The organism is Campylobacter sp. DY7, from assembly GCF_057802535.1.
Map to the genome: position 1 here is coordinate 57,672 of NZ_JBYJAU010000002.1, position 169,420 is coordinate 227,091.

Consider the following 169,420-nt stretch of genomic DNA (forward strand, 5'->3'; position numbering starts at 1 on the left):
CTGCAACAATGGTTACTGCTGGGGTTTATTTAATAATTCGCTCTCATGATTTATTTTCTTTAGTTCCAAGCGTTAGTTATTTTATAGCTTGTTTGGGTGCTTTTGTAGCGCTTTTTGCTGCTTCAATGGCAATTGCTGCAAAAGATTTAAAAAGAATTGTAGCATTCTCTACTCTTTCGCAATTAGGTTATATGTTCGTTGCTTGTGGTCTAGGTGCTTATAAAGTAGCTTTATTTCACTTAGTAACTCACGCATTCTTTAAGGCTTTATTATTCTTAGGTGCAGGAAATATAATGCATGCAATGCACGATGAATTAAACATTTATAAAATGGGAAAACTATATAAGCCTATGAAAATTACTGCGGTTTTAATGATACTTGCAAGCTTAGCTTTAAGTGGGATTTATCCATTTGCAGGATTTTTCTCAAAAGATAAAATCTTAGACTTTGCATTTATAAGTGATAATTATGGCATTTATGCTGTTTTATTATTTACTGCATTTTTAACTGCGTTTTATAGCTTTAGACTAATTATGATGGTATTTTTTGCTCCGCAAAATCATAATATTCATCCACATGAAGCAAAACCTATTGCATTGTTTGCAATGTTGCCACTTGCAGTTTTAGCTATTATTTCAGGTTTTTGGGATAGTTCATTTTTTGATTTTATAAGAATACCTATGCAAAAATTACACCATAATTATTTATTAATAGCTGTATCTTTAGTAGTTGCTATTGCTGGTATTGTTTTGGCAATTTTTGTGTATAAAAACGGCTCTAAAGAAACTTGTAATTGCAAATATAAAAAGCTTTTAGAAAATGAATACTATATACCAAAACTTTATGAGATTATTTTTATAAATCCTTATAAGTGTTTATCAAAAGTTTTAACAGGTTTTGAAGAAGGATTGTATGCTTTAATTTTTGAATGTCCAAAGAAGATTATTAATCTTATTTGTTGCGAACACAAAAACAATAGCCTAACTCTTCATATAGTGTTTATAGGTGCTTTTTGTGTGTTTTTACTTTTAACAATGGTGGTGATATATGCTTAGTTTATTGATATTTTTACCTTTGATTTTCGGTGCAAGTGCTTATTTTATAAATGATAAGGCTGTTAAAGTTAGTGGAATTTTATTTTCTTTCATAATTTTATGCCTTAATTATTATGTTATTGTTGAAGATTTGCATATTTTTAATTATACGCTTATTAAAGCTTTTAATTTCGGAATTAATTTAAAAGCAGATGAGATAGCATTTACTTTAGCATTTGTAGCTAATTTAATGTTATTTTTATCTATGTGTTTTTTCTCAAATCAAAAAAGAGATTTTTTAATAAGTGCTATGATTTTAAGCGCTTGTATGAATGGATTGTTTTTAGCAAATGATGCTTTATTATTTTATGTATTTTGGGAAGCATCATTATTACCACTTTTATATTTAATGGTTAAAAATAATGAAGCAAAACTAGCAAGATCGTTTTTTGTATTTGCGTTTTTAGGTTCTATTTTTATGCTTGTAGCTATGATTTATTTAGCTTATAATGCAAGAGTGAATAATGCTATTTTAAACTTTGATATGAGTTATTTTTCTACAAGTAATTTAAGTGCTAAAGAAAACACTTTATTATTCTTAAGCTTTTTCTTAGCTTTTGCTATAAAAGCTCCTATTTTTCCTTTCCATAGTTGGGCGATTAAGACTTATTCAAAAGCTCCTAATTTTGTTTCAGTAATGCTTGCAAGTTTTAAAATGGCTCCGTTTGGAATGATTAAATTTTGTGTTCCTTTATTTGCTGCTAGTATTAGTGAGCTTAGTGGAATAATTTATTCTTTATGTATAATTTCAGCAATTTATGCAGCTATTTTAGCAAGCAATGCAAAAAACTTTAAAGAATTAAGTGCAATGAGTTCAATCTCACACTTAGGAATAATTTGTTTAGGTATTTTTGTAATGCATCCTATTGCCTTAGCAGGTTCTGTTTTATATATGGTAGCTCATGCTATTGTAAGTGGGGCAATGTTTTTCTATGCTGAGATTATAAAAGATAATTATAGAACTTATAATTTAGATGAATTAAAAGGTCTTGCTAAAGCTATGCCTTATATGACTTTTATATTTGGAGTATTGTTATTTTCTTCAATATCACTACCTTTAACTATTAGTTTTGCGGGTGAGTTTTTAGTTCTTTATGGTGTTTTTGCAGCAAGCAAGATTGCTGGTGTATTTGCTACTTTAGTAGTTATTTTAGGTGCTATTTATATGTTAAATATGTTTAGAAAAAGCTTTTTAAGCACAAGTAATTCTAATGTTAGTATAAACACTTGCGTTTTTCAAGTATTGATTTTAACATTTATAGCAATAATAATAATTGTATTTGGAGTAAATCCTAATATGATTTTAGATTATGTTAAATTTGCTATATAAGGAGTTTGTATGCAACTAGATTTAAATGTATCACTGATTTTATCAGAGCTTATATTAATAGTTATTGCGTGTTTTATACTAGTAGCTAGTTTATTTTATAAATTTGATTTAAAAGCTTTAAAAGGACTTAGCATTTTAGCTCTTATCTTAGCTCTTGTTTGTAAAATAAGCACTGATTCTTATATGCAAAGTTTTTTTGGCTTGTTTATATATGATGATTTAGCAAAATATTCAAGTATTTTGATTTATTTATCGGCTATTTATTTCTTACTTGCAAACAAAAGAGCAGATGAAGGCGAGTTTTTTGCATTATTTTTAATGATGATTTCATGCCTTAGTTTTATGGTTAGCACAAATAATTTAATCGTAGCGTTTATAACTCTTGAAGGTTCATCTTTAGCTCTTTATAGCTTAATAGCATTTAAGAAAAAAGCAATAGATGGAGCTTTAAAATATTTTAATTACGGAATGCTAGGCTCAGCATTTTTTGCTATGGGTTCTGCTATGTATTACTTTGATAGTGCAAGTTTAGAATTAAGAACATTACAAGTTGTTAGCACAGCAGGTGTTTTATCATTCGTAATGGTAGGTCTTACAATTTTATTTAAATTATCAATCGCTCCACTTCATATGTGGCTTAAAGATGTTTATGTAAAGGCTGATTCAAGTTTAGCTGGTTTTATTTCAATTGTTCCAAAAATTGCAATGATGGTATTTGCATTTAGATTTATTAGTTCTTTTGATAATTTCTTTAATGTAAGTGAAATTGTTTTAATCATTGCTTGTATTTCTATGCTATTTGCTAGTGTTATGTCGCTAAAGCAAGATAATGCTAAATTAATGCTTGTATATAGTTCTGTTTCGCATTCATCTTTTGCTTATTCAACTTTAGCTTTTGTTGATTTATCAGCTAGTATGTTTTTATATTATTTCTTAACTTTTGCTTTTGTAAATATTGCTTTATTTATGTTTTTAGGAGCATTTAAAGATAGTTCTTATGATAATTTACAAGGCGTATTTAAAAAATATCCATTACTTGGAATTTGTATTGTGATTTTACTGCTTAACTTAGCAGCGCTTCCACCATTTGGAGTATTCTTTGCTAAAGTAGGAGTTATTAATATTGCACTTCATGTAAATATTTATGCAGCTATTTGTATGGCTGTTAGTTCAATTATTATGCTATTTGCTTATTTAAGATTTATAAAAGCTATTTTTGCTGATAAAGAAATAGGATTTTTATATTTTAATAACGCACAAAAAATAGCGTTTGTTTTAGCAGTTATTGCTTCATTTGTAGCAAGCTTAGGTTTAGATTATATTAGCTGATGAAAAAATTATTACTTCTTTGCTCTTTTGTTTATTTGTATTCTTTTGAATTATTTATAAACACAGGCAAAGAAGCTAATAAAGATATTTCAGTTCTACATATTAAAAATAATACCGATATAACATGCGATGATTTGCATGATGAGAATTTAAAACAATATATTAAGTGTAGCGTTAAGGGTAAATCAAGATTATTAGCTAATCAAGATTTATCATTATTTAAATTAGAATTTCAAAATAGAAAAGATAAATTAGACATATATATTTATCCAAAAACTAATGTATCTATAATAAATAGCGAGCAAAAGCTTTATGAGAATAATATAGTTTTTTCAAGCAATAAAAATAAATCAAAAAATTATACCTTTGTGTTTTATCAATATCCGCAAGGTCATTTAAGTCCTAATGGTTTAGATTTTGATGTAATTTTTCCTGATTTAAAAACTCCTTTTATAGAAGGTTTAGATTTAGACCAAAATCCAGTAAATATCAGTGATAATAGCGACATAAATGCGTATTTAAGTATTAAAAAATATTATGATAATAAACAATATAAAGAATTGCTTGATTTATGTAATACAGCCTTAGAAAAATATAAAAATAGTGTTTTTATAAGTGAGTTTTATTTGTATAGAATTAGGGCTATGTTTAATTTGTTAAATGTGAATACAAGCCTTAGTGAAGAAATAATTACAAGTGCTAAAAACTATATAAGAATATTTCCTAGCGATGAAAATTACGCAGAAATTTTACAAATGATGATAAAAACTTATTTAAAACTTGAGCAAAGAAGTGATGCAGAATATTTCATTGATATATTAAATAACGAACATCCTAACTCTTATTATACAAAATTAGCAAGTTTAAATTACGCAGACTTTTTACTATCTCACGGCAAAAGAGATGCTGCTACTATAATTTATAATAATATATTATTTAGCTCAGATGATGCAGTTCTTGCAAGTAAGGCAGCTATTTCATTAGCAAAAATTAATATAAATCACAATAAAGCAAAAGAAGCAAAAGAATTTGTATTAAAGGTATTTAATGCAAATGAGCAGTTTTTATTAGAAGATAAGGAAAAAACCTTAGCATTAGCTGATGATTTTTATAAAGAAAAAATGTATGACATAAGTGCTCCGATATATGAATTTTTATTTAAAAACTCAAGCAAATTAGATAATTATTATGAAAGAATTTTAAAAAATCTTGCAGTATCTTTAGCAAAAAATAATGATTACAAAAAAGCTGATGAGTATTTAAATGAATATAAAAAATTATTCCCTAATGGCGAATATATGAATGTAATTGATGAAACTATTGATAGTTTATATTTTGAAAAAGAAGAAAAAGACAGCTTTAAATTACACGAATATTATAATTTTTTAATGGCTAAATATGATAATAATATTTCAAAAAGAGCTTTATATGAAGAAGTAAAATTATTATTTAAAGAGCAAGATTATGAAAAAATACTTAAATTAGAAGATAAAATTAAAGATAGTGAGAATGAAGAGCTAATAAATCTATATAAAGAAAGTTTAATAAAACTTTTAAATATTGCTCTAAATAACGATGATTGCGATGATGTTTTAAATTATATTAAAAATTATCATTTTGTAAGTGATGAGTTTATTATAAACAAGAAAAAATATTTAGAATGTTTAGATCGCAAGAAAGAAAAAGATTTAGCATTAGATTTTGCATTAAAATTTGAAAATGAAGATTTAGTATTTTATAGAATACAACAAGCTAAGATTTTATATATTAAGCAAAATTACAAAGAAGTAGAAAAAACAATTCATTCTATTTTAAATAAAAGATTTAAAATCAAAAATCATGAGTATTTTGATGCTTATTATTATTTATCTTTAGCACTTTTAAAACAAAATAAATACAACGATGCTATTTTTGCCCTAAAGCAATTAGAAAAGTATGGCAAAGGCTTAAGATTAGTTGAGGTGTATGATGAGTTTTTAGAATACTTTAAGCATCATAATTTGGATATTTCAACTATTAATTATGGAATGAAAGCTATTGATATACAAAATTATTTAGGAGTTAATTTATATAGTCCTAAGATTGAGTTTATTACTATTGATGCTTTAATTAATAAAAATCGCTTAAAAGAAGCAAAAGAAATCTTAGTTGATTTATACAAATTAAAGCTTAGTGATGATGAATTTAGCTATGCAAAATATCAAGAAGCAAGAATTTTAATAGAACAAAAAGAATTTATGAAAGCAAAAGAAGCTTTAAAAGAATGTAGAAGCGGTGAATGGAAAAATTTATGTGATGAAAAATTACAAGTTTTGGAATAATTTAAGCTAAAACTAATTTTTAAAATATATAATATGCGTTTTACTTATCAAGGACAGATGGGTGAGTGGCTGAAACCACACCCCTGCTAAGGGTGCAGCTCTTAATCGGGGCTCGAGGGTTCAAATCCCTCTCTGTCCGCCACTTTTTCAAACAACTTATTTTATGCGCTCGTAGCTCAGCTGGATAGAGCATTTGATTGCGGTTCAAAAGGTCAGGGATTCGAATTCCTTCGGGCGCACCACTTTTAATCTTTGTTTATTTTACAATTTTATAATATTCATTTAATTTTTGTTTAAAAAGGAGATAAAATGAAGAAACTTTTAGGTTCTTTATTTGTTGTTGGTGCTATTAGCACTTCTTTATTTGCTGGTGCAAATACTCAAACAGGATGTGGTTTAGGAACATTAATCATTAAAAATCCTGATTCAGCTATTTTATATGCATTACAAGCTACTACAAATAGTACTTTTGGTAATCAAACTTTCGGTATTACAACAGGAACTTTAAATTGCCAAGAAGCAAGATTAGTTCATAATGAAAAAGCTATTAATTTTGTAAATGCTAATCTTGATGCTTTATCAAATGAAGCTGCATTGGGAACAGGCGAGCATTTAGATACTTTAGCGGAATTATTAGAAGTAAGCGATGTAGAAAGCTTTAAAGCTAATTTAAGAGCTAATTATCTTGCAGTTTATAATTCAAGTAATGTTGTAGGCTCTGAAGTTTTAGACAAAGCTTCAGCTCTATAATTGAAAAAGCTATTAGTTTTTTTGTGCTTTTGTATTTATATAAAAGCACAAGATTTTAATCTATCTTATGATTTTTCGAAGTTAAATATTTCTCAAGAATATTTTTTAAAACTTTTAAATACAATAGATACAAACAAATTATATTTACATAAAGAATGGAAAAATCTTTTACATTATTCAAACAATCAAAGTGAGATTACTAATGAAGATTTTTTTTATTCAAATAAAGATTTAAAAAATGAGCTTTACGAGAGTTTGTTTCATTATTTTATTGATAAAAAATATTATTTAAATAAGAAAATAAAATTAAATCAAGAAAACTCAGCTATTTTATTTAGCAATGACAATGATAATTTGCATTTTATATGTAAATATCCTTTAAGGGCTTTATTTTTAGAAAAATACTTAGATATTAAGAGAGCGCAAGAATTAAATTGTTCTGATTTAAATAATTTTTTTGAATACATAAATCCAAAATCAGTAAGTATTGTTTATCCAGCAGCTTATTTAAATTCTCCTGCATCTATGTTTGGACATACATTTTTACTTATTAATTCTAACTATAACTCAAGGCTTATTTCTTATGCTATCAATTGGGCTGCTGATGTTGATGAAAAAAGTGAGAATGCTATCGCTTTTGCATACAAAGGCTTATTTGGTGGATATGTTGGTAAGTATTCTTTAAAACCATATTATGATATGTTAAAAACTTACAAAGATAGTGAAAATAGGGATCTTTATGAGTATGATTTAGCTTTAAATGAAGATGAAATTCGTAGATTAATTTTGCATTTATGGGAGATAAAAGATACAACTTCAACTTATTTATTTTTGAATAAAAATTGTTCATATAATATTTTATGGCTTTTAGAAAATGCAAAGCCTAATTTAAATTTAAGAGATAGCTTTTTTTATACCATAATTCCTAGCAATACTATTCAAAAAATGAATGAAAAAGAACTAATAACAAATTATCATTACAGAGCTTCTAAATTAAATACTATATTAACTCAAGCAAATAATCTTTCGTATAAGCAAATTAAACAAGCAAAAGAAATAGCCTTAAACAAACAAGAGCCAAATAATGATTATTTAACCCTAGCTTTAGCAAATGAATTAAGCAGTTATTATGCAAGTAAAAGTGAAATACCATTAGAAGAATATAAAAACACAACCCACAAAATATCAAGTTTTTTATCAAAAGCAAATATTGATAAATTACCAAAAATACCTGAAAAAACAAGCATAATTTATTCAAATTATCCAAGCAAAATTGCAATTTCTTATGATAAAAATAATAATATTTTTTTAAATCTAAGAGCAGCTATTCATGATATTTATGAAGATGATTTTGGTTTTGACAAAGGAATTGCAGTTGAGTTTTTTAATACTAAAGTTAAATTAAATAAGAGATTAAAACTTGATAATTTTACTTTATTAAATTTAGCAAGTTTATCTGATTTTAACTACATAAATCACAAACCAAGCTTTACGATAAAACTAGCGTATGATGAAGTTTTGGATAAAAATTATTTTAATTTAGAAACTTTAGGCGGGCTTACTTTTTCTAATAATTTTTATTTATTATCAATTTTAAGTGGTTTTGATTTTTATAAAAAGGGCATTAATTTTAATAATAAAATTATTTTTCAGTTATCTTACAAAACAAATAAATTAAGCTTTATATATCAAAAAAATTTTTATAAAAATAATAATTTAGATATTTTTAATATCAAAACTCATTCAAAAATATTTAAAAATTTTGCGATTTTTACTGATTATAAAAAAATTAAACATAGCAATGAAAGCTATGAATTAGGACTTGCTTATTATTTTTAATATTTTAAATTCCTATTTCAAATTCCAAAGATTTCTTAAAGAATTTGAAATAGGAATTAGGATTTTTATTATTCGCTTTATTTTTTTAATTTTTTAATTAAGAATTTTTATTAATAGAAACTTTTATTAATTTTTTTTAATTAGTATGAAAAATATCCTTTTTGTGTTTTAAATCAAGCATTTTATGAATGTTTTATTTAATTTATTAAAAGGAGAATGATGAAAATACAAGCTATAAACAAAGAACTTTTACCGGCTTTTTTATTATTATTTATGACTTTTTTGGCAATTGTTTTAAAAAACTCATCTTTTAGCGAGTTTTATGATGCAAGTTTAAATGCTAGAGCGTCTGTTAGTTTTCTTGATTATTCGCTAAGCAAACCTTTGTTTTTATGGGTTAATGATGGTTTGATTGCTATTTTTTTCTTTTGGATTGGTTTAGAAGTTAAAAAAGAGATTTTATGTGGAGAATTAGATACTAATAAAAAAAGAATTTTACCAGTTGCAGGTGCAATAGGCGGTATTTTAGTTCCTGCTATTATTTATATGCTTTTTAATTTTTATGATTCTTATAAATTAAGTGGCTTTGCAATTCCAACAGGAACCGATACTGCTTTTGCTGTTGCTATACTGCTAATTTTAAGAAAATATGTTCCAAATAGCGTTAGAGTGTTTTTATTAAGCCTTGCAATTTTTGATGATATTGCAGCAATTATTATAATTGCTATATTTTATACAAATGAGCTTTTATATATATCATTGGTTTTAGCGTCTATTGGAGTTTTTGTTTTATTATTACTCAATTTTTTTCATTGCACTTATAAGATGTTTTATTTAATTACAGGTGCTTTTATTTGGGTGTGCGTTTTAGAAAGCGGAGTTCATACAACTTTAGCAGGAATGTTATGTGCTTTTTTTATCCCACTCAAAACTAAAGATAATAAAGAGTTTTTAGAAAAAATAATGCATGATTTAACACCTTATGTAAATTACGCAATACTTCCTATTTTTGCATTATTTAATGCAGGAGTTTTGCTTGATTTTAGTTTAGGCAATTTAAATAGTGTATTTTTTGGAATATTTTTTGGCTTATTTTTAGGTAAGCAATTAGGTGTTTTTGGATTTTGCTTGCTTGCAAATAAATTTGGAGCTACCTTGCCATCTAGCAAAAAGATTTTATATGGAGCAAGTATCTTAACAGGAATAGGTTTTACAATGAGTTTTTTTATAAATACTTTGGTATTTGAAGGAAATGCAGATATTTTTAATAGTGCTAAATTAGCAGTGCTAAGTGCAAGTTGTTGCTCGGCTATTTTTGGCTTTTTATATCTTAGATTTAAGGCGGCATAATTTGTTTTATTTATGGATTACTACATTTATATGGGCTTTTTCTTTTCCTATTATAGGATATTTTGTAAGTGGCAAAATGGATAGCTATTTTGCCATTTTTATTAGAGTTTTTATAGCGTTTTTGGTATTTTTACCACTTTTAAATAGAAATATTTTTAACAAATTAAAACTGCTTTTAATATTAATAGGTAGCTTAGAAATAGGCTTAATGTATTTGTTTTATTACAATTCTTTTAGGTTTTTAAGTGTTAGTGAAGTTGCACTTTTTACTATTTTTACGCCTTTTTATGTGAGTTTGTTTTATGATTTGTTTTCTAAAAAACTAAGAGCTTTTTATCTAATTAGTATTAGCATAAGTGTTTTAGGAGCTTTTATAATCAAACAAGGCGAAATAAGTAGCGATTTTTTAAAAGGATTTTTGTTAATTCAAGCTGCAAATATTGTTTTTGGGGCTGCTCAAAGTCTTTATAAAATAGTATGCGAAAAATACGAAATCAAATCTCATAAAGAAATCTTCGGATATTTTTTCTTAGGTGCTTGTATTGTTAGCTTAATTGCCTTTTTGATTTTAGGAGATTTTAGCAAAATTCCAAGTGATTTGAATTCATATTTAGCTTTGATTTATTTAGGATTAATAGCTTCAAGTATAGGTTATTTTTGCTGGAATAAAGGAGCAACCTTAGTAAATAGTGGCACGCTAGCACTTATGAATAATGCGATTATTCCTGTTGCAATACTTGTTAATTTGATATTTTTTAAGGTTGATATTGATTTTTATAATTTTGCTTTAGGAAGTTTATTAATGATAATTGCAGCAATTTTTCATAAATTTTATGCGAAATAAAAAAGAAAATTCTTATTTCTTAATTCTTAAAGAATTTAGATTAGGAATTAGAAAAACTTTTATAATTAAAGTAAAATTTTTTATCTTAAAATTAAAATTATCAAAATAAGCAAAAGTTCGGTGAAATAAATCGTTACAAAAATTAAACTTTTGCTTTTCTTACTTTAATGTTTCACTTTGATTTTTGCTTAACTTAGTAGCAACTTTTCTTTAACTTTAAAGCCTAAAATGAAAATATTCATTACAAAAAGGACAATCAAAATGATACTAAAAAGAAATGGTTTAAAGGAAGTTTTTAAAGCATATAAAATAGAGCAAGCTATAAATAAAGCTTACGCAAGTTGTAACAAAGAAGCTTCAAAAGATTTAATTTTAGCACTTATTAAAGATTGTGAAAAAGATGAACTTTTAAGCGTAGAAAACATTCAAGATAAAATTGAAAAAGCCTTATTTGAAGCTAGAGAATTTGAAGTTTTAAAAAGCTTTATGTTATATAGACACACAAGAAAATTACGCCGTGAAAAAAGTCTTGATTACGGCACTTACATAAACTGCTCGGCTACTATTAGCGAATATATTGATAGAAGCGATTGGAGAATACAAGCAAACTCAAACACAGGCTATTCTCACGCAGGTCTTATAAATAATTCAGCAGGAAAAGTTATTGCAAATTACTGGCTTGATAATGTTTATAATGATGAAATAGGTTTAGCACATAGGAATGCTGATTTTCATATTCATGATTTAGATTGCCTTAGTGGATATTGTGCTGGTTGGAGCTTAAGGGTATTGCTTAATGAAGGCTTTAATGGAGTAAGAAGTAGGGTAGAAAGCAAGCCGCCTAGACATTTTAAAGAAGCTTTAGGGCAAATGGCGAATTTCTTAGGAATATTACAAAGCGAATGGGCAGGGGCTCAAGCGTTTTCTAGTTTTGATACCTATCTTGCGCCTTATGTTTTTAAAGATAAATTAAATGATGCAGAGATTAAAAGAGATTTAGTAAGTTTTGTTTATAACTTAAATGTTCCTGCTCGTTGGGGACAAAGTCCATTTACAAATATTACGCTTGATATTGTTTGCCCTGATGATTTAAAAAATCAATTTCCAACTTCAAATGATATCCATTTTTTTAAAGGTGTAAATGATGAAGAATTGCTTAAATTAGCAAAAGAGCGTGGCAAAAACTCACTTCTTGAGCTTACTTACGGCGATTTTGAAGAAGAAATGCAAAGAATTGTCAAGATTTTTTATGAAGTTTTAAGCGAAGGAGATAGAACACATCAGCCTTTTACCTTTCCTATCCCAACTATTAATTTAACTGAAAATTTTGACTTTGATAGCGATGTTGCTGATGCGATTTTTGAAAATACTGCGAAAATGGGTTCATCGTATTTTCAAAATTTCATAGGTTCTCAATATAAATTAGACGAATTTGGCAATAAAATAGAAGATGAAAACGCTTATAAACCAAATGCAGTTCGTTCAATGTGTTGTAGATTGCAACTTGATTTAAGAGAATTGCTTAAGCGTGGTGGCGGACTTTTTGGAAGTGCAGAAATGACAGGAAGTATAGGTGTGGTTACTATAAATCTTGCTAGACTAGGGTATTTGTATAAAGGCGATGAAATAGGGCTTTATAAACGCTTAGATGAGTTATTAGAACTAGCACGTGATAGCCTTGAGTTAAAAAGAGCTTTCATTAAAAAAATGTATGATAGGGGGCTTTATCCTTATACTAAGAGATATTTACCAAGCTTTAATAATCATTTTTCTACCATAGGAATAAATGGTGCTAATGAAATGCTAAGAAATTACACAAATGATACTTATGATATAAGTTCAGATTTTGGCAAAAGCTTTTGCTTAAAATTAGTAAATTATATAAGAGAAAAAATCAAGCATTTTCAAGCTCAAACAGGTAATTTATACAATATTGAAGCAACCCCAGCAGAAGGAACTACATATCGTTTTGCTAAAGAAGATAAAAAAAGATTTAATGACATTATTCAAGCAGGAAATGGTGAAGAGATTTATTATACAAACAGCACGCAATTGCCTGTAAATTATACAGATGATCCATTTTTTGCTTTAAATATGCAAGATGAATTACAATGTGCTTATACAGGTGGAACGGTGTTTCATCTTTATATGAAAGAAAAATTAGAAAACAAAAATGTATGCAAAAATTTAGTGAAAAAAATCGCAAGTAATTATCGCTTGCCGTATTTTACAATTACGCCTGTTTTTAGCGTTTGTCCTATTCATGGATATATTGCAGGTGAGCATGAGTATTGTCCTAAGTGCGATGAAGAAATTATAGAAAAGGAGTTAAGATGAAGACAATAGATAATGAAAAAAGAACAAAATGTATGGTTTATACAAGAGTGATGGGCTATCACAGACCCGTAGAAAGCTTTAATCTAGGAAAAAAAGGCGAACATAAAGAAAGAAAAATGTTTGAGATAAAATGATTTATGATATAACCCCATTTAGCATAATTGATTATCCGGATTATTTATCTTGCATAGTTTGGCTATCAGGTTGTAATTTAAGGTGTAAATATTGCTATAACGAAGAAATTATAAAAAGCACTAAAGCAAATATTAGCTTTAGCGAATATAAAAACTTTTTAAAAAGTCGGATTTCTTTGCTTGATGGGGTTGTTTTTAGCGGTGGAGAATGCACGAAATCACCTAATTTATTAAAATATTTAAGCCTTGCAAAAGAGCTTAATTTTAAGTGCAAAATTGATAGTAATGGCTCAAATCCTAAGGTAATAAAGAGCATTTTAGATAATAATTTGGCTGATTATTTTGCTATTGATTTTAAAGCACCTAAAGAAAAATTATATGAATTAACAGGGCTTGATTATTTTGATGAGTTTAAGCAAACTTTAGATTTACTTAATAATAGTGGTGTGGAATTTGAAATAAGAACTACTTGGCATTATGACTTGCTAAGTGTTAGCGATATTTTAAATATGCATGAGTTTTTAAGAAAATCAGGCTATAAAAACAAATATTATTTACAAAAATTTCAAGATTATAAAAATCTTGCAAACTTAAAACAAAGTTTGCAATTAATAGATTTAAGCATATTTAATGATGAATTCGTTTTAAGAAATTTTTAAAGAATTTGAATTAGGAATTTCAATTTTTCTTTATTTTCTTTACTTATCCTAAAGCTATCACGACATTTTTGCAAGGTCATTTTAAGAGTTGTTGCATCTAGTTTATTAGCGCTTAAAAAGTTATATGTAAGATTAAAATCCTTTACCATCATCACTTGAAAATACCAAGCCCTAGCCATATTTATATAATATTCATCGCTTTTTATATCAAAAACTATTTTTAGCCCTTCATTTGGGGTAATAAATTTCATAAAGCATAAAATTCCAAAACGGATTTTATAAATATGATTTGAGCTAATTAACTCATTTGCTAAAGGTTTTAGGTCTTTATTTTTAAAGCTTTTAGGAACTAAAGTATCGCAATTCGCCCAATTATCTACGAAATTAAGATATTTTTTCGTATAATCTAAGGCTTTTTGGTAATCTTTTTCATAGTTTATCCCATAGGCTATGATTTGCAAGTATTCATAAAATTTTTCATCTTTTAAAAAGTTTTGAAAAAACTCATCAAATTTATTTTCTTTTTGAAGATTTTTCGCATAATCTTTAAGAATATTAGAACGAATTCCTAAAATCTCGTATTTTGTAAAAACCAGCCTTTCATGAAATGCTTTATAATCTTTATCTATATAAGTCTTTAAAATCTCTTTCATCAAAACTCCTTTTTGCTGATTATAATGAAAAAAAGAATTTGAAATAGGAATTTGACTTTTAAAAAGCTAAATCAAAATCACAAAGTATAATAAATCTATTTAGTGTATTTGAGGCTAGATTTTAAATTTTTATATAAGATAATGAATGAAAAATACTGAAGAAATAGAAAGATTTTATAAGCTTGTATCAAGTAATGTTAAAAGAATTAGAACCGACTAGAATTGGCCTTAAATATAGGAATAAAATCAATTGCCTTTTATTCAAATTGCGAAAACAACAAAAACGGCAAGCATTTTAACCTAGAGCATGTGTATAATATAAGCAAGGTTTTAGGTGTAGATATTTACGAATTATTAAAGAAGTAAGCGAAGATGAATTTTATAAAAGAAGCCTTGATTAATGTAGCTAATTTTGATTTAAGAGCTACTATGAGTAGGTGTTCTTTTATTTTTATGATTTTTGTTTTTCCGATTTTAGCTTTTAGCTTGTTTTATTTTTTGATAGAGTTTTCAAGATTTGTGCGTTTAGTATTAGCAAATTTTACAATTTTTAGTGTGGATTTTCGTGATGTCGCACTTGCTTATAATCAAATAATATTTAATAGTTTAAATCAAAACTTTACAATCGCTATGTTTATAGTGTTTTTAACTTGTGTAATACAAAGGCTTAATTCAATTACAAAAAATAAGACTTTAAAATTATTAATTACAATTTTGCTTGTTTTCTTATCTTTTTGTGCAATTAATTCATTTTATGCTTTAGTTTTACTTAGTATTTTGATTGTTTTAATAGCTTTTATAAAAGAAAGGCATTTGAATGAAGCTAATCCTAAATATTCTTTAGTGTATTTTTTAACATTTGATTTTAAAATAAGCACTAGCAAGCCTAATTTAATAATTCTTTTTAGCTTGTGTTTATTAATACTTATGCTTATTCCATTCTGTTTAGAGCTATTTTATCAAGACTTTAAGGATTATACATTTATTGTTAGAACGCTATTTTATTACATTGCTATTTTAATAATGCCTATTATTTATATTGATATATTTTATTTATTAAATCGTTATAAATTAGGCTTTAGAACAATTGCAAAAACAATTACTCTAATATCTTTTATAGCTTTTTATATTCATATAATTTGTTTTGATAGGAGTGGTATTTTTTATGAATTTGTATATATGCTTTTTTTATGCTCATTTGCCTTAGTCTATGTTATAGCCATGCTAAAAATCAAGAATTTGAAATAGGAATTTCAAATTCTTAAAGCTCTACGCCGATTGCTTGGTTTATCGAGCTTAAGCCGTCGTTTTGTAGTAATTTTGTAAGTTCATCATTGATATTTCTAGCAACTCTTGGACCATTAAAAATCATAGCTGTATAAACTTGAACTAAACTCGCACCCCATTTTATACGCTCATACGCATCATTTCCATCAAATATCCCACCACTACTAATTATCACGCCTTTTTTATGAATGCTTGGAGCGATTGCTTTTAGCATACTTAAAGATTTTTCGGCTAGCACCTTACCACTTAAGCCCCCAACCTTAGTTAAATCACTCTTTTTGCTTAGTGAATAATCTTGCGTTGTATTGCTTAAAATCACTCCTGTGGCATTATTTTGCAAGGCTGTTAAGGCTAGTTCAGTTGCTAAGCCAAAGTCCATATCAGGAGCAAATTTTATAAATTTTGGCACATCATTAATAGCATTAAGCCTTTTAAAAATATTTTCAATAAACTCAGCATTTTGTAAATCTCTTAGATTTGGAGTATTAGGTGAGCTTATATTAATTACAAAAGCATCAGCATAAGGCTTTAGCTCACGCACTAAAATCTCATAATCATTTATCGCTTCTTCATTAGGCGTAACTTTGTTTTTACCTATGTTTATAAAAATCGGAGGCAGTTTTGAAAAGTTCTCGCGCATTAGATTTGCCTTTGCAATTTCTACTCCGTCATTATTAAATCCCATTGCATTGCGAATGCTTTGCTCATCTACCAAACGCTCAATTCTAGGACGTGGATTTCCAGCTTGAGCCTTAGGAGTAATCGCTCCAACTTCAATGAAGCCAAAGCCAAGATTTGCTAAAGGCGACACTACTTCAGCGTTTTTATCAAATCCTGCTGCAAGCCCAATAGGATTGCTAAATTTCATTCCAAACAATTCATTTTCAAGGTTTTTATAAGTTTTTTTATAATCAATTACCTTTAAAAATCTCTGAGTTTTAAGTGCTTTAATCGTTAGATTATGCATATCTTCAGGATCGAACTTAAATATAACTTTTTTTGCTAATTCATACATTTACTTACCTTTATAAAGTTTTTGAAAAGGTCTTATCGCCTTTATTTTTCATATAAGCATCAAATCCCATGCAAATATTACGGATTAATAATGTGCCTGTTTCATTCACTTTTATTTCATCATCGCTAATTTGTAAAAACTCGTCATAGGTTTTTAAATGTTCTTTTGCATCTTTAAAATAATCCCAAAATCCGATTTTAAATTCCTTTTCAATCGCCTTAATATCTAGGCTAAAATTAGCCATTAGGCTCATTATTACAGCTTTTCTAATTAAATCATCATTATTTAGCTTAATTCCTCTATGAAATGGTAGTTTGCCATTATCAATAGCTGCTTCATAATCATTTAAATCTTTATAATTTTGTGCGTAATAGTTAGTCCCTTCTCCAATACTTGTAAGCCCAACGCCAACTAAAATAGCTCCACCTTTTGTAGTATATCCTTGAAAATTCCTATGAAGTGTGCCGTTTTCTAAAGCCTTAAATAATTCATCATCAGGCTTTGCGAAATGATCCATTCCTATCATTTTATAACCATTTTCACCTAAAAATTTTGCTGTATGTTTTAGGATTTCTAGCTTTGTTTTAGCCTCTGGGATAGTGCTTTCATCAAATTTTCTCATATTCTTTTTTATCCAAGGCACATGAGCGTAATTAAACACAGCTAATCTATCAGGATTTATTTTAAGAATTGTCTCAAGTGTCTTGCTAAATGAGTTTAAATCTTGATAAGGTAAGCCATAAATTAAATCAGTATTTATGCTCTTTACTCCATTTGCTCTTGCAAGTTTTACAGCATTTTCTGTAATTTCGTAAGGCTGAATTCTATGGATTTCTTTTTGCACTTTTGCATCAAAATCTTGCACCCCAAAGCTAATTCTATTTATGCCGTATTTTGCAAATACACTCATTTGCTCAACATTTAAAAATCTAGGGTCAATCTCGCACGAAAGCTCACTATCAGGTAAAAACTCAAATATTTCATTAATTTTTTTAAGCAATATTTCAAGCTGACTTGCGCTAAAAAATGTAGGCGTTCCACCGCCAAAGTGCATTTGAATAGCTTTTTTGGTTTTAAGATGAGTTTTTAAAATATCAAGTTCTCTTAAAATATAATCTAAATATCTTTCTTTTTTATCTTCATTTGCTGTATAAATCACATTACAGCCACAAAAATAACAAGCCGAACGACAAAACGGCAAGTGAAAATAAAGCGATAAAGGTTTATCGGTATTACTTTCTAAATCTTTTATATACTCATCGTATTTATAATTTTCGCCAAACTCAATAGCCGTTGGATATGAAGTATATCTTGGGCCACTTGTTTGATATTTTGCTAATACACTAAAATCCATTTTTAACCCCTTAACATTTCGGCTAATTCTTTAGCATGATATGTAATTATTAGTTTTGCTCCAGCTCTTTTAAAGCTAATCATAGTTTCCATTAAGATTTTTGGATAATCTACAAGCCCTTGCATTCCAGCATTTTTAAGCATTGAATACTCTCCGCTTACATTATAAACGCATAGTGGAAGAAGTGAGTTTTGGCTAATCTCTTTAACCACATCTAAATAAGCTAAAGCAGGTTTTACCATTAATATATCAGCACCTTGTTTTTCATCTTCTAAGCTTTCATGTAAAGCTTCTTTGCCGTTTGCACTATCCATTTGATACGCTTTTCTATCGCCTTTTTTAGGAGCTGAGTTAGCTACATCACGGAATGGTCCATAGTATGCACTTGCAAATTTCGTTGAATATGCCATTATCGGTAAAGTATCAAAGCCATTTTCATCTAAAGCAGTTCTTAAAGTTTTTATTATGCCATCCATCATTCCACTAGGTGCAATCATATCAACTCCAGCTCTTGCCATTACTAGAGCTTGTTTTGCTGAGTTTTTAAGTGTGATTTCGTTGTTTAAATATCCATCTTCATCTAATACACCGCAATGTCCGTGGTCTGTATATTCACAAAAGCATAAATCTGCTATTAAATAAAGCTCATTACCAAAACGCTCTTTAATAGCTCTAATAGCTCTTGCAATTAGCCCATTATCACTCATCGCATCGCTTCCACAGCTATCTTTTGCACTTTCATCTAATACGCCAAATAATAAAATGCTCTTAATTCCAAGCTTTAAACACTCATTACATTCTGCTAATAATTCATCAAAACCTAGTTGATAAACTCCTGGCATTGATTTAATCTCAATTTTTGCATTTTTTTTATCTACTACAAATAAAGGGTAAATCAAATCGTTTAAGCTAAGTTGGTTTTCCTTTACTAAATCCCTAATTATAGGGCTTTTTCTAAGTCTTCTAAATTTACGCACACTAAACTCCTTTTTTTGTATAATTAGAGCTAATTAAATCAAAAAAGAGTTATTAGATGAAAGTTGAAGTTTCAAAACAAGCAAATTTACCTACAAGATTTGGAAATTTTATTATCCAGTCTTTTAAAGAAAATGATAAAGAGCATTTAGTGATTATGAAAGGTGAAATTAATGATGAGGTTAATGTTCGCATACATTCTGAATGCCTTACAGGTGATGCTTTAGGCTCGCTTAAATGTGATTGCAGAGACCAGTTAAAAGCATCTTTAAGATATATTGAAGAAAATGGCGGAATGGTTATTTATCTTCGCCAAGAAGGTCGTGGGATAGGGCTATTTAATAAAGTAAATGCTTATAATCTTCAAGATAGTGGGCTAGATACTTTAGAAGCAAATTTACAATTAGGCTTTAAAGATGATGAAAGAGATTATAAAATAGTTGATTTTATACTTGAGTATTACAAGATTAAAAGCGTAAAATTACTTACAAACAATCCTTTAAAACTAAAAGCGATTAGTAAAGATGTAAAACGCATACCTTTAATAATGAAAAGCAATGATTACAATAAGCAGTATTTAAAAGTTAAATCATGCAAAATGGGACATATGTTAAATGAATAATGAGTTTTTAGAATTCGTAAAAGAATTTGAAATAGGAATTAAGACTTTTAATAAAACCCATAATATTACAAGGTTAAAAGATATTAAAGCAGCAGCATTTGATAGTATAGAGATATTAAATTTCGTGGAATTTAAATCAGGAATTAGAGTTGCTGATATTGGCTCGGGTGCTGGATTTCCTGCTTTATTTTTAGCTTTTTTAAAGCGTGATTGTGAGTTTTATTTGTATGAGCCAAATTACAAAAAAGCTGCTTTTTTGTCTTTAATGAAAGCTAAGTTTAATTTAGAAAATGTTTTTGTTAAGCCGATTAAGGTTGAATGTGAAAATGAGTTAAAATGTGATTTAATTACATCAAGGGCTTTTGCAAAAACTGAGATGATTGTTACATTATGTAATAATATTTCAAACTCTAATACAAAATTCATTTTATATAAAGGCTCTTTCGTAAAAGATGAGCTAGATTGTTTGAATGATTTTAGATTGCACGAGAGAAATAATAGAATTTTTTTAGAATTTCATAAAAAAGATTTCAAAATTATTACAAATTAAGCTTAAATTATTTTTTTTAAGACTATAATTAGAAGATTATTTTAATTTTTATTTAAGGAGAAGTTATGGCAAATCCATCGCAAAATCTTGGCTATGATTATACCGTAGCTAAGTGGTTTATGTTCGCATGTATTTTGTTTGGCATAATCGGTATGGGAATTGGAACTTTAATAGCGTTTCAATTAGCATTTCCTGAGCTAAATAATATAGCAGGTGAATATTCTACATTTGGACGCCTAAGACCACTTCATACTAATGGTGTGATTTATGGTTTTATGCTTAGTGGAATTTGGGCTACTTGGTATTATGTAGGTCAAAGAGTTTTAAAGGTATCTATGAGAGAATCAAAGTTTTTGATGTTCGTAGGTAAAGCTCATTTTATTATATTTATGATTACTATTTTATTAGCTGTTGTTAGCCTTTTTGCTGGTATTACGACATCTAAAGAATATTCAGAACTTGAATGGCCATTTGATATTGCAGTGGTTGTGATTTGGGTTTTATGGGGAATGAGTATTTTTGGACTTATTGGAATTCGCCGTGAGAAAAGCCTATATATTTCTGTTTGGTATTACATTGCAGCGTTTTTAGGTGTAGCAATGCTATATTTATTTAACAATATGGAAGTTCCAACTAGACTTGTTACAGGAATGGGAAGTTGGATTCACTCAGTATCAATGTATGCAGGAAGTAACGATGCTTTAGTTCAATGGTGGTTTGGACACAATGCGGTTGCATTTGTTTTCACTGTTGCTATTATTGCTGAGATATATTATTTCTTACCAAAAGAAAGCGGTCAGCCGATATTTTCTTATAAATTATCATTATTTTCATTCTGGTCATTAATGTTTATATATTTATGGGCAGGCGGACACCACCTAATTTATTCAACTGTTCCTGATTGGATGCAAACAATGGGTTCAATTTTCTCTGTTGTATTGATACTTCCTAGCTGGGGTAGTGCTATAAATATTCTTCTTACAATGAAAGGTGAGTGGCACCAAGTAAAAGAAAGCCCATTAATTAAGTTTATGATTTTTGCTTCAACATTCTATATGTTTAGCACACTTGAAGGTTCAATTCAATCAGTTAAATCAATCAACGCTTTAGCACACTTTACAGACTGGATTCCAGGACACGTGCATGATGGAACGCTAGGTTGGGTAGGATTTATGACTATGGCTGCAATTTATCATATGACTCCAAGAGTATTCAAAAAAGAGATTTATTCAAAGAAAATTATGGAATTACAATTTACTATTCAAACTTTAGGAATTGTTTTATTCTTTAGTTCAATGTGGATAGCTGGTATTACTCAAGGTATGATGTGGAGAGCTTATGATGATGGTGGTGCTTTACTTTACTCATTTATTGATACTGTTGTTGCATTACACCCTTACTTTATTATAAGAGCTATCGGTGGATTATTATACTTAATAGGATTTTTCATGTTTGCTTATAATATTTATAAGTCAGTTACTTCAAGCAGAAGCATTGAAGTTGAACCAAAATCAGCAAGTCCTATGCAAGCGTAAGGAGGTAAGATATGTTTAGTTGGTTAGAAAAAAATCCTTTCTTTTTTGCGGTATTTGTATTTGTTGTAATCGCTTATGCTGGTATAGTTGAGATTTTACCTGCATTTAGTCCAAACGCTAGACCTATTGAAAATAGAAAGCCATATACAGCATTAGAGCTTGCAGGTCGTCATGTATATATTAAAGAAAGCTGTAACGCTTGTCACTCACAATTAATTCGCCCATTTAAAGCAGAAACTGATAGATATGGTGCGTATTCAAAATCAGGTGAGTATGCTTACGATAGACCATTTTTATGGGGTTCAAAAAGAACAGGTCCTGATTTAATGAGAGTTGGTAATTATAGAACTACTGATTGGCATGAAAATCACATGAAAGAACCTGTTTCAGTTGTTCCAAACTCAATTATGCCTGAGTATCCGCATTTATTTAACAAAAATGCAGATTTAGAAACTGCTTATGCAGAAGCTTTAACTGTTAAAAAAGTTTTCAATGTTCCTTATGATGAAGCTGGTTATCCAAAATTAGGCAGCTATGAAGAATCACGCAAAATGATGGTAGAGCAAGCTACTCCTATTGTTGATGCGATGAGTGATGAGAATGTTAAAAAGGCGTTTGAACCTTGCCGTGCAAATGCACTTGATAGTAAATGTGAGATTAAAGAAATAGTTGCATTAATTGCTTATTTAAATAGCTTAAAGTAAGGAAAAAATATGAGTTTAGTTGAAATTGCGCAATATCAAGGACACGCTTATTTTTTCTTAGTAGCATTTTTAACAATAGTTTTATATGCCTACATAGCGCATTTATATAAAGCTCAAAGAAGCGGCGAAAGAGATTATGAAAAGTATGCAAAACTTGCATTAGATGATGATATAGATTCATCTTTATTAGAAAATAGGAGAAAGTAATGAAGTGGTTTAACCTTTCTGATAATGTAAACTTGCTTTCTATTGTCGGTGCAACAATTATTGTTTTGGCTGTATTAATAGTAAGCTTAAATGCATTTAAGCAAATGAAAAACAAAAGAGAAGAAAGTGAATTAAGTGAGCATAGTTGGGATGGAATAGGAGAGTATAAAAACCCTGTTCCTACCGGTTGGGCTGTTATGTTTGTTGTTTTATTAGTATTTGCAGTATGGTATATGCTAGCAGGATATCCGCTAAATAAATATTCATCAATAGGCGAATACAATGAAGAAGTTACAGCTCATAATGCAAAATATAAAGAAAAATATCAAACTTTAGATGATGAATCAAAGCTAAATGTTGGTAAAAACTTATTCTTCTTACACTGCGCACCTTGTCATGGGGTTCAAGCAACAGGAATTAATGGCAAAGCTCAAGATTTAACAAAATGGAGCAGTGTTGCAGGTATATTAGATGTATTAGCTAATGGTTCAACAGGACTAGGCTTTGGTGAAATGCCAGCTGGTTTAGTTGAGGGTGATGATGCAACAGCTGTTGCAACTTATGTAGCAAATGGTATGCAAGGTGAAGTTGGAAAAGATATTTTTGCAGACAATTGTGCAAGTTGCCATGGAGATAACGGCGAAGGAATGGAAGGTGTAGCACCTGCATTAAATATTTACACAAAACCTGATTTTATTAAGATGGTTTTAGCTAGTGGAAAAATTGCAGATAGTGATGCTAGTGTAAAAGTTATAGGTGCAATGCCTAGCTTTAAAGCTATGCTAAGTGAAGAGCAAATCGATGCACTTTCACGCTATGTAAGCACATTATCAAAGGAGTAAAATATGGATAATCATAATAGAAATGTATTTGGTTTGCATGGAATTACAGGGATGTTAATAGCAACCGTTTTATTATTATCAATCCTTGTTGGGCTTACTATTTGGGGAATTAATGTTCAACAAAAAGAAATGAGAAATCCATACAAACTAGAAAAAATTGAAGATGCTAAAATGCGTGAAAGTAGAAGTTTAGAAGATTTTAGAAAGGACGCAAAATGAGCAAGTTATTAGAAACAATTATAGTTTTAGGTATGGTTGCGTTAGCTATTATCACTGCTTGGTCAGTTTTAACTCCTAATCACTTAGGTATAGGATGAAAAAATTAGCAATTATAATGCTTTTAGTTCTTGTGAATTTATTTTCACAAGAGCCATTAAGCGTAAATGTATTAAATGAAATTAATATTTTAAGTAATGAATTAGAACAAAAAACAGGCGTTAAAGCAAGTGTTTTAATATCTAATGATTTGTCTTTTAAAGAGCTTAAAGAAAGCGTAAAAAATGAAAAAAATTATGCTTGTTTAGTAATGAGTTTAAAAGATAAAAAGCTTGATGTTATTAGTGATTTGGGCTTAGACTTTAGAAGTGTGACTGAATATTATTATTTAAAATATGGATTTTTTCCTACACAAGGTGCGATTTTACCGATACTTACTCAGCCTAAAGGAAATGATTTAGTAAATACTTCAGTATTAAATGGCTTTGCAGAACTTTGCAATGTAATTGCAGATAGTAAAAATGTTAAATTAGAAAATGGTTTTAGCAATCTAAATAGCAATATTATTAACACTTTAAGAATGCTATTTTATATATTTGTGATTATTTTTATATTTGTTTTAATAAAAAGAAAGGTTAAGAAAAAATGATAAAAGAAGGAAGATATTGGCCGTATTTAATCGTAGGTTCAATTATTTTTATGATGATTGCTTGTATTTACACGGTTTATTTATCATTTGATTATCCTGTTGATGAAGATGAGAGCTATTTTTTAAAATATCAAGAAGTAGAGAAAAATTTCGCAGAAATTAAAGAAAGAGAGCAAGAGTTTTTAAACAATTTTGCTTTAAGAGTAATTGGCGATAAGACAAGACTAGATATTACTAAACGCCCTGCGGTTTTTGTAGATAATGTAGTGGAGATAGAAATTAAAGAAAAATCAAAACTAAAAGCAAAAGATATAAGCACTAAAGCAAAGCTTACAAGACCACATACTAAGAATGAAGATAGGGTTTTAAGTGTTGATTTTGATGACAATACAAAGAAATTTAAAGTTAATTTGGGTGAATTATCAGATGGTCGTTATACTTTATTAATTCATTTTAAGATTAATGAACTTTCTAAGTTTTATAAATTAGAATTATGCAAAAACCTTTGTAAATTACAAAAATAAACATACTAATTTCTTACTTCAAATTCCTATTTCAAATTCCAAGTAAAAATTTCTAATTTAAACAAAAGAATTTGAATTCGGAATTAGCATTTAAAAAATATAAAATAATAAATAATTTAACAATATAAATTTATTTAATTAAATAAATATTTTTATAATTTTTAATAATATCTAATAAAGTATAAAATCTTTATAAATTATTTAATACTAAAAATAATAATTGTTATAAATTTCTTGCTAATATCTCAAAACTTATGAATATTATTTAAGGAGAAAAATTGAAAAAGTTAGCTTTAACAATATTAGCAAGTAGCGTGCTTTTAGCACAAGGTGTAGTAAATGTTTATACTTCAAGACATTATGATTCAGATAAAATCGTATTTGACGCATTTACAGCAAAAACAGGCATTAAGGTAAATTTGGTTCAAGATAAAATTGACCCACTAATTGCAAAACTAGAACAAGAAGGTAAAGACACAAGTGCAGACCTTTTTATGACAGTTGGAGCTGGAGATTTATATAAAGCTAAATCAAAAGGTTTATTACAACCTTATTCATCAAAGCTAGTTGATGAAAAAGTTCCTGCAAAATTTAGCGATAAGGATAAAACTTGGGCAGGTGTAACTTATAGAGCTAGAGTATTTGTGTATGACCCAAAACAAATTGATGCAAAAGAGCTTAGCACTTATGAAGCATTAGCTGATGCTAAGTTTAAAGGCAAGGTTTTAACTCGCTCATCAACATCATCATACAATCGCCATTTAATCGCATTTATGATTGCAAAAGATGGAATCGATAAAACTCAAGATTGGGCTAATAAATTAGTAGCAAACTTCGCAAGAGATCCAAAAGGTAACGATAGAGATCAAGCAAAAGCAATAGTAAGTGGCACAGGTGCAGTTGCTATTATGAATAGCTATTATTTAGGTAGAATGTCAGTTTCAAAAGACCCAATTGAGCAGGAAGTATTTAAAAATCTTAAAATATTCTTCCCAAATCAAAATGATGGCGGAACACATATTAATATAAGTGGTGCAGGAATTACAAAATACGCTAAGAATGTAAAAGAAGCAACAGCTTTAATGGAGTTTTTAGTAAGCAAAGAAGCTCAAGAGATTTTAGCTCAAACAAACTTTGAATTCCCAGTAAATAGTGAAGCAAGTCCAGCTGATGTTGTAAAATCATGGGGCGAGTTTAAAGCAAGTGAAATTGATTTTAACGAAATAGCAAAAAATCTTGAAGAAGCACAAGTAATAGCAGATAAGGCAATGTGGAAGTGAGAAAGTTAAGCGATTTTTTTGCTTATTTTTTACTTTTTATAATACTTATTCCTATTTTTTATGTAATGTTTTTTATAACACAGCCGATAAAGCCAAATACGGCTGTGTTGTTTGAGAGTTACTTAGGAGAGTATCTTAAAAATACAGCGATTATTTTATTTTTTACACTTTTATTTTCAACTATAATCGGTGTATTTTTAGCATATTTTGAAAGTTTTTATGAGTATAAATTTAGGAAGTTTTTTCGTTTTGTGCTAGTATTACCATTCGCAATTCCTAGCTATTTGTTTGCTTATGTTTATGCTGATTTTTTCTCGTATTTTTCGTGGTTTAATATATTTTTAAGAAATACTTTTGATATTAAAATCCACTTTGATATTATGAATATTTATGGGTGTATTTTTATATTTACAATATCGTTTTTTCCTTATGTTTATATATTAGCTAGAGGTTTTCTTGCAAGATTTTCAGCAAGTATTATAAATAGTGCAAAAAGTCTTGGTAAAAGTGATACGGAAATATTTTTTAAAATTATTTTGCCACTAAGCCGCCCTGTAATTGTAGCAGGTGCAAGTCTTTGTGCTATGGAAAGCCTTAATGCTTATGGAGCGCCTAATTATTACGGACTTCATGTGTTTAGCACTGGCATTTATAAAGCTTGGATTGGGTATAGTGATTTAAATGCTGCTATTAAATTAGCTGTGATTTTATTATTAATTGTATTTTTTATTCTTTTTGTTGAAAAGATTTTTAGAAAGCCTTATGAAATAAGCTCTAAAGAATATCCTATCACAAGGGCAAAACTTAGTAAAAAAGCTAGTTTTATTATCATAAGTTTATTTTCATTAGTGTTTTTTATTTGTTTTTTACTTCCTATTATTCATATTTTGATTTGGTTTAAGAGAAGTTATTTTGATGTTGATTACTCAGCTTTATTTACGCTTAGCAAAAATAGCTTTTTCTTAAGCACGATTTCTAGCTTAATTATATTATTTGTAGCTATGTTTTTAGCATATAATCAACGCTTTAAAAGTGGCGTTAATAAACTTGCAATAAGTTCTTTAGCAAATATGGGTTATAGCATTCCTGGTTCGGTTATTGCTATTTGTATGCTTACTTTATTTATATCTTTTGATAGGTTAAATGCACCTATTTACGAGTTTTTTGGAATTAATAAGACTTTATTTTTAACACTTAGCCCTGTGGTTTTAATCTTTGCTTATGTGGTAAGATTTCTTTCACTTGGGTTTAATGGACTTGATGCAGGATTTAATAAACTATCAAGCTCAATTATTTATGCAAGGCAAAGCCTTAGTAAAAATCAATTAATAGGCTTTTTTAAAATTGAGTTTATGCTAATAATTCCAAGTTTTCTTAGCTCATTTATATTAATTTTTATAGAAGTTATAAAAGAATTACCACTTGCTAGCTTGCTTGCTACGAGTGATTTTAAAACCCTTTCGTTTGAAATGGATAGATACGCAAGTGATGAGCAGCTTGCTATGGTTAGTGCTCCTGCACTTGTTGTAATTATTACTTGCTTTATATTATTAGTTATTTTTAATTTTATTAAGGAAAGAAAATGAGTTATTTAGAATTTAAAAATGTTACATTTGGATATAAAGAGCCTTTATTTTCTAATCTTAGCTTTAGTTTAGAACAATCAGAAAGGCTAAGTATTTTAGGTCAAAGTGGAAGTGGAAAAAGCACTATTTTAAAATTAATTGCAGGTTTTATAGAATTAAAACAAGGCGAAATTATTTTAGATGGTGTAAATATTTCTAAACTTCCTGCATATAAAAGAAATATAGGTTTTTTATTTCAAGATTACGCACTCTTTCCACATTTAAAAGTAATAGAAAATGTAACATTTGGTATAAAAGATGGCGATAAAAAAGAAATCGCTATGGATATTTTAAACTCACTTGAAATTAGCAACCTAGCAAATGCTTATCCAAAAACTTTAAGTGGTGGTCAGCAACAACGCGTTGCTCTTGCAAGATGTATAGCTCAAAAGCCAAAATTATTGCTTTTAGATGAGCCTTTTTGCGCATTAGATGCTAATCTTCGCTCTTCAATTAGAAGCTTTGTGCTTGATTATATAAGTAAATTAAATATCGCTTGTATTATGGTAACTCATGATTTAGCCGATGTAAATGCTTTTAAGTCAAAAATTTTAAAGCTTACTTGTGGATAAATCAAAGGTCTTTTTTAAACAATAAATAAATAAAATTAAAATTATTAATTCTTTTTAAGTAGTATCTTGAAAAATATTATTAAACTAAAAGGATAGATATGAAAAAATTTTATTTTTCACTTGCTTGTTTGGCTTTAATTGGTTGTGGCGATAGCAATACAGATATTGTAAAAAACGCTACTTTAAATTTTAATAAAACTATGACAATAGGAACTGCAATTGATAATTTTAATGATTGTAAGAGCGTAAAATGGAAAGATACTAGTAAAGGCGGTCAAAATATAGTAACTGCAACTTGCGAAATTAAAAAAGAGATTTTAAAGAATGAATTTAAAGAAAAGCAAGAAGCTTTTGAGAGTAAAAAAGCATCTAATCAATCTGCAATTGCTAAAGAATATGAAACTATCAAAAAGAATTTACAAAATAAATGTAAGAGTGATTTAGAACTTCCAGATCTTCAAGGGATTTTAGAACTTACGAAAAAACATTGCGAATTAACCAAAAGAACTAAAGGTGTTGCATTTTCTTACTTAAAATGTGAAAAAACAATAAGTGATGAAATCAATAATTTTAATTGTGCTCCTAAATATACTGCTTATAATTTAGAAAATCTTTTAAAAGCATTTGCGTATTATAATGCAGAAGGAGAAGAAATTGTTTTATTTGAAACTCCTGTGGAAGTAAAATCAAGAACTTATAAAATTAGTTTTTATGTAAATACTGATAAAACTATTGATTTAAAAGATTCTTTTGTAATTGATGATGATAAAGAATTAGAAGTAAGCGCTGATAGAATGCTTCGTGAATTCTATAAAAGATAAGAACTTATAAATACCTTTAAGACTAATGTTTTTTAATCAGAATTTGAAATAGGAATTTCCTATTTCAAATTCTTTAGTTTTTATTTTGTCTAAATTTTGACATTAGATTTTTTGCTAATTTTTTCGCATCAAAATCATTATAAGCTTTTTTCACATCTTTTTCTAAAGTATTTAGCTCTTTTTTGATTTTTTCATTTAGTTCTGAGTTTTGGAATTTGATTAGTTTTATATTTAGTAATTGCTTATTTTCTCTTACTAATCTTGCAAATTTTGCGAAGTTATTATCTAGCTTATTGTTTAAAATATTTTCTAATGCCTTGCCTGAAGCATCATTATTAAGATTTTGCTTAATCATTGCAATAAAATCACGCTCAAGGCTAAGTAATGATAATTTCATATTATCAAGCTCATTATCGCTTAGGCTTACTTCTAAGTCTTTTTTAAGTCTTTCAAGTATCGCAAAAATTCCTTCTAAAAGCCCGTTTAAAACTCCAGTTAAAAGCTCTTCAGCATAGCTTTGCCATTCATTTGCAAGTTCAATTGCGGCTTTTAAAATAAGTTCAGCAGCATTTATAATCTTATCTTTATTAAATTTAGCATACTCAAGAACATTAATTAACATAAAATTACTTATTAAAAAGCATCTTTCTTCTATCATAACGCTATTTTCAAGCACATTAATGAAAGCATTTTGAGCTGTTTCATAAAGTATTTGCAATGAATTTGCTTCATTTAGCATTAATTCTTCAAGGTATTCTTTTTGAATATCGTTTAAATCTAATTTGCTAAGCTCGTTAAAACTTGATTTTGCTATATCATAAAGCTCGTTTTCTTTTTGCTTTATAGCTTTTCTAATGTTTTCTAATTCATTTGTAAGATTATAGATTTCTTGCTCTTTTATAGACATTTTTGCTCTTAAAAGTGCTTTTAAAACTATGTTTTTATTTTCATTACTGAGTGCTTGTAATTGCTCTAATTCATTGCAGTATTGCTTATATAATTTAGAGATTAGCTCTTCATCATTTGATTTTAAAAACTCTGATTTTGCCTTTTCTTTAATTTCATTAAATAGTATGTTTTTCATAATTATCCTTATAAAACAAATTTAGAATGTTTTTTTAGCATAGAAAATAACTCAAGCCTATAAGCTTCATTAGGCACTTCTAAGCTTATGTTATAGCTTTTATAATTATCGGTTGATTTTGAATTCTCTATTTTTGCATTTTCTATTTTTAATTCTTTAACTAATTCGTTTATATCCTTATCTTTATCTAAGATTACTTTATAACTCCAATTGCAAGGATATTCAATCTTTAAATCAGCTTTAATTTCTTCTAAATTGACCACTTTTGCCTCCGTCTTTTTCAAGTAATTTTATATCATCAATAACCATTGTTTTATCAATAGCCTTAACCATATCATAAATAGTTAATAAGCCAACGCTAACAGCATTTAGAGCTTCCATTTCAACACCAGTTTTTCCTTCAGTAACAACCACAACGCTTACTTTAAAAGCAAATTCGTTATCAACGGGAGTTATATCAACATCAACCTTGCTAATAGGCAGTGGATGACACATAGGGATTAAATTTGATGTTTGTTTTGCTGCTAGAACCGCTGCTACAATTGCAGTATTTATCACAGCACCTTTTTTAGCATTTCCGTTTAAAACGGCATTAAATGCTTCTTCGTTCATTGTGATTTTACCACTTGCTAAAGCTCTTCTTTTTGTGATATTTTTATCACTTACATCTACCATTGTTGGATTATTTTGTTCGTTTATGTGAGTAAGTTGCATTTTTTTCCTTTATTTTTCTATGGATTTTAACAAATAATATAAATAAAATGGTATATTAGCAGTTTTTGAACTTATTTAAGGATATCCAAATGGCTTATGATGATGAAGAATTTTTTGACGAAGACGAATTAGACGGCTTTAGTGAATATGATGATTTTGATGAAGAATTCTTAGATGATGAAGACGAGTTTAGCGACTTTGATGATGAATTTGATGAAGATGAATTAAGCAGTCTTGATGAATACAATATCTATGATGAAGATATGTATGATGATGACGATTATAGTTTTGATGAGGAATGATGCAAAACGACAATCAAAAAGTAGAATTTATACAAGAACTTTACGAAACTTATGAAGATATAAAAAATAGAAATATTACTCTAAAAAGAATATATGTTATTTTGATATTAACTATTATCATAGTTTTTGGCTTTTTAGGTGTTGCTATGCTATTTGCTAAGGAGTTTTTTATATCTTCGCTTTATATAATATGCACGCTATTATTTTATTTATTGCTACTAAATAGGAAGAAAAAATCAATAGCAAGGTATCTTGATTGGTATAGTTTTTTAGGTGGAAGCCTAACTATTCTTATTGCTATTATTTGTAATATTTATTTATATTCTTTAGCTGGTGGTTCGCAATTGTATTTATTGCTATTAGCCACTTTAATTTACATAATTTTTATTGATGATAGTAAAAAAAGAATTATAGTTGCAAATATAATTTATGTTATTTTATTAGCTGCTTTTATAACGCTTGTTTTACTTGATAGCTTAGTATGGCATAACGAAGTTAAAGAAAACCTTTTTAATAATATGCTTTTTGGTATGTCAGTTGTTGTTGTGTTTTTTGGCATTGTTTTTGCAGCAAATGTTGTTGGATTAAAATCAATTGAAGATATAGAAAAATTATCAAATAATCAAAATAAAATAAAAGCAAAAACACAAGAAGACAATAAGTATAATGTAATAGAAAAAAAAGATTTCACTCAAGAAATTTTACAAAGACAATTAGCACAATATGATAATATCAATGTTTGCATATTTGAAATGTCTTTTACACAAAAAGATAAAAGTGCATATTTTAAAATGGACTACTATTATCAAAACAAACTAATGAATGAATTACTTAGTTTATTAAGGGTGTATTACCCAGAGTTTGATAAAAACAAAAAGCCTAGCACAACAATGCTAATTAAATGGGATTTAAACTCTATTATTTTAATTGGCGAAGAAGAAAGCAATAGTTTTTATTTTACACTTGAATCAATTAGCAAAGATTTTGATAATATGGTAAGAAGAAAAAAAGATAGCTTTGATGTATATTTAAAAATAGTTGCGAAATACTATAAGCATTTAAATACAAATAAACGCCCTAAAATATTATTAGAAAAAATCAATGAAGTAATTAAATTAAAATACGAAACTAGAACAATGGGTAAAGAATATATCTTATATAAAAGCGGCATAGGCGAGCAAAATCAAAAGGCGTTATAGTGGTAAAATACGAGATTTTAATTGTAGTAAATAGTGTTTTTATATTTTTAGCTAGATTTGTAAGCGGAGTTGTATTTTCTTATTATGATTATTTAGATTGTTTTTATTGGTGTTTTGCTGCTTCTATATTTTATTTAGGCTTTATAATTTCTGTTTTTATAGGAAGAGGTTTTCAAAAAAGCTTTAATCAAAAAAATTATTTTTTTAATAATTATAAAAAACTATTAAACAAAAAGCGTTCTTTTAGGGCGTATTTGTTTAAAAAAATAACAAGAGTTGATTTTATAAAAATTAGGCATTTTGCTTGGTATTTATTTCAAATAGAAATTATTGCAACTACTGCTTATATATCTTATAAAGTAGGTTGGGGTTGGGGATTTGATTTATATATACTTTTGGTTGCATCGTTTTTTTATCTAAATCTTAGAAAATATAGTCCTGCAATATATTTATTTCCTTTAGCTTATTTTATAATTTATTTAACTATTTATTTTTTAAGCACTAAGAGTAATTATCAAGATGGACAAGTTATTATTTATATAATTAATGTTATTTTTACTATTAGTTCTATTTTTTACTCTCAAGTTATTATGGAACTTGGAAGGGTTATTAGATATGTAAATGATGAAAATAGAAAATCACATTTAAAAAGACTAACAAGCTTTGATACTTTAACAGATACATATCATAAATATTCTTTCTTAGAAATAATGAACGCAAAATTAGATCATAATTCTAATGAAGATGTTATAACTCAAGCAAGCACTATAATTATAGAAATTAGCAACCTAAGAAAAATAAATGAAGAATTTACAACAGAGCTTGGAAACGAAGTTTTGAAAGAATTTGCATATATTCTTAGAAAACATAGTGAAAACTATGAAAAATATATCGCTAGATGGAGCGGTAATGAGTTTTTAGTATTTATTGCAAATGAAGATGAGGTTGTTGTAAGAAACTATATTGAAGAAATCAAGCAAGATGCTATGAGAAATCGTTTTGGTGTAAAAGGAGCTAAAGTTCAAGTTGTTTTTGGCTTATCTCATACGGTTTCTTTTGATTATCAAATCAATAAATTTATAAATGAAGCTTATGAAGAATTAGCAAATAATAGAGAAAAATTAAATTATGAAAAAGGAGAATTATGAACAAGCGTTTAAGTAAAGAACAAGTAAAAACTCTAGCCCTAAGCTCACTTGGTGGGACTTTAGAGTTTTATGACTTTATTATTTTTGTATTTTTTGCGAGTTATTTTTCGCATCATTTCTTTCCATCTACACTTAGCCCTTTTTGGCAAGAGCTAAACACTTATGGAGCATTTGCAGCTGCATATTTAGCAAGACCTTTAGGCGGGGTTGTAATGGCTCACTTTGGAGATAAGTTCGGTAGAAAAAATATGTTTATGCTAAGTATTTTACTAATGGTAATTCCTACTTTTGCACTTGCAGTTATTCCTACTTATGAGACGATAGGATATGGTGCGCCAATAGCGTTATTATTAGTAAGAATATTTCAAGGAATGGCAATAGGTGGAGAATTACCAGGTGCTTGGGTATTCGTAAGAGAGCATAGCGAAGATAACAAAAAGGGCTTATTTATAGGCTTACTAACTTCAAGCGTTGTTGGTGGAATCTTACTTGGTTGTTTGGTTGCACTTATTATGCAACTTAATTTTACTACTGAAGAGCTAAAAGACTGGGGATGGAGAGTTCCATTTGCTTTAGGTGGTATTTTTGGAATAATTTCACTATATCTTAGACGCTATTTAAATGAAACTCCTGTGTTTAAAGAAATGCAAAAAAGTGATTCTTTAGTAAAACTTCCTATTAAAGATGTTATAGAAAATCATAGATTTGGAATATTTATTTCTATTTTAGTTACTTGGGTTTTAACTGCTTGTGTTGTTGTGTTTTTATTAATTGCTCCAAATTTCGTAAAAGCTATTATGAATGTAGAGCCTGTTGATAATACTCGTATTCAAATGGCAGGTATATTTGCTATGATGATTGGTTGTGTTCTTACTGGATATCTAAGCGATAAATTTGGCATTAGTAGAATATGTAAGATATTTGCAATACTTTGGGGAGTGTTTGGAGCATTGTATTTTTATGAGCTTTACATTGCAAAGGATTTAACACTTTTAATATTATTTTATTTATTAGCAACTCTTAGTGCTGGTATTATGAACTTTACACCTTTAATTATGGTTGAGATTTTCCCTGCAAAAATTCGTTATAGTGGAATTAGCTTTAGCTATAACTTAGCTTATGCTATTGCAGGTTTTATTACGCCTATTTTATTGCCATTTTTAAACAAGGTTGCAATTAGTGAAAACCCACCATTTTTATATCAAATAGGTGGCGGAGTTTATATAATTCTTGTTGCTTTTGTTGCATTTATTACGGCTTGTTTAGTATCAAAAAGAATGTAGAATTTGAATTAGGAATTTAAAATGAGATTTTTGTTTTTAATATTGTTTTCAGTGTTTTTAAATGCTGCTGATACAAGTGTTAGCAATATGCACTTGTATGGCGTTTTGACACTTTTACCGCCTTTAATGGCAATTATTTTAGCCTTTATTACTCGTGAAGTAATTTTGTCTTTATTCATAGGTGTTTTTACAGGAACTTTTCTTCTAGCTTTTGCTAATTTTTACACAGCAAATGTTGTAAATGATACTTATACATTTACTTATAATAATCCATCTTTTATGGATTGGGTAAATCTATTTTTAGCATCGTTTTCAAACATAGTAAAGCATTTGCTTGATGCTATGATAGATAGCGATGATGCAGGAGTAATCTTACAAGTATTTTGTATAGGTGGTGTGGTTGCATTAATTACTAAAATGGGTGGAATTAATGCAGTAGCACTTGCACTTACTCGCTTTGTAAAAGGTCCTGTTTCAGCTCAAGTTAGCACTTGGTTAATAGGCTTATGTATATTCTTTGATGATTATGCAAATAGTTTAACCGTTGGTCCTATTATGAGACCAATTGCTGATAAGTTTAAAATCTCTCGTGAAAAGCTAAGCTTCATACTAGATAGCACAGCTGCACCTGTTGCAGGAATTGCTATAATTTCTACTTGGATAGGTATTGAAGTAGGGCTTATTAAGACTGCTTATACTTTAGTTGGAATTAATGATGTAAATGCTTTTGGCGTATTTATGCAGACAATTCCTTATAGATTTTATAATATTTTCATGCTAATTTTCGTGGTTTTAACTGCTGTTCAGCAAAGAGAATTTGGTTCAATGTATATTGCTGAAAAGAATGCTCGTGCAGGAATAGTAAGCGAAGCTGCACTTGATGTTGGAGCTGAGTTAGAGCGTGAGCTTAAACCTCGTGAAGGAATAGAGCACAAAATTAGCGATGCTTTAATTCCTATTCTAACTCTTATTATTACAGCTTTAACAAGTTTTTATTTTAGTGGTTTAAATGCTATTATTGATGATCCTGATAAAGCTGATATTTTAAGTAAGATTGAAGAAAATTATTTAAGCTTTTATGCGATAAGAACAACCTTAGGCGAAGCAAATTCAAGCCTTGCATTATTTCAAGCTGCATTATTTGCTAGTGTTGTAGCAGTTATTTTAGGTCTAGTTCGCAAAAAGATAAATCATAAAGAAGCAGTTGAGACATGGCTACATGGTTGGAAGAGTATGATATTTACAATCGCGATGCTACTTTTTGCATGGAGCTTAGCTGCTATTGTAAAAGAATTAGGAACTCATAAATACATAGTGCAATTATTATCAGGCTCAACTCCGCATGTTTTACTTCCTAGTATGATTTTCTTAATCGGCTCAGCAATGAGTTTTGCAATAGGCACAAGCTATGGAACAATGGGTATTTTAATGCCTTTAGCAATCCCACTAGCACACGCAGTAGGACTTGAATCAGGTATGAGTGGCAACGAACTTCATGAATATATGGTAATAAATATTTCTTGTGTTCTAACAGGTGCTATTTTTGGAAATCATTGCTCACCTATTGCTGATACCGTAATTTTAAGCGCAATGAGTGCAAAGTGTGAATTAAGTGCGCATGTTAAAACTCAAATGCCTTATGCACTTTTAGTGTGTGCAATTAGCGTTATTTTTGGCTATATTCCTGTAAGTTTTGGTCTAAATGTATATTTAACAATTATTTTAGGTGTAGTTATGATGAGCTTAGCACTTCGCTTAATAGGAAAAAAAGTTGAATAAATTTGAATTAGTTTGCAAGGAATTTAATATTCCTTGCGAAAAAATTTATGAAAATGGTTTAAGAACTAGAGTTAATTTTGCTTTATATAAAGATAATGGCAAAATCTCTTATGCTATGTTTAAAGATAAGTGTAAAATTACTGATTTTGATACTTCTTTTATATGCGATGAGATAAGAGATTTTATGCCTAAATTACTTGAGAATTTAGATGAAGTTTTAAAGGATAAATTATTTGAAATTAGATTTTTTAAAAGTTTTTATACTCTAAATGTTTTGCTTTTATATCATAAAGATATTAAAGAATTCAAAATCGGAAATTACTACGAAAAACTTAGCAAATTAACTAAATTAAAGCTAAATATCATAATGCAATCAAGAAAGCAAAGAATTGCCTATCCAAACGATATTTTAGAGCATATTAGTAATGGTATTAAATATGAATTTAATGATGAGTGTTTTATACAGCCAAGTCTTTTAATGAATGAAAAAATGCTTGAGTTTGCAATCTCTTGCGCAAAAGTTAAGCCTAATGCTGATTTATTAGAACTTTATTGTGGTTATGGTAATTTTACTTTAGCACTTGCTCCTTATTTTAAAAAAGTTTTCGCAACCGAACTTAGCAAAAAAAATGTAGAATTTTTAAATACAAATTGCAAAATAAATAATACTAATAATATTTACACAGCAAGGCTAAAAGATAGCGAAGTAAAAGATGCTTTTAATAAAGTAAGGGCCTTTAATAGATTAAAACATATTAATTTAGATGATTTTTGCTTTTCGCATATTTTAATAGACCCTCCTAGATGTGGTTTAGGCGAGTGTGTAGAATTAGTAAAAAACTATGATAATATAATTTATATTTCATGTAATCCATTAACAGCTAAAATTGATTTAGAAAAATTATATAAAACTCATGAATTAAAAAGGTTTGTATTGTTTGACCAATTCATTAATTCAGAGCATTTAGAGTGTGGATTTTACCTAGAAAGGATAAAAGATGATAGAGCTTAGCAAAATATATGCTGCTAAAGAAAAAGTTTATGATGTAGCGATAAAAACGCCTTTTAATTATTCAAGATTTTTATCAAATGATAAATATAGCATTTACTTAAAATGTGAAAATCTTCAAACAATAGGAGCTTATAAAATAAGGGGCGCTTATAATAAACTTGCAAACTTAAGTGATGAGCAAAAAAAATTAGGAGTAGTTGCAGCAAGTGCAGGAAACCACGCTCAAGGAGTAGCGTTTTCTGCTTCAAAGTTTGGGATAAAAGCCTATATCGTAATGCCTGAATCAACACCAGTTAATAAAGTAAGTAGCACAGCAAACTTAGGTGCTGAAGTTATTTTAAAGGGCGATAATTTTGATGAAGCATACGCTTATGCAAAAGAGTTAGAAAAGACTAAAAATCTAACCTTTATTCATCCATTTGCAGACCCATTCGTAATGGCAGGACAAGGAACTATATTTTTAGAACTAATAGAAGAATTAAATAATATTTCTTATATCATCGTGCCTATTGGTGGAGGTGGCTTAATTAGTGGAATTGTAAGTGCAGCAAAACAAATAAATCCAAACATTAAAGTAATAGGCGTTCAAAGTAAGGGCGCAAGCGCTATGCTAAATAGCTTTAATGAAGGTAAAATCATAAACTCAAGCAAGGTAAAAACAATAGCTGATGGTATTGCTGTAAGAGATGTTAATGAAGATTGCTTTAATATAATTAAGCAAAATGTAGATGATATAGTAATGGTTAGCGATGAAGAAATTGCTAATGCGGTTTTATTTTTATTAGAACAGCATAAACAAGTTGTAGAAGGTGCAGGAGCTGCTAGCGTAGCTGCTATAATGCACGGCAAAATCCCTAATCTAAGTGGCAATGTAGTATGTATTTTAAGTGGTGGAAATATAGATGTAACAATGCTAAATAATATCATTGAAAAAGGTCTAGTAAAAAGCTATAGAAAAATGCAAATATGCGTAACTTTAATTGATAAAGCAGGTGCATTGCTTGATTTAACTAAGGCTTTAAAAGATGCAGAAGCTAATATTATTAAGGTTGATTATGATAGATTTGGGGCTGATTTTGGTGATGCAAATATTACAATTACGCTAGAGACTAAAGGTAAGGCTCATCAAGAACAAGTTTGTAAAGTTTTAAGCGAACAAGGATTTATTTATAAGGAGATAAGATGAAAAAGTTTTTAATAGAAATAACTTGCGAAGAATTACCGGCTATTCCTTTTTTAAAAGAAGAGCCAAATATTAAAAATAAATTAGAAACTATTTTAAATGCGAATAATATTATTTTTAGCGATTTAGAGTTTTTATATACTCCAAGACGCTTTTTATTCACTTTTAAAGCCAAAGAATTTTCAAAAGATAGCCAAACAGAGCTAATTGGTGCTCCTAAAGAAGTTGCTTTTAAAGATGGAAAATTAAGCAAAGCTGGTGAGAGCTTTTTAGCTAAAGCAAATATTAGCGAAAGCGAATTAGAGTTTAAAGAAATCAAAGGAAAACTTTGTTTATATGCTCTAAAAACCGAAGCAGGAAAGCATATAAAAGAATTAATAAACGATATTTTAGAAAGCTTTATAACAAGCCTTAATTTTGGTAAAAGTATGCGTTGGGGAGCAAATACTTTTAGCTTTATTCGTCCTATTACTGGGCTATGTGTTATGATGGATGATGAATTAATTAATGCGAAGTTATTTAATCAAGAATCTTGCAAGAGTACTTTCGTTCATAGAAATGTGAGTATGCAAAAAGTTGCTTTTAATACTCAAGAAGAGTATTTTAAAACCTTAAAAGAAGGCAGAGTTATTTTAAATCCTAAAGATAGATTAGAAATAATTCTAAGCGAGATAAGAAACATTGAAAAATTATGGAATTTAAAAGCGGAAATTGATGAAGAATTATTAGCAGAAGTTGTAGCAATTACTGAATATCCATCAGCGCTTTTAGGTAGTTTTGATAAAGAATTTTTACAAGTTGCACCTGAAGTAATCATTACTTCAATGAAAGAAAATCAACGCTATTTTGCAGTATATAAAGATAATTCTTTAAGCAATAATTTTATAACAATTACAAACTCATTCAATCCTGACCTTGAAACTATTAAAAAAGGTAATGAAAAGGTTCTAAGAGCAAGACTTAGTGATGCATTATTCTTTTGGGAAAATGATTTAAAAGTTGGTTTAGAGCCTGAGAGTTTAGCAAATACAATTTATATGCAAGAATTAGGAACGCTAAAAGATAAGCAAGCAAGAGAGCTAAGCATTGCTTTAAGACTTGCAAAGATATTTGGATATGAAAACGAAAAAAATGTAAAAGATGCAATCAATCTTAGCAAGGCTGATTTAAGAACTCAAATGGTAGGAGAATTCCCAGAGCTTCAAGGAATTGTAGGCTCATACTATGCTGCTAATATGGGATATTCTAGTGAAGTTTGCACAGCTATTAAAGAGCAATATTTATATGATGAATTGCCAAGCACAAAGCTTAGCAAAATTATCATCCTTGCAACAAGACTTGATACCTTAATGGGGCTTTTTAGTATCAATAAACTTCCAAGTGGTAATAAAGACCCTTACGCATTAAGAAGAGCGGCTTTAAGCATTATTAAAATTTTAATTGATTTAGGCGTTAAATTTAATCTTTTAGATTTATTAGGCGAGTTTAAAGGACTTTATAAAGCTTATGATATTTCAAAATTAATTAGCTTTATTAATGATAGATTTTCGGCTTTATATCCTGTGAATTCATCTTATATTAAAGCAGTTTTAAACGCTAATAATACTGATATAGTAACGATTGATGAAAATATTAATGCTTTAATTACTTTATCAAAAGATAAAGATTATGAGAGCAAAATCTCAACATTTAAAAGACTTGCAAACATTATTAAAGATAGCAAAGACTTATATTGTGATGAAAGCAAGTTAAGTAATGAATATGAAAGAAAATTACATAAAGCCTATAAAGATATTAGCTTTAGCGAAAATGTTAGCGATAATTTAGCTGCGATTTTTGCACTTAAGCCTATTATTGATGAGTTTTTTGATAATGTTATGATTAATGTTGATGATTTAGAGATTAAAAACAATCGTTTAGCTTTAGTTTATAGCATTTATAAGCATATTGCAAGTATTGCTGATTTAAAAGAAGTAAGTTTTGAAAACAATATTTAAAAACTACAAAGCTGCAAGTTTTAGAGCAAAAACTAGCAGCTTTAAACCTATTAAAAACATTGATTATGTAGATATTAAAGAGCTTTTATTTTTAGATAAAGAATTTAATATCTTAAAAGATAATATGAATAATTTTTTAAATGAATCATTATATCAGCATTGTTTATTAGCAGGGGCTAAAGGCTGTGGAAAATCAAGCTTAATAAAGGCTATTTTTAATGAATTTAGCAATAGTGATTTAAGAATAGTTGAGGTTTTTAAAGAAGACTTGAATGATTTAAGATATATTATTGATGATTTAAGCGAGCTTGAGTATAAATTTGTAATATTTTTAGATGATATAAGTTTTGAGATAAACGATGATAGTTTTAAGGCTTTAAAACCTATTTTAGATGGCGGATTAGAAAGACTTAGTAATAATATTATGTTTATTCTAAGTTCAAATTATAAAAATCTTTTAAAATCAAATAATTTAAATTATCAAGATGCAGATTTTAACGATGAAAGCGATGATAGGTTTGCATTAAAAGAACGCTTTGGAATATGGCTAAATTTTTATTCAATTTCTCAAGAGCAGTATTTAAGTATAGTAAAATCATTTTTTAAAGATGAATATAACGATGAGATAAGAGCAAAGGCTTTAGAATTTGCAAATCTTAAAGCTGCTAGAAATGGTCGTATTGCTAAGCAATTTTATGAAATTTATAGGAAGTAAAATGATAAATGGAGCTAGTATTTTTAAAGCATTATTAAAAAATAATTTAGTAAAACCAATAGAACTACAAAATTATGATGATTTTCATAAATTTTTAGCAATAATTCTAAGCACAAATAAGATAGAAAAAGTTTTTGCAAATCTTGAAATTCCTATTTCAAATTCCATTGAAAAATTAGCAGAAATTGATGTAAAAGAATTAGCAATACTAATTAAACCAAGCGGCTTTTATAATACAAAGGCAAAAAAGCTAAATGATTTAGCAAAAGCTATTATAAAAGACTTTTCAAGCTTTGATGAATTTATGCAAAATGCAAATTTTGAATGGTTTTTAAAAATTAAAGGTGTAGGTTTTGATACTGCTTTAATGCTTAATAATTTTCTTTTAAAAAAGCCTAGTTTAGTAATAAATGCAAACGCAAAAAAGCTTTTAAATATTTTGGATTTTACATTTGAAAGCTATGAAGAAGCAAGTGAGATTTTAAGCGAAGGCTTAGATGATGAGTATTTTTATAAAGCCTTAAATACTGATAATTTAGCTGATATTTATATGAGTTTTTCAGCTAGTATTGATAATCTTATGCAAGAACATTATAAAAATAAAGATTTTGATGAATTAGGCAAAAAAGTTTTAAAGGAGCTAAGATGAATATAAGCGATTTTAAAATAGTTGATTTTAAAGAATCTAATTTCATAAAGCCACTTCGTGCAAGTTATGAGATAAATACTCATAAGGTTGATTGGGATTTTATAAAATCTTTTAACTCTGTTAGCATAATGCTTTATCATAAAGCTAAAGATAGCTTTATATTTGTAAAACAATTTAGAGCACCGCTTTATTATCACGAAAATTGTGCTAATTTAGAAAATGGCTTTTCAATTGAGCTTTGCAGCGGAATAATTGATAAAGACAAAAGCTTGGAAGAAATTGCTTTAGATGAATGTATTGAAGAGCTAGGATTTAAGCCAAAAAAATTAATTTATATTGATAAATTTTATACAGGATTTGGCAGTGGAGTGAGTGCTCAGCATTTGTTTTTTGCAGAAGTTAGCGATGATGATATAGTAGGAGTTGGCGGTGGCGTTGATAATGGCGAGTTTATAGAAAGCGTTTGGGTTAGACTAAGTGATTATGATAGCTTTTTTGCTAACAATAAAAGAAGTGCTTTGATTGATTTTGCTAATTTATGGTTTAGACATATTTATAAAAATAATTTTTAAAAGGTGAAATGAAGATGAAACAATATATTTTAGCTTGCATAGATACTAAAGAAAACGCAAAAGGCGTTTGTGATGCTGCGATTTATTTTGCGAATTTATTAGGAGCTGGTGTTACGCTTTTACACGCATTAGAGCAAAGTGATGATTTAGAGATAAATATCACTATAAATCCTAATTTTGAGCCAAAGGTTTTTGAAGAATTTGCAAAACATAAAGAAAAAGATGAACAAGCTAAAGATAAAGATGGGAAAGAATTATTAAACTATTATCAAAAATATTGCGAAAACGCAGGAGTTATTGCAAATACTCTTCATCTTCATGGAGATTTAGCTAATTTAATCACTATTATTGAAAAAGATTATAAATTATTAGTGGTAGGAAAATTGCTTGATAACGAACAAGATTTGCAGATAAAAGAAATTATAAAAAGCGTTAATCTTCCTATTTTATTAGCAAATAAAGATTTTCATTCTATTGATAAAGCATTATATGCTTATGATGGAAGCGATAATTTAGACAAAGCTTTAAACAAAGTTTTAGTAAATCCAATAATCAAAAATGCTTCAAGAGTTTTAATTCATCTAAGTAAAGATGAGAAAAAAGCTAAAGAGATTTTAGAAAAAGGAAAAAAAGTTTTTGATAAATACAATAAAGCAATAAGCCTTGAGATATTAGATAGAACTAGTCCTAGTGATTTGGTAGATTACGCACATAATAATAATTTTGATATTATCGTAATGGGAGCTTATAAAAATATGGCTATAAAACATATAATTTTTGGCTCTTTTACAAACGAAGTTTTAAAAAAATCAAAGCTACCTTTACTAATCTTAAAAAATTACAAAGAATTTGAAATAGGAATTTAAATTTTAAGTTTATTTTAAGAACGGGGGGGGGTATTATTCTTCTTTTAAGTTTTTTAAAAGGAGAAAATATGAAAAAATTGTTATTTTCAACAATTTGTTTAGGTGCATTATGCGTTGGTGCTAATGCTGATTATTACTCAGGTATTGAGTTTGGCTCAATAGCAAATAAAGCAAACGAAGGCGAGAGCATAGGAAATATGTTTAGCATCGGTGCTTATATTCGTGATTACAAAGAAAGCGATGAAAACTCAAGCTTCGTAAAATCATTTAGAGTAGGCTACGATACGAAGAGTAAAGATGATTATGGCTATACAAATGTAAATGCAGAGCTTTTACTTGGATATGGTATGTATTTTTCATCTGATTTTAGTCTAAACTTATTAGCAGGTGCTGGAATTAATCTTGCAGAAAATAAGTATAAACCACTTAATGATTCAATTAGCGTTCATACACCATACGCAAAAGTAGGATTTAGCACACTTGCTAAGTTTGGCGAGAGCAAACAATTTGGCGTTACTTTAGATGCTTATTTTAATCGCTATTTAGATTATGACATAATTGAAGATAGAAAAGAAAACTTCTTTAGTGCAGAGCTAGGTGCTTTATATAAATTTAATTCAAGCAAAGAAGGTTTATATACTAAAATTAATGTAGGAACAAAGGATTCATTATTTTCAGACAAACTAAACAATACTTATTTTAATATCGGCTTAGGCTATAAATTCTAATTTAACTAATTTTATCCGTGCTTTTTGGCACGGACTTCTTTTGATTTTCATTTATTTTTTTAAGCTTATTTTAAGAATGGGGGGGGGGTATTATTCTCTTTTTGACTTTAAAAGGAGAATGAATGAAAAAATTGTTATTTTCAACAATTTGTTTAAGTGCATTAAGCATTGGTGCAAATGCTGGAACTTACTCTGGCATTAGTTTAGGATTTTTATCTACTTCTAAAACAATTTTTGTAATCAATGGCAAAGAATATTTGGATAAGAACAATTGGGATGTAAATGGCTATATTAAAACCTATAAAGAGCATGAAGTTGATTCTGAGTTTGTTTGGAATTTTGAGGCGAATTATTTTTGGAATAATTACAAATATAAATTTGATGATATAGTTCCGGTTGTTAGGAATGCTCAGTTTGACTTTAGCGCTTTGATTGGATACGGAATGTTTTTTAACGAAGATTATGAAGATGAATTAAGCCTTAACTTAATGGGTGGTCTTGCTTATCATCATATGGGCATTAGAGGCGGTGCTAATTATGGTATTAAGGGCTTAAAATTTGGTTTTAGTGCATTATCAAAGCCATTTGATACAAAAAAATATATGGTAACTCTTGATGCTTATTATAATTTTTATTTAAGCAATGATTATTTTGATGACGTTAAAAAAGATTTTGATGTTAAAAAGAGTAGAAATGCTTACGATATATCAGTAGGTATGCTGTTTAATACTACCGAGTCTCGCTTTAGCCCTTATGTAAGCTCAAAATTAGGTGTAAAAGATAATTTATTTTCACAAAAAAACAATAATATTTATATAAATCTTGGCTTAGGTTTTCACTTCTAATTTAACTAATTTTTATCCGTGCTTTTTAGCACGGAACTAAAATCCTATTTCAAATTCCTTAGAATTTCAAGCAAAAAAATCAAGGAATTTGAAATAGGAATTTAAATATCTAAATCCTAAGATTTAGATATTAAAAATTATGCTAGAGCTTTTTCTAAAGCGTCAAAGTCTGGTAATTCAGTGATTTCAGCGCATACTTCGCTATAAACTATTTTGCCAGCTTTTTGAACAAAAATTGCTCTTGTAGTAAGTCCTTCTAAAGCGCCTTCTAAAACTCTACAGCCATAGTTTTTAACGAATTCGCCGTATCTAAAATCGCTTACAGGAATTATGTTTTCTAATCCTTCAGCTGAACAAAATCTACCCATAGCAAAAGGTAAATCCATACTTACAACATAAACTTTCATTCCAAGTTTATTAGCTTTTACGTTAAACTCACGAGCTTCTTTTGCACATACAGGTGTATCAATACTAGGAACGCAAATTACGATTGCATCTTCATTTAGATTAACAACATTTAAATCTTTTCCTACTACTTTAGTATCTTTTATACTATCTCCAACTTTAATTGCTTCGCTGATTGCAACTGGGTTACCTTTAAAATTAACTTTCATAAAATTCTCCTTTTTTAAAATAAGACAAAATTATTCCTATTTTTGGTTACAAAACGATTATTAAAATTGAAAGTTTTTGAAAATAATTAAATTTATTTATCTTGCATAAAGTTTTCTTTTAAGCTATTATTCGGTTTTTAACTTTATTTAAAAGGAGAAATTATATGAGGAGTTTACTTTGGCTCAGCTAGGAGCACGTTTTCTAAAATAGGTTTTGTCTTAGCCCTTGCAGGTGGTGCTGTTGGACTTGGCAATGCTTGGAAATTCCCTACGATGGTAGGACTTAATGGTGGTTCGGCTTTCGTATTACTTTATTTATTCTTATGTTTAAGCTTAGGTTTATCGTTGTTTTTAGCAGAAATTGCACTAGGAAAAATCACAAAGAGTGATTTAGCGACAAGTTATTTTACACTTGCTAGATTCAAGCCTAATTTGTGTAAGCTTGGTGGTGTTTTTATGCTTACAGGAATATTTGTTTTAAGCTTTTATTTGGTTATTTTATCTTTAGTTTTTCATTATATATTTTTAAGTTTTTCTTTGCCTAATGATATTAAAGAAGCGGGGGCATTGTTTCAAAACACCATTTCAAATGATATTTTTAAAAGTATTTTATGCTTTAGCTTTTGCTTTTTTTTAACGATTTATGTAGTAAGTCGTGGGATAATTAATGGTATAGAAAAATTAAATGTAGTGCTTATGCCTGCACTTTTTGTGATACTTTTATTAATGCTTGGTTTTAGCCTTACTCAAGATGGTTTTTTAAAGGCTTGCGAGTTTTTGTTTAAACCTGATTTTTCTAAATTAGGGCTTAATTCTTTGCTAGATGCTTTAGGTCTTAGTTTATTTACACTATGCCTTGGGATTGGTTGTATTAGCACTTATGCAGCAAGCCTAAATAATGAAACAAATATTTTAAGCTCAAGTCTTTTTGTAGTATTTATAAATCTAATTATAGGTCTTATAATGGGGCTTATTGTATTTACTTTCATCTTTACATTTGGTGCAAATCCTAATGAAAGCGGAGCAGGGTTAGTGTTCGTTAGTCTTACAACACTTTTTGCAAAATTAGGGCTTGTAGGAGAGATTTTAGCTTTAAGCTTTTTTGTGGCTTTATTTTTTGCAGGAATTACAAGTGCTGTTTCAATGATAGAGCCATTTACTTTCTATCTTGAAAGAAAAATGAGTAGAGCAAAAGCTTTAGTTTTAATAGGAGCTTTTGTTTATATAATAGGTATTTTAGCACTTTTAGGAATGGCAGGAAAGCTTAGCTTTGATGCTTTTGGTATGCTTGATTTTTTAACAAGCAATATAATGCTACCTTTAGGAGTATTGTTTTCTAGCATTTATGCTGGGTTTTTGATGAAAAGATATTCGTTTTTTAAAATCTTTTTACCTATGTTTGGCAAAAAACTAACTAAGTTTTATTTTGTTTTTTTAAAATTCGTAACACCTATTGCAATAATTTTGATATTAATTAATAATTTTTACCCCTTAGGAAGTTTTTTGAAGTAAAATGATGCAATTTTTAAGAAAAAAGAGGAGTTAAAGATGTTACAAGATTTAGGCATAGAGCCTAGCAAGATTTTTTATAACTTAAGTTATGATGAGTTAAGAGCTCATGAGTTAGAGTGCCGTGAGGGTGAAGTTTGTCAAAATGACACTTTTGCAGTAGATACTGGGATTTTTACAGGAAGAAGCCCTAAAGATAAGTATTTTGTAAATGCAAATCCATCAAGCGAAAATATAGCGTGGGGAAGCGTTAATAGAGCTTGCACCAAAGATACTTTTAATGATAATTTAAGAAGAGCAAAAGAGTATTTAAACGGCAAAAAACTTTATGTTATGGATGTATTTTGCGGAGCTAGCCTAGATAGTAGAAAAAAAATCAGATTTATAACCGAAATCGCTTGGCAAGCACACTTTGTAAAAAATATGTTTATTCGCCCAAGCGATGAAGAATTAAAAGACTTTAAACCTGATTTTACAATAATAAATGCTTGTAAATTAAAAAACGAAATGTATAAACATCAAGATTTAAATAGTGATGTTTTTGTAGGTTTTGATATAGAAAATAACATAGGTTTAATTCTTGGCACTTGGTATGGTGGCGAGATGAAAAAAGGTGTATTTTCTATGATGAATTACTGGCTACCATTACAAGGAAAAATGAGTATGCATTGTAGTGCAAACGTTGGTAAAGATGGCGATGTTTGTTTATTCTTTGGGCTTAGTGGCACGGGTAAAACAACTCTTAGCACAGACGCAAATCGTGCTTTAATAGGTGATGATGAGCATGGTTGGGATGATAATGGAGTGTTTAATTTTGAGGGAGGTTGCTATGCAAAATGTATTAATCTTGACCCAGCTAGTGAGCCTGAAATTTATGCAGCGATTAAGCGTAATGCTTTACTTGAAAATGTTGTTATCACTTGCACTAAAGAAGTAGATTTTTGCGATGCTAGTAAGACAGAAAATACTCGTGTAAGTTATCCAATAGAGCATATCACAAATCACGAACCAAGCCTAAAAGCAGGACATCCAAGCAATATAATCTTCTTATGTGCTGATGCGTTCGGTGTTTTACCTCCTGTTAGTAAGCTTAATATCACTCAAGCAATGTATTATTTTTTAAGCGGTTATACTGCAAAAGTTGCAGGAACTGAGCGTGGTATAAAAGAGCCTGTTGCTACATTTAGCGCTTGCTTTGGAGAGCCATTTATGCCGCTTGCTCCTAGTGTATATGCGAAATTATTAGGCGAAAAGATTAAAAAGCATAATGTTGATGTGTATTTAGTAAATACTGGCTGGAGCGGTGGAAGCTATGGCGTTGGTAAGAGAATGAGCATAAAGGCTACTAGAGCTTGCATTAATGCTATTTTAGATGGTTCTATTAAAAATAGTGAATTTTATAATTATGATGTATTTAATTTAGCAGTTCCAAAAAGCTTAGCAGGTGTTGATGAGAAATTATTATATCCTATTAAGACTTGGGAAAATGAAGCGGATTTCATAGCTACTAGAGATAAATTAGCTAAGATGTTTGTTGAAAATTTCAAAAGATACGGCGATAAGGCAAATGAGTTCTTAGACGCTAGTCCAATAATATGAGTTTAGAGAGTTTTTTACAATTTAAAATAAGTAAAGACGGCTTAAAGCCAAGAAAACTAGATTCGCTACCTAGATTTGCCCTAATTTGTGGGGCAATCTCTAGTGGCAAAAAATCTTTAGCATTTTATAATTTAGATGATTTTGCTTATATTGATATGAGCGATTTAAGATTTATAAATGCAGATTTTAAAAGCTTTATAGAAAAAAACAATATAAAAAACCTTATTATAAACGAACCTTGCACGGAATTTGAATTAGGAAATTTAGAGCGTTGTTATATTTTAAGCTCTAATAAAAATTATTCATACAAAGACTTTATTAAAATAAAGCTTGATTTTTTAGATTATGAAGAATTTATTTCATTTTCAAAGAAAAATTACAGCCCAAGCGAACATTTATCAAATTATTTATTATTAGGGCAAAATCCCGCAAATGTTGAACTAAGCGCATTAAATGCAGCCTTAAATACTCAAAAAATATTAAAGCAAAGCTTAAGCGAAAACGAAATAATAGCTTTAAAAGAACTTGCATTAAAAATAGGCACTCAAACAAGCATTTTAAATCTTTTTAAAGAGTTTTTAAAGCATAAAAAAATCTCAAAAAATGATTTTTTTAAATGTATATATTCACTTGAAGATAAGTTTTTATTACATTGGGTAAAACATATTGATAAAAATCTCAAAAAGCCTTATTTTTGTGATTTTTCAATGAAAAACTCGCTTAGTTTTAAAAAGGATTTTTCTAAAACTTATGAGAATTTAATAGCTAATGAGCTTTTAATGGTTTATGATGAGATTTTTTATGATTATGATATAAGCTTTATAATAAAATCAGCAAATTTAGGAATATTATGTGAAGCATTTACAAATAAAGATTTTATAAAATTAAAGAGCAAAAAACTAAGCAAAAGAGCTAAAGATTTAGGTATTAATCAGATTTTAGTGCTTTCATTAAACGAGCAGTTTAAAGATAGTTTTGATGGTGTGAAATTTATAGGGCAAACATTAAATACTTGGCTAATTTCAAAGGAATTAAATGATTGGGATTGATGAAGCAGGGCGTGGAGCATTTGCGGGTCCATTGGTGCTTGCAGCTTGTAAGCTAAAAATAAATATAAATGAGCTAAACGATAGCAAAAAACTAAGTGCAAAAAAGCGTGAGAATTTATATGAAATAATCAAAGAAAACTCAGAGCATTTAATAGTATTTGTTGATAATGAATATATAGATAATTTTGGCATTAGAGCAGCTTATCAAAAGGCTTTAGGCGAGATTACTCTTAAGTTTAATAAAGATGAATTATTATTTGATGGAAATACTGATTATGGAATGGGTATAAAAACTCTAATAAATGCTGATGAGACCAAGCCTTGCGTAATGGCTGCAAGCATTTTAGCTAAGGTTAGCAGAGATTTTTATATGACTAATTTAGATGATGATTTATATAATTACAAATCTCATAAAGGCTACGGAACAAAGCTTCATATAGAAGCTATTAAAAAACACGGCTTAAGTGCTATTCATAGGAGAAGTTTTTGTGCTAAATATAGTAAATGAATATTTAAATACACAAAAAGGACAAGAGCTATTAAATACTTTAAATAGCGAATATGAGAGCAAAATCATTTATCCAAAAAGGCAAGATTTGTTTAAAGCCTTTAGCTTATGTGAAGTGCCAAAAGTAGTGATTATAGGACAAGACCCTTATCATGATGGAAGTGCTGATGGCTTAGCGTTTTCATCAAGCATTAAAACTCCGCCTAGTTTAAAGAATATTTTTAAAGAAATCTTAAATGATTATCCAAATGAAGCTGTGATTTTGCAAAGTGATTTGAGCTATTTAGCAAGACAAGGCGTAGCGTTATTAAATGCAAGCCTTAGCGTGCAAAAGGGCAAAGCTAATTCACATAAGCATTTGTGGGAAGATTTTTTTACTTATGTTATTAGAAGAATTAATGATGATTATAATGATTTAGTCTTTATGCTATGGGGAAAATTTGCAAATGATTTTGCAGGATTTATTGATACTAACAAGCATTTAATCCTAAGCTCAGCACACCCAAGCCCACTTGCAAGGGGAAAATTTTTTAATAATCAACATTTTTTAAAATGCAATGAATTTTTAAAATCAAAAAATATTAAAGAAATTTCTTGGCTAATTCCTATTTCAAATTCTTAAAATCGGAATTATACTTTTATATCAAGCAATTTTGTGTCGCTTAGTTCATTTATAAAATCTTTTGTATAAGATATAAAATCTCCTAGCTTATCGCTACTTATTAAATCTTTTAATTTATCTTCGCTTATGTTAAGATTAATAGCAAAATCTTTTAATAGTTTCTTTTCATCATCATTAAGCGCATCTTGACCTTGAGTGTTTAATTTCTCTAAGGTTGTTATTTTTTTTATTTCTTTTAATTCTTTTTCTTTTAATTTTTCTATACTTGCTAAGATATTAACTCTAGGAATACTCATAAAAGGTTGATTATCAAAAAACACTCCGTATTCATAAGCAGTATTAGAATTGTTATATTCTTCGGCAGTTGTTATATAACCATCAAGATTTTTATCCATACTAATAGTTCCATCAAGTGCTTTGCTAATACTACTTGCATTATCTTTATTGATAGCAAAAATACTTGGAATATAGCTTGCAACTTTAGTGGCTTGCCCTGAATCATCTTTGGTTGGTTCCACATATAAAGAAAATGCTTCTATAGTATAATTAATTTCTTGTTTATCTACTTCTCCATCGTTATTTCTATCAGCTGCAAGATAATTTCTTTTATATGCTATATCGCTAAACCAACCAGCTACAAAACTTGCTGCATCTTTATCTAAGATAATGCCTTTGCTAGTATCAATGAAATTATCTTCATTAAAAAAGTCTTTTAATCTATTTACATTGCTTTCGCTAAGTTTTACTCCAATATTGCTCTCATCAAATTTAAAAAATACATTGTAATTTTGCTCTTTATTTGTCTTAATCTCAAAATTATTTTTATTTATATTATCTTTTAAATTGCTAATATCTTTAGTATTTAATTCTTTAGCTTTAACATTATCAGCCCAAAGTATAGCTATATCTTTTACTTGCGATATGTCTATTTTCATAAATTTTCCTTAATACTTTTACTAAAGTAATTTAGTAAAAGTATATATTAATTGATGTTTTAATATCTTGGTAATCTAGGCGGTTTCCAGCCTTCTTTTTGCGGCATTACACTATCTCTTGCTGAAGAATTGAAAGCCCAGCCAAAAGGACCACTGCCTGTGAAATAATCACTCCAAGAATACGCACTTGCGCTCGTAATAAAACCTAAAGCTAAAATAGCTAAAACTGCTTTTTTCATAAAATACCCTACAAAATTGATTTGAATTATTATAATCTAATTTAAATAAATAGTATTATGATTTTATTTAAAAAAAATAATTAGTTTGTAACTATAAGTAACAATTAGCTAATTCCTATTTCAAATTCTTTTAAAATTTGCAAGGAATTTAAAATCGGAATTAGGCTTTTATATCAAGCAATTTTGTTTCGCTAAGTTCATTTATAAAATCTTTTGTATAAGATATAAAATCTTTTAATTTATCGCTACTAATTAAATCTTTTAATTTATCTTCGCTTATATTAAGATTTATAGCAAAATCTTTTAATAGTTTCTTTTCATCATTTGTAAGACTTTCTAAGCCTTGATTTTTTAGCTTTGCTAAGGCTGTTAATTTTTTTAATTCTTCTAATTCTTTTTCTTTTAATTTATCTGTATTTGTAAGCTTATATGTATTAATCAAATCGTCATTGTTTTTATTATTAGTTGCTTCTAAATTATCTTCAAAATATCCATTTTCACCTACATCTAAAAATTCGCTAAATATTATCACTCCATCAAGGTTTTTATCATATTTTAAAGTAAGATTTAAAGAATTACTAATGTCAGTATAATACTCATTATTATCTGCTAAAAATTTACTCTCTTCATAGCCTTTTACATAACTAGTAATTATATATGCACCTTTAATATCTTCTCTAATCTCAGTTCTTTCATACACATAGCTTAATGTCTTTTTTCCTTCCTTATTGCTTAGCTCTCCGTTATTATTACTATCAGCTTCAAGGAATTTTTGTTTATAAGCAATATCACTAAACCAGCCAGCCACATAACTTGCTGCGTCTTTATCTAAGATAATGCCTTTGCTAGTTTCAATGAAATTATCACTATCAAAAAATTCTTTTAATTTTTCAATATTATTTTCATTTAGCTTTACGCCGATATTGTTCTCATTGAATCTAAAAAATACATTATAATCTTGCGCTTTGTTTGTTTTAATATTAAAAAAATTGTTTTTTATACTAGCATTTATACTTGTTATATCGTGTGTGCTTAAATCTTTTTTAGCTACAAAGTCTTGCCAAACTACTGGTGTATTTAAAGAGTTTCCTAGATAATGTCTCATAAAAAATCCTTTAAAATTATTAGCAAATTAAATTCTAGGATAACTAGCATTTAATTAATCGTTAAAACATACTCTTCTGTGTTGATTAAAATCGTAATAACAATTTATTGGCTGTCTTTTTAAGCTATCCCTTTCAGCACTTATAAAAGGCCATCTCCAAGCACCACTGCCTGTATAGTAGTAATTCCAAGAATACGCACTTGCGCTCGTAATAAAACCTAAAGCTAAAATAGCTAAAACTGCTTTTTTCATAAAATACCTTGCGAAATTGATTTGAATTATTATAATCTAATTTAAATAAATACTATTATGATTTTATTTAAAAAATAATTAGTTTGTAACAATAAGTAACAATTAGCTAATTCCTATTTTAAATTCTTTTAAAATTGTAAGGAATTTAAAATCGGAATTAGGCTTTTATATTAAGTAGCTTTGTTACGCTAAGTTCATTTATAAAATCTTGACTAAATTTTACAAACTCATCTAATTTATTTTCACTTGCTAGATTTTCAACCTTGCTAGGGCTTATCTTTAGCTTATCGCTTATACTTTGTTTTAGTCTAAACTCATTCTCATAAGGTGCAGGGTCAATTCCTAGATGAATTAATACATCTTTATCGCTTTGATCAAGCTTACTAACTCCAAGTTTTTTAATCTTTGCAATTACTTCGGCAAGTTTTTCTTCAGCTTTTTCGGCAAGCTGCTTAGAGTGCTTAGTAAGTCCATTTATCAAATCATCAAGGCTAATTGCAGGAGCATTAGAGCTACTATCATTCATAAAATCTTCAAAATATCCCTTCTCGCCAACATCCATAAACTCAGCAAATGTAATAATACCATCAAGGTTTTTATCATCTTTTATAGCATCATTTATAGAACTTGAAATATCTGAATAATAAGCATCATTTTTTGGTAAAAAACTACTTTCTTCATAAGTTTTAGTAATAGCATTTGAGATTATATATTTTTCTTTGGTTTTTTCATCGGTTATAAGAACTGCATCTTCACGAAATCCACCTAATGTAATTCTTGCTTCTTTATGAGTTAATTCTCCATTATTATTACTATCGGCTTCTAAGAATTTTTGTTTATACGCAATATCACTAAACCAACCAGCGACATAGCTAGCTGCATCTTTATCTAAGATAATGCCTTTGCTAGTTTCAATGAAATTATCGCTATCAAAAAATTCTTTTAATTTTTCAATGCTAGCTTCATTTAATTTCACTCCTATGTTTTCATTATTAAATTTAAAATAAGTGTTGTAATCTTGCGCTCTGTTTGTTTTAATACTAAAAGAATTGTTTTCTATACTAGCATTTATACTTGCTAGCTCTTGTGTGCTTAATTCTTTTTTAGCAACTTGACTTTGCCACATAACAGCAGTGTTAGCAGTATTGTTGATATAGTGTTTCATGAATAATCCTTAATGTTTATTTCTTTAAATCGGCTAGATTGCAAAAATCTTAATTCCTATTTCAAATTCCTTTAAAATTTGTAAAGAATTTGAAATAGGAATTAAGCTTTAATATCAAGCAATTTTGTTTCGCTAAGTTCATTTATAAAGTCTTTTGTATAAGATATAAAATCTTTTAATTTATCGCTACTAATTAAATCTTTTAATTTATCTTCGCTTATTTTTAAAGTTTTTGCAATATTTTCTTTAATTTCAATTTGCAATGATTTTAAAAGTTCTTTTTCATCATCACTTAATTTGTCATAATCATTATTATTTATTTTATTGAAAGCATTTGACAAATCACTTTGTCTTTTGATATCTTCTTCAGCAGCTTTTTTAATGCTTTGCTCTAATTTACTCTTATCAATATTATTCATAGTAATTTCTACTGCATAATTAATTCCAGCTACTCCATTTTTTTCTAAACCTGTAATTTTTAAATCATAATTTTTATCATTTTGAATATAATAATTCATCAAATTGCTAATACTTGTATAATTATCAATATCCCCTAAAAGTTCTAGGCAATCTATATCTACTTTACCAATATTAGTAAAAACATCACTATTTGGCAATTGTATTTTTATGTCAAGCATTTCGTTTTTACTCAAAATTCCATTTTTATTAATATCTGCATTTATATAATTTTGTTTAAAAGCTACATGATTAAACCAAGAACCAACATACGAAGCAACATCTTTTTCTAAAATCAATTTATCATCTATACATTTAAAATTGTCTTCATTAAAAAATTCGTGCAATTTTTCATAATTTTTATTACTCAATTTAATGCCAATTGTTTTGTTTTCAATAGAAAAATAAGTATTATAATCTTCATTTTTATTAGTTTTATATTCTAAATTATTTATATTTTTAATATCACTTGAGTTAATTTGCTCAGCTTTATGAAATACTATATTATTAAAAGCTTTAGTATTTATAGGAATAACATTTAAAATTGGCTTAGTTATATTTGTGCTTGACAATCTCATATTTATCCTTTTAGGTAAGCTTTTTGCTTACCTAAATATTTATATTCCATTCCAATTATCTCTAGGACTCATACCTTGCAAAATTGATTTGAATTATTATAATCTAATTTATATAAAACATATTGTAATTACATTTAAAAAAATAGTTAGTTCGTAACGATAAGTAACAATTAGCTAATTCCGATTTTAAATTCTTAAAGAATTTGAAATAGGAATTAAGATTTTTGTAATCTAACCGATTTAAAGCAATAAAGGAGTTTTATGAAAATAGACATATCGCAAGTAAAAAATATAGCAATTTCTTGGGCTGATAATGTTAAAACTAAAGAATTAAATACTAAAGATATTAGCAATTTAAAAGATAATATAAATAAAAATAATTTTGAGATTAAGACAAATAAAGAGCAAAATTACAATGTATTTTTTAAATTTGATGAGAGCAATATCGGAGTAAAACTTAGCGAAAGCAATATAAATAGATTAAAAGACTTTTTTAATGAAGATAATTTTATTAATACTAATAAAGGCATTATCTTAGATAAAGATGCAGCAAGTTTTGTAGCTGGGTGGTTTAGTGATGTGGCATATAAAAGTAATTTTTTAGCAGCTGATAGAAATAACGATGGAGAAGTAGATAAAAAAGAAATTAATTATACTATAGGAGCATTTTCTTTATATATAGAGCCAACTAAAGATGGTTCAGGACAAGTTACTAAAGTTGCAAGTTATGTTCCAAGTCTTTTTGCTATCAATAAAGATAATGCAGGCAGTATTAGCAAAGCACTTGATAAAACTATTAGTATGGATAAAAATCTTGATGGTTATATAACAATTGCTGAAAAATATGATTTTAAAGATATTGTTTATGAATACGGAGTATTTTTTGATGATCAGCCTTTTATGAGCATTCCACTTCACAAACAAGCTAATGTTGATATAGCAGAAGAAGAAATTAAAAGAGTAAAAGAACAAATCAAACTAAACAATATAATTGAAAAACTTAAAAAATCACAATCTTTAGATAATAACGAAAAAGAAATATTACAAAAATTTAATATCCAAAATATAAGCAATGAATTAAAAATAAGTGAAGAGAAATTAAACGATTTGATTAATAACGATAAGCTAGGAGATTTTATATCTTATACAAAAGACTTCATAAATGAACTTAGCGAAACAAAATTGCTTGATATAAAAGTCTAATTCAAATTCTTAAAAAATTTAAAAGAATTTGAATTAGGAATTAAGATTATTTTTGAGCTTCACGCCACTCGTTTAGCACTTTTACTTCTTCATCACTTAAAAATCCGCTAAATGCAGAGAATCCACTAAGTGAGTATGCAGGACAATTTATGCTTTCATAATTTTGCTTAGCTTGATTTAGTTCATAGCTAAATATTGAAAATACTCCTTTTACATCTAGTCCGTGCGATCTTGCTGCGCTTACTGCTGCTATACTAGAACCACCACTTGAGATTAAATCTTCTAATACTACGCAAGTGCTTCCGTGCTTAAAGCTTCCTTCAATCATTTTTGCTCTTCCGTGGGTTTTGTTCTTTGATAAGATATAAATTAAAGGCTTATCTAAAATATCAGCAACCCAAGCTCCGTGAGCAATAGCTCCTGTAGCTGTCGCTGCTATGTAATCAACATCTCCAGCCTTTTCTTTAATTAGATTTGCTAAATGATTTGCTATTATTTTTCTTTCTTTTGGATAGCTAATTAATACACGATTATCACAATATATAGGGCTTTTAATACCACTTGAATATGTGAAAAACTCTTTTGTATTAATAAAAATCGCTTCACAATCTTTTAAAATCTTTACAACTTCGCTAGCTACTTCTTTATTCATTTTCTTCTCCTTTTAAACATTGAAAATAAGCTCTAATAGGATTAGTGCTTTTTGTAATCATTCTACCAGCTACTATATAATCAATATTATTTTCTAGTGCAAATTTTGGCGTTGCAACTCTTGCTTGATCGTTTGCATCAGTGCCTTTAAATCTAATGCCAGGTGTAAGGCTTTTAAGTCCTTGAGATTTTACAAACTCTGCTTCATAAGCACTACTTACTATGCCATCAAGACCTGCAATTTTACAAATATTTGCGCGTTGCTTTACGCATTCGCTAATTGAACCATTAAATCCTAAATCACTCTTAAACTCAGCTTCGCTAAAAGATGTAAGAACGCTTATTCCAAATAATTCACATTTGCTATTCAGTTCATTTTTAGCATTGACAGCTGCTTTTAAGGCTTTTTCGCCTGCAAAAGAATGAAGACTTAAAATATCTATATCGTTTTTTAAAAGCGTTTTAGTAGCGTTATAAATTGTATTTGGAATATCAATTAATTTTAAATCCAAAAATATTTTAAAACCTAAATCTTTAAGCTCTTTTAAAAAAACATTTCCTGCAGTGTAGTATTGCCACATACCAACTTTAAGATAAGGCATAACGCATTCATAATTATGCTCTTTTGCGTAATTTTGTAAATTATCAAATGAGATTTGTTTTACAAAATTTCTGCTCTCTTCTAAACTATCAAAATCTAAGGCAATTATTGTTTTCAATTTTTCTCCTTTAGTTGTAAAAACTTATCATATTTTAATTCTTTTAAGCTTAGCATAATACAAAAACTTATAAGGTATAAAGCACTTAAAAATCCCATAACCACTACAACACTTCCGTATAAATCAAGTAATATTCCAATAATTACTGAGCTAAAGCCCCCAACAGCACGACCTGTGTTTATTATTAGATTATTTGCACTTGAACTTACATTTGCAGGATATAAAATATTTACTAATGCACCATATCCAGCAAACATTCCATTGCTAAAAAATCCTATGATAAAACCTATTATTAAAAGCTCTGTGTAATTGCTAACTAAGCCAAATGAAAACACTAAAGCAGCTGAGCCTAATAAAAACACTGCATAACTAAGTCTTGGTCCAAATCTATCAAAAAACTTACCAAATACCCACATTCCAACGCTCATTCCAAAAATAGTGCTAACCATCCAATAACTTGCACTTGAACTTGTTAGATTTAGGCTAGTTTGAGCCATTTTAGGAAGCCAGTTCATCATACCAAAATACCCTGCGATTTGAATACTTGCCATAATGCTTAGTGCAATGCTTAAATAAATATTGCTTTTAAATGCTTTAAGAAATTCTTGTTTGCTTGATTTTTGAATTGGCGCTTCATCAAGTTTTAAGCGAATTACAACTGCTAAAATAACAGGCACAAGACCGATTAAGAATAAATATCTCCAACCGAAAGTTAGCAGCATTCCTGCTAAGATTGCAGCCATTGCAGCACCGATTTGACCAAAAATAGCAATAATGCTTGAGTATTTCCCCATATTTTTATTGCCAAATTCATCTTTAATAAGGCTCATTCCAATGCCGTATTCTCCACCAGCACCAAGTCCTGCTAAAACTCTAAATAAAATTAACCAATAATAAGTATTTGCGAAGAATATTAGCCCCGTTCCAACAGCAAAGAAAATAATTGAATAAGAAAATACTTTAATCTTACCATATCTATCAGCTAAAAAACCAAATATAAGCCCACCTGCTAACATTGCTAAATTCGTTGCAGTTGAGATAAATCCAGCTTCTTTACCGCTAAGATTAAACTCATTCATAATAGAGCTAAGTGCATAAGCAATAAACATAATATCCATCATCTCAAGACACATTCCAAGAGCTGACGAAGTTATTATTGCAACTTGTCTTTTTGTATAATTTTTAAACATTTTTTACCTTTCTTGTCGTGAGTTTTAGAAAAGTAAAAGGCCTTTGTTTTTCTAAGTTTCGCTTAAGCTTATTTTTAAGCACAAACTTTTTATTTTATCTTTTTTAAAATTAATTTTAGCTTAAAATTTATATTTTTTATAAAAAATCTCAAATTGTGTTTAATTTTTCTACATTTTTAAAAAAATCAACAAGAATTTGAATTCGGAATTAGGCTTTAAATTAAAACATTTATATTCTTAAGAATATTAATTAAATATATATTTTTAAGAAAATTGCTAATTTATTTAATTTATAGGTATTTTATCAATATTTAAATAAAATAATAAAGTAATTATTCGTAAAAATATTCAGTTTATTTTAAAATTAAATAATTAAAATAAAAATATAATTTTAATTTAAGGAGAGTAAGATGAAAATCTTAAAAAAAGTTTCAAGTTCGCTTGTATTAGCTAGTATGTTAATGGGGGGGGGGGGGAATTTATTCGCTCTAACTGAAGGTAATGAATATATAAAATTATCTACACCTATTCCTAACGCTTCAAATTCTGTTTATGAAATTTGGTCTTATAGATGCACTCACTGCTACTCACATCATAAAGCAAAAACTATGGAAAAAATCCAAGCAACATTTCCTGATGTAAAAGTAGGATATTTGTTAGTAAAAACTATGGGTGATTATGGCAAACAAGCTGCTGAGGTTTTAGCTTATGCACAAAATGAAGATGAAAAAGCAGGAAGAAAACTTGCAAATGCAAATAGCTTACATCATAAAGTAAGTGAAGCATATTTTACTGCTTACTTTAAGAAAAATCAAAGATGGGATAACGGGGCAAGTCCTGATAAATTTTACGATGTTGGCTTAAAAGCCTTAGGTATTAGCAAAGCTGATCTTGATAATTTCGTAAATACAGCAAAAGGAAAAGAAATAATTGCTTCTTATGATGTAGCTGATCCTATTTCAAAAAATTTTGGAACCCCAGGTTTTGTAGTTAATGGAAAATATGAAGTAAATATTTCTAAAATTAGCTCACCTGAGGCTTTAATTGAGGTAATAAAAGAATTACTTAGCATGTAAGGAGTTTTGTTATGAAGCTTCTTAATAAATTAACAAGCCTACAAGAAGGTAGGCTTTTATGGATATTAATGGCAGTAGTTACATTAGGTCTTACTTGTGTAGCTCATTATTTCTTTCAAGATTATTTATATATGCAGCCTTGCGAACAATGTGTGTATATTAGATATGCAATGATAGTAATGGCAATAGGTGGAATTCTTGCAGCAGCTTATCCACATCAAATAACTAGAATTATCGGATATATTTTAGGTTTTTATGGGTGCTTAATAGGTTTTAATTTTTGTATTACATTAAATGAAATTCACGAAGCAGTTCATAGTGCGAATGCTTTTGGTGGAGTTGAGGGTTGTAGAGAAATTCCAGTTTATCCTTTTGCTTTACCACTGCATGAAATCGCTCCTAATTGGTTTTTACCTACTGGTGAGTGTGGGCTTGATAATCCTATTGTGCCAGAAGACGCATATGGTAGTTTAAGTGCGATTCAGCAATTTTTTGTAGGAACTGAGGTGGGTGATTTTGAAGATGGTTTTTATTCAAATGGTTGGTATTTAATACCTAGCCTTAAGTTTATGAATATGGCAATTGCTTGTTTATTATGTTTTGTTTGTTGTTTTGCAGCACTTTTAGCTATGTTTGTTGGATTTATAACAAAACCTTGCAAATGTGCAAAAATTGGCGGAATTATAGTGGTTGTTGTTACATTGATTTTAGTATTTAGCGGTAATGCTATTAAAGCAGCAAAAATTGCTTCTATGGCAGCTGGAATGTAAAAAGGATTTGGTATGAAAAATAAAATTTTAAGAAGTATGGTTTTGGGTGCTATTTTGTTCTCTGCACCTTTGTTTGCAATAGGTGGTGCAAGCGGTCCAGCTAGTTATAAATCAGTTGGGCAAATTGGAACTGTTATGATGAATCCATATAAAGTAGCTCCTCTTACAGCTATTATTAAAAATGGTGGCTACGATATAAAAGATGTTAGCGTTAGTGTTGTTGGAAAAGAAGGTAACGGAGTTACAATAAGCTATCAGCCAAGTAATAGTGATGTTTTAACTCATGGTGGAATTCCTGTTTTTGGTCTTTATCCTGATTGTATAAATACCGTTAAAGTAAGCTATACAAGAAGTATAGGCAAGGATAAAGGTGAAAAAATTAGCGAAGAGTATAAAATATACGCTCCACCAATTTATACAAAAGGAACAGGAACAGACCAATATAGTCCAGTTCCTAAAGCTGAAGTAATCAAAAAAGCTGATAAAAAACTAGCAAATAACTTATATTTAGTAAATCATCTAATCCGCTCACCTTTAGCAGATAGTGGAGAAGCTGTGTGGAATCACCCAGTAGGTGGTGCTATGGAATGGGATTTGGAGCCTTATGTTTGGATGGTTGATACAAACGGAGATGTAAGGTGGTATCTAAAAGCTGATGAAATAAGAGATTCAAATAATATCTACAAAAAAGGTAATATGATGGGCTTCATGCAAACAAAGGATGGAAATCTTCTTTGGGGTATGGGTCAAAGATATATGAAATATGACCTAATGGGTAGAGAAATCTTTAACAAAAGACTGCCTTTAGGATATATAGATTTTTCACATCATATTGAAGAAACAGAAAAAGGAACTTATATTTTAAGAGTTGCAAGTGCTGATCAAAAAAGAAAAGATGGTAAGAATGTAAGAACAGTTCGTGATGTTATCATAGAAGTTGATGCAAATGGTAATGTGCTTGATGAGTGGAAAACATACGACATTCTTGATCCTTACAGAGATACAAATTTACTTGTGCTTGATCAAGGTGCAGTATGTCTTAATGTGGATTTGGATAAAGCTGGACAAGTAGCTTCTAAAGAAGATTTAGAAGATAAAAACGCTCCTTGGGGTGATGTAACAGGAGTTGGAGCGGGTAGAAACTGGGCTCACATAAATAGTGCAAATTATGATAAAAGAGATGATAGTATCATAATTTCTGTTCGCCATCAAAGTGCTGTTATAAAACTAGGTCGTGATAAAAAAGTAAAATGGATATTAGGTGCTCACAAAGGCTGGAGTGATGAGTATAAAAAATATCTACTTCAACCAGTTGATAATAAGGGTAAAAAAATTGAATGTGATGATATGTATAGTAAATGCCCAGGATATGAAAATGCTGAAGGTGGATTTGACTGGACTTGGACACAACACACAGCTTATGTAATCCCTAGTATGTCAAATAAAGATGAAGTTTATGTAAGCGTATTTGATAATGGTGATACAAGAGGTATGGAGCAACCTGCATTTGCAACTGATAAGTATTCTCGCGGTGTAATTTATAAAATTAATGAGAAAAAAATGACAGTAGAGCAAGTTTGGGAATATGGCAAACAAAGAGGATTTGATTGGTATAGTCCAGTTACTTCAATTACTGAGTATTTTCCGAAAACAAATTCTGTATTTATGTATTCAGCTACTGCAGGTCTTGGTAAGCTTATGACAAAAACAGGCGTAACAGAGCCTATTTTAGATGAAGTTGATTATAATACCAAAGAGGTTTTATTTGAATTAAGATTTAAAGGCATGGGTGGAACGATAGGATACCGTGCATATCCAATTGATGTAGAAAAATCTTTTAAAAAATAGGAGTTTAAGATGAAAAAATTTTTAAGTTTATTTGCAGCTGCTGCAATTCTTTCAACAAGTGCTTATGCAATAGGTGGTGCTAGTGGAGCAAAAACTGATTATACAAAACAAGGCAAAATAGGTGAGGTTGTAATGAACCCTTATAAAATCGCACCTCTTACTGCAGTAATTAAAAATGGCGGATATAAATTAAGCGATGTTAGTGTTGAAATTGTTCCTAAGAAAAACGGAGTGCCTTTAAAATATAAAGTGGCTAATAAGTTTTTATTAACTCATGGTGGTATTCCTGTATTTGGACTTTATCCTGATTATTACAATACTGTAAAAGTTAGCTATACAAAAGAAGCAAACGGCAAAAGCGAAAGAGTAGAAAATGAAGTATATGAAATGTATGCTAGTGCTGTTTATGTAGAGCCTAATGGGCTAAAGTTTCAAAAATCAGCTTTATTTAGTGAAGCAAAGATTACTAAGGTAGATTCTGAGTTTAAAGATAGGCTTTATTTTGTAAATAATATTACAGAAAAAAGTGGAGCAGGCTCAAATGTAGTTTGGAATAATCCTACCGGTGGTGCTTTAGAATGGAATTATTATCCACAAAATTTCATAATAGATACAGCAGGCGATGTTCGCTGGTATATGTTCGCAAATCCTATTTATGATTTTGAACAACAATATAAAGCCGGTGTTATGATGGGCTTTAAGCAAGATACTGATGGTGCTTTAGTTTGGGGTTATGGTCAAAGATATGCAAAATATGACATTATGGGAAGAGAGATTTTCAATCGTCGTTTGCCTGCTAATTATGTTGATTACTCACATCAATTAGATGTAGCTGCTAATGGTAATTATTTTTTAAGGGTTGCTAGTGCAAATACCCTTCGCCCTGATGGTAAAAATGTTAGAACTGTAAGAGATGTTATTGTAGAAATTGATAGAGATGGCAATGTGGTTGATGATTTTAGACTTTACGAAATACTTGATCCATATAGAGATATAGCTTTAAAAGTGCTTGATCAAGGTGCAGTTTGTTTAAATATTGATGCAAATAAAGCAGGTCAAACTTTAAGTGCTGAAGAATTAGCTAAGCTTGATAGTAGCGATAAATTTGGAGATATTGTAGGAACTGGAGCAGGTAGAAACTGGGCTCATGTAAATAGTGTTAGCTATGATAAATTTGATGATAGCATTATAATTTCATCACGCCATCAAAATGCTATTGTAAAAATTGGTCGTGATAAAAAAATCAAATGGATTTTAGGCGCTCATAAAGGCTGGAAAGATGAGTTTAGAAAGTATTTATTACAACCTGTTGATAATAAAGGTAAAAAAATAGTTTGTGAAGATGATTATAGCAAATGCCCAGGATATGAAAATGATGAAGGCGGATTTGACTTTACATGGACACAGCATACAGCTTATATAATCAATGAAATGAGTAAAAAAGGCATTACTTATATTACGGTATTTGATAATGGAGATAGCCGTGGTATGGAACAACCTGCATTTGCTACGCTAAAGTATTCTCGTGCTGTTGTATATAAAATAGATGAGAAAAAAATGAGTGTAGAGCAAGTTTGGGAATATGGTAAGCAAAGAGGGCATGAGTGGTATAGTCCTGTAACATCTTTAACAAAATACAATGCTGATAAAAACTCAATTTTTACTTATTCGGCTACTGCAGGAGCTAATTTTGATTTAGCAAATGGTGCATTTACTTCTGCTCCAAGTCCTTATTTAATGGAGTTTAAGTATGGTTCAACAACTCCAAGTGTTGAAATTCAGTTAAAAGATACTACCGGTTATCAAGCTTGGCCTTTTGATTTAAACGAGGCTTTGAGTAAGTAATCATAATTTGATTTCGTATAATTACGAAATCAAATTCCTAATTCAAATTCTTAAGAAAAATTGTGGAATTTGAATTAGGAAATTAGAATTTATTTTGAATATCTTTGATTAAAATATTTAAGCGTTTTTCGTAATTTTTATAATCTTTTACCAAGTCTTTGTATAAATCTAATTTATCATAATACTTTCTTCTTGATAAAAATAATGCTTGATTTGTTTTTTCTAACTCTTTTAAAACATCTTTTTCTTCTATTTTTTTAACCCAGTTAAATGCTTGAGTGATTTTCATCGGCATTAAAAACTCATCTTTTTTAACATATTTTCTAAAAGCATTTAAATCGTATAAAAATAAAGCTACTTCATCTTTATTGTTTTTATCAAGGACATAATTTACAAATTCTTTTGTTTTTTTAAGATAAGAATTAAGGAATTTTCTCTCATCTTCTTTTAGATTTCCTGCTAGTGTTTGTGCATATTTTTCACTTCTACTTGCGATTAGTAATAACATCATATGTTTTTTATCAATTAGGCTAAATTGTGATATTTGTATTCTATCTATGAATAAATCTAAATCAGAAAAAACTACGCCTTTATATAAATTATAAAATGTTGAAGAGATAATATTCTTTACTATATTTTCTAAGTTTAATACATTTTTTGATGCAGCTATGAAATTTGCTTGTTCTAATTCAACAAGTGCTAAGGAATTCTCCTTAGCAAACTTATTAAATTCATTTGAAAAATCTATAATTTCTTGCATTATTTATTCATTGAAATATAGCTATTTAAAGCACCTAAATATGCTTTAGCACTAGCTTTCATAGTGTCTAAATCAAGTCCGTGTCCAATAATAGCACGCTGACCTTCAAAACTAACCTTAACACTTACTTGAGCTAAGGCATCTTTACCTTTACTAACTGCATCAACCTTGTAATCAAGCAAGCTACCATTAACCTTACTTGCTCTATCAATTACTTTAAATACTGCATCAATTACACCATCTCCAATAGCAGCTTCACGGATAGTTTCGCCTTCACATTCCATAGTTACAGCAGCAGTTGCAAGTGCTGATGAGCAATCGCTTACTTGAAGATTGATAAGTTTAAATTTCTCTTCGATCTTAATTTTATCAGCAGCTACAATAGCTATTAAATCATCATCAAACACTTCTTTTTTCTTATCGCAAAGGTCTTTAAACTCAGCAAATGCACGATTTAATTCTTCAGTTTCTAAACTAAAGCCTAGAGCTTTTAATTTATCGTTAAATGCTGCTCTTCCGCTATGTTTTCCTAAAACTAAATTATCTTGAATTAAGCCAATATCACTAGCTTTCATAATTTCATAAGTTTCAGGGTGTTTTAATACTCCGTCTTGATGAATACCACTTTCGTGAGAAAATGCGTTTTTACCTACGATTGCTTTATTTGGTTGTGGATTTACACCGATTATGTTTGACAATAATCTACTTGATGGATAGATTTCTTTATGATTTATAGTAGTGTAAAATTCTCCTAACTCATCAGCTCTAACTTTTAAAGCCATCACAACTTCTTCTAAAGCTGCATTTCCTGCACGCTCTCCTAAACCATTTAGCGTAACTTCAATTTGTCTAGCGCCACCTTTAATAGCAGCAAGTGTGTTTGCAGTAGCTAAGCCTAAGTCATTGTGATTGTGTGCTGATACTATAAGCCTTCCTTTTGTATAATCGCTTATTTCTTTAAATACCTTATATATTTCATCAGGTAATCTATATCCAACCGTATCAGGGATATTAAATGTTCTTGCGCCTGCTTCATAGACTGCATCTGCCATTTCTTTTAAGAAATTTATATCACTTCTTAAAGCATCTTCACAAGAAAACTCAACATCTTCGCATAAGCTTTTAGCTAATTTAACATTTTTAACTGCAGTTGCTAAAACTTCTGCTGGAGTTTTTTTAAGCTTATATTCCATATGAATTGGGCTTGTTGCAATAAATGTATGAATGCGTTTTTTAGTTGCTGGCTCAAGTGCTTTACCTGCTTGAATAATATCATTCTCAACGCAGCGTGCAAGCGAACAAACGCTTGAGTTTTTAATAATTTGTGCGATTTTATTAATTGCTTCAAAATCACCTGGGCTAGATGCTGCAAAGCCAACTTCCATAACATCAACGCCTAAACGCTCAAGTGCTAAGGCTATTTGGATTTTTTCTTCTGTATTCATTGAAGCACCTGGGCTTTGTTCACCATCTCTTAAAGTTGTATCAAATATTATAATTCTTTCGCTCATTTTCTTTCCTTTAGTTTAATTTTAGTTATGTTTTAATGTGTGTATATTTTAATTTATTCTAAATCGCCCTTGCTTGGGCGAAGGAGTTCAAGGTAATATGTGCATCTATCATCAGATACTTTTTCTTGATATTTTTTATGTTGTTTTAAAAATTCTTGCATTAATTGTTTAAAATTACTAAAGCCATAGTTTTTAGCTTGAAAATCAGAGTATTTCTTTTGCATTAAAGAATTAATTACTGCATACTCAGCTCTATTTCTTTCATCTATTAGATTTTCAATTATTTGTTCTAATTCGTGCTTTTGTTCTTGTGGGATAGATTTTAATTTATCTTTGTCATTTATTTTTGCTTTTTCATTATCTAAATAAAAAAACTCATTAAATGAATTAACATAAGATTTAATAGATTTACTTGTTCCTATTCCTATTGCTAATTTATTATTTTCTCTTAATTTTTGAACTAAACTTGTATAATCACTATCTCCCGAAACTATTACAAAAACATCAATTTGCTTTTCATAAAATATACTTAAAGCTTCGGTTGTAAGATACATATCAGATGAGTTTTTGCCTGATGAGGTTGAGAATTGTTGCATTGCAATAATGCCATAATCAAATATTTTTTCACGCCAATTTTGGATATTTTCTTTACTCCAATCAGCATAAATTCTTTTAATAATAACATTGCCATAATTTGAAGCATAGTCAAAAATGTCTTTAGCATATTTTGCAGGAACATTTTCAGCATCAATAAAAACTGCAACGCTATTATTTTCTAACATCTCATTCCTTTTTTATCTTTTTCGTGTAAAGATTATAAATTGCTCTTGATAAACCATAGATAACATAAGCACTCATAATTAATGTAAATATTTCTAAAGGAAACAAAAATATTAACGAGCATGCAAAAATTAAAACAATTAATGCTTTTAATATATTTGCTTTTTTAAATTCAATCTTTTTAAAACTAGGATATCTAACATTGCTTACCATTAAAAATGATAATAAAAATGTAAGAAAAATTATGAAAATCCCCATAAAATGAGAACCATCACAATGATGTTTATAAAACACTACCCAAACTCCTAAAACAACAGCTGCGGTTGGTATAGGAAGTCCTATAAATACTCTAGGATCATAAGTGCCTGTGGTTACATTAAATCTTGCTAAGCGAATTGCTCCAAATATAATAAAAAGAGCCATAGCAAGTGAGCCAAGTCTTCCGTATTCTTGACCTAAATTAAAATAAAATAATATTGCAGGTGCTACACCAAAAGCTATAATATCAGCCAAGCTATCAAACTCAACACCAAATTTTGAAGCCGTATTTGTAAGTCTTGCAACTCTACCATCCATTCCATCACATATCAAACTTACAATAATTAAAATCATAGCTTTATCATAATCACCTTTAATTGATGCAAGCATACTTAAAACTCCTAAAAAAATAGAAGCCGCTGTAAATAGATTAGGTAAAATATATGCTAGTTTATGAGAATTTTTTTCCATTTTTTATTCTCCAATTCTTGCTATATTAGAATTAGCCAAAATTTTATCTCCAACACCCACTAAAAGTGTGCTATTGTATGGCAAAACAATATCTATTAAGCCTACTGAGAAAAATCCTATCCTTTGACCTTTTAGAGCTTTATTTGTATTATATATTGATTTTACGCAGTATTTAGCAGGTTTAAAAATACAAGATATTTCTTTGTTAAAAGTAATTTTAGTAGCATTTGAATAAAAATTATCATTATATTTTAATCCATTAATTGCTTGCGTTTGAATATTATCTGATTTTATAACACTTCTTATTTCTGATGAATTAAGAAATAAACCGCAGTAAGTTTTATCTAAAGTTAATATTATTTTTTGATTTTCTTCATCTATATTAATTTCTATTACTTTTGCATCAATAGGACTTACTATATTATTAATATCATCGTCTGTAATTTCTCTTTCTACTCTTTTATAAAATAAATGTAAAAAAACTAAAATTACAAAAAGCAAACAAGAAAAAGAAAAAATCCAAGTAAAAAGTATAAAAATTATCCAGGCTACTAAAATTATTCTTTTTCCACAATCTGCTATTAAATTCATTTTTCAATCTCACTTAATCTTGTTTCTAAGTTATTTTCTACTTCGTAGTTTTTAATAATATCCCTTACTTCACTACCTTCAATAACTTCTTTTTCATAAAGTCTTTCTACCATAGTTTCAATGGCACCACTATATTGTTCTAATGTAGTAACTACGGCATTAAATCTTTCGTTTAGTAAATTTTTAACATATTCATCTAGTTTTTGAGCCATATCATCTGAATAGTCTTTTATGGTTTGACCACCACCTAAGAATTGATTTCTTTGCTTTTCAAGAACCATAAGACCTGCAATATCACTCATTCCATACATTGAAACCATAGCTTTAATAATATCAGTTGCACGCTCTAAGTCATTGCTTGCACCAGTTGATATTTCTTTTATAAATACATGCTCAGCTGCACGACCACCTAAAAGAACATCAACTTCAGCTATTAATTCATGCTTTTGCATTAAGAATTTGTTTTCTTCAGGAGTATTTAAAGTATATCCAAGTGCAGCTAAACCTCTAGGAATAACTGATACTTTTGTAACTTTTTTAGCACCTTTTGTAGTTTCTGCAATTAATGCGTGTCCGCATTCATGATAGGTTACTATTTTTTTCTCTTTATCGCTAATTCTTCTTGATTTTTTCTCAAGTCCAGCGATTGCACGCTCAACTGCTTCGGTCAAATCGCTTTGTTCTACTTCTTTTTTATTATTTCTACCTGCTAAAAGTGCTGCTTCATTGATTATGTTTGCTAAATCAGCTCCTGCAAGTCCAGCTGTAAGTCTTGCAATATCTTCAACTTTTACTTCTTTAGCAATTTTAACATCTTTCATATGAACGCTTAAAATATCGCATCTTCCTTTGAAATCAGGCTTATCAACTAATACTTGTCTATCAAAACGACCAGGTCTAAGTAATGCAGCATCTAATACTTCAGGTCTATTTGTAGCTGCTAAAACAATAACAGGACTTTCAGAACCAAAGCCGTCCATTTCTGCTAAAAGTTGGTTTAAAGTTTGTTCTCTTTCATCGTGTCCTCCCATGTGAGAGCCTGCAGCACGAGATTTACCAATAGCATCAATTTCATCTATAAATATAATTGCAGGAGCTTCTTTTTTTGCATTTTCAAACAAATCCCTTACACGACTAGCACCAACACCAACAAACATTTCAATAAAACTTGAACCTGAAACACTAAAAAATGGAACTTCAGCTTCACCAGCTACTGCTTTTGCTAAAAGTGTCTTACCTGTTCCTGGAGGTCCTACTAATAATAAGCCTTTTGGTATTTTTGCACCTAATTTAATGTATCTTTCTGGATATTTTAGAAAATCTACTATTTCTTTTACTTCTTCTTTTGCCTCTTCAACTCCAGCTACATCATCAAATTTAACTTTTGGCTTTTCTGAATTAACTAATTTTTTAGAATTGCCAATCCCTAGTATTCCACCACCCATTTTTTTTTGCATTCTGCTTGTAATAAAGCCCCATATTGCAAAAAATATAAAGATAGGAATAATCCAAGTAAATAATAAATTTGATAAAAAGTTATTTTCTGAATAAGAAGTATAATTTACATTTTTTTCATCTAGTAATGTAGTTAGATTTGAATCTCTTACTAGATTTGCTGTATAGTTTGTATTAAAATTACCACTACCCTTTATTTGAGTTTGTCCTATTTGAACTTTTGTAATTTCACCTGACTCTATTTTTTTCTTAAAGTCTGAATAGCTTATTTTATTATTGTTATCAGCTAATCCGCCTTCTTCAAAAAATAAAGAAAACGCACCGAATACCAATAGTGAAAAAATCAAAAATATTACTATTGGATTTTTGTTAGAATTCTTATTTTCATTATTATTCATTTTTCACCTTATACACTAAAGTTAGCCAATCTCCTTTTAATTTCTCATCTACTAAACACAATGAAGAAAATTGACTTTTAATTCTTTCTGAATAAGTATTTAAAATACCAGAAAGAATTAAAACTCCGTTCTCATTTAGTCTTTTTATTAAATCATTTTTTATTATAAGTATTACATCAGCAATTATGTTAGCCACTACTAAATCATATTTTTTATTAGTTTTATCACAAGAGCCTTGCCATATATCGTTTAAGCTAAGATTGTTTAGTTTAAAATTATTATTTGTGCTAATTACTGCAAGCTCATCAGTATCACACGCATCAACGCTTAAACCATATTGAGCCATAACAAGAGATAAAATCCCACTACCACAGCCAACATCAAGCCCTGTTTTACAATCTTTAGTGTATTTTTGCAAGAACTCAACACATGAATTTGTGCTTTCGTGATGACCTGAACCAAAAGCTAAAGCTGGATCTATTTTTAGATTAATACAACCAACTTTAGGCTCTTGCCAAGTAGTATGAATATATATATTATCTATTAGTATTGGTTTTATGTTCTTTTTATATTCGTCTATCCAATCTTTATTTTCTTTTTCGCTAAGAGAATAAGAAAGGTTTATATTTAAATTACAATCATTAAGTCTTTGTTGTAATTCATCTAAAGCAAAAATTAAATCATCAAGACTTTTATTACTTCTTATTATTAATTCATTGTTTTTTTCTTCAACTGCATCAATATCAAATGCAAATACAAAATCACTAATAAACTCTAAATTATTTGTCTTAATAACTAATTCTTGATAAGTTTTTTGCATAATTATCCTAAAACATCTTCTAGTTTTTCTTTTAAAACTTGTGGAGTAAATGGTTTAACTATGTAGTTATTAACCCCAGCTTTTAATGCTGTAATAACTTCTGCTTTACCACCTTCGGTTGTTACCATGATAATAGGCATATCAGCATATTTTGCTTCTGCTCTTACTTTTTTAACAAGCTCAAGACCATTCATTTCAGGCATATTCCAGTCGGTTATTAAAACATCAATATCACTATTTGCACATAATAACCCCCAAGCTTCTACACCATGTTCTGCTTCTAAAACATCTTCATGACCTAATCTTTGTAAAGTATTTTTAATAATTCTTCTCATTGTAGAGCTATCATCTACCACTAATAATTTCACTTTAAAATCCTTTTAATATTATTTGATGGTGCGTTTAGCGAGACTTGAACTCGCACACCTGCTGGCACTACCCCCTCAAGATAGCGTGTCTACCAATTCCACCATAAACGCAAAAAGGCTACCTTTAAGTAGCCTAACTATTATAAAAATGGATTACCGTATAGTAATAATAATCCTATAACTAATACATAGATAACTTGTGCTTCAATTAATGCGATTGCAACGAACATTGTTGAAGTTAATTTACCACCTAGGCTTGGGTTTCTTGCGATTCCTGCAATTGTTGATGCAGCAACATTTCCCATACCAATAGCACCACCGAATGCTGCTATACCAAGTCCTATACCAGCAACTAGAACAGAATAAGCTTTAATAAGCCCTTCAGCACCTACTTCACTAGCATAAGTAAAGCCAGTTAAAGCAAATAATAAAAATAAAAACTTTTTCATAAAAGTCCCCTAAAATATATTTAATTTTCCTTTCGGATTGCGTATCCCCTACTAGAAAAATTATGGCTTATATTCTATTAAGCTAAAGTAAATAAATTAAGACCTAGCAAAAAAACTAAGTGTAGTGTTGCCGAATTTTTTACTTTTAAATAAAGTGTAATTTCCTGATTTAAATTCTACTTTGCTAGAATGCTCAATTATTACTATATCACACCCTGAGTTTTCAAAAAGTTCTTGGATTTTAAGATAAACATCGCTAAAACCATCTCTTATATCAAATGGCGGGTCAAGATAAAGAATAGTTTTTTCATTTTTTAAGTTTTTAATGATTGTTGGTAAAAGCTTAAAAGTATCATCGTTAAATACTTCTATATTTAAATCTTTTGTATTTTTTAATGCACTTTTAAAAGCAGCTTTATCAATTTCTACTGCATAGGCTTTTTTAGCATAATTGCTAATCGCTTCTATTGCCATACTAGCACTTCCACCAAAGGCTTCTATAAAAATATATTCTCTTAATTCATCTCTTAAAACATTAAAAACACAAGATTTTACAATACTTTTTGTAGCTCTTGTTGTTTCTTTTGATGGATTTTCTAAGGCTTTTCCTTTTAAAAAGCCGCTTTGAACTCTTAAAACATTATTTTTCATACATTAATTGGATTAAATCGTATTTGAATTTATTAAGTAAATTATCAAGTTTTTCTTCAAAACTTAAAACCTTATTATCATCTTGATTAATTGTGCTTGAAAACTCATATAAAGCTTCAATTAATTGCTCTTTACTAAAAGGAAGCTTTAAATGAGCATTTTTAAAACCTATTATAAATTGAGGTTTTTTTGCGTGCATAAGTTTTTCGTCAGTTATTAAAAAATCGCAATCTTTTTTATTTACTAAATGTTCTTTTAAAAATAAAATCAAAGTTCGCTCTAACAAAACATCTTTACACGCAATAGATATTTTCATACTAAGCTAACCTTTAATTTATGATTTTTTAAACTTGCTGGAATAATCCCATGTGCTAATGAAATAAACTCAGCAGCGTGCAAAATATAAAAATCACTAAAATCTCTATTTGAAACTCTTTGTAATTCATTGCTTAAAGTATCAAACATTTTAAAGCTTGAACCATCAGCTACAACTAAAAAATCAGCCCCACTATCATAAGCATCTAAAACAATTTTTGCTGCTTTTTTATATGCTAATTCTTCGTCTAATTCTAAGTATCTAATTCCGTTTTCAAATTCTTGAGTTTCAAAATTAACTAATTTTGCCTTAGTTTTTGATAGAAAATGTAAAAACAAATCAATAGTAAAACCACGATAAACAGCAACATTAAAACCATTAAAATCGTTTTTGATTTCTATATTCTGTAAATCTTGAATTACACAAGCTGTGTTTTTATAATTTTTCTTAGCATAATCAAGTAAGCTAACATCACAAATTAAGTTTGTTTCGCCCATACAAGCATCAAATTCTTTTTTATATTCGCTTGGTTTGTATTCTTGTTTTGTATATAAAGATTTCATATAAGTTTTTCTAAAATCACCTTGAAGTAGATTTGAAAAATTAAAATCATCATTAATTAAAGTTATCATCTAATCTCCTTTTGATGCTTTAAGCTATTTTTAATTTCTTCGTAAATTTCGTAGTCTTTGTATAAAAACGGCTTTAAATTTACAGCATAATCAATTCCGCCTTCTTCATCAAAAACAATATCTAAAATTTCTTTTCTTTTATTAGGATATTTTTCAAGAAGTTTTGCTGCAAAAACAAAAGCACTATCTCCTAAATAATTTTCATTATATTCACGAACATCACTTGCGTAATATAAAAATTTATAAGATTTATAAAGCTCAAAATCACTCTCATTACAAATATTTTTGAATTTTTCAAATACTTTTAAAAAGTCGTTATTATCGCACATTAAATCAAGCTTAGCTCTTTTTAAATCAATTGCACTTAGGCAAAAATCATTTCCAAAAACTTTTAATAATTCAAAAATCTTTGTATCTAACGATAAAACCTTATTATCAATTCTTACAAACTCACTAGCACAAGGCATATTAAAATATCTATCTTGCTCTTTTACTAATTCTAATACATTGTAAAGCGTAAAATCTTCATTACAATTTCTTAAATCAATTTCGTAAGGTTTGTAATAAAACTCATAATCTCTTGTTGCGTCAAATCTAAATACTCTTAAAATAAAACTTTTCATAACACTTCCTTTTTTACTAATTTATATCAAAAAAATGTTATAAATTATTAAAAGGATTTAATATGTATTTAAGAGCAAACACTCATTCAAAAATTGATGTTTATTTTTCTAAAAATTCAAATGATTTCGTAGTTCGTGAAATACCATTATATGAATTTAGTGGTTCTGGAGAACATTTGATTTTGCATATACAAAAAAAAGATTTAAGCACAAATGAACTACTAAAAGATTTAAGTGCAGCAACTGGCGTAAAAGCAAGAGATTTTGGTTATGCAGGGCTTAAAGATAAGCAAGGATTAACTTTTCAATATATTTCAATGCCAAAAAAATATGAAAAAGAATTAGCAAATTTTTCTCATGAAAAATGCAAAATTATTGATACGTTTTTACACAATAATAAGCTAAAAATAGGGCATTTAAAAGGCAATTCATTTTTTATAAGATTAAAAAAAGTTAATAAAATTGATGCTTTAAAAATAGAGCAAGTTTTTAATAATATTAAAGAAAATGGCTTTCCAAATTATTTTGGCTATCAAAGATTTGGCAAAAATAATGATAATGCAAAAACAGGTTTAGAAATCTTAAAAAACGAATTAAGTTTTAAAAATAATAAGCTAAATAATTTTTTAATTTCTGCATTTCAAAGCGAATTATTTAATACATATTTATCAAAAAGAATTGAGATTTCAAGATTTAGCAATGATTTTTCAAAACAAGAATTATTAGCACTTTATAAAGATAAAACCTTAGTAGATAATCTAAAAAAACAAAAACAATTTTTTAAATTATTTGATAATGAAATATACGAGCATTATCCTTATGGTAAGGTATTTAATGAGAATTTGGAAGAAGGTTTAAAAAGATTTTTGGCAAGGGATATTAGCCCTTCAGGAATAATCTTGGGTGCTAAACCTAAATTAAATGAAGGATTTTTGGGAGAAATTGAAAATAATATTTATAAAGATTATTTTGATTTATTAAAAACTCAAAATGGCTCTAGAAGATATTTATGGACTTACACAAGTAATGAAAAGCTAAATTATAACGAAGAATTAGCACAACTTAGCCTTGAGTTTAGCCTTCAAAAAGGCTCATACGCAACAGTAGTGCTAGATGAAATAATACACTTAGAAAGGAATGAAGAATGATTTTAATTACAGGTGCAGCTGGTTATATTGGTTCAATTACTAGCTATCATTTTTTAAAAAATAATTACAAAGTTATAGGTCTTGATGATATAAGCACAGGAAATTCAAGGGCTTTAGAGGTATTAAATGAGTTTAGTGATTTTAAATTCTATGAAGGAAATTTCGGAGATACAAAATTGCTTGAAGAGATTTTTAAAACTCATGATATTAAATGCGTAGTGCATTTTGCAGCCAATACAAGCGTATTTGAGAGCACTCAAAATCCATTAAAATACCATGAAAATAATGTCGCTAATATGATTAATTTATTAAAAATTTGTGAAAAATACAATATGAATAATTTCATATTTTCAAGTTCTGCAGCAACTTATGGAGAGCCAAAGACAAGTGATTTAATCAAAGAAGACTATGAAAAATCTCCTATAAATCCTTATGGGCTTACGAAATTAATGGGTGAATATATTTTAAATGATTTAGCTAATGGTAAAAAAGATTTTAATTATATAGCACTTAGATATTTTAATGTTGCAGGTGCAAGTTTAATTGCTCCTTTAGGACAATTTAGCAAATCAACTTTGCTTATAAAAATCGCAGCTGAATGCGCTGCAAATAAGCGTGAGAAAATGTATTTATATGGAGATGATTACAATACTCTTGATGGAACTTGCGTAAGAGATTATATACATGTAGATGATTTAGCACTAGCTCATATTGAAGCTTTAAAATTTTTAGAAGATAAAAAGCAAAGCGAGGCTTTTAATGTAGGATATTCAAAAGGAACAAGTGTTAAAGAAGTAATTGATATTATGAAGCGTGTTAGTGGTAATGATTTTGTAGTTGAGATGGCTAGTAGGCGCACAGGAGATCCAAGTTCGTTAGTTGCATCAAATGAAAAAATAAAAAGCCTTACAAATTGGCAATATCACAACGATGATTTAGAATTAATCTGCAAAAGTGCTTACGAATGGGAGCTTAAAATCTAAACCAAATTCCTATTTCAAATTCCTTGCAAAATCTTTGGAATTTGAATTAGGATTTTAAATATAAAACAAACTAAATTTTAGTGATATTCTAGACTTTAAAAACCAAATTTCTATTTAAAAAAAATAAAATAAGAATAAAAATCTTTATTTACTACCAATTTAAGCCTTATTTAAGAATGGGGGGGGGTATTATATCGCCTTAATTTTATTTAAGGAGTTTCAATGAAAATTTTACCTAACGAAAACATCATCTATAAAAAGCGTGGAAGTTTTAAAGCTTTTTTTGATTGTTATGTTTATTCTAGAAAATATAAAGAGGTCAGTAGTGCTTGGTTGTCTTGGTTTATACGCTTATGTTTATTATTTTTGGTTTTTGCAATGTGGATAGTTTATGGTTTTTATGGTATTAAAACAGATATAGGCTTAGAATTAATAAAACTTTTATTATGTATTGAATTAAATATTTTCTTAATTCCTTTATGGATACAAGCATTTAAATATATAAGCCGTTGCAATCGTCAATTTGACATAATAACTAGAGTATTGGGAAGCAGTATGCTTACGGGTTTTGCTATAACCTTAACATTTATTGCATTTAAAAACATAACTTTATCTCAAACTCACTTATTATTAGGTATGTTTTGTGCAACATTAATTGTTATTTTATCTATGTTGTATTGGTTATGCAAAGCAAAATCATCTTTAATAATAATAACAAACAAAAGAATGCTAATAAAAACTGGTATTATTTTTCAAGATTCAACCATTGCAGATCTTAAAAGAATTGCAACTATTGATGTAAAACAAAGTGTTACCGGAAGTATTTTTGGATGTGGTGCTTTAGCCTTTCATGGTTATGGAATAGGTGGTTTTTGCTTGCCGTTTATGTCAAATCCTACTGCATTGCGTGATGAAATCCTAAAAGCTCAAAGTGGTATAACTGATGATGAGCAAAAAATATACGATGATGCGTTAGATGAATATTAAAAATAATTATATGTAAATTGATTTAGAAGGATATTGAATGAAAAAAATAATTGTTTGTTTTATACTATGGCACTATTTATTAGTGCTTGCTCTAATGATAAAGCAAAAGAAAATAATGCTAATAATGAAATAAATAATAAGACTATTGAAGTGAATAAAATTAATCAAGATATATTTAAGGTTAGCATTCAAGATAAGACTGAAGAAAATTTTTTGACTAAACAATACGAAACAACAAGATATTTAATTCTAACAGCTAAAGATGATATAGAAATTACAAAAATTACAGCAAATCGTGGTGCATGTGAGGTTCAAGATAGGAATTATGGCTCATATATTGGTAATAATGTTATATCAGGAAATATTCCGGCTAAAATATGTTATAAAAATGTATTAGATGTTTACCCTGATTTTGTGTTTGGTTCTTATCCGGGTGATTGTAAGGCATTAATAAAATGGCTGGAGTTAAGTGGGGATTGTAAATATTTTTATAATACTTGGTTTGATGTATTAGAAAAAGGAAATCAAAATTATATTAAATCTTGTAAAAAAGCTAAGGAACAAGCTCAAGGAAACTACTATTATGATTATAAGTTACCTATGAAATTTGGTAAAACTGCAAAATTTTCTATAAGCAAATGTTCTGAAGTTTTAGAAATTACAATATTTACAAATAAAGGTGATTTTACATATACATTTTAATTTATTTAATCCTATTTCGTAGTTCTTAGATAAAGGAATTTGAAATAGGAATTATTATTTGCAATTTAGATTGTATCTTAGTTTATAATCTGTAAAATGCTTTGGATAAGGGACATTTACTCTAAATGTTTTTGCAGTATTTTCACTAATTATTCCATCTATTTCAAAATCATAAGAATAAGAATTTTGTAATTTTTTAAGTTTAAAAATACTTGTATGTTTGCTTGTATCAAATATGCTTCCATCAACTTTTTTAACATTAAGATTCATGATTCTAACATTTAAATTACAAGTTTTTAAAGGCACTTTGCCGTTATTATAAATTTGACCTTGAATTATTACATTATTTTGCGATTTATAATCATCAACATTTCTTAACTCACTTTTTTTAAGTACACCATCAAGAGTAAGTAAAACAGAATAGGTTAAAATCATCATAAACACAAAAAGCGTGAATGAAAATGTATATAATTTTATTTTTTCTTTAAAAAAATAATATAGCAAATATTGAGCGAAAATATATATCACAAATCCCGCAAAAATTGTAAAAATATGAAAGCTTGATAAATACATATTACTCCTTTAAAAGCAAGTTATAAATGTGCTTATTGTATATTTTTTCACATTACTTGGTATTATTAAAAATGATTTTTCATAAGAATTAGCTGGTATATCTTTAAGAACGATTTCTATTGTTTTAATAGGCTTAAGAGTGTTTTTAATTAAGACAAAATTATTTTTGCTAGGCTTTTTTATGCTAAATTTGATTTTGCATATTTTAAAATCTTTTTGAGATTTATTGTGTAGTTTAAAATCAAGAAAAATATTATCGCTAAATAATAATTTTTCGTTTTTAATAAACTCAAGTTCAGCAGGGCGATAGGTCATATTTATATAATTTTCACCCATAAAAAACAAAACAAATTCACCTATAATTCCAAAAATTATTAAAAATAATGAAAAAACCGGAAATCTTCTTAAAAATATAGCAAGTATTAAAATAATTATAAAAAACAAAAAGCAAAGCCCAAGAAGTATTAAATCTTGGGCGTAAAAATTAGCTAAATAAAAGCTTATCGAATCTAATATTTTTTGCATTAATTATTATAGCTTGTAGTTCTTTTGGTGCTTGCATTATCAAGCCAAATATTAGGAACTGCACCGCCAGGTGTTAAGAAAATCTTAGCATCATTATTAACCTTTAAAGCTTCGTTAAATTGTCTTTGAGTTTCAATCTGCTTTAATTCTAATAATTCTTTGCTTATACTTTTTGCTATTTCTCTGTTTGCATAAGCTTGAGCGTCTGCTTCTATTTTTTGAGCGTCTGCTTTACCTTGTGCTTCAATGATTGCTGCTTTTGCTATACCTTCTGCTAAAGCTGCTTTTTTAAGCGCTTCTTGATTTGCACGCTCAACTTCGTATTTTGTTCTTTCTGCTTCTTGTTTTGCGATTTGAACTTTTTCAATTTGCTCTTTTACATTAGTTGGCAAAATAATCCCACGAAGCTTAACGCTTTCAAGTAATACAGGTTTATTTGCTTGTGCGTCTACACTTTTTCTTGATTCAAGTTCAATTGCAGTTGCTATTTCATTACGCTTAACTGCTAGTTCTTCAGCTGTATATTTACCTACAACACTTCTTACAACTTCTAAAATAACAGGGTCAATTATTTTATTTTCCCAATCAAGTCCCCATTGAGCAATGGTTTGTGGTGCATTACTTGCATCAAGGCGATATTGAACGGTAATATCAACTGATACAGGCAAGTTTCTTGCATCGGTTACTTTTATTGATTCTTTATTAATAATACTTTCTTTACCATAAGTTCTTTCGTTTGCACCTTCATAGCTTGCATAATTTATTTGTCTTACTTTAGTATCAATTATTAATACTTTTTGAAAATATGGAATTATGAAGTGAAAACCTGGTTGTAGTGCGATAGGATCATACTTACCAGTAGTTGATCTAATACCTACTTGACCTGAGTTAATTACAACGAATGGTTTTGAAATAGCGACAATTAAAAATATTACAATAGCAGCAATAATTACGCCATTAAATTTACCAAAGCCTTTAAAATTAAAATCAATATTAAAATCTGATTTTTTATTTTCATTTTTTTTATTTTTATTGAAATAATCATTCAAATCTGCTGGCATTTATACTCCTTATTTTTGATTAAAAAGGCATTTTACATTGTATAAGTTTATAATTAGAAAAGACTTTATAAAAGCATAGATTTGTTGATAATTTGCTAAAGATTATGTAGTTTAAATTCCTATTTCAAATTCTTATAATTTTAGAGCGATTTAACGCTCTAAAAATTAAATATAAGTTAGCCAAGAAGCGTATTTTTCATTTCTTCCATATACTATATCAAAGAACGCATCTTGGATTTTTTTAGTCATTGCACCACGAGAGCCATTTCCTATGATTCTGTGATCAAGCGAATTAATAGGTGTGATTTCTGCTGCAGTTCCTGTAAAGAATGCTTCATCGCAAACATAAATTTCATCTCTACTAATTCTTCTTCTTTCAACGCTAATTCCTAAATCTTTAGCGATTTTTAATACTGAATCTTGAGTGATTGATTTTAGAGCATAATCATTTGGAGGTGTAATTAATACGCCATTTTTAACCATGAAAAAGCACTCGCCTGTACCTTCTGCAATAAATCCTTCTTCATCACACATTAAAGCTTCTTCAAAACCTGAATTAATAGCTTCATATTTAGCCATCATTGAGTTTAGATAGTTTGCACTTGCTTTTGCTTTATTAAAGTTTGCTTTTGTGCTATTTCTCATTAAAGATGAGCAACATACTTTAATTCCTTTTTCTAATCCTTCTTCACCTAAATAAGCACCCCATTCCCAAGCAGCAATTCCAACTCTAACAGGAGCTTTTGCATGATAAATTCCCATAATTCCATCACCTAAGAAGATTAAAGGGCGAATATAAGTATTTGAATTAAATTTATTTCTTCTTAATAATTCAATTTGAGCGTCTTCTAATTCTTTTTGAGAAAACGGAGGTGTAATAGCTGTTATTTTTGCACTTTCTAATAATCTTTTTGTGTGATCTTGTAATCTAAAAATAGCCATACCATTTTCAGTCTTATAAGCTCTAGTTCCTTCAAAAACAGCATTTGCATAGTGTAAAGAATGAGTTAAAAAGTGAACTTTTGCATCAGCAAAATCAATAATTTGTCCATCCATCCAAATGTAATCAGCTTTAATTGCCATGACATATCCTTTAAATTAATATTTTTTGGGAAGTTTAACAGAATTTTCATAATAAGTATTTATTTTTTTCACATAGAATAAAAATTAATAAGGAGAAAAAATGGTAACTAATAAAAATTTTTATTTAAATAGAAGAAATTTCTTAAAATTAGGTGCAGGAACTTTAGTTTCAAGTAGTGCAATAGCTGAAGAATTAAGTAAAACAAATCTTGATTTAGTTCCTAGTGATAGTGAATATGCTTATAATTATGTTAATTTTTATGAATTTAGCACTAATAAAAGCGAATGCGTAAAACTAGCAAATAAGTCTAAATTAAATGAAAAAGCAATTTCAATAGAGATTAGTGGTTTATGTGAAAATCCAATGACCTTAACTGATTTATCAGCTTTTAAAATTATTGAAAGGGTTTATAAATTACGCTGCGTAGAAGCTTGGAGTATGAATTTACCTTGGCAAGGCTTTGAATTAAGAGAATTAATTAATCTTGCAAAACCTACAAAAGAAGCAAAATATGTAAAATTTACAAGCTTGTATGATCCTGATATATTTCCTGATCAAAGATTTAATGGAGTGCTAGATTATCCTTATGTAGAAGGCCTAAGGCTTGATGAAGCAATGCATCCATTAACCTTGCTTGCAACTGGTCTTTATAAAGAAAAATTAAAAGCTCAAAATGGTGCTCCTATTCGTTTAGTTATTCCTTGGAAATATGGATTTAAATATATTAAATCAATAGCAAAAATTGAATTTACAAAAGAACAGCCTATTAGCTCATGGGAGAAATACAATCCTAAAGAATACGGATTTTATGCAAATGTAAATCCAAATGTTGCACATCCAAGATGGTCTCAAGCATCACATAGAGTTTTAGGTAGCTTTTTTAAAGAAGATACGCAAATGTTTAATGGTTATGAAGAAGAAGTTGGGTATTTATATAAAGATTTAGATTTAAGAAAGAATTTTTAATGATATTTGCAATTAAAGTTCTTTTAGTTTTATTATCTTTTGGATATTTTGCAGCATCTATTTTATTAGGTTATGATTTTGTAAAAGATATATATAAAGCAAGCGGACAACTTGCTTTAATATTTTTATTTTTAAGTATTATTTTGCCAAATAGATTTATCATTTTTGTTAAATTTTTTGGCAAATTATCTGGCTTTTATGCAATTTTGCATTTTTTAAATTTCATTATTTTAGATAATCAATTTGTATTAAAAGATTTGCTATACAACATATTAGCAATAAGAAATCTTTTAGGTTTTATAGCATTTGTTTTTATGGTTTTAATGTTTTTTAAAAAATATTTAAATTATTCTAATTTTGTGTTTTTATTACTTGCGTTTCACTATTCTTTGAGTGTCAAAATTCCTGAAACTTTGCATTATTTGGTTATATTTATTGCATTTTTATTGTTATTTAGGAGTAAAAGTGATATTCGGAAAAATTGATTATATTAATTTATTGCCTTTACATTTTTATTTAAAAAGCTCTAAATTGCCAAGTTATGTTAAAAAAAGCATTGAGTATAAAAAAAATGTTCCTGCTAAACTTAACAAGGCTTTAAATGAAAAAAGAATAGATTGTGCAATAATTTCAAGCATTGAAAGTAAAAAAAGTAAATATAAGAATTTAAATGTTGGTATTTGTGCTAATAAAAAAGTTTTAAGTGTCTTAGTAGAAAAAAACTCAACTCAAGAAAATGATAAAGAATCAGCAACTTCGAATGCTTTAGCAAAGGTGCTTGATTTAAAGGGTAGGGTGATTATCGGAGATAAAGCATTAAAAGAATATGTAAAAACGCCTGAAAACTATATTGATATGTGTGAAAAATGGTATGACTTAACCAAACTACCATTTATGTTTGCAAGATTTTCAAGTGTTAAAAATCATAATCAAGCAAAAAAAATATTTAATGATTTCATAAAGCATAATTTAACTCCTAATCAAAGAATTAAAATACCTAATTACATTTTAGAGCATTTTTCTAACACTAGACAAATAAGTAAAGAAGATATAAAAAACTATTTAAATTACATATATTATAAAATAGGTAAAAAAGAATTAAAAGCTTTAAGAATTTATATTAGAAAGACAAAATATAGTGGCTAATTAAAGCCACTAATAATTATTTCTTTTTCTTTCCGCACTTACTTGTTTTGCAAGCTGTTGCAGCAACTTTGTCTTTTAACACGCTGCTAACTTTAAATTTAACAACTTTAGTTGCAGGAACTTTAATTTCTTTACCTGTGCTTGGAACTCTTGCAGTTCTTTCTGCTCTGTCAGCTGTTGAGAATGTTCCAAATCCGTTGAATGGAACTGATTCACCTTTTTCTAATGACTCTGTTAATGCTTCAATGAAAGCATTTACAGCTGTTGTAGCATCTTTTTTAGAAAAACCTGCTTTACCAGCAACAATTGAAATAAAATCCGCTTTAGTCATCTAAAACTCCTTAATATTGAATAAAAGCCCTATTCTACAATAAAAAATCAATAATTAGCTAAAAAATGGCAAAAAATTGTATGAAAAAGTAGTTTTTTGGATAATTTATAAAAAAATATTTTTCTTTATATTCTTTTAAGCTAAGAAATATATAATTTGCGTTTTACTTTTAAAAGTGCTTAGGTAGCTCAGCTGGCTAGAGCGCTGGTCTCATAAGCCGGAGGTCGGGAGTTCGAGTCTCCCCCTAAGCACCATTTTAAAATCCTATTTCAAATTCTTTCAATCTTTTTTAGCTTTTTTACTAGGTTCATCGTTTAAAATAGAGCTTATTCTAATTCCATTTAGATAAATTATCCAAGAAAAATAAACCCATATAAAAAAGAATAAAACAGCAGAAAAACTACCATAAATACTTGTATAAACTTGATTAAGAGATATATAAAATACAAATAATGACTTAAAAATACTCCAAATTAATGCAACCAAAAAGCTTACAAGTGCTATTTTTTTAGGGTTTAAGGTTTTGTTTATTGATATGTGAAAGCATATAAAAAATAAAGCCCAAATTATTAAAAATGGCAAAATACCTAAAAAGTTAAATTTAATTCCTATTGCATCTATGTATTTTTGTATTTTATAGCTTAAATAAAAGCTAGTAAGTAAGCCTAATGGTGCTAAGGTAATTAAAGACCAATATATGCTAAGTGATGAAAAAAAGCCTCTTTTTGCAGTATTGCTAATATGAGAAATCGTGTTTTCATAAGAATTAAAAAACATAAATAAAGCAAATACCATAGCAATAATTCCAGCAGCATCAAGCTTGGTGCTATTTTGTAAAAATTGTTCTATGTAGTTTATTGAATTTGCTTCTTGATTAGGCAAAATTATTCCTAAAATAAAATTATTAATTTGAGCGCTTTGCTCTTTAAAGCTTGGCATATGTGCAAAGACAAAAAAACTAAGTGATAATATTGGAATAATGTTTAAAACACTATAAAAACTAAGAGAGCTTGCGTGCTGTAAAATGCCTTTATCGCTTACATTTACAATTGTTCTTAAGATATGTAAAATCTTTTTCATGTTAGTCCTAAATAAATAAAAAATATTAAGTTCAAACTTATAACAAAAATTGCTAAATACCTATGTAAAATAGCTAAAAAACTAAGAATTATATAAGTAATAAAATAAGCAAAATCAAGCTTAAAATTAATCGCATTCATTTTAAAATCTAAAAATATTAATAAGTATTTATCTAAAAAATCTCCGCAATTAATTATATGTAAAAACAAAACCAAAGGATAAAAAATCACAAAAATTGGCGTTAAAATTATTCCAAATAATTGCTGAAAACTTAAAAGTGGGAAAAAGTATAAAACAGGTGCAACCATAGCAAAAAATGTGCTAAGCTCAAGACAAATTAATTTAAATAAATTATCAACTTTAAAATGATAAATAAACAAAAATATATAAAAAACCCCAAGACAAGAGAAGAAAAACCCAACATTAAACAAAAAACTAGGATTAATAGCAATGCAAACAAAAAAAGCTAAAAATAAATGAGCAAAACTAATAATTTTAATCGCTCTAATAATGAAATAAAATCCCAAAATAGCCATAACAAATGAGCGAAAATAGCTAGCAACTAGACCGATTTCATAAAAATATAAAGCAAGTATTATAAAAATGATTATTCCTAAATCAAAATGTATACTTCTATAAGGGAAAAATCGTTTTTGAAAATATTTATAAACAATAGAAAATATAAAGAAAAATATAGAATAAATAAGCCCTAAATGATAGCCTGATATAGCTAGTAAATGTGCAATTCCATAATAATTTACGCTATCTCGCAAATCCTTGCTAATACTTTTTGCAAAAAATAAAGCTCCAAAAAATTGCTTCATAGTTTCGTTTTCATGCTGATTTATAAAATATTTTACAAATGCGTTTTCGCTAATTTCATCTAATTCTTCTAAGGCATAGCTAGGTAAATAAAATCTAGCTTGTAAATATTCATAGAAGTTTAGCTTATTTTTGGCTGCAAATTTTAAGCTTATATGATTTGAGTTTATTTTTGAATTTGTAGTTGTATAAATTAACACATCTTTATAAGCAAGTGCTAAGACATAATAACTTTTATTATTTTTTGTCTTTAAATAATTATTAGTGATTTTTAACTCATAACTATCTTGCTCTAAAAATTCGCAAAAATCTAAGAATTTTAAATGAACTTGCAAACAAAACAAAGCAATCAAACTTATAAAAATTACAAAATATAATTTTTTGCTAATTTTTAGAGTTCTTCTGCTTTTTATATTCATCACATAAATCAGTTAAAAAACAATTATTACATTCTGGCTTTCTAGCTTTGCAAATATATCTTCCAAACAAAACCATTCCTTTATGTAATTTATCAAGGTCAGTTTTAAATAGTTTTGTAAGCTCTTTTGCGCAATCATTTGGAGTATTTGCGTTTGAGATTTTTAATCTTTTGCTAACTCTAAAAATATGCGTATCAACAGCCATAACATTTGCACCTAAACTCTCGCATAAAACCACATTAGCTGTCTTTTCTCCAACCCCTGCAAGCTTTATAAGCTCTTCAAATTTCATAGGTATAATTCCTGAATGAAATTCCATAACGCTTTTTGCCATTTTTATTAGATTTTCTGCTTTATTTTGATAAAAATTGCAACTTTTAATAAGCTCTTTTAAGCTCATTAATTTTGCATTAGATAAGCTCTTTATATCAGGGTAATTGCTAAATAGACTAGGGGTGATTAGATTAACCCTACTATCAAGGCATTGAGCTGACAACATAACACAAACTAATAATTCATAATCATTATGAAAAATCAATTCACTTTTTGCATTCTTATAATTTTCTAAAAATCTTTTTTTAATTTCTTTTGCATCTTTTTTCATTTTCTTATCTTACTATTTTTTTACACAACATTTGTAAAATGATATATCAAATCAATTGAAAAAGGATGATATTATGAAAAAATTTTCATTAGTTCTAGCAGGACTTTTATGTGGTATGAGTTTAAATGCAGCAGTAGTTGCAACTTATAAAGGTGGAGAAATTACAAGCGATGATTTAGCTCCATATTTAGCACAATTTCAAATAAGTGATATTAATGCACTTCCAAAAGAAGCTAAAGAAGGTTTAATAAAAGATGTATTATCAAAAAGATTATTTGCTAAAGAAGCGCAAAATTTAAAATTAGATAAAGACGCAAAATATCAAGCAGCTTTAAATAGTGCAAAGGAATTATTATTAGCTCAACAATATTTATTAAACAAATTTGAGAGCATTAAAGTAAGCGAAGCAGAAATTAAAAAATACTACAACGAACACTTAAATGATTTTAAAGTTCCAGAAGCAGTAAAAACTAAGCATATTTTAGTAAAAACTGAAGCAGAAGCAAAAGATATTATTAAGCAATTAAAAGGCTTAAAAGGTGATAAATTAGTTGCTAAATTTAGCGAATTAGCAAAAACTAAATCACTTGATAAAGGTTCAGGAGCAATGGGCGGAGATTTACCATATATGGGTGCAAATGAATTAGTTCCTGAGTATTTTAATGCAGCTAAAAAACTAAAAAAAGATGAGATTTCAGATGCTGTAAAATCTCAATTTGGTTTCCATGTAATTTTAGGTGAAGATTATAAAGCAAGCAGACAAGGAAGCTTACAAGAAGCAACACCATATATTGAAAATGGTTTAAAAAACGAAAAACATAAAGAATTAATCAAAAAAGAAGCTGAAAAATTAATTAATAATTCAGGCTTACAAGTTAAATAAGGAATAAAAATGGGTGTTTTAGATTTAGTAAAACCTGGCGTAATTTATGGTAAAGACTTAGAGCGTGTGTATGCGTATGCAAAAGAAAATAATTTTGCAATTCCTGCGGTAAATGTGGTAGGGACTAATTCTATAAACGCCGCGTTAAAGGCAGCTAAGGCTGCTAATTCTCCTATTATTATTCAATTTAGTAATGGAGGAGCTAGTTTTTTTGCAGGTAAAGATTGTCCTAATTCAGCAACGCTTGGTGCAATTGCAGGTGCTAAATATGTTCATGAAGTTGCAGCTGCTTATGGCGTTGTTGCAATTTTACATACTGATCATGCTGCTAAAAAGCTTTTACCTTGGATAGATGATTTAATTAAGGCTAATGAAGAATTTTATGCAATTCATAAAAAACCTTTATTTAGCTCTCATATGCTTGATTTAAGCGAAGAAAGTTTAGAAGAAAATATTGAAATATCATGTGAATATTTCAAGAAATTTAACGCTTTAGAAATTGGTATAGAAATTGAATTAGGTTGCACTGGTGGAGAAGAAGATGGCGTTGATAATACAAATATTGACAACGCTAGACTCTATACTCAACCAAGCGATGTTGCAAAAGCACATAATGAGCTTAGCAAAATCGGAACAAATTATACAATAGCAGCAAGTTTTGGTAATGTTCATGGTGTTTATAAACCAGGTAATGTAAGACTTGAGCCAGTGATTTTGCATAATTGTCAAGAATATTTAGCAAAAGGACAAAAGCCACTTAATTTTGTATTTCACGGAGGAAGTGGTAGTGAAGCAGAAAAAATCACAGAAGCTATTAGCTATGGTGTAATTAAAATGAATATAGATACCGATACTCAGTGGGCGTTTTGGGATGGTGTTCGTGAATACGAAGCTAAAAATCATGGATATTTACAAGGACAAATCGGAAACCCTGAAGGTGAAGATAAGCCAAATAAAAAATATTATGATCCAAGAATGTGGCTACTTGCAGGTGAAAAATCTATGCAAGAACGCTTAATGCAAGCATTTAGCGAGTTAAATTGTATTAATAGGAATTAATTTGCGTAATTTTACAAATAAAAAGAAGAAAAGTGTATTTTCTTCTTTTTTGATTTTAATTTTTTTACCATCTTTAGTTTTTTTGTTAGCTGTTTTGGCTTATTTAAATATTTTACAACTTACTATGCCACTTCATACTATTATAATGTGTGGGGTATTGCTTTTATTTGCCATGTTTTTTGCACCGCAAAACGAGTATTGTGTGCATGCAAAAATCAAAAAAAATTCAGATATTTTTGAAAGCGATTTAAAAGATTTTATAAAAGAAAATTCTTTAAAAATTGATGAAGTAAGCAAGGCAAATGCTAGTTTTGATGAGTTTTTTGATATTTATTTACATAAGCTAAAACCACTTTCATTTGGATATATTGCAAGTGCAGTTTTTCCTATGTTAGGGATTTTAGGAACTTTTATTAGTATTGCTATATCAATGCCAAATTTTAAGGTTGAAAACTCTTTTGCTTTAGAAGGAGAAATTACCTTATTATTAGGTGGAATTGCTACTGCTTTTTATGTTTCAATTTATGGGATTTTTCTTACTATTTGGTGGATGTTTTATTCAAGATTAGGCTTAGCAAAAATTAATGATTTTAAAGAAAATTATAAGTTTAACTCTAAAAAATATTTTTGGAGCAAAGAAGAATTACAAAGGCTAACTATTAAGAAAAATACTGACTTGTTTATAAGTAATAATGCTTTATTAAATAAGCTTTATGATAATGAATTTTTCAAGGAATTAAGTAAGCTTCATCAAGAAAAATTATTAACATTTTCAGAATTATTTAAATCTTATGAAAAAATTGCTCTAGTTCATACAAGTTTAGCTCAAAAATCGCTTGATTTAAGCAATAAAAACAATGAAGAATTACAAAAAAAATTAGATGAGTTTAAGAATAGAATAGAAAAAAGTGTAAATGATTTTTCAAAAATAAAAGATGAATTAGAAAATAAATTGCTAGATTTTAAAGACGCATATTTAGAAGAAAAGCACGAGTTTAAAATAGTTGATGAACTAAAGGCTGATATTGAAAATCTTAGCAAAGAGGCTAATCAAGTATTAGATAAATTGCATAATGCGTAATAAAGATAATAATAATTTTTGGATAGTTTATGCTGATTTAATGGCTGGGCTTTTATTTGTCTTTATTTTGCTATTAAGTGCTATTGTTTTAAAGTATATTTTTACTCAAAATGAGCTTAAAAACGAGCAAAAACATTTAGATGAATCAAAAGCTTTAATTATTAGCAAAGATGAATTATTAAGCAGTTTAAATCAAGAATTATCAAGGCTAAATATTGTTTTAAACGACGAATTAAACAAAAATAAAGAAGCAGATGAATATATAAAAGAGCTTTTATTTACTCTTGATGAAAACACAAAAAATAAAGATGAATTATTAAAAAATATTGATGAAAAAGATGCAAAGATTTTAATACTTTTAAAAAGCCTAGAAGATAATGAGCTTAAGATTAAAGATAAAGATAATAAATTAAATGAATTAGCAAATGAACTTAGTAATTTTAAGCTTGAATATAATAAATTAAAAAACAATAAAACAAGGCTAATTCAAGCCTTGCAAAATAAATTATCTAATGATATTTTAATCAATCTTAATTCAGGAAGCATAAGTTTAAATGCTAATATTTTATTTGATAGTGCAGAGTTTAATATAAAAGATGATGCTAAAGCTGAACTTAAAAAGACTTTGAGTAATTATTTTGATGCGATTTTAAGCTCACCTGAAATCTTAGCTAATATTGATAGCATTATTATTGAAGGGCATACTGATAGCGTAGGTGGATTTACTTATAATCTTGAACTATCTCAAAAAAGAGCCTTGGAGATTATGAAGTTTATTAATTCATTTTATAAAGATAAAAGGCTAGAAAAATTACTAACTGCAGTTGGCAAAAGCTATAATGAATTAAAGTATAAAGATGGCGTAGAAGATAAACAAGCAAGCCGTAGAATTGAAATAAAATTACAATTTTCAAATGAAGCAGCGATTAAGGAATTTGAAAGCGTAATTACAAAGGATTTAGGTGAAAATAGCAATAATTAGACTAAGTGCAATGGGCGATATTTTTCATATGTTATGGCATATAAATTATATTAGACAAGCTTATCCTGATGCTAGAATTGATTTTTTTGTTGATTCAAGATTTTATTTTTTATTAGAAGGCTTGGTTTGGTTTGATAATGTTTATTCTTTGCCTTTAAAAAAATCTCCATTAAAAGCATTAAAACAAATTAAAAATCTTAAAAAAACTTATGATATTAGCATTGATTATCAAGGAAGAATTAAATCAGCTTTTATTGCAAATTATTTAAGCTCTAATTCTTATGGCTATGCTAAAAACGGCTTAAGAGAAAAATTGGCTTTTTATTTTTATAAAAATCATTGCGATTGCGAGTATTTAGAAAATGTATATAAAAGAAGTCTTGAGCTTAGTAAATTTGCTTTAAAAGATTTAAAAATAAAAGAGATTAAATCAAGCGATGTTTTAATTTATAATGAAGAAAAAACGAATGCTTTATTAGAAAAAATAAAGCCTTTTATAAAAGATGATTTCATACTTTTACACAATGGCTCAAGTAAGATTAATAAAATGCTTCCTTTAGAAAAATTAATTAGTATTTGTTCAAATTCCGATTTTAAATTCTTGCTTGCTTGGGGCAATGAATATGAGCTAAATAGAGCTAAAGAAATTGCTTTAAAATGCTCTAACGCTATTGTTTTGCCTAAAATATCTTTAAGTGAATTAGTATTTTTAAGTAAATACGCAAAGCTAATAATAGGAAATGATAGTGGGACAACCCATATTGCAGTGGTTTTAAATCGTCCTAATATTACCTTTTTAAACGAAAGTGATAAAAAACCAGCGAGTAGATTAATAAGCCCATTTGATATTCAGCATTATTTTTATAAATTTAGTGATGTTGATACAAAAGAAGTTATAAAAATCATAGAAAAGGTGGTAAATAATTGAAAGAGTATTTATATATTTTCACATTTTATTTTTTTAATTTTTTATTAAAATTAATACCAAATAAATTATTAAAAATATTTGCAAATTTTATAGGTTTTATAGCTTTTAAATTAAACAAAAAACATAGAGCAATAATCTTAAAAAACTTAGAATATTTTTGCAAATTAGCAAAGCACCCACAAAGTTTAGAACTTACAAAAAGAGTTTATAAAAAGTTTGCTTACTATATTTTATCAATGGTAAAAAACCAAAACATAAGCAAAGAAAATTTATTAAAACAAATAAAATTATTTAAAAACGATGAATATTTAAAAGAGCTTTTAGATAGGGGCGAAAAGATAGTATTTACTACAGCTCATTATGGTTATTGGGAGATTCTTCCTGCTGCAGTTGCGATTAAATATAATTGTAAAATTAATATTATAGGTCGTGCTTTAGCAAGTCCTAAAATCAATGCAATTCTTACAAAATATAGAGAAAAATTTGGAATAAAATTAATAGAAAAAACAAATGCTTTAAGACCTATGATAAAAGCTTTAAATAATCATGAATTAGTTGGAATTGTAAGCGATCAAGATGCACATATTAAAGAAAGTAGCGAGTTTTTACTGTATGGCAAAAAGGTAACTCAAAGCAATGCTGCAAGTATAGTTGCTAAAAGATGCGAAGCGTATTTGTTACCTGTTTATATTTATGAGATTAATGATGGATTTTGCATAGAGTTTTTTAAGCCATTAAATGCAAAAGAATTAAGCATAGAAGAGCTTAGTTTTTATCAACTTGAATGCACTAAAAAAATGTGGGAGAAAAATCCTAGCGAGTATTTTTGGTTTCACAAAAGATTTAAAACATTTTATGAGGATGAGTATTGAAAATATTTATATATTTACCAAATTGGCTTGGTGATGCAATAATGGCAGCAGGTGCAATCAATGCACTTATAAAAAAATTTCCTAATGCAAAGATTACTTTTTATGGAAGTTTTATTGCCTGTGAGATTTATAAAAACTTAGGCGAAATAATAGTAGAAAAAAAAGGCGAAAGACTAAAACAAATAAAGAATTTAAAACAGGAATTTGAATTAGGAATTAGCTTTAAAGCAAGCATTTCATCTAAGGTGCTTTTATTTATGTTAAAGGCTAAAAAAAAGTTTTATTTTAATGCTAATAAAAGCGATAATACTCATCAAGTTTTAAAATATTTTAATTTATTAAAAGAGCTTAATTTAGACGATAATCTAAATACTCAAATCCCTTATAAAAAATTAAAAACTAGAAAATTATTAGGCATAGCCGCAGGTGCAAAATATGGAGCTGCTAAGTGCTATGAGCCTAGTTATTTCGCACAAATTGCAAGCACTTTTAAATACCATAAAATAATTCTTTTTGGCACAAAAAACGAAAGTGATATTTGTAATATTATTGAAGAAGAGCTTAAAAAATATAATATAAAAGCAATTAATTTATGCGGAAAAACAGATATTAAAAAATTATGTCTTGCTGTATCTAGCCTTGATTATTTATTAGCAAATGATAGTGGGATTATGCATTTAGGGGCAAGTTATAATGTAAATGTATTAGCGTTTTTTGGACCTACTAATATTTATCAAACTTACCCATATTGTAAAAACGGAAAATTATTTTCATTAAAACTACCTTGCTCTCCTTGTGCAAAAAGAGTTTGTCCGCTTAAGCATCATAAATGTATGAAAGATTTAACCCCAGAAATAGTCTTAAAAGAATTAAGATAAATCAAGTCCTAATTATAAAAAAAGTAGTAATATCTTCTTAAAGGAGATATTATGAAATTTAATACAATTTATGAGATTAAAGACTGGCAAGGCAATGCAAATGAGCTAAAAATCACACCTATTTATGATGATGAAACAAACAAAGAAATACAAATAATTTTGCCAAAAGATAAGATTATGAAAGAACATAGTGCAAATGGCGTTATCGTTGTTCAAGTTTTAAAAGGCGAGATTGATTTTAGCGTAGAATCTAAGATAATAAATCTAAAAGAATTAATGAGTATAAAACTAGCAAGTGGCATAAAACATAGCTTATTAGCTAAGCAAGATAGTATAATTAGACTAAGTCTTGCAAAAAATGATAGTTTTGCAAGAGTTAAAAATGTAGAGATTATTTAAGTATTGAGTTTAATTTCTAAACTCAATACTAAAACTTGAATTTGAACTAATCACATTAGTTGAATAAGTTCTAATTAAATCTTTTACATATTCATTATTTTGCTTGTTTTTATCAAGTTCAATTAATACTTCTCCGTTTGGTAATTTATCTATTCTAGAATTATAATCGCTTTTAAATGTAATTGCATTTATGATATTTACTAGGCTTTCTAAATAATAATGCCCTAAAGAGCTTTTTGTATTATATAATTCTTTTAATTTGCCCGTTTTATCAACATAATGCATATTTAAATCCTTTGCTTGTAGTTTGATATATTTAGCATTTTTTGGTGCTTTTAAATCTTTATAACTAGCGTTTGCAAATATGAAAAAATAGTCTTGATTTAGCAAATTGCTAACTCCATCTATTTTAATTTCGCTTGTTTTATCTATACTAAATTCATTTGCCATAGGATTTGATACGGCCTTGTTCGTTGGAGAATAGTTGTTTGTTTCATAAAATTTTGTATAGCCGATTTTTGTTATAAATTCTAAATCTTTTTCTTTAGCTAAATAATTTTTAGCAATATTGCTTAATTTATTATGAGTAATATTTACACTTTTATTTAATTCATCTAATTTGCTATCATAGGCTCTATTTAAAACACTTTTTGTAGCAACAAAATTCATTTTTATATTTTGATTATTTATATTTATTGATTTTTCTTTTAATTTATTAGAATAAATTCTATATCTTTTAGCAGCATTTATGTCGTTATTATCTAAAAATCCTAAATCAAATTCTATATTAATATCATTAGGAAAATACTTATAAACTAATTTAGAACTATCGTTTATTCCGTGATTTTTAATAACAATAGGAAGCTCAAGAGAATGAGTAAAATCACAATTTAATCCAACGCATTTGCCTAAATCCGCTTCGCTTTGTCCTATAACTTCATCACTAAACAAAACTGCATCTGAAAGATTATTTGAAGTTTTAATATCTTCTAATGCTTTTGTTGTATTGCTTTTAAAATCTATGTTAATTTCGTTTATTCTAATATTGCAAGAGATTTTGCCATGAGAATTAACCACATCAGAATAACCATTTAAATGGCATTTTCCATTAGCTATATCATCTCCTACGAAATCATTTTCTTTAAATGTTATTTTGCCCTGATTTGAGAATGGATATGCGATTTTAAGCTCTAATTCCCCTAAAGAATTAATCATAGCAGGGTTAATTTTGCTAACTTTATTAAAGTTTATATTTTCTAAATCAAACTCATATTCAGTGCCAAAAGAGTTTAAAACTTTTAATTTAGCAAGTTTTACGCCTAAATTATTAACTTTTAAGATTCTATTTTGAGTATCATAAATTGTTGCTTTTATCTTGTTTGTAGGAATATTTGTTTGAAAACTATCATCAACATTTACTTCAATATCTTCTAATTTAATTGCCGAAGGCCTTATCATAAAGGCTCTACATACAGGCATAGACCTAGCTCTTCCTTGTGCATTTATTTCTTGATAGCAAATATCGTGCTTTCCTACGGTTGTATTTATAAACTCAATTACATAATCTCCAGTAGGAAGTCCATTACCATCTCCATCAGGATTTACAACATAATCTTTCAAACAGCCTGAAAAATCACATTTTTTATAAATAATTATTTTATTACTTTGCCCTGAACTATGATTTACGCTATCAGTATTTGAGAAAAACTTAATTTTATTTTTTGTTGCAGTTTGAATTAAACCTATATAAACATCATCACCAACTACTCTTGTATATGCCTCATTAGCAATTGCAGCCTTGCCACTATCAAGTTCGCTTAGCATTGGTCTTAGCTCTTCACCAGGTTTTGGCTCAGTATTTTTAATCTTCCATATACTTCCAAAAACTAATTTTTTACTCTCTCCTATTTCATCATAAATAAAAGCGATTTTTGGTTTATTTATAGTGTTAAAAAACATTGCTAGATTATTGTTATCATAGATATTTTCTATTTCAATTTCTACAAGCATTATATCGCTAGTATTTAGCTTAAAATCTCTTATAAAAAATTCCATTTTGCTCATATTCATGTAGTCTAATAGGTTCTTTTTGCTTTCTAAATCTATTTCATTTGTTTTTTCATAAGTATTGTTGTTTCTTGTAAGATTTGTAAGTTTTACTTTGTAAGATATTTGATATTGTCTTATTTTAGACATATCAAAGGTTTTGCTATCTTTATAAATTGATTCTATTATTAATTCAGGATTTTTTGTATAAATTGGATATTTTGTATTATTTATAACACTTTCACCTTTTTTAAAAAAATCATATTTGCTATTAAAAGTTATTTTAACCGCATTAAAATCAGGATAAAAATTTTTAAAATTATCATTAGCTAAAAGTGTAAAAAAAGTAATAAATAATAATATTATTTTTCTCATATCATTCCTTGTTTTTAATTTTAAAATCTAAGATTATATTAAGTTAAATTTAATTTCTAAATTCCTATTTCAAATTCTTTTATTTTTAAAGAAAATTTAAATAGACTAAAAGCTCTTTATTATCGTGGTTTTCTATACTAAAAGTATTTTCTAAAGCTTCGTTTAATGTGCCTATATTTAGGTATTTAAAAGAAAAATTATTTAGTTCATATTTTAAATTCTTTGAGCTAAATTTAGCTTTTTTATCAAGGCAAAATAATGATATTTGCTGACCTTTATAAGTATTGCAAGTAAAACTTGAGTTTTTTATAAAGAACTCTCCATAATTTGTAATCATTTTTAAATTAACCTTGTTTTTAGAGCGATTTTTTAATTTAAAATATTGAAATAAAAGAGCAATATTTGCAATAAAATGATCATCTCTTTTGCCGCCAGCTCCAAGTATATAAATATTATTAAAATCCATTGTTAGAGCGTATTTATAGGCTTTTGTTAAATCGTTTGTGTTTTGGTTTTTTACCTTAATTATTTTTGCTTTTGTATTTGTGTTTTTAAAGCTATCTAAATCTCCTATTATTACATTAGGCTCAATTTTTAATTTTAAAAGCTCATTTGCAGCTCCATCACAAGCTATTAAAAAATCAGTATTTTTAAGATAATTTAGCGGTATTTTGTGAGTACAAAACTCACCATTAGCAAGGATTACGCAATTCATTTTATATCCTTTTTCCAAGAAAATAAATAATAAACTCCTAATACAAAAAACAAAATCATAAGCACAAGCATTGCTAAATTGCTAGAATTTTCAATATAGAGCTTTGTCCAAATATAAATTGAAACAATATTTGAAATGCTTATATAAATATAATGATTTATTATTTTTTTTAAGCTTAAAATAGTTGCAATTAGCCCGCTTGCAAATATAAAGCTTTCAAGATAAACAAACCTTGAGCCTAAATCTTTTAAATGAAAAGAATAAATATAAGAAATAAAAATAATTAATATAAATATTAAGATTGATTTAAAAGGGCTTAATTTACTTATACACACATTTTTTTTCCAAGAAAAAAACCCATAAATCATCATAGGAAAATAGCAAAATAAATAAAGATAAACTTCTCCAAAAAGTTTATTCAAATATGCAATATAAGCGTAAATTAAGGCATTAAATACACCTATAATAAAACAAAATTTATTCTTTACTCCCATAAACAAAACATAAGCAATTCCACTAAATAAAGCAAAGAAATTTAAAATATCACTATTTGTAAAATAAGAAAAAATTAAACTAAAAATAAGTGAAGATAAAAGTAAAATCATAAATACTCCTTAATCAGCATTACCTGTCCAAGTTCAACGGGTCTAATCTCAGCTAAACGCACCCCATAAAATAAAAACTTAATTATATTATTAAAAATTAATAAACTTATTAATCAATTTATTTTATAATCACGCCTTTTAATTTACACCAATTTGGAGGTCAAAATGGCTTTGGATTCGGCAAGAAAAGCTGAAATTATCAGCAAATATGCAAGATTTGGTGGCGACACAGGTTCGTCTGAAGTTCAAATTGCTTTACTTACAGAAAGAATTGCAGTTTTAACAGAACACTTAAAAGTATTTAAGAAAGACTTTTCATCAAGACTAGGACTATTAAAATTAGTTGGTCAAAGAAAAAGACTTTTAAAATATTTAAAAGCTACAAAATACGATGTTTATGTTAAATTAATTAACGAGTTAAACATTAGAGATAAATAATTCTAAGCCCCTTTTTGGGGCAAAATATCATGATTTTATACGACAACTTAGAAGAAATTACCTACCTTGAAAAACTAGCAAATCGTTTAAGTTCTAAAGACATTGAACTAGTCTTAACAAATAACGATGAAATGCAAGAAATTAATAAAAATACAAGAAATATTGATAAAACTACTGATGTTTTAAGCTTTCCGCATGATAACACTTTTTTAGATACTAATTTCTTAGGCTCTTTGGTTATAAATATGCAATTAGCACAAGAAAAAGCAAATGAATTAGGTCATAGTTTAGAAGATGAGGTTTCGTTGCTGTTTATTCACGGAATGCTTCATTTATTAGGTTATGATCACGAAGTTGATAATGGAGAAATGAGAGAGCTTGAAATTAAATTAATTAATGAATTTAATTTACCTACTAGCCTTATTGTAAGAACTTTAGATTAAATCTTTTTTTGTAGAATGTCCGTTATTTCAATTTTTAAAGGATATTTTATGGAACAAAATGCGTTAATTCAATTCTTACCTTTAATCGTATTATTTGCGATTTTTTATTTTTTGATTATTCGCCCACAACAAAAACAAGCAAAAGCACATAAAGAAATGTTAAATGCGCTTACAAAAGGCGATAAAATAGTTACAAATGGCGGTTTAATCGTAGAAGTTGTAAAGGCTGAAGAAGATTATTTAAAAATCAGAATTAATGATGATGTTGTTGCGAAATTAGACAAAAATTTCGTAGCTAGAAAGTATGAAGATAAAATAGAGAAAGCTTCAAATAATGCGTAATCAAAAAACAAAAAGCATTACATATCGCTTTTATGTTTTAATATTTGTTACACTTTTTGGCGTATTACTAAGTATGCCAAGCTTTTTTGCAACGAAAGGACCTAAGATTAATTTAGGTCTTGACTTGCAAGGTGGTCTTCATATGCTTTTAGGCGTAGAGACAAATGAAGCTATCAAATCAAAAGTAAAATCAATCGCTTCAAGTATTAATTATTCTTTTAATAAAGAAAATATTTTAACTGATGGATTTAAAAGTGGTGATGGTGTAATACATTTTGAAATATTAGATAAAGATGATGCTATTAAGGTAGATAAAATTTTAAAAGAATTAAAAGGCTTAAAAGTAGAAATTAATAATGCTTTTTATGAGATTAAATTAACTCCTGAAGAAGAGATACAAACTGCAAAATTTGCAATAGATCAAGCAGTAGAAACTATTAGAAATAGACTTGATTTATTTGGTCTTTCAGAGCCAACTGTTGCAAAACAAGGAGAAGATAAAATCCTAGTTGAAATTCCAGGCGTAAAAACTGCAGAAGATGAACAAAGAGCAAAAGATTTAATCGCAAAAGCAGCGCATTTACAATTAATGGAAGTAGATAAGGCTAAAAGAGATCAAGGAAATATCTTAACAGCAGAAGAAGCTGCTAGTTATGGCGATATAATATTATCTGATGTAAAAGACAAAACTATTAAGTATGTTTTAAAAGAACTGCCTATTTTAGATGGCTCAATGCTAATTGATGCTAGAGTTGGCTTTTCGGATAAGACTGCTCAACCTGTGATTAATTTTACGCTTAATTCAGAAGGTGCAAAAATATTTGGAGATTTTACTGGCAAAAAAGTAGGCCATCAATTAGCTATTGTTTTAGATGGCAAAGTTTATTCAGCACCTAGAATTAATGAAAGAATAGGTGGTGGAAGTGGTCAAATTAGTGGAAACTTCAGCGTTGAAGAAGCGCACGATTTAGCAATTGCTTTAAGAAGTGGAGCTTTACTTGCACCTGTAAAATTATTAGAAAAAAGAAGTGTAGGACCTAGCTTGGGTGCTGATAGTATAGAGCAAAGTTTAGTGGCTTTATTAGGCGTATTTTTAATGATAGTTGTATTCATGGGAGTTTATTACGGAATTAGCGGTTTATTTGCTAATATTGCCTTAATTTCAAATATATTCTTATTAGTAGCTGTTATGGCACTTTTTGGAGCTACACTAACACTTCCTGGAATGGCAGGTATTGTTTTAACCGTTGGTATGGCTGTTGATGCGAACGTTATTATTAATGAGCGTATTAGAGAATTAATTAGAGATGGAGCTAATTTAAAAGATGCTATAAATAATGGCTATCATAATGCTATGAGTGCTATTTTAGACTCTAACTTAACTACTTTAATTACAAGTGCTGCTTTATATGCTTATGGAACTGGAGCTATAAAAGGCTTTGCAGTAACTATGAGTATAGGAATAATTGCATCAATGATTACAGCAATTATTGGAACTCATGCTTTATTTGATTTGTTTGCAAATCGTATTGAAAAAAGTGGCAATACAAGACTTTGGTTTGGTTATAGGAGAGTGTGATGCAAGTATTTACAAGTAGAAAAATTTATGATTTTATGAAGCTTAGATTTGCATCTATTGGCTTATCTTTAGTTTTAGTTTTTGGTTCAATCATTTTATTATTTACACAAGGTTTAAATTATGGAATTGACTTTAGCGGTGGAACTTTAGTTCAAATTAAATATAATGACAAAAACGCTCCTTTAGATGAAATTCGCAATATTTTAAATCAAAATGAAGCTTTAAAAGGTGCTAGCGTTACTGAGTTTGGAAGTGCTAGTGAGATAGTTATTAGATTTTCAGCTTCAAGTGATAGCTTAGGAAAAGATATAGGTGATAGCATTGTAAAAATGCTTGAAAAAACTGGTGATATAGAATTAAGGCGTGTTGATATTGTTGGACCAAAAGTAGGTGGGGAATTAAGACAAAAGGGCTTAATGGCAATTTTGGTTTCATTTGCACTTATTTTAGTTTATATTGCAGTAAGATTTGAATGGCGTTTTGCTATGGCTGCAATTATTAGTGAAATTCACGATATTGTTATTGTTATGGGTGCAATTTCATTGTTTCAAATAGATGTAAATCTTGATACTTTAGCGGCAATTTTGACCGTTTTAGGATATTCGCTAAATGATACAATTATTATTTTTGATAGAATTCGTGAAAATATAAAAGAAAGCAAAAGCACAGATATTGGTAGCATAATAAACGAAAGTGTATCAGCAACCTTATCAAGAACTACTCTTACATCAGGAACTACTCTTTTTACGGTTTTAATTTTATTCTTTTATGGTGGAGATATGATTCATGGGTTTTCACTTGCTTTAATAGTTGGTGTAATTGCAGGAACTCTAAGCTCAATTTTCGTTGCTAGCCCACTTTTAATGTGGTTTAATTTTAGCGTTAGTAATTATAGAGAAAAAGAGCTTGATAAAATTAGAAAAAAAGAAGAAAAAGAGCGCCTTCGTGCAATGTATGAAAAAGGACAATTATAATGGATTTTGGAAGAGTAATTCATATATTTTTTACATTAATGAGTTTAACTACTACTGCTGGATTTTTATACTATCAAAGTCCAGTGGCTTTATTTATAGCTGCAAGTATTAACCTAATATCTACTTTTTTAAAAATTGGAGTTAGAAATATTTTAAGCACAGAAATTTTTGCAAGTTCGCTTGTAACTGATGTGCATTTGATTATTGCTTTTGTTTTAACTCAAGTTTATGGAATGAGTATGAGTAGTTTAGTTTATAGCATGACAATAGGTGCTGTAATATCTAATGTATTTACATTAATTTTAGTATTAATTGAAGCTATAAAAAATAAAGATGAATTCTAAGGATTGAATATGTATAACGCAAAAGAAATAGAAAAAAAATGGCAAGATATTTGGGATAAAGAAAATTATTACGAGCCAAGTACAGATTTTAGTAAAGAAAAAAAATATATCCTATCAATGTTTCCATATCCAAGTGGTAAAATTCACATGGGGCATGTAAGAAACTATGCAATAGGCGATGCTTTAGCAAGACATTATAGAATTGCAGGTTATAATGTTTTACATCCGCTAGGTTTTGATAGCTTTGGAATGCCTGCTGAAAATGCAGCTATAAAATACGGACTTCATCCAAAAAAATGGACTTATGAAAATATTGATTATATGAAAAAAGAACTTTACTCTTTAGGCTTTTCGTTTTCTAAGACTAGATTACTTGCTACAAGTGATGAGATTTATACTAAATTTGAGCAAGAAATATTTTCTAAAATGTATGAAGCAGGTCTTATTTATACTAAAAAAGCTAATGTGAATTGGTGTGATCATGACAAAACCGTTTTAGCAAATGAACAAGTTGAAGATGGTAAATGCTGGAGATGTGGTCATGAAGTTATTCAAAAATCTATGAATGGCTATTATGTAAAAATTACTGAGTATGCAGAAGAATTATTAAAAGATTTAAAATATTTAGAAGATAAATGGCCAAATCAAGTTTTAACCATGCAAGAAAACTGGATAGGTAAAAGTGATGGCTTGGAATTTGAATTAGGAATTAGCGCCGATATTAAAGAACTAGATGGTTTAAAATTTAGCGTATTTACTACCCGTGCTGATACGATTTATGGACTTTCTTATTTTGCTTTAGCACCTGAGCATGAAATAACTAAAAAAGTTTTAGATAGTGATTTAATTAGTGATGAAGATAAAGCAAAAATCAAATCAATGCAAAATATGAGTGCAAAAGCAAGAGCGCAAAGCGAAAAAGAAGGTGTATTTTTAGGAATTTATGCAATTCATCCACTAACAAAAGAAAAATTACCTGTATGGGTTGCTAATTTTGTATTAGCTGATTATGGTAGTGGTGCTGTTATGGCAGTTCCCGCTCATGATGAAAGAGATTATGAGTTTGCTAAAAAATATAATTTAAATATTAAATATGTAATTAATAAAGATAGTATTTCACACAATGAGCCTTTTACTGAATATGGAGTTTTATTTGATTCAGGTAAATACACAGGGCTTGATAGTGCAAGTGCAAGAGAACAAATTGCAAAAGATTTTGAAAGCCTAAAAATAGGTAAAAAAATTATTAATTACAAGTTAAGAGATTGGGGAATTTCTCGCCAACGCTATTGGGGTGCTCCAATTCCTATTGTAAAATGTAAAGATTGTGGTAATGTTTTAGAGCGCAATTTACCTGTTGCATTGCCTGAAGATGTAGTTATAGATGGCGAAGGAAATCCATTAGAAAAACACCCTACATTTAAACAATGTAAATGCCCTAAATGTGGCAAAGACGCTATTAGGGAAACCGATACCATGGATACTTTCTTTCAAAGCTCTTGGTATTTTGCAAGATTTGCTAGCAATCCTGCTAATTGGAATACAAAGGCAATTGATGAAGAAGCAAAATATTGGATGAATGTAGATCAATATATCGGTGGAATTGAGCATGCGATTTTACATTTACTTTATGCTAGATTTTTCCAAAAAGCTTTAAGAGATTTAGGATATTTAAATGTAAATGAGCCATTTGAGCGCTTACTTACTCAAGGAATGGTATTAAAAGATGGTGCTAAGATGAGTAAAAGTAAAGGCAATACCGTTGATCCTGATTTGATAGTAGAAAAATACGGAGCTGATACTGCAAGGTTATTTATTTTATTTGCTGCACCACCACAAAAAGAACTTGAGTGGAATGATAGTGCGGTTGAGGGCGCTTATAGATTCTTAAATAGACTTTATGATAAAGCAAGTGGTATTAATGTGGTTGATTTTTCAAATATTAATCATGCAAATCTTAGCAAAGAGAATAAATTTGCAAGACTTAAAGTGTATGAAGCTTTAAAAAAGGCTGATGATGTATTTAATAAAACTTATGCGTTCAATACTTTAATAGCTGCTTGTATGGAAAGCTTAAATGCTTTAAATAACGCAGATGATGATATGGTATTAAGTGAAGGTTTTGCTATAATTTTAAGCATTCTTGAGCCTATTATTCCACATATTGCAAGTGAGTTAAGCGAAAAATTATTTAATAGAAAAAACATTAAAAACTATGAAATAAAAGAAGAAGTTTTCGTAAGCGATATAATTAAACTTGGAATTAGTGTAAATGGTAAAAATAGAGCTGAAATTGAAGTAAGTGCTAGTGCAAGTAATGATGAAATTTTAGCTTTAGCTAAAGAAAAAGTAAGCAAGTGGCTAGAAGAAAAAACAATAGTAAAAGAAATTTATATTCCTAATAAATTAATTAATATTGTAATTAAATGAAAAATATATTTTTAATTTTTGTTTTATTTTTTTGTGCTTGTGGCTATGCTCCGTTAAACAAAGCCACAAGCTCTTCTTTAGGTGAAAGCGTTAATGTAGTTACTATAATTAATAAAGCTGAGCCTAAAGATAGTATTACGCTTAGCGATAATTTTACAAATTATTTAGAACATTATATGCATAAAAGCATTAGTAAATATGCTGATAGCAAAATTGTTTTAAGGATTTTGAGTAGTGATTTTATCGCTTTATATTACGATGAGTTTGGATATGCTAAGAGTTATAAGGCTATTATTAGATTAGAATTTAATGTAACTTATAAAGATGGAAAAAATAAAAAAATCATAACTTCAGGCGAGCATATTTTTAACACAAATCAAATTAGTGTTTTAAGTGATGAGCAAAAAAGTAGAGCGATTAATCAAGCTAGCCAAAAGGCATTTAACGAATTTGCTTTAAAGGTTATTATGTAGTTAATAATTAATTTTGTTTTGTTAGTATTGAGAAAAAATTTATAAAGAGTAAACATGTCTATTAATATTAATGTAATTGCTAAAGAAACTATCGTAGAGCTTACTAAAAGAAATCTTTTATTAACTCCTGAAAATTATTCAGAAGTATTTGATGAAGTAGCAAGAAAATACGGAAGAATTTCTCAAAATAGTGATAAAATCCAAAGCTATATTGCTAAATTAAATCCTATGTTAGCTCAAGATGTAAAAGGTAGAAATGTTAAAAGCTTAGAAGAATTAGTAGTATTTTTAATATCAAAAGCAAATGGTATTAAAGAAGATAATACAGATAAAAAAATCATTACAAATTATAGTATTTTATGCAGAAAACTATTTTCAATATTATCAAAAATACCAAATAAAGCTACAAAGTATTTAAGCGAAGAATCTTTAAATAAATTAAATAACATTAATATAAGGACTTTAGAAGATTTAAAAAACGATTGGATTAATGTAGAAGATGATCAGTTTGAATTAAATAATAAAATTCAGCATTTAGGCTTAAATGCAAGAGATGATTTTAAAGAGATTTTAGATGAATTAGCATCAAAATTAGAAAAGAGTAATGCTGATTCAATTTGCGAAAATTTAGCTCCATCAGTGGCTTATTCACTTACTCCGTCTATTGCAAATTATGTAAATGAAGAAATTAATCAATTTTGTGAGAGTATAAGTGCAGAGCCACAAATCTTAGGGGCAAAGCAAATTGCTGAACAATTTAAAGATTTGATTAAAAAAAGAATTGATATAGATAGAGCAGAGATTTCAAGTTCTAATAAAGTATTAAATGATGTTTTAGAGCAAATCAGCGATAAAATAGTTAATATTTTAAATATGGCAACTAATTCTCAAGTAAAAGTTCAAGAGATTAAAAAAGAAATAGAAAGTATTAAAGCAGAAGATAGAGCAATGCAAGTAATTAAAGAAAAATTAATCGCTATCGTTGCTACTTTTGAAAAAGAAATTATAGACTTAAAAGAAAAAACAAAACAAGATGCAGATACTTTAGGTGAATTAAAAATTAAAGTTCAAGGATTAGAGCAAGAAATTAATAAATTAAGAGAAGAAACCCAAGTAGACTTTTTAACTCAACTTGCAAACAAAAGACAATTAGAAGAGCAATTAAAATTAGCAGAAGAGTCTTATGGTAGATATAATATTAATTACTCAATAGCTTTTTTTGATATAGACCACTTTAAAGTTATTAATGATACTTATGGACACGCAGCAGGCGATACAATACTTGCTAATTTGGGAAATATTATTTTAAATAATATAAGAAAACTAGATTGTGCGGGAAGATACGGCGGAGAAGAATTTATGGTAATTTTACCTCATGCTTCTATTGATGATGCTGTGAAATTTGCAGAAAAAATTAGAGTTTTAGTATCAGAGCAAAAGTTCTTATGTAAAGGTAAAACAATTAGCATAAGAGTAAGTGGCGGTGTAAGTGATAGAAAGAGTTATGATACTCAAGAGCAGTTTATTGAAGCAGTTGATAAGCTTTTATATGCTGCAAAAGATGCAGGTAGAAATAATATAAAAAGTGCAAGCAGAAAATAATCTTACAAGCTATTTAGATAATTTAGCTGAATTTTACGAGAAATTTGACCTTTTTAAGGCTCATAGATTTAAACATTTATTAGGATTTGATTACACTCAAAAAGTAGTTCAAATCCTAGGCACTAACGGCAAGGGAAGCACTGGAAGATACCTTGCTTTAATGCTTAGTAATAGTGGCTATAAAGTAGGGCATTTTATAAGCCCACATATATTTTCTTATAAAGAGCGTTTTAATATATACGAAAACTCAAATCCATTAGAAATTAATCTTGATATTGCTCATCAAATATTACAAAGCAAATTAAAAGAGCTTAACACAAAAGAAAGCCTTAGTTATTTTGAATATTTATGCTTTTTAGCACCTATTGTTTTTGCTGAGTGCGATTTCATAGTGCTTGAAGCTGGACTTGGCGGTGAATACGATGCTACAAGTATTTTTAAAAGAGATTTATGTGTATTTACTCCTATTAGCATAGATCACGCTGATATTTTAGGCTCTAGTTTAGATGATATTTATAGAACAAAAATCAAAGCAATGCAAAATGTAAATGTATTTGCAAATGATAATGAAATGATAAGAAAGGCAGTCATTCAAAAAGGCGTAAAAGCAAGTTTTTTAAAATACGATTATTCTAAATTATGCCTTGATGAAAGCGAGTTTTTAAAGTATAATTTTAGCTTAGCTCAACTTGCTTATTTTGAACTACTTAATCATTTTTATATAGGAAAAGCTATTAAATTAGATTTAAGAGCTAGATGTGAAAAACTAGCAAAAAATATAATCATTGATGTAGGGCATAACGGCGCAGCTGCAAAGAATTTGAAATCGGAATTACAAAAGTATTTTAATGGTAAAGTTAGTTTAATAGCTAATTTTTTTGCTAATAAAGATGTAAAAGATATATTACAAATTCTAAAGCCTTGCATTGATGAAGTTTTGATTTTTAATTACGAAAGCTCACATAGAGCATTAGCTGATGTAAAAGGCATTTGCAAAGAGCTAGATATAAAATGTAATGATTTTTATAAGTTAGATGATAATAAATTTTATGCTGTATTTGGCTCTTTTGTTTTAGTAGAAAGGTTTTTAAAAGCTTATGCAAGCAAAATTATATGAATATTTATTAAAAAATAGCCCAAAAATAGTAGTTTGTGAAGACTTAAATGAGGCAAAAAGTCTTGCAAGTGTAGCCGAGTTTTTAAACAAAAAAAGCTTTATTATGCCTGATTTTAGAGCTGATGTAGGCGATGATTTACGCTCATTTACAATGGAGCTTTTTGATATCTCAAAGGTTTTGAGTGATTATTATGATTATCAAGATGAAAAGATTTTAATAATTCCTATTAATACTATTAAAAAGCCTTTACCTACAAAAGAAAATTTAAGATGTCTAGAAATTGAATTTGCAAGTAGAATTAATTTAAAAAATTTAGCAAAAGAGCTTTTAAGATTAAATTATACTTTAGTAGATATTGTGCAAAGCCCAGGGGAGTTTTGTATAGGGCATGAAAAAATAGATATTTTTTCTTTAAAATATGAAAATCCTATTAGGATTGTTTTATTTGATGATGAGGTTGAAAGCATTAAGCTTTTTGATGCAGCCACAGGACTTAGCTTTAAAGAAGAATTAGAAAAATGCTTAATTTTACCGATAATTTCAAGAGTTAGCGAAGATGAATTTGAAAAAATTAATGATGATATAAAAAACTCTGATGATAGTTTTAAAGACTATGAGAGCGTATTTTATTGGTATTTAAAATTGCATAATTATTTGGATTTTTCTTATGTTTGCATTAAAGAATTTGAAATAGGAAATGTAATTAGCAAAGCATTAAAATATCAAGATATGGTATTTATTCCTAGCAATGATTTTTTTAAATTAAACGAAAATAAAAAAATAAAACTTCTAGCAAGTAATGAAAATAAATTTTTAGAATTTAAGCTTGGGTCTAATGTAGAAAAAATTATTTCAAACGAAATTGTAAATATTAAAAGCGATGATGAATTAATAATAAGCCTTAATAAATACTATAAAAAAGAGAAAAAATATAAATCTAGCATAATCTTAGATGAATTAATTAAAAATGATTATGTAGTTCATGAGCGTTATGGAGTAGGTAGATTTTTAGGGCTTGAGCTAATAGAAAATGAAGGTAAAAAGCAAGAATTTATTGTGATTGAATATCAAAATGAAAATAAATTATTGCTACCTACTAGCTCACTTTATTTGCTTGATAAATATATTTCAAGTTCTATTCCTGAGCTTGATAAGTTAGGTAAAAATACCTTTGTAAAATTAAAAGAAAAGTTAAAAACAAAACTTCTAGCAATAGCAGGTGCGATAACTGAACTTGCAGCAAAAAGACAATTAATCGTAACAAAAGCTATTAAAAAGCCTTTAGAATATGAGCTTTTTAAGGCTAGTGCAGGGTTTAATTTAACAAGCGATCAAGAAAAAGCATTAGATGAAATTTTTGCTGAATTAGCAAAAACAACTCCTATGGATAGATTACTTAGTGCTGATGTGGGGTTTGGTAAAACTGAAGTTGCTATGCATGCAATATTTGCTTGTGTTAAAAGTGGTTTGAATGCTTTATTTTTCGTTCCAACTACGCTTTTATGCTCTCAGCATTATAAGACCTTAAAAAATCGCTTAGAGCCTTTTGGGATAAATGTATTTAGGCTTGATAGATTTTCAAATACTAAAAAAGCCATTATGAATACAAAAGAGCCTAAGGTTATAATAGGCACTCACTCGCTTTTATCTTTAGCGATTGATGATGTAGGATTAATAGTAATTGATGAAGAACATAAATTTGGCGTAAAACAAAAAGAAAAATTAAAAGATATAAGCATAAAAGCTCATCAATTAAGCATGAGCGCAACTCCAATTCCAAGAACTCTAAATCAAGCTTTAAGCACGCTTAAGACATATTCGCAAATCCTAACTCCGCCAAATGATAGGCTAGATGTTAGAACCTTTGTAAAACCTTATGATGATGCTTTGATTAAAGAGGTTATTGCTAGAGAACTAAGGCGTGGAGGGCAGATTTTTTATATTCACAATCATATTGCTTCAATTGAGCATAAAAAGCGTTATTTAGAGAATTTATATCCTAATCTTAGGATTTTAGTATTGCATTCAAAAATTCCTGCAAATGAAGCAGAAGAAAAGCTTTTTGCTTATGAAGATAAAAAATATGATTTATTATTATGCACGAGCATTGTAGAAAGCGGAATTGATTTAGCCAATGCAAATACCATAATAGTAGAAAAATCAAATCATTTTGGAATAGCAGATTTACACCAACTTCGTGGCAGAGTAGGGCGTAGTAAGATTCAAGGATTTTGCTATTTTCTAGTAGATAATGAAGAAAATCTTAGCGAAGATTCAAAAAAACGGCTTTTAAGTTTAGCAAGTAATTCATATCTTGGAAGTGGTAGCACGCTAGCGCAAATGGATTTAGAAATAAGAGGCGGTGGAAATTTATTAGGAGCTGAGCAAAGCGGACATATAGAACAACTCGGCTATGCTTTATATATAAAAATGCTTGAAGCTGAAATTAATCGCTTAAGCAAAGGTAATGTTACAAAAGAGATAAAATACGAGCAAAAACTATTAGTAAATGCTTATATAAGTGATTATTTGGTGCCAAATGATAAGTTAAGATTATCGCTATATAGAAAGGTAAATGAGTGCGAAAATTTAGCTGAACTTAGTGCTTTAGAAGATAGTTTTAATGATAGATTTGGTAAGTTTGATAGCTATACTAAGAATTATTTTTCACTTATGGCGATTAAGATTTTATGTATTAAAAATAATTTTATTGAAGTTAGTAACTACGAGCAAAATATAAAATTATTAAAAGAAAACGATGAAAGAATTATTCTAAAAGCACCTAGTAAAAGCGATGAAGATATAATTGTAACGATTTTAAAATATCTTAATTCTTTAAGCTAAATTCCTAATTCAAATTCTTGTTAATTTTCGTGGAATTTTAAATAGGAATTTGGATTAATTATCGTAAGCTTTTAAGATTAAAAGCTAAATTCCTAATTCAAATTCTTTCAACTAAAATAGTGTTAAATTTCTTCATCATTTATATAAATATTAAAGCTTTTTGGTTTGCTTATTTTTTTAATTGCTTCTTGAATGATGAAATTGTTTGTTTTCTTTTCTATATATAAAGTTTTGTTTTTGTAAGTAAAGTTGCAAAGTTCGTTTTCTTTGCCTTTGTTTAAAGTATTGCAAAATGCTAATATAAAATTAAGCCAGCTTATTGTATTTTCGTCTGGTAAGAGCTTGTTTAATTTGAGATTTTCATAGTTTATTTTTTTGCCGTGTTGTTCAATAATCGTTGCTATTAATGCCTTATCTTCGTGCTTTATGCAAAAATTTAATCCACTCAATATGCAATAGGCACTATGCTTGTGGTTTGAATAAAAGCTTAGCAATAAGCCACTTTCAATGAGTCTTGCAGCATAATTTAGGTGTTTTTGATATTTTTTATCTACATAATGAATATCTTCTAAAACATTAAAAAGTTTATTTACATTACTAACTAAAGAGCTTGATTTAAACTTAACTAATCTATCTTCTAAACTCTTTAAACTAGGGTTAAAATTAACAGGAAAGCCTTTGTGATGCTTGAATAAATCCTTTAAAAATACGCCTTCTCTTACTCCTGCACCACTTGTTATTATGTTTTTTATTTGAAGTTTTTTAATGATTTTATAAAAGACTAATGCACCCATTTTTATGGTATCGTGGCGTTCTTTTTTAATACCTAGCGAGCTTAGTTCTTGATTTTTACAATTTATAATTTTGTCTATAAAATCAATCTCATCATTAGCTTGATATGAAAAAGCATGAACTTGATTTAATGGATAGTCGTTTTTTTCCATAATTGCATTGCTAATTGCTCTTAAAGAGCCACCTATTGTAATTAGGGTTGAAGCTTTAAAATCTTGCGGGATTTTATCTAAATACGCATCTATGTGTTTTTCTAGTTTATTAAACTTATCTTTAAACAAATCTTTTAGCCTAACTGTTCCTAAATCAAGCGAGAATGTTTTTATTATTTTTTGATTTTCACAAAGACAAAGCTCAGCACTTCCTCCGCCTATATCAAGGCAGATTGCTCTTTCTTCAAGTTTTGGAAGTAGATTAATTGCACCAAAACCACTTAAGTATGCTTCTTCTTCGCCACTTATTGTTTTTATATTTAACTTTAAATCTTTTTTTAGTAGATTTACTAATTCATCTTTATTTACTGCATCTCTTAGGGCTGATGTGCCTATGCAATAAATTTTATTACATTTAAAATTAAGGGCTTGATTTTTAAAATATTTTATTATTTCATAAGCTTTTTTGATTTGTTTTTCTAAAAGTATATTATCTTGTTCGTAAGCACCTTGAGCTAGGCGAAATTTTACTTTTTGCTCGTTTAATATATAAAATCCATATCTTGAAGTTTTTTCATAAATCGCCATTCTAATGCCATTTGAACCTAAGTCAATAATTGCTGTTTTTTTTGCCATATTTCTCTCTTAATTTTTTTTGATTTTCATTGAAAAAATAGCTCTTGTTCCTTGCATATCTTTTCTGTTTTCAAGTTTTATTTCAGCTTTTAGAGCTGTTGCTGCTGATTTTGACAAATAAAGCCCTAATCCTACACCTTCTTTATTCCCAAATCGTTTAAAAGGTGCGAAATAATCTTTATCTTCGCTAATTCCACAACCCATATCATCTACATATAAATAAAATGTAGAATCTTTAATAAAAGTCGTAATTGTTATTATTGTATCTTCTCTTGAAAATTTAAAAGCATTTTGTATAAAATTTTGTAAAATTTGTGAAAATAGTGTTTTTTGTATTTTAATGCGAAGCTCATTTGGGCTTAGATTTAATTCTATGCGTTGGCTTGTTTTTGCACCTAAAAGACTAAAATTTTTGCTTTCATTTTTTATATACTCAATTAAGTCTATTTCATCAGGTTCTTCAAATTGAGCACCTTCTAATCGTCCTATTTTTAGAATTTCATTTATGATTTTGTTTATATTATCTATGCTTTCATTTGAATTTTTTATTGTATTAATGTAATACTCACTATCTCTTGGCTTTATTAGTGTTACATCGTTTTTTGCTTTTATTACTGCTAGCGGTGTTTTTAATTCGTGTGCAATTCCTATAAAAAGCTCTTTTTGTGAAGTGTTATAATTTTGTATTCTAGTAATTAAGTGATTTATGCTATTAATAATGTCTTTAAATTCTAACGGATAGTTTTTAGTATCAAGTCTATTAGTAAAATTATCATCAAATCTACTTATTTTCATACTTAATTCTTTTAAGTGCATTGAAAGTATTCTTGATAAAAATAAAGAATAAAAAATAATCAAACTAATAGCAATAATAATTATTAAAAATAAGCTTATAAATATAGTATCAAGTATTTTTATTGATTGAGTTATATCTTTTTTTAAGATTATATAATCTCCTAATTCATTATATGGATGAGTAAGAATTAGGATTTTTTTATCATTTTCATTGACTATTTTAAAGTTAGGTTTTGCATTTTTTTTATCTAAATGAATGATTTTATAATCTTTAAATATTATAAAATCAGAATTATTATTTACTTCTATTATACTTATTGCGTTTTTTATGAGATTATCAAATTCATTTTGCATAATATTAATCTTTAGAATCTGATAAGACAAAATTGAAAAAATAACAACTAGCACCGTAATAGTTGATGCTAGTTGTAAGAAAAACTTATTTCTTATGCTTTTTTGGGAAAGCAAAATCTATAGCCTCTTCTTCTAATTGTTTCAATAGTTGAAATCCCTAAAGGCTTATCCATTTTTTGTCTAATTTGATTGATTGCAACTTCAATTACATTAGGGGTTACTAATTCAGGTTCTTCCCAAATAGCGTCTAATAATTGCTCTTTTGAAACTATTTGATCTGAATGTCTTGCAAGGTGAGTTAATACTTCAAAAGGTTTTCCTTTTAGTTCTATTTCTTTACCTTTATATGTGATTTTTTCTTCATCTGGATCAATTTCAAGATTGTCAATTTTAATTGTATTTGAGCCACCAAATCTAAGTCTAGCTTCAATTCTAGCTAATAAAACATCAAAATCAAATGGCTTTTTAATATAATCATCAGCACCTGCTTTCAATGCTGTTATTTCACTTTCTTTATCATCTTTTGCTGATAGAATTATAACTGAAGTTCTTGAAGATTTTTGTTTTACAATATGAATTAAATCAGTTCCATCTCCATCAGGCAACATCCAATCAGTTAAAACCAAATCATAATTTCTAATTCCTACATAATAAGCAGCATCATTGCAATTCTCACAAGAATCTATTTGATAGCCGTATTCAGTTAAGCCTTCGGCTAAAGTCTTGTTTAAAGATATTTCATCTTCTACAACTAAAATACGCATTTTTTTTCCTTAAAGTAAAATTAAGGGAATGCTAACACAATTTAAGCAAACATTCAAGTTTTTTTAAACTTATTTTAATATTTTTTTTTGTATTTAGCACCCAAAGTTGCATTTTTCATAATTTCTAGTTTTTTAATTTTTATTTTAATCTTTTTTAATTGTGGAAATTTATTTTTAATTTTTTTAGCAAGTTTTTTATTTGCCTTTTCTAATGTGTAGAATTTCTTTTCTTTTAGATACTTTTTTGATAATTTTGCCACTTTTGCATAGTCCAAAAAGCTACTAGCCTTAGCATCTATTTCTAGGCTTATTTTTTGTTTTTCTAATCTTTCAAACTCTAATAAGCCTATTATACATTTAAAATCAATTTTAATTATTATATGACTTTGCATTCGTCTTTTAAAATCAATCTTTTAATATTAGGTATGTGTTTATAAAAAATAAAAAATAATATCAAATAAAGCGGAGCATGAGAATTAATACTAAGATCAGCATATAAAAACTCAGCACTTATTACACCTATACTAAATCCTATTAATGAAGCTAAGCTTGATATTTTAAATACTTTACCTATGATAAGCCAGCAAATTAGTCCTATTATTACAGAATAAGGAACAAGTAATATCAATGCACCTGCTCCACTAGCTACTCCTTTACCGCCATCAAAACCTAGATAAATACTATAACAATGCCCTATAACACTAAGAACTGCCATAGCCCAAATTGTAGAAATATTAACATCATTTATTAGTGCAAAAGCAATAGGTAACATTGCTTTTAAAAAATCGCTTAGCATTGTTGCTATTGCTAATTTTTTAGCTAGTTTTGGATTTACTTGCTTTACTACTCTTAATACATTAGTTGCACCTATACTTTTTGAGCCTGATTCTTTTATATTTACTTTTGCAAATTGCTTTGCGTATATTAATCCAAAAGGAATAGAGCCTATTAAATAGGCGATTAACATATAAATTAAGTTATGGTTAGTAAATAAATCTATTATAAATACATCAAGACCCATTATTAATCTCTTTTATAAAGGCTTAATTGGTTTTTTAGCTCTACTAATGTTTCATCTACTCTTCTACTTGCAAATTCTTGAATTTTTTTAGCATCTTCTTGATTTGGTAGAATTTCTAAACAATATCTATAAGCATTTTGATATACGATTAAAACAACTAGTTTAAATTTTAAATTAAATTCAACTGCTTCATTTGAATATGGCATATGTAAGTGTATATAAGATGATAAGATATCTCCACTCTTAAATCCTACATCTTCATTAGATACAACACCAATTCCACCTTCTGAAATATCAAATAGTTTTCCATTTGCCACTCTTCCATCTTCGTGAGTTAGAGCAATTTTTGTAAATTCATTAGGATGAACCCTAGGATATGCTCTTTTTAAAGCATGCATATATGGTTGGCTTTCAAAATTGTTTAGAGTTACTGTGCAATTTACTATATTTACTGATAGTATGTTTGCTTTTATATTTTTTTGTAAATATTGATTTTGAATAATATAAGCACAATCTTCTTCTTTCATTGCTAGTATTTGCATTAAATCAACTTTTACTACTATACTAGCATCTTCAACTTGTAGTATTTCTCCATAAGTTCTTACAGGAACACCATTATAAAGATTTAAAAACTCTAGTTTTTCGCCTACCGAAATCATCTTTTTAAATGTGTCTATAAAGTTTTCATGTATAAAAAATCCACCTGAGCTACTAGCTGAAAATACATTAATAGAGCTTTGTGTAGTTGATGAATCATGGCAAATTGTGCAAAAAATAGAACCATATCTTTCTAATGCAAAAGCTAAATTTGTAACTAGTTTATGATTTAAATTATTGCTTAATACATGTTTTGAGTAATCAATATAAGTTTTTAGTAAGAATTCAAAAAAACAAGCCTTGTTAAAATCTTTAGTTTTAGCAATTTCTTTACCTCTTTCAGTATCAAAATCTTTTGTTAAAAGCATTGAGAAAAGCTCTTCATAGGCTTCTTCACATTCTTTTGATAAAAATTTGCCTTCGCTTCTATAATGCGTCTGAATATTATTTATAAATTTATGTGTATATTTTTCAAAATAACTAATACTAGAATTAACTAGTTCATTTCTACCTTCAAAACCCATAACTAATTTCCTTTTTAATTAAAAATTCCTATAAGTGTAGCAAAAAAAATAAAATTTTAAATAAAAATTAATGATTTTTTGATAGTATTCGCTTTTTACAACTCATTTAAGCTTATAAATCTTTAAAATTTTAAAGTGCTTAATGGGACTTACTAAATCAAAAAGGATGAAATATGTATGCTATTTTTAAACATAGCGGTAAGCAGTATAAAGTAAGTGTTGGCGATGAGTTAAAGTTAGATCGCTTTGAAGCAGAAAAAAAGTCTATCGTAGAAGTTACAGAAGTTTTAGCTATTAACGATAAAGAATTAAAAATAGGCACACCTTTTGTTAGTGGAGCTAAAGTTGTTCTTGAAGTTATTAACGAAGGTAAAGATAAAAAAGTTGTAATTTTTAAGAAAAGAAGAAGAAAAGATTCTAAACTAAAAAGAGGTTTTAGAAGACAATTTACTCGTGTAGTAGTAAAAGAAATTAAAGCGTAAGGAGAAATACAATGGCACACAAGAAAGGTCAAGGTTCAACTCAAAATAATAGAGACTCGATAGGTAGACGTCTAGGTGTTAAGAAATTTGGTGGCGAGTTCGTAAGAGCTGGTAATATTATTATTCGCCAAAGAGGAACTGCAACACACGCAGGAGCAAATGTTGGAATGGGAAGAGACCATACAATTTTTGCTTTAGTTGATGGTTTTGTTAAATTTGAAAGAAAAGACAAAAACCGCAAAAAAGTATCTGTATATCCTGCAGTTTAATTAATATAAAAGGAGCTTGGAATAATGTTTGTTGATAGTATAAAAATTAGGCTAAGCTCTGGAAACGGCGGAGCGGGTGCTAGCTCATTTCGCCGTGAAAAACATGTCCCGCTAGGTGGTCCTGATGGTGGAGATGGTGGCCGTGGTGGTGATGTTGTAATAATATGCGATAACAATCTTCATACTTTAGCTCATTTTAAAGGTAAAACCCACTTAAAAGCTGATAATGGCGATGGTGGTTTGCCAAGAAATAAAAATGGTAAAAAAGGTGCTAATTTAGAAATTAAGGTTCCTATTGGAACTCAAATTATTAATTTAGAAAATAATGAAATATTGCATGATTTTACTACTTTAGGAGAGCAAATTGTTTTACTAAAAGGTGGTCTTGGTGGTCTTGGAAATAGACATTTTAAAAGTGCAGTAAATCAAAGACCAACTTATGCACAACCTGGTAAAAAAGGTGAAAGTATAGAAGTAAGACTTGAATTAAAATTAATCGCTGATGTTGGCTTGGTAGGTTATCCAAATGTTGGTAAATCTACTTTAATTAGCATTGTAAGCAATGCAAAGCCTGAGATAGCTGATTATGAATTTACTACTTTAACTCCAAAATTAGGAGTTGTTGATATTAATGACTACTCATTCGTAATGGCTGATATTCCTGGAATAATAGAAGGTGCTAGCGAAGGTAAAGGGCTTGGTTTTGAGTTTTTAAAACATATTTCAAGATCTAAGTGCTTGTTGTTTATGCTAGATAGTTTTAAGCAAATGAGTATTAAAGAACAATTTATTAACTTATATAAAGAATTAGAAACTTACGGATTAAATGATTTTAAATTTGCAGTTGCAATTACTAGATGTGATGTTGCAAAAGAGAATTTAGATCAGGAAATTGAACTTTTAAATGAATATTTAAAAAGATATGATAATTTAGTTTTTGTTACAAAAATATCTTCAGTTACAAATGATGGTATAAAAGAATTAAAATTATCTTTATCAAAAATGTTATTTGAATAACAAATCTTAACTTTTAGGTATATCATGAAAAAAAATATTGTATTTATGGGAACGCCCGAATTTTCGGCATTTATTTTAGAAGAATTAGCAAAAATTCATAATATAAGTTTAGTTTTAACGCAAACAGATAAAGAAGTTGGAAGAAAAAAAATATTAACCCCTAGTCCTGTAAAAGAAGTTGCTTTAAAACTAGGCTTAGAATTAATCCAACCTAAAACTTTAAAAAACAATATAGAAGTTTTTGAACTAATTAAAAGCAAAAAACCTGATTTTATAATAGTTGCAGCTTATGGTAAGATACTACCTAAAGATATTTTAGATATAGTACCTTGTATTAATACGCATGCAAGTTTATTACCTTATTATAGGGGAGCTTCTCCTATTCAGAGTGCGATTTTAAATGCAGATGAAATAAGCGGAGTAACTCTTATGAATATGGATGTAGGGCTTGATACAGGTGATATTTTGTATCAGCAAGAATTAAATATCAAAGATTTAACTTCACCTATTGTATTTGATAAAATGTCTAAGTTATCAGCAAAAATGTTGCTTGAACTACTTGAAAATCCAAGTAGTTTCAAAGCTATTAAACAAGATGATAGTCTAGCAACTCATACAAAAATTATCAAAAAACAAGATGGGCTTATTGAATTAAACGATGCAAAAGAAATTTATCAAAAATTTTTAGCATTCTATGATTGGCCTAATGTGTTTTTAGAAAATGGTTTAAAATTTAATGAGTTGATTTTAAATGAATACGAAAGCTTTAATGATGAAGGTATTATTAAAAAAATAGGTAAAAATTATTTTATTTTAACTTGCAAAAAAGGTTCATTAAAAATATTAAAGCTTCAAGAAGCTGGCAAAAAATCCCTAGATGCAAATGTATATTTAAATGGTAAAAGATTAAAAGAAGGGGATAAACTTGTTTAAGTTTGCCCTAGCTAAGACAATAAGCTCAACTCAAACTGAGCTTATTGCGGCAATTAAAAAAGGTTTTAATGAAAAATCTTTTGCTATTGCAGCTCTTATGCAAACAAATGGAATTGGCTCTTGTAATAGGGTTTGGAATAGTGAAGGTAGTTTTGTAATTCCGAATTCAAATTCTAGTGTAAAAAATGATGATTTTTCTAACATAGATTTTGTTTTTTATGATGATTATTCTAAATTTAATTTAGATATTAAAAATAATTTATATATTTCTTTTTATTCTGATAATATTCCTAGTGATTTACCTATTCAATCTGCTAGCATATATTATTCAATGATTATGAAATTAGTTTTACAAGAAAATAATTCCAAAGTTTTTATTAAATGGCCTAATGATTTTTATATAGCTAATAAAAAAATAGGTGGTTTAATAACTTCAAAAGTAAAAGATAAATTAGTATGTGGCTTAGGTTTAAACATTACTAATGCACCAAATGAAGCAATGGTTTTGGATATAAACATAAGTTATTCAAACTTGCTTAAAGCTTTTTTTGATAAAATTAGTTATGGTTATTCTTGGAAAGAAATTTTTGAGTATTATAAAAGAGATTTTGAGTTAAGTAGAGCTTTTTATTTTAAAAGTGATGAAAGTGTTCATTCTTTAGAAGATGCGAAATTATATGAAGATGGCTCAATTTTAGTAGATAATAAAAGGATATATAGTTTAAGATGAGTGAGATTATAACGATTGCTAACCAAAAGGGTGGCGTAGGAAAAACAACAACAGCAGTAAATCTAGCAGCATCTTTAGCAGTTGCGGAAAAAAGTGTATTACTTATAGATATGGATCCGCAAGGAAATGCTACAACAGGATGTGGATGTAAAAAGAGCGATTTTAATATTTATCATGTTTTAAGTGGTAAAAAAACTCTTGATGAAATTATTTTAAAAACTAGTTTGCCAAAACTTGATTTAGCTCCATCAAATATTGTTTTAACAAGTTTTGAACAAGAACTTGGCTCTAATCAAAGCAAACAGATTTTATCAAAAGCTTTAGCTAGTGTTGTGGATAAATATGATTATGTTATTATTGATTCTCCACCATCATTGGGAAATATTACTATTAATGCACTTGTAGCAAGCACTGATGTTATAATTCCTATTCAATGTGAATATTTAGCTTTAGAAGGTTTGGTATTGATTTTAAGAACTATACAAACAATCAAAAAAACATTTAATTCAAAGCTAAAAATTAGAGGAATTTTACCTACTATGTATAGTCCGCAAAACAATTTATCTAAAGAAATTGTAACGGAATTAAAAAAGCATTTTAGTGAGAAATTGTTTAAAAAAGATGGTGAAATTGTAATTATTCCTAGGAATGTAAAATTAGCAGAAAGTCCTAGTTTTGGAAAGCCTATAATTTTATATGATATAAAATCACCAGGCTGTGTGGCTTATCAAAGCTTAGCAACTTCTTTAATAGGATAAAAAAATGGCAAAAAAATCTTTAGGTGCAGATTTTAGTAGTATTTTAGATGATATTTCACTTGCTTATGATGATGAGATGAGTGGAGTATTTCATAATGAGTTAGATTCAATAAAAGAAATTGATATAGACGAAATTACTCCAAATCCATATCAACCAAGAAAAAATTTTAACGAAGATAGTATAAATGAGCTTGCAATTTCTATTAAAAATCATGGTTTATTGCAGCCTATTGTTGTAATTGATGCAGATGAGTTGTGTGAAAAAGCAAAAGAAAATGGAGAAGTTTTAGAAAAAACTACCAAATATTTTTTAATTGCAGGAGAAAGAAGATTAAGAGCTTTTAAAACTCTTAAAGAAACAAAGATAAGAGCTATTATTGCAAATATTGATTCAGGTAAAACAAGAGAATTGGCTTTACTTGAAAACATACAAAGAGAAGATTTAAATCCTATTGAATTAGCTTTGGCTTATAAAGAATTAATGAGAGTAAGAAATATAACTCAAGAAGAACTAGCTCAAAGTATACAAAAAAGTAGAGCAAATATTGCAAACACTTTAAGGCTTTTAACCCTTAGTGAAGATACACAAAAATTAATTATTGAAGGTAAATTAAGTGCAGGCCATGCAAAAGTTATTGCAGGACAAAAAGAAGATGAAAAAATTTTAGTAAATACTATAATAGGTCAAAAGCTTAATGTAAGAGATTGTGAAAAATTAGCAAATAAATTAAAAGGCAAAAGTTTAAATCATTTATTAGATGAGCAATTATTAAATAAGTTAAAAGAATTTGAAATAGATTTCAAGCTACAAAATGGCAAGCTTATATTAAATTTAAGTCAAGAAAAGACCAAAAATTTTATTGAAAAAGCTATAAAAAACTTATAATTTAATATTGTTTCATTTTTTTATGTTAATATAAAATTTTATCAAAATAAGGAGAATGTATGTTTGATGACTTAGATCTTAAAATGATGTTATTAACAGCTACTTTGTTTATAATATTGTTTTGGATTTTAGATTCAATCTTATATAAACCATTACTTTCTTTTATGAAAAATAGAGATGATGGAATAAGAGAAGATGAAGCAAAAATCCAGCAAAACAACACAGATGCTAGTAATAATGAAACATTAATTGCTAAGATTTATGCTGATGCAAGAGCTAAAGCTCAAGCCATCAAAAGCGAGCAGGTTGCTATGGCTAAAGAAAAAGCCTCTAAAGCTATAGAAGAAAAAAAGGTTAGTTTTGATTTAGAATATCAAAAATTTTTAAGCGAACTAGAAGTTAAAAAAACTCAATTTAAAAATGAATTAAGAGCTGATTTAACTCAATATGAAAATGCTTTAAAAACTAGCATTGAGAAAATTTAAGGTTGTTTTATGAATAGATTGATTTTTATTTTATTACCAACTTTTTTATTAGCTAGTGAGAGCGATATTTTTCCTAGAACAATAAACTTTATAATATTCGTAGTTATTATATATTTTTTACTTGCAAAACATGTAAAAAAAATATATAACGATAGAATTGACAATATTAAAAATAGACTAGTTAGTATAGAAAAAAGTTTAGATGAAGCTAAGAAAAATAAAGAAGATGCTATTAAAAGAATTGAAATAGCAAATAATGAAGCAGATAAATTAATAGTATTAGCTAAAGAACAAGCTGCTAAATTAAGTGAAAATATTTTAAAAGATGCAGAAAATGAGATCGAAAATATGAAAAAATCTTATGAAGAGCAAAAAATATTTGAAGAGAAAAAAGCTAAAGCTGAAGTTGTAAATGAGCTTTTAGATGAGCTTTTAAACTCTAATATTAATTTAAAACAAAATGATTTATTAGATATTGTTTCAAGGAAAGTTAGCTAATGGAAAAGTATGTAGATATTATAATGCAAAGAAATGATAGAGAAGATTTCGTAAAAGCACTTGAGATTTTATCTAAAGCTTTTGAAGACAAAAACACATTAGTAATTATTAATGCGGTAGGTATTAGCTTGGATAAAAAAGTTGAATTTTTAGCTAGTATTTGCAATACTAATAAAAAAGAAATAATTAATTTGTTAAAAGTACTAGGTATCAATTCAAAATTAGATAAAATTCCTAGTTTTTATAGTAGATTAGTTAAAAAAATAGCTTTAGAAAACAATATTTATTATGCTGATATATATTCTAAAGATAAAATGAGTGATAGTGATATTTCAAAACATGAAAAGGAATTATCAAACTATTTCAAAAAAGATATTAAATTAAGAAATATTATTCATGATAAAAATGAAATCAAGATTTATATTGAAGATTTAGGTTATGAAATAATAGTTTCTGAATTGTCTTTAAAAGAAAAAATCAAACAACATATAATGAAAGCAATTTAAGAGGAGTAACAGTGAGTTTTAACGCAAATGAAATTAGCTCAATTATTAAAGAAAGAATTGAGAATTTTAATTTAAATTTAGAAATTGAAGAAACTGGTAAAGTTATTTCAATAGCTGATGGTGTTGCTAATGTTTTTGGATTAAAAAATGTTATGGCAGGAGAAATGGTAGAATTTGAAAACGGCGAAAAAGGTATGGCATTAAACCTTGAAGAAAGTAGTGTTGGTGTCGTTGTTTTAGGAAGTTTTTCAAATATTAAAGAAGGAAGCTCTGTTAAGAGATTAAAACAATTATTAAAAGTTCCTGTTGGAGAAGAATTAATAGGTCGTGTTGTTAATGCTTTAGGTGAGCCAATTGATGCAAAAGGTCCTATTAATACTACTAAATCAGCTTTTGTTGAAGAAAAAGCTAAAGGTATTATGGCAAGAAAAAGCGTTCACGAGCCATTACAAACAGGTATTAAAGCAATCGATGCTCTTGTTCCAATTGGTCGTGGTCAAAGAGAATTAATCATCGGAGATAGACAAACAGGAAAAACAACAGTAGCAGTAGATACAATAATCAATCAAAAAGGTCAAAATGTTGTATGTATTTATGTTGCAATCGGACAAAAACAAAGCACAGTTGCTCAAGTTGTTAAAAAATTAGAAGAGCACGGAGCAATGGAATATACTATAGTAGTAAGTGCAACAGCGAGCGATTCAGCTGCACTTCAATATCTTGCACCATATACCGGTGTTACTATGGGTGAATATTTTAGAGATAATAGTAAGCATGCTTTAATTGTATATGATGATTTAAGTAAGCACGCAGTAGCTTATCGTGAAATGAGCTTGATTTTACGCAGACCTCCAGGACGCGAAGCATATCCGGGCGATGTATTCTACCTACATTCAAGATTACTAGAAAGAGCTTCAAAATTAAGTGATGCTTTAGGTGCAGGTTCTCTAACAGCTTTACCTATCATTGAAACTCAAGCAGGCGACGTTTCAGCTTATATTCCAACAAACGTTATTTCAATTACAGATGGACAAATCTTCTTAGAAACAGACTTGTTTAACTCAGGTATTCGTCCAGCTATTAACGTAGGTTTATCAGTATCAAGGGTAGGTGGTTCAGCTCAAATTAAAGCTACTAAGCAAGTTTCAGGAACATTAAGACTAGACCTTGCACAATATCGTGAATTACAAGCGTTCGCACAATTTGCAAGTGATTTAGATGAGAGTTCAAGAAAACAATTAGAGCGTGGTCAAAGAATGGTTGAAGTATTAAAACAACCTCCATATAGCCCATTAGCTATTGAAAAACAAATTGTTTTAATTTATGCAGGAACAAGAGGTTTCTTAGATGATGTTTCAGTAGATAAGATTAATAAATTTGAAAATGATTTATATGCTTATATCGAAACAAAATCTCCAGAAATTTTTGAACAAATTAGAACTAAAAAAGCTTTAGATAGTGATTTGGAAGATAAGATTAAAAATTTATTAAATGAGTTTAAAGCAGCACAAGCGTAGGTTTTAATAATGGCAAATTTAAAAGAGATAAAAAGAAAAATAAAAAGCGTTCATAATACACAAAAGACTACAAATGCTATGAAGCTTGTTTCAACTGCTAAATTAAAAAAAGCAGAAGAATTAGCAAAAAAGTCTAAAGTGTATGCTAATAAATTACAAGAAGTTATGCATGAGATTTCATACAAGCTTAATCAGTTTGATATGGCAAGGGATAGCAGATTTTTTGGTAAGCATGAAATAAAAGTTGTGGATGTTATTTTTGTTACTTCGGATAAAGGTTTATGTGGTGGTTTTAATATAAAAACTTTAAAAGAAGTTAGTAAAATTATTAAAGAAAATAAAGAAAAAGGTATTAAAACTAGATTAAGAGCAATAGGAAAAGTAGGTATTGAGTTTTTTAATTTCCAAAAAATTGAAATTCTTGATAAACACACAGGCGTAAGCTCATCACCTGATTACGAAAAGGCAAGAGAAATTATAAACCTAGCAATAAATGATTTTGTTGCTTGCGAAACTGATAAGATAGTTTTAGTTCATAATGGTTATAAAAATATGATTTCTCAAGAATTATCAGTATGTAATTTATTGCCAGTAGAATCAGACAATTTTGAAATTCCGAATTCAAATTCTTTATTAGAAATTGAGCCGGAAGAAAAGGAAGTTTTAGAAGAATTACTAAAACGCTATATTGAATATAGTATGTTTTATTCATTAATTGATAGTCTAGCTGCAGAACATAGTGCTAGAATGCAAGCAATGGATAATGCAACTAATAATGCTAAAGCAAGAGTAAAAGAACTTAATTTAGCATACAATAAAGCAAGACAAGAAAGCATAACCACTGAATTAATTGAGATTATTAGTGGTGTTGAATCAATGAAAGAATAGGAGAATAGATGCAAGGATTTATATCTCAGGTATTAGGACCTGTTGTAGATGTTGAATTTAGCGACTACTTACCGCAAATTAACGAAGCAATTGAAGTAAATTATGAGGTAGAAGGTAAGCAAATTCGTTTAATATTAGAAGTTGCTGCTCATTTAGGCGATGGTCGTGTAAGAACTATTGCTATGGATATGACAGATGGTTTAGTAAGAGGAACAAAAGCTACTAGTTTAGGTGCTCCTATTAGTGTTCCTGTTGGCGAAAAAGTATTAGGTAGAATTTTCAATGTTGTTGGAGATTTAATTGACGAAGGTGCTCCTGAAAATTATGAAACAAAATGGGCAATTCATAGAGAACCACCTAAATTTGAAGAACAAAGCACAAAAAGTGAAATTTTTGAAACAGGTATTAAAGTAGTTGATTTACTTGCTCCTTATGCAAAAGGTGGTAAAGTAGGATTATTCGGTGGTGCTGGTGTTGGTAAAACCGTTATTATTATGGAATTAATTCACAATGTTGCATTTAAACATAGTGGTTATTCAGTATTTGCAGGTGTTGGTGAGAGAACTCGTGAAGGTAATGACCTTTATAACGAAATGAAAGAAAGTAATGTTTTAGACAAAGTTGCCTTATGCTATGGTCAAATGAATGAACCACCAGGGGCAAGAAACCGTATTGCTTTAACTGGTCTTACAATGGCTGAATACTTTAGAGATGAAATGGGACTTGATGTTTTAATGTTTATTGATAATATCTTTAGATTTTCTCAATCAGGTTCAGAAATGTCAGCTCTACTTGGTCGTATTCCATCAGCTGTTGGTTATCAACCGACTTTAGCAAGTGAAATGGGTAAATTCCAAGAAAGAATTACATCAACTAAAAAAGGTTCAATTACTTCAGTTCAAGCAGTTTATGTTCCAGCAGACGACTTAACAGACCCTGCACCTGCGACTGTTTTTGCTCACTTAGATGCAACAACGGTTTTAAATAGAAGTATTGCAGAAAAAGGAATTTATCCTGCGGTTGACCCACTTGATTCAACTTCTAGAATGCTTGACCCACAAATCATCGGTGAAGAGCATTATAAGGTAGCTCGTGGAGTTCAAAGTGTATTGCAAAAGTATAAAGACCTACAAGATATTATTGCTATTTTGGGTATGGATGAGCTTAGTGAAGAAGATAAATTAATTGTTGAAAGAGCAAGAAAAATTGAAAAATTCCTATCTCAACCATTCTTCGTTGCAGAAGTTTTCACAGGAAGCCCTGGAAAATATATAAGCCTTGAAGAAACAATAGCAGGATTTAAAGGTATATTAGAAGGTAAATACGATGATTTACCAGAAAATGCGTTCTATATGGTAGGAAATATTGAAGAGGCTATACAGAAAGCAGAAAAATTAAAGGCTTAATATGGATAAATTAACTTTAGAAATAGTTACTCCGCACGGAGAAATTTTTAATTCAGAAGTTAAGTCGGTTTTAGTTCCAGGAAGCGAAGGCGAGTTTGGTGTATTACCAAACCACGCTTCTATTATTTCTTTATTACAAGCTGGAGTAATTAGTGTTGAAAATTGTGATGGTTCAAAAGAATTAATTGCTATTGATTCAGGCCATGTAAAAGTTGATGAAAATGGGGTTGTTATTTTAGCTCAAGGTGCTGTATATCTAGGCGGAAAAGAAAACTCTATTAGTAAGAAAAAACTAGAAGAAGCACAAGAATTATTAAAATCAGCTGGTGCTAATTCAGCTACTTTAGCAGCTACTTTAGGGAGATTGGATTCTAAATGAATTTGATTTTAGATTTTGACTTAGCTACTTTATTAGCGGTTGGGATTTTAGCTTTTTATTCTATTATTGCTTTAGCGATTTTTATTTATCGCTTAAGCAATATTTCAAAGTTTTATCAAGAAGAATTAAAATCATTAGATAGGTTATTAAAAAACCAAGATTTATCTTTTGAATCTTATTTTAAACCTTGTGAAGGCTCAAAAACAAAGCTAGAAATATACTATAACGAAGCAGGGAAAAACCTTAGTGAAGGTCTTACTTGGCTTAGCATTATAGCTACCACTTCGCCTTTCATAGGATTATTTGGAACTGTTGTTTCAATATACTTTACTTTAATTTCTTTAAATGGTAATGCAGATATAAATCAAATTGCATCTCCAATAGGTCATGCTTTAATAGCAACTGCAAGTGGTATTGTATCGGCGATTTTAGCTTATACTTTTCACTTAATTGTTAAAAGAAAAGTATTTGAATGTTTAAATATTTTAGAGAGCGAAATAAAGATTTTAAACAATGAAAAATAATTTTTTAAACGAAGAGCCAGAATTAAACATAACGCCTTTAGTTGATGTTATGCTTGTTTTGATTGTAATTTTAATGTTAGTAATACCTAATTTAAAATATGATGAAAGCATAAATCTTCCAAATGGCTCTAAAACAAATGTAAGCAAAGCAAAAAAAGAAGATATATTTGTAAGTATCACAAATAATGAAATTGTATTAAATAAAAAGAAATATTCATATATTAGCTTTTTTGATAATTTTGCTTTAATTAAAAATCAATTAGATAAAGAAAAAATAGTTTATATAGCAGGCGATAAAGACATTAGTTATGATAAGCTAATGCAAGTTTTAACTACTTTTAGCAAAGCAGGTTTTGTAAAAATTTCTCTACAAACAAAATGAGTAAAACAAAAGCATTTTTATTATCTTGTTTGATTTATATATTAAGCATATTAATTGTAATTTTATTACTTAAATTATTTGCTTCAAATAATGAAATTGTAAAATATGGAAATAGCGATATAAATATTTTATTCGTTCAAGAAGATACTAATATAAACGAAGAAATCAAACAAGATTACACAAAAGAAGTTTCAAACAAAATAAATGAAAATATTGTAAATAATAGCAATGAAAATTCGGCAAAAGAAACACAAAAAGAAGAAGAAAAAAAAGAGAATTTGAATTCGGATTTTAGCGATTTGTTTAGTGATTTAAATGTAGCTAAAACAGAAAAGAAAAAAGAAGTAAAAAAACAAGAAAATACTTTTAATGATGAACAACTAGCTGCCTTAAAAAAATTACAAAATCAATTATCAAATACAACAATTAAATCAAATAATAATTCAAAAAATACAACAACTTCAGCAAAAGTTGCAGGGATTTATGATGAATATTTTGGCAAAGTGAATGCTTATTTAAAAAATGTGTGGAGTTTAGTTACTGCAAATAGTAGTGGTATAAATGATAAAGAATTTTTTGAAGTAGCATTTACAATATCAAAAAATGGTATAATCAAACTTCATGATAATGGTTTTAATGAAAGTTCGGTATTAAGACAATACGCAAGAGTTTTTATAAAAACAATTAATCAACAAAATAAAAATTTAGGTATCCCACCAAATCAGCAAGATTATAGTGGCAATTTAAGACTTTCAGTCGTATTAAGTATCAAGGAGATAAAATGAAAAAGATAGTTTTATTATTTTTTAGTTTAGTTTGCTTAAGCGCCGATATTATTATGGATGTAGTAAGCGAACAACAAGTTTTACCTAAGATTAGAATTACAACTAGTAGTTTAGTTAATTTTGATTTTGATAAGGTGATTAAAAATGATGTTTTAGTAAGTTCAAAATTTGAAGTTACAGATAGCGCAGATGCTAATTATGAGTTAAATTATACTTTAGTTCCTAGTGGAAATAATTATGATTTAACCATTGTTTTAAAAGGTGAAAATAATGTAAGTAAATATGAAAATAAATTTTCTTATCCAAAAAATGCTTATGTGTTTTTATCTCATAAAGCAATATCAACTATGCTAAAAGATTTAAAAATAGCAGATATAGATTGGATGAATAGAAAGATTTTAATAACAAGAAAAATAGCTGCAAAGCAAAGCCAAATTTTAATCGCTGATTATACTCTTAATTATCAAAAGATAATTATGCAAGGCGGACTTAATTTATTTGCAAAATGGGCTAATGAAGAGCAAAATGCTTTTTATTACACAGACTATAATAAAGATACTTTAAGTATTTATAAATACAACTTATTAAACAATCAAAAAACATTAATTACTCAAGGTGTTGGAATGCTTGCTTTAAGTGATATTAGTAAAGATGGAAGTAAGGCATTAATTACTAAAACCATAGAAGATCAGCCAGAAGTATTTTTATTTGATTTAAATACAAAAGCTAGTAAAAGACTAACAAGTTATAAAGGAATTGATGTTAGTGCTAAGTTTTTAGGAGATAATTCATTTGCTTTTGTTAGTGATAGAAGTTCATATCCTAATTTATATATGCAAGGACTTGATAAAAATAATGCTACTCAATTAGTTTATCATGGTAAAAACAATTCAGCATTTAGTGTATTTAATAATTATATAGTTTATTCAAGTCGTGAAAAATCAGGGGATTTTAATCTATATGTAATGGCAACTGATTCTCAATATGTAAGACAACTTACATTAAACGGAAGAAATATATTCCCTAATTTTAGCAATGATGGAAAGACAATTATGTTTATAAAATTACTAGGAATGCAAAGTTCTTTAGGGATATTAAGACTTGATGAGAATAAAGTGTATCATTTCCCTTTAAAAGTTGGCAAAATTTCAACTTTAGACTGGTAATTAAATAAATTTAAAGTTTTTAGAACTATAATTTACTTTACTTTTAATTGAAAGGAATAATAATGAAAAAATTAGCTTATGCGGTTGCTTTAGCAGCTTTAGTTGTTGGTTGTAGTCAAAAGGCTACAGTTGAGGCTCCAAAAAAAGTTGAGCCAGCTCCAGAAATCAATGTAGATGTAAAAGAAGATATTAATACTAAGATAGATAGAATTAATAATTCTTTAGGTAAAGTTTATTTTGATTTTGATAAATACGACATTCGTTCAGATATGTATGGCGTAGTATCAAACAATGCTGGTTTATTAAATGGCGATGGTAAAGATTTAAATATCGTTGTTGAAGGTAACTGCGATGAGTGGGGTAGTGAAGAATATAACCAAGCTCTAGGTTTAAAAAGAGCAAAAGCTGTTAAAGATGGCTTAGAAGCTCAAGGCGTAAATAGCTCAAGAATTACAATTAAGAGCTATGGCGAAAACAACCCAGTTTGCAATGATAAAACTAAAGAATGCGATGCTCAAAATCGTAGAGCTGAAACAAAAGTTCAGTTTTAATAAATGATAAAAAAAATAATATTTTTAGGGGCTTTAGCCCCTATTATTTATGCGGAAACTTCAGCCTTTAATGCAGGCAATATAAATCTTAAAGAACCTTATGGACTTACAGAAAACGAAAAAGTATTGTTAGAAAATAAAAAAAAGGTTGAAACTCTTAGTAAAGATTACACTGGCGTTGATTTTAAAACAAACAAAGCTTTAGAGAGAATTGAAGGAATTCAAAGCGTAATAGATGATTTAAACAATAAAACTTACAATTTTGAAGGTAAGTTATTAGAAGTTGAGAAATTTTCAAAAGAAAAATCAGAAAGTTATGATAAAGAACTTGCAGATATAAAACAAGAATTAAAAAATCAAAGATATGCGATTAATCAATTAAAAAAGGCTTTAAGTGAACTAACTAATTTAGTGGGTAGTTTAGGAGAGAGTAAAGCTGCAAAAATCTCAAATATAGAGCTTAATACAAATAATGTAACAGCTCAAACTCCAGCACAAAAAATGGATAATGCTATAAGTTTATTTAATAGTAAAAACTATGATGCTGCTGCTAAAATATTTGAAGAATTAGCAAACTCAAGACATAAACCTGCTCAATGTAATTTTTATTTAGGTCAAATAGCTTATGCAAAAAAAGATTATAATAACGCAATTTATTATTATAAAACAAGTTCGGATTTATATAACGCACAAGGGGTAAAAGCTCCTAATATGCCTTTAATTTTATTAAACACAGCTAATTCATTAAAAGCAATTAATGAGCTAGATAAGGCAAATAATTTTTATGCAGCACTTAAAAAACAATTTCCAAATTCAAGTGAAGCAAAAAGTATAAATTAATAGAAAGGATAAAGTATGGCTATACAAAAAGATAGTGTTGTATCACTTAATTTTATATTGCGTGATGCTAAAACTAACGAAGTGTTAGAAAACAATACTGATTTTCATCCTATTTCATTTTTATTAGGAAGAAATCAAGTATTAGAAGCTTTAGAAGAAGAAATCGCTAAATTAAATGAAGGCGATGAAAGTGATATCTTAATTACAAAAGATAAAGCATGGCAAGAATACGATGAGAATTTGATTCAGGAATTACCAAAAGAACAATTTGCTGGAATCGAGCTTAAAGTTGGATTAGAATTATTTGGCGAGAATGAAGATGGTTCAACCGTAAGAGTTGTTGTAAAAGAAATTAAAAATGATACAGTAGTAATTGATTATAATCATCCTTATGCAGGAAAAGATTTATTATTTACAGTAAGCATTAAAGAAGTAAGAGAGGCAACAGAAGATGAACTAGCAAGTGGAGTAGTAGCACAAGCTGGTGGTTGTGGTTGTGGAAATCACGGACACGGCGGATGCAAAGGTGATGGAAGTTGCGGACATCATGATCATGATGAAGAAGAACACCATCATCACCACGGCGGCGGTTGCTGAAGAAGTTAATTAGGGCTAAGGTTTAGCTAAACTATAACTTTTTAAGGCGACCAAGTCGCCTTAGCTTAATAAGACAAGGATTATTATAAATCTTCATTATTAGTTTTGATTATTGTTTGTAATAATCGTTTTCTTGTTAAATCAGATTTTAGTATTGTTATTAATATTTATAAGATTTTTAATTAGAAAATTTTAGTCATTTAGCTTAGAATAAATTAAAAGGAAAAAAATATGAATTACGCTTTTATTTACCCAGGACAAGGCTCACAAAGTGCTTTTATGGGGAAGGATTTGTATGATAATTTTGAGTTTGTAAGAAAAACTTATGATGAAGTTAGCGAATTTTGTGATATTGATTTTAAAGAATTAATTTTTTCTGAAAATGAAAGATTAAATATAAGTGAATTTACTCAACCTGCAATATTGCTAAATAGCATGATGTATTATAAGGTTTTTGAAAAACTATTAGATGAAAATAAAATTTCTTTAAGAGAGAGTAATCACACAGCATTTTTAAGTAAGAAAAATACCCCTTCACTAGGTCATTCTTTAGGAGAGTTTTCGGCTCTTTGTGCAAATAAAGCAATTGATTTAAAAAATGCTTTAAAATTAGTTAATATGCGTGGTAAATTTATGCAAGAGTGTGCAAGTAGTGAAAATCCAGCTTCAATGATGGTAATACTTGGCTTAAATGATAGTGATGTTGAGATGATTTGTAATAAAGCAAATGCAGAAAACAAACAAATCTATGCGGCAAATTATAATTGTGACGGACAAATTGTAGTTGCAGGGATTAAAAAAGACTTAGAAGAGAGTGCCGAGCTTTTTAAAAGTGCAGGTGCAAAAAGAGCAATGATGCTTAATATGAGTGTTGCAAGTCATTGTCCTTTAATGCAAAGTGCAGCTAATAAACTTGAAGAATTTTTAGTATTTAATGATAATTTTACTCCTGTTATTTCAAATGCTACAAAACTTGCTTATAGCACACAAAATGAAGCAAAACAAGCAATCAAAGAGCAATTAATTAAGCCTGTTTTATATAAGCAAAGTATTTTAGAGCTTGAAAGTAGTGTTGATGGCTTTATAGAATTTGGTAGCAATGTATTATGCGGTTTAAACAAAAAAATCACACAAAAAGAAAGTGTAAGCATAAAAAGCTTAGATGATATAAATAATTTTATAAAAGCAATTAAGGAAAAATTATGAAAATAGCAATTCTAGGTGCTATGCGTGAAGAAATTGAACCGATTTTAAAAGAGTATTCATATAAAGAAAGCAAATACGCAAATAATAATTATTATTTTATTGACTATGCAGGGCATGAGCTAATTGTTGCAAACTCAAAAATAGGTAAAGTAAATGCAGCTATTAGTGCAAGTGTTATGATAGAAAAATATAAGGCTGATTGTTTATTATTTACAGGCGTTGCTGGTTCGCTAAATCCTGAGCTAAAAATCGGAGATTTATTAATAGCTAATGAATTAGTTCAGCACGATGTTGATATTACTGCATTTGGCCATAAGCCTGGCTTTGTGCCTGATACAAGCGTTTATATTAAAACAAACGAAAAGCTAAATAATATCGCTAAAAAAGTTGCAAAAGAATTAAATCTTAATGTAAAAGAAGGAATCATAGCTACAGCTGATCAATTTATTTGCGATGAAAATAAAAAAACTTGGATAAGAGATACGTTTAACGCAGATGCTGTGGAGATGGAAGGAGCTAGTGTTGCTTTAGTTTGTGAAAGCCTTAATGTGCCTTGTATGATTTTAAGAGCGATTAGTGATGACGCTAGTGGAAATGCTGATGTGAGTTTTGATGAGTTTTTAGAACTAGCTGCAAAAAATAGTGCTAATTTTGTTTTAAAAATGTGCGAACATTTGTTTAAAAACGAACTTAGCAAAAGACTTATAAAAGAAGTTGCAAGAGCTTGTGATAAGTTTGATTTAATAGAAGAAGGCGATAAGGTTTTAGTAGGTCTTAGTGGTGGAAAAGATAGTTTAAGCTTATTAATGCTACTAAAACATATGCAAAGAGCTGTTCCTTTTAAATTTGATTTTGAAGCTGTAACGCTTAGTTATGGAATGGGCGAAGATTATAAATATTTAAGTAATTATTGCAAGATTTTAGGCATTAAACACACTATAATTGATAGTAATATTTACGAGATTTCAAGTGAGAAAATCCGTAAAAATTCAAGCTTTTGTTCGTTCTTTTCTCGTATGAGAAGAGGGTATTTATATACTTACGCAAAAGAAAATGGCTTTAATAAATTAGCTCTAGGTCATCATTTAGATGATGCTATTGAGAGCTTTTTTATGAACTTTACTTATAACGGCGCTTTAAGAACACTTGCAGCGAAATTTACTTCAGCTCAAGGGGTTACCGTAATTCGTCCTTTAATTTTCGTTCGTGAAAGAATGCTAAGAGAAAATGCTATAAAAAATGGGCTTAAAACAATAGGTGATGAAGCGTGTCCTGCTATGAGATTTGATGTGAAAATGCCACACGCAAGAGCAGAAACAAAAGAGCTTTTAGCAAGTCTTGAAGCACAAAATCCAAAATTATTCAAAAGCCTTGAAAACGCATTTTTTAATATTCATTATGATACATTCTTTGCAAACGAAGGTGCTAATTATTGCAAGGAATAATCTTAAATACAATAAGTGTAAGGGATAAGGATTTAATAGTCTTTATCCTTGATAATAATGAGCTTATTAAATGTTATAGATTTTATGGAGTTAGACATTCTCATTTAATAATCGGAAATATGATTGATTATGAGCTTGATATTAGACCTTTGTTTTTACCTAAACTTCATTCTACAATGCAACTTGCTTTGCCTTTAAAATCTGTTGAAATCATTAAAGCTTGGCAGGACTTTTGCTTTCTTTTATACGAGCATTTAAAGGATAATCAAGAGTGCGGAGAGTTTTATTATAATTTATGCCTTAGAATACTCAAAAGACTTGAAATTCAAGATTATAAAAGGGTTTTTCTTGACGCTTATTCGCTTATGATTGAGCATGAAGGAAGGCTTAATTTTAGTCAAAATTGCGTTGAATGTGGCAAGGAGCTGAGTGATTATTTTTTACTTGGAGAAGGCTTTTTGATGTATTGCAATGGCTGTAAAAATAGTGTAAAAATCAATAAATTTAAAATGAAAGATTATTTACAGCATAAAACCTCATCTATTTTTGAAGACGATGAGATTGATTTGCTTTATAAGGTATTTTCTAAAAAACTTTAATTTATATTTTTTAAGAAGTTTCCAAGAATTTGAAATAGGAATTTGATAAAAATAATTTTTAAATTCCTAATTCAAATTCCTTGATTTAAAAGCTTAAAATGTTTAAGAATTTGATTTAGGAATTAGACCTAAATCAAATCTCTTTTATAAATGCTTTTTAGTTTTCTATCTAGTTTATAGCAAACTTCATAAATTGCTGGAATTGCAAATAAAGTAAGTATTGTAGAGCTTATTAGACCACTAATTACTGCTACTGCCATAGGAGAGTTACTCTCATATCCTGCTCCATGAGAGATAGCTAGTGGAAGCATTGCAAAAATCATTGCTATTGTTGTCATTAAAATAGCTCTTATTCTGCTTTTGCCCGCTATTTTTAGAGCATGTTTAACTTCCATTCCACTATCGCATAGTTTGTTAGCAACATCAATTAATAAAATAGCGTTTTTACCAACCATTCCAAACAATAATATTAATGCAACTAATACAAATAATGAGAATGTATTTCCTGTAATAAATAATCCCACGCAAGCTCCAGCAAAAGCAAGTGGCATAGTAATCATAATAACAAGTGGAACGATAAGGCTTTCATAAAGTGCAGCAAGAACTAAATAAATCAAAGTAAATGCCAAAATCATAACAATAGCAAAGCCTATTATTGTTTCTTTTAATAAATCAATAAAGCCTGTAAAGGTATAATTTACATTTGAATTACCCAAAATCTTATCCATATTACTCTCAAGTTTAGCTTTAACTTCGCCTAAAGAGATTTTATCAGCACCTGCTGTAATTCTTACAGAACGAGTTTTATTAAGTCTATTTATGCTGCTACTATCTTTTATAAGCTTAACATTTGCTATGCTTAATAGACTTATTATCCTACCATCCATTGTTTTAATTTGTATTTTTTCTAAGCTTTTTAAATCTTCTTTTTGCGGTTTGCTAAGTTGTAAATAAATATCTTTACTTCCCTTAACATCATCTAAAACTCCAGCATTTACATTCGCAAAAGAAGTTTGAATTACTTGGGCAAGTTCTTGGGTATTTACATTTAGTTTTCTTGCCTTTTCTTTATCTACAAAAACAGCTAAAACATCAGCATAAGCATCAATATCATCAGTAATATCAACAACGCCTTGCAATTCACTTAAAACATTTTTTGCTCTTCTACTAGCACTAATTAATGAAGCAAAATCATCGCCTAATAATACAAATTGTATAGGCTCATCAACTCCTGCTCCTTCAAATTTAGGTATTTCTAAAACTTTTATTTTTAAATCATCAAATACTAAATCTTTTCTTAGATTTGCTACAACTTCTTTTTGTCTTATATCTCTTTGATTAAGTGGTTTTAGTTTTACATAAATTTTTGCTTTTTTTCTATCTTTTGCATCATCATATCCTATTAAAACATAAGCAAATTCTACATTTTTGTTTTCTTTAATTTTTTTAAGGATATTTAATGATGATTCTTCCATAGCTTCTATTGATAGGTCTTTTTTTGATTCAATTTGCACTTGCAATTCGCTATCATCTTCCATAGGTAAAAAATCAAGTCCTATTTTTGGTGCTAAAGAAAACGACACAGCACATAAAACAAGGATTATTCCTATAAAAATCTTTTTATAATCTAAAATAGTATCAAGAGTATTTTCATACCAAAGTTCAAGTTTTTGAAAATATATTTCTGTTTTATCGTGGAATTTGCTTTCGTTTGTATTTAAAAATCTAGCACTTATAGTAGGGACTAAAAACACACAAACTAAAAACGAAATAATTACACCAAAAGCAACGCTCATTCCCAAAGCATTAAAAAATAAGCCCGAAATACTATTCATAAATGAAATCGGAATAAATACGCAAAGTAAAACAACACTAATGCTAAATACCGAAAAGGCAATTTCTTTAATACCAACATAACTTGCCATTAAAGCGTTTTTTTCTGTTTTGATTTTTTTGCTTATGTTTTCTATAACAACGATAGCATCATCTACGAAAATACCTATTGATAGGGTTAAAGCGATTAAAGTTAAACGATTTAAATCATATCCAAATAAATATATTAAGAAAAAGCTTGATATGATTGAAGTAGGTATTGCAATACTTGCAATGATAGTTGCACTAATATTTCTTAAAAACAAAAATACAATTAAAATTGTTAAAATTACACCCAAACACATATCAAAAACAACTTGCTTTATGTGTTTTAAGATATTTTCTGATTTATCATATACGATTTCAAATTCTATATCTTTATGAAATTCTTTTATACCAACCAAAGCTTTTTTGATATTTTTTACTGCTTCTAAGCTGTTTTGACCTGCTATTTTTTTAAGCTCAAACAATACCCCATTATTGTCTTTAAAATAAGCAAAGCTTTCTTTTGTATTGTAGTCTGTATTAATCTTAGCAACATCTTTTAAAAATACACCTGGACTAACCCTTAATTCTTCTAATTCTTTTATGTTATTTGAATCAAAATATCCTTTTAGAGTTATATTTCTTGATTTATTTTCAATATTGCCTAAATAGCTTTTAAAATTTTGCATTTTGATAAGTTTTAAAATATCTAAAGAATTCAAATGATATTTATTTAACTCATCTAAGTCTAAATCTATTTTTATATTATTTTTTAAAAAACCTACCATTTTAACTTCACCAACGCCTTTTATGCGTTGAAAGTCGTTTTCTAAATCATCTTCAATTATTTGCATTAAAGCATTATCATCTAGCTCTTTTGAAGATACGAAAATACTCATAACAGCACCAGCATCACTTGATACTTTTTCTACGCTAGGAGTAAATTCTAATTTCATTTTTGATATTTTTTCACGAATATCATTTACTGCTATTTCAAGGTCTTTTCCTAATTCAAATTCCACAGCAATAACGCTTAAATTATTAAAGCTTTTTGAAGTAATTCTTTTTATTTGACTAACGCCTGAGATTTGATTTTCTATCTTTTTTGTAACTTGAGATTCTACATAGCTTAAATCAGCATTTGCAAATGTAGTGATTTTTACTAAAGGAATATCTACACTAGGATATAAGTTAATTGGCATTGTAAAAATTGAAATAACTCCAAATATTAACAAGCCTAAAAACGCCATTAATATCGTAATCGGTCTATTTATCGCTAACTTTAACATTTATTTACCTGTAATTATATAGCCTTCACCAAATGAGCCTATTTTTAAATCTTTTGCTAAAACCTCAGCATAAACCTTTCTAGTTTTTACATCTATGCTAGGATAAACTTTACTTATTTTTCCACTTGTTTTTAATCCATCAATTATATACTCGTAAGTATCTCCTACTTTTACTTCATTTATATATTTTTCATCAAAACTCAAAAGCAATTTAACATCAGGATAAGAATCAAGTATAAAAAGTGCTTGAACAGGACTTGCTACGCCTTCGCCTAATTCTATTAGTTTTGCAGTTATTAAGCCATTAAATGGAGCTTTAAGCTTTTTTTGAGAGATTATAGTTTCATATTTTTTACTAGCCATATTAGCTGATTTTAATCTTTGTTCTGCTTCGTTTTGTTTAAAGTTAATTTCATCTAAGGTTTGTTCGTTTAGAACTGATTTTACTTGTTGATATCTTTGCTGTGTGCTTGTAGCTAGTTTTAATGCTTTGCTTGCTAGGGTTTGTTGCACTCTTGCTTCTTCTAAACCAACTAATTCTAAGTTATGATCTAGCTCTAATAAAACATCTCCTTTTTTTACATATTGTCCAATTTCTACATTTATTTTATTTACAATACCAAGTGCTTGCATTGATAATTTTGCACTTTTTTGAGCCACTACATCAAAACTTGCATAAATTGGTTCAGCATACAAATTAAAAGCTATACATAAAAATAATAATCTTTTCAAACTAACTCCTATAAATCAATAACAAAATCGCTAATTTTTAAACCTTTATTATACAAAAGTTCTGCTTTTGTTATTTCTAATTTTGCCTTAACAAAGCTAAGTTTTGCTAAAGCACCTTGAGAACTCTCTAAAGCGTTTAAATATTCTACATAGCCAACAAGTCCAGCTTCATATTTTTTAGCAATACTGCTAAAAGCAAGTTCGCTAGCTTGTAATACTTTTTCGTTTGCAATTATTTCTTCTTTTAAATTATCAATCTTTAAATTTAATAATTTTTCTTTTTCACTAGCATTTTTTTTACTAAACATATAAAGCTCTTTAGCAGAAAGCGAAGTGAGTTTTGCGCTCTCATAAGCTTTTTTATCAGCTCCAAAAGCAAAAATATTCCAAGAAAATCCTATAAACAATACATTTGAAAACATTTTATCTTTTAATCTTCCAGTAAGTTTGCTATTAAAAGGAGTATAGATTGCATAGCCTATATTGTTTTTACCAAGTCCTGTGATATTTTTAGCAAAAATTATAGGTTTAAAACCTGCTAAAGATAATTCTTTATTTAACTCCCCCATTTCATCTTTTAAGGCACTAATTCTTACATCATAAGAATTGTTTTCTTTATCGTTTAAAAGAACTGCACTACCTTTTAAAGGTTTATAATGCTCGTTTGTAATTAGATAAATATTACTTAAGATTTCATCTTTTTGATAATTTAAATTTTGTAATTCGTTTTTTACTAATTCAAGTTTTGCTCTAAAAATTTCTAGTTCATCATCAGGTCTTAAACCTACTTGATTTAATTTTTCTAATCTATTTAAACTAGCTTTTAAATATTCAATATGCTTATTTTTATATTCAATATTTTGAGCTAGTGCTAAGTAAGAATAATATAAGCTTACTAATTTTAATTCTAGTTCATTTTTTATTTTTTCTTCTTCTAATTTGTTTAGCTCATAATCTTTTTTGCTTAATTTTATATTTTGCTCTCTTTTGCCATCATATATTAAAGCATCAACCGAAATACTAGAGCTTAATATATTGTTTGGATTTACTAAGTATTTATCCAAATCAAAAGAAACAAAGCCACCTTGCAAGCTAACGCTTGGGTAATATTTGTATTTTATGCTCTCAAAGGTTTTTTCTTTGCTTTGTGTTTCGTAATTTTTAGCTTTTAGTTGCTCGTTGTTTTCTATACTTTTTAGCATAAGTTGTAAATTACCAGCACAAAGTGCGCAAGACATTAGTAAAGATAAAGATAATTTTTTCATATTTTTTCCTAAGTAAAACTTTTAACCAAATTGCCTATTAATAGATTCCAACCATCAACTAATACAAATATTAGTATTTTAAATGGTAAGGATATCATTACAGGTGGCAACATCATCATACCCATAGCCATAAGAACTGATGATACAACCATATCAATCACTAAAAACGGCAAGTATAATAAAAACCCTATCTCAAATGCAGTTTTTAACTCGCTTATCATAAAAGCAGGAACTAAAGTAACCAAGCTTACATCATCTATGCTTTTAGGATTTTCTAGATTTCTTAAGCGATAAAATAGTGCTAAATCTTTTTCCCTTGTATTTTTTAGCATAAATTCTTTAAATGGTTTAGTGCTTAGCTCGAATGCTTCTTCATATCCGATTTGCTCTTCTAAATAAGGCTTTATTCCTATTTCATAAGACTTACTTGCTGCTGGTTGCATTATAAAAAATGTAATAACAAGTGCAAGCGAGATTAAAATCGTATTTGGTGGCATAGCTTGAGTTCCCATTGCCTGTCTCATAAATGAAAACACGATAATAAGCCTTAAAAACGAAGTACAAACAAATATTATGCTAGGTGCAAGTGCTAGTATCGTTAGAACTATTACTACATTTAGCGTTGTTACTAGTTGGCTTGGGCTTTCGGGTGCGCTTAGATTTAGATTTAGCGTTGGCACACTAAGTGGTGCTTCAGCATAAATTAACACTGAAAATAAGCATAATAGCAGTAATTTTTTCACCGATTTCCTTAAAGAGTTTTTAAAAATATTATCCAAAACTTGCTAACATTTTCTTAAAATCAAAAGGAAAAATATGAAAAAAAGTGTTGTTATTTTAGCAGCTGGGTTTGGAACTAGAATGAATTCAAATCTTGCAAAGCCTTTGCATACAATTTGTGGAAAATCTTTAATAAAAATCATCGTTGAAAATGCTTTAAAATTAGCAGATGATATAACGCTAATACTTCATCATCAAGCTGAAAACATAAAAGAGCATTTAAAAGACTTTAACAATCTAAATTACATCTATCAAGATATGACAAATCATAAAGGAACAGGTGGAGCTTTAATTTCTTATGAGCCAAAAAATGATGAGGTTTTAATCTTAAATGCTGATATGCCATTAATTACACTAAAAAGCTTAGAAATAATAGCTAATACAAAAGCAGATATTGTTCTTAGCACTTTTAATAAATTTGAAAAAAATGCTTACGGAAGAGTAATTAAAGAAAATAACAAAATCATAAAAATAGTAGAGACAAAAGATGCAAATGATGAAGAGCTAAAATGCACATTATGTAATGCAGGAATATATAAAATGAGTAAAAATGTATTAAAAACATATATTCCAAAGCTAAATAATAACAACGCTCAAAAAGAATACTACATAACAGATGTTATAAAAATGGCAATTGATGATGGCTTAATGCTTTGCGAATGTGTATTTGATGAGCTTGAGTTTTTAGGAATTAATAATAAGCTAGATTTAGAACTAGCTGAGAATATTATGCAAGATAGAATTAAAAATGAGCTTTTAATAAATGGTGTTATTATGCATAATAAATCAAGTATTTTTATTGAACTTGATTGTGAGATTAGTAATGATTGTGAGATTGAAAGCGGTGTTGTTATTAAAGCTAATTCTAAGATTAAAAACTCAAAAATATTGACAAATTGTGTTATAGAAAATAGCATAATAGAAAACTCAAGCATAGGACCAATGGCAAGAATTCGTCCAAAATGCGTTATAAAAGAAAGTAAAATCGGTAATTTCGTAGAATGTAAAAATGCAAAACTTGAAGAAGTAAAAGCAGGGCATTTAGCGTATTTAGGTGATTGTGAGATTAGTAGTGGGGTAAATATTGGCTGCGGTGTAATTATTTGTAATTACGATGGAAAGGCTAAACATATAAGCAAAATCGGTAAAAATGTTTTCGTAGGCTCAAATGCAAATCTAATAGCGCCTATTAGTATTCCTGATGATACTTTAATTGCAGCAGGTAGCACGATAAGTAATAAAGATGCTAAGAAATTAGTGGCAAAAGATTTATTTTTAGAGCGTAGCAAGGGCGTGATTTTTAATAATTTTAAGGATTTTTAATGAGAGTATTATTATGCGTTAGTGGTAGCATTAGCTTTTATAAAAGCTTTGAGCTTATTTCAATGTTTAAAGAAGCCGATATTAAAGTAAAAGTTTTATTAAGCGATGGGGCTTTAAAATTTGTAAATCCTATATCTTATGAAGCCTTGTGCGAAAGCGTTTTAACAAGTGATAATGAAAGCTGGGAAAATGATAAAAATCACATAGCTTTTTCTAAAGATTGTGATGTTGTGGTTTTTGCACCTGCTAGCGTAAATAGTATAAATAAACTTGCAAATGGTATTTGTGATAATGTATTTTTAAGCACATTGATTGCATCAAATAAACCTTTAATAATAGCACCAGCAGCAAATACTAATATGTATTTATCAAGCCAAACTCAAAAAAGCTTAGAATATCTTAAAAGTTGCGGAGCTAAGATAATTAAGCCTATTTCTAAGACTTTAGCGTGTGGGGAATTTGGAATAGGAGCTTTAGCTAATACAAAAGATATTTTCTTAGCTACTTTAAAAGAGATTTATAAAGATAAATTCTATATAGGAAAAAATATATTAATCACAGGTGGTGGCACTAGAGAGAGTATAGATTTAGTTAGAAATGTAGGAAATTATTCAAGTGGAACTATGTCTGATGCGCTTGCTAAACAAGCTTATTTAAGGGGTGCTAATGTTGTTTATTTAAAAGCTAGATGTGAAGCTATTAATAAAGAAAACTTCACACAATTAAGCTATGATACTAGTGCTGAGCTTTGGGAATTAATGCAAGAATATAAAGAATTTGATTATTTATTTATGTGTGCTGCTGTTAGTGATTTTATTCCGATTAAGCAAGAAACAAAACTAAAAAGAGATGAGTTTAGCGATGAGCTTTGCATTAAAATTAAGCCTAATATAGATTTAGTCGCTAATTATAATTTCGCAGGTAAAAAAATAGGCTTTAAACTTGAATGCGATGAAAAAATAGCTTATGAGAATGCAAAAAAAGCTCTTGTAAATAAGGGTTTAAGTTTGCTATGTCTTAATATTTTAGGAGAACATACTCAATTTGGCTCAAGTAAAAATGAAATATTTTTCTGTGATTATTCAGGCATTAGCGAAGGATTTTACGATACTAAAGAAAACTTAGCAAAAATTATTTTTGATAGAGTAAAAGCTGATGTTTAATGATGTTTTGCCGATTAAATTTAAAGTCTTAGACAAGATGATGTTTAATCGCTATAAATTATTAATCGGTAAAAAAGAATTAACAACAAAATCAAGCATAGAGCTTGAGCCAAATACTTATTATTTAGCTGAAATTTATGATAAATTAGTTTTTAAAAATCTTCAAGCTGATAAGGTTTTTGCTTATATTGATTATGATTGTTTTGAGTTGTTAAAAATCGCTTTTAGAGATGATTTTAAATATACTCTTATTAATTCTTTACTTCAAACTAACAAAAAAGCTGATTATGACTGCTATAAAACTATGCTTTTTGCATTAAATGAAGATATTTTGTATCTTCCATGCTTACTTGAAAACAAGCCTATTTTAATTGAGTATAGGAAGAAAAAGAATGAATTAGTGATTTATTATGATGTTTTTGCTAAATTAAGTTTAAATTTAAATACCAATAAAATAATAACTAGTTTTTCTAAAGTTAAAGAAATCTGCTTAAATTATTCAAACAATGTGGAAATTTCACCTTATAAAGACGATTTTTTTAGCCTTAGTTTTAAAGGAAAATTATGAATAATTTAAATCATTTAGCCATTATCATGGATGGTAATGGAAGATGGGCTAAAAATCAAGGATTATTAAGAAGTTTCGGTCATAAAGCAGGTGCTAAAACAATAGAAAAATTAGCAAAAGTTTGTATAGAAGAAAATATCAAATCACTTAGTTTGTTTGCATTTTCTACTGAAAATTGGAAAAGACCTAAAGAAGAAGTTGATTTTATTTTTAAACTTTTAAAAGAATACTTAAGTAGTGAATTAAATAATTTTATAGAAAATCAAATTAAATTCGTAAGCTTTGGAGATATTAGCGTTTTAGATGAAGTTACTAAGGAATTGATTTTAGAATTTGAAGAAAAAACTAAAAATAATTCAAGACTAGTTTTTAATCTAGGTATTAATTATGGTGGAAAAGATGAATTAATAAGAGCTTTTAAAAAGCTTAACAATTCTAATGAAGAAATTAATGAAGAAAATCTAACTAAGCATTTAGATATTAAAGAAGATGTTGATTTACTCATTAGAACAGGTGGGCATTTTAGGATTTCAAATTTCTTGCTTTGGCAATGTGCTTATGCTGAGTTTGTTTTTACACCTACGCTTTTTCCTGATTTTAGTGATACAGAATTAAGAAAAATAATAAATGATTTTAGAATTTGTAAAAGGAATTTCGGTGGAGTTTGATATATTAATATTTGTTTTTGGGCTTGTTTTTGGCTCGTTTTTAAATGTGCTTATTTTAAGATTACCAGAAAATAAAAGCTTATTTTATCCGCCAAGCTCTTGTAGCACTTGCAATAATAAACTTAAGTTTTATCATAATATTCCTGTTATTTCTTGGCTTGTGCTTGGTGGCAAATGTGGATTTTGCAAAAGTAAAATCAGCTGTCAATATCCATTAATTGAGCTTATTGTTGGCTTTATTTTTTTATATACTATTGATGTTTATTCGCTTGAAGCTTTTATTTATTCAATATTTTTAGCACTTAGCTTTTCTTTACTTTTTGCACTTTGTATTATTGATGTTCGTTATTTAGCAGTTCCTAGCTTTACGCTTATGCTTACGCTTATTTTTGCATTAATTTATACTCATTCACTAGATAGTTTTAAAAATGCTTTGCTGTTTGCAGGTGGGGCGTATTTGTTAAAAGCTTTAATTGAAAGTATTATGAATATAAAGGCAAAAAGCGAAGAAGAATGCGTTCAAGTAATGGGAGAAGCTGATATTGAGATAATGGCTTTAATAGGTGCTTTATTAGGCGTTTTAGAAGGCTTTGTTGCGATATTTTTAGGAGCTTTAGTATCTTTACCTGTGTTTATGTATTTAAGACTTAAAGGCAAAGAAAACATTCAAGTTCCATTTATTCCGTTTTTAAGCATAGGACTTGCTATTGCTTGGTTTTTCCCAACTATAAGTGAATTTTGCTTAGATTATGTAAGATGATTAAGAAGTATTTATTTAGACAATTTATAGGTTCGTTTTTATCAATATTTTTAACTTTATTTTTAGTAAGCTCAATTATTGTTCTTTTTCAAATAGCAAAAATTACTTCATATATTGAATTAAGCCTTTATGAATTGTTTAAATTATATTCTTTAATGAGTGTAAAACTTATTCTTTTTACAATACCTATAAGCTTTTTTATAACCTGCTTTATGTGTGTTTTAAGACTATCTAAAGAAAATGAAATAATTATGCTTTTTTCTTTAGGATATTCGCCTAGAAAAATCTCTAATTTTTTTAGTATTTTAGCTCTTTTTGTAAGCTCTATTTTATTAGTAATTAGTATTGTTTTTATGCCACTTAGCTTTTCATTGTATGATAATTTTATTGATTATAAAAGAGCTTTTTCTAAGATAAATCTTAAAAATAATAATTTCGGACAAAAGATAGGAAATTATATTTATTTTGCTAATGAGTCTAAAGATGGCGGTTATGAAGATATTATTTTGTATTCTTATAAGGGTGCTAACGAGCAAATCCTAATCGCAAAAAATGGCAAAATCACAAACGAAGATAATAAAATATCGTTTTTATTAGAAAATGTAACTTTATATAATTTTAAGCAAAATTTAGAAATTGCAAAGATAAAAAACCTTAATTTTAGCACCTTAATTAATTCAACTATTACTGATATAAAATCTTTTAAAGAATACTGGAAAGATTACAAAAGCCCTTCAAAATCAAAAGAATTAGTAATTTATGTAATGCTTAGCTTACTACCAATTGCAAGCGTTCATTTTGCCTTAGCATTTAGCATAATTAGCTCAAGATATGAAAAAAGCCATGAATATTTAGCTATGCTTGTGTTTTTGATAATTTATCTTGTTCCTATGATGCTGTTTTTAAATTATCATTTTTATACGATTGTTATTACATTTAGCATAGCGTTTTTTATCTCAAAGCTTTGTTTTAGAAAGAAAATCCTTAGTAGGTATTAATGTATTCAAGCTTAAAATTATTTAATAAAAATTTCATAGTTTTAAGAGATGATTTATTAGGCGAAATTAATGGGAATAAAGCTAGAAAATTAGATTTTTTAAAAGATGTTCGCTTACCATATAAGCATTTAATCTCTTATGGTTCAAGTCAATCAAACGCAATGCAAGCAATAGCCCTTTTTGCTAATAAAAACAATTATAAATTTTCTTTTGTGGTTGCTAGAAAATGTGAAATTACTGGTAATTTAAAAGATGCCATAGATAATAATGCAATAATTTATTATGCTAATAATCCTTTAGAATTCGCAAGAGCTTTACATAAAAATGATAATGAAAGCTTTTTAATTAGTGAAGGTGTTTGTGAAGATTATGCAAGATTTGGTTTTCATAAAATGGCAAAAGAAATAAATGCCTTAGCAAAAGATATTGATTTTGATGTATTTTTGCCTAGCGGAACATATACAAGTGCAATTTATCTTGAAAAATATCTAAATGAGTTTAATCCTAATATTAGAGTTTTTACTACAAGTTGTGTTAGTGCAGATGAATATTTTATAAAACAAATCAATAAATTAAATCCTAATTCAAATCTAAAATTATTAAAAACTGCTAAGAAATATCATTTTGCGCATTTATATGAAGAGCTTTTTGTTATGCTTATGAATATTGATGAGCTTAAGTTTGATTTGCTTTATGATGGGGTTGGGCTTAAGGCTATTTATGAAAATCTTGATGATTTTAAAGAAAATATTTTATATATTCATCAAGGCGGTTTAATAGGTTCAAATACTCTAAAAGAACGCTATTTAAGAAAATATAAATTAACATAATTCCTATTTCAAATTCTCATAATTTTTCAAAGAATTTGAAATAGGAATTTCAAAAATGAAATTCCTAAAAATTATTATAAAAACTTCACAAAGCCGTTAATTATAATAGCATTTACAATATCTACTAAAAATCCACCCATAATAGGCACTACAATGAATGCGATTTTGCAAGGTCCGAAGTGATTAGTTACAGCTTGTAAGTTTGCAATCGCTGTTGGAGTTGCTCCCATACCAAAGCCACAATGCCCTGCAACAAGACAAGCAGCTGCGTAGTTTTTGCCACATATTACAAAGGTTACATATCTTACATAAATAATAATTGCTATTGTTTGAATTATTAATAACACGCTAATTGGAACAGCTAGTTTTATAAGCTCAACGATATTTAAAGTCATAATTGACATTGCTAAGAATAATGATAAAGCAACGTTTCCGATAACGCCTACTTCTCTATCAAAAACTTTATGAATATTAAGCGAGCTAAAGCCGTTTCTAATAATAATTCCAGCAAATAAGCACCAAACGAAAGTTGGCATACTATCTAAGAAGCTTAATACACTATTAGACTCCATAGTTACTGCACCAGTTACTTTATCAACTACTTCATGTATAGTGATTTTATTTAAAAAATTACATAAATAATCAATAGTATTTCCTATTACTAAAGCAAGTGCGATTAAGCTTAAGCTTGTAATAAAACTATCACTTGTTATTAATCTTACTTTTTGTGGGCTTGTAAATGCTTCATCGCTTGAGGTTTCACTGCTTTCTATTTCATCGCTTTTTAGATTAAATTTCTTTACTAAATAGTTTGCCATAGGACCACCTATAAGACCACCAGCAATAAGTCCATATGTTGCACATGCCATTGCTATATCGGTTGCTTGAGAGAAATTATAAGGACTTGCTTGAAATGTAGCGCCCCATGCTGCACCTGTTCCATGACCACCACTTAGAGTAATTGAGCCACCTAGTAAGCCTATTAAAGGATTTTCACCCATAGCTTTCATTACAGCTACTCCGATACCATTTTGAACTATTAGTAAAACAAAAACAGCAATAGCAAAAGTGATTAATAAACTACCACCTTTTTTAATGCTATTAAAATCAGCACTAAGCCCAACCGTAGCATAAAACGCTAGTAAAAGCGGAGTTTTGATATCTTCTGCAAACTTAATAGTAAAATTAGCATAATAGCTAGACAAGAATAAGATAAATGCAACGATAATACCGCCAGTTACAGGCTCAGGAATATCGTAGTTTTTTAAGAATTTTGAGTATTTAGTAATCACTCTTCCTAAAATTAAAACTAGCATAATACAAATAAATGTGCTATAAAAATTAAGCTCAAGTATGCTAGAACCATTATCATTGCTAATAAGTTTAGCAATGCCATAATTTATTGTGTTCATAAGCTCTCCTTTTTATTAAGTTTTTTATTTTGTCTTAAAAGATTAAATTTGTTACAAATATAAGCAAAGTAATTTATTAAAATGTGTAAATTTGTAATCAAAACTATTTTAATCTTAAGGATATTACAAATTTCAAAGAATTTGAAATAGGAATTACAAATTTTGATTTAGTTTAAAAACACTATAAATCTTTATAATAACAAAAACTAAAAAGGATTAAAAATGAATATTGTTTTTAGTATTTTGTATTTTTTGGCTATATTTTTTACTAATGCAAACATTCTTTTAAGAGTAATAAAATTAAATACTTTTAATAAAATTAGAAAATTAATTGTAGCTTTGTTTTCTTTGATATTTGCACTTGAGATAAATATTTTAAGTGATATAAATTTAGTAAAAGAGCTTTTGTTTTATACTTTGATTTTGCTTATTTTTAGCACTTTGGTTTTTTTAATTTTAATGAGTTTTCAATATCTTAAAAGTAAGCAGATTTATTCAATAGATTTTGCTAAAAATATTGATATTTGGGAGATTGTAATATTTATTCCGTTATTTTGCATATTTTTAAGCAAGATTAGTTTTGAGCTTTCTATCGTTTATACTTTTTTAGCCTTTTTCTTCTTTTATAAAGTATGCAAAAATGCTATCAAAACTCCTAAAATTAAGAATATTACACTAAGCAATAACAAGCTTAAAAATAATCTTAAAATAGCCCTAATAGCAGATATTCATCTAAAAAGAAATCTAAATGATGATTTTTTTAAAAAAATCGTAGATAGAATAAACGAGCAAAAGCCTGATTTAGTAGCAATTTCGGGGGATTTAATTGATGGCTCTATTAAAGATATTAAATGCCTTCATTATTTAAATGATTTAAGCTCAACTTATGGCACTTTTTATGTCTTAGGCAATCACGAATATTATCACGGAGTTGCAAGCATAGTAGAAGAATTAAAAAAATATAATATAAATATTTTAGATAATAAAAGCATAGAATTTAATGATTTTGTAATCTCAGGTGTAAATGATTTGATGGGAAATAAGCTAAATACCTTTAAGCCTGATATAAACGCTTTAAAGCCAAACTCTTTAAAGGCAAATATTTTGCTAACTCATCAGCCAAAATTCGCAAAATTGCACGATGTAAGCTCGTATGATTTAATTCTAGCAGGTCATACTCATGCAGGGCAGATTTTCCCATTTAGCTTAGCTGTAAAGCTTGAGCAAGGATTTTTATATGGATATTATGAAAAATACAAAATGTATGTAACAAGTGGAGCAGGATTTTGGGGAGTTGTTGCAAGATTAATTGCAAAAAGCGAGATAGTGATGATTAATTTAAAGAGCAAAGAGTAATCATTATTACACTTTAGGTAATATTAGCTAAATTAAGGGGGTTTTAATGGACTTTTTTAAAATTAAAGGCATAATTGCCTTTTTAACAATAGGGTTTTTAAATGCCTTTGTAGATTTAGGGCATAAAATTATAATTCAAAATACGATTTATAAGGTTTATGAAGGAAGCACGCAATTATTACTTACAGCTATCATAAATGCTTTGATATTATTACCTTATATTTTCGCATTTTCACTCTCAGGCTTTTTAGCAGATAGATTTTCAAAAAATAAAGTTATGAAAATCTCAGCTTTAATTAATGTATTTTTACTCTTAATAATTTGCTTTTCGTATTATTTAGGTAATTTTTATTTAGCATTTATAATGACTTTAATTCTAGGCATACAATCAGCCTTTTATTCTCCTGCAAAATACGGCTATATTAAAGAATTGGTTGGTGTTAAAAAACTTGCTATCGGTAATGCTAGTATTAATGCTGTTAGTATAATAGCTATTTTACTTGGAATGCTAGTGTTTTCGCTTGGTTTTGAAATGCTTTTGGATATTTTTATTAGTAAAGAAGATATTTTAATACAGGTTGCTCCTTTAGGAATTATCTTAGTTCTTTTTGCATTTTGTGAATATTTATTAGCAAGAACTTTGCCAGAAACTAGAGCAGATAATAAAGATTTAGCCTTTAATAAAGCAGATTATTTAAGAGCAAAATTGCTTAAAAACAACCTTAGCCTAATCTTTAAAAACAATACAATTTGGCTTAGCATAATAGGTATTTCATTATTTTGGGCAATTTCACAGCTTTATTTAGTATCTTTTCCTGTATTTGCTAAAAATCATCTAAACGAAAACAATACATTTTATGTGCAATTAGTATTAGCAGCAAGTGCAATAGGTGTAATCGTTGGCTCAATAATAGCAGGAAGATTTTCTAAAAACTACATTGAATTAGGGCTTATTCCACTCGGTGCATTAGGTATATTAATATGCTCAATTTTAATTAGTTTTATAAATAGCTTAAGTTTATTTGCCTTAGTATTTTTTATATTTGGAGTTAGTGGAAGTTGCTTTGTGGTTGCGCTTAGCTCTTTAGTGCAATTTAATGCTAAAGAAAATGAATTAGGCGTAGTTTTAGCAGGAAATAACTTTATTCAAAATATTTTTATGCTAAGTTTTGTAATTATTGCAACCTTGTTTGCGTATTTACAAATTGATGTTTTATATTTGTTTTATTTCATTGTTTTGGTTGCTCTTTGTGGCTCTTTATATGTTGTTTTAAAACTACCTTTTTCTTTGGTAAGAATATTAGTAAGTTTAGCGTTTTTGCAAAAATATAGATTATTTGTAAATGGCTTTGAAAATATCCCACAAAATGGCGGAGTGTTGTTGTTAGGAAATCATATTTCTTTTATTGATTGGGCTATTATACAAATGGCTATTCCTAAAAAAGTTCATTTTGTAATGGAGAGAAAATACTATCAAAAATGGTATATTAGAATGTTTGTAAAGCATTTTGGAGTAATTCCTGTAAATCAAGCTGCAAGTAAAGAAGCCTTAGAATTAATAGCTAGTTTTATTAAAAAAGGCGAAATCGTATGTTTGTTTCCTGAAGGCACACTCTCAAGACACGGACATTTGAATGAATTTAAAAGTGGATATGAATTAGCTTGCAAAAATCTTAGTGAAAATGATGGAGTTATCGTTGCTTTTTATATTTATGGGCTTTGGGGAAGTTCGTTTTCAAGAAGTAAAGAAGAATATAATTTAAGTAATAAAAAAATATCAAAAAGAGAAATTTCTCTAGCATTTAGCAAGCCTTTAAGTATTCATACAAGTAAAGAAAAATTAAAGCAAAAGGTATTTGAATTATCTTTTATTGCAACAAAACTTCAATGCGATAATCTTGCTAGCATAGAAAAATCATTCATTGATACAGCTAAAAAGTATTCATCAAATATAGCTATAAGCGATCCTTTAGCAGGAGAAATAAGTTATAAAAAACTTTTAGCTCTAAGCCTAATGCTTAGCAAAAAAATCCCTAATAATGATAATATCGGAATAATTTTACCAGCTTCTTTTGCTTCAAGTCTAATAAATCTAGCAAGTTTAATCGCTGGAAAGTGCGTTGTAAATCTAAACTATACAGCAGGAATTACTGCTATTAAAAAAGCTATTTTAAATGCAAATATAAAGCATATTTATACATCTAAAAAATTCTTAGAAAAGCTTGAAAGCAAAGGCTTTAAACTTGAGTTAGATAATGTTAAATTAATTTATTTAGAAGATATAGTTAGTCACTTTAAAAAAGAAAAATTAAAAGTATTAAGCTATATATTTATAAGCACAATTTTGCCAAGTTTTATGCTAAAGGCAATATTTACAAAAAATTATAGCAATGAAAAAACAGCAGCAATATTATTTAGCAGTGGAAGTGAAGGCACGCCAAAAGGTGTAATGCTAAGTCATAAAAATATTTTAAGCAATATTAGTTCAATCTCAAATGTAATTTGTGCTAGAAATAATGATGTAATTCTTGCATCTTTACCACCATTTCACGCATTTGGCCTAACGGTTACAACTTTTATGCCATTAATTGAAGGAATTAAGAGTGCAACCTATGCTGATCCAACCGATGCTTTAGGCATTGCAAAAGTTATTGTAAAAAATGAAGTTAGTATTATGTGTGCAACTTCAACATTTTTAGGGATATATGCAAGAAATAAAAAGCTTGATGAAATTATGTTTGAAAGTCTTAGAATTGTTGTTGCAGGGGCTGAGAAATTAAAGCCTGAGATTAAAACAGCATTTGAGTTAAAGTTTAAAAAGAATATTTATGAAGGTTACGGAGCTACTGAGACAACGCCAGTTGCAAGTGTGAATTTACCAAATCAATTTGACAGCACTTATTGGACTTTACATAGAGCAAATAAGGTTGGAAGTGTTGGAATGCCACTAATTGGCACAGCTATTAGAATAGTTGATCCAAATAGCTTTAAAGAGCTTGGAGTAAATGAAGACGGGCTTATTTTAATAGGCGGACATCAAGTAATGCAAGGATATTTAAACGATACCAATAAAACTAATGAAGTAATAGTAGAAATTGATGGCATTAGATGGTATAAAACAGGCGATAAAGGACATTTAGATGAAGATGGATTTTTATATATCGTAGATAGATATTCAAGGTTTGCAAAAATCGGCGGAGAGATGATTTCGCTTGGATTAGTTGAAGAAATGGTAGCAAAAATTACAGGAGATTTAAAAGTATGTGCAACTTCACTTGAAGATAGCAAAAAAGGAGAATTAATAGCACTTGTAATTGAATGTGATGAGAGCGAGTTTAATAATCTTGTAGATTTAATAAAGCAAAGCGAAATGCTTGCAATTTATAAGCCAAGTTTATATATTCATACAAATGCTATGCCTATTTTAGGAAGTGGCAAGGTAGATTATTCTAAAGTAAAGGCTTTGGCAAAAGAATTTGAATTAGGAATTTAAAATGAGAAATATTGATATAGCAGGAATAGGAGTAGCTTTACCTAGAGAAGTTAGCAATAATGAGCTTGAAAAGAAGTTTAATCTATCAAGTATAGAGAAGGTTACAAAGCTAAAATCAAGACATTTTTTTGATGATGTAAAGGATATTGATGAATATATTTTAAAAGCCGTTGATGAAGCTTTAAAAAATGCAAATATTACTAAAGATAAAATCGCTTGTATTATAAGTTCTGGTGCAGTAAATAAAATGGCGATTCCATACAATGCTTCAAATATTCATAGATTATTAAAGCTTTCAAGTAATGTTGGAAGTTTTGATGTGAATATGACTTGTTTATCATTTTTAAGAGCATTTGATATTGCTAGTAGAATGATTGAAGAATTCGAATATATTTTATTTGTTAGCGTTGATGTAGCAAGCGTTGGGCTTGATTGGGAAAATCTTGGCACAGCAGGATTATTTGGAGATGGCGTTAGTGCAGTTATTTTTAAAAAATCATCAAGTGGGGGATTAATTAAAAGTAATTTTTATACTTGTTCAAGTGGTTATGAGATTTGCACTTTAAAATCAGGTGGGTATTTATATAATCCAAGAGATTATAAAGACCAAAGCAAATTAGGGCAATTTTGTATGAATGGCAAGGAATTATTTAGGCTTGTAATGAATGAAATGCCTGCGTTTTTAGCAGATTGTAATATAAATTATGATGAAATTTCTTATATTATTCCACATCAAGCAAGTTTTAGCTCTTTAAAAAACGCTATAAAATATTTAAAATTGCCTAGCGAAAAAATTATAAATATTTTTGAAAACCACGGAAATCAAATAGCATCATCACTTCCAATTGCACTTAATTTCGTAATTAAAACCAAAGACTTAAAAAGTGGCGAAAAATTATTATTTTTAGGCACTGGTGCAGGAGTTTCGCTAGGATGTGTGTTATGGCAAAAACCTTAGATTATATTTTAACAGGTGCAACTGGTGGCTTAGGAAGGGCTTTTGTTGATTATATTAATGATAAAGATAGTATTTTAGCTCTTGGTAGAAATGAAGTAATCGGAACTAGCCTAAATGCTAATTTTAAAAAATGCGATTTAAGTAATTTAGATGAGGTTTTAAATGTATTTTCAAAGGCAAATTGTCTTATACATTCAGCTGCTTTAAGCTCTGCTTGGGGTAGTTTAGATGAGTTTTATAAACATAATGTCTTAGCAACTTCAAATATTATAAAAGCAGCAAAAGAACATTGTATAGAAAAAATAATTTTTATTTCAAGTCCTAGCATTTATTTTGATTATACAAATCGCTTTAATATTAAAGAAGATTTAGTGATTAAAAAATTTGCAAGTTTATATACATATACAAAGTTTTTAGCGGAGCATTTAGTTTTAACTTCAGGTTTAAAATATGTGATTTTAAGACCAAGGGGGATATTTGGAGAATATGATAATGTATTGCTTCCAAGACTTAAAAAGCTTAATTTTATGCCTTTAGTAAATGATGAGGTAATTTGCGATATAACATATTCAGCAAATGTAGCTCATGCTATTTATTTAGCTAGTAAATGTGATGAAAATTTAGTTTTTAATATAACAAATGATGAGAGCTTAAAATTAAAAGATATTTATACTTTAATACAAGATATTTTAGAGCCAAATTTAAAGATAAAAAAAGTCAATCAAAAAGCTTTAAAAATATTTGCAAATACTAGCGAACTTTTAGCTAAAGCAAAGCTTATAAAAGAGCCTTTGATTACGAATTACACCTTAGGCTTAATATCTTATTCTCAAACGCTAGATATTAGCAAGGCAAAAGAGATTTTAGGATATGAGCCAATTTATTCTATCAAAGATGGGCTTTTAAAATGCAAAGCAAAATAATAAAAGCAAAGGTTTATATAACAGGCTCTTGTAAAAGTTATAAAAATATAGCCTTAAGTAGTGAGAAATTGCAAAAGACTAATTTTTTAGCCTTGAGTGTTTATTTTGAAGTACTTTTTCGGGGTAAGATTTTAAATGTTTTATTTGATAGTGGATATTCTAAGCATTTTTTTAATGCAACTGCAAAATTTCCAAATAAATTATATGCACTAATAACTCCTGTAAGGCTTAAAAAAAGCCTAAAAGAATTGCTTGAAATTGATGGAATAAACAAGATTGATTATATTTTTATATCTCATTTTCATGCCGATCATATAGGTGGTTTGCTTGATTTTAAGGATAGTTTTTTTGTAAGTTCTAGGAGTGAATTTGAAAAATTATTTAATAAAAATAATTTATTAGCACTAAAAAACGGCTTTTTAAAAGAGCTAATTCCAGATGATTTTTTAGAAAAGTTAGTTGATATTGAAAGTTTAACAAAGATAAAAAATGAATTATTTGATGAGTTTTTATGGCTTGATGTTTTTAGGATTTTTAGATTAGATGGACATGCAAAGGCTCAATTTGGTTTAGCTTTCAAGTGTGATGATTTAGAAGTATTGTTAGTTTCTGATGCTGTGTGGGATATAAAAAGTATTGAAGAAAATATAAAGCCTTCTAAGATAGCTAATTTACTTTTTGATGATAGTAAAAAATTTTATGAAACTTTAGAAAAATTACAGATTTTTTCTAAGCAAAATCCTAATGTTTTAATAGTTCCAAGTCATTGCGAAAGCAGTATAAATAAACTTATAAAAGGGTTAAAAAATGCTTAAAAAACTTTATTTATTTTTAAAGACTTTTATACTTACAAAAGACTATAAATCAAGGCAAAAACTAAATAAACATCAAGCAAATTCCTTATTCAAATTCTTAAAAAATTTAAATAGTGATTTTTATCCAAAATCATTAGATTTAAAGGATTTTAATATTATTGATAAAAAGATTTTTATGGATAATTTTTCTAAAATAAATACCTTAAATATTGATGAAAAAACAGCGTTTAATATAGCTATAAAAGCAGAAGATAGTAGGGATTTTTCTTCTAAATTAAAGATAAAAAACAAAAACATTACAATAGGACTTAGCTCAGGAACTTCGCAAAATCGTGGAGTGTTTTTATTAAGTGATGAAGAAATAGCTATTTGGAGTGGCTATATGCTTAAAAAAATGCTACCAAAACCATATTTTAAAAAAAGAAAAATAGCCTTTTTTTTAAGAGCAAATAGTAATTTATACGAAAGCACTAATAAAAGCTTTTTAGAATTTAGATTTTTTGACCTTTATAAAAACATAAAAGAGCATATAACTAGCTTAAATGCTTATAAGCCTGATATTTTAATAGCACCTGCAAGTGTTTTAAGCTATTTTGCAAATGCTACTAATTTAGATATTAAACCTTGCAAAATTATTTCAGTTGCTGAAACACTTGAGCCACATATAAAAGATAAATTAAAAGCTAGATTTAATCAAACAATACACGAGATTTATCAATGCACTGAAGGCTTTTTAGCTCATACTTGTAGTTTTGGGCACTTGCATTTAAATGAAGATATTGTGTATTTTGAAAAAGAATGGCTTGATGAAACTAGATTTGTTCCGATTATTACGGATTTTAAAAGGCAAACCCAACCTATTATAAGATATAGATTAAATGATATTTTGCATATTGATAATAGCCCTTGTGAATGTGGCTCAGCTAGAATTAAAATTAGTAGAATTGAAGGAAGATGTGATGAGATAATTTATCTTAAAGATAAATTTAATAAGGATTTTTTGCTTTTTCCTGATTTTTTAAGAAGAGCTGTTTTAAGAACAAAAGAAATTAGTGAATATTGCTTTGTTTTTAATAAGCAAAATTATGAATTATTTGCTTATATAGACAATTTAGAATACGAACTTGAACTTAAGAATAATTTAGAATTTTTATTTAAAGACTTAGATATTATTAGTCCAAAAATTATGATTAAGCAATATGAAAGATTTGAATTTATGAATAAAAGAATTAGAATAAAGGTCATTTAATGCGTGTATTAATCACTGGTGCAAGGGCTCCTGTTAGCTTTGAATGGTTAAAGATTTTAAAAAATGATGAATTAATTTTCGCTGATTCAATTGATTTTATTTTGCTAAATAAAAATATAAATTATATAAAAATGCCTAGCCCTAGATTTGATTTTTATAATTTTTGTAATGAGTATTTTAAGCTTTTTAAACAAGTTGATAAGATTATTTGTAATTGCGAAGAGATTTTTTACATAGCACAGGCAAGGGATTTGTATTTAAAGGCAAATCCTAATGAAGAATATAAATTCTTTATACCTAAAACTTCTTTTTTGCTTACTTTTCATAATAAATTTAGTATTTTTTCAGCCTTAAAAGATATGAGTAATTTAAGTTATAAAAATGTAAGCATTAAATATCCAAAAAGTTATTATGTAAATAATGTTAGCTTACTTAAAAAGTATGATTTAAGTAAGTTTATTTTAAAGCCTATTTATTCAAGATTTGGCTTAAATGTGATTAGAAATATTGATATAAATAAACTTAATATTAGTCTAAATAATCCTTATGTTTTACAAGAAAAAATAAATGCTAATCAAATTTGTAATTACGCAATATTTGAAAATGGTATTTTAAAAGAGCATATTGTCTATGATAGTAGGTATTTAATCAATAATTCAGCAGGCTCTTATTTTGTAAGAATTGATGATGAAAATATTAATAAATGTATTTTTAATTTTATGCAAGAATTAGGAATTAATTTTAAGCTAAATGGACAAATTGCCTTTGATTTTTTAATGCAAAAAAATGATGAAAAAATCAGCTTATATCTAATAGAATGCAATCCTAGAGCAACAAGTGGTCTTCATTTTATAAATAATGCTAATTCTCATTTAAGAGTTGGAAAAAGTATTTTATATATGTTTTTTGTAAAATCTTTAAAAGAATTCAAGCTTGCAAAATTATTTAAAGATTACTATAAAGCAAGTGATGTTTTAAAGGAATTTGAAATAGGAATTAGAGATTTTATTTTTTATGTTTATGGGCTTTTTAAAATATCTTATAATTTAAGTGATGCAAGCACAAAAGATATAGAATTTAACGCTTTAAATGATTATTATTTAGATGATATTAAAGAAGATGATTTTAAAACTAGATTTTTAAATGCTTTTTATGAGCCAACGAATGAGCTTATAAAAAATGTAAATGTAAATATCAAAAAACTTGATAATATTTTTTATACGGACATTATTTATACTAATGATAATCAGTGTTTTACAGCGTCTTTAAGAGGGCTTATTTATATAGCAAAAGATGAATTAATAAAGCTAGAAAATCCTTTTATAAGGCAAGTTTGCAAGGCTTTAATTAGTATTTTTGAAAAAATAATTACATATATTGATGATATTGTTTTTATAAACAATCATTGTTTTAGCACTAATTTATATGAAAAACATTGGGAAAATTATGAGTTTTTAAACACTAAATTTTTAAACGATTTTTCTAAACTAAAAAATACTAAAAAAATCCTAGCTTTAAGATGTGTAAATGAAGTGCAAAATCCACATTTGTTTAACTTTTTAAAAAATAATGATTTTGTAATGCTAGCTACTAGGCAAGTGTATTTGATGAATGATTATGAATTATTAGAGCTTTCAAGAGATTTTAAAGATGATAAAAAGCTCTTAAAAGACTTTAGTTTTATAAAAGTAAATGATAATTTTGCTAAGGCTTTAAAGCTTTATAATGAATTGTATTTAGAAAAATATTCTTATTTTAATCCACAATTTTCTAGCGTTTATTTATGTAATTTAGAAAAAAATAATATTTTAGACTCTTATTATATGCTTGATAAATCGCAAGAAATTGTAGGATTTGTAAGCTTTATGCAGAATAATGATTATATAAGCGTTCCTTTTCTTGGCTATAAAATGAGTAAGCAAAAAGAACTTGGCACTCTTTATAGAGCCTTGCAATGCTTTATATTAGAGTATTGCAAAAATACTAAAAAATTTTTAAATCTAAGCTCAGGTGCTCCTATTTTTAAGACAAATCGTAAATTAAGTCCTTGTATTGAATATAGCTTTTTATATATAAAACATTTGCCGTTTGTAAAAAGATTTATTGTTTTAATACTAAGTAAAATTTCTACTAAGTTTTATGCAAAAATTTTGAAAAAATACAAATTATAAATTACCAAATTAAGGCAATATCAGTTTTTAAAATTAGGAGTATTTTATGAAAGAAAAATTTTTTATTTTAATTTTAGCATTTTTAAGTGCTATTGCGCCCTTAGCAACTGATATGTATTTACCGGCCTTAAGTTTGGTTCAAGATAGTTTTAAAACAAGTGAATATTTTATCCAGCTTAGCATTGCAAGTTTTTTCGTAGCATTTGCTCTGGGTCAATTAATTTATGGTCCTTTAAGCGATGTTTATGGTAGAAAAATACCTTTAATTATAGGTCTTAGTATTTTTATAATTTCAAGTTTTTTATGCTTTTTAGTTGATGATATTTATACTTTTATAGCTTTAAGATTTATGCAAGCTCTAGGCGGTTGTGCTGGAGTTGTGATAGCTAGAGCCATAGTAAATGATTGCTTTTCTAAACAAAAGGCTGTTGCGGTATTTTCATTAATGATGATTAGCTCAAGCATAGCTCCTATGATTTCTCCTAGCATTGGTGGATTATTGCTTAAATATTTTTCTTGGCAAAGTATTTTTATAACTCTTTTTGCTTTAGGAATAGTTTTATTATTGTTAAGTATTTTTTATCTTAAAGAAAGCAATAATAATAAAATCGCTTTTTCAATCTTTAATATTTGCTTAGCTTATAAGAGTGTTTTATCTAAAAAAAGCTTTATAATTTATGTTTTAAGCTCAAGTTTAATTATGTGTTCTTTATTTGCTTATATTAGTGGTTCTAGCTTTGTTTTTACTAAGGTTTTTAATATTAGTTTGCAAGAATATGGACTAATTTTTGGTATTAATTCTTTAGGTTTTATGATTGCTGCTAGGCTTAATATTTATTTTACAAATAAATTTAGTGTAGCTAAAGTGATATTTTTTGCTTATTTAATAATGTTTATTAATTCTATACTTTTAATAATTTTTTCTAATAATTTTTACACTTTTAGCGTGTTTTTATTCTTAACTTTATGTATGTTAGGCTTTATTACTCCAAATCTAGTTACAAAAGCAATGAGTAAATCAAAACGCTTCTCAGGAAGTGCTTCAGCGATTTTAGGTGCTTCGCAATTTATTTTCGCAGGATTTGCGGCGTTTTTAGTAGGGGTTATGAATGCTAATACAAGCTTTACTTTAGCCTGTGTTATTAGTGTATTTTGCTTATTATCTAGTATTTTATATCTTTTAAAAATAAGAATAATTAAATTGTTTTAAGTTTAAAATTATGAAATAGGAAGTAATTTCCTATTTCTTTAAGCAAGTTTATCTATTAATTTATTATCAAGCAATTCTTTTGCAAAAGCAGCACTATCATGAGTAAAATCTCCTAAAAAATCATCGCTTTTTGCCATATTTTTATCAATAAATTCCTTGCTAACATGCAAAAACTCTGCGTAATGTTCGTTAGCTTTATCGCTAGCTTTGTTTAATTGCTCTAGTTTTTGTGGATTTTCTAAGGAATTTGGATCAATATTTAAAATTTCAAGCTTATCTAAATCAGCCTTGCTAAGTGCTTTTACTCCATTTGTATTTATTGTATTTTTAATTCTTGTAAGACTTGAGAGTGCGTTTGCTATTTCTTGTTTTTTCTTAGCTTCTTCATCATCTACATTTATGCTTTTTATTTCATTTGATGAGATATTCACATTTAAAGAAGTTTGTAAATTATCATTATTTGCAAATTCTTCGCTCTCGCCTAGAGTTATAGTATCATCAAAATCGCTATTTGATAATATTGTTTGATTTAAGGCTTCATCAATGTTTTTAGGAACAGAATCTAAAATCGTAGTATTATCAGCCAAAAAACGCTCAATTTTTTGATAAGCTTTATAATCTTTAGCATTTGTGCCATCTAAGCTAAATTTTGCTACTACATTAAGCTCTAATAATTCATCTTTATTTAAAAATTCATTATTGTTTTTATTAGCAGCTGCATATCCTCTAGCATAAGCAATATCGCTAAACCAACCACTTACATATTTTTCGGCATTACCATTTAATATAATACTCCCATCTTCACGCTTATAAAAGTCTTTACTATCAAAATGGCTTTGCAATTTTGCTAAACTTTCATCGCTAATACTTGCAGAGCTTATGCCATTTTTGTTTTCAAAATAGATTTTATTACCACTATTATCGCCTGTTTTTAGATTGTCTATTTTATTGTTTTTGATGTTTTCATCAATTTGTTTTAGTTCGTTTTCGCTCTTTACTCCGCCAAAACTCTCACCCATCTTATGATAAGTATTGTTGTAGATACTACTTAAATTAACTTGCATTAAATCTCCTTTAATTGATAAAGGATTTTATTTTACTTTTTCTTAAATATTTATTAATCTTCATTTCTTAAACAAAAAGAAAATTCTTTAGCAAAAAAGTTTATATTTATATTTCCTTTTTCGCAAGGAGTTACGATTTTGCAATTTTGATAGCAAGGTTTTAAGCCATAAAATTCTAAGATTTTGTAATTTTGACTATGTATGCTAATTTCATTAATCCCACGAGATTTAAGCTCTTTTGCTAGTTCTTTATTTAGATGATAGCTTTTAGCAAAATGTTCGTTTTCATCAATAAATCTATATAAAAATGGATTAAATATTAAAAACAAAAAGCTAATTACTAAAGAAGTTAATATAAAAAATAAAATAACATTATGTTTAGCTCTAAATTGTGGTAAATGCACTTTAAAAGAGTTTAAAAAATTAGCAATAATCAAAGGTATTGCAGGTAATAAAAATGGTAAAAAATCAGCAATTTCAGGCTTTTGTCTAAATGATAAAATAAGGCAAATTATAAAAGCACTCGCACTTATGCAATAAAGCAAATCTTTTTTACCTTTAAAGCTAATATAATAAATCGTATAGAAAAAATACAAAAATAACGGCGGAGAAAAAACAGCCGACATAATCGCAAGCGAATCTAAAAAATATCCTTTAGGCTTACCAGAAAAGTCATATCCATAGATTATAAAAGTTGCAAACATTAGTAAAATTGATAAGACTAATAATTTTGATAATCTATTAAAATATGCATAAAATATACAAGCAATAAATAATGAAATCATTGCTTTATCAATATAAACACAAGCTATTAAAACCCCATAAAATATATAAAATTTCTTATTTAACGCAAGATAAGTAAGAAGTAAAGAAACAAATATAATAAGCCCAGCAGGGTTTATTAGCAATGCAGAAGCTAGGCTTCCTGGAGTAAGATTAAAAACAATATTAGCTAAATAGGCATTATTTTTAAGGTATTTAATTGAGATTTTATATAGTAAAATATTGCTTAAAATATGCAAAATAATATAAGCATATCTTATATGTTCCGTGCCAAAAACACTTAAGGCAAAGTTAGCAAATAAGCCATTTAAACTACTTGAACTAAGCTCATTTAGTTCATAAATACTAATGCTTAAAAAACTATTTTGCCATAGTAAAATACATATATCAATTAATAAAATAATGCCTAATTTATAATTCATCTAATTCCTATTTCAAATTCTCTAATTTTTTGATTAAATTTAGCCATAGATTTACTCCGTTTTCTAAAGCGTTTTTATTAAGTTGCATTTGTGGATGATGAAGCCCTGGTGAGCAATCAACTCCAAGCCCCATAAATGCCGATGGAATGCCTAGTTTTATAGGGTAGAAGAAAAAGTCTTCTCCACCAGGTGTGAATTGCTCTTTTATTAAATTGTCTTCTCCTAAAGTATCCACAATCACTTCTTCACAGATTTTTGCAAGTTTTTTATCAATTATAGCTGCAGGAATATTGATTAGGTATTCATAATTTATTTTAGCGTCGTATGTATTAGCCATATTTATGATGATTTTTTCAAGCTTTTCTTTCATTTCTTGCATGCTTTCATTATGCTGAGCTCTTAAATCAAATACTAAAGTAGCCTCACTAGGAATTGAATTAGTTACTCCACTATCACAAATAAATCTTGTAGCCTTTATGCTGCTAGGTTTATTTGGGTCTATATAAATCTTTCTTGCTAAATCAATTATGCTAACTCCTATATCAATTGCATTAATTCCAAGATGTGGTCTTGCTCCATGAGCAGCTTTGCCTACTATATCTATTTTAATCGCTGCACTTGCTGCATAATACATTGAAGCGATTGCTTTAGGGCTTGGGCATTCTTGAATAGGGCGAATATGCATTCCAAAAATTGCACTAAGATTATCACAAGCTCCTAATTCAATCATTTTTAAAGCTCCACTTCCAAGCTCTTCAGCAGGTTGGAAGATAAATCTTATTTTTTTATTTTTAACGATATTTTGCTCTTTTGCTTTTAAGGCTGCACAAAGTAGCATTGACATATGAGCGTCGTGTCCGCAAGTGTGTTTTGCACAGGCAATATTATCTATAATATGCCCTAAAGCATCAATATCAGCTCTAAGACCTATGATTTCATCACCACTTCCAAGCTCTGTATAAAAGCCAGTTTTATCTAATTCTTGTATTTTAAATCCTGCGTTTTTAAGTGTGGTTTTTAAATATTCACTTGTTTTAAATTCATTAAATCCAAGCTCTGGAATCTCGTGTAAATATTCATAATGTTTTATAACTTCCATATTAACTCCTTTATTTTTATTACTAATCTTAAAAATTATTGTAGAATAGAATTCTTAATCTTTTTAAAGGAGAAAGTATGCAAAAAGCTACGGAATTTGAAGTAGGAAAGGTAAAGCCAGGTGCTTATCTTGCTTTAATCTTTTTGGTTTTATTCTTTTCAGGACTTTTAGCAGGCCATGATATGTTAAAAGCATTTGATTTTAACACCTTAACAGGTAATTTTGGTGCTGTTGTAAAAGGAGTTGATGGTGCTAAAGGCACAACATTTGTTGGTAGTGGTGGATTTGGTGCTAGAGCTGGATTTTTATTTGCTTTTAGTTTAATTCCTGCTGTAATGCTTGCGCTTGGAGTTATTGAAGTAATGGAGCATTATGGTGCTATAAAAGCTGCTCAAAAATTATTAAATCCTATTTTAAAGCCGATTTTAGGAGTTCCAGGTCTATGTGGGCTTATACTAATTACTGATTTACAAAGCACTGATGCAGGAGCTGCTATGAGTAAAGAAGCAAGGGAGAAAAACTATATAAATGATAAAGATTTAATAGTAATTGCTGCTTGGCAATATAGTGGTGCTGGAATGATTAATAACTTTTTTGCAATAGGTTCAGCGCTTTTAGGTCAATTAGTTTGCATTAATTTAATACCACTTGTTGTTATGTTTATACTCAAATTCGTTGGAGCAATTTTTGTAAGAATTATGCTAAATACATTTTATAGAAAGGATTTTGAATGAATAACGAGAGCAAAAATCCATTAGATATTTTTATAGTTGGAGCTAAAAAAGGCTTTAATATCGCTATTTATAGTTTAATTCCTAATGTTTTAATGGCTTATATAATTGCAGAAATGCTAAAGATTTTAGGAATTATGAAAATTTTGGGTGATTATTGTGGTGTGATTATGAATGTTTTTGGCTTACCAGGAGAATCAATCACAGTTTTATTATCAGCTTGGCTTAGTTCATCAGCTGGTGTTGGGGTTGCTGCTAATTTATATAAAAGTGGGATTTTAAATGAAGTTCAAGTTACTATCATACTACCTGCAATATTTTTAATGGGAGCTCAGCTTCAGTATTTAGGAAGATTACTAGGAGTTGCAGGAGTTGCTAAAAAATATTGGCCTTTACTTATTTTAACAAGTATTCTGAATGCTTTTATTTGTATGTTTGTAATGAATATAATTTTAAAGTTTATATAAGAGTTCAGGATTACTCCTGAACTTAAGAATTATTTTAAAGTTACGATATAAGCAGCTAAAGCTTTCATATCTTCATCGCTAAGATTTTTAACTTGTAATTCCATATTTTTCTTAGCTTTACCACCAAATGTTCCAGCTTTATAGCCTTGTAATGCTTCTAAAATTGTTTTTTCATCTAAAGTATTGATGATAACTTCTGCACCTGGAGCTTTTTTCTCAGCTGCTTTTCCATGACAGGCAACACATTTTTTATATAAAGTTGCTCCATCACTTGCCATTGCTGCAGTGCTTAATAAAGATAACGCTGCTAAACTTAATAATACTTTTTTCATTTTGTCTCCTTTGTTAAAAAAGTGGGAGAATTGTAATTTTTTTTGATAAACAAACCAAAATTTAAATAATATTTAAAATTTATTTAAATTAATAATGAATCTCAAGTTAGAAAACTAACTTATTTTATGTAAGATTTTTAAAAAGAATTTGAATTAGGAATTAGCTTATGCTTGTTTATATTTTAGAAGATGATTCTAGCATTAATGACTTAGTAAAATATGCACTTGAGAGCTCAAATATTAAAGCAAAAGGTTTTAAAAATGCCAAAGAACTTTATGAAGCTTTGAGAATACAAATACCAAATATTTTAATCCTTGATATTATGTTGCCTTGCGAAGATGGCTTTAGTGTTTTAAAAAATATTAAAAGTAATGAAAAAACAAAAAATATAGAAGTTATTTTATTAAGTGCTTTAAATAATGAAAGTGATAAGGTAAAAGGTCTTGATATGGGGGCAAGTGATTATATTTGCAAGCCTTTTTCTATTTTAGAATTCTTAGCAAGAATTAGAAATGTTTTAAGAAGAATTGACTTTGGTAGCGAGATTATCTTTAAAAATCTAAAGATTAATCTAAAAACAAGAATTGTAAGCATTGATGATTTAGAAATTAATTTAACTTTAAAAGAATTTGAATTACTCACTCATCTTGTAAAAAATCAAAATATGTGCCTTAAAAAAGAAGATATTTTAAAAGAGATTTGGGGAGCTAATATTTCTAGTAGAACGCTAGATATTCATATTAATACTTTAAGAAATAAATTAAAAGATTATGCAAAATATATAATAACAATTCGTGGAGTAGGGTATAAATTAAGCGATGAGAACTAGGATATTTTTTGCTATTTTTTTGATTTCATCTTTTTTACTCATTTTATTACAAGCTTTTGTTTTATATATCGTTCATAATAGTGAATTTGTATTAGAAAGTATTTTTATTGCGTTTTTATGTGTTGTTGTATTTGGTTTGATTTTGGCTTTTTATATTAGTAAAACAATAGTAAAGCCTTTATTGGAATTGGATATTAATGAGCTTGATAAGGATTTTAATTGTAGTGAGTTAAAAACATTTTTAACTCAGGTAAAAGAGCATAATAAACAATTTAAAAAGATAAGAGCTGAGTTTAGCGCTAATGTAACTCACGAGTTAAAAACACCGCTTACTTCAATAATGTTAAGTTCTGAAATGCTTAAGAATAATTTAGTAAAAAAAGAAGATGAAAAGCAATTCATTGATACTATTTATAATCAATCAAGTGCTTTGCTTGAAATGATAGATGAGATTATTAAGCTTTCTTTTTTAGATGAAGTAAATAATTTTGATATGAAAAGTGTAAATATTAAAGATATTTTAGAGCAAATCATAAAAGAATTAGAATTTAAATTAAAAGAAAAGAATATTAAAATTAATTTAGATTTTAACGATTTTGCTTTCTTTGCTAACGAAAAGTTAATAAAGACAATGTTTTATAATATCATTGACAATGCTATTAAATATAATGTTGATAATGGATTAATTTTTATAAGTTCAAAATTTCAAAAAAAGCGAATTATTGTATCTATAAAAGATACAGGTATAGGGATTTCTAAAGATATTCAAAATAGAATATATGAAAGATTCTTTAGACAAGATACAAGTCGCAATAAAGCCATAAAAGGCACAGGTTTAGGGCTTTCAATAGTCAAAAAAATTGCAAGAATTCATAAAGTTAAAATAATGCTTAATTCAGAACCAAACAAAGGAAGCGAATTTATTTTAGTATTTAAAAACACAAATAAATAATATAATTAAGATTAAATTAACACATTGATTTTATAATCAATTTTAAATAATTTTGATGAAAGGACTATCATGAAATTAACAAACAAAATTCCAATGCTAGTGAGTGTGCCGCTAGTAATATGTTTTATTCTACTTGGTATTATGAACTATAATAGTTCAAAGATTGATGCGATTGAGTATTCAAACAATGGCAAGCAAAAAACTCTTGAAGCTACTATGCTTTATATTGATGCTTATTTTGCAGGTAAAATGAATTTTACAACTAAGTTTGCTCAAGCTATTGAAGAAATAGATATAGATGCAAATGAAGATATGATTTTAAGAAGAATTAATTTGTTATATTCTGCTTCAGGTCTTAATGCTTTATATTTTGCAAAAGCAAAAGATGGAAAGACTTTTTATAAAGCTGATGCAAAAACTCCAGCAAATGTAATAGATGGCTTTGATGCTAGAGGTCGTGGTTGGTTTAAAGAAGCTTTAAATGCTAAAGAAGTAGGTTTAAGCGATGATATTTATTTTGATGATAGATTAAAAACAGTTGTAGCTACAATTTATGCACCTGTTAAAAAAGATGGAAAAATAATAGGTGTAGTTGGTGGAGATTTAACTTTAAAACCATTAAAAGATAATATTTTAAAACTTAAATATTCAGCTACAAATGCAATTTTTGCGTTTGATAAACATAATCAATTTACAATACATTCAAATCCAGATTATGAATTGAAGAAAAATCCAGTTATAGAAACAATTAAAGAAGAATTAAGTAAAGCAAAAGATAGAAATGGCTTTAAAACTATTCAATATACTTTTGAAAATAACGCTAAAAATGCAGTTTGTGTGGTGTATGAAAAATTAGGTTGGGTAATTTGCAGCACAAATGAAAATAAAGATTTTGATGAAAATTTAGGAGATTTATTAAAACAAAACCTAACAATCTTTACAATCTCACTAATAATCATATTAGCATTACTATACTTCCTAATCAAACACTCTCTACGCCCACTAGACATAATCCAACAAGGTCTTAAAGAAGTATTTAGTTTAGTAAATCACGAAACCAAACACGCAAGTAAAATAAACCTAAA

The 169,420-nt window shown here is 28.1% G+C and carries 175 protein-coding genes, 4 tRNA genes and 2 pseudogenes (1 of these 181 running past the window's edge); 124 read left to right on the forward strand and 57 right to left on the reverse strand.

Translation table 11 applies throughout. The annotated features are described in order from the left end of the window. The 13 genes from nuoL to AC1B00_RS01690 all read left to right on the forward strand — a co-directional run. Window positions 1–1,055 carry the 3' portion of an NADH-quinone oxidoreductase subunit L gene (nuoL, locus tag AC1B00_RS01630; RefSeq protein WP_488847816.1) on the forward strand. It extends 745 nt beyond the left edge of the window, so the window shows 1,055 of its 1,800 coding nt (coding positions 746–1,800); its start codon lies beyond the left edge, outside the window; its stop codon occupies window positions 1,053–1,055. Next, window positions 1,048–2,424: a complex I subunit 4 family protein gene (locus AC1B00_RS01635; protein WP_488847817.1), complete on the forward strand. Its 1,377-nt coding sequence runs from the start codon at window positions 1,048–1,050 to the stop codon at window positions 2,422–2,424. Before nuoL ends, AC1B00_RS01635 begins: the two co-directional genes overlap by 8 nt. 9 nt (window positions 2,425–2,433) lie before the next feature. Beyond that, the gene (locus AC1B00_RS01640; RefSeq protein ID WP_336611279.1) at window positions 2,434–3,753 is read left to right on the forward strand and encodes an NADH-quinone oxidoreductase subunit N; all 1,320 of its coding nucleotides are present in this window, start codon (window positions 2,434–2,436) and stop codon (window positions 3,751–3,753) included. Beyond that, window positions 3,753–6,074: a tetratricopeptide repeat protein gene (locus AC1B00_RS01645; protein WP_488847818.1), complete on the forward strand. Its 2,322-nt coding sequence runs from the start codon at window positions 3,753–3,755 to the stop codon at window positions 6,072–6,074. The genes AC1B00_RS01640 and AC1B00_RS01645 overlap by 1 nt, the downstream gene beginning before the upstream one ends. Window positions 6,075–6,125: 51 nt before the next feature. Next, window positions 6,126–6,216: transfer RNA gene (locus tag AC1B00_RS01650), tRNA-Ser, on the forward strand. Window positions 6,217–6,239: 23 nt separating this feature from the next. Further along, a tRNA-Arg gene (locus AC1B00_RS01655) sits at window positions 6,240–6,316 on the forward strand. A 67-nt stretch (window positions 6,317–6,383) separates the two neighbouring features. Further along, on the forward strand, window positions 6,384–6,824 hold the full coding sequence (locus AC1B00_RS01660; protein ID WP_239817858.1) for a DUF3015 family protein: 441 nt from the start codon (window positions 6,384–6,386) through the stop codon (window positions 6,822–6,824). Then, entirely contained in the window at window positions 6,825–8,663 is a 1,839-nt protein-coding gene (locus AC1B00_RS01665) for an Lnb N-terminal periplasmic domain-containing protein (protein WP_488847819.1), read from the forward strand. Window positions 8,664–8,879: 216 nt separating this feature from the next. Continuing rightward, window positions 8,880–10,013: a Na+/H+ antiporter NhaA gene (gene nhaA, locus AC1B00_RS01670; RefSeq protein ID WP_239817860.1), complete on the forward strand. Its 1,134-nt coding sequence runs from the start codon at window positions 8,880–8,882 to the stop codon at window positions 10,011–10,013. 1 nt (window position 10,014) lies between these two features. Next, window positions 10,015–10,857 (forward strand): EamA family transporter, encoded by an 843-nt coding sequence (locus AC1B00_RS01675; protein ID WP_488847820.1) that lies wholly within the window; start codon window positions 10,015–10,017, stop codon window positions 10,855–10,857. A gap of 261 nt (window positions 10,858–11,118) precedes the next feature. Beyond that, on the forward strand, window positions 11,119–13,194 hold the full coding sequence (locus AC1B00_RS01680) for a ribonucleoside triphosphate reductase (RefSeq protein ID WP_488847821.1): 2,076 nt from the start codon (window positions 11,119–11,121) through the stop codon (window positions 13,192–13,194). Then, window positions 13,191–13,328 (forward strand): anaerobic ribonucleoside-triphosphate reductase, encoded by a 138-nt coding sequence (gene nrdD / locus AC1B00_RS01685; protein WP_275583449.1) that lies wholly within the window; start codon window positions 13,191–13,193, stop codon window positions 13,326–13,328. Before AC1B00_RS01680 ends, nrdD begins: the two co-directional genes overlap by 4 nt. After that, complete coding sequence (locus tag AC1B00_RS01690; RefSeq protein ID WP_336611275.1) at window positions 13,325–13,987, forward strand: anaerobic ribonucleoside-triphosphate reductase activating protein; 663 nt, start codon at window positions 13,325–13,327, stop codon at window positions 13,985–13,987. The genes nrdD and AC1B00_RS01690 overlap by 4 nt, the downstream gene beginning before the upstream one ends. On the opposite strand, the gene AC1B00_RS01695 is transcribed toward AC1B00_RS01690, so the two are convergent. Beyond that, on the reverse strand, window positions 13,984–14,640 hold the full coding sequence (locus AC1B00_RS01695) for a DNA alkylation repair protein (protein ID WP_488847823.1): 657 nt from the start codon (window positions 14,638–14,640) through the stop codon (window positions 13,984–13,986). The two genes, AC1B00_RS01690 and AC1B00_RS01695, sit on opposite strands and share 4 nt — an antisense overlap. 145 nt (window positions 14,641–14,785) lie before the next feature. On the opposite strand from AC1B00_RS01695, the pseudogene AC1B00_RS01700 reads away from it, so the two are divergent. Together AC1B00_RS01700 and AC1B00_RS01705 are read left to right on the forward strand one after the other, a co-directional pair. Next, window positions 14,786–15,006 (forward strand): annotated as a pseudogene (locus AC1B00_RS01700) (helix-turn-helix domain-containing protein). Window positions 15,007–15,012: 6 nt separating this feature from the next. Beyond that, window positions 15,013–15,888 carry a hypothetical protein gene (locus AC1B00_RS01705; RefSeq protein ID WP_488847824.1) on the forward strand — a complete coding sequence of 292 codons (876 nt, stop codon included), beginning with the start codon at window positions 15,013–15,015 and terminating at the stop codon, window positions 15,886–15,888. A 13-nt stretch (window positions 15,889–15,901) separates the two neighbouring features. Here AC1B00_RS01705 and AC1B00_RS01710 read toward each other — a convergent pair whose 3' ends face one another. From AC1B00_RS01710 to hemB, 3 genes are read right to left on the reverse strand one after another with little or no spacing between them, the layout of a single operon-like run. After that, entirely contained in the window at window positions 15,902–16,942 is a 1,041-nt protein-coding gene (locus AC1B00_RS01710) for a quinone-dependent dihydroorotate dehydrogenase (protein WP_488847825.1), read from the reverse strand. A 10-nt stretch (window positions 16,943–16,952) separates the two neighbouring features. Then, complete coding sequence (hemN, locus tag AC1B00_RS01715) at window positions 16,953–18,296, reverse strand: oxygen-independent coproporphyrinogen III oxidase (protein WP_488847826.1); 1,344 nt, start codon at window positions 18,294–18,296, stop codon at window positions 16,953–16,955. A gap of 2 nt (window positions 18,297–18,298) precedes the next feature. After that, the gene (hemB, locus tag AC1B00_RS01720) at window positions 18,299–19,273 is read right to left on the reverse strand and encodes a porphobilinogen synthase (RefSeq protein ID WP_488847828.1); all 975 of its coding nucleotides are present in this window, start codon (window positions 19,271–19,273) and stop codon (window positions 18,299–18,301) included. A gap of 56 nt (window positions 19,274–19,329) precedes the next feature. Between hemB and ribA the strand changes: the two genes are divergently transcribed. From ribA to AC1B00_RS01785, 13 genes are all read left to right on the forward strand, one after another. Beyond that, window positions 19,330–19,893 (forward strand): GTP cyclohydrolase II, encoded by a 564-nt coding sequence (gene ribA / locus AC1B00_RS01725; RefSeq protein ID WP_239817872.1) that lies wholly within the window; start codon window positions 19,330–19,332, stop codon window positions 19,891–19,893. Further along, the gene (gene rsmG / locus AC1B00_RS01730) at window positions 19,886–20,443 is read left to right on the forward strand and encodes a 16S rRNA (guanine(527)-N(7))-methyltransferase RsmG (protein WP_488847829.1); all 558 of its coding nucleotides are present in this window, start codon (window positions 19,886–19,888) and stop codon (window positions 20,441–20,443) included. The genes ribA and rsmG overlap by 8 nt, the downstream gene beginning before the upstream one ends. A 65-nt stretch (window positions 20,444–20,508) precedes the next feature. After that, window positions 20,509–21,978, forward strand: a complete 1,470-nt coding sequence (ccoN, locus tag AC1B00_RS01735; protein WP_239817874.1) for a cytochrome-c oxidase, cbb3-type subunit I — start codon at window positions 20,509–20,511, stop codon at window positions 21,976–21,978. Window positions 21,979–21,989: 11 nt separating this feature from the next. Beyond that, the gene (ccoO, locus tag AC1B00_RS01740) at window positions 21,990–22,682 is read left to right on the forward strand and encodes a cytochrome-c oxidase, cbb3-type subunit II (RefSeq protein WP_239817875.1); all 693 of its coding nucleotides are present in this window, start codon (window positions 21,990–21,992) and stop codon (window positions 22,680–22,682) included. A gap of 9 nt (window positions 22,683–22,691) precedes the next feature. After that, complete coding sequence (locus AC1B00_RS01745; RefSeq protein WP_239817876.1) at window positions 22,692–22,889, forward strand: cytochrome c oxidase, cbb3-type, CcoQ subunit; 198 nt, start codon at window positions 22,692–22,694, stop codon at window positions 22,887–22,889. Next, entirely contained in the window at window positions 22,889–23,731 is an 843-nt protein-coding gene (locus AC1B00_RS01750) for a c-type cytochrome (RefSeq protein WP_488847830.1), read from the forward strand. Before AC1B00_RS01745 ends, AC1B00_RS01750 begins: the two co-directional genes overlap by 1 nt. Window positions 23,732–23,734: 3 nt before the next feature. After that, the gene (locus AC1B00_RS01755) at window positions 23,735–23,950 is read left to right on the forward strand and encodes a DUF4006 family protein (protein ID WP_336611266.1); all 216 of its coding nucleotides are present in this window, start codon (window positions 23,735–23,737) and stop codon (window positions 23,948–23,950) included. Window positions 23,951–24,044: 94 nt separating this feature from the next. After that, complete coding sequence (locus AC1B00_RS01760; protein WP_488847831.1) at window positions 24,045–24,596, forward strand: hypothetical protein; 552 nt, start codon at window positions 24,045–24,047, stop codon at window positions 24,594–24,596. Next, the gene (locus AC1B00_RS01765) at window positions 24,593–25,120 is read left to right on the forward strand and encodes a FixH family protein (protein ID WP_488847832.1); all 528 of its coding nucleotides are present in this window, start codon (window positions 24,593–24,595) and stop codon (window positions 25,118–25,120) included. The genes AC1B00_RS01760 and AC1B00_RS01765 overlap by 4 nt, the downstream gene beginning before the upstream one ends. Window positions 25,121–25,398: 278 nt before the next feature. Next, window positions 25,399–26,400: a Fe(3+) ABC transporter substrate-binding protein gene (locus AC1B00_RS01770; protein WP_488847833.1), complete on the forward strand. Its 1,002-nt coding sequence runs from the start codon at window positions 25,399–25,401 to the stop codon at window positions 26,398–26,400. Then, the gene (locus AC1B00_RS01775; protein WP_239817883.1) at window positions 26,397–27,986 is read left to right on the forward strand and encodes an ABC transporter permease; all 1,590 of its coding nucleotides are present in this window, start codon (window positions 26,397–26,399) and stop codon (window positions 27,984–27,986) included. The genes AC1B00_RS01770 and AC1B00_RS01775 overlap by 4 nt, the downstream gene beginning before the upstream one ends. Then, window positions 27,983–28,597, forward strand: a complete 615-nt coding sequence (locus tag AC1B00_RS01780) for an ABC transporter ATP-binding protein (RefSeq protein WP_239817884.1) — start codon at window positions 27,983–27,985, stop codon at window positions 28,595–28,597. Before AC1B00_RS01775 ends, AC1B00_RS01780 begins: the two co-directional genes overlap by 4 nt. Before the next feature lie 98 nt (window positions 28,598–28,695). Next, window positions 28,696–29,418 (forward strand): hypothetical protein, encoded by a 723-nt coding sequence (locus AC1B00_RS01785; RefSeq protein ID WP_488847835.1) that lies wholly within the window; start codon window positions 28,696–28,698, stop codon window positions 29,416–29,418. 73 nt (window positions 29,419–29,491) lie between these two features. Here the strand turns inward: AC1B00_RS01785 and AC1B00_RS01790 are convergent, their stop codons facing one another. Genes AC1B00_RS01790 through moaC form a run of 3 tightly spaced genes read right to left on the reverse strand, consistent with a single transcriptional unit; the run spans window position 29,492 to window position 31,216 of the window. Beyond that, window positions 29,492–30,502, reverse strand: a complete 1,011-nt coding sequence (locus AC1B00_RS01790; RefSeq protein ID WP_336611260.1) for a hypothetical protein — start codon at window positions 30,500–30,502, stop codon at window positions 29,492–29,494. 8 nt (window positions 30,503–30,510) lie between these two features. Continuing rightward, window positions 30,511–30,765 carry an HP0495 family protein gene (locus tag AC1B00_RS01795; protein WP_239817888.1) on the reverse strand — a complete coding sequence of 85 codons (255 nt, stop codon included), beginning with the start codon at window positions 30,763–30,765 and terminating at the stop codon, window positions 30,511–30,513. Further along, on the reverse strand, window positions 30,743–31,216 hold the full coding sequence (gene moaC, locus AC1B00_RS01800; RefSeq protein WP_239817889.1) for a cyclic pyranopterin monophosphate synthase MoaC: 474 nt from the start codon (window positions 31,214–31,216) through the stop codon (window positions 30,743–30,745). Before moaC ends, AC1B00_RS01795 begins: the two co-directional genes overlap by 23 nt. An 89-nt stretch (window positions 31,217–31,305) precedes the next feature. Here moaC and AC1B00_RS01805 point away from each other — a divergent pair, with 89 nt between their 5' ends. From AC1B00_RS01805 to AC1B00_RS01870, 14 genes are all read left to right on the forward strand, one after another. Next, window positions 31,306–31,518: a hypothetical protein gene (locus AC1B00_RS01805; RefSeq protein WP_336611259.1), complete on the forward strand. Its 213-nt coding sequence runs from the start codon at window positions 31,306–31,308 to the stop codon at window positions 31,516–31,518. Then, window positions 31,518–32,717 carry a hypothetical protein gene (locus AC1B00_RS01810; RefSeq protein ID WP_488847837.1) on the forward strand — a complete coding sequence of 400 codons (1,200 nt, stop codon included), beginning with the start codon at window positions 31,518–31,520 and terminating at the stop codon, window positions 32,715–32,717. Before AC1B00_RS01805 ends, AC1B00_RS01810 begins: the two co-directional genes overlap by 1 nt. Continuing rightward, the gene (locus AC1B00_RS01815) at window positions 32,717–33,865 is read left to right on the forward strand and encodes a GGDEF domain-containing protein (protein ID WP_488847838.1); all 1,149 of its coding nucleotides are present in this window, start codon (window positions 32,717–32,719) and stop codon (window positions 33,863–33,865) included. The genes AC1B00_RS01810 and AC1B00_RS01815 overlap by 1 nt, the downstream gene beginning before the upstream one ends. Continuing rightward, window positions 33,862–35,148: an MFS transporter gene (locus tag AC1B00_RS01820; RefSeq protein WP_488847839.1), complete on the forward strand. Its 1,287-nt coding sequence runs from the start codon at window positions 33,862–33,864 to the stop codon at window positions 35,146–35,148. The genes AC1B00_RS01815 and AC1B00_RS01820 overlap by 4 nt, the downstream gene beginning before the upstream one ends. A gap of 21 nt (window positions 35,149–35,169) precedes the next feature. Beyond that, entirely contained in the window at window positions 35,170–36,927 is a 1,758-nt protein-coding gene (locus AC1B00_RS01825; RefSeq protein ID WP_336611256.1) for a Na+/H+ antiporter NhaC family protein, read from the forward strand. Beyond that, window positions 36,920–37,939, forward strand: a complete 1,020-nt coding sequence (locus AC1B00_RS01830; protein WP_488847841.1) for an rRNA adenine N-6-methyltransferase family protein — start codon at window positions 36,920–36,922, stop codon at window positions 37,937–37,939. Before AC1B00_RS01825 ends, AC1B00_RS01830 begins: the two co-directional genes overlap by 8 nt. Then, entirely contained in the window at window positions 37,926–39,125 is a 1,200-nt protein-coding gene (ilvA, locus tag AC1B00_RS01835) for a threonine ammonia-lyase (RefSeq protein WP_239817896.1), read from the forward strand. The genes AC1B00_RS01830 and ilvA overlap by 14 nt, the downstream gene beginning before the upstream one ends. Next, window positions 39,122–41,119 carry a glycine--tRNA ligase subunit beta gene (glyS, locus tag AC1B00_RS01840; RefSeq protein WP_488847842.1) on the forward strand — a complete coding sequence of 666 codons (1,998 nt, stop codon included), beginning with the start codon at window positions 39,122–39,124 and terminating at the stop codon, window positions 41,117–41,119. Before ilvA ends, glyS begins: the two co-directional genes overlap by 4 nt. After that, on the forward strand, window positions 41,103–41,834 hold the full coding sequence (locus AC1B00_RS01845) for a DUF815 domain-containing protein (protein WP_239817898.1): 732 nt from the start codon (window positions 41,103–41,105) through the stop codon (window positions 41,832–41,834). Before glyS ends, AC1B00_RS01845 begins: the two co-directional genes overlap by 17 nt. After that, window positions 41,815–42,483 carry a hypothetical protein gene (locus tag AC1B00_RS01850; RefSeq protein ID WP_488847843.1) on the forward strand — a complete coding sequence of 223 codons (669 nt, stop codon included), beginning with the start codon at window positions 41,815–41,817 and terminating at the stop codon, window positions 42,481–42,483. The genes AC1B00_RS01845 and AC1B00_RS01850 overlap by 20 nt, the downstream gene beginning before the upstream one ends. Further along, on the forward strand, window positions 42,480–43,055 hold the full coding sequence (locus AC1B00_RS01855; protein WP_488847844.1) for an NUDIX hydrolase: 576 nt from the start codon (window positions 42,480–42,482) through the stop codon (window positions 43,053–43,055). Before AC1B00_RS01850 ends, AC1B00_RS01855 begins: the two co-directional genes overlap by 4 nt. A gap of 14 nt (window positions 43,056–43,069) precedes the next feature. Continuing rightward, window positions 43,070–43,921, forward strand: coding sequence for a universal stress protein (locus AC1B00_RS01860; RefSeq protein ID WP_488847845.1), 852 nt, complete (start codon window positions 43,070–43,072; stop codon window positions 43,919–43,921). Between the two features lie 68 nt (window positions 43,922–43,989). Further along, window positions 43,990–44,649 carry a hypothetical protein gene (locus AC1B00_RS01865; protein ID WP_488847847.1) on the forward strand — a complete coding sequence of 220 codons (660 nt, stop codon included), beginning with the start codon at window positions 43,990–43,992 and terminating at the stop codon, window positions 44,647–44,649. 122 nt (window positions 44,650–44,771) lie between these two features. Then, the gene (locus AC1B00_RS01870; protein WP_488847848.1) at window positions 44,772–45,494 is read left to right on the forward strand and encodes a hypothetical protein; all 723 of its coding nucleotides are present in this window, start codon (window positions 44,772–44,774) and stop codon (window positions 45,492–45,494) included. A 137-nt stretch (window positions 45,495–45,631) separates the two neighbouring features. On the opposite strand, the gene tpx is transcribed toward AC1B00_RS01870, so the two are convergent. Then, on the reverse strand, window positions 45,632–46,108 hold the full coding sequence (tpx, locus tag AC1B00_RS01875) for a thiol peroxidase (protein WP_488847849.1): 477 nt from the start codon (window positions 46,106–46,108) through the stop codon (window positions 45,632–45,634). A 207-nt stretch (window positions 46,109–46,315) separates the two neighbouring features. On the opposite strand from tpx, the gene AC1B00_RS01880 reads away from it, so the two are divergent. The 5 genes from AC1B00_RS01880 to AC1B00_RS01900 are packed head-to-tail and all read left to right on the forward strand — an operon-like array spanning window position 46,316 to window position 51,395. After that, window positions 46,316–47,620: a sodium-dependent transporter gene (locus tag AC1B00_RS01880; RefSeq protein ID WP_488847951.1), complete on the forward strand. Its 1,305-nt coding sequence runs from the start codon at window positions 46,316–46,318 to the stop codon at window positions 47,618–47,620. Between the two features lie 36 nt (window positions 47,621–47,656). Further along, window positions 47,657–49,216, forward strand: a complete 1,560-nt coding sequence (gene pckA, locus AC1B00_RS01885; RefSeq protein WP_239817907.1) for a phosphoenolpyruvate carboxykinase (ATP) — start codon at window positions 47,657–47,659, stop codon at window positions 49,214–49,216. Continuing rightward, window positions 49,213–50,265, forward strand: a complete 1,053-nt coding sequence (locus tag AC1B00_RS01890) for an ATP-binding protein (protein ID WP_239817908.1) — start codon at window positions 49,213–49,215, stop codon at window positions 50,263–50,265. Before pckA ends, AC1B00_RS01890 begins: the two co-directional genes overlap by 4 nt. Then, window positions 50,252–50,773 carry a ribonuclease HII gene (gene rnhB, locus AC1B00_RS01895; protein ID WP_488847850.1) on the forward strand — a complete coding sequence of 174 codons (522 nt, stop codon included), beginning with the start codon at window positions 50,252–50,254 and terminating at the stop codon, window positions 50,771–50,773. Before AC1B00_RS01890 ends, rnhB begins: the two co-directional genes overlap by 14 nt. Then, window positions 50,754–51,395, forward strand: a complete 642-nt coding sequence (locus AC1B00_RS01900) for a uracil-DNA glycosylase (RefSeq protein ID WP_336611241.1) — start codon at window positions 50,754–50,756, stop codon at window positions 51,393–51,395. Before rnhB ends, AC1B00_RS01900 begins: the two co-directional genes overlap by 20 nt. 8 nt (window positions 51,396–51,403) lie before the next feature. On the opposite strand, the gene AC1B00_RS01905 is transcribed toward AC1B00_RS01900, so the two are convergent. From AC1B00_RS01905 to AC1B00_RS01930, 6 genes are all read right to left on the reverse strand, one after another. Next, on the reverse strand, window positions 51,404–52,330 hold the full coding sequence (locus tag AC1B00_RS01905) for a hypothetical protein (protein WP_488847851.1): 927 nt from the start codon (window positions 52,328–52,330) through the stop codon (window positions 51,404–51,406). A gap of 59 nt (window positions 52,331–52,389) precedes the next feature. Next, window positions 52,390–52,569: a hypothetical protein gene (locus tag AC1B00_RS01910; protein WP_239817912.1), complete on the reverse strand. Its 180-nt coding sequence runs from the start codon at window positions 52,567–52,569 to the stop codon at window positions 52,390–52,392. 160 nt (window positions 52,570–52,729) lie between these two features. Beyond that, window positions 52,730–53,674, reverse strand: a complete 945-nt coding sequence (locus tag AC1B00_RS01915; protein ID WP_488847853.1) for a hypothetical protein — start codon at window positions 53,672–53,674, stop codon at window positions 52,730–52,732. Window positions 53,675–53,728: 54 nt separating this feature from the next. Then, window positions 53,729–53,926, reverse strand: a complete 198-nt coding sequence (locus AC1B00_RS01920) for a hypothetical protein (RefSeq protein WP_239817914.1) — start codon at window positions 53,924–53,926, stop codon at window positions 53,729–53,731. A gap of 157 nt (window positions 53,927–54,083) precedes the next feature. Beyond that, window positions 54,084–55,091 (reverse strand): hypothetical protein, encoded by a 1,008-nt coding sequence (locus AC1B00_RS01925; protein WP_488847854.1) that lies wholly within the window; start codon window positions 55,089–55,091, stop codon window positions 54,084–54,086. A gap of 101 nt (window positions 55,092–55,192) precedes the next feature. Further along, complete coding sequence (locus tag AC1B00_RS01930) at window positions 55,193–56,125, reverse strand: hypothetical protein (protein ID WP_488847855.1); 933 nt, start codon at window positions 56,123–56,125, stop codon at window positions 55,193–55,195. 261 nt (window positions 56,126–56,386) lie between these two features. Between AC1B00_RS01930 and AC1B00_RS01935 the strand changes: the two genes are divergently transcribed. After that, window positions 56,387–57,328, forward strand: coding sequence for a hypothetical protein (locus tag AC1B00_RS01935; protein ID WP_488847856.1), 942 nt, complete (start codon window positions 56,387–56,389; stop codon window positions 57,326–57,328). 46 nt (window positions 57,329–57,374) lie between these two features. Here the strand turns inward: AC1B00_RS01935 and pyrE are convergent, their stop codons facing one another. The 3 genes from pyrE to AC1B00_RS01950 are packed head-to-tail and all read right to left on the reverse strand — an operon-like array spanning window position 57,375 to window position 59,888. Next, entirely contained in the window at window positions 57,375–57,980 is a 606-nt protein-coding gene (gene pyrE, locus AC1B00_RS01940) for an orotate phosphoribosyltransferase (RefSeq protein WP_239817918.1), read from the reverse strand. After that, window positions 57,973–58,698 carry an orotidine-5'-phosphate decarboxylase gene (gene pyrF, locus AC1B00_RS01945; RefSeq protein WP_488847857.1) on the reverse strand — a complete coding sequence of 242 codons (726 nt, stop codon included), beginning with the start codon at window positions 58,696–58,698 and terminating at the stop codon, window positions 57,973–57,975. Before pyrF ends, pyrE begins: the two co-directional genes overlap by 8 nt. Further along, window positions 58,695–59,888: an MFS transporter gene (locus AC1B00_RS01950; RefSeq protein WP_488847858.1), complete on the reverse strand. Its 1,194-nt coding sequence runs from the start codon at window positions 59,886–59,888 to the stop codon at window positions 58,695–58,697. Before AC1B00_RS01950 ends, pyrF begins: the two co-directional genes overlap by 4 nt. Before the next feature lie 410 nt (window positions 59,889–60,298). On the opposite strand from AC1B00_RS01950, the gene AC1B00_RS01955 reads away from it, so the two are divergent. The 4 genes from AC1B00_RS01955 to AC1B00_RS01970 are packed head-to-tail and all read left to right on the forward strand — an operon-like array spanning window position 60,299 to window position 65,427. After that, a complete protein-coding gene (locus tag AC1B00_RS01955; RefSeq protein WP_488847859.1) occupies window positions 60,299–60,964 on the forward strand; it encodes a thiol:disulfide interchange protein DsbA/DsbL in 666 nt (221 codons plus the stop codon). Between the two features lie 11 nt (window positions 60,965–60,975). Next, window positions 60,976–61,734: a protein-disulfide oxidoreductase DsbI gene (gene dsbI / locus AC1B00_RS01960; RefSeq protein ID WP_488847860.1), complete on the forward strand. Its 759-nt coding sequence runs from the start codon at window positions 60,976–60,978 to the stop codon at window positions 61,732–61,734. Between the two features lie 12 nt (window positions 61,735–61,746). After that, the gene (locus AC1B00_RS01965) at window positions 61,747–63,582 is read left to right on the forward strand and encodes an aryl-sulfate sulfotransferase (RefSeq protein WP_488847861.1); all 1,836 of its coding nucleotides are present in this window, start codon (window positions 61,747–61,749) and stop codon (window positions 63,580–63,582) included. A 9-nt stretch (window positions 63,583–63,591) separates the two neighbouring features. Next, complete coding sequence (locus AC1B00_RS01970; RefSeq protein WP_488847862.1) at window positions 63,592–65,427, forward strand: aryl-sulfate sulfotransferase; 1,836 nt, start codon at window positions 63,592–63,594, stop codon at window positions 65,425–65,427. Between the two features lie 82 nt (window positions 65,428–65,509). On the opposite strand, the gene AC1B00_RS01975 is transcribed toward AC1B00_RS01970, so the two are convergent. The 14 genes from AC1B00_RS01975 to AC1B00_RS02040 form a co-directional block, all read right to left on the reverse strand. Next, the gene (locus AC1B00_RS01975) at window positions 65,510–66,187 is read right to left on the reverse strand and encodes a hypothetical protein (protein WP_488847864.1); all 678 of its coding nucleotides are present in this window, start codon (window positions 66,185–66,187) and stop codon (window positions 65,510–65,512) included. After that, window positions 66,187–67,698, reverse strand: a complete 1,512-nt coding sequence (locus AC1B00_RS01980) for a 2-isopropylmalate synthase (RefSeq protein ID WP_488847865.1) — start codon at window positions 67,696–67,698, stop codon at window positions 66,187–66,189. The genes AC1B00_RS01975 and AC1B00_RS01980 overlap by 1 nt, the downstream gene beginning before the upstream one ends. Before the next feature lie 53 nt (window positions 67,699–67,751). Continuing rightward, complete coding sequence (locus AC1B00_RS01985) at window positions 67,752–68,480, reverse strand: NYN domain-containing protein (RefSeq protein WP_239817927.1); 729 nt, start codon at window positions 68,478–68,480, stop codon at window positions 67,752–67,754. A 1-nt stretch (window position 68,481) separates the two neighbouring features. Continuing rightward, window positions 68,482–69,207, reverse strand: coding sequence for a CDP-diacylglycerol--serine O-phosphatidyltransferase (gene pssA / locus AC1B00_RS01990; RefSeq protein WP_239817928.1), 726 nt, complete (start codon window positions 69,205–69,207; stop codon window positions 68,482–68,484). Between the two features lie 3 nt (window positions 69,208–69,210). Then, window positions 69,211–69,798, reverse strand: coding sequence for a phosphatidylserine decarboxylase (locus AC1B00_RS01995; RefSeq protein ID WP_488847866.1), 588 nt, complete (start codon window positions 69,796–69,798; stop codon window positions 69,211–69,213). Next, entirely contained in the window at window positions 69,795–71,651 is a 1,857-nt protein-coding gene (gene ftsH, locus AC1B00_RS02000; RefSeq protein WP_239817930.1) for an ATP-dependent zinc metalloprotease FtsH, read from the reverse strand. Before ftsH ends, AC1B00_RS01995 begins: the two co-directional genes overlap by 4 nt. Next, window positions 71,644–72,471 (reverse strand): 50S ribosomal protein L11 methyltransferase, encoded by an 828-nt coding sequence (locus AC1B00_RS02005; protein WP_488847867.1) that lies wholly within the window; start codon window positions 72,469–72,471, stop codon window positions 71,644–71,646. Before AC1B00_RS02005 ends, ftsH begins: the two co-directional genes overlap by 8 nt. Before the next feature lie 2 nt (window positions 72,472–72,473). Further along, window positions 72,474–72,839, reverse strand: a complete 366-nt coding sequence (locus AC1B00_RS02010; RefSeq protein WP_214115879.1) for a chemotaxis response regulator CheY — start codon at window positions 72,837–72,839, stop codon at window positions 72,474–72,476. A gap of 26 nt (window positions 72,840–72,865) precedes the next feature. Beyond that, window positions 72,866–72,950: transfer RNA gene (locus tag AC1B00_RS02015), tRNA-Leu, on the reverse strand. A 29-nt stretch (window positions 72,951–72,979) separates the two neighbouring features. Next, entirely contained in the window at window positions 72,980–73,288 is a 309-nt protein-coding gene (locus AC1B00_RS02020) for a F0F1 ATP synthase subunit C (RefSeq protein WP_239817932.1), read from the reverse strand. A 96-nt stretch (window positions 73,289–73,384) separates the two neighbouring features. Continuing rightward, window positions 73,385–73,939, reverse strand: coding sequence for an RsmD family RNA methyltransferase (locus AC1B00_RS02025; protein ID WP_336611376.1), 555 nt, complete (start codon window positions 73,937–73,939; stop codon window positions 73,385–73,387). Beyond that, window positions 73,929–74,255: a hypothetical protein gene (locus tag AC1B00_RS02030; RefSeq protein ID WP_239817934.1), complete on the reverse strand. Its 327-nt coding sequence runs from the start codon at window positions 74,253–74,255 to the stop codon at window positions 73,929–73,931. The genes AC1B00_RS02025 and AC1B00_RS02030 overlap by 11 nt, the downstream gene beginning before the upstream one ends. Beyond that, window positions 74,252–74,887 (reverse strand): HdrB C-terminal domain-containing protein, encoded by a 636-nt coding sequence (locus AC1B00_RS02035; protein ID WP_488847869.1) that lies wholly within the window; start codon window positions 74,885–74,887, stop codon window positions 74,252–74,254. Before AC1B00_RS02035 ends, AC1B00_RS02030 begins: the two co-directional genes overlap by 4 nt. Then, the gene (locus AC1B00_RS02040; RefSeq protein WP_488847870.1) at window positions 74,884–75,510 is read right to left on the reverse strand and encodes a DUF5644 domain-containing protein; all 627 of its coding nucleotides are present in this window, start codon (window positions 75,508–75,510) and stop codon (window positions 74,884–74,886) included. Before AC1B00_RS02040 ends, AC1B00_RS02035 begins: the two co-directional genes overlap by 4 nt. A gap of 62 nt (window positions 75,511–75,572) precedes the next feature. On the opposite strand from AC1B00_RS02040, the gene truD reads away from it, so the two are divergent. From truD to AC1B00_RS02060, 4 genes are all read left to right on the forward strand, one after another. Next, a complete protein-coding gene (gene truD / locus AC1B00_RS02045) occupies window positions 75,573–76,658 on the forward strand; it encodes a tRNA pseudouridine(13) synthase TruD (RefSeq protein WP_488847871.1) in 1,086 nt (361 codons plus the stop codon). Beyond that, complete coding sequence (gene galE, locus AC1B00_RS02050; RefSeq protein ID WP_488847872.1) at window positions 76,655–77,641, forward strand: UDP-glucose 4-epimerase GalE; 987 nt, start codon at window positions 76,655–76,657, stop codon at window positions 77,639–77,641. The genes truD and galE overlap by 4 nt, the downstream gene beginning before the upstream one ends. A 222-nt stretch (window positions 77,642–77,863) precedes the next feature. Next, complete coding sequence (locus AC1B00_RS02055) at window positions 77,864–78,628, forward strand: PH domain-containing protein (protein ID WP_488847873.1); 765 nt, start codon at window positions 77,864–77,866, stop codon at window positions 78,626–78,628. Between the two features lie 33 nt (window positions 78,629–78,661). Further along, window positions 78,662–79,330, forward strand: coding sequence for a hypothetical protein (locus AC1B00_RS02060; protein ID WP_488847874.1), 669 nt, complete (start codon window positions 78,662–78,664; stop codon window positions 79,328–79,330). A 54-nt stretch (window positions 79,331–79,384) separates the two neighbouring features. On the opposite strand, the gene AC1B00_RS02065 is transcribed toward AC1B00_RS02060, so the two are convergent. From AC1B00_RS02065 to AC1B00_RS02080, 4 genes are all read right to left on the reverse strand, one after another. Further along, window positions 79,385–79,903, reverse strand: a complete 519-nt coding sequence (locus tag AC1B00_RS02065; protein ID WP_488847875.1) for a DUF2393 family protein — start codon at window positions 79,901–79,903, stop codon at window positions 79,385–79,387. 9 nt (window positions 79,904–79,912) lie between these two features. Beyond that, window positions 79,913–80,428, reverse strand: a complete 516-nt coding sequence (locus AC1B00_RS02070; protein WP_488847876.1) for a DUF2393 family protein — start codon at window positions 80,426–80,428, stop codon at window positions 79,913–79,915. After that, the gene (locus tag AC1B00_RS02075) at window positions 80,428–81,489 is read right to left on the reverse strand and encodes an SPFH domain-containing protein (protein ID WP_336611370.1); all 1,062 of its coding nucleotides are present in this window, start codon (window positions 81,487–81,489) and stop codon (window positions 80,428–80,430) included. Before AC1B00_RS02075 ends, AC1B00_RS02070 begins: the two co-directional genes overlap by 1 nt. Before the next feature lie 165 nt (window positions 81,490–81,654). Beyond that, on the reverse strand, window positions 81,655–82,572 hold the full coding sequence (locus tag AC1B00_RS02080; protein ID WP_239817943.1) for a branched-chain amino acid transaminase: 918 nt from the start codon (window positions 82,570–82,572) through the stop codon (window positions 81,655–81,657). Window positions 82,573–82,672: 100 nt separating this feature from the next. Between AC1B00_RS02080 and msrP the strand changes: the two genes are divergently transcribed. From msrP to AC1B00_RS02095, 3 genes are read left to right on the forward strand one after another with little or no spacing between them, the layout of a single operon-like run. Beyond that, window positions 82,673–83,539, forward strand: a complete 867-nt coding sequence (msrP, locus tag AC1B00_RS02085; protein WP_488847877.1) for a protein-methionine-sulfoxide reductase catalytic subunit MsrP — start codon at window positions 82,673–82,675, stop codon at window positions 83,537–83,539. Then, window positions 83,539–84,024 (forward strand): cytochrome b family protein, encoded by a 486-nt coding sequence (locus AC1B00_RS02090; RefSeq protein ID WP_488847878.1) that lies wholly within the window; start codon window positions 83,539–83,541, stop codon window positions 84,022–84,024. The genes msrP and AC1B00_RS02090 overlap by 1 nt, the downstream gene beginning before the upstream one ends. Continuing rightward, window positions 84,005–84,685 (forward strand): MqnA/MqnD/SBP family protein, encoded by a 681-nt coding sequence (locus AC1B00_RS02095; protein ID WP_336611367.1) that lies wholly within the window; start codon window positions 84,005–84,007, stop codon window positions 84,683–84,685. Before AC1B00_RS02090 ends, AC1B00_RS02095 begins: the two co-directional genes overlap by 20 nt. 16 nt (window positions 84,686–84,701) lie before the next feature. Here the strand turns inward: AC1B00_RS02095 and AC1B00_RS02100 are convergent, their stop codons facing one another. Then, entirely contained in the window at window positions 84,702–85,016 is a 315-nt protein-coding gene (locus AC1B00_RS02100; protein WP_239817947.1) for an HU family DNA-binding protein, read from the reverse strand. 177 nt (window positions 85,017–85,193) lie between these two features. On the opposite strand from AC1B00_RS02100, the gene AC1B00_RS02105 reads away from it, so the two are divergent. After that, a tRNA-Met gene (locus AC1B00_RS02105) sits at window positions 85,194–85,270 on the forward strand. 25 nt (window positions 85,271–85,295) lie between these two features. On the opposite strand, the gene AC1B00_RS02110 is transcribed toward AC1B00_RS02105, so the two are convergent. From AC1B00_RS02110 to nth, 3 genes are read right to left on the reverse strand one after another with little or no spacing between them, the layout of a single operon-like run. After that, window positions 85,296–86,096 (reverse strand): YihY family inner membrane protein, encoded by an 801-nt coding sequence (locus AC1B00_RS02110; protein WP_239817948.1) that lies wholly within the window; start codon window positions 86,094–86,096, stop codon window positions 85,296–85,298. Further along, a complete protein-coding gene (locus tag AC1B00_RS02115) occupies window positions 86,093–87,337 on the reverse strand; it encodes a ComEC/Rec2 family competence protein (protein ID WP_488847879.1) in 1,245 nt (414 codons plus the stop codon). Before AC1B00_RS02115 ends, AC1B00_RS02110 begins: the two co-directional genes overlap by 4 nt. Beyond that, window positions 87,303–87,941 (reverse strand): endonuclease III, encoded by a 639-nt coding sequence (gene nth, locus AC1B00_RS02120; protein WP_488847880.1) that lies wholly within the window; start codon window positions 87,939–87,941, stop codon window positions 87,303–87,305. Before nth ends, AC1B00_RS02115 begins: the two co-directional genes overlap by 35 nt. A 73-nt stretch (window positions 87,942–88,014) precedes the next feature. On the opposite strand from nth, the gene AC1B00_RS02125 reads away from it, so the two are divergent. Genes AC1B00_RS02125 through AC1B00_RS02160 form a run of 8 tightly spaced genes read left to right on the forward strand, consistent with a single transcriptional unit; the run spans window position 88,015 to window position 95,023 of the window. Then, complete coding sequence (locus AC1B00_RS02125) at window positions 88,015–88,824, forward strand: peptidylprolyl isomerase (protein WP_239817951.1); 810 nt, start codon at window positions 88,015–88,017, stop codon at window positions 88,822–88,824. Between the two features lie 9 nt (window positions 88,825–88,833). Continuing rightward, complete coding sequence (gene fbaA, locus AC1B00_RS02130; RefSeq protein ID WP_488847883.1) at window positions 88,834–89,883, forward strand: class II fructose-bisphosphate aldolase; 1,050 nt, start codon at window positions 88,834–88,836, stop codon at window positions 89,881–89,883. A 1-nt stretch (window position 89,884) separates the two neighbouring features. After that, window positions 89,885–90,964 carry a MotA/TolQ/ExbB proton channel family protein gene (locus tag AC1B00_RS02135; RefSeq protein ID WP_488847884.1) on the forward strand — a complete coding sequence of 360 codons (1,080 nt, stop codon included), beginning with the start codon at window positions 89,885–89,887 and terminating at the stop codon, window positions 90,962–90,964. Beyond that, on the forward strand, window positions 90,957–91,946 hold the full coding sequence (locus AC1B00_RS02140; protein ID WP_488847885.1) for an OmpA family protein: 990 nt from the start codon (window positions 90,957–90,959) through the stop codon (window positions 91,944–91,946). The genes AC1B00_RS02135 and AC1B00_RS02140 overlap by 8 nt, the downstream gene beginning before the upstream one ends. After that, entirely contained in the window at window positions 91,927–92,874 is a 948-nt protein-coding gene (locus tag AC1B00_RS02145; RefSeq protein ID WP_488847886.1) for a glycosyltransferase family 9 protein, read from the forward strand. The genes AC1B00_RS02140 and AC1B00_RS02145 overlap by 20 nt, the downstream gene beginning before the upstream one ends. Then, the gene (locus AC1B00_RS02150) at window positions 92,871–93,746 is read left to right on the forward strand and encodes a lipid A biosynthesis lauroyl acyltransferase (protein WP_488847887.1); all 876 of its coding nucleotides are present in this window, start codon (window positions 92,871–92,873) and stop codon (window positions 93,744–93,746) included. Before AC1B00_RS02145 ends, AC1B00_RS02150 begins: the two co-directional genes overlap by 4 nt. Further along, entirely contained in the window at window positions 93,743–94,624 is an 882-nt protein-coding gene (locus AC1B00_RS02155; protein ID WP_488847888.1) for a glycosyltransferase family 9 protein, read from the forward strand. The genes AC1B00_RS02150 and AC1B00_RS02155 overlap by 4 nt, the downstream gene beginning before the upstream one ends. Before the next feature lie 51 nt (window positions 94,625–94,675). After that, the gene (locus AC1B00_RS02160; protein ID WP_488847890.1) at window positions 94,676–95,023 is read left to right on the forward strand and encodes a cupin domain-containing protein; all 348 of its coding nucleotides are present in this window, start codon (window positions 94,676–94,678) and stop codon (window positions 95,021–95,023) included. A gap of 9 nt (window positions 95,024–95,032) precedes the next feature. Here AC1B00_RS02160 and AC1B00_RS02165 read toward each other — a convergent pair whose 3' ends face one another. From AC1B00_RS02165 to pnuC, 3 genes are all read right to left on the reverse strand, one after another. Continuing rightward, the gene (locus tag AC1B00_RS02165) at window positions 95,033–97,444 is read right to left on the reverse strand and encodes a hypothetical protein (protein WP_488847891.1); all 2,412 of its coding nucleotides are present in this window, start codon (window positions 97,442–97,444) and stop codon (window positions 95,033–95,035) included. An 85-nt stretch (window positions 97,445–97,529) separates the two neighbouring features. Next, complete coding sequence (locus tag AC1B00_RS02170) at window positions 97,530–98,159, reverse strand: thiamine diphosphokinase (RefSeq protein ID WP_488847892.1); 630 nt, start codon at window positions 98,157–98,159, stop codon at window positions 97,530–97,532. Continuing rightward, window positions 98,156–98,764, reverse strand: coding sequence for a nicotinamide riboside transporter PnuC (pnuC, locus tag AC1B00_RS02175; protein WP_488847893.1), 609 nt, complete (start codon window positions 98,762–98,764; stop codon window positions 98,156–98,158). The genes AC1B00_RS02170 and pnuC overlap by 4 nt, the downstream gene beginning before the upstream one ends. Before the next feature lie 165 nt (window positions 98,765–98,929). Here pnuC and rpsO point away from each other — a divergent pair, with 165 nt between their 5' ends. From rpsO to mfd, 11 genes are read left to right on the forward strand one after another with little or no spacing between them, the layout of a single operon-like run. Continuing rightward, window positions 98,930–99,202, forward strand: coding sequence for a 30S ribosomal protein S15 (rpsO, locus tag AC1B00_RS02180; RefSeq protein WP_239817962.1), 273 nt, complete (start codon window positions 98,930–98,932; stop codon window positions 99,200–99,202). A gap of 29 nt (window positions 99,203–99,231) precedes the next feature. After that, window positions 99,232–99,645, forward strand: a complete 414-nt coding sequence (ybeY, locus tag AC1B00_RS02185; protein ID WP_488847894.1) for an rRNA maturation RNase YbeY — start codon at window positions 99,232–99,234, stop codon at window positions 99,643–99,645. Between the two features lie 48 nt (window positions 99,646–99,693). Continuing rightward, a complete protein-coding gene (gene yajC / locus AC1B00_RS02190) occupies window positions 99,694–99,987 on the forward strand; it encodes a preprotein translocase subunit YajC (RefSeq protein WP_239817964.1) in 294 nt (97 codons plus the stop codon). Next, a complete protein-coding gene (gene secD, locus AC1B00_RS02195) occupies window positions 99,980–101,566 on the forward strand; it encodes a protein translocase subunit SecD (protein WP_488847895.1) in 1,587 nt (528 codons plus the stop codon). Before yajC ends, secD begins: the two co-directional genes overlap by 8 nt. Further along, on the forward strand, window positions 101,566–102,540 hold the full coding sequence (secF, locus tag AC1B00_RS02200) for a protein translocase subunit SecF (RefSeq protein WP_488847896.1): 975 nt from the start codon (window positions 101,566–101,568) through the stop codon (window positions 102,538–102,540). Before secD ends, secF begins: the two co-directional genes overlap by 1 nt. Then, on the forward strand, window positions 102,540–102,884 hold the full coding sequence (locus AC1B00_RS02205) for a DUF6394 family protein (protein WP_239817967.1): 345 nt from the start codon (window positions 102,540–102,542) through the stop codon (window positions 102,882–102,884). Before secF ends, AC1B00_RS02205 begins: the two co-directional genes overlap by 1 nt. A gap of 9 nt (window positions 102,885–102,893) precedes the next feature. Further along, a complete protein-coding gene (gene leuS / locus AC1B00_RS02210) occupies window positions 102,894–105,314 on the forward strand; it encodes a leucine--tRNA ligase (protein WP_488847898.1) in 2,421 nt (806 codons plus the stop codon). After that, window positions 105,311–105,787 (forward strand): LPS assembly lipoprotein LptE, encoded by a 477-nt coding sequence (locus tag AC1B00_RS02215; RefSeq protein WP_239817969.1) that lies wholly within the window; start codon window positions 105,311–105,313, stop codon window positions 105,785–105,787. Before leuS ends, AC1B00_RS02215 begins: the two co-directional genes overlap by 4 nt. A 54-nt stretch (window positions 105,788–105,841) precedes the next feature. Further along, complete coding sequence (locus AC1B00_RS02220; RefSeq protein ID WP_488847901.1) at window positions 105,842–107,389, forward strand: GGDEF domain-containing protein; 1,548 nt, start codon at window positions 105,842–105,844, stop codon at window positions 107,387–107,389. Continuing rightward, window positions 107,373–108,506 carry a Mur ligase family protein gene (locus AC1B00_RS02225; protein WP_488847902.1) on the forward strand — a complete coding sequence of 378 codons (1,134 nt, stop codon included), beginning with the start codon at window positions 107,373–107,375 and terminating at the stop codon, window positions 108,504–108,506. Before AC1B00_RS02220 ends, AC1B00_RS02225 begins: the two co-directional genes overlap by 17 nt. After that, on the forward strand, window positions 108,487–111,351 hold the full coding sequence (mfd, locus tag AC1B00_RS02230; protein WP_488847903.1) for a transcription-repair coupling factor: 2,865 nt from the start codon (window positions 108,487–108,489) through the stop codon (window positions 111,349–111,351). The genes AC1B00_RS02225 and mfd overlap by 20 nt, the downstream gene beginning before the upstream one ends. A 122-nt stretch (window positions 111,352–111,473) precedes the next feature. Here the strand turns inward: mfd and AC1B00_RS02235 are convergent, their stop codons facing one another. The 6 genes from AC1B00_RS02235 to AC1B00_RS02260 all read right to left on the reverse strand — a co-directional run bounded on the left by AC1B00_RS02235 (window position 111,474) and on the right by AC1B00_RS02260 (window position 116,986). Continuing rightward, complete coding sequence (locus AC1B00_RS02235; protein WP_239817973.1) at window positions 111,474–112,931, reverse strand: Ppx/GppA phosphatase family protein; 1,458 nt, start codon at window positions 112,929–112,931, stop codon at window positions 111,474–111,476. A 9-nt stretch (window positions 112,932–112,940) separates the two neighbouring features. Next, window positions 112,941–114,080, reverse strand: coding sequence for a sensor histidine kinase (locus AC1B00_RS02240; protein WP_488847905.1), 1,140 nt, complete (start codon window positions 114,078–114,080; stop codon window positions 112,941–112,943). A gap of 92 nt (window positions 114,081–114,172) precedes the next feature. Next, window positions 114,173–114,844, reverse strand: coding sequence for a homeostatic response regulator transcription factor HsrA (gene hsrA / locus AC1B00_RS02245; protein WP_239817975.1), 672 nt, complete (start codon window positions 114,842–114,844; stop codon window positions 114,173–114,175). Between the two features lie 74 nt (window positions 114,845–114,918). Continuing rightward, the gene (locus AC1B00_RS02250; protein ID WP_488847906.1) at window positions 114,919–115,236 is read right to left on the reverse strand and encodes a dihydroneopterin aldolase; all 318 of its coding nucleotides are present in this window, start codon (window positions 115,234–115,236) and stop codon (window positions 114,919–114,921) included. After that, window positions 115,221–115,865: a glycerol-3-phosphate 1-O-acyltransferase PlsY gene (plsY, locus tag AC1B00_RS02255; protein WP_488847907.1), complete on the reverse strand. Its 645-nt coding sequence runs from the start codon at window positions 115,863–115,865 to the stop codon at window positions 115,221–115,223. The genes AC1B00_RS02250 and plsY overlap by 16 nt, the downstream gene beginning before the upstream one ends. A 2-nt stretch (window positions 115,866–115,867) precedes the next feature. Next, window positions 115,868–116,986 (reverse strand): PilZ domain-containing protein, encoded by a 1,119-nt coding sequence (locus AC1B00_RS02260; RefSeq protein ID WP_488847908.1) that lies wholly within the window; start codon window positions 116,984–116,986, stop codon window positions 115,868–115,870. Window positions 116,987–117,159: 173 nt separating this feature from the next. Between AC1B00_RS02260 and rplU the strand changes: the two genes are divergently transcribed. The 25 genes and pseudogenes from rplU (at window position 117,160) to recO (ending at window position 135,835) form a co-directional block, all read left to right on the forward strand. Continuing rightward, entirely contained in the window at window positions 117,160–117,468 is a 309-nt protein-coding gene (gene rplU, locus AC1B00_RS02265) for a 50S ribosomal protein L21 (RefSeq protein ID WP_239817978.1), read from the forward strand. 11 nt (window positions 117,469–117,479) lie between these two features. Further along, window positions 117,480–117,737: a 50S ribosomal protein L27 gene (gene rpmA / locus AC1B00_RS02270; RefSeq protein ID WP_214117382.1), complete on the forward strand. Its 258-nt coding sequence runs from the start codon at window positions 117,480–117,482 to the stop codon at window positions 117,735–117,737. 24 nt (window positions 117,738–117,761) lie between these two features. Continuing rightward, window positions 117,762–118,754, forward strand: a complete 993-nt coding sequence (obgE, locus tag AC1B00_RS02275) for a GTPase ObgE (RefSeq protein WP_488847909.1) — start codon at window positions 117,762–117,764, stop codon at window positions 118,752–118,754. A gap of 24 nt (window positions 118,755–118,778) precedes the next feature. Next, window positions 118,779–119,687: a methionyl-tRNA formyltransferase gene (fmt, locus tag AC1B00_RS02280; RefSeq protein WP_488847910.1), complete on the forward strand. Its 909-nt coding sequence runs from the start codon at window positions 118,779–118,781 to the stop codon at window positions 119,685–119,687. Next, window positions 119,680–120,417, forward strand: a complete 738-nt coding sequence (locus AC1B00_RS02285) for a biotin--[acetyl-CoA-carboxylase] ligase (RefSeq protein WP_488847911.1) — start codon at window positions 119,680–119,682, stop codon at window positions 120,415–120,417. Before fmt ends, AC1B00_RS02285 begins: the two co-directional genes overlap by 8 nt. Next, entirely contained in the window at window positions 120,414–121,175 is a 762-nt protein-coding gene (locus tag AC1B00_RS02290; protein WP_239817982.1) for a ParA family protein, read from the forward strand. Before AC1B00_RS02285 ends, AC1B00_RS02290 begins: the two co-directional genes overlap by 4 nt. A 4-nt stretch (window positions 121,176–121,179) precedes the next feature. Continuing rightward, window positions 121,180–122,061, forward strand: a complete 882-nt coding sequence (locus AC1B00_RS02295; RefSeq protein WP_488847912.1) for a ParB/RepB/Spo0J family partition protein — start codon at window positions 121,180–121,182, stop codon at window positions 122,059–122,061. 59 nt (window positions 122,062–122,120) lie between these two features. Beyond that, the gene (locus AC1B00_RS02300) at window positions 122,121–122,546 is read left to right on the forward strand and encodes a F0F1 ATP synthase subunit B family protein (protein ID WP_488847913.1); all 426 of its coding nucleotides are present in this window, start codon (window positions 122,121–122,123) and stop codon (window positions 122,544–122,546) included. 9 nt (window positions 122,547–122,555) lie between these two features. Then, window positions 122,556–123,044, forward strand: coding sequence for a F0F1 ATP synthase subunit B family protein (locus AC1B00_RS02305; protein ID WP_488847914.1), 489 nt, complete (start codon window positions 122,556–122,558; stop codon window positions 123,042–123,044). Next, a complete protein-coding gene (locus tag AC1B00_RS02310) occupies window positions 123,044–123,550 on the forward strand; it encodes a F0F1 ATP synthase subunit delta (protein ID WP_488847915.1) in 507 nt (168 codons plus the stop codon). The genes AC1B00_RS02305 and AC1B00_RS02310 overlap by 1 nt, the downstream gene beginning before the upstream one ends. A gap of 11 nt (window positions 123,551–123,561) precedes the next feature. Beyond that, complete coding sequence (gene atpA / locus AC1B00_RS02315) at window positions 123,562–125,067, forward strand: F0F1 ATP synthase subunit alpha (RefSeq protein ID WP_239817987.1); 1,506 nt, start codon at window positions 123,562–123,564, stop codon at window positions 125,065–125,067. Between the two features lie 9 nt (window positions 125,068–125,076). Beyond that, window positions 125,077–125,955, forward strand: coding sequence for an ATP synthase F1 subunit gamma (gene atpG / locus AC1B00_RS02320; protein WP_488847917.1), 879 nt, complete (start codon window positions 125,077–125,079; stop codon window positions 125,953–125,955). A gap of 8 nt (window positions 125,956–125,963) precedes the next feature. Continuing rightward, complete coding sequence (gene atpD / locus AC1B00_RS02325; RefSeq protein WP_336611340.1) at window positions 125,964–127,361, forward strand: F0F1 ATP synthase subunit beta; 1,398 nt, start codon at window positions 125,964–125,966, stop codon at window positions 127,359–127,361. Window position 127,362: 1 nt separating this feature from the next. Further along, window positions 127,363–127,740: an ATP synthase F1 subunit epsilon gene (gene atpC / locus AC1B00_RS02330; protein WP_239817990.1), complete on the forward strand. Its 378-nt coding sequence runs from the start codon at window positions 127,363–127,365 to the stop codon at window positions 127,738–127,740. After that, the gene (locus AC1B00_RS02335; RefSeq protein WP_488847918.1) at window positions 127,737–128,264 is read left to right on the forward strand and encodes a MotA/TolQ/ExbB proton channel family protein; all 528 of its coding nucleotides are present in this window, start codon (window positions 127,737–127,739) and stop codon (window positions 128,262–128,264) included. Before atpC ends, AC1B00_RS02335 begins: the two co-directional genes overlap by 4 nt. Beyond that, the gene (locus AC1B00_RS02340; protein WP_239817992.1) at window positions 128,254–128,646 is read left to right on the forward strand and encodes an ExbD/TolR family protein; all 393 of its coding nucleotides are present in this window, start codon (window positions 128,254–128,256) and stop codon (window positions 128,644–128,646) included. The genes AC1B00_RS02335 and AC1B00_RS02340 overlap by 11 nt, the downstream gene beginning before the upstream one ends. Further along, window positions 128,643–129,431 (forward strand): hypothetical protein, encoded by a 789-nt coding sequence (locus tag AC1B00_RS02345; RefSeq protein WP_488847919.1) that lies wholly within the window; start codon window positions 128,643–128,645, stop codon window positions 129,429–129,431. The genes AC1B00_RS02340 and AC1B00_RS02345 overlap by 4 nt, the downstream gene beginning before the upstream one ends. Beyond that, window positions 129,428–130,597 carry a Tol-Pal system protein TolB gene (tolB, locus tag AC1B00_RS02350; RefSeq protein ID WP_488847921.1) on the forward strand — a complete coding sequence of 390 codons (1,170 nt, stop codon included), beginning with the start codon at window positions 129,428–129,430 and terminating at the stop codon, window positions 130,595–130,597. The genes AC1B00_RS02345 and tolB overlap by 4 nt, the downstream gene beginning before the upstream one ends. Before the next feature lie 62 nt (window positions 130,598–130,659). Beyond that, window positions 130,660–131,148, forward strand: a complete 489-nt coding sequence (locus tag AC1B00_RS02355) for an OmpA family protein (protein ID WP_239817995.1) — start codon at window positions 130,660–130,662, stop codon at window positions 131,146–131,148. A gap of 3 nt (window positions 131,149–131,151) precedes the next feature. Further along, window positions 131,152–131,988 carry a tetratricopeptide repeat protein gene (locus AC1B00_RS02360; protein WP_239817996.1) on the forward strand — a complete coding sequence of 279 codons (837 nt, stop codon included), beginning with the start codon at window positions 131,152–131,154 and terminating at the stop codon, window positions 131,986–131,988. Between the two features lie 15 nt (window positions 131,989–132,003). After that, window positions 132,004–132,585 carry an FKBP-type peptidyl-prolyl cis-trans isomerase gene (locus AC1B00_RS02365; RefSeq protein WP_239817997.1) on the forward strand — a complete coding sequence of 194 codons (582 nt, stop codon included), beginning with the start codon at window positions 132,004–132,006 and terminating at the stop codon, window positions 132,583–132,585. 231 nt (window positions 132,586–132,816) lie between these two features. After that, window positions 132,817–133,791: an ACP S-malonyltransferase gene (locus AC1B00_RS02370; protein ID WP_488847922.1), complete on the forward strand. Its 975-nt coding sequence runs from the start codon at window positions 132,817–132,819 to the stop codon at window positions 133,789–133,791. Next, window positions 133,788–134,468 (forward strand): annotated as a pseudogene (locus AC1B00_RS02375) (5'-methylthioadenosine/adenosylhomocysteine nucleosidase); the annotation flags it as partial. The gene AC1B00_RS02370 and the pseudogene AC1B00_RS02375, both read left to right, overlap by 4 nt. Next, window positions 134,454–135,236: a tRNA 2-thiocytidine biosynthesis TtcA family protein gene (locus tag AC1B00_RS02380; RefSeq protein WP_239818525.1), complete on the forward strand. Its 783-nt coding sequence runs from the start codon at window positions 134,454–134,456 to the stop codon at window positions 135,234–135,236. The pseudogene AC1B00_RS02375 and the gene AC1B00_RS02380, both read left to right, overlap by 15 nt. After that, on the forward strand, window positions 135,224–135,835 hold the full coding sequence (gene recO, locus AC1B00_RS02385) for a recombination protein RecO (protein WP_239817999.1): 612 nt from the start codon (window positions 135,224–135,226) through the stop codon (window positions 135,833–135,835). Before AC1B00_RS02380 ends, recO begins: the two co-directional genes overlap by 13 nt. Before the next feature lie 128 nt (window positions 135,836–135,963). Here recO and AC1B00_RS02390 read toward each other — a convergent pair whose 3' ends face one another. The 4 genes from AC1B00_RS02390 to fliP are packed head-to-tail and all read right to left on the reverse strand — an operon-like array spanning window position 135,964 to window position 141,721. After that, entirely contained in the window at window positions 135,964–138,981 is a 3,018-nt protein-coding gene (locus AC1B00_RS02390; protein WP_488847923.1) for an efflux RND transporter permease subunit, read from the reverse strand. Further along, window positions 138,982–139,713 carry an efflux RND transporter periplasmic adaptor subunit gene (locus AC1B00_RS02395; RefSeq protein WP_488847924.1) on the reverse strand — a complete coding sequence of 244 codons (732 nt, stop codon included), beginning with the start codon at window positions 139,711–139,713 and terminating at the stop codon, window positions 138,982–138,984. A gap of 8 nt (window positions 139,714–139,721) precedes the next feature. After that, window positions 139,722–140,978: a TolC family protein gene (locus AC1B00_RS02400; RefSeq protein ID WP_488847925.1), complete on the reverse strand. Its 1,257-nt coding sequence runs from the start codon at window positions 140,976–140,978 to the stop codon at window positions 139,722–139,724. Window positions 140,979–140,986: 8 nt separating this feature from the next. Next, on the reverse strand, window positions 140,987–141,721 hold the full coding sequence (fliP, locus tag AC1B00_RS02405; protein WP_239818003.1) for a flagellar type III secretion system pore protein FliP: 735 nt from the start codon (window positions 141,719–141,721) through the stop codon (window positions 140,987–140,989). Between the two features lie 73 nt (window positions 141,722–141,794). On the opposite strand from fliP, the gene glmU reads away from it, so the two are divergent. The 7 genes from glmU to AC1B00_RS02440 are packed head-to-tail and all read left to right on the forward strand — an operon-like array spanning window position 141,795 to window position 148,068. Continuing rightward, the gene (glmU, locus tag AC1B00_RS02410) at window positions 141,795–143,081 is read left to right on the forward strand and encodes a bifunctional UDP-N-acetylglucosamine diphosphorylase/glucosamine-1-phosphate N-acetyltransferase GlmU (RefSeq protein ID WP_488847926.1); all 1,287 of its coding nucleotides are present in this window, start codon (window positions 141,795–141,797) and stop codon (window positions 143,079–143,081) included. Further along, window positions 143,081–144,244, forward strand: coding sequence for a bifunctional phosphopantothenoylcysteine decarboxylase/phosphopantothenate--cysteine ligase CoaBC (gene coaBC / locus AC1B00_RS02415; RefSeq protein WP_488847927.1), 1,164 nt, complete (start codon window positions 143,081–143,083; stop codon window positions 144,242–144,244). The genes glmU and coaBC overlap by 1 nt, the downstream gene beginning before the upstream one ends. After that, window positions 144,237–144,812: a hypothetical protein gene (locus AC1B00_RS02420; protein WP_336611329.1), complete on the forward strand. Its 576-nt coding sequence runs from the start codon at window positions 144,237–144,239 to the stop codon at window positions 144,810–144,812. Before coaBC ends, AC1B00_RS02420 begins: the two co-directional genes overlap by 8 nt. Continuing rightward, the gene (uppS, locus tag AC1B00_RS02425) at window positions 144,809–145,480 is read left to right on the forward strand and encodes a polyprenyl diphosphate synthase (protein ID WP_336611328.1); all 672 of its coding nucleotides are present in this window, start codon (window positions 144,809–144,811) and stop codon (window positions 145,478–145,480) included. The genes AC1B00_RS02420 and uppS overlap by 4 nt, the downstream gene beginning before the upstream one ends. After that, complete coding sequence (locus AC1B00_RS02430) at window positions 145,470–146,240, forward strand: prepilin peptidase (protein ID WP_488847929.1); 771 nt, start codon at window positions 145,470–145,472, stop codon at window positions 146,238–146,240. The genes uppS and AC1B00_RS02430 overlap by 11 nt, the downstream gene beginning before the upstream one ends. Next, window positions 146,219–147,238 carry an LptF/LptG family permease gene (locus AC1B00_RS02435; RefSeq protein WP_488847930.1) on the forward strand — a complete coding sequence of 340 codons (1,020 nt, stop codon included), beginning with the start codon at window positions 146,219–146,221 and terminating at the stop codon, window positions 147,236–147,238. Before AC1B00_RS02430 ends, AC1B00_RS02435 begins: the two co-directional genes overlap by 22 nt. Next, a complete protein-coding gene (locus tag AC1B00_RS02440; RefSeq protein WP_488847931.1) occupies window positions 147,238–148,068 on the forward strand; it encodes a 1-aminocyclopropane-1-carboxylate deaminase in 831 nt (276 codons plus the stop codon). Before AC1B00_RS02435 ends, AC1B00_RS02440 begins: the two co-directional genes overlap by 1 nt. A 74-nt stretch (window positions 148,069–148,142) precedes the next feature. Here AC1B00_RS02440 and AC1B00_RS02445 read toward each other — a convergent pair whose 3' ends face one another. After that, window positions 148,143–149,480 (reverse strand): sodium/glutamate symporter, encoded by a 1,338-nt coding sequence (locus AC1B00_RS02445; protein ID WP_336611324.1) that lies wholly within the window; start codon window positions 149,478–149,480, stop codon window positions 148,143–148,145. Between the two features lie 222 nt (window positions 149,481–149,702). On the opposite strand from AC1B00_RS02445, the gene AC1B00_RS02450 reads away from it, so the two are divergent. The 8 genes from AC1B00_RS02450 to AC1B00_RS02485 are packed head-to-tail and all read left to right on the forward strand — an operon-like array spanning window position 149,703 to window position 161,655. Next, window positions 149,703–150,836 carry a metallophosphoesterase gene (locus AC1B00_RS02450; RefSeq protein WP_488847932.1) on the forward strand — a complete coding sequence of 378 codons (1,134 nt, stop codon included), beginning with the start codon at window positions 149,703–149,705 and terminating at the stop codon, window positions 150,834–150,836. A 46-nt stretch (window positions 150,837–150,882) separates the two neighbouring features. Beyond that, entirely contained in the window at window positions 150,883–154,329 is a 3,447-nt protein-coding gene (locus tag AC1B00_RS02455; protein ID WP_488847934.1) for an acyl-[ACP]--phospholipid O-acyltransferase, read from the forward strand. A 1-nt stretch (window position 154,330) separates the two neighbouring features. Next, on the forward strand, window positions 154,331–155,287 hold the full coding sequence (locus tag AC1B00_RS02460; RefSeq protein WP_488847936.1) for a 3-oxoacyl-[acyl-carrier-protein] synthase III C-terminal domain-containing protein: 957 nt from the start codon (window positions 154,331–154,333) through the stop codon (window positions 155,285–155,287). Further along, the gene (locus AC1B00_RS02465) at window positions 155,272–156,210 is read left to right on the forward strand and encodes an NAD-dependent epimerase/dehydratase family protein (RefSeq protein ID WP_488847937.1); all 939 of its coding nucleotides are present in this window, start codon (window positions 155,272–155,274) and stop codon (window positions 156,208–156,210) included. Before AC1B00_RS02460 ends, AC1B00_RS02465 begins: the two co-directional genes overlap by 16 nt. Further along, window positions 156,195–157,025: an MBL fold metallo-hydrolase gene (locus AC1B00_RS02470; protein ID WP_488847938.1), complete on the forward strand. Its 831-nt coding sequence runs from the start codon at window positions 156,195–156,197 to the stop codon at window positions 157,023–157,025. Before AC1B00_RS02465 ends, AC1B00_RS02470 begins: the two co-directional genes overlap by 16 nt. Then, window positions 157,018–158,274 (forward strand): F390 synthetase-related protein, encoded by a 1,257-nt coding sequence (locus AC1B00_RS02475; RefSeq protein ID WP_488847939.1) that lies wholly within the window; start codon window positions 157,018–157,020, stop codon window positions 158,272–158,274. Before AC1B00_RS02470 ends, AC1B00_RS02475 begins: the two co-directional genes overlap by 8 nt. Continuing rightward, on the forward strand, window positions 158,274–160,445 hold the full coding sequence (locus tag AC1B00_RS02480) for an ATP-grasp domain-containing protein (RefSeq protein WP_488847941.1): 2,172 nt from the start codon (window positions 158,274–158,276) through the stop codon (window positions 160,443–160,445). Before AC1B00_RS02475 ends, AC1B00_RS02480 begins: the two co-directional genes overlap by 1 nt. A 46-nt stretch (window positions 160,446–160,491) precedes the next feature. Continuing rightward, window positions 160,492–161,655: a multidrug effflux MFS transporter gene (locus AC1B00_RS02485; protein WP_239818019.1), complete on the forward strand. Its 1,164-nt coding sequence runs from the start codon at window positions 160,492–160,494 to the stop codon at window positions 161,653–161,655. A gap of 38 nt (window positions 161,656–161,693) precedes the next feature. On the opposite strand, the gene AC1B00_RS02490 is transcribed toward AC1B00_RS02485, so the two are convergent. Genes AC1B00_RS02490 through AC1B00_RS02500 form a run of 3 tightly spaced genes read right to left on the reverse strand, consistent with a single transcriptional unit; the run spans window position 161,694 to window position 165,023 of the window. Then, a complete protein-coding gene (locus AC1B00_RS02490) occupies window positions 161,694–162,719 on the reverse strand; it encodes a hypothetical protein (RefSeq protein WP_488847942.1) in 1,026 nt (341 codons plus the stop codon). Window positions 162,720–162,772: 53 nt separating this feature from the next. Then, window positions 162,773–163,924, reverse strand: a complete 1,152-nt coding sequence (locus AC1B00_RS02495; protein ID WP_488847943.1) for a hypothetical protein — start codon at window positions 163,922–163,924, stop codon at window positions 162,773–162,775. 7 nt (window positions 163,925–163,931) lie between these two features. Next, window positions 163,932–165,023, reverse strand: a complete 1,092-nt coding sequence (locus AC1B00_RS02500; protein WP_336611313.1) for an amidohydrolase — start codon at window positions 165,021–165,023, stop codon at window positions 163,932–163,934. A gap of 77 nt (window positions 165,024–165,100) precedes the next feature. On the opposite strand from AC1B00_RS02500, the gene AC1B00_RS02505 reads away from it, so the two are divergent. Both AC1B00_RS02505 and AC1B00_RS02510 read left to right on the forward strand, forming a co-directional pair. Beyond that, the gene (locus AC1B00_RS02505) at window positions 165,101–165,757 is read left to right on the forward strand and encodes a nucleoside recognition domain-containing protein (RefSeq protein WP_488847944.1); all 657 of its coding nucleotides are present in this window, start codon (window positions 165,101–165,103) and stop codon (window positions 165,755–165,757) included. After that, window positions 165,754–166,221 (forward strand): YjiG family protein, encoded by a 468-nt coding sequence (locus AC1B00_RS02510; RefSeq protein ID WP_488847945.1) that lies wholly within the window; start codon window positions 165,754–165,756, stop codon window positions 166,219–166,221. Before AC1B00_RS02505 ends, AC1B00_RS02510 begins: the two co-directional genes overlap by 4 nt. Window positions 166,222–166,250: 29 nt before the next feature. On the opposite strand, the gene AC1B00_RS02515 is transcribed toward AC1B00_RS02510, so the two are convergent. After that, a complete protein-coding gene (locus tag AC1B00_RS02515; RefSeq protein WP_239818025.1) occupies window positions 166,251–166,553 on the reverse strand; it encodes a c-type cytochrome in 303 nt (100 codons plus the stop codon). Between the two features lie 167 nt (window positions 166,554–166,720). On the opposite strand from AC1B00_RS02515, the gene AC1B00_RS02520 reads away from it, so the two are divergent. The 3 genes from AC1B00_RS02520 to AC1B00_RS02530 form a co-directional block, all read left to right on the forward strand. Beyond that, entirely contained in the window at window positions 166,721–167,383 is a 663-nt protein-coding gene (locus tag AC1B00_RS02520; protein ID WP_488847947.1) for a response regulator transcription factor, read from the forward strand. After that, the gene (locus AC1B00_RS02525; protein WP_488847949.1) at window positions 167,373–168,335 is read left to right on the forward strand and encodes a sensor histidine kinase; all 963 of its coding nucleotides are present in this window, start codon (window positions 167,373–167,375) and stop codon (window positions 168,333–168,335) included. Before AC1B00_RS02520 ends, AC1B00_RS02525 begins: the two co-directional genes overlap by 11 nt. Window positions 168,336–168,404: 69 nt before the next feature. Then, window positions 168,405–169,420 (forward strand): PDC sensor domain-containing protein (locus tag AC1B00_RS02530; protein WP_488847950.1); only part of this gene is annotated, 1,016 nt, incomplete at its 3' end.

Excerpts from the sequence above, each read along its gene's own strand:
- AC1B00_RS01635 (WP_488847817.1), top strand. The coding sequence starts at position 1,048 with ATGCTTAGTTTATTGATATTTTTACCTTTGATTTTCGGTGCAAGTGCT.
- AC1B00_RS01640 (WP_336611279.1), top strand. The coding sequence starts at position 2,434 with ATGCAACTAGATTTAAATGTATCACTGATTTTATCAGAGCTTATATTA.
- AC1B00_RS01645 (WP_488847818.1), top strand. The coding sequence starts at position 3,753 with ATGAAAAAATTATTACTTCTTTGCTCTTTTGTTTATTTGTATTCTTTT.
- AC1B00_RS01660 (WP_239817858.1), top strand. The coding sequence starts at position 6,384 with ATGAAGAAACTTTTAGGTTCTTTATTTGTTGTTGGTGCTATTAGCACT.
- nhaA (WP_239817860.1), top strand. The coding sequence starts at position 8,880 with ATGATGAAAATACAAGCTATAAACAAAGAACTTTTACCGGCTTTTTTA.
- AC1B00_RS01680 (WP_488847821.1), top strand. The coding sequence starts at position 11,119 with ATGATACTAAAAAGAAATGGTTTAAAGGAAGTTTTTAAAGCATATAAA.
- nrdD (WP_275583449.1), top strand. The coding sequence starts at position 13,191 with ATGAAGACAATAGATAATGAAAAAAGAACAAAATGTATGGTTTATACA.
- AC1B00_RS01690 (WP_336611275.1), top strand. The coding sequence starts at position 13,325 with ATGATTTATGATATAACCCCATTTAGCATAATTGATTATCCGGATTAT.
- AC1B00_RS01695 (WP_488847823.1), bottom strand. The coding sequence starts at position 14,640 with ATGAAAGAGATTTTAAAGACTTATATAGATAAAGATTATAAAGCATTT.
- AC1B00_RS01705 (WP_488847824.1), top strand. The coding sequence starts at position 15,013 with ATGAATTTTATAAAAGAAGCCTTGATTAATGTAGCTAATTTTGATTTA.
- AC1B00_RS01710 (WP_488847825.1), bottom strand. The coding sequence starts at position 16,942 with ATGTATGAATTAGCAAAAAAAGTTATATTTAAGTTCGATCCTGAAGAT.
- hemN (WP_488847826.1), bottom strand. The coding sequence starts at position 18,296 with ATGGATTTTAGTGTATTAGCAAAATATCAAACAAGTGGCCCAAGATAT.
- ribA (WP_239817872.1), top strand. The coding sequence starts at position 19,330 with ATGAAAGTTGAAGTTTCAAAACAAGCAAATTTACCTACAAGATTTGGA.
- rsmG (WP_488847829.1), top strand. The coding sequence starts at position 19,886 with ATGAATAATGAGTTTTTAGAATTCGTAAAAGAATTTGAAATAGGAATT.
- ccoN (WP_239817874.1), top strand. The coding sequence starts at position 20,509 with ATGGCAAATCCATCGCAAAATCTTGGCTATGATTATACCGTAGCTAAG.
- ccoO (WP_239817875.1), top strand. The coding sequence starts at position 21,990 with ATGTTTAGTTGGTTAGAAAAAAATCCTTTCTTTTTTGCGGTATTTGTA.
- AC1B00_RS01745 (WP_239817876.1), top strand. The coding sequence starts at position 22,692 with ATGAGTTTAGTTGAAATTGCGCAATATCAAGGACACGCTTATTTTTTC.
- AC1B00_RS01750 (WP_488847830.1), top strand. The coding sequence starts at position 22,889 with ATGAAGTGGTTTAACCTTTCTGATAATGTAAACTTGCTTTCTATTGTC.
- AC1B00_RS01755 (WP_336611266.1), top strand. The coding sequence starts at position 23,735 with ATGGATAATCATAATAGAAATGTATTTGGTTTGCATGGAATTACAGGG.
- AC1B00_RS01760 (WP_488847831.1), top strand. The coding sequence starts at position 24,045 with ATGAAAAAATTAGCAATTATAATGCTTTTAGTTCTTGTGAATTTATTT.
- AC1B00_RS01765 (WP_488847832.1), top strand. The coding sequence starts at position 24,593 with ATGATAAAAGAAGGAAGATATTGGCCGTATTTAATCGTAGGTTCAATT.
- AC1B00_RS01780 (WP_239817884.1), top strand. The coding sequence starts at position 27,983 with ATGAGTTATTTAGAATTTAAAAATGTTACATTTGGATATAAAGAGCCT.
- AC1B00_RS01785 (WP_488847835.1), top strand. The coding sequence starts at position 28,696 with ATGAAAAAATTTTATTTTTCACTTGCTTGTTTGGCTTTAATTGGTTGT.
- AC1B00_RS01790 (WP_336611260.1), bottom strand. The coding sequence starts at position 30,502 with ATGAAAAACATACTATTTAATGAAATTAAAGAAAAGGCAAAATCAGAG.
- moaC (WP_239817889.1), bottom strand. The coding sequence starts at position 31,216 with ATGCAACTTACTCACATAAACGAACAAAATAATCCAACAATGGTAGAT.
- AC1B00_RS01805 (WP_336611259.1), top strand. The coding sequence starts at position 31,306 with ATGGCTTATGATGATGAAGAATTTTTTGACGAAGACGAATTAGACGGC.
- AC1B00_RS01810 (WP_488847837.1), top strand. The coding sequence starts at position 31,518 with ATGCAAAACGACAATCAAAAAGTAGAATTTATACAAGAACTTTACGAA.
- AC1B00_RS01820 (WP_488847839.1), top strand. The coding sequence starts at position 33,862 with ATGAACAAGCGTTTAAGTAAAGAACAAGTAAAAACTCTAGCCCTAAGC.
- AC1B00_RS01825 (WP_336611256.1), top strand. The coding sequence starts at position 35,170 with ATGAGATTTTTGTTTTTAATATTGTTTTCAGTGTTTTTAAATGCTGCT.
- ilvA (WP_239817896.1), top strand. The coding sequence starts at position 37,926 with ATGATAGAGCTTAGCAAAATATATGCTGCTAAAGAAAAAGTTTATGAT.
- glyS (WP_488847842.1), top strand. The coding sequence starts at position 39,122 with ATGAAAAAGTTTTTAATAGAAATAACTTGCGAAGAATTACCGGCTATT.
- AC1B00_RS01850 (WP_488847843.1), top strand. The coding sequence starts at position 41,815 with ATGAAATTTATAGGAAGTAAAATGATAAATGGAGCTAGTATTTTTAAA.
- AC1B00_RS01855 (WP_488847844.1), top strand. The coding sequence starts at position 42,480 with ATGAATATAAGCGATTTTAAAATAGTTGATTTTAAAGAATCTAATTTC.
- AC1B00_RS01860 (WP_488847845.1), top strand. The coding sequence starts at position 43,070 with ATGAAACAATATATTTTAGCTTGCATAGATACTAAAGAAAACGCAAAA.
- AC1B00_RS01865 (WP_488847847.1), top strand. The coding sequence starts at position 43,990 with ATGAAAAAATTGTTATTTTCAACAATTTGTTTAGGTGCATTATGCGTT.
- AC1B00_RS01870 (WP_488847848.1), top strand. The coding sequence starts at position 44,772 with ATGAAAAAATTGTTATTTTCAACAATTTGTTTAAGTGCATTAAGCATT.
- tpx (WP_488847849.1), bottom strand. The coding sequence starts at position 46,108 with ATGAAAGTTAATTTTAAAGGTAACCCAGTTGCAATCAGCGAAGCAATT.
- pckA (WP_239817907.1), top strand. The coding sequence starts at position 47,657 with ATGTTACAAGATTTAGGCATAGAGCCTAGCAAGATTTTTTATAACTTA.
- AC1B00_RS01890 (WP_239817908.1), top strand. The coding sequence starts at position 49,213 with ATGAGTTTAGAGAGTTTTTTACAATTTAAAATAAGTAAAGACGGCTTA.
- rnhB (WP_488847850.1), top strand. The coding sequence starts at position 50,252 with ATGATTGGGATTGATGAAGCAGGGCGTGGAGCATTTGCGGGTCCATTG.
- AC1B00_RS01905 (WP_488847851.1), bottom strand. The coding sequence starts at position 52,330 with ATGAAAATAGACATATCGCAAGTAAAAGATATAGCTATACTTTGGGCT.
- AC1B00_RS01910 (WP_239817912.1), bottom strand. The coding sequence starts at position 52,569 with ATGAAAAAAGCAGTTTTAGCTATTTTAGCTTTAGGTTTTATTACGAGC.
- AC1B00_RS01915 (WP_488847853.1), bottom strand. The coding sequence starts at position 53,674 with ATGAGACATTATCTAGGAAACTCTTTAAATACACCAGTAGTTTGGCAA.
- AC1B00_RS01920 (WP_239817914.1), bottom strand. The coding sequence starts at position 53,926 with ATGAAAAAAGCAGTTTTAGCTATTTTAGCTTTAGGTTTTATTACGAGC.
- AC1B00_RS01925 (WP_488847854.1), bottom strand. The coding sequence starts at position 55,091 with ATGAAACACTATATCAACAATACTGCTAACACTGCTGTTATGTGGCAA.
- AC1B00_RS01930 (WP_488847855.1), bottom strand. The coding sequence starts at position 56,125 with ATGAGATTGTCAAGCACAAATATAACTAAGCCAATTTTAAATGTTATT.
- AC1B00_RS01935 (WP_488847856.1), top strand. The coding sequence starts at position 56,387 with ATGAAAATAGACATATCGCAAGTAAAAAATATAGCAATTTCTTGGGCT.
- pyrE (WP_239817918.1), bottom strand. The coding sequence starts at position 57,980 with ATGAATAAAGAAGTAGCTAGCGAAGTTGTAAAGATTTTAAAAGATTGT.
- AC1B00_RS01950 (WP_488847858.1), bottom strand. The coding sequence starts at position 59,888 with ATGTTTAAAAATTATACAAAAAGACAAGTTGCAATAATAACTTCGTCA.
- AC1B00_RS01955 (WP_488847859.1), top strand. The coding sequence starts at position 60,299 with ATGAAAATCTTAAAAAAAGTTTCAAGTTCGCTTGTATTAGCTAGTATG.
- dsbI (WP_488847860.1), top strand. The coding sequence starts at position 60,976 with ATGAAGCTTCTTAATAAATTAACAAGCCTACAAGAAGGTAGGCTTTTA.
- AC1B00_RS01965 (WP_488847861.1), top strand. The coding sequence starts at position 61,747 with ATGAAAAATAAAATTTTAAGAAGTATGGTTTTGGGTGCTATTTTGTTC.
- AC1B00_RS01970 (WP_488847862.1), top strand. The coding sequence starts at position 63,592 with ATGAAAAAATTTTTAAGTTTATTTGCAGCTGCTGCAATTCTTTCAACA.
- AC1B00_RS01975 (WP_488847864.1), bottom strand. The coding sequence starts at position 66,187 with ATGCAAGAAATTATAGATTTTTCAAATGAATTTAATAAGTTTGCTAAG.
- AC1B00_RS01980 (WP_488847865.1), bottom strand. The coding sequence starts at position 67,698 with ATGAGCGAAAGAATTATAATATTTGATACAACTTTAAGAGATGGTGAA.
- AC1B00_RS01985 (WP_239817927.1), bottom strand. The coding sequence starts at position 68,480 with ATGTTAGAAAATAATAGCGTTGCAGTTTTTATTGATGCTGAAAATGTT.
- pssA (WP_239817928.1), bottom strand. The coding sequence starts at position 69,207 with ATGGAAAAAAATTCTCATAAACTAGCATATATTTTACCTAATCTATTT.
- AC1B00_RS01995 (WP_488847866.1), bottom strand. The coding sequence starts at position 69,798 with ATGAATTTAATAGCAGATTGTGGAAAAAGAATAATTTTAGTAGCCTGG.
- ftsH (WP_239817930.1), bottom strand. The coding sequence starts at position 71,651 with ATGAATAATAATGAAAATAAGAATTCTAACAAAAATCCAATAGTAATA.
- AC1B00_RS02005 (WP_488847867.1), bottom strand. The coding sequence starts at position 72,471 with ATGCAAAAAACTTATCAAGAATTAGTTATTAAGACAAATAATTTAGAG.
- AC1B00_RS02020 (WP_239817932.1), bottom strand. The coding sequence starts at position 73,288 with ATGAAAAAGTTTTTATTTTTATTATTTGCTTTAACTGGCTTTACTTAT.
- AC1B00_RS02025 (WP_336611376.1), bottom strand. The coding sequence starts at position 73,939 with ATGAAAAATAATGTTTTAAGAGTTCAAAGCGGCTTTTTAAAAGGAAAA.
- AC1B00_RS02030 (WP_239817934.1), bottom strand. The coding sequence starts at position 74,255 with ATGAAAATATCTATTGCGTGTAAAGATGTTTTGTTAGAGCGAACTTTG.
- AC1B00_RS02035 (WP_488847869.1), bottom strand. The coding sequence starts at position 74,887 with ATGATAACTTTAATTAATGATGATTTTAATTTTTCAAATCTACTTCAA.
- AC1B00_RS02040 (WP_488847870.1), bottom strand. The coding sequence starts at position 75,510 with ATGAAAAGTTTTATTTTAAGAGTATTTAGATTTGACGCAACAAGAGAT.
- truD (WP_488847871.1), top strand. The coding sequence starts at position 75,573 with ATGTATTTAAGAGCAAACACTCATTCAAAAATTGATGTTTATTTTTCT.
- galE (WP_488847872.1), top strand. The coding sequence starts at position 76,655 with ATGATTTTAATTACAGGTGCAGCTGGTTATATTGGTTCAATTACTAGC.
- AC1B00_RS02055 (WP_488847873.1), top strand. The coding sequence starts at position 77,864 with ATGAAAATTTTACCTAACGAAAACATCATCTATAAAAAGCGTGGAAGT.
- AC1B00_RS02065 (WP_488847875.1), bottom strand. The coding sequence starts at position 79,903 with ATGTATTTATCAAGCTTTCATATTTTTACAATTTTTGCGGGATTTGTG.
- AC1B00_RS02070 (WP_488847876.1), bottom strand. The coding sequence starts at position 80,428 with ATGCAAAAAATATTAGATTCGATAAGCTTTTATTTAGCTAATTTTTAC.
- AC1B00_RS02075 (WP_336611370.1), bottom strand. The coding sequence starts at position 81,489 with ATGCCAGCAGATTTGAATGATTATTTCAATAAAAATAAAAAAAATGAA.
- AC1B00_RS02080 (WP_239817943.1), bottom strand. The coding sequence starts at position 82,572 with ATGGCAATTAAAGCTGATTACATTTGGATGGATGGACAAATTATTGAT.
- msrP (WP_488847877.1), top strand. The coding sequence starts at position 82,673 with ATGGTAACTAATAAAAATTTTTATTTAAATAGAAGAAATTTCTTAAAA.
- AC1B00_RS02090 (WP_488847878.1), top strand. The coding sequence starts at position 83,539 with ATGATATTTGCAATTAAAGTTCTTTTAGTTTTATTATCTTTTGGATAT.
- AC1B00_RS02100 (WP_239817947.1), bottom strand. The coding sequence starts at position 85,016 with ATGACTAAAGCGGATTTTATTTCAATTGTTGCTGGTAAAGCAGGTTTT.
- AC1B00_RS02110 (WP_239817948.1), bottom strand. The coding sequence starts at position 86,096 with ATGAAAAAGATTTTACATATCTTAAGAACAATTGTAAATGTAAGCGAT.
- AC1B00_RS02115 (WP_488847879.1), bottom strand. The coding sequence starts at position 87,337 with ATGAATATAAAAAGCAGAAGAACTCTAAAAATTAGCAAAAAATTATAT.
- nth (WP_488847880.1), bottom strand. The coding sequence starts at position 87,941 with ATGAAAAAAGATGCAAAAGAAATTAAAAAAAGATTTTTAGAAAATTAT.
- AC1B00_RS02125 (WP_239817951.1), top strand. The coding sequence starts at position 88,015 with ATGAAAAAATTTTCATTAGTTCTAGCAGGACTTTTATGTGGTATGAGT.
- fbaA (WP_488847883.1), top strand. The coding sequence starts at position 88,834 with ATGGGTGTTTTAGATTTAGTAAAACCTGGCGTAATTTATGGTAAAGAC.
- AC1B00_RS02140 (WP_488847885.1), top strand. The coding sequence starts at position 90,957 with ATGCGTAATAAAGATAATAATAATTTTTGGATAGTTTATGCTGATTTA.
- AC1B00_RS02160 (WP_488847890.1), top strand. The coding sequence starts at position 94,676 with ATGAAATTTAATACAATTTATGAGATTAAAGACTGGCAAGGCAATGCA.
- AC1B00_RS02165 (WP_488847891.1), bottom strand. The coding sequence starts at position 97,444 with ATGAGAAAAATAATATTATTATTTATTACTTTTTTTACACTTTTAGCT.
- AC1B00_RS02170 (WP_488847892.1), bottom strand. The coding sequence starts at position 98,159 with ATGAATTGCGTAATCCTTGCTAATGGTGAGTTTTGTACTCACAAAATA.
- pnuC (WP_488847893.1), bottom strand. The coding sequence starts at position 98,764 with ATGATTTTACTTTTATCTTCACTTATTTTTAGTTTAATTTTTTCTTAT.
- rpsO (WP_239817962.1), top strand. The coding sequence starts at position 98,930 with ATGGCTTTGGATTCGGCAAGAAAAGCTGAAATTATCAGCAAATATGCA.
- ybeY (WP_488847894.1), top strand. The coding sequence starts at position 99,232 with ATGATTTTATACGACAACTTAGAAGAAATTACCTACCTTGAAAAACTA.
- yajC (WP_239817964.1), top strand. The coding sequence starts at position 99,694 with ATGGAACAAAATGCGTTAATTCAATTCTTACCTTTAATCGTATTATTT.
- secD (WP_488847895.1), top strand. The coding sequence starts at position 99,980 with ATGCGTAATCAAAAAACAAAAAGCATTACATATCGCTTTTATGTTTTA.
- secF (WP_488847896.1), top strand. The coding sequence starts at position 101,566 with ATGCAAGTATTTACAAGTAGAAAAATTTATGATTTTATGAAGCTTAGA.
- AC1B00_RS02205 (WP_239817967.1), top strand. The coding sequence starts at position 102,540 with ATGGATTTTGGAAGAGTAATTCATATATTTTTTACATTAATGAGTTTA.
- leuS (WP_488847898.1), top strand. The coding sequence starts at position 102,894 with ATGTATAACGCAAAAGAAATAGAAAAAAAATGGCAAGATATTTGGGAT.
- AC1B00_RS02215 (WP_239817969.1), top strand. The coding sequence starts at position 105,311 with ATGAAAAATATATTTTTAATTTTTGTTTTATTTTTTTGTGCTTGTGGC.
- AC1B00_RS02220 (WP_488847901.1), top strand. The coding sequence starts at position 105,842 with ATGTCTATTAATATTAATGTAATTGCTAAAGAAACTATCGTAGAGCTT.
- mfd (WP_488847903.1), top strand. The coding sequence starts at position 108,487 with ATGCAAGCAAAATTATATGAATATTTATTAAAAAATAGCCCAAAAATA.
- AC1B00_RS02235 (WP_239817973.1), bottom strand. The coding sequence starts at position 112,931 with ATGGCAAAAAAAACAGCAATTATTGACTTAGGTTCAAATGGCATTAGA.
- AC1B00_RS02240 (WP_488847905.1), bottom strand. The coding sequence starts at position 114,080 with ATGCAAAATGAATTTGATAATCTCATAAAAAACGCAATAAGTATAATA.
- hsrA (WP_239817975.1), bottom strand. The coding sequence starts at position 114,844 with ATGCGTATTTTAGTTGTAGAAGATGAAATATCTTTAAACAAGACTTTA.
- AC1B00_RS02250 (WP_488847906.1), bottom strand. The coding sequence starts at position 115,236 with ATGCAAAGTCATATAATAATTAAAATTGATTTTAAATGTATAATAGGC.
- plsY (WP_488847907.1), bottom strand. The coding sequence starts at position 115,865 with ATGGGTCTTGATGTATTTATAATAGATTTATTTACTAACCATAACTTA.
- AC1B00_RS02260 (WP_488847908.1), bottom strand. The coding sequence starts at position 116,986 with ATGGGTTTTGAAGGTAGAAATGAACTAGTTAATTCTAGTATTAGTTAT.
- rplU (WP_239817978.1), top strand. The coding sequence starts at position 117,160 with ATGTATGCTATTTTTAAACATAGCGGTAAGCAGTATAAAGTAAGTGTT.
- rpmA (WP_214117382.1), top strand. The coding sequence starts at position 117,480 with ATGGCACACAAGAAAGGTCAAGGTTCAACTCAAAATAATAGAGACTCG.
- obgE (WP_488847909.1), top strand. The coding sequence starts at position 117,762 with ATGTTTGTTGATAGTATAAAAATTAGGCTAAGCTCTGGAAACGGCGGA.
- fmt (WP_488847910.1), top strand. The coding sequence starts at position 118,779 with ATGAAAAAAAATATTGTATTTATGGGAACGCCCGAATTTTCGGCATTT.
- AC1B00_RS02290 (WP_239817982.1), top strand. The coding sequence starts at position 120,414 with ATGAGTGAGATTATAACGATTGCTAACCAAAAGGGTGGCGTAGGAAAA.
- AC1B00_RS02295 (WP_488847912.1), top strand. The coding sequence starts at position 121,180 with ATGGCAAAAAAATCTTTAGGTGCAGATTTTAGTAGTATTTTAGATGAT.
- AC1B00_RS02300 (WP_488847913.1), top strand. The coding sequence starts at position 122,121 with ATGTTTGATGACTTAGATCTTAAAATGATGTTATTAACAGCTACTTTG.
- AC1B00_RS02305 (WP_488847914.1), top strand. The coding sequence starts at position 122,556 with ATGAATAGATTGATTTTTATTTTATTACCAACTTTTTTATTAGCTAGT.
- AC1B00_RS02310 (WP_488847915.1), top strand. The coding sequence starts at position 123,044 with ATGGAAAAGTATGTAGATATTATAATGCAAAGAAATGATAGAGAAGAT.
- atpG (WP_488847917.1), top strand. The coding sequence starts at position 125,077 with ATGGCAAATTTAAAAGAGATAAAAAGAAAAATAAAAAGCGTTCATAAT.
- atpD (WP_336611340.1), top strand. The coding sequence starts at position 125,964 with ATGCAAGGATTTATATCTCAGGTATTAGGACCTGTTGTAGATGTTGAA.
- atpC (WP_239817990.1), top strand. The coding sequence starts at position 127,363 with ATGGATAAATTAACTTTAGAAATAGTTACTCCGCACGGAGAAATTTTT.
- AC1B00_RS02335 (WP_488847918.1), top strand. The coding sequence starts at position 127,737 with ATGAATTTGATTTTAGATTTTGACTTAGCTACTTTATTAGCGGTTGGG.
- AC1B00_RS02340 (WP_239817992.1), top strand. The coding sequence starts at position 128,254 with ATGAAAAATAATTTTTTAAACGAAGAGCCAGAATTAAACATAACGCCT.
- AC1B00_RS02345 (WP_488847919.1), top strand. The coding sequence starts at position 128,643 with ATGAGTAAAACAAAAGCATTTTTATTATCTTGTTTGATTTATATATTA.
- tolB (WP_488847921.1), top strand. The coding sequence starts at position 129,428 with ATGAAAAAGATAGTTTTATTATTTTTTAGTTTAGTTTGCTTAAGCGCC.
- AC1B00_RS02355 (WP_239817995.1), top strand. The coding sequence starts at position 130,660 with ATGAAAAAATTAGCTTATGCGGTTGCTTTAGCAGCTTTAGTTGTTGGT.
- AC1B00_RS02360 (WP_239817996.1), top strand. The coding sequence starts at position 131,152 with ATGATAAAAAAAATAATATTTTTAGGGGCTTTAGCCCCTATTATTTAT.
- AC1B00_RS02365 (WP_239817997.1), top strand. The coding sequence starts at position 132,004 with ATGGCTATACAAAAAGATAGTGTTGTATCACTTAATTTTATATTGCGT.
- AC1B00_RS02370 (WP_488847922.1), top strand. The coding sequence starts at position 132,817 with ATGAATTACGCTTTTATTTACCCAGGACAAGGCTCACAAAGTGCTTTT.
- AC1B00_RS02380 (WP_239818525.1), top strand. The coding sequence starts at position 134,454 with ATGTGCGAACATTTGTTTAAAAACGAACTTAGCAAAAGACTTATAAAA.
- AC1B00_RS02390 (WP_488847923.1), bottom strand. The coding sequence starts at position 138,981 with ATGTTAAAGTTAGCGATAAATAGACCGATTACGATATTAATGGCGTTT.
- AC1B00_RS02400 (WP_488847925.1), bottom strand. The coding sequence starts at position 140,978 with ATGAAAAAATTATCTTTATCTTTACTAATGTCTTGCGCACTTTGTGCT.
- glmU (WP_488847926.1), top strand. The coding sequence starts at position 141,795 with ATGAAAAAAAGTGTTGTTATTTTAGCAGCTGGGTTTGGAACTAGAATG.
- coaBC (WP_488847927.1), top strand. The coding sequence starts at position 143,081 with ATGAGAGTATTATTATGCGTTAGTGGTAGCATTAGCTTTTATAAAAGC.
- AC1B00_RS02420 (WP_336611329.1), top strand. The coding sequence starts at position 144,237 with ATGTTTAATGATGTTTTGCCGATTAAATTTAAAGTCTTAGACAAGATG.
- uppS (WP_336611328.1), top strand. The coding sequence starts at position 144,809 with ATGAATAATTTAAATCATTTAGCCATTATCATGGATGGTAATGGAAGA.
- AC1B00_RS02440 (WP_488847931.1), top strand. The coding sequence starts at position 147,238 with ATGTATTCAAGCTTAAAATTATTTAATAAAAATTTCATAGTTTTAAGA.
- AC1B00_RS02445 (WP_336611324.1), bottom strand. The coding sequence starts at position 149,480 with ATGAACACAATAAATTATGGCATTGCTAAACTTATTAGCAATGATAAT.
- AC1B00_RS02450 (WP_488847932.1), top strand. The coding sequence starts at position 149,703 with ATGAATATTGTTTTTAGTATTTTGTATTTTTTGGCTATATTTTTTACT.
- AC1B00_RS02455 (WP_488847934.1), top strand. The coding sequence starts at position 150,883 with ATGGACTTTTTTAAAATTAAAGGCATAATTGCCTTTTTAACAATAGGG.
- AC1B00_RS02460 (WP_488847936.1), top strand. The coding sequence starts at position 154,331 with ATGAGAAATATTGATATAGCAGGAATAGGAGTAGCTTTACCTAGAGAA.
- AC1B00_RS02465 (WP_488847937.1), top strand. The coding sequence starts at position 155,272 with ATGGCAAAAACCTTAGATTATATTTTAACAGGTGCAACTGGTGGCTTA.
- AC1B00_RS02470 (WP_488847938.1), top strand. The coding sequence starts at position 156,195 with ATGCAAAGCAAAATAATAAAAGCAAAGGTTTATATAACAGGCTCTTGT.
- AC1B00_RS02475 (WP_488847939.1), top strand. The coding sequence starts at position 157,018 with ATGCTTAAAAAACTTTATTTATTTTTAAAGACTTTTATACTTACAAAA.
- AC1B00_RS02480 (WP_488847941.1), top strand. The coding sequence starts at position 158,274 with ATGCGTGTATTAATCACTGGTGCAAGGGCTCCTGTTAGCTTTGAATGG.
- AC1B00_RS02485 (WP_239818019.1), top strand. The coding sequence starts at position 160,492 with ATGAAAGAAAAATTTTTTATTTTAATTTTAGCATTTTTAAGTGCTATT.
- AC1B00_RS02490 (WP_488847942.1), bottom strand. The coding sequence starts at position 162,719 with ATGCAAGTTAATTTAAGTAGTATCTACAACAATACTTATCATAAGATG.
- AC1B00_RS02495 (WP_488847943.1), bottom strand. The coding sequence starts at position 163,924 with ATGAATTATAAATTAGGCATTATTTTATTAATTGATATATGTATTTTA.
- AC1B00_RS02500 (WP_336611313.1), bottom strand. The coding sequence starts at position 165,023 with ATGGAAGTTATAAAACATTATGAATATTTACACGAGATTCCAGAGCTT.
- AC1B00_RS02505 (WP_488847944.1), top strand. The coding sequence starts at position 165,101 with ATGCAAAAAGCTACGGAATTTGAAGTAGGAAAGGTAAAGCCAGGTGCT.
- AC1B00_RS02510 (WP_488847945.1), top strand. The coding sequence starts at position 165,754 with ATGAATAACGAGAGCAAAAATCCATTAGATATTTTTATAGTTGGAGCT.
- AC1B00_RS02515 (WP_239818025.1), bottom strand. The coding sequence starts at position 166,553 with ATGAAAAAAGTATTATTAAGTTTAGCAGCGTTATCTTTATTAAGCACT.
- AC1B00_RS02520 (WP_488847947.1), top strand. The coding sequence starts at position 166,721 with ATGCTTGTTTATATTTTAGAAGATGATTCTAGCATTAATGACTTAGTA.
- AC1B00_RS02525 (WP_488847949.1), top strand. The coding sequence starts at position 167,373 with ATGAGAACTAGGATATTTTTTGCTATTTTTTTGATTTCATCTTTTTTA.